195 protein-coding genes, 2 tRNA genes, 1 other RNA gene and 6 pseudogenes (2 of these 204 only partly in view) are annotated in these 230,686 nt (G+C 60.0%); 89 read left to right on the top strand and 115 right to left on the bottom strand.

Translation table 11 applies throughout. The features are described 5' to 3' along the window. From M1E12_RS09820 to M1E12_RS09835, 4 genes are all read right to left on the bottom strand, one after another. Window positions 1–525, bottom strand: the start of a protein-coding gene (locus M1E12_RS09820; protein WP_479564564.1) for an AsmA family protein. It extends 3,219 nt beyond the left edge of the window; only the first 525 of its 3,744 coding nucleotides appear in the window; the start codon lies at window positions 523–525; the stop codon falls past the left edge of the window. Window positions 526–599: 74 nt separating this feature from the next. Next, a complete protein-coding gene (locus tag M1E12_RS09825) occupies window positions 600–2,009 on the bottom strand; it encodes an FAD-binding oxidoreductase (protein WP_479564565.1) in 1,410 nt (469 codons plus the stop codon). Between the two features lie 127 nt (window positions 2,010–2,136). After that, window positions 2,137–5,286 carry an efflux RND transporter permease subunit gene (locus M1E12_RS09830; protein WP_479564566.1) on the bottom strand — a complete coding sequence of 1,050 codons (3,150 nt, stop codon included), beginning with the start codon at window positions 5,284–5,286 and terminating at the stop codon, window positions 2,137–2,139. After that, the gene (locus M1E12_RS09835; RefSeq protein WP_479564567.1) at window positions 5,283–6,494 is read right to left on the bottom strand and encodes an efflux RND transporter periplasmic adaptor subunit; all 1,212 of its coding nucleotides are present in this window, start codon (window positions 6,492–6,494) and stop codon (window positions 5,283–5,285) included. The genes M1E12_RS09830 and M1E12_RS09835 overlap by 4 nt, the downstream gene beginning before the upstream one ends. 277 nt (window positions 6,495–6,771) lie before the next feature. On the opposite strand from M1E12_RS09835, the gene M1E12_RS09840 reads away from it, so the two are divergent. Continuing rightward, window positions 6,772–9,252: an ATP-dependent helicase gene (locus M1E12_RS09840; RefSeq protein ID WP_479564568.1), complete on the top strand. Its 2,481-nt coding sequence runs from the start codon at window positions 6,772–6,774 to the stop codon at window positions 9,250–9,252. A gap of 25 nt (window positions 9,253–9,277) precedes the next feature. On the opposite strand, the gene M1E12_RS09845 is transcribed toward M1E12_RS09840, so the two are convergent. Further along, window positions 9,278–9,877 (bottom strand): thymidine kinase, encoded by a 600-nt coding sequence (locus M1E12_RS09845; protein ID WP_479564569.1) that lies wholly within the window; start codon window positions 9,875–9,877, stop codon window positions 9,278–9,280. Between the two features lie 124 nt (window positions 9,878–10,001). After that, window positions 10,002–10,919 (bottom strand): LysR family transcriptional regulator, encoded by a 918-nt coding sequence (locus M1E12_RS09850; RefSeq protein WP_479564570.1) that lies wholly within the window; start codon window positions 10,917–10,919, stop codon window positions 10,002–10,004. A 143-nt stretch (window positions 10,920–11,062) separates the two neighbouring features. Here M1E12_RS09850 and M1E12_RS09855 point away from each other — a divergent pair, with 143 nt between their 5' ends. After that, window positions 11,063–11,683 carry a cupin domain-containing protein gene (locus tag M1E12_RS09855; protein ID WP_479564571.1) on the top strand — a complete coding sequence of 207 codons (621 nt, stop codon included), beginning with the start codon at window positions 11,063–11,065 and terminating at the stop codon, window positions 11,681–11,683. 3 nt (window positions 11,684–11,686) lie between these two features. Here M1E12_RS09855 and M1E12_RS09860 read toward each other — a convergent pair whose 3' ends face one another. Both M1E12_RS09860 and M1E12_RS09865 read right to left on the bottom strand, forming a co-directional pair. Then, on the bottom strand, window positions 11,687–11,968 hold the full coding sequence (locus tag M1E12_RS09860) for a DUF6074 family protein (RefSeq protein WP_479564572.1): 282 nt from the start codon (window positions 11,966–11,968) through the stop codon (window positions 11,687–11,689). Window positions 11,969–12,108: 140 nt separating this feature from the next. Continuing rightward, complete coding sequence (locus M1E12_RS09865; RefSeq protein ID WP_479564573.1) at window positions 12,109–14,448, bottom strand: glucose/quinate/shikimate family membrane-bound PQQ-dependent dehydrogenase; 2,340 nt, start codon at window positions 14,446–14,448, stop codon at window positions 12,109–12,111. 193 nt (window positions 14,449–14,641) lie between these two features. Here M1E12_RS09865 and pncA point away from each other — a divergent pair, with 193 nt between their 5' ends. The 3 genes from pncA to panB all read left to right on the top strand — a co-directional run bounded on the left by pncA (window position 14,642) and on the right by panB (window position 17,059). Next, window positions 14,642–15,268, top strand: coding sequence for a bifunctional nicotinamidase/pyrazinamidase (gene pncA, locus M1E12_RS09870; RefSeq protein WP_479564574.1), 627 nt, complete (start codon window positions 14,642–14,644; stop codon window positions 15,266–15,268). Window positions 15,269–15,357: 89 nt separating this feature from the next. Beyond that, window positions 15,358–16,230: a pantoate--beta-alanine ligase gene (gene panC / locus M1E12_RS09875; protein WP_479564575.1), complete on the top strand. Its 873-nt coding sequence runs from the start codon at window positions 15,358–15,360 to the stop codon at window positions 16,228–16,230. Between the two features lies 1 nt (window position 16,231). Further along, on the top strand, window positions 16,232–17,059 hold the full coding sequence (gene panB / locus M1E12_RS09880) for a 3-methyl-2-oxobutanoate hydroxymethyltransferase (RefSeq protein WP_479564576.1): 828 nt from the start codon (window positions 16,232–16,234) through the stop codon (window positions 17,057–17,059). Here panB and M1E12_RS09885 read toward each other — a convergent pair whose 3' ends face one another. After that, window positions 17,060–17,308: a DUF2164 domain-containing protein gene (locus M1E12_RS09885; RefSeq protein WP_479564577.1), complete on the bottom strand. Its 249-nt coding sequence runs from the start codon at window positions 17,306–17,308 to the stop codon at window positions 17,060–17,062. It lies immediately after the preceding gene. A 161-nt stretch (window positions 17,309–17,469) separates the two neighbouring features. Here M1E12_RS09885 and M1E12_RS09890 point away from each other — a divergent pair, with 161 nt between their 5' ends. Both M1E12_RS09890 and M1E12_RS09895 read left to right on the top strand, forming a co-directional pair. Then, window positions 17,470–18,177: an AzlC family ABC transporter permease gene (locus M1E12_RS09890; RefSeq protein WP_479564578.1), complete on the top strand. Its 708-nt coding sequence runs from the start codon at window positions 17,470–17,472 to the stop codon at window positions 18,175–18,177. After that, a complete protein-coding gene (locus tag M1E12_RS09895) occupies window positions 18,174–18,485 on the top strand; it encodes an AzlD family protein (protein WP_113460826.1) in 312 nt (103 codons plus the stop codon). Before M1E12_RS09890 ends, M1E12_RS09895 begins: the two co-directional genes overlap by 4 nt. A gap of 3 nt (window positions 18,486–18,488) precedes the next feature. On the opposite strand, the gene M1E12_RS09900 is transcribed toward M1E12_RS09895, so the two are convergent. Next, complete coding sequence (locus M1E12_RS09900) at window positions 18,489–20,324, bottom strand: aminopeptidase P family protein (protein WP_479564579.1); 1,836 nt, start codon at window positions 20,322–20,324, stop codon at window positions 18,489–18,491. Between the two features lie 262 nt (window positions 20,325–20,586). On the opposite strand from M1E12_RS09900, the gene M1E12_RS09905 reads away from it, so the two are divergent. Next, complete coding sequence (locus M1E12_RS09905; protein ID WP_168801322.1) at window positions 20,587–20,760, top strand: hypothetical protein; 174 nt, start codon at window positions 20,587–20,589, stop codon at window positions 20,758–20,760. Window positions 20,761–20,910: 150 nt separating this feature from the next. Here the strand turns inward: M1E12_RS09905 and M1E12_RS09910 are convergent, their stop codons facing one another. The 3 genes from M1E12_RS09910 to M1E12_RS09920 form a co-directional block, all read right to left on the bottom strand. Beyond that, entirely contained in the window at window positions 20,911–21,795 is an 885-nt protein-coding gene (locus M1E12_RS09910) for a 50S ribosomal protein L11 methyltransferase (RefSeq protein ID WP_113460824.1), read from the bottom strand. Between the two features lie 87 nt (window positions 21,796–21,882). After that, window positions 21,883–22,482: an SCO family protein gene (locus M1E12_RS09915; protein WP_479564580.1), complete on the bottom strand. Its 600-nt coding sequence runs from the start codon at window positions 22,480–22,482 to the stop codon at window positions 21,883–21,885. 122 nt (window positions 22,483–22,604) lie between these two features. Next, the gene (locus tag M1E12_RS09920) at window positions 22,605–22,760 is read right to left on the bottom strand and encodes a hypothetical protein (protein WP_479564581.1); all 156 of its coding nucleotides are present in this window, start codon (window positions 22,758–22,760) and stop codon (window positions 22,605–22,607) included. 137 nt (window positions 22,761–22,897) lie between these two features. Between M1E12_RS09920 and M1E12_RS09925 the strand changes: the two genes are divergently transcribed. The 4 genes from M1E12_RS09925 to M1E12_RS09940 all read left to right on the top strand — a co-directional run bounded on the left by M1E12_RS09925 (window position 22,898) and on the right by M1E12_RS09940 (window position 26,892). Beyond that, entirely contained in the window at window positions 22,898–23,686 is a 789-nt protein-coding gene (locus tag M1E12_RS09925) for a DUF2189 domain-containing protein (RefSeq protein WP_310242337.1), read from the top strand. Window positions 23,687–23,878: 192 nt separating this feature from the next. Continuing rightward, window positions 23,879–25,846 carry a methyl-accepting chemotaxis protein gene (locus M1E12_RS09930; RefSeq protein ID WP_479564582.1) on the top strand — a complete coding sequence of 656 codons (1,968 nt, stop codon included), beginning with the start codon at window positions 23,879–23,881 and terminating at the stop codon, window positions 25,844–25,846. 2 nt (window positions 25,847–25,848) lie between these two features. Beyond that, on the top strand, window positions 25,849–26,313 hold the full coding sequence (locus M1E12_RS09935; protein ID WP_006725961.1) for a chemotaxis protein CheW: 465 nt from the start codon (window positions 25,849–25,851) through the stop codon (window positions 26,311–26,313). 219 nt (window positions 26,314–26,532) lie between these two features. Next, window positions 26,533–26,892, top strand: a complete 360-nt coding sequence (locus M1E12_RS09940) for a hypothetical protein (protein WP_113460821.1) — start codon at window positions 26,533–26,535, stop codon at window positions 26,890–26,892. Window positions 26,893–27,102: 210 nt separating this feature from the next. Here M1E12_RS09940 and M1E12_RS09945 read toward each other — a convergent pair whose 3' ends face one another. Together M1E12_RS09945 and M1E12_RS09950 are read right to left on the bottom strand one after the other, a co-directional pair. Beyond that, entirely contained in the window at window positions 27,103–27,591 is a 489-nt protein-coding gene (locus tag M1E12_RS09945; protein ID WP_113460820.1) for a CreA family protein, read from the bottom strand. 46 nt (window positions 27,592–27,637) lie between these two features. After that, window positions 27,638–28,276, bottom strand: a complete 639-nt coding sequence (locus M1E12_RS09950) for a 3'-5' exonuclease (RefSeq protein ID WP_136543026.1) — start codon at window positions 28,274–28,276, stop codon at window positions 27,638–27,640. A gap of 246 nt (window positions 28,277–28,522) precedes the next feature. Between M1E12_RS09950 and M1E12_RS09955 the strand changes: the two genes are divergently transcribed. From M1E12_RS09955 to M1E12_RS09975, 5 genes are all read left to right on the top strand, one after another. Then, window positions 28,523–29,059: a GNAT family N-acetyltransferase gene (locus tag M1E12_RS09955; protein ID WP_479564583.1), complete on the top strand. Its 537-nt coding sequence runs from the start codon at window positions 28,523–28,525 to the stop codon at window positions 29,057–29,059. Window positions 29,060–29,230: 171 nt separating this feature from the next. After that, complete coding sequence (locus tag M1E12_RS09960; RefSeq protein ID WP_479564584.1) at window positions 29,231–31,297, top strand: DEAD/DEAH box helicase; 2,067 nt, start codon at window positions 29,231–29,233, stop codon at window positions 31,295–31,297. 128 nt (window positions 31,298–31,425) lie between these two features. Further along, window positions 31,426–32,286, top strand: a complete 861-nt coding sequence (locus tag M1E12_RS09965) for a TIGR02587 family membrane protein (protein WP_310242326.1) — start codon at window positions 31,426–31,428, stop codon at window positions 32,284–32,286. Window positions 32,287–32,296: 10 nt separating this feature from the next. Further along, window positions 32,297–32,701 carry a TIGR02588 family protein gene (locus tag M1E12_RS09970; RefSeq protein ID WP_479564585.1) on the top strand — a complete coding sequence of 135 codons (405 nt, stop codon included), beginning with the start codon at window positions 32,297–32,299 and terminating at the stop codon, window positions 32,699–32,701. A 245-nt stretch (window positions 32,702–32,946) separates the two neighbouring features. Then, window positions 32,947–33,792 (top strand): GGDEF domain-containing protein, encoded by an 846-nt coding sequence (locus M1E12_RS09975; RefSeq protein ID WP_479564586.1) that lies wholly within the window; start codon window positions 32,947–32,949, stop codon window positions 33,790–33,792. Here M1E12_RS09975 and ligA read toward each other — a convergent pair whose 3' ends face one another. From ligA to M1E12_RS10115, 28 genes are all read right to left on the bottom strand, one after another. Further along, the gene (gene ligA / locus M1E12_RS09980) at window positions 33,793–35,949 is read right to left on the bottom strand and encodes an NAD-dependent DNA ligase LigA (RefSeq protein WP_479564587.1); all 2,157 of its coding nucleotides are present in this window, start codon (window positions 35,947–35,949) and stop codon (window positions 33,793–33,795) included. Window positions 35,950–36,011: 62 nt separating this feature from the next. Beyond that, window positions 36,012–36,839: an endonuclease/exonuclease/phosphatase family protein gene (locus M1E12_RS09985; protein WP_136543019.1), complete on the bottom strand. Its 828-nt coding sequence runs from the start codon at window positions 36,837–36,839 to the stop codon at window positions 36,012–36,014. A gap of 75 nt (window positions 36,840–36,914) precedes the next feature. Beyond that, a complete protein-coding gene (gene cls, locus M1E12_RS09990) occupies window positions 36,915–38,363 on the bottom strand; it encodes a cardiolipin synthase (RefSeq protein ID WP_479564588.1) in 1,449 nt (482 codons plus the stop codon). A gap of 58 nt (window positions 38,364–38,421) precedes the next feature. Next, a complete protein-coding gene (recN, locus tag M1E12_RS09995) occupies window positions 38,422–40,095 on the bottom strand; it encodes a DNA repair protein RecN (protein WP_479564589.1) in 1,674 nt (557 codons plus the stop codon). Between the two features lie 34 nt (window positions 40,096–40,129). Next, a complete protein-coding gene (locus tag M1E12_RS10000) occupies window positions 40,130–40,936 on the bottom strand; it encodes an outer membrane protein assembly factor BamD (RefSeq protein ID WP_374725483.1) in 807 nt (268 codons plus the stop codon). A gap of 280 nt (window positions 40,937–41,216) precedes the next feature. Further along, a complete protein-coding gene (lpxC, locus tag M1E12_RS10005; protein WP_479564590.1) occupies window positions 41,217–42,173 on the bottom strand; it encodes a UDP-3-O-acyl-N-acetylglucosamine deacetylase in 957 nt (318 codons plus the stop codon). A gap of 262 nt (window positions 42,174–42,435) precedes the next feature. After that, entirely contained in the window at window positions 42,436–44,181 is a 1,746-nt protein-coding gene (ftsZ, locus tag M1E12_RS10010; RefSeq protein WP_479564591.1) for a cell division protein FtsZ, read from the bottom strand. A 96-nt stretch (window positions 44,182–44,277) separates the two neighbouring features. Continuing rightward, on the bottom strand, window positions 44,278–45,609 hold the full coding sequence (gene ftsA, locus M1E12_RS10015) for a cell division protein FtsA (protein ID WP_136543014.1): 1,332 nt from the start codon (window positions 45,607–45,609) through the stop codon (window positions 44,278–44,280). Continuing rightward, window positions 45,606–46,538, bottom strand: a complete 933-nt coding sequence (locus tag M1E12_RS10020; RefSeq protein ID WP_479564592.1) for a cell division protein FtsQ/DivIB — start codon at window positions 46,536–46,538, stop codon at window positions 45,606–45,608. The genes ftsA and M1E12_RS10020 overlap by 4 nt, the downstream gene beginning before the upstream one ends. After that, the gene (locus M1E12_RS10025) at window positions 46,526–47,452 is read right to left on the bottom strand and encodes a D-alanine--D-alanine ligase (protein WP_479564593.1); all 927 of its coding nucleotides are present in this window, start codon (window positions 47,450–47,452) and stop codon (window positions 46,526–46,528) included. The genes M1E12_RS10020 and M1E12_RS10025 overlap by 13 nt, the downstream gene beginning before the upstream one ends. 205 nt (window positions 47,453–47,657) lie before the next feature. Beyond that, window positions 47,658–48,512, bottom strand: a complete 855-nt coding sequence (locus M1E12_RS10030) for a GGDEF domain-containing protein (RefSeq protein WP_479564594.1) — start codon at window positions 48,510–48,512, stop codon at window positions 47,658–47,660. Window positions 48,513–48,572: 60 nt separating this feature from the next. Beyond that, complete coding sequence (murB, locus tag M1E12_RS10035) at window positions 48,573–49,553, bottom strand: UDP-N-acetylmuramate dehydrogenase (protein WP_310242309.1); 981 nt, start codon at window positions 49,551–49,553, stop codon at window positions 48,573–48,575. Further along, on the bottom strand, window positions 49,554–50,966 hold the full coding sequence (murC, locus tag M1E12_RS10040) for a UDP-N-acetylmuramate--L-alanine ligase (protein WP_479564595.1): 1,413 nt from the start codon (window positions 50,964–50,966) through the stop codon (window positions 49,554–49,556). After that, complete coding sequence (murG, locus tag M1E12_RS10045; protein WP_479564596.1) at window positions 50,963–52,084, bottom strand: undecaprenyldiphospho-muramoylpentapeptide beta-N-acetylglucosaminyltransferase; 1,122 nt, start codon at window positions 52,082–52,084, stop codon at window positions 50,963–50,965. The genes murC and murG overlap by 4 nt, the downstream gene beginning before the upstream one ends. 6 nt (window positions 52,085–52,090) lie before the next feature. Next, window positions 52,091–53,245 carry a putative lipid II flippase FtsW gene (ftsW, locus tag M1E12_RS10050; RefSeq protein ID WP_479564597.1) on the bottom strand — a complete coding sequence of 385 codons (1,155 nt, stop codon included), beginning with the start codon at window positions 53,243–53,245 and terminating at the stop codon, window positions 52,091–52,093. 1 nt (window position 53,246) lies between these two features. Continuing rightward, window positions 53,247–54,656 (bottom strand): UDP-N-acetylmuramoyl-L-alanine--D-glutamate ligase, encoded by a 1,410-nt coding sequence (murD, locus tag M1E12_RS10055; protein WP_479564598.1) that lies wholly within the window; start codon window positions 54,654–54,656, stop codon window positions 53,247–53,249. Between the two features lie 7 nt (window positions 54,657–54,663). Further along, window positions 54,664–55,764, bottom strand: coding sequence for a phospho-N-acetylmuramoyl-pentapeptide-transferase (gene mraY / locus M1E12_RS10060; protein ID WP_113460799.1), 1,101 nt, complete (start codon window positions 55,762–55,764; stop codon window positions 54,664–54,666). Window positions 55,765–55,788: 24 nt separating this feature from the next. Beyond that, a complete protein-coding gene (locus tag M1E12_RS10065) occupies window positions 55,789–57,222 on the bottom strand; it encodes a UDP-N-acetylmuramoylalanyl-D-glutamyl-2,6-diaminopimelate--D-alanyl-D-alanine ligase (RefSeq protein ID WP_479564599.1) in 1,434 nt (477 codons plus the stop codon). Then, on the bottom strand, window positions 57,219–58,673 hold the full coding sequence (locus tag M1E12_RS10070; protein WP_479564600.1) for a UDP-N-acetylmuramoyl-L-alanyl-D-glutamate--2,6-diaminopimelate ligase: 1,455 nt from the start codon (window positions 58,671–58,673) through the stop codon (window positions 57,219–57,221). Before M1E12_RS10070 ends, M1E12_RS10065 begins: the two co-directional genes overlap by 4 nt. Window positions 58,674–58,732: 59 nt before the next feature. Continuing rightward, window positions 58,733–60,481 carry a peptidoglycan D,D-transpeptidase FtsI family protein gene (locus M1E12_RS10075; RefSeq protein ID WP_136542794.1) on the bottom strand — a complete coding sequence of 583 codons (1,749 nt, stop codon included), beginning with the start codon at window positions 60,479–60,481 and terminating at the stop codon, window positions 58,733–58,735. Then, entirely contained in the window at window positions 60,481–60,876 is a 396-nt protein-coding gene (gene ftsL, locus M1E12_RS10080) for a cell division protein FtsL (protein ID WP_310242299.1), read from the bottom strand. Before ftsL ends, M1E12_RS10075 begins: the two co-directional genes overlap by 1 nt. Before the next feature lie 2 nt (window positions 60,877–60,878). After that, window positions 60,879–61,904, bottom strand: coding sequence for a 16S rRNA (cytosine(1402)-N(4))-methyltransferase RsmH (gene rsmH, locus M1E12_RS10085; protein ID WP_479564601.1), 1,026 nt, complete (start codon window positions 61,902–61,904; stop codon window positions 60,879–60,881). Between the two features lie 17 nt (window positions 61,905–61,921). Next, entirely contained in the window at window positions 61,922–62,359 is a 438-nt protein-coding gene (gene mraZ, locus M1E12_RS10090; RefSeq protein WP_310242297.1) for a division/cell wall cluster transcriptional repressor MraZ, read from the bottom strand. A gap of 385 nt (window positions 62,360–62,744) precedes the next feature. Beyond that, an RNA gene (gene rnpB, locus M1E12_RS10095) (RNase P RNA component class A) lies at window positions 62,745–63,143 on the bottom strand. Window positions 63,144–63,222: 79 nt separating this feature from the next. Further along, complete coding sequence (locus tag M1E12_RS10100) at window positions 63,223–64,413, bottom strand: NAD(P)/FAD-dependent oxidoreductase (protein ID WP_479564602.1); 1,191 nt, start codon at window positions 64,411–64,413, stop codon at window positions 63,223–63,225. An 85-nt stretch (window positions 64,414–64,498) separates the two neighbouring features. After that, on the bottom strand, window positions 64,499–65,023 hold the full coding sequence (locus M1E12_RS10105; protein WP_113460791.1) for a lytic transglycosylase domain-containing protein: 525 nt from the start codon (window positions 65,021–65,023) through the stop codon (window positions 64,499–64,501). 256 nt (window positions 65,024–65,279) lie between these two features. Next, window positions 65,280–66,038, bottom strand: a complete 759-nt coding sequence (locus M1E12_RS10110) for an N-acetylmuramoyl-L-alanine amidase (RefSeq protein WP_479564603.1) — start codon at window positions 66,036–66,038, stop codon at window positions 65,280–65,282. Continuing rightward, window positions 66,035–66,772: a J domain-containing protein gene (locus M1E12_RS10115; RefSeq protein WP_113460789.1), complete on the bottom strand. Its 738-nt coding sequence runs from the start codon at window positions 66,770–66,772 to the stop codon at window positions 66,035–66,037. The genes M1E12_RS10110 and M1E12_RS10115 overlap by 4 nt, the downstream gene beginning before the upstream one ends. 317 nt (window positions 66,773–67,089) lie before the next feature. On the opposite strand from M1E12_RS10115, the gene M1E12_RS10120 reads away from it, so the two are divergent. The 3 genes from M1E12_RS10120 to M1E12_RS10130 all read left to right on the top strand — a co-directional run bounded on the left by M1E12_RS10120 (window position 67,090) and on the right by M1E12_RS10130 (window position 70,060). Beyond that, window positions 67,090–68,304 (top strand): pyrophosphate--fructose-6-phosphate 1-phosphotransferase, encoded by a 1,215-nt coding sequence (locus tag M1E12_RS10120; protein WP_113460788.1) that lies wholly within the window; start codon window positions 67,090–67,092, stop codon window positions 68,302–68,304. A 46-nt stretch (window positions 68,305–68,350) separates the two neighbouring features. Continuing rightward, a complete protein-coding gene (locus tag M1E12_RS10125; protein ID WP_479564604.1) occupies window positions 68,351–68,986 on the top strand; it encodes a LysE family translocator in 636 nt (211 codons plus the stop codon). Window positions 68,987–69,118: 132 nt separating this feature from the next. Continuing rightward, window positions 69,119–70,060, top strand: coding sequence for a transglycosylase SLT domain-containing protein (locus tag M1E12_RS10130; protein WP_479564605.1), 942 nt, complete (start codon window positions 69,119–69,121; stop codon window positions 70,058–70,060). A 9-nt stretch (window positions 70,061–70,069) separates the two neighbouring features. Here the strand turns inward: M1E12_RS10130 and M1E12_RS10135 are convergent, their stop codons facing one another. Together M1E12_RS10135 and M1E12_RS10140 are read right to left on the bottom strand one after the other, a co-directional pair. Beyond that, on the bottom strand, window positions 70,070–71,437 hold the full coding sequence (locus M1E12_RS10135) for a serine hydrolase domain-containing protein (protein WP_479564606.1): 1,368 nt from the start codon (window positions 71,435–71,437) through the stop codon (window positions 70,070–70,072). A 91-nt stretch (window positions 71,438–71,528) separates the two neighbouring features. Then, window positions 71,529–73,100: a putative bifunctional diguanylate cyclase/phosphodiesterase gene (locus tag M1E12_RS10140; RefSeq protein WP_479564607.1), complete on the bottom strand. Its 1,572-nt coding sequence runs from the start codon at window positions 73,098–73,100 to the stop codon at window positions 71,529–71,531. A gap of 139 nt (window positions 73,101–73,239) precedes the next feature. On the opposite strand from M1E12_RS10140, the gene M1E12_RS10145 reads away from it, so the two are divergent. The 4 genes from M1E12_RS10145 to M1E12_RS10160 all read left to right on the top strand — a co-directional run bounded on the left by M1E12_RS10145 (window position 73,240) and on the right by M1E12_RS10160 (window position 77,325). Beyond that, complete coding sequence (locus tag M1E12_RS10145) at window positions 73,240–74,490, top strand: BtaA family protein (protein WP_479564608.1); 1,251 nt, start codon at window positions 73,240–73,242, stop codon at window positions 74,488–74,490. Further along, the gene (locus tag M1E12_RS10150; protein ID WP_479564609.1) at window positions 74,487–75,155 is read left to right on the top strand and encodes a class I SAM-dependent methyltransferase; all 669 of its coding nucleotides are present in this window, start codon (window positions 74,487–74,489) and stop codon (window positions 75,153–75,155) included. Before M1E12_RS10145 ends, M1E12_RS10150 begins: the two co-directional genes overlap by 4 nt. A gap of 134 nt (window positions 75,156–75,289) precedes the next feature. Further along, window positions 75,290–76,069, top strand: coding sequence for a glycoside hydrolase family 25 protein (locus tag M1E12_RS10155; protein WP_113460781.1), 780 nt, complete (start codon window positions 75,290–75,292; stop codon window positions 76,067–76,069). 71 nt (window positions 76,070–76,140) lie between these two features. Then, on the top strand, window positions 76,141–77,325 hold the full coding sequence (locus tag M1E12_RS10160) for a lytic murein transglycosylase (RefSeq protein WP_479564610.1): 1,185 nt from the start codon (window positions 76,141–76,143) through the stop codon (window positions 77,323–77,325). Window positions 77,326–77,844: 519 nt separating this feature from the next. Here M1E12_RS10160 and metF read toward each other — a convergent pair. The 3 genes from metF to ettA form a co-directional block, all read right to left on the bottom strand. Next, window positions 77,845–78,753 carry a methylenetetrahydrofolate reductase [NAD(P)H] gene (metF, locus tag M1E12_RS10165; RefSeq protein WP_479564611.1) on the bottom strand — a complete coding sequence of 303 codons (909 nt, stop codon included), beginning with the start codon at window positions 78,751–78,753 and terminating at the stop codon, window positions 77,845–77,847. Continuing rightward, window positions 78,754–79,761 (bottom strand): ArsR/SmtB family transcription factor, encoded by a 1,008-nt coding sequence (locus M1E12_RS10170; RefSeq protein WP_479564612.1) that lies wholly within the window; start codon window positions 79,759–79,761, stop codon window positions 78,754–78,756. Window positions 79,762–79,905: 144 nt separating this feature from the next. Continuing rightward, the gene (gene ettA, locus M1E12_RS10175) at window positions 79,906–81,555 is read right to left on the bottom strand and encodes an energy-dependent translational throttle protein EttA (RefSeq protein ID WP_113460777.1); all 1,650 of its coding nucleotides are present in this window, start codon (window positions 81,553–81,555) and stop codon (window positions 79,906–79,908) included. A 248-nt stretch (window positions 81,556–81,803) separates the two neighbouring features. On the opposite strand from ettA, the gene M1E12_RS10180 reads away from it, so the two are divergent. The 4 genes from M1E12_RS10180 to M1E12_RS10195 all read left to right on the top strand — a co-directional run bounded on the left by M1E12_RS10180 (window position 81,804) and on the right by M1E12_RS10195 (window position 86,570). Further along, entirely contained in the window at window positions 81,804–82,730 is a 927-nt protein-coding gene (locus tag M1E12_RS10180) for a lysophospholipase (RefSeq protein WP_479564613.1), read from the top strand. Window positions 82,731–82,890: 160 nt separating this feature from the next. Beyond that, entirely contained in the window at window positions 82,891–84,090 is a 1,200-nt protein-coding gene (caiB, locus tag M1E12_RS10185) for a succinate--glutarate CoA-transferase (protein ID WP_479564614.1), read from the top strand. Beyond that, a complete protein-coding gene (locus tag M1E12_RS10190; RefSeq protein ID WP_479564615.1) occupies window positions 84,087–85,739 on the top strand; it encodes a thiamine pyrophosphate-binding protein in 1,653 nt (550 codons plus the stop codon). The genes caiB and M1E12_RS10190 overlap by 4 nt, the downstream gene beginning before the upstream one ends. A 240-nt stretch (window positions 85,740–85,979) precedes the next feature. Further along, window positions 85,980–86,570, top strand: coding sequence for a GNAT family N-acetyltransferase (locus M1E12_RS10195; RefSeq protein ID WP_479564616.1), 591 nt, complete (start codon window positions 85,980–85,982; stop codon window positions 86,568–86,570). An 82-nt stretch (window positions 86,571–86,652) separates the two neighbouring features. Here M1E12_RS10195 and M1E12_RS10200 read toward each other — a convergent pair whose 3' ends face one another. From M1E12_RS10200 to M1E12_RS10215, 4 genes are all read right to left on the bottom strand, one after another. Next, a complete protein-coding gene (locus tag M1E12_RS10200; RefSeq protein ID WP_136542815.1) occupies window positions 86,653–86,994 on the bottom strand; it encodes a RidA family protein in 342 nt (113 codons plus the stop codon). An 82-nt stretch (window positions 86,995–87,076) separates the two neighbouring features. Next, window positions 87,077–87,415 carry a protein tyrosine phosphatase family protein gene (locus M1E12_RS10205; RefSeq protein ID WP_136542816.1) on the bottom strand — a complete coding sequence of 113 codons (339 nt, stop codon included), beginning with the start codon at window positions 87,413–87,415 and terminating at the stop codon, window positions 87,077–87,079. Between the two features lie 85 nt (window positions 87,416–87,500). Continuing rightward, window positions 87,501–88,328, bottom strand: coding sequence for a DUF4432 family protein (locus M1E12_RS10210; protein WP_479564617.1), 828 nt, complete (start codon window positions 88,326–88,328; stop codon window positions 87,501–87,503). Beyond that, the gene (locus tag M1E12_RS10215; protein ID WP_246035134.1) at window positions 88,325–88,807 is read right to left on the bottom strand and encodes a MarR family winged helix-turn-helix transcriptional regulator; all 483 of its coding nucleotides are present in this window, start codon (window positions 88,805–88,807) and stop codon (window positions 88,325–88,327) included. The genes M1E12_RS10210 and M1E12_RS10215 overlap by 4 nt, the downstream gene beginning before the upstream one ends. Window positions 88,808–88,966: 159 nt before the next feature. Between M1E12_RS10215 and M1E12_RS10220 the strand changes: the two genes are divergently transcribed. Next, window positions 88,967–90,325, top strand: coding sequence for a L,D-transpeptidase (locus M1E12_RS10220; protein ID WP_479564618.1), 1,359 nt, complete (start codon window positions 88,967–88,969; stop codon window positions 90,323–90,325). 650 nt (window positions 90,326–90,975) lie between these two features. Here the strand turns inward: M1E12_RS10220 and M1E12_RS10225 are convergent. From M1E12_RS10225 to M1E12_RS10265, 9 genes are all read right to left on the bottom strand, one after another. Then, the gene (locus tag M1E12_RS10225; protein WP_479564619.1) at window positions 90,976–91,695 is read right to left on the bottom strand and encodes an AAA family ATPase; all 720 of its coding nucleotides are present in this window, start codon (window positions 91,693–91,695) and stop codon (window positions 90,976–90,978) included. Window positions 91,696–91,890: 195 nt separating this feature from the next. Further along, entirely contained in the window at window positions 91,891–92,157 is a 267-nt protein-coding gene (locus M1E12_RS10230) for a hypothetical protein (RefSeq protein WP_479564620.1), read from the bottom strand. 230 nt (window positions 92,158–92,387) lie between these two features. Then, the gene (locus M1E12_RS10235; RefSeq protein ID WP_479564621.1) at window positions 92,388–93,533 is read right to left on the bottom strand and encodes an iron-containing alcohol dehydrogenase; all 1,146 of its coding nucleotides are present in this window, start codon (window positions 93,531–93,533) and stop codon (window positions 92,388–92,390) included. Continuing rightward, window positions 93,530–94,915: an aldehyde dehydrogenase family protein gene (locus M1E12_RS10240; protein WP_479564622.1), complete on the bottom strand. Its 1,386-nt coding sequence runs from the start codon at window positions 94,913–94,915 to the stop codon at window positions 93,530–93,532. The genes M1E12_RS10235 and M1E12_RS10240 overlap by 4 nt, the downstream gene beginning before the upstream one ends. A gap of 104 nt (window positions 94,916–95,019) precedes the next feature. Then, window positions 95,020–96,387, bottom strand: a complete 1,368-nt coding sequence (locus M1E12_RS10245) for a glutamine synthetase family protein (protein ID WP_479564623.1) — start codon at window positions 96,385–96,387, stop codon at window positions 95,020–95,022. Between the two features lie 88 nt (window positions 96,388–96,475). After that, window positions 96,476–97,516, bottom strand: a complete 1,041-nt coding sequence (locus M1E12_RS10250; RefSeq protein WP_113460763.1) for a TRAP transporter substrate-binding protein — start codon at window positions 97,514–97,516, stop codon at window positions 96,476–96,478. A 105-nt stretch (window positions 97,517–97,621) separates the two neighbouring features. Then, a complete protein-coding gene (locus M1E12_RS10255; RefSeq protein WP_113460888.1) occupies window positions 97,622–98,959 on the bottom strand; it encodes a TRAP transporter large permease in 1,338 nt (445 codons plus the stop codon). An 8-nt stretch (window positions 98,960–98,967) separates the two neighbouring features. Next, window positions 98,968–99,477, bottom strand: coding sequence for a TRAP transporter small permease subunit (locus M1E12_RS10260; protein WP_479564624.1), 510 nt, complete (start codon window positions 99,475–99,477; stop codon window positions 98,968–98,970). 106 nt (window positions 99,478–99,583) lie between these two features. Beyond that, window positions 99,584–100,354, bottom strand: a complete 771-nt coding sequence (locus M1E12_RS10265; RefSeq protein WP_479564625.1) for an N-formylglutamate amidohydrolase — start codon at window positions 100,352–100,354, stop codon at window positions 99,584–99,586. Between the two features lie 183 nt (window positions 100,355–100,537). Between M1E12_RS10265 and M1E12_RS10270 the strand changes: the two genes are divergently transcribed. From M1E12_RS10270 to M1E12_RS10305, 8 genes are all read left to right on the top strand, one after another. After that, entirely contained in the window at window positions 100,538–101,407 is an 870-nt protein-coding gene (locus M1E12_RS10270) for a MurR/RpiR family transcriptional regulator (RefSeq protein WP_374725482.1), read from the top strand. 175 nt (window positions 101,408–101,582) lie between these two features. Then, window positions 101,583–102,659, top strand: a complete 1,077-nt coding sequence (locus M1E12_RS10275; protein ID WP_113460887.1) for an ABC transporter substrate-binding protein — start codon at window positions 101,583–101,585, stop codon at window positions 102,657–102,659. A 98-nt stretch (window positions 102,660–102,757) separates the two neighbouring features. Then, window positions 102,758–103,648 (top strand): ABC transporter permease, encoded by an 891-nt coding sequence (locus tag M1E12_RS10280; RefSeq protein ID WP_479564626.1) that lies wholly within the window; start codon window positions 102,758–102,760, stop codon window positions 103,646–103,648. Next, complete coding sequence (locus M1E12_RS10285; protein ID WP_113460758.1) at window positions 103,645–104,427, top strand: ABC transporter permease; 783 nt, start codon at window positions 103,645–103,647, stop codon at window positions 104,425–104,427. Before M1E12_RS10280 ends, M1E12_RS10285 begins: the two co-directional genes overlap by 4 nt. Before the next feature lie 12 nt (window positions 104,428–104,439). After that, window positions 104,440–105,492, top strand: a complete 1,053-nt coding sequence (locus M1E12_RS10290; protein ID WP_479564627.1) for an ABC transporter ATP-binding protein — start codon at window positions 104,440–104,442, stop codon at window positions 105,490–105,492. A gap of 76 nt (window positions 105,493–105,568) precedes the next feature. Beyond that, a complete protein-coding gene (locus tag M1E12_RS10295) occupies window positions 105,569–106,612 on the top strand; it encodes a zinc-dependent alcohol dehydrogenase family protein (RefSeq protein WP_479564628.1) in 1,044 nt (347 codons plus the stop codon). Window positions 106,613–106,708: 96 nt separating this feature from the next. Then, window positions 106,709–107,866, top strand: coding sequence for an ABC transporter substrate-binding protein (locus M1E12_RS10300; RefSeq protein ID WP_479564629.1), 1,158 nt, complete (start codon window positions 106,709–106,711; stop codon window positions 107,864–107,866). A gap of 73 nt (window positions 107,867–107,939) precedes the next feature. Continuing rightward, window positions 107,940–108,809 (top strand): PP2C family serine/threonine-protein phosphatase, encoded by an 870-nt coding sequence (locus M1E12_RS10305; protein ID WP_479564630.1) that lies wholly within the window; start codon window positions 107,940–107,942, stop codon window positions 108,807–108,809. Between the two features lie 228 nt (window positions 108,810–109,037). Here the strand turns inward: M1E12_RS10305 and metH are convergent, their stop codons facing one another. After that, a complete protein-coding gene (gene metH, locus M1E12_RS10310; RefSeq protein ID WP_479564631.1) occupies window positions 109,038–112,790 on the bottom strand; it encodes a methionine synthase in 3,753 nt (1,250 codons plus the stop codon). Between the two features lie 156 nt (window positions 112,791–112,946). Between metH and M1E12_RS10315 the strand changes: the two genes are divergently transcribed. After that, entirely contained in the window at window positions 112,947–114,203 is a 1,257-nt protein-coding gene (locus M1E12_RS10315; RefSeq protein ID WP_479564632.1) for an AGE family epimerase/isomerase, read from the top strand. 73 nt (window positions 114,204–114,276) lie between these two features. On the opposite strand, the gene M1E12_RS10320 is transcribed toward M1E12_RS10315, so the two are convergent. Beyond that, the gene (locus tag M1E12_RS10320) at window positions 114,277–115,020 is read right to left on the bottom strand and encodes an SIMPL domain-containing protein (RefSeq protein ID WP_113460751.1); all 744 of its coding nucleotides are present in this window, start codon (window positions 115,018–115,020) and stop codon (window positions 114,277–114,279) included. Window positions 115,021–115,211: 191 nt separating this feature from the next. Between M1E12_RS10320 and M1E12_RS10325 the strand changes: the two genes are divergently transcribed. The 5 genes and pseudogenes from M1E12_RS10325 (at window position 115,212) to M1E12_RS10345 (ending at window position 119,582) form a co-directional block, all read left to right on the top strand. Continuing rightward, window positions 115,212–115,287 (top strand) — tRNA-Ile (locus M1E12_RS10325). Between the two features lie 87 nt (window positions 115,288–115,374). Continuing rightward, window positions 115,375–115,506 (top strand): annotated as a pseudogene (locus M1E12_RS10330) (DUF6538 domain-containing protein); the annotation flags it as partial. Between the two features lie 78 nt (window positions 115,507–115,584). Further along, window positions 115,585–117,009, top strand: a complete 1,425-nt coding sequence (locus tag M1E12_RS10335; protein WP_479564867.1) for a site-specific integrase — start codon at window positions 115,585–115,587, stop codon at window positions 117,007–117,009. Between the two features lie 271 nt (window positions 117,010–117,280). Further along, the gene (locus tag M1E12_RS10340) at window positions 117,281–118,027 is read left to right on the top strand and encodes a hypothetical protein (RefSeq protein WP_479564633.1); all 747 of its coding nucleotides are present in this window, start codon (window positions 117,281–117,283) and stop codon (window positions 118,025–118,027) included. 136 nt (window positions 118,028–118,163) lie between these two features. Continuing rightward, window positions 118,164–119,582, top strand: coding sequence for a hypothetical protein (locus tag M1E12_RS10345; RefSeq protein ID WP_479564634.1), 1,419 nt, complete (start codon window positions 118,164–118,166; stop codon window positions 119,580–119,582). 83 nt (window positions 119,583–119,665) lie between these two features. On the opposite strand, the gene M1E12_RS10350 is transcribed toward M1E12_RS10345, so the two are convergent. Further along, a complete protein-coding gene (locus M1E12_RS10350; RefSeq protein WP_479564635.1) occupies window positions 119,666–120,301 on the bottom strand; it encodes a recombinase family protein in 636 nt (211 codons plus the stop codon). A 562-nt stretch (window positions 120,302–120,863) separates the two neighbouring features. On the opposite strand from M1E12_RS10350, the gene M1E12_RS10355 reads away from it, so the two are divergent. The 5 genes from M1E12_RS10355 (at window position 120,864) to M1E12_RS10375 (ending at window position 124,640) form a co-directional block, all read left to right on the top strand. Next, a complete protein-coding gene (locus M1E12_RS10355; protein WP_479564636.1) occupies window positions 120,864–121,865 on the top strand; it encodes a hypothetical protein in 1,002 nt (333 codons plus the stop codon). A gap of 47 nt (window positions 121,866–121,912) precedes the next feature. Next, complete coding sequence (locus M1E12_RS10360) at window positions 121,913–122,191, top strand: hypothetical protein (protein ID WP_479564637.1); 279 nt, start codon at window positions 121,913–121,915, stop codon at window positions 122,189–122,191. After that, window positions 122,191–122,613 carry a hypothetical protein gene (locus M1E12_RS10365; RefSeq protein ID WP_479564638.1) on the top strand — a complete coding sequence of 141 codons (423 nt, stop codon included), beginning with the start codon at window positions 122,191–122,193 and terminating at the stop codon, window positions 122,611–122,613. The genes M1E12_RS10360 and M1E12_RS10365 overlap by 1 nt, the downstream gene beginning before the upstream one ends. Window positions 122,614–122,905: 292 nt before the next feature. Further along, a complete protein-coding gene (locus tag M1E12_RS10370) occupies window positions 122,906–123,973 on the top strand; it encodes a hypothetical protein (protein ID WP_479564639.1) in 1,068 nt (355 codons plus the stop codon). 22 nt (window positions 123,974–123,995) lie between these two features. Beyond that, a complete protein-coding gene (locus M1E12_RS10375; protein ID WP_479564640.1) occupies window positions 123,996–124,640 on the top strand; it encodes a hypothetical protein in 645 nt (214 codons plus the stop codon). 206 nt (window positions 124,641–124,846) lie between these two features. On the opposite strand, the gene M1E12_RS10380 is transcribed toward M1E12_RS10375, so the two are convergent. From M1E12_RS10380 to M1E12_RS10395, 4 genes are all read right to left on the bottom strand, one after another. After that, window positions 124,847–126,535 carry a GumC family protein gene (locus M1E12_RS10380; protein WP_479564641.1) on the bottom strand — a complete coding sequence of 563 codons (1,689 nt, stop codon included), beginning with the start codon at window positions 126,533–126,535 and terminating at the stop codon, window positions 124,847–124,849. 112 nt (window positions 126,536–126,647) lie between these two features. Next, window positions 126,648–127,724 carry a glycoside hydrolase family 5 protein gene (locus M1E12_RS10385; RefSeq protein ID WP_479564642.1) on the bottom strand — a complete coding sequence of 359 codons (1,077 nt, stop codon included), beginning with the start codon at window positions 127,722–127,724 and terminating at the stop codon, window positions 126,648–126,650. 14 nt (window positions 127,725–127,738) lie between these two features. Next, window positions 127,739–128,791: an acyltransferase family protein gene (locus tag M1E12_RS10390; RefSeq protein WP_479564643.1), complete on the bottom strand. Its 1,053-nt coding sequence runs from the start codon at window positions 128,789–128,791 to the stop codon at window positions 127,739–127,741. Window positions 128,792–128,883: 92 nt separating this feature from the next. Next, a complete protein-coding gene (locus tag M1E12_RS10395; protein ID WP_479564644.1) occupies window positions 128,884–130,116 on the bottom strand; it encodes a hypothetical protein in 1,233 nt (410 codons plus the stop codon). Window positions 130,117–130,748: 632 nt separating this feature from the next. Between M1E12_RS10395 and M1E12_RS10400 the strand changes: the two genes are divergently transcribed. Next, entirely contained in the window at window positions 130,749–131,294 is a 546-nt protein-coding gene (locus tag M1E12_RS10400; RefSeq protein WP_479564645.1) for a winged helix-turn-helix domain-containing protein, read from the top strand. A 9-nt stretch (window positions 131,295–131,303) separates the two neighbouring features. On the opposite strand, the pseudogene M1E12_RS10405 reads toward M1E12_RS10400, so the two are convergent. Then, a pseudogene (locus M1E12_RS10405) lies at window positions 131,304–132,084 on the bottom strand (IS5 family transposase). A gap of 220 nt (window positions 132,085–132,304) precedes the next feature. Here M1E12_RS10405 and M1E12_RS10410 point away from each other — a divergent pair. The 5 genes and pseudogenes from M1E12_RS10410 to M1E12_RS10430 form a co-directional block, all read left to right on the top strand. Next, window positions 132,305–132,417: pseudogene (locus M1E12_RS10410) on the top strand (IS3 family transposase); the annotation flags it as partial. A 17-nt stretch (window positions 132,418–132,434) separates the two neighbouring features. Then, window positions 132,435–132,488: pseudogene (locus M1E12_RS10415) on the top strand (hypothetical protein); the annotation flags it as partial. 127 nt (window positions 132,489–132,615) lie between these two features. Then, window positions 132,616–132,768: pseudogene (locus tag M1E12_RS10420) on the top strand (transposase domain-containing protein); the annotation flags it as partial. A 380-nt stretch (window positions 132,769–133,148) separates the two neighbouring features. Continuing rightward, complete coding sequence (locus M1E12_RS10425) at window positions 133,149–135,692, top strand: lipopolysaccharide biosynthesis protein (RefSeq protein ID WP_479564646.1); 2,544 nt, start codon at window positions 133,149–133,151, stop codon at window positions 135,690–135,692. Window positions 135,693–135,746: 54 nt separating this feature from the next. Next, window positions 135,747–135,974: pseudogene (locus tag M1E12_RS10430) on the top strand (cupin domain-containing protein); the annotation flags it as partial. A gap of 71 nt (window positions 135,975–136,045) precedes the next feature. On the opposite strand, the gene M1E12_RS10435 reads toward M1E12_RS10430, so the two are convergent. Beyond that, window positions 136,046–136,306 (bottom strand): hypothetical protein, encoded by a 261-nt coding sequence (locus M1E12_RS10435; protein WP_479564647.1) that lies wholly within the window; start codon window positions 136,304–136,306, stop codon window positions 136,046–136,048. Between the two features lie 246 nt (window positions 136,307–136,552). Here M1E12_RS10435 and M1E12_RS10440 point away from each other — a divergent pair, with 246 nt between their 5' ends. The 6 genes from M1E12_RS10440 (at window position 136,553) to rfbA (ending at window position 143,216) form a co-directional block, all read left to right on the top strand. Continuing rightward, complete coding sequence (locus M1E12_RS10440; RefSeq protein ID WP_479564868.1) at window positions 136,553–137,119, top strand: sugar transferase; 567 nt, start codon at window positions 136,553–136,555, stop codon at window positions 137,117–137,119. A 58-nt stretch (window positions 137,120–137,177) separates the two neighbouring features. Beyond that, entirely contained in the window at window positions 137,178–139,070 is a 1,893-nt protein-coding gene (locus M1E12_RS10445; protein WP_479564648.1) for a polysaccharide biosynthesis protein, read from the top strand. Then, window positions 139,054–139,992, top strand: a complete 939-nt coding sequence (locus tag M1E12_RS10450; RefSeq protein WP_479564649.1) for an NAD-dependent epimerase/dehydratase family protein — start codon at window positions 139,054–139,056, stop codon at window positions 139,990–139,992. The genes M1E12_RS10445 and M1E12_RS10450 overlap by 17 nt, the downstream gene beginning before the upstream one ends. Window positions 139,993–140,081: 89 nt before the next feature. After that, complete coding sequence (gene galE / locus M1E12_RS10455; protein WP_479564650.1) at window positions 140,082–141,098, top strand: UDP-glucose 4-epimerase GalE; 1,017 nt, start codon at window positions 140,082–140,084, stop codon at window positions 141,096–141,098. Window positions 141,099–141,244: 146 nt separating this feature from the next. Beyond that, window positions 141,245–142,315 (top strand): dTDP-glucose 4,6-dehydratase, encoded by a 1,071-nt coding sequence (gene rfbB / locus M1E12_RS10460; RefSeq protein ID WP_479564651.1) that lies wholly within the window; start codon window positions 141,245–141,247, stop codon window positions 142,313–142,315. A gap of 22 nt (window positions 142,316–142,337) precedes the next feature. Next, entirely contained in the window at window positions 142,338–143,216 is an 879-nt protein-coding gene (gene rfbA, locus M1E12_RS10465; RefSeq protein ID WP_479564652.1) for a glucose-1-phosphate thymidylyltransferase RfbA, read from the top strand. Between the two features lie 41 nt (window positions 143,217–143,257). On the opposite strand, the gene M1E12_RS10470 is transcribed toward rfbA, so the two are convergent. The 14 genes from M1E12_RS10470 to M1E12_RS10535 all read right to left on the bottom strand — a co-directional run bounded on the left by M1E12_RS10470 (window position 143,258) and on the right by M1E12_RS10535 (window position 157,515). Further along, on the bottom strand, window positions 143,258–144,391 hold the full coding sequence (locus tag M1E12_RS10470; protein ID WP_479564653.1) for a glycosyltransferase family 4 protein: 1,134 nt from the start codon (window positions 144,389–144,391) through the stop codon (window positions 143,258–143,260). Beyond that, on the bottom strand, window positions 144,388–145,236 hold the full coding sequence (locus tag M1E12_RS10475) for a glycosyltransferase (protein WP_479564654.1): 849 nt from the start codon (window positions 145,234–145,236) through the stop codon (window positions 144,388–144,390). Before M1E12_RS10475 ends, M1E12_RS10470 begins: the two co-directional genes overlap by 4 nt. Continuing rightward, window positions 145,229–146,176 carry an NAD-dependent epimerase/dehydratase family protein gene (locus M1E12_RS10480; RefSeq protein ID WP_479564655.1) on the bottom strand — a complete coding sequence of 316 codons (948 nt, stop codon included), beginning with the start codon at window positions 146,174–146,176 and terminating at the stop codon, window positions 145,229–145,231. The genes M1E12_RS10475 and M1E12_RS10480 overlap by 8 nt, the downstream gene beginning before the upstream one ends. After that, the gene (locus M1E12_RS10485) at window positions 146,173–147,681 is read right to left on the bottom strand and encodes a glycosyltransferase family 4 protein (protein WP_479564656.1); all 1,509 of its coding nucleotides are present in this window, start codon (window positions 147,679–147,681) and stop codon (window positions 146,173–146,175) included. The genes M1E12_RS10480 and M1E12_RS10485 overlap by 4 nt, the downstream gene beginning before the upstream one ends. 14 nt (window positions 147,682–147,695) lie before the next feature. Continuing rightward, window positions 147,696–148,682 carry a glycosyltransferase family 2 protein gene (locus tag M1E12_RS10490; RefSeq protein WP_479564869.1) on the bottom strand — a complete coding sequence of 329 codons (987 nt, stop codon included), beginning with the start codon at window positions 148,680–148,682 and terminating at the stop codon, window positions 147,696–147,698. Then, on the bottom strand, window positions 148,679–149,548 hold the full coding sequence (locus M1E12_RS10495) for an alpha-1,2-fucosyltransferase (protein ID WP_479564870.1): 870 nt from the start codon (window positions 149,546–149,548) through the stop codon (window positions 148,679–148,681). The genes M1E12_RS10490 and M1E12_RS10495 overlap by 4 nt, the downstream gene beginning before the upstream one ends. A 48-nt stretch (window positions 149,549–149,596) precedes the next feature. Next, on the bottom strand, window positions 149,597–150,274 hold the full coding sequence (locus M1E12_RS10500) for a class I SAM-dependent methyltransferase (protein WP_479564657.1): 678 nt from the start codon (window positions 150,272–150,274) through the stop codon (window positions 149,597–149,599). Between the two features lie 29 nt (window positions 150,275–150,303). Further along, the gene (locus tag M1E12_RS10505; protein WP_479564658.1) at window positions 150,304–151,167 is read right to left on the bottom strand and encodes a DUF268 domain-containing protein; all 864 of its coding nucleotides are present in this window, start codon (window positions 151,165–151,167) and stop codon (window positions 150,304–150,306) included. A 25-nt stretch (window positions 151,168–151,192) separates the two neighbouring features. Beyond that, window positions 151,193–152,026: a methyltransferase domain-containing protein gene (locus M1E12_RS10510; protein ID WP_479564659.1), complete on the bottom strand. Its 834-nt coding sequence runs from the start codon at window positions 152,024–152,026 to the stop codon at window positions 151,193–151,195. A 172-nt stretch (window positions 152,027–152,198) separates the two neighbouring features. Continuing rightward, window positions 152,199–153,110 (bottom strand): hypothetical protein, encoded by a 912-nt coding sequence (locus tag M1E12_RS10515; protein ID WP_479564660.1) that lies wholly within the window; start codon window positions 153,108–153,110, stop codon window positions 152,199–152,201. Beyond that, a complete protein-coding gene (locus M1E12_RS10520) occupies window positions 153,107–154,429 on the bottom strand; it encodes an ABC transporter ATP-binding protein (protein ID WP_479564661.1) in 1,323 nt (440 codons plus the stop codon). The genes M1E12_RS10515 and M1E12_RS10520 overlap by 4 nt, the downstream gene beginning before the upstream one ends. Next, entirely contained in the window at window positions 154,419–155,243 is an 825-nt protein-coding gene (locus tag M1E12_RS10525) for an ABC transporter permease (protein ID WP_479564662.1), read from the bottom strand. Before M1E12_RS10525 ends, M1E12_RS10520 begins: the two co-directional genes overlap by 11 nt. 37 nt (window positions 155,244–155,280) lie before the next feature. Beyond that, entirely contained in the window at window positions 155,281–156,408 is a 1,128-nt protein-coding gene (gene gmd, locus M1E12_RS10530; protein ID WP_479564663.1) for a GDP-mannose 4,6-dehydratase, read from the bottom strand. A 42-nt stretch (window positions 156,409–156,450) separates the two neighbouring features. Then, on the bottom strand, window positions 156,451–157,515 hold the full coding sequence (locus tag M1E12_RS10535) for a GDP-L-fucose synthase family protein (protein ID WP_479564664.1): 1,065 nt from the start codon (window positions 157,513–157,515) through the stop codon (window positions 156,451–156,453). A 771-nt stretch (window positions 157,516–158,286) separates the two neighbouring features. On the opposite strand from M1E12_RS10535, the gene M1E12_RS10540 reads away from it, so the two are divergent. The 5 genes from M1E12_RS10540 to M1E12_RS10560 all read left to right on the top strand — a co-directional run bounded on the left by M1E12_RS10540 (window position 158,287) and on the right by M1E12_RS10560 (window position 163,000). Continuing rightward, entirely contained in the window at window positions 158,287–159,231 is a 945-nt protein-coding gene (locus M1E12_RS10540) for a hypothetical protein (protein ID WP_479564665.1), read from the top strand. 78 nt (window positions 159,232–159,309) lie between these two features. Next, window positions 159,310–159,762: a hypothetical protein gene (locus M1E12_RS10545; protein ID WP_479564666.1), complete on the top strand. Its 453-nt coding sequence runs from the start codon at window positions 159,310–159,312 to the stop codon at window positions 159,760–159,762. Beyond that, on the top strand, window positions 159,759–161,729 hold the full coding sequence (locus tag M1E12_RS10550) for an AAA family ATPase (protein ID WP_479564667.1): 1,971 nt from the start codon (window positions 159,759–159,761) through the stop codon (window positions 161,727–161,729). Before M1E12_RS10545 ends, M1E12_RS10550 begins: the two co-directional genes overlap by 4 nt. Next, entirely contained in the window at window positions 161,726–162,529 is an 804-nt protein-coding gene (locus M1E12_RS10555; RefSeq protein WP_479564668.1) for an ATP-dependent metallopeptidase FtsH/Yme1/Tma family protein, read from the top strand. Before M1E12_RS10550 ends, M1E12_RS10555 begins: the two co-directional genes overlap by 4 nt. A 159-nt stretch (window positions 162,530–162,688) precedes the next feature. After that, window positions 162,689–163,000, top strand: coding sequence for a hypothetical protein (locus tag M1E12_RS10560; protein ID WP_479564669.1), 312 nt, complete (start codon window positions 162,689–162,691; stop codon window positions 162,998–163,000). 746 nt (window positions 163,001–163,746) lie between these two features. On the opposite strand, the gene M1E12_RS10565 is transcribed toward M1E12_RS10560, so the two are convergent. Further along, the gene (locus M1E12_RS10565) at window positions 163,747–164,364 is read right to left on the bottom strand and encodes a hypothetical protein (protein ID WP_479564670.1); all 618 of its coding nucleotides are present in this window, start codon (window positions 164,362–164,364) and stop codon (window positions 163,747–163,749) included. Window positions 164,365–164,721: 357 nt separating this feature from the next. Here M1E12_RS10565 and M1E12_RS10570 point away from each other — a divergent pair, with 357 nt between their 5' ends. Continuing rightward, complete coding sequence (locus M1E12_RS10570; RefSeq protein WP_479564671.1) at window positions 164,722–165,033, top strand: hypothetical protein; 312 nt, start codon at window positions 164,722–164,724, stop codon at window positions 165,031–165,033. A 411-nt stretch (window positions 165,034–165,444) separates the two neighbouring features. On the opposite strand, the gene M1E12_RS10575 is transcribed toward M1E12_RS10570, so the two are convergent. Continuing rightward, window positions 165,445–167,262 (bottom strand): site-specific integrase, encoded by a 1,818-nt coding sequence (locus tag M1E12_RS10575; RefSeq protein ID WP_479564672.1) that lies wholly within the window; start codon window positions 167,260–167,262, stop codon window positions 165,445–165,447. Window positions 167,263–167,630: 368 nt separating this feature from the next. After that, window positions 167,631–167,720 (bottom strand) — tRNA-Ser (locus M1E12_RS10580). A 508-nt stretch (window positions 167,721–168,228) separates the two neighbouring features. Here M1E12_RS10580 and M1E12_RS10585 point away from each other — a divergent pair. Together M1E12_RS10585 and M1E12_RS10590 are read left to right on the top strand one after the other, a co-directional pair. Further along, window positions 168,229–169,251, top strand: coding sequence for a glycosyltransferase family 2 protein (locus tag M1E12_RS10585; RefSeq protein ID WP_479564673.1), 1,023 nt, complete (start codon window positions 168,229–168,231; stop codon window positions 169,249–169,251). Window positions 169,252–169,268: 17 nt separating this feature from the next. Then, on the top strand, window positions 169,269–171,380 hold the full coding sequence (locus M1E12_RS10590) for a Gfo/Idh/MocA family oxidoreductase (protein WP_479564674.1): 2,112 nt from the start codon (window positions 169,269–169,271) through the stop codon (window positions 171,378–171,380). A gap of 24 nt (window positions 171,381–171,404) precedes the next feature. Here M1E12_RS10590 and M1E12_RS10595 read toward each other — a convergent pair whose 3' ends face one another. Both M1E12_RS10595 and M1E12_RS10600 read right to left on the bottom strand, forming a co-directional pair. Continuing rightward, window positions 171,405–172,337: a glycosyltransferase family 8 protein gene (locus M1E12_RS10595; protein ID WP_479564675.1), complete on the bottom strand. Its 933-nt coding sequence runs from the start codon at window positions 172,335–172,337 to the stop codon at window positions 171,405–171,407. Between the two features lie 41 nt (window positions 172,338–172,378). Further along, on the bottom strand, window positions 172,379–172,894 hold the full coding sequence (locus M1E12_RS10600) for a methyltransferase domain-containing protein (RefSeq protein ID WP_479564676.1): 516 nt from the start codon (window positions 172,892–172,894) through the stop codon (window positions 172,379–172,381). Window positions 172,895–173,068: 174 nt separating this feature from the next. Here M1E12_RS10600 and M1E12_RS10605 point away from each other — a divergent pair, with 174 nt between their 5' ends. Further along, window positions 173,069–173,878 carry a WecB/TagA/CpsF family glycosyltransferase gene (locus tag M1E12_RS10605; protein WP_479564677.1) on the top strand — a complete coding sequence of 270 codons (810 nt, stop codon included), beginning with the start codon at window positions 173,069–173,071 and terminating at the stop codon, window positions 173,876–173,878. Window positions 173,879–173,998: 120 nt separating this feature from the next. Here M1E12_RS10605 and M1E12_RS10610 read toward each other — a convergent pair whose 3' ends face one another. After that, complete coding sequence (locus tag M1E12_RS10610; protein ID WP_479564678.1) at window positions 173,999–176,641, bottom strand: glycoside hydrolase family 9 protein; 2,643 nt, start codon at window positions 176,639–176,641, stop codon at window positions 173,999–174,001. 195 nt (window positions 176,642–176,836) lie between these two features. Here M1E12_RS10610 and M1E12_RS10615 point away from each other — a divergent pair, with 195 nt between their 5' ends. The 4 genes from M1E12_RS10615 (at window position 176,837) to M1E12_RS10630 (ending at window position 182,513) form a co-directional block, all read left to right on the top strand. Then, window positions 176,837–178,174, top strand: a complete 1,338-nt coding sequence (locus tag M1E12_RS10615; RefSeq protein WP_479564679.1) for an O-antigen ligase family protein — start codon at window positions 176,837–176,839, stop codon at window positions 178,172–178,174. 114 nt (window positions 178,175–178,288) lie between these two features. Beyond that, on the top strand, window positions 178,289–179,545 hold the full coding sequence (locus tag M1E12_RS10620) for a polysaccharide biosynthesis/export family protein (protein ID WP_479564680.1): 1,257 nt from the start codon (window positions 178,289–178,291) through the stop codon (window positions 179,543–179,545). A gap of 110 nt (window positions 179,546–179,655) precedes the next feature. After that, window positions 179,656–181,245, top strand: coding sequence for a CpsD/CapB family tyrosine-protein kinase (locus M1E12_RS10625; RefSeq protein WP_479564681.1), 1,590 nt, complete (start codon window positions 179,656–179,658; stop codon window positions 181,243–181,245). A gap of 566 nt (window positions 181,246–181,811) precedes the next feature. After that, window positions 181,812–182,513 (top strand): sugar transferase, encoded by a 702-nt coding sequence (locus tag M1E12_RS10630; RefSeq protein ID WP_479564682.1) that lies wholly within the window; start codon window positions 181,812–181,814, stop codon window positions 182,511–182,513. Window positions 182,514–182,598: 85 nt separating this feature from the next. Here the strand turns inward: M1E12_RS10630 and M1E12_RS10635 are convergent, their stop codons facing one another. Further along, window positions 182,599–189,054 (bottom strand): SDR family oxidoreductase, encoded by a 6,456-nt coding sequence (locus tag M1E12_RS10635; protein ID WP_479564683.1) that lies wholly within the window; start codon window positions 189,052–189,054, stop codon window positions 182,599–182,601. A 263-nt stretch (window positions 189,055–189,317) separates the two neighbouring features. Here M1E12_RS10635 and M1E12_RS10640 point away from each other — a divergent pair, with 263 nt between their 5' ends. Next, the gene (locus M1E12_RS10640) at window positions 189,318–190,526 is read left to right on the top strand and encodes a glycosyltransferase family 2 protein (RefSeq protein ID WP_479564684.1); all 1,209 of its coding nucleotides are present in this window, start codon (window positions 189,318–189,320) and stop codon (window positions 190,524–190,526) included. A gap of 171 nt (window positions 190,527–190,697) precedes the next feature. On the opposite strand, the gene M1E12_RS10645 is transcribed toward M1E12_RS10640, so the two are convergent. After that, the gene (locus M1E12_RS10645; protein ID WP_479564685.1) at window positions 190,698–192,038 is read right to left on the bottom strand and encodes an oligosaccharide flippase family protein; all 1,341 of its coding nucleotides are present in this window, start codon (window positions 192,036–192,038) and stop codon (window positions 190,698–190,700) included. Window positions 192,039–192,122: 84 nt separating this feature from the next. After that, entirely contained in the window at window positions 192,123–193,334 is a 1,212-nt protein-coding gene (locus tag M1E12_RS10650; RefSeq protein ID WP_479564686.1) for a glycosyltransferase family 4 protein, read from the bottom strand. A 371-nt stretch (window positions 193,335–193,705) separates the two neighbouring features. On the opposite strand from M1E12_RS10650, the gene M1E12_RS10655 reads away from it, so the two are divergent. From M1E12_RS10655 to M1E12_RS10665, 3 genes are all read left to right on the top strand, one after another. After that, window positions 193,706–198,343 (top strand): MupA/Atu3671 family FMN-dependent luciferase-like monooxygenase, encoded by a 4,638-nt coding sequence (locus M1E12_RS10655; RefSeq protein ID WP_479564687.1) that lies wholly within the window; start codon window positions 193,706–193,708, stop codon window positions 198,341–198,343. Next, complete coding sequence (locus tag M1E12_RS10660) at window positions 198,340–199,020, top strand: 4'-phosphopantetheinyl transferase family protein (protein ID WP_479564688.1); 681 nt, start codon at window positions 198,340–198,342, stop codon at window positions 199,018–199,020. Before M1E12_RS10655 ends, M1E12_RS10660 begins: the two co-directional genes overlap by 4 nt. Before the next feature lie 177 nt (window positions 199,021–199,197). Beyond that, a complete protein-coding gene (locus M1E12_RS10665; protein ID WP_479564689.1) occupies window positions 199,198–200,325 on the top strand; it encodes a hypothetical protein in 1,128 nt (375 codons plus the stop codon). 138 nt (window positions 200,326–200,463) lie between these two features. On the opposite strand, the gene paoC is transcribed toward M1E12_RS10665, so the two are convergent. From paoC to M1E12_RS10715, 10 genes are all read right to left on the bottom strand, one after another. Next, window positions 200,464–202,662, bottom strand: coding sequence for an aldehyde oxidoreductase molybdenum-binding subunit PaoC (gene paoC, locus M1E12_RS10670; protein ID WP_479564690.1), 2,199 nt, complete (start codon window positions 202,660–202,662; stop codon window positions 200,464–200,466). Window positions 202,663–202,666: 4 nt separating this feature from the next. Further along, window positions 202,667–203,617, bottom strand: a complete 951-nt coding sequence (locus M1E12_RS10675; protein WP_479564691.1) for an FAD binding domain-containing protein — start codon at window positions 203,615–203,617, stop codon at window positions 202,667–202,669. Further along, window positions 203,614–204,132, bottom strand: a complete 519-nt coding sequence (paoA, locus tag M1E12_RS10680; protein WP_479564692.1) for an aldehyde dehydrogenase iron-sulfur subunit PaoA — start codon at window positions 204,130–204,132, stop codon at window positions 203,614–203,616. The genes M1E12_RS10675 and paoA overlap by 4 nt, the downstream gene beginning before the upstream one ends. A 99-nt stretch (window positions 204,133–204,231) precedes the next feature. After that, window positions 204,232–204,474, bottom strand: a complete 243-nt coding sequence (locus M1E12_RS10685) for a hypothetical protein (RefSeq protein ID WP_136540905.1) — start codon at window positions 204,472–204,474, stop codon at window positions 204,232–204,234. A 207-nt stretch (window positions 204,475–204,681) separates the two neighbouring features. Beyond that, window positions 204,682–205,044, bottom strand: a complete 363-nt coding sequence (locus tag M1E12_RS10690; protein WP_183954670.1) for a hypothetical protein — start codon at window positions 205,042–205,044, stop codon at window positions 204,682–204,684. Between the two features lie 244 nt (window positions 205,045–205,288). Further along, window positions 205,289–205,606, bottom strand: coding sequence for an ATPase inhibitor subunit zeta (locus tag M1E12_RS10695; protein WP_479564693.1), 318 nt, complete (start codon window positions 205,604–205,606; stop codon window positions 205,289–205,291). A 27-nt stretch (window positions 205,607–205,633) separates the two neighbouring features. Next, entirely contained in the window at window positions 205,634–205,936 is a 303-nt protein-coding gene (locus M1E12_RS10700) for a hypothetical protein (protein ID WP_479564694.1), read from the bottom strand. Next, on the bottom strand, window positions 205,933–206,079 hold the full coding sequence (locus tag M1E12_RS10705) for a hypothetical protein (RefSeq protein ID WP_479564695.1): 147 nt from the start codon (window positions 206,077–206,079) through the stop codon (window positions 205,933–205,935). Before M1E12_RS10705 ends, M1E12_RS10700 begins: the two co-directional genes overlap by 4 nt. A gap of 265 nt (window positions 206,080–206,344) precedes the next feature. Then, complete coding sequence (locus M1E12_RS10710; protein WP_479564696.1) at window positions 206,345–206,713, bottom strand: hypothetical protein; 369 nt, start codon at window positions 206,711–206,713, stop codon at window positions 206,345–206,347. Window positions 206,714–206,862: 149 nt separating this feature from the next. Continuing rightward, window positions 206,863–207,279 carry a secondary thiamine-phosphate synthase enzyme YjbQ gene (locus tag M1E12_RS10715; RefSeq protein WP_479564697.1) on the bottom strand — a complete coding sequence of 139 codons (417 nt, stop codon included), beginning with the start codon at window positions 207,277–207,279 and terminating at the stop codon, window positions 206,863–206,865. A 104-nt stretch (window positions 207,280–207,383) separates the two neighbouring features. On the opposite strand from M1E12_RS10715, the gene M1E12_RS10720 reads away from it, so the two are divergent. After that, complete coding sequence (locus M1E12_RS10720; protein ID WP_479564698.1) at window positions 207,384–207,845, top strand: heme-degrading domain-containing protein; 462 nt, start codon at window positions 207,384–207,386, stop codon at window positions 207,843–207,845. Window positions 207,846–207,857: 12 nt separating this feature from the next. Here M1E12_RS10720 and M1E12_RS10725 read toward each other — a convergent pair whose 3' ends face one another. Beyond that, window positions 207,858–208,238 (bottom strand): nuclear transport factor 2 family protein, encoded by a 381-nt coding sequence (locus M1E12_RS10725; RefSeq protein ID WP_310242186.1) that lies wholly within the window; start codon window positions 208,236–208,238, stop codon window positions 207,858–207,860. A 74-nt stretch (window positions 208,239–208,312) separates the two neighbouring features. Next, window positions 208,313–209,215 (bottom strand): LysR family transcriptional regulator ArgP, encoded by a 903-nt coding sequence (locus tag M1E12_RS10730; RefSeq protein ID WP_479564699.1) that lies wholly within the window; start codon window positions 209,213–209,215, stop codon window positions 208,313–208,315. An 87-nt stretch (window positions 209,216–209,302) separates the two neighbouring features. Between M1E12_RS10730 and M1E12_RS10735 the strand changes: the two genes are divergently transcribed. Together M1E12_RS10735 and M1E12_RS10740 are read left to right on the top strand one after the other, a co-directional pair. Further along, complete coding sequence (locus M1E12_RS10735; RefSeq protein ID WP_479564700.1) at window positions 209,303–209,902, top strand: LysE/ArgO family amino acid transporter; 600 nt, start codon at window positions 209,303–209,305, stop codon at window positions 209,900–209,902. 74 nt (window positions 209,903–209,976) lie between these two features. Next, window positions 209,977–211,125 (top strand): amidohydrolase, encoded by a 1,149-nt coding sequence (locus tag M1E12_RS10740; protein ID WP_479564701.1) that lies wholly within the window; start codon window positions 209,977–209,979, stop codon window positions 211,123–211,125. 12 nt (window positions 211,126–211,137) lie between these two features. Here the strand turns inward: M1E12_RS10740 and M1E12_RS10745 are convergent, their stop codons facing one another. Continuing rightward, window positions 211,138–212,163: a DUF930 domain-containing protein gene (locus tag M1E12_RS10745; protein ID WP_479564702.1), complete on the bottom strand. Its 1,026-nt coding sequence runs from the start codon at window positions 212,161–212,163 to the stop codon at window positions 211,138–211,140. 149 nt (window positions 212,164–212,312) lie between these two features. Between M1E12_RS10745 and M1E12_RS10750 the strand changes: the two genes are divergently transcribed. Together M1E12_RS10750 and M1E12_RS10755 are read left to right on the top strand one after the other, a co-directional pair. Beyond that, window positions 212,313–212,546: a type II toxin-antitoxin system Phd/YefM family antitoxin gene (locus tag M1E12_RS10750; protein WP_136540929.1), complete on the top strand. Its 234-nt coding sequence runs from the start codon at window positions 212,313–212,315 to the stop codon at window positions 212,544–212,546. Then, window positions 212,546–212,968: a type II toxin-antitoxin system VapC family toxin gene (locus tag M1E12_RS10755; RefSeq protein ID WP_479564703.1), complete on the top strand. Its 423-nt coding sequence runs from the start codon at window positions 212,546–212,548 to the stop codon at window positions 212,966–212,968. Before M1E12_RS10750 ends, M1E12_RS10755 begins: the two co-directional genes overlap by 1 nt. A gap of 63 nt (window positions 212,969–213,031) precedes the next feature. On the opposite strand, the gene rpoD is transcribed toward M1E12_RS10755, so the two are convergent. From rpoD to dnaG, 3 genes are all read right to left on the bottom strand, one after another. Beyond that, window positions 213,032–215,095 carry an RNA polymerase sigma factor RpoD gene (gene rpoD / locus M1E12_RS10760; protein ID WP_136540932.1) on the bottom strand — a complete coding sequence of 688 codons (2,064 nt, stop codon included), beginning with the start codon at window positions 215,093–215,095 and terminating at the stop codon, window positions 213,032–213,034. 365 nt (window positions 215,096–215,460) lie between these two features. Next, on the bottom strand, window positions 215,461–216,786 hold the full coding sequence (locus M1E12_RS10765; RefSeq protein ID WP_479564704.1) for an adenylate/guanylate cyclase domain-containing protein: 1,326 nt from the start codon (window positions 216,784–216,786) through the stop codon (window positions 215,461–215,463). A gap of 81 nt (window positions 216,787–216,867) precedes the next feature. After that, on the bottom strand, window positions 216,868–218,862 hold the full coding sequence (gene dnaG / locus M1E12_RS10770) for a DNA primase (protein ID WP_479564705.1): 1,995 nt from the start codon (window positions 218,860–218,862) through the stop codon (window positions 216,868–216,870). Between the two features lie 230 nt (window positions 218,863–219,092). On the opposite strand from dnaG, the gene M1E12_RS10775 reads away from it, so the two are divergent. Further along, complete coding sequence (locus M1E12_RS10775; protein WP_479564706.1) at window positions 219,093–219,383, top strand: BrnT family toxin; 291 nt, start codon at window positions 219,093–219,095, stop codon at window positions 219,381–219,383. Window positions 219,384–219,396: 13 nt separating this feature from the next. Further along, entirely contained in the window at window positions 219,397–219,678 is a 282-nt protein-coding gene (locus M1E12_RS10780; protein WP_479564707.1) for a BrnA antitoxin family protein, read from the top strand. Window positions 219,679–219,734: 56 nt separating this feature from the next. Here M1E12_RS10780 and M1E12_RS10785 read toward each other — a convergent pair whose 3' ends face one another. After that, window positions 219,735–220,187: a GatB/YqeY domain-containing protein gene (locus M1E12_RS10785; protein WP_113458802.1), complete on the bottom strand. Its 453-nt coding sequence runs from the start codon at window positions 220,185–220,187 to the stop codon at window positions 219,735–219,737. 317 nt (window positions 220,188–220,504) lie between these two features. Between M1E12_RS10785 and carA the strand changes: the two genes are divergently transcribed. Continuing rightward, window positions 220,505–221,710 (top strand): glutamine-hydrolyzing carbamoyl-phosphate synthase small subunit, encoded by a 1,206-nt coding sequence (carA, locus tag M1E12_RS10790; protein ID WP_113458801.1) that lies wholly within the window; start codon window positions 220,505–220,507, stop codon window positions 221,708–221,710. Between the two features lie 36 nt (window positions 221,711–221,746). Here the strand turns inward: carA and M1E12_RS10795 are convergent, their stop codons facing one another. Further along, window positions 221,747–223,159, bottom strand: coding sequence for an MATE family efflux transporter (locus M1E12_RS10795; RefSeq protein WP_479564708.1), 1,413 nt, complete (start codon window positions 223,157–223,159; stop codon window positions 221,747–221,749). A 278-nt stretch (window positions 223,160–223,437) separates the two neighbouring features. Here M1E12_RS10795 and M1E12_RS10800 point away from each other — a divergent pair, with 278 nt between their 5' ends. Then, on the top strand, window positions 223,438–223,917 hold the full coding sequence (locus tag M1E12_RS10800) for a DUF2938 domain-containing protein (RefSeq protein WP_479564709.1): 480 nt from the start codon (window positions 223,438–223,440) through the stop codon (window positions 223,915–223,917). Between the two features lie 13 nt (window positions 223,918–223,930). Here M1E12_RS10800 and ypfJ read toward each other — a convergent pair whose 3' ends face one another. Continuing rightward, a complete protein-coding gene (gene ypfJ, locus M1E12_RS10805; RefSeq protein WP_136540948.1) occupies window positions 223,931–224,857 on the bottom strand; it encodes a KPN_02809 family neutral zinc metallopeptidase in 927 nt (308 codons plus the stop codon). 89 nt (window positions 224,858–224,946) lie between these two features. Then, the gene (locus tag M1E12_RS10810) at window positions 224,947–225,798 is read right to left on the bottom strand and encodes a DUF2306 domain-containing protein (protein WP_479564710.1); all 852 of its coding nucleotides are present in this window, start codon (window positions 225,796–225,798) and stop codon (window positions 224,947–224,949) included. 3 nt (window positions 225,799–225,801) lie between these two features. Here M1E12_RS10810 and M1E12_RS10815 point away from each other — a divergent pair, with 3 nt between their 5' ends. After that, the gene (locus M1E12_RS10815) at window positions 225,802–226,359 is read left to right on the top strand and encodes a LytTR family DNA-binding domain-containing protein (protein WP_479564711.1); all 558 of its coding nucleotides are present in this window, start codon (window positions 225,802–225,804) and stop codon (window positions 226,357–226,359) included. Between the two features lie 6 nt (window positions 226,360–226,365). Here M1E12_RS10815 and M1E12_RS10820 read toward each other — a convergent pair whose 3' ends face one another. Then, a complete protein-coding gene (locus M1E12_RS10820) occupies window positions 226,366–227,034 on the bottom strand; it encodes a glutathione S-transferase family protein (protein ID WP_479564712.1) in 669 nt (222 codons plus the stop codon). 179 nt (window positions 227,035–227,213) lie between these two features. Here M1E12_RS10820 and M1E12_RS10825 point away from each other — a divergent pair, with 179 nt between their 5' ends. Next, a complete protein-coding gene (locus M1E12_RS10825) occupies window positions 227,214–228,239 on the top strand; it encodes a zinc-dependent alcohol dehydrogenase family protein (protein ID WP_479564713.1) in 1,026 nt (341 codons plus the stop codon). Here the strand turns inward: M1E12_RS10825 and M1E12_RS10830 are convergent, their stop codons facing one another. Then, entirely contained in the window at window positions 228,240–229,724 is a 1,485-nt protein-coding gene (locus M1E12_RS10830; protein ID WP_479564714.1) for an amidase, read from the bottom strand. Between the two features lie 210 nt (window positions 229,725–229,934). On the opposite strand from M1E12_RS10830, the gene M1E12_RS10835 reads away from it, so the two are divergent. Continuing rightward, window positions 229,935–230,686, top strand: partial view of a methyl-accepting chemotaxis protein gene (locus M1E12_RS10835; protein WP_479564715.1) — the 5' portion only. It continues 1,615 nt past the right edge of the window; only the first 752 of its 2,367 coding nucleotides appear in the window; its start codon is at window positions 229,935–229,937; its stop codon lies off the right edge, out of view.

Below are 230,686 nucleotides of genomic sequence, written 5' to 3' on the forward strand. Positions count from 1 at the left end.
GGCCAACGTGCGCGCCGACAAGGCCGCATCAAGGTCGCTCAAGAGCCGATTGCGGCCGGTTTGCTCGTCGATGAATTCCACCGTCCCGCCCGTGACGGAAACTTTCTCCAGGATGACGGACCGCGCCGGGATGGTCGGCCTGCTGCCACGCAGCCAGTCGAGCGTGCCGTCGGGCAAGAGCCGGATGCGCGCCTTCGGCTCTTCGATGCGCATGTCGAAGATGCGGGCTTCACCGGAGAGAAAGGGGGCGAGTTCGGCATCGAGGGAAAAGCGCGCCACCCGCACCAGCGGCGTGCCATCCGTATCCGTCCCGACGGTGACGTCCTCCATCGTGACGGAGGGGAACGGCAGAAGGCGAGCGCTGACCTCGCCATTCACCACGACCTTCTTGCCGAGCAACTGGCTCGCCTGGTCCTCGAAGTTCTGGCGGAAATTGGTCCAGTCGACGAAGAACGGCGCCAGCAGCGCTGCGAAAAGCGCGAGCACCAGAAGTCCGCCGAGCGTTGCCAGTATGCGTCCGAGCACCGAATGCCACTCCCTTGATTACGGCCCCGAAGGTAACGCAATTCGCCGCAGGGGCAACCCGCAAGCTCTTGCAGTCACAGGCGAAAGATCTTGCCGGGATTGAAGATGTCGTGCGGGTCGAGACCGGCCTTGATCGCCCGCATTGCCGGCAAGGCGGAGCCCAGTTCCTGCCGCAGATATCCGATCTTGCCCTGCCCTATCCCGTGTTCGCCGGTGCAGGTGCCCTCCATGGCAAGGGCGCGACCGTTGAGGCGCTCCAGGAAGGCTTCTGCCCGCTCGACATCGGCTGCGTCCTTGTCGTTGAAGAGCAGCAGAACGTGGAAATTCCCGTCACCGGCATGGCCGACGATCGGGGCAAGGAAGCCGTTCTCCTTGATGTCCGCCTGGGTCGCAGCCACGCATTCCGCGAGCCGCGAAATCGGAACGCAGACATCCGTGGAAAGGGCCGCAAGTTCCGGCGCAAGCGCCCGGCTTGCCCAGTATGCATTGTGCCGCGCCTTCCACAGCTGATTGCGCTCTTCCGCATTGGCGGTGTAGGCGAAAGGCCCACCACCGAACTCAGCCGCGATCTCACCGAACTGCGCAGCCTGCAGCGCAACCGTTTCCTCCGTGCCGTGAAATTCGACGAAGAGTGTCGGCTGCTCGGCATAGGAGAGCTTGGAATAGGCGTTGCAGGCGCGGATCTGCATTTCGTCGAGCAACTCGATGCGCGCAACAGGGATCCCCATCTGGATCGTCATGATGACCGCATTGCAGGCATCCTCCAGTGTCGGGAAGGCACAGACACCGCCGCTGATCTTGGCCGGGATACCCTGCAGCCGAAGCGTGACCGACGTGATGACCCCGAGCGTGCCTTCCGAGCCGACAAAGAGCCGCGTGAGGTCGTAGCCGGCGGAGGATTTGCGCGCCCGATGGGCTGTGCGAATTTCCTCGCCGTCAGCGGTTACGACCGTCAACGCCAGGACATTGTCCTTCATCGTGCCATAACGCACGGCATTGGTGCCCGAAGCACGCGTCGCGGTCATGCCGCCGAGCGAGGCATTGGCGCCTGGATCGATCGGAAAGAAGAGACCGGTGTCGCGTAGATAGGTATTGAGGTCTTCCCGCGTCACGCCCGGCTCGACCGTGCAATCGAGGTCTTCGGCATTCACCGAGAGGATCTTGTTCATCCGGCTGAAATCGACGGAAATGCCGCCGAACGGGGCATTCACCTGACCTTCGAGCGAGGAGCCGGTCCCAAATGGCACGATCGGCACCCGATGCTCCGCACAAAGGCGCACCACTTCCCGAACATCCTCGCTGCTTTCGACGAAGACGACGCCGTCGGGCAACTGCGACGGCAGATAAGTCGTGGTGTGACTGTGTTGCTCGCGGAAGGACTGACCGGTCTGGAAGCGCTCTCCGAAGCGATGCTTCAGAAGTGGCAGAACGGAGACGATACCCTCTTCGTTGCGTTTGCCGTCGATCACATCCTTGCGGGCCATCCGCGACCTCCCGAAATCCTGTCATAGCGCGCACCGGCGAACTGCCGATGCGCTCCTGCTATGGGATAGGGTTTGGAGATTGTCCAGCCGTCCGACGGGCAGAGGAGGAGCATATCGCCCCTCCCCGTCACTCGGCAGCAATCCGCGGCGGTGCACCGGCATCATTGGCAATCTTCAGCGTCGCATCCTCGAGCTCCGTCTTCAGACGTGCCTCCTCCTGTGCATGCGGCTTGCTGAAGCGGGCGAGCAGCAGATAGGCAACGGGCGTGATGTAGAGCGTGACAAGGGTCGCGATCCCGAGACCGCCGACGATCACCCAGCCGAGCGCGATGCGTGCTTCCGCACCCGCCCCTTGCGCCAGCACCAGGGGCACACCGCCGAGCACGGTCGCGATCATCGTCATCATGACAGGACGCAGGCGGATCGTGCAGGCCGTTTCGATCGCCTCACGCACAGACAGTCCGCGATCGCGCAGCTGATTGGCGAATTCCACGATCAGGATGCCATTCTTCGCCATCACGCCGACCAAGAGAACGAGACCGATCTGGCTGTAGACGTTGAGCGTAGAGCCGGTGATGACGAGCGCGAAGACCGCGCAGGCGAGCCCGAGCGGCACGGTCGCCATGATGATCAGCGAGGACACCACACTTTCGAACTGCGCGGCGAGCACCAGGAAGATGATCGCAATCGCAAAGCCGAAGGTCAGCGCCATCCCATAACTGTTTTCCTCCAGCGTGGCCGCCTCAGCCAGCGGCATGAGACGCGAGCCGGGCGGCAAAAGTGGCTCCGCCAACTGAGTCACCAGCTCGACGGCATCGCCGAGCGCCACGCCGTCAGCAAGACCGGCTGAGAAGGAGACCGACGCCAGCTGCTGCTCGCGATTGAGCGTTGGCGCGACCGCCTTTTCCTCAAGCGATGCGATCGACGACATCGGCACGACCCGGCCGTCGGAGGTCGTCAGGAAGATGTTCTCGAGATCCGTCGGATCGTTGATCGGTGTCGTGCTGGACACCAGGCGGACCGGGATCGAATTGCCGTCGACAAACACGTCCGTGACCGAGCGTCCCTCCAGCAGCGCCTGCAGGGAGGTTCCGATCGCGCCGATATCGATCCCGAGATCGGACGCCCGCTCGCGGTCGATCGTCACCGAAATCTGCGCCTGAGTTGGCTCGTTGTCGATCCGCGGGGTCTGGAATTCCGGACGATCGCGCATCTGCTCGACCATGGCCAGCACAGCCTCGGTCAGCCGCTCATGACTGGCTCCGACCATGGCCATCTGCAGGCCACTGCCGGCGCCACGGATCCTCAAACTGTTCGTCTGGAAGACATTGCCGCGAAGCGCCGGCACCTTGGCGGCGGCCGCATTGACGTCCTGAACGATCTCGTCCTGCGATCGCTCGCGTTCCGACCAGGGGGCGAGCGTCATGACCATGAAGGCGCTGTTGGAAGAGCCCTGGCCCGAAATCGAGAAGATGTTCTGGATCTCGCCATTGTCCCGCAAGGGCTGAAGGTTCTCCTCGACCCGCTGCAACTGGTCACGGGTATAGGCGAGGCTCGATCCCTGCGGTGTCGTGAGCCGCATCAGGACGACCGAGCGGTCCTCGCGTGGCGTGATCTCGCTCTGGATCATCGTGAATGCGAGGTAGGCGGCGCCCGAAAACATGCCGGCCACGACAACCACGATCAGCGGGTTGCCAAGGCAGGCGCGCAGGCTGCGGCCATAGAAGCTTGCAAACCGCTTGCCGAAGGCGCCCAGCAGTCCTTTTTTCTCCTCGCTCTGGCGTGAGAGCATGCGCGACGCCATCATCGGGCAGAGCGTGAGTGCCGTGATCGAGGACAGGAGAACTGCAAACGCAAGCACGAAGCCGAATTCGCGGAAGAGACCGCCAAGCTGCCCCGGCAGGAAGGAAAGCGGAATGAAGACCGCGGCAAGCGTCGCCGTCGTCGCGAGAACCGCGAAGAAGACTTCCTGCGTGCCGAGCACGGCAGCCGCCCGAGGCCCCATGCCCTCGGCGCGTCGACGCACGATGTTCTCGAGCACCACGATCGCATCATCGACGACGAGACCGGTGGCGAGAACAATCGCGAGCAGCGTCAAGATGTTGATCGAGAAGCCGACGAGATAGATCGCAACCAAGGTCCCGATCAGCGCAACCGGCATGGTGAGCGCCGGGATCAGCGTCGCCCGCCAGTCGCGGAGGAAGAGGTAAAGCACGACCAGCACGATGATGGCGGAGAGGCCCAGCGCGATCTCCACCTCGTGCAGCGCGCCCTGGATGAACACGGCGTCGTCGCTGGTGACAATCACCCGTGTGCCCTCGGGCAGAGCACTCGCCATGGCATCGACAGCCGCATGGACGCCGGCCGAGATGTTCAGCGTATTCGACTGAGCCTGGCGGATGATGCCGAGACCGACACCCTGTACGCCGTTCGATCGGAGCGACGTCGAGCCGTCATCCGGTCCGAGCGTAACTGTCGCGACATCGCGCAAACGCACGCGTTCGCCGATCAATACATTCTCGAAATCCTCGACCGTCGTGAGGTTCGCCGTGGCACGGACGACAATATCCTGCGTCTGCGATTCCAGTGTGCCGGCGGGCACGTCGAGCGACGCGCTCTGCAATTCCGTGGCAAGATCGGCAACGCTCAGGCCCCGGCTCGCCAAAGCCGCCTGGTTCACGTCGATCCGGAAAACCTTTTCCTGATCGCCATAGATCTGAACATCGGCCACGCCTTCGACCGCCGCCAGGCGGTCGGAGATCTCGTTCTCGACCAGCAGCGTCAGGTCTTCCATGGAAAGCGTGCTGGAGGTGACGCCGAGGCGCATGATCGGTTGGGAATCCGAATCGGCCTTCACGATGCGCGGCTCGTCCGCATCATCCGGAAGCTGATTGCGCACCCGCGCGAGCGCATCCCGAACGTCGTTGGCAGCCACGGCGAGGTCGACATTGTCGCCGAATTCAAGCGTGGTCCGGCTATCCCCGAACGATGAGCGCGACGACATGGACTTGAGGCCGCTCACCCGGGCGACGGCCCCTTCGATGATGCGGGTCACCTCCTGGTCCATGGTCTGAGCGGATGCACCGTCATAGTCGGTGCTGACGGTGATCACCGGCTGGTCGACATCGGGCAATTCGCGGATTTCGATGCCGGCCAGGGCTGCCAGACCGGCAACGACAAGAAGTGTATTGAGCACCGCAGCCAGCACCGGCCGGCGGACGAACAGTGCGGTAAAGCTGCGGCCGGACTGTTCGGAACCGTTCTCTGTCGCGCTCATCGTGTGGCGACCTCCTCGGTACCGGCCCGATCGCCACCCGCGACCTCGACCGCGCCGCCTTCACGCACCCGCTGCAGTCCTTCGACCGCGACCACGTCGCCTTCCGTCAAAGAGGAGTCGACGAGGATCTGGTCGGAATTGCGCTGGACAATGGTGACGCGGGTCTTCACGGATTTGTTATCAATGATTTGCCAGACGAAAGAGCCTTCGCCATCCCATTGAACCGCAAGCGGGTTCACGGCCGCATACTGGTCGCCGGGGAATCGCATGACGACATTGAAGGACATGCCGGCGCGCAGCACATCGTCGGGATTGTCGATCTTCGCACGAATGCGGATCGTGCGGCTCGCCTCGTCAACTCGGTTGTCGACGGCCTCGACGCTGCCTTTGAACACCTGGCCGGGACGCGAAACGGAGCTCGCCTCGACCGCCATGCCGGGGGTTACGGCGGCTGCGAAACGCTCGGGCGCCCAGAAATCCACCAGAAGCTGGCTGCGGTTGTCGAGCGAGACGATGGCGGTCGTGTTCGTCACGTTGTCGCCTATGCTGACGCCGACGATCCCGATCGTGCCGTCGATCGGCGCCACGATGTCGCGACGTTTCAGATTGAGCTCGGCGGTCGTCAGCTGCAGCTGCGCCTGTTCCTCGGCAATCTGTGCGTCGAGAACGTCGAGGCGCGAGAAGCTCTGCAGGTTGCGATAGGACTCGGCCTTTTCCTTGGCGCTTCGCAGCGCAACGGCTGCCTGATCGCGCAGGATCACCTGCTCTTCGCGGTCGAGGCGGGCGATGATGTCGCCCCTTTTCACCTTCTGGCCTGAGGAGACCAGGATTTCCGCGATGGTACCGGAAGCCTGCGGCATGACGGTCACGGCCTCGATGGCCTCGCCGTCACCGATCGCGCTCAGCCGGTCATTGACCACGCCGATCGTCACCGGCTGGGTCGCTACAAGGATGTTCTGATTGCCGCCGCGGCGACCGCCCTGCCCTTGCCCCTGTCCCTGCCCTTGTCCTTGTACAGCGCCCTGAGCCGACTGACCCTGGGCCTGCTGTCCCTCGCCGTCAGGCTGACCCGAGACGAGAGCCACCACCGATTGCGGCACGCCCATGGACACGAGCGTCTGCCCCGCTCCCGGAGAAAAATAGACCCAGGAACAGAGGGCAACGAAAATTAGGGCAATACTGATGGCGAGTTGCTTCCAAAGCGGCATGCAGGGCTCCGAAATGTCGAACTGGATGATGTCGGTTAAGTATCGGGCGCAAACCCCAAGTGGCAATGGCAGAACGCCAAGCTTACTGATTTGTAATCTCGCGTCTTTTCACGCCACCGTGATCTCGGCCCGGCTGCATGCAAAGGAAAGTCTCAGGCGGCGAGCTTAGCACATCCCGTCAGACACGCGCCTGGAAATCCGTGCGCAACACGGCGCAAGGAATAAAACCAGAACGCCGTCACTGGCCTTTCCGACCCGAATCACTACATTGGGCCGCATGAGTAACGGTTTCGACGACATTCCCTTCTTCGACGAAGAGCCCGCGCCGCGCAAGCCGGCTGGATCTCCTGCCCCCGCGGCTGGCACGCCTGCCGCCGGAGGACTGGGCATTGCCGCCCGCGCCATGGCCGCCCGTGACCAGGCTCGCGCGCCCGATTACCTCTCCGGCTTGAACCCGGAACAGCGAGAAGCCGTCGAAACCATCGATGGTCCGGTCCTCGTGCTTGCGGGCGCCGGCACAGGCAAGACGCGCGTTCTCACCACCCGCATCGCCCACATCCTGGCAACCGGCAAGGCCTTTCCGAGCCAGATCCTGGCGGTGACCTTCACCAACAAGGCAGCGCGCGAGATGAGGGAGCGCATCGGCCATCTGGTCGGCGGTGCCGTCGAAGGCATGCCCTGGCTCGGCACCTTCCACTCGATCGGCGTGAAGCTTCTGCGCCGGCATGCCGAACTGGTGGGCCTCTCCTCCGACTTCACCATTCTCGATACCGATGATGTCGTGCGCCTGATCAAGCAGATCATCCAGGCCGAGGGTCTCGACGACAAACGCTGGCCGGCCAAGCAGTTCGCCCAGATGATCGATGGCTGGAAGAACAAGGGCCTCGACCCCGCGCAAATCCCGGAAGGTGACGCCCGCGCCTTTGCCAATGGCAAGGGCCGCGAACTCTATGTCGCCTACCAGAACCGCCTGAAGACCCTGAATGCCTGCGATTTCGGCGATCTGCTGCTGCATCCGATCCGCATGTTCAAGGCGAACCCGGACGTGCTCAAGGAGTATCACCAGCGCTTCAAATACGTGCTGGTCGACGAGTATCAGGACACCAACACCGCGCAGTATATGTGGCTGAGGCTGCTTGCCCAACGTCCCCCGGGCGTGCCGCAGAATGTTTGCTGCGTCGGCGATGACGACCAGTCGATCTATGGCTGGCGCGGTGCCGAGGTCGACAACATCCTGCGCTTCGAGAAGGATTTCCCGGGCGCCAAGGTCATCAAGCTGGAGCGCAACTACCGCTCGACCGAACACATCCTCGGCGCCGCCGGTCATCTCATTGCCCACAACGAAGGCCGCCTCGGCAAGACCCTGTTTACCGACCGCGTCGACCCGAACGACGGCAAGGTCGTCGTCCATGCTGCCTGGGATTCGGAAGAGGAAGCCCGCGCCGTCGGCGAAGAGATCGAGCAGCTGCAGCGTCAGCAGCATCCCTTGAACAACATGGCGATCCTGGTCCGCGCCTCCTTCCAGATGCGCGAGTTCGAAGACCGCTTCGTCACGCTCGGCCTGAACTACCGCGTCATCGGCGGCCCTCGCTTCTACGAGCGCCTCGAAATTCGCGATGCCATGGCCTACTTCCGCCTCGTCTGCCAGCCGGCCGACGACCTCGCCTTCGAGCGCATCGTCAACACGCCGAAGCGCGGCCTCGGCGACACCACGATCCGCAACCTGCACGACTATGCCCGCGCCCGCGACATCCCGATGCTCGCGGCAGCCGCCGACATCATCGAGACCGACGAATTGAAGCCGAAGGCGCGCAAGGCGCTTTTCGACGTCGTTACCGACTTCCGCCGCTGGCAGTCGCTTCTCGAAAACACGCCCCATACCGAACTTGCCGAGCAGATCCTCGACGAGAGCGGCTACACGGCCATGTGGCAGAACGACAAGTCTGCAGAAGCGCCGGGACGGCTGGAAAACCTGAAGGAACTCATCCGCTCGATGGAGGCCTTCGAGAGCCTGCGCGGCTTCCTCGAACATGTCTCGCTGGTCATGGATGCCGAGACCAACGAAAACCTCGATGCCGTCTCGATCATGACGCTGCACTCGGCCAAGGGACTGGAATTCGAGACCGTCTTCCTGCCGGGCTGGGAAGAAGGCCTATTCCCCCATCAGCGGGCGCTGGATGAAGGCGGCCGCTCTGGCCTCGAAGAAGAGCGTCGCCTCGCCTATGTCGGCATCACCCGCGCCAAGCGCCGCTGCCACATCTGGTTCGTCTCCAACCGCCGCATTCATGGCCTCTGGCAGTCGACCATGCCCTCGCGCTTCCTCGACGAACTGCCGCCGGCGCATGTCGAGGTCGCCGAAGCCGAGACCTCCTATGGCGGCTATGGTCGCAACCCCTATGGGCAGTCCCGCTTCGACAAGCAGGAGCCCTTCCAGAACAGCTATTCCACGCCGGGCTGGAAACGCGCCCAGGCGAACAAGACGGATGCCACGCGCGACAACTGGGGCACTCGCTCAGGCCATGCTGTCGAGCGCATCGGCTATGGCGAAAGTGGGCCCCGTGCCAAGACGATCGAGGGTGAACTGGTCGCCAAGTCGACGACGTCGGAACCCTCGCGCTTCTCTGTCGGCGACCGCGTCTTCCACCTGAAGTTCGGCAATGGCAACATCGCCTCGATCGAAGGCAACAAGCTGACGATCGATTTCGACCGCGCCGGCCAGAAACGGGTGCTGGATGGGTTCGTGGAAAAGGCCGGCTGATCGGCCTTTTCGCTTCTCGTAAGGATCAGGCCGCCGAATGCACTTCTTCGGCGGCGAAGGCGAGCTGCCAGTGACGCCGGCAGAGCGAGGTATAGGTCTCGTTGCCGCCGATCAACACCTGTGCCCCGTCCCGCTGCGCCTTGCCGTCCTCACCCATGCGCACGACCATCGTCGCTTTGCGGCCGCAGTGGCAGATCGAACGCGCCTCGGTCAGTTCATCGGCGATGGCAAGCAGCGCCTTGGAACCGGGAAAGAGCTCCCCGCGAAAATCGGTGCGCAATCCATAGGCCATGACGGGTATGTCGAGCACATCGACGATCCGGGCGAGCTGCCAGACCTGGTCGGTGGTCATGAACTGCGCCTCGTCGACGAAGACACAGGACAGCGGCGAGGCTTCATGATCGGCCTTGATGGCGGAGAAAAGATCCTCATCGTGGCCGAAGGCCTCCGCTTCCGCCTTCAAGCCGATGCGGGAGCCGATGAAGCCCTTGCCTGCTCGATTGTCGAGCGCGCTGATCAGCGTGGCAACCCGCATACCGCGTTCGCGGTAGTTATAGGCGGCCTGCAGCAACAGCGTCGACTTGCCGGCATTCATGGTGGCATAGATGAAATGAAGTTTGGCCAAGGCGTCGCTGCTCGAAAACTGTGTTCGTGATCGGCAACGTTCTAAAGGACGCCAGCCCCGCGGGACAACCGCCACAAGACTTTGCCAACAGGCAATTGCACCGACTGCCGCAAAAACGGCGCCCTCAGGCCGGCACAGCCGCCGCCGCCATTCGCTGCCCGCTGATCTCCTTCACCAGCTCCTTGATCACGTCCATGACGGCGCGGACACGAGGCACATGACGCAGCCGCTCATCCGTGACGAGCCACACCTCGGCGGCAGGAGGCACCGGCGGGCGGAAACAGAAAACCAGTTCCGGATCTCCGGCCGCCACGAAGTCGGAGTAGAAGCCGACGCCGACGCCATTCCTGACGCTGGTGAAGACGGCGGGCACCGAGTTGTGCCGGAGCAACACCTCTGCCGGGAAGTTCTTCGTTGCCCAATCGAAGATCGGGCGGCCGCGGACATGGGCATCGATGCCAATTATGGCGTGGCCGGCCAGGTCTTCGACGCATCTTGGGACGCCGTGGCGAAGGCTGTAGGACCGCGAGCAGTAGAGGCTCCAGTAGTCCTCGATCAGACGAACCCCCACCAGACCCGCTTGAGTGGGGGCGGGTGACGCCCGCAGCGCCACATCGGCCTCGCCACCAACCAAGTCGCGCAGGACATTGGTCGTATCCACTTCGAGCTTCACACCGGGATGCCTTTGCCTCAGGCGCTCGATCAACCGCGGCAGCACGAAGGAGCCCAGCACCTCATTGGTCGTGAAGCGGACGGTACCGGAGATCTCGCGGGAAAGGCTGTCGACGGCACCGGAAAACGCATCGACGGCATGGCGCACGGCCTCTGCGGGTGCGAGAAGAAGTGCCCCCGCCTCGGTCAAAAAATAGCCAGTTCGCCGCTTGTCGAAGAGCTCCACCTGAAGCGCGTCCTCGAGCGCCGCTATGCGCCGCGAAACCGTGCTCTGGCTGACCCGCAACATCTTGGATGCGGCAAGCGTCGTCCCCGTCTCGGCGACTGCCAGCATGTAGCGCAAGTCATCAAAGTTCAACGATGCGGTCACGTTATGCAAATCCGGTGATTGTCGCGGCAAAAACGGTGTTTGAAGCGGAAACGCTGACAATCTACACGCTTTTCATCGCCCACGATACATGTCCGCGGGCTTCCAATACGCACTCAAAACCTAGATCAGCAAGGAGTAAAGCCATGCGCGAAGCGCTTGTGCCAGCCGGCACCCGTATTCTCAATTCTTTCAACAAGGAGACTTTCGTTTTCACTCATCCTTATGAGGATACGATCTCCAGCCGCATGGACGTCGTCCTCGGCAAAGGCGGATCCGGCGGCGGCAATGCCGTCGCCCATATTCATCCGGAGACGGACGAGATCTTCACCGTCAACAGCGGCCAAGTCATGGTGATGATCGACGGACAGGAACACTACGCCTCGGAAGGCCAGTCGATCACCGTGCCGAAAGGCGCCAGCCATTTCTTCCGCAATGTCTTCGACGGAGACACGCATCTGACGGTCACTTTTGTGACCGCGCAACAGCATCTGCGTTTCTTCCTGAACCTTGCGCGCTGGACGTCCGAGCAGCCGGACTACTTCAAGCCGGATGGTTCGGTAAAGCTCTTGCCGATTGCGCTAGGGTTGAACGCGTTCCGCGACCACCTCTATATCTCAGGCACGCCTGTGGTGGTTCAGAAACTGCTATTCGCCGCGCTCGCGCCCATCGCACGGATCATGGGCTATCGCCTCGCCGTCGCTCCGCGCAGCGCGTCCCGGCACGTCGACCTGGAACACGAGGGCAGTCTTGTCTCAGGTCTTTGAGGCTCAGCCCTGGGCTGCTTCTTCGCGGTGCAGCCACATCAGCTCGACCTGGACGGCCGCCTGGAAGTCCATGATCTCGGCACGCATCTCGTCTTCGGGGCAGCCGAGTTCAAGGAGTTCGTTGCCGAGCCTGCGGCAGGTCATCTTCCAGAATTCGGTGGCCGCATAGCCATTCAGGCGATCGAGGTCGATCGCGGAACGGCGCACCAGGTCCCGGCGGCTCGCAAGCGGAAAGAAGGCGATGGCCGTCGGATTGGTCTGGCCGTTCATGGCTTGGCTACTCATGCGAAACATCCTCACGTTACGGCATGTGTGTAGAATCACATGGTTAACGTTCCGTTTCGCGCCAAGACCGGACACGCCGAAGTGTGCCGAAAGTGAACCCGCCCACAGCGGTGGGCGGGTTCGATTGTGGGTCGCGACCGTCAGTCCGGAAGCGTATAGGCGATGACATAATCGCCTGGTGTGGTGCCGACGGAGCCGTGTCCACCGGCCACCATCACGACATACTGCTTGCCGTTGTCGAGCGCGTAGGTCATCGGGGTCGCCTGGCCTCCGGCCGGCAGTCGGCTCTCCCAGAGCTGCTCACCCGTCGTCAGGTTATAAGCCCGCAGGTAGTTGTCGACGGCGGCACCGAGGAAGGCGACGCCACCCTTGGTGATCATCGGACCACCGATACCGGGTACGCCGACCTTGAACGGCAGCGGCAGCGGCGTCATGTCGTAGACCGTGCCATTGCGCTTCTGATAGGCGATCTGACCGGTTCTCAGATCGACGCCCGCAATCGTGCCCCACGGCGGCGCCTGGCAGGGAATGCCGAGCGGCGACAAGAAGGGGCCCATGACGACGCCGTAAGGCGCGCCCTCATTGCGGTTCAGCCCCTGCTCCGAACCCGTGGCACCCTCTTCCTTCGGCGGGATTTCCGAGCGCGGAACGAGCTTCGAGGTGAAGGCCAAATAGGTCGGCATGCCGAACATCACCTGCCGCTCAGGATCAACCGCGACCGAGCCCCAGTTGAACGTCCCGAAATTGCCGGGATAGACCAGCGTGCCTTCGAGAGAAGGCGGCGTGTACTGGCCCTCGTATTTCAGCTGGTGGAACTGGATGCGGCACATCATCTGGTCGATGATCGTCAGACCCCACATGTTGCTTTCGGTCATCGTCTGCGGACGGAAGGTAAGGTCCGAGATCGGCTGCGTCGGCGATGTGAAGTCTTCCGGGATCGCACCGCCAGGGGCCTCGATCTCGCGCACCGGGATGATCGGTTCACCAGTCCGGCGATCGAGAACATAGATGTCACCCTGCTTCGTCGGGCCGACAAGGGCCGGCGTCTGTTCGCCATTCTCGTTGGTCAGATCGAGCAGCACCGGCTGGGCGGGCACGTCCATGTCCCAGAGGTCGTGGTGCACGGTCTGACGTACCCAGCGATCCTGTCCGGTATTGATGTCGAGCGCGACGATCGAGGAGGAATACTTCTCCACACTTTCGCTGCGTCCCATGCCGAGCTGGTCGGGAACCTGATTGCCGAGCGGGATGTAGACGAGACCGAGCGCCTCATCGACCGAGAAGATCGACCAGCTGTTCGGCGAGTTCGCCGTATAGGTCTCGTCGGGGCCGATCGGCGCCGTTTCGGTCGGGTTGCCGCTGTCCCAGTTCCAGACGAGTTCGCCGGTATCGACGTCGAAGGCGCGAATGACGCCCGACGGCGACTGGGTCGAGTAGTTGTCGTTGACGGCGCCGCCGATGATGATCTTGCCGGCAGCAATGACCGGCGGAGAAGTCGAGTAGTAGTAGCCGGCCGGGTTGTACGGCATGTTCTGCTCGAGCCGCAGCGTGCCACCGTCCGCGAAGCTCTCGCAGATGGCACCCGTGTCGGCGTCGAGTGCGATGAGACGGGCATCCGACGTCGGCAGGTAGACCCGTTCTGCGCAAACCGTGCCTTCCGTGGCGGCCGGGTCCCGGTAATAGGTCACACCGCGGCACGTCTGGTGCTGGCGGTCGGGCTCAAGACCCGCATTGGGATCGTATTTCCACTTTTCCTGGCCGGTCTCGGCATCAACAGCGATCGCCCAGTTGTGGGGCGTGCAGAGGTAAAGCGTGTCGTCCACCTTGAGCGGCGTGACCTGATAGGTCGTCTCGCCCACATCTTCCGGCAGCTTCACGTCACCCGTCTGGTAGGTCCAGGCGATCTTCAAGTCCTGCACGTTGTCCGTGTCGATCTGCGTGAGCGGCGAGTAGCGCTGACCGTACGGCGTGCGGCCATACTGATGCCAGTCGCTGTCGGGCACATCGCCGCCGAGCTCGGGAGCTGCGGCCACCTGCTCGGTCGGAAGCGAGCCATTGCGGTCATAGGAGTCGGTGAAGAGCGAGATGAGAGCAACGATCGTCGCGATTACGACCGGCACGGCAAGCGGCAGAAGCCCTGCCGCCACACGGAGCCGACGATCGGCCGGGCCAAGCCGGCGACGGATGGCAGGCAGCATCAGCCAGAGGCCGAGAACGACGATCAGCCCGCCTCGCGGACCAAGCTGCCACCAGTCGAGCCCGACTTCGGAGACGGCCCAAATGAGGCTGCCGAGAATGAAGAGGCCATAAAGCCAAAGCGCCTCGACCCGGCGCAGGAAAAGCAGCAGAGCCGTGCCGAGAAAGACGAGCCCGGCGATCAGGAAGTATGGGCTGCCGCCGAGCAGCACGAGCTGAGCGCCACCGACGCCGAGCACAAGGCCCAACACGCCGAAGATGACAGCGGTGATAGTGAGAAACATACCGATTCCAATCGTATTGCGAGATGGAAAGTCCGTCCCGCGCCATCAGGATCGCGGGAACAACCACGAGGGCCGAACGTGGCAAAAGCGTGATTGTTCCATTTTCACATCCGGCGTCGAAATCCAGCGAAATGGCCTTGATCCCGAAGCGCTCGATTGCCATCTTGCGCCGCACAAGAGAGGACGTGCGATCATGACCAAGGCTCTGCTGCTCATCGACATCCAGAATGGCTTCTGCCCCGGCGGAAACCTGCCGGTCGCCGAGGGCGATGCGGTCGTGCCTGTCGCGAACCGTCTGATGGCAAGCGGCGCCTACGATCTCATCGTCGCCTCCCAGGACTGGCATCCAGCCAATCACGGCAGTTTCGCCTCCCAGCATCCGGGCAAGAAACCCTTCGACATGGGTGAGCTGTCCGGGCAGCCTCAGGTCATGTGGCCGGACCACTGCGTGCAGGAAACGGCAGACGCCGACTTCCATCCGGATCTAGACACCACCAGGATCGACTTCGTGCAGCGCAAGGGCGAGAACCCCCTTGTCGACAGCTACTCCGCCTTCCGCGACAACGACAAGGCTGCGCTGACGGGCCTCGCCGAGTGGCTGAAGAACAAGGACGTCACCGAACTCGACATCATGGGGCTCGCGACCGATTACTGCGTCAAATTCTCAGGACTGGATGCCGTCGACATGCTGCCCGGCGTCAAGGTCCGCGTGATCGAGGACGGCTGCCGCGGAATCGATCCTGAGGGCGTTAAGGAGGCGATGGACGCTATGCGCGCAGCCGGTGTCGAGATGGTCGACAGCAGCCGAATCGGTTTCTGAGGAAGTTTCTGCAAAGGATTCGTGCGATTGCCTTTTTTCTCGGCAAGCGCTAGAGCCGAGCCAACGAGAAGACAGGGAGGACGCCGGTCATGGAAATCGTAACCACGATCGCCGCTTTGCGACAGAAGCTCGCGCCCCGCCGCCGTGCCGGCCAGACGATCGGCTTTGTGCCCACGATGGGTTATCTGCATCAGGGGCACCTGAGCCTTGTCGGACGCGCCAAGTCTGAAAACGACGTGACCGTCGTCTCGATCTTCGTCAATCCGCTGCAATTCGGAAAGAACGAGGATCTCGAAAAGTATCCGCGCGACCTCGCCCGCGACAGCGCCATGCTGGAAGAGGCAGGCACCGACATTCTCTTCGCACCCGGTGTCGAGGACATGTATCCCGAGCCCATGCAGACGGTGGTCGACCTGCCGAAGTTGGGCTCCGAACTCGAAGGCGAGGCTCGCCCCGGCCATTTCGCCGGTGTCGCGACCGTAGTCACCAAGCTCTTCAACATTGTTCAGCCGGACAGCGCCTATTTCGGCGAGAAGGACTATCAGCAGGTCACGATCATCCAGAAGATGGTCGAGGATCTGGCGCAGCCCGTTCGCGTCGTGCCGGTTGCAACCGTCCGGGAAGCCGATGGCCTCGCCTGCTCGTCGCGCAATGTCTATCTCTCGCCCGAGGAGCGCGCCGCTGCCGTGATCGTCCCCAAGACGCTGGCCGAAGCCGAGCACCTGTTGCTGACCGGGATCCGCGATGTCGCGACCCTGGAAGCCAAGCTGATCGAGTTCCTGCGAAGCGAACCCCTGGCCGAACCGGAAGTCGTCGCCATTCGCCACCCACGCACACTGGAGCGGATCGAGACGGTCAATGAGACCGCGCTGGTTCTTCTCTATGTGCGTTTCGGCAAGACCAAACTTCTCGACAACCGCATCATCGGCCAAGCGGCCGCCACCGGCATGGAGGCCGCCTGACATGAGCACACCACCCCGCCAGAAGCGTTTCACTCCAGCCGACATCACGGCCCTTAAGGGCGTCCGGCCGATCGTCTCGCTGACCGCCTATACGACGCCGATCGCCCGCATTCTGGACCGCCATTGCGACCTGCTGCTGGTCGGCGACAGCCTGGGCATGGTGCTTTACGGCATGGACACGACCGTCGGCGTCACCATGGACATGATGGTGGCCCACGGCCAGGCGACCATGCGCGGCGCAACCCGCGCCTGCGTCATCGTTGATCTGCCCTTCGGCTCTTATCAGGAGAGCAAGGAGCAGGCCTTCCGCAACGCCGTGCGCCTGATGAAGGAAACCGGCTGCGACGGCGTGAAGCTCGAGGGCGGCGCGGAAATGGCCGAAACCGTCGACTTTCTCGTCTCGCGCGGTGTGCCGGTCTTCGGCCATATCGGCCTGATGCCGCAGCAGGTGAACACCTCGGGCGGCTACCGCTCCAAGGGCCACAGCGAAGCCGAGCAAGACAAGATCCGCCGCGATGCCAAGGCGATCGATGAAGCCGGCGCCTTTGCCATGGTCATCGAGGGAACCGTCGAGCCGCTGGCGCGTGAGATTTCGGCCACGGTGAAGGCAGCAACCATCGGCATCGGCGCGTCGCCGGCCTGCGACGGTCAGATCCTGGTCTCGGACGACATGCTGGGCCTGTTCAACGAATTCAAGCCGCGCTTCGTGAAGCATTACAGCGAACTGGCCGACGTCATCGACAAGGCCGCCAGCGACTATGCCGCCGAGGTCAAGGACCGCGTCTTCCCGGGCCAGGAGCACACGTTCCAAATCCGGCCGAAGAAGTAGTCACGCCTCGGGCAAACGCTCCATTTCGTAGAATGCGTCGTTGATCTGATCGACCTGCCGGGCAAGCAGTGCCTGGGCATCCCGAAGGCCCTTGTTGTAGAAGTGCGGCCCGATCAGCCGCGCCACGAGGTCGACGAGCGATTCGATCTCGAAGCGACCCAAATCGACTTCTGCCTCGTCGGACAGGTGACGCTGGACCCTGAGCAACAGCCGCTCCTTGTCCTCGCGACTGATAAGATCCTTCTCCATCTACCCTTCCCTCCAGGCCGGATGCAACTTTTCGACAAGACTGAGATCCTGGCCGGATGGCAATCCCATGCATCAACACCGATGGTCGTTCCATCAGCGGAATTGGTTTGTCGGACATGCCGACAGCGGTTAGCCAACGGTTGAACGTGAGAACTTACAGCATGTCCCGATCAGACTTCACCGAAGGCGCACTCAAAGCCCTTCCCATGATCATATCTGCCGGCCCCTTCGCCGTCTTGTTCGGCGCTGTCGCGGTGGCGAACGGCCAGACGGTCGCCGAAGCTGCCCTGATGAGCGCCACGGTCTATGCGGGCGCAAGCCAGCTCGTCGGCATCGAGCTCTTCGGGCAGTCGGTGCCGATGTGGGTCGTCGTGTTGTCCATCCTCGCGGTGAACTTCCGCCACATCCTCTATTCGGCGGCAATCACGCCGTTCATGGATCACTTCACCCTACCCCAGAAGCTCCTGAGCTTCTTCCTGCTGACCGACCCGCAATTCGCCGAAACGCTGGCGCGCGGCGAGAGTGGCCGCAGCGTTTCCTTCCCATGGTATCTTGGCTTCGGCGCGATGATCTACGTGCCTTGGGTGGCACTGACCGCGGTCGGCGGACTTGTCGGCAAGGCCATGGGTGACCCGGCAGACTGGGGCATCGACGTGCTCCTGCCGATCTACTTCCTTGGCCTCGTGCTCGGCTTCCGCAAACGCAGCAATTTCCTGCTGATCGTGATCGTCAGCGCCGTGGTGTCCGTGGTGGCGCAGCACCTGATCGGCTCTCCGTGGCACATCAGCGTCGGCGCTCTGGCAGGCGTCCTCCTGGCGGCTCTATTGCCACCACCGCAGCAGACCGGGCCCGAGGAGGCGACACGATGACCACCCTCCTTACACCTTACATGACGCTGTTGATCGCGGCCGCGGCCGCAGCCACGTTCGTCACCCGTATCGGCGGCTACATCCTGGTGAAGCGGCTGAAACAGATGCCGCCGCGGCTGGAAGCAGCCTTGAATGCGGTACCGGCCGCGGTTCTGACGACACTCGTCGCGCCCGCCTTCTTCTACGGCGAAATCGACGTGAAGGTCGCCATGGTGGCGGCCTTCCTGATCGGTTTGCGCTATCCGCCAATCCCGATGCTGATCGGCGGCTGGGCCGCCGTCATGCTGATGCGCCAGTTCCTCGGATGACCTTTAGCGCCTGAAGGGCGCCGTTGCCTGTTCCAGCCACTGGCGGGTCGCGGCGTCCGAGATGAGCGGAGAGAGCTCTTCCCGGGTCTTCGCATGATAGGCATCGAGCCATTGCAGCTCGTCACGCGTCAGCAGGTCCTCGACGATCAGATTGCGGTCGATCGGCACGAAGGTCAGCGTTTCGAAGCCGAGCATCGGCTGGTCGCCGCCCTCGATCGGTTCTGCCTCGCGCACATAGATCAGGTTCTCGATCCGGATGCCGAAGCTGCCCGGACGGTAATAGCCGGGCTCATTCGACAGGATCATGCCGGGCAGAAGTTCCTGCGTCGAAAGCCGGGCAATGCGCTGCGGGCCTTCGTGAACCGAGAGATAGGAGCCGACGCCGTGGCCCGTGCCATGGGCAAAATCGGCACCGGCCTTCCACAGCGCGATGCGCGCCAACGGATCGAGATCGCATCCGCGCGTGCCCTTGGGGAAACGCGCCGTGCTGATCGCAATCATGCCCTTCAGTGCAAGCGTGAAGAAGCGTTTCTGTTCGTCGGACACCGCGCCGACGGCAAGTGTGCGCGTGATGTCCGTGGTGCCGTTCACATATTGTGCGCCGGAATCGATGAGGAACATCTCGCCGGAGCGGATCTGCCGATCGCTCTCCGTCGTCACGCGGTAATGCATGATCGCCGCATTCTCGCCGGCACCGGAGATGGTGTCGAAGGAGATGTCTTTGAGCGGATTCTGCATCCGCTCGCCAACGGCGGCGCGTACCGCTTCCAGCTTCCGGGCGGCCGCGATTTCGGTCAGGCTGCCATGCGGCTGTTCGTCGAACCAGTGCAGGAACTCGACCATGGCTACACCATCCTGAAGATGAGCGGCAGCCGACCCGTTGAGCTCCACCATATTCTTGACCGCGCGGCCGAGCTTTGCCGGGTCATTGCCTTCGACCACGTCGCCGCCGCTCTCCCGGATCATGCGCGACAGGGCATGAGGAGCCAGATCGGGATCGACCAGAATGCGGGCGCCATCGCGCGCCACGCGCGCCAGTCGCTCCGGTAAGACTGCGGGGTCCACCTGTTCACAGAGATCGCGGAGGTAATTCTCGACCTCGAGATTGGTCTTGGCGCTGTCGAGAAAGAGCTCGGCCGAGCCATCCGACTTGATGATCGCGCGCGACAGCGGATGCGGTGTATGCGGCACGTCATTGCCGCGCAGATTGAAAATCCAGGCGACCGAGGATGGATCGGAGATCAGGACGGCCGCGAGATTCTTCTCAGAAAGATCGGCAGCGATCTTCTTCAGCTTGTCGGCAGCCGAGGCACCCGCATGATTGAGCGACTGGATCATCACCGCGCCCTTCGGCTCCGCCGGGCGGTCCGTCCACAAACGGTCGACGGGGTTGAAGGGCAGCATGACCAGGCTTCCGCCCTTGTCGGCCAGCGCCTTTTCCAGCCGCCGGACTTCAGCGCCGGTATGCATCCAGGGGTCAATGCCGAGACGAAAGCCCTTCGGCGCCCGGTTCTCGATCCATTTGTGCGGCGGCTCGCCGACCAGATCGCCGCCGGTGAAGACTTCCGGGTCCACCTGCTGGGCAAGCTGCGTCACATAGCGGCCGTCGACGAAAACGACGGCCAGTGCTTCCGTGACCATCAACATGCCTGCCGAGCCGGTAAAGCCCGTTGCCCAGGCAAGCCGTTCGGCCGACTCCGGTACGTATTCGCCAAGATACTCGTCCGAGCGCGGGACGAGCAGCCCATCGATGCCGAGTTCGCCAAGCAGCGCACGCAGCGCTGCGATTCTCGACTTGCCGTGATGCGGCGTAGACTTGACGTCAAAGGACTGAAACATGGATTGGCCTGCGCTGGTTGCTGAATCTGTGTTCTCTTATAGCAAGGCGTCAACGCCCTCACCACCACCGGCGCATCGTTCCAGGGCAATTGCCGATCATCTAAATCAGATATGCCGCAATTTCAGGCAACCCTTATGTTGCTATGCAACAAGCGCAGGCCTCCCGTGCTTCAAGCCCTCTGACTGAACGTATCGGATCCGACTATATCAGGATCATCGATGACGCAGAGTGATGCGTCCGAAACCGAAAAGGAACCGAGAGATGGCCAAGTCTTTCCTGCGTACTGCCCTGAACAATCTTGTTGAGGCACGCCAGCGCCGTGCCGATCTCTATGCCACGGGCGCCCTGCTGTCGCTTGACGACGCATCGCTGGCCGCCATGGGTCTGACACGCGACGAACTGCGTCGCCGCCCGCATCAGCGCTCGATCATCTGATCAGCGGCGGTCGGATACGACCACAAACCTAGCATCCGCTTGAGCGCTCCTCCCACGCTCGCGGATTTCGGCGCGGCATGATGCCGATGCCAAAAAGGCGGCTCCCAGCGGGCCGCCTTTTCCATTTCCGGGCGAGGCTGACGTTACGTCTCAGCCCTTCCCTTGCGTGAAGTGAATGGTCACCCAGCCATTGCGCCAGATGGTCTTCACATGGGAGAGCCCCTCGCCGCTATAGGCCGCGATCACCTTCCAGCGCTGCTCGGCCAGGATCCCTGACAGAACGACCGATCCATGGGGTGCGAGATGCGTGACCAGTTGCGGCGCCATCTTGATCAGCGGCCGCGCCAGGATATTGGCGATGATCAGGTCGAACGGACCATGCTCGCGGAAGGCTGTGGAGTGGAAGCCGGGCGCCGTGCGGAAGTCGATGCCGTCGACCACCTGGTTGCGCCGCGCATTCTCCTTGGCAACCCGAACCGCGATCGGATCGATATCGGTCGCAAGCACCGGCACCGGAAGCAGCTTGCGCACGGCAATCGCCAGCACGCCGCTGCCGGTCCCGAGATCGAGCGCGTTGCGCACCTTGCGGGACCGAACAACCTTTTCGATGACTTCGAGGCAGCCTGCCGTGGTCCCGTGATGCCCCGTGCCGAAGGCCTGGCCTGCGTCGATCTCGATTGCAACATCATGGCTCTGAACCTTGTCGCGGTCATGCGAGCCATGCACCAGGAAGCGCCCTGCCCGGACCGGCTTCAAGCCTTCGAGTGACTTCGCGATCCAGTCGATGTCCGGGATCACTTCCCGCTCGATCTTGGCGTCGGGATATTCGTCCGCCAGCAAAGCCTCCACCCGGGGCGCGACCTCCTCTTCCTGGTCGCCCATCAGATAGATCGAGGCTTCCCAGATGTCGGCTTTTTCATCCACCTCAGTGGTGGCGATCGCATAATCCTCTTCGCCGAAGGCAAAGCTCATCAGATCGAGGATCCGGTTGGCGTCCTTTTCGGTGCAGGTCACATAGAGGCGGATTTCAGCCACGATCGATTATCCTTGATGGTCAGGTGCGCAAGCGGTTGCGGTACAACGCAATCGCCCCCAAGGCAACCTTCATGGGCTTGAGGCCGCTCAGCCCTTCATCAGGTTTTCGAGCTTCTTGATCGCCGTGTCGGGATTCTCACCATAAGCGATCGTGCCCTTGAAGCGTCCCTCAGCGTCCAGCAAGAAGACCGAGGCCGTATGGTCCATGGTGTAGTCGCCGTCGGGCTGGCTTTCGTCGAGCGGGATCTTTTTCGCATAGACGCGGAAGCCTTTTACGACTTCGGCAATCTTCGCCGGATCGCCAGCAATGCCTGTAACCCGGTCGGTGACATTTGAGATATACCGGCCGAGGATCTCGGGCGTATCACGCTCCGGGTCTACGGTGACGAAATAGGCTTGGAGGCCGCTCGCATTGGGATCCACCTGCTTCAGCCAGCCATCGAGTTCGAACAGCGTCGTCGGGCATACTTCGGGGCAATGGGTGAAGCCGAAGAACAGCGCCGTCGGCTTTCCGCGGAAGGCCTGCTCCGTGATCGGTTGGCCATTCTGGTCGACCAGCTGGAACGGCACACCGAAGGGCGCCTCCGCAATCGTCTGGTCCGACTGCGTGACCTGATAGGTCAGCCAGCCGAGGACACCTGCCATCACGACAACTGCGGCCCACAAGACGATCCTGACTGTTTTCATGCTGGCAGTTCCTTGCATAACAATTCCTGGCCAAGGCGGATAAACCGCTCTGCATCGGGAGGCAATTCAACTCGGTGTGGAAAGAGCGACGAGCGCGGATTTGTCACGGGACTCAAGCGCATTCAGAAGCAGTAGGCGAGCCCACTCTCGATCAGCGTCAGGAAGATATCGCCGTCATAGCGCATCCAGCCCACGAAAACGGCAAGCGTGAACAGCGCCCCTGCCAGGAACAGGGCCGTCAAGGGCAACCATCGATGTGAGCGTACAGCCTCTGCCATGCAGTCATTCTAGCGCATTTCATTCAGGATGACACCGAAGAAAGTGATGCACGCAGTTGCGACTTGACGGTTATCAAGGAACAGAATCATCATTTGCTGACAGATTGTCGCAGGACCGGACGTCTTGGGAGGGACCAATGGAACAGCAGGCACTCGACCGTGGCACATTGCCGAAACTGCAGATCAACCGGCTGCGCATGGATGACGTGAAGGCGGCCTTCGCCGATGGCTGGCGCGACTTCCGCAGCTATCCCACGTTCGGGTTGTTCTTCGGCGCGATCTACGCGCTCGGCGGCCTCTTCATTGCGGTGATGCTGACCTATTATCACCTGCCCTGGATGATCATCCCCGTCGCGATCGGCTTTCCCCTGATCGGCCCTTTCGTCGCCGTCGGGCTTTACGAGATCAGTCGCCGCAATCAGAAGGGCGAGGCGATCAGCTGGAAAGCGGTTCTCGCCGAAGTCTTCCGCCAGCGGGAACGGCAGCTTTCCTGGATGGCCTTTGTCGTCCTCTTCATCTTCTGGATCTGGATCTATCAGGTTCGGCTGCTGATGGCTCTCTTTCTCGGCTTCCGCATTCCGGCAACGCTGGATGCTTTCGTCGACGTCGTGCTGACCACGCCGCCGGGGCTGCTGTTCCTGACCGTCGGAACGGTCGTCGGGGCCGTTCTGGCGACGATCCTCTTCACCGCCACGGTGATCTCCATGCCGCTGCTTCTGGATCACGACGTCGATTTCGTCACTGCCATGCTGACGAGCATGCGCACCGTAATCGACAATCCGGCGCCGATGCTCGCCTTCGGCGTCATCGTCGCGGCACTGTCTATCCTTTCGCTGATTCCCCTGTTTCTCGGGCTTTTGGTGGTCCTGCCGGTCGCCGGGCATGCCACATGGCATCTTTATCGCCGTGCAATCACAGCAACTTAGCCGCTCGTCGCCGTCCAGTTCTTCGGAATTTAGCGGGATTAGTTCGAGATTAACTAATATTCGGGATTCTTTGTAAGCGTTCTGGCTCACATAGCCAGGCGGACATGATTGTCCACCAGGAGACGGCTCCCCGGTCTGCGCATGTAACGTCACCGGTCCGCAAGGGCGGCCGGATCGGAGCTGGGGAGCACAATGTTCAATTTCATCTTGGGTAGAGACCTGACCGTCAGGCAGCGCCTGATGACACTCGGCGCTGCCGGAGTGATCGGCATCGGCTCGATGCTGGCGGTCGGCTGGTACCAGAATGCGCGGATCTCCACCGCCATCCACGATTCGATCGAGATCAAGAACGAGGTCGAGACGATCAACGAGATGCGTCTGGCCAATGCCAACATGGTTCTGGCGGCCATGGACACCATCATCGACCGGGGCGAAGGGGCCATCCAGCCGGAACGCGTCGACATCATCAACGCCGCTGTGGCACTTTTGACAGACGGCATTCCGGTTCTTACCACCGTGGCGACAGAGGCCGGCGTTCCCGGCGAAGTCGGCACCTATGCCGACGACCTGAAAACCGTGACCCAGGCCATTCAGGTCGATCTGAAGCGCATGGTCGAGACCGGCGCGCCGGAAGAAGACTATGCCGCGATCGACGACGCCATTGATGGTGCGGGGGAGCGCCTGGGCAGCGTGCTCAACAATCTCTCCGCCCTCGGCGGCAACCTCGTCGAGGAATACGCAAAGGAAGCGACCAGCCGCAGCGACCAGGCCCTGACGTTCCAGCTCGGGCTCGGGAGCCTCGCCTTCTTTACCGTCATCGCGCTGCAGTTCATTCACGGCAACTCGATTGCCAACGGCATCCGCTTGGTTCGCAACAGCATGCAGCGCATCACAGACGGCGATTACGATGCCCATGTCGACGGCACCGAGCGGCACGACGAGATCGGCGGCATGGCCCGGTCAGCCGACCTGTTCCGCAAGGCCGCGATCGAGAAGCGGGAGCTTGAAGAAACGAGCCGAGCCCAGCGTCAGCAGAACGAGGCCGAGCGCGAAAGCCGCACGGCCGCCATGGAAGCCGACACGCGGGCTCTGAAGCTTGCAGTCGATGCGCTTGGCGAAGGTCTGATGCGCCTCTCGAACGGCGACCTCTGCACGACGATCACAGGCCCCTTCCCGGCCGATCTCGAGCGCCTCCGCACGGACTTCAATGAGGTATCGACTAACCTGAAACGGGTCATGACCGAGATCTCGACGAACAGCAGTTCGATCTACGCCAACAGCCAGCAGATGCGCAGCGCAGCGGACGACCTCGCGCGCCGCACCGAGCAACAGGCGGCGTCGCTCGAGGAAACCTCGGCGGCCCTCTCGGAGATCACCGAAACCGTGAAGACCGCCTTCGACCGCGCCGAAGAAGCCAGCCACATGGTCGACAACGCCAAAGACTATGCAGAAAAGTCGGGCGAAGTCGTCAACGACGCCATGGCCGCCATGGAACGAATCGAAGGAGCGACCGACGAGATCGGCAAGATCATCAACGTCATCGACGAAATCGCCTTCCAGACCAACCTTCTCGCACTCAACGCAGGTGTCGAGGCGGCACGCGCCGGCGACGCCGGCAAGGGCTTTGCAGTTGTTGCCCAGGAAGTCCGCGCGCTCGCCGGAAGAGCTGCAGAAGCCGCCCACGACATCAAGACCCTCGTTGGCCGATCGAGCGACGAAGTGCGCTCCGGCGTCGAATTGGTGACAGCAACCGGCGAGGCCCTGCACCGCATTGGCGAAGATGTTTTACGAATTAACGAGCACGTTAAGGCAATCGTTACCAGCGCGAGAGAACAATCTGTTGGACTGAGCGAGATCAATTCAGCCGTCGGACAGATGGACCAGGTCACGCAACAGAATGCCGCGATGGTGGAGCAGACCAATGCGGCGAGCCATACGCTGGCGAGTGATGCGGAAAACCTTTCGCGCCTCGTCGGCCAGTTCAAGGTGAACTTGGACGGACCTGCTCATGGCCAACAGCAGGAGGCAGCGCGCACCGCCTCCCCTCAGAGACCGTCTCCCGCACGGGCCCTGATGAACAAGGTTGCGGGATCATTCAACCGGACCGCTTCGGCAACAACACCTGCTGCCGCAGCACAAGAACACTGGGAAGAGTTCTGAACATGAGCAATGCCATCAAACAGTCGGGCGCCTATCTGGAAATCGTATCCTTCCATCTCGGCGACCAGGAATTCTGCATCGACATCATGGCCATCCGCGAAATCCGTGGCTGGGCGCCGGTGACCCCGATGCCGCACACGCCGCCCTACGTTCTCGGCCTGATCAACCTGCGCGGCGCCGTGATCCCGGTTATCGACATGGCATGCCGCCTCGGCATGAAGATGACGGAACCGTCCGAACGTGCAGCGATCATCGTGACCGACATTGCCGGCAAGCTGGTGGGCCTTCTGGTCGAACAGGTTTCCGACATGATGACGATCAAGAGCGAAGATCTGCAGCCGGCACCGGAAATCATTCCGGAAGCCCAGCGCGCCTTCTGCCGCGGCATCGTCGCTCTTGAGAAGTCGATGGTCTGCTTCCTCAACCTCGACACCGTCATCGCCGACGAACTCGCTCAGGCTGCCTGAGCGTACCCACTCTTCCCCGGAAGGAGCCTCGACCGTGTCGGGGCTCGTTCCCGTTTGTGCAAAAGGTCAGGCCGAAAAGTTCCAAATTTTCCGGCGACAGATAAACACGTTTTAGTCAATAGTTATTTTAAAGCATACGGAACTCTGTCCGGCTCCGGACGTTTCTCCAGTGCTTCCGACGACGCGGAAGTTTCTGAAAGGAAACCAAGGAGAAATATCATGAATTCTGCCGTTAAACTCGCGCTCGCCGGTGCAATGTCTATCGCGTCCTTCTCGGGCGTGGCACTGGCCCAGACCGCTGATCCGATGGTTGACACCACGACCACCACGAATTCCACGACGATGACCGAAGGCGTGAACATCGTCTATCTCGACAGCCTGAACAATGACCAGGACCGTCAGCAGCACACCCGCCTGGAAGCAATGGTCAACGACCAGAGCGCCATGGCTGAAGCCCAGGCAGAGGCAAGCGCTGACCCGGCCATCATGGCAGCTCTGCAGGAAAAGAGCATCGAGACCATGAACGTCATCGACGTTGAAACTGCAGCCAACGGCGGTAAGGTCGTATACGTCAAGTAAGTCGCACTAGCGACTTCCAATAACGCCCTGGATCCGTAAGGCTCCAGGGCGTCTTTGCGTGGAGAGGCGAACAGGTTACCGCTCCGACCGGCTGCGAAATTGGGGGTAACGCGGTGCCGGTCGCGCATGAATGAAGAAGGGCTGGCGGACGTGAAAGTGACGCCCGTCACACAGGGCCACACTCAGTCCATTCCCCCCAAAACTGGTCTGTTACTTCGGCTTCCCGTTGGCCCAGACGACATTCTGGTTGAAGAGCGGCACCGTCGAAATGGCCATCTTTGCCGATCCTTCCACGACCTGCCGCGAATGGGCGAGATAGATCAGGGTATCGTTTTCTTTGTCGTAGATCCGGTTGACGACCAGCGACTTCCAGATGATCGAAAGCCCCTCGCGGAAAACCTCCTCGCCATCCTCCGAAAGATCGATATTGCCAATCTCGATCGGCCCCGTCTGGCGGCAGGCGATGGAGTTGTTGGAGGGATCCTCGAACCAGTTTCCCTTGGAAAGCCGATCGATGATCGACCGGTCGAAATAGGTGACATGGCAGGTGACGCCCTTCACTTCCGGGTCGGTGACCGCTTCAACAACGATATCATTGCCGACCCAGTCGACCCCGACCTTGCCGACAACTTCGGCAGCCACTGGCAGGGCAGTCGCAGCCGTTACAGCAGCGGCGGCAAGGATATGCTTCAGGGACATGTTCATCACTCCTTTGTGAACGCTGTCCCAAAGATAAGGCGCCGCATCACGCTTGCAAGGCAACAGCCCGTCTTGGCTTGCGCGCAAAGGAGCATGGCTCGTAGCCGCGGCGGTTCAACCGGCCGACATTGAGGCCGAGTTTCACCGCCAGATCGAAGATATCGGCGAGTTCCGCCTCCGCCGCCATTGCAAGGCAAGCCTCCGCGCAGATCCGAGCATCCTCTGCGGCATTGTGGTGCGCGAAGGTCAGGCCTAGGTGAGCAGCGAGAATATTCAGCCGATGCGAACCGAGATCCGGCCAGTGACGCTGGGCAAGCTTGACGCTGCACAGATAGGACAGCTCCGGATATTCGAGGCCACAGAGATCGAGGCAGGCTCTCAAAACCGAGAAATCGAAGGACGCGTTATGCGCGATCATCCGCGCGCCCTCGAAATCTCCCGCGAATTCAGCCATCACATCGGCAAAATCAGGGGCGTGAGCGGTATGCTCAGGACGGATTCCATGGATCGCGATGTTGAACGGCGAGTAGCGATTGCCGGGCGGCCGGATCAGCCGTTCCTCGACACGCACCACCCGACCATTCTCGATGAAGGCGAGCCCCACCGAACAGGCGCTCGCCCGGGCCTCGGTCGCAGTCTCGAAGTCGATCGCAATGGTTTTGCCGGGATAAGGAGAAATCTGCATCCACGATGCTTTAAATCCTCCGGCGGATTCGAACAAGGCACGCGCCGATCGCCTTGACCTTATGCCAGCACTTGGGCATCGTCCTGTCATGTCCATTCATTCGACCACCGTGATGACCTACCTCGTGCTCACCTCCCTTGAGGGTGTGCGGGTCAGGTTGCGTCGATAGAAGGCACCGACCCGGACGCCCTGCGGCAGAGCAGGCGTCTGGATCTCGCTCTCCCGCCATTCCTGAAGGAGAGAGAGATGTCGAAGCAGAAGCCCATCACACGACAGAATGAAGAGCCATGGCCGGAAGGCCTGACAATCAGGGCGCGGTCGGTTGCAGACGCGTCGGCCGTGGCTGAACTGCATAATCTTCAGGGCTATCGTTGGGGCACCATGCGGCTTCCCTTCGAGAGCGTCGAGGAGATCAGGCGCGGCATCGAACAACAAGCAAGCGGCGTCACAAGCCTCGTGGCTCTGCTCGATGGCGTCTTAGTTGGCGACATCGCCTGGTTGCCAGGCAAAGGTCGACGCGCGCATGCAGCCACGATCGGCATGGGCGTCCACGATGACTATCGCCGTCGCGGCATCGGCCGCGCCCTGCTTGGCGAAGCGGTTGCAATGGCAGACGACTGGCTGAACCTGCGGCGTCTCGAACTGACCGTCTATGCCGACAACGCGGCGGCGATCGCGCTTTACGAGCGCTTCGGTTTTGCGGTCGAGGGCAAGATGAAGGACTACGGCTTCCGCGCCGGCGAGTATGTCGATGCGCTCGCGATGGCACGCCTGCGCACGTGAGGCCTAGAGGCGAGCGCACTGGGTCATCCTCGCCTTCACCATATCGCGCCTTTTGCTCGCCTCCCCCTCGACTTTCGGGGTGGAGGCGAGTAGGAACAGCGCCAACATACCCGCAACCGGCGGGCGCGGCGCTTTGGCCCGCATCATCCATCACATTCGAAAGACCACTCCATGACTGATTTCGACGCCATCGTCCCGGCGATCGCCGAGGCCTTGCGCAAGCGCGGCTACGAGACCCTGACCCCCGTGCAGCAGGCCATGATCGACCCCGACCTCGAAGGTCGCGATGCGCTCGTTTCTGCCCAGACCGGCTCCGGCAAGACCGTGGCATTCGGGCTCGCAATGGCCCCGACCATCATTCCAGACAGCGGCCGCTTTGACCGCGCTGGCACCCCGCTTGCGCTCGCGATTGCGCCGACGCGCGAACTCGCGATGCAGGTCAAGCGCGAACTGGAATGGCTTTATGCCGAAACCGGTGCAATCATTGGCTCCTGCGTCGGCGGCATGGATATCCGCAATGAGCGGCGCGCGTTGGAGCGCGGTGCCCATATCGTCGTTGGCACGCCGGGCCGCCTGCGCGACCACATCACTCGTGGCGCCCTCGATCTGTCGCAGATGCGCGTCGTCGTGCTCGACGAGGCCGACGAGATGCTCGACCTCGGTTTCCGCGAAGACCTTGAATTCATCCTCGAGGAATCGCCGGATGACCGCCGCACCCTGATGTTCTCGGCAACGGTCCCGCGCTCGATCGCCGATCTTGCCAAGAGCTACCAGCGTGACGCCCGCCGTATCGAGACGGTTTCGGAAAAGAAGCAGCACGTCGACATCGAATACCGGGCCCTGCCCGTCGCCAATCCCGACCGGGAGAACGCGATCATCAACGTCCTGCGCTTCTATGAGGCGCGCAATGCCATTGTCTTCTGCTCGACACGCGCAGCCGTCAACCACCTGACCGCCCGCCTGCACAATCGTGGCTTCTCCGTCGTGGCTCTGTCGGGCGAGCTCTCGCAGAACGAGCGTACCCATGCGCTTCAGGCCATGCGTGACGGCCGGGCCCGCGTCTGCATCGCGACCGATGTCGCAGCACGCGGCATCGACCTGCCCGGCCTCGAGCTCGTCATCCATGCCGATCTGCCAACCAACTCCGAAACCCTGCTGCACCGTTCGGGCCGCACCGGGCGTGCCGGCAACAAGGGTGTCTCCGCCCTCATCGTGCCGAACAGCGCGCGCCGCAAGGCGGAGCGCCTGCTCGCTGGCGCCAATGTCCGCCCAACTTGGGCACTGCCGCCGTCGGCTGACGAAGTCCAGGCCCGCGACGACGAGCGCCTGATGGCCGATCCCTCGCTGACCGAAGCGATTTCCGAGGACGAGGCCCAGATGGTCGAGGCGCTGATCGCGACCCATGGCGCCGAACAGGTGGCAGCCGCCTTCCTGCGCCTGCAGCGTGGCAATCGCTCGGCACCGGAAGACCTGATCCCCGTCAGCCTGGACGCCGGCAAGGCTCGCAAGGAGCCTGACTACGCCAACCCGTCGAATGCCGCCACCAAGCCGCGCGGCGACTTCGGTCCCAGCGTCTGGTTCTCGGTTTCCGTCGGCCGTCGCCAGAATGCCGAGCCGCGCTGGCTGATCCCGATGCTCTGCCGCAATGGCAACATCACCAAGAACGAGATCGGCGCGATCAAGATGCAGCCGGAGGAGACCTTCGTCGAAATCGCCGAAAGCGCGCTCGACACCTTCCTCGGCGCACTCGGCCCCAACAAGGCGCTGGAGCGCGGCATCACGCTCGCGCAGCTTCCGGGCATGCCCGATTTCAGCGCGCCGCCGAAGGAGCGCGCTCCCCGCCCGCCGCGCGACAATGGCGATCGCAAGCCTTACGGTGAAAAGAAGGCTTACGGCGACAAGAAGCCCTTCGGCGAGAAGAAGCAGTTCGGCGACAAGAAACCCTACGCCCGCAAGGACGATGGCCCTGCCCGCCCGCGCGACGCCATGGCCGTAACCGATGCCGACGTCTGGGGCGATGCGCCGAAGCCCAAGCGGTCCGATTGGAGCGACGACAAGCCCTCCTTCAAGAAGAAACCGAAAGGCGCCTCCAACGCCTGGGACAAGCCAGCCAAGCCCGAATGGACCGGAAAGCCGAAAGGTGACAAGCCGGCATTCGGCGGCAAGCCCAAGGGCAAGTTCGACGATCGCGGCGGCAGCGGCGGCCTCAAGAAGAAGAGCTTCAAGCCGAAAGGCTGACGGCGGAAGCCAGCGCGAGCACTGCGCAGCCCTCAAGCGATAAGCGCGGTCGCCCTTCATGAGCGACCGCGAAATGGAACAAGCATCGTCCCTCGCGCATTCCCCGCGCGGCAAGGGACGGTGCGATTATGACAGCAATCGATGACGAAAACGACGATGCGAAGCGGCTCAATCGCTTCCTGGTCGGACTGGCGCGCGGCATCGCCGGCGCCCTGCTCTTCTCGCTTCCGATGCTGATGACGATGGAGATGTGGTTCCTCGGCTTCTACATGGAGCGGGAACGGCTGCTTCTCCTGCTCCTCCTGAACATCCCTCTGCTCGTCGGCCTGTCCCACCGCATCGGCTTCGAGCGCACGGCGACCTGGCGCGAATCCGCGCGCGATGCGGTCGTGGCCTACGGGATGGGAATTGCAGCGAGCGCCCTGATCCTAGCACTGCTCGGTGTCATCAAGCCGGATATGTCACCGCATCAGTGGATCGGCATGATCGCCCTGCAGTCGGTACCCGCAAGCATCGGTGCCTTGCTCGGTCGAAGCCAGTTGAGCATGAGTGACGACGATGACGATGAGGACGACGATCCCGCCGACACGCCCGAGACCAGTTACATCACCGAACTCTTCATGATGGCGGTCGGTGCGCTTTACCTCTCCCTGAACCTTGCCCCGACGGAAGAGATGATCCTGCTTGCCTACAAGATGACGGTGTGGCACGCGCTCGTCTTGCTCGCTCTGTCGCTCATGCTGATGCACGGCTTCGTCTACGCACTCGCCTTCAAGGGAAGCCACAGTCTGGATGAGGGAACACCCGCCTGGCACGCCTTCTTTCGCTTCACCGTGCCGGGTTATCTCGTTGCCCTCGCGGTCAGCCTCTACACCCTGTGGACCTTCGGCCGGCTGGACGACCTTGGCGCGACCGAAGCCCTTCTGACGATCATCGTCCTCGGCTTCCCGGCTGCCATCGGCGCGGCCGCAGCCCGCCTGGTGTTGTGAGGGATCCGACATGACAAGCAGCAAAAAGAACATGGAACAGGTCAGGTCGCATTGGATTGAGTGGGCAACCGGCCTGATCGCCACAGTGATGATCCTCGCCATGATCGGCTGGCTCCTCTTTGAAGCGGCAACGACGCGGGACCGTCCGCCTGAGCTCTCGGCCAAGGTCCTTGACGTCGCGCCCTTGTCCTCCGGCTGGCGCGTCATGATCGAAGTGAGCAATGACGGCGATCAGGCGGCAGCCGCCGTGGACGTCAAAGCGACGCTCACAGAGGGAGACGCCATGGTGGAGGAAGCGCAGACGACCTTCGACTATGTGGCGGCCGGTTCAACCTCGCGTGGCGGCCTGATCTTCAAGCAGGACCCGACGTCTTTTGGACTGGAAGTTGTACCGACCGGGTTCACAGAACCGTGACTGTGCCGTTTCGACACGGATGAAGATGCAATCCTGAGTTACAGATTCATCCAACCTTAATTTTTAAGGGATTAAGACTAGTAGAAATGCAGATGAAGACTTTACTCCTCAGGTTGCATTCGTCACCTTGACATCATGCGGCCGCGGGGCACGGGGCCACACAGATTTTATGATGGAAGACGGCGCTGACAGTAGTTCGCGTCGCGAAAGAATTTAACCTCAAGTCTTATTGTGTGGTCGCACCGATGTTGAAGAAGCAGATCGAAGCTTGGGTCATCCAGGACATTGGACTGACGGAGTTCGACAACTGGAACGCCGTCATCCGTTTCGCCAATCGACTGTCCATCCGCAACTCCATCATTGCCTGCTTCATGGTGGCGGGCATGCTGGCTGTCATGCATGCCTTCGACCTGCTGCTCAATCCCCTGTGGCGCGACATGGCCATCGGCTGCAGCATCGCTATCGTCGTTGCCTTCGTGCTGACGATGCTGTGCAGCCTCTACATGGGCTACGCCGTCATCCACCTCGCCCGCACCCGGCGCGAATTTCGCCAGTTGAGCCGGACGGACATGCTGTCTGGCCTGCTCAACCGCCGGGCCTTTATCGATGATCTCTCGCAGGTCGAGCGCGGCCATCTTCTGATCCTCGACATCGACCGCTTCAAACAGATCAACGACCGCTACGGTCATATGGCGGGTGACGATGTCATCATTTCCGTGGCAGCCACGCTGACCGAGATCGTCGGACCAAGCCACCTGGTCGCGCGCATCGGCGGTGAGGAATTCGCCATTCTCTTCCAGGACTGCGAATTTGCCGAAGTCGTCTCGACGGCGGAACGCATCAGGCGCTCGATCGCGAACCGCCTGATCGAAGCTTTCCACCAGTCGATCGCGGTCACCGTTTCCGGCGGCCTTGCCGACATCACGCCGATGCGGGATTTTTCGGCAGTCTACGCGGCCGCAGACCGTGCGCTCTACGCCGCCAAGTCATCCGGCCGCAATCGCATCGTGCTGGAGCGGGAGCTTCCCCGCGGCGCCCCGGTGGAACCGACGAGCCTCGACCTCACAACCGCTGCCATGAGCCTTGCCTGATCACCCACCGATCAGAGCGAGCCACTCGTCCTCGCTCATGACTTCGACGCCGAGTTCACGGGCCTTGTCGAGCTTGGAGCCAGCACCGGGCCCGGCAACGACATAATCCGTCTTCTTCGACACCGAGCCTGCCACCTTCGCCCCGAGCCCCTCGGCACGCGCCTTGGCCTCGTCACGCGTGAAGCGCTCGAGCGAGCCCGTAAAGACAACAGTCTTGCCGGCAACCGGACTGTCGCTGACGACGGCTGCCTCGGCATCCAGCGGCGTCACTTCGCTCAGAAGCCTCTCGACGACCTCAAGATTGCGCGGCTCCTTGAAGAACTCGACAATCGAGGCTGCCACCACTTCGCCGATGCCGTCGATGCTGTTCAGATCGTTCCAGGCATCACCGAACTTCGAGCCAGCCGCCTGCATCGCCTCTGCGAAGGCAGCATAGCTGCCATAGGAGCGAGCCAGGAGCTTTGCCGTCGTCTCGCCCACATGGCGGATGCCGAGCGCGAAGATGAAGCGGTTGAGGGCGATCTCGCGCCGGGCATCGATCGCCTCGAAAAGCTTGCGCACACTGACCCGGCCGAAACCTTCGATGTTTTCAAGCTTGGTGAGCGAGCGCTCCTGCCGCGCCTTGAGGGTGAAAATATCGGGCGCCGTCCGGATCATCAGCGCGGGATCGTCGCTTTCGAAGAAGAAATCGACTTGCTTGGTGCCAAGCCCCTCGATGTCGAAGGCGTTGCGAGAGACGAAATGCTTGATGTGCTCGACGGCCTGAGCCCGGCAAACGAAGCCACCGGTGCAGCGCGTTACGGAATCGAGCTTGCCGGTCTTTTCATTCTTCTCCCGCACGGCGTGACTGCCGCAGACGGGGCACGTCTTCGGGAAGACATAGCGGCTCGCCTCCGCGGGGCGCTTCTCCAGGACCACATCCAACACCTGCGGAATGACATCCCCCGCCCGCTGCACGATGACGGTATCGCCGATGCGGATGTCATGCTCTTCGGGGCGGATCCGCTGACCGGAATTGCCGATGCCTTCGATATAATCGGCGTTGTGGAGCGTGGCATTCGTCACCACGACACCACCGACCGTAATCGGCGTCAGGCGCGCCACGGGCGTCAGCGCTCCGGTGCGGCCGACCTGGATGTCGATGGCCTCGACCGTGGTGAAGGCCTGTTCGGCGGGAAACTTGTGAGCAGTGGCCCAGCGCGGCGACCGCGAACGGAAGCCGAGACGCGCCTGCAGATCGAGCCGGTCGACCTTATAGACGACACCGTCGATGTCGTAATCCAGATCCGGTCGCTGCAAACCGATTTCGCGGTAGTGGTCCAGGATCGCCTGAACCGACGAGAGCCGCTCGGTCAGCGGATTGATCGGGAACCCCCAGCGACCGAAGACATGTACCATCTCCCACTGCGTCTCGGCCGGCATCTGGCTCATTTCGCCCCAGGCATAGGCGAAGAACCGCAGCTTGCGGCTTGCCGTCACCTTCGGATCGAGCTGACGCAGCGATCCGGAGGCCGTGTTGCGCGGGTTCACGTAGGTCTGCTTGCCCTCGGCCTCCATCTGCGCGTTGAGCGCCATGAAGTCGGATTTCGCCATATAGACTTCACCACGCACCTCGACGATATCGGGGGCATCGGCAGGCAGCTCGTTCGGGATCTCGCGGATCGTGCGGATGTTCGCCGTAACGTTCTCGCCGGTCGTCCCGTCGCCGCGGGTCGCCGCTGTCACCAGCTTGCGGTTCTCGTAGCGCAGCGACATCGACAGGCCGTCGATCTTCGGCTCGGCGGTAAAGGCAATCGAGTTGTCGGGCATCTGCCCGAGGAAACGGTAGACGGAAGAGACGAAATCCTGCACGTCTTCGTCGGAAAAGGTGTTGTCGAGCGACAGCATCGGCCGCGCATGCGTCACCTGGGCAAAGATGCCGGCGGGCGCTGCACCCACCCGCTGTGACGGGCTGTCGGTGCGAACGAGCCCCGGAAACTGCGCCTCGATCGCATCATTGCGCCGCTTCAGCGCGTCGTAATCCGCATCCGAGATCTCGGGCTTGTCCTTGCCATGATAGAGCGCATCGTGATGCGCGATCTCTGCCGCCAGCCGCTGCAGCTCGGCCTTCGCCTGCTCCTCGCTCAGGGTTTCGACGGGAATGGTGTCAACGGCCATGGCAACCTCCGGAATCTCCTGTCGGGTTTAGCGGAAATTCGGCGAATGAAAAGAGCGTGCGATCAGTCCTCGACCTTGCTCAACGAGACCTTGCTGAGATCGATCCGAGCTGTCAGCGGCAGGTGGTCGGAAGCAAGCCTCGCCAGCGGCGTATCATGTACGCTGAGATCGGCGATCAGTCCGACCCTGTTCGCCATGATCCGATCGAGAGAGAGAACCGGCAGCCGCGCCGGAAAGCTCGGAAGCGGCGGCGGAAGCGGCCCGAAGACCGGCTCCAGGCGGGTCAGCGCCGAGCCCGGCCCCAGCCGCCACTCGTTGAAGTCCCCCATCAAAAGTGTCGGTCGCTCTGCGCGCCGCTGCAAGAGTTCGAGGATCACGTCGGCCTGCTGGCGCCGCGCCCAGCGCAGAAGCCCGAGATGCGCCGCGATGACGCGCAGCCCTGCCCTGCCCTCGAGATCGATCTCCGCCACCAGCGCGCCCCGCGGCTCGAGTCCCGGCAGCGCCACCTGATGCACGTCCCGGACAATCCCTTCTCGAAACAGCAGCACATTGCCACGCCAGCCATGCGATTTTGGCCCCGCGACCACGGGCACCGGCAGGAGCCCGGTTTCGAGCCGCAGCCGGTTGAGATCGAGCAGTCCGGATCGCTCGCCGAACCGCTGGTCGGCTTCCTGCAAGGCAATCACATCGGGACGGATTTCCTGGATCACGTCGATGATCCGCTCCGGATCGAAGCGCCCATCGACGCCGACGCATTTATGGACATTGTAGGAGGCAACCGTCATCACGCCATCGGCGGTTTCAGACGTGATGCGCTCGTCCGGACGCCCTTTGCGGTTGCGTATCGAGGTCAACATCGTCCGGGCGAGGCTGGGTTTTGTCTTCTTCATCAAACCAGTTGCATCCGTCGTCATGGGGCCTGAGGCCGATCGTGGCGAAGGCAACCGATGGCCGGCCGCCTATATTCAAAGATAGGGCGATCCGAGCCAGAACAAGCGGTCGATCAGCCGGTTGAGCAAAGAACGCGACTTCAAATCCTGCAAGGTCAGCTCTTCGGCATTCGCCAGGCTCTGGTCAATGCGACGCTCTATCTGTTCGGCCAGCACCCGATCGTAAACTTCCAAGTCTATCTCGAAGTTCAATCGCAGCGAACGCGAATCAAGGTTCGAGGAACCGATGAAGCACCACTGGCCATCGATCACCATCAGCTTGGAGTGGTCAAACGAGCCACTCGACAGATGGACGCGACAGCCGTCCCGCAAAATCTGGTCGAACTGTCCCATCATCGCCCGCGCGACGATCGCGAGATTGTTCTGAGACGGCACGAGGACATCGACCTGAACGCCACGGCGAGCCGCGGTATTCAAGGCCGCGATGAAAGTCGTGTCCGGCAGGAAATAGGGTGAAACGATGCGGATCGATTTCTCGGCAACAGAGAAGGCGCCGAGGAGCAGCTTGTGATTGGTTTCGATATGGGAGTCTGGACCTGACACCACCGCTCGGATGGCCGTTCCCGTTCCGGGCACGACGCCGTCGAGTTGGACATGCCAGACAGGCCCCAGCAACACCTCGCCCGTCTCGAAATGCCAGTCTTCCGCTGCAACGGCGAGGATATCCGCAACGACGGGACCGCTTACCTTGAAGTGGGTGTCACGCGCACCATCAGGACCGGTAAAGGCCGCACGGATATTCATCCCACCGATGAAGCCAACCGTGCCATCCACCACGAGGATCTTCCGGTGGGTGCGCAGATTGGCATAAGGCAGCCGGAGACCGATGATGACCTGCCCGTTGAAGGTGGCGACGGGCACGCCGCCCTCCTCCAGATAGCCGATGATGCTGGGCACGCTGTAGCGGGCTCCGACGGCGTCGACGATGACGCGCACCTCGACGCCACGCTGATGCGCGGCGATCAGGCAATCCGCGATCCGGCGCCCAACGGCATCCCGATCGAAGATATAGGTTTCGAGAATGATGCTCCGCTCGGCACCCTCGATCGCTTCGCACATAGCATCGAAGGTCTCGTCGCCGGTGGACAACATGGTGATCGTGTTGCCCGAGGAGAGCGGGTGCCGCGTGACCTTTTCGCCCAGCTGCAACATCTGCCCGAACCGGCGGCCGAACCTGTCGGCAATTTCGTCCTCGCCGATGCTGTAGCGCGAGAGGTGCCGCCAGATCTCATCCAGCTCGAGGGCGCGCCGCGAGATGAGCGTCGCCCGCCGGATGCGGTTGATCCCGGCAACCGCGTAGATCATGGCGCCGACGAGTGGGGAGAGGATGATGATGCCGACCCAGCCCAGCGCCGACCGGACCTCGCGTTTGGTCATTGCCGCATGCACTGCCGCGACCGTGCCGAACACCACGGACATGACGGCAAGGGTCTCGGCCCAGTAGATCTGGATCAATTCGAGCATGGCAAGCCAGCCAAACAGGTTTCAGCAGGAAGAGCAACCGGTAAGGGGGTGATGGGGATCACTCCCCGGCTGCCAGAAGCTTGGCGGCGGCAGCACGCGCTTCGTCGGTCACGGAGGCGCCGGCGAGCATACGGGCGATCTCTTCCTTGCGGTGCTCCGGCTCCATGATCGCAACGCGTGTCGCGATCTTGTCGCCGGCATCGCCGGTCGGGCCTTTCGAGATCAGGAAATGGGTCGAGGCGCGGGCGGCAACCTGGGGCGCATGGGTGACGGACAGCACCTGGACCTTGGCCGAGAGCCGCTTCAGCCGCTGTCCGATTGCATCGGCCACGGCGCCGCCGACGCCGGTGTCGATTTCATCGAAGACGAGCGTTGGTGCGGACCCACGATCGGCCAGCGCCACCTTGAGGGCCAGGAGGAAACGCGAGAGCTCGCCCCCGGATGCAACCTTCATGATCGGGCCTGGACGCGTGCCGGGATTGGTCTGGACGTGGAATTCGACCGTGTCGATGCCGTCAGCCGTCGCGTTGTCAGGATCGGCTGCCACTTCCACCATGAACCGCGCTCGCTCGAGTTTCAGCGCCGGCAGCTCCTGCATCACGGCATCGGCAAGCGTCTGCGCGGCGTTCTGGCGCTTGGCAGACAACTGGTGAGCCAGATGATCGTAATGCGCCTTGGTCTCGCGCACGGCCGCTTCCAGCTGGCCGAGACGCTCTTCGCCGGCATCGAGATCAGCGAGATCCGCCACCATCTTTTCTGCAAGTGCCGGCAGATCGGCGACGGCGACCGAATACTTGCGTCCGGCCGCTCTCAACGCGAACAGCCGCTCTTCGACGCGTTCCAGCTCGCGCGGATCAAACTCCGTCCGCCGCAGGGCCGATTCGACTTCCATTTGAGCCGCAGACAAGGTGTCGAGCGCCGTTCCCAGGAGTTGCACGGTCTCTTCCAGCAATCCCGGCGCTTCCTGGCTCTTGCGCTCAAGACGGCGCATCAGCGAAGCAATATGAGGGACCGGCGAGGCATTGCCGTTCAGGAACTCCGAAGCCTCGGCGATGTCGCCTGCAATGCGTTCGGACTTCTGCATGGCAGAGCGGCGCTCGGCAAGTTCATCCTCCTCGCCATCGAGCGGCGACAGACCTTCCAATTCCTCGACCGAAGCCCGCAGATAATCGGCCTCACGCGCGGCAGCCTCAACCTTGGCCTTGTGCGCCTTGAAGGATCGCTCGGCATCGCGCCAGCGACGATAGCTTTCGCCGAGATCGACGGCCTCGTCGGTCAGGCCTGCGAAGGCATCGAGCAGCATCCGGTGTGCATTGGTGTCGATCAGGGCGCGGTCGTCATGTTGGCCGTGGATCTCGACCAGCAACTGTCCGACCTGGCGCATCAATTGGACGCTGACTGGCTGGTCGTTGATGTAAGCGCGCGTGCGGCCATCAGCCGACTGGACGCGGCGGAAGATAAGATCGCCGTCGTCGTCGACGCCGTTGCCCTTGAGCAGGGTTCGCGCCGCATGGCTGTTGTCGACGTCGAAGACGGCTGTCACCTGCCCCTTGTCCTCGCCGTGGCGAACAAGCGACCCGTCACCGCGTCCCCCAAGGGCGAGCGACAGACTGTCCAGCAGGATGGATTTGCCGGCACCGGTCTCGCCGGTCAGCACGGAAAGGCCCGTTTCGAATGCAAGATCCAGCCGCTCGATCAGAACGATATCGCGGATCGACAGCTGGACCAGCATGGGCTCAGATTCTCACTTCGTCAGATTAGACTTGTCAGGTCCCGATCAGCAGCCTGCGGCCAGCACGGGTGATCCAGGACCCGCTGTTTTCACGCGGCTCGACCCCACCCCGCTGCAGCAGCGCATAACTATCGGCATACCACTGGCTGTCCGGATAGTTGTGGCCGAGAACGGCGGCCGCCGCCTGTGCTTCCGAGACGACGCCCATGGCGTAATAGGCTTCGACCAGACGCGCCAGCGCCTCTTCGATCTGGTTGGTGTTGGGATACTGCTCGACCACGACGCGGAAGCGCGAGACGGCGGCAAGATATTCCTTGCGCTCCAGATAGTAGCGACCGACCTGCATCTCCTTGCCGGCGAGCTGGTCGCGCGCAAAGCGGATCTTCGCCTGTGCGTCGTCGACATATTCCGAATCGGGGAATTCGTTGACGACGCGCTGCATCGCTTCGATCGTCTTGACCGAGTTGCGCTGATCCTGCGTCACGCTCGAAATCTGCTTCCAGTAGGAAAGACCGACCAGATACTGCGCATAGGCAGCGTCTTCAGACTTCGGGTAAAGGCTCATATAGCGGTTGCCGGTGGAGATCGCATCCGCATAGCGGCCGAGGCGATACTTCGTGAAGGTGCTCATCACGAGTGCCTTGCGCGACCATTCCGAGAACGGATGCTGGGCATCGACGGCATCGAACTTGCGCGAGGCTTCGCTCATGTTGCCGGCCTTGATGTTGGCAAGGCCCTGATTGTAGAGCACTTCCGGCGGCTCGGTCTCGGCAGCGAGCTTGCTGATGTCGATATCCGGGTCCGACTGGCATCCGGCGAGCACGGCGCCCACGGACATCATCACACACAGGCCTGCAATACGCGCGGCTTTCTTCACAACGACCGATCCCACTTGATTCATTCGAAAGATCCCGATTGCAGCGCCGCTTGAAAAACCGTCGCCTTCAACTGGCGTTTCTAGCCACAAAAGCGGCACTAGGGCAACGCAGTGATGTGACTTTAACGCATTTTTGTGGCGGGCCGCCCAGAAAGTGCCGCTTGTGCCCGCCTCTTTCCGCACCTTGCAAAAACGCCGACCTCGATGAAGGCCGGCGTTCGGATTCTGTTTCAGGAACTGGCGGTTAGGCCGACCAGGGAGCGAATTCCGGAACCTGGACCGGAACGAACTCACGGGCACGAACCTGATAGCTGCGGCTCGGCGCTTCCACGACCTCATAGGCCGTCGGGTCGCTGAGCAGCGCCTTCAACGCGTTGGCATTCATCTTGTGACCGCCGCGATAGGAACGGTAGCAGCCGATGAACTGCGCACCCGCCAGCGCCAGGTCGCCCACGGCATCCAGCGTCTTGTGACGGACGAACTCGTCCTTCTCGTAGCGCAGGCCTTCGACATTGATCACGGTATCGTCGTCGGAGATGACGACGGAGTTCTCGAGCGACGAGCCCAGCGCAAAGCCAGCGGCCCACAGGCGCTCGACATCACGCATGAAGCCGAAGGTGCGCGCCCGCGACAATTCTGTCTTGAAGGTTTCGGCTGTCAGATCGCCTTCCCACTTCTGCCGGCCAATCAGCTTGCTGTCGAAGTCGATCTCGACTTCGAAGCGTGTGCCATCGTAGGGGCGGAATTCCGACCAGGAGGCACCCGATTCGATCCGCACCGGCTTGGTCACGCGAATGTAGCGGCGCTTGACGCCGAGATTGGTGATGCCGACCTGTTCGATCGCCTCGATGAACACCTCGGAGCTGCCATCCATGATCGGCATCTCGGCGCCATCGACTTCGACGATGACATTGTCGAGGCCAAGCGCATAAAGCGCTGCCATGACGTGTTCGATGGTGGCGATCGAGCGGGCGGGATTGGTTCCGAGAACCGTGCAGAGATCGGTATTGCCGACGTGTGCGGAAACGGCGCGGTACTCGCTCACCGAACCATCGTCATGCTGACGCTGGAACACGACGCCCGTTCCGGCTTCCGCCGGCTGGAAGGTGATGCTGACGTCTCGACCGGAATGAACCCCGATCCCAGTCAGCGTGAGCGGCGCTGCGATCGTGGTCTGAAATCCGAGCAAAGCAATTGCCATTCCGATAGCCTTAATGATGAAGCGACGAGGCGGTGGATCTGAAACTTCCCGTCGCTAATGCGTGTCGAAGACTCAAGGAGAGCCCTGTTTCGATCTCATACATACGTGGCCCCGCCCCTCCAGCCAAATCACTGATTCTTTCGCGCTGTAACGAAGCCAGCCCATTGATTAACATCAAGAATTTCACGAACTGAAACAGTTCGTGAAATACAGAAAACCCGGGTCTTTCAACCCGGGTTTCCAAAGCAGGTCTGATCCAGTCTTAGCTCGTCTGACGACGCAGGAAGGCCGGGATCTCGAGCTGGTCGTCTTCGCTGCCAGCACGTGCCGGCGTTGCACGACCGTGATCATCCAGCTGGCCGCGACGCGGAGCGTAGAGGCTGGCTTCAGCCGAGAGCGGACGGCGCTGCTGCGAAGGAGCAGCCGGCGCAGAACCGGTCATGTCACCCATCACCGGCTCCTCGTCGGCCTGACGGCCCAGCGAGTTGGTGATGCGCTTCAGAAGACCCATCGGGCCACGCTCGTCCTGGGCGGCAGGCGCTGCCGGCTGGGCGCGGTGATCGATTTCGGCGCGCAGCACCGGCGGGAAGTCTTCAACCTTCGGCATGCGGACCGGTTCAGCGGCCATGCGGGGCTCGGCTGCCATCGGTGCCGGCGCGACAGGCGCCTGCATGACCGGAGCCGGCTGCTGCATAACCGGTGCCGGCTGGCCCATGACCGGGGGCGGAGCGACCGGCTGGACCATCTGCGGCGCAGGGGCTGCTTCCGGAGCCGGCGAAGCGAACAGACGGCTGGCCGGACGGAATTCCTGCTGCGGAGCAGGCTGCGGCTGGCTCACCGGCTGACGGGCGACGGCGATTTCGAGTTCCCGTTCCATGGCTGCTTCAGCCGAACGGATGGTGTCTGCGACCGGATCCATGGTCGGCTTGGGGGCCTGCGTCATTGCAGGCTGATATGCGGCCGGTGCCGGAGCAACGGCCGCGGAAGAACGCATAGCGGGCTTTGCCAGCGGAGCGGCTTCAAAGCCCTTGGAGGCAAGAGCAGCGCGGTCGATGCCAGTGGCAACGACGGAGACGCGAATGATGCCTTCAAGTGCTTCATCGAAGGTGGCGCCGAGGATGATGTTGGCATCCGGATCGACTTCTTCGCGAATGCGGGTCGCAGCTTCGTCGACTTCAAAGAGGGTCAGGTCACGGCCGCCGGTGATCGAGATCAGCAGGCCCTGAGCGCCCTTCATCGAAGTTTCGTCGAGCAGCGGATTGGCGATTGCGGCTTCAGCAGCCTGCATTGCGCGACCTTCGCCCGAAGCTTCGCCGGTTCCCATCATGGCGCGTCCCATCTCGCGCATCACGGAGCGAACGTCCGCGAAGTCGAGGTTGATCAGGCCTTCCTTGACCATCAGGTCGGTGATGCAGGCAACGCCGGAATACAGAACCTGGTCGGCCATCGCGAAAGCGTCGGCAAAGGTCGTGCGGTCGTTGGCGATGCGGAAGAGGTTCTGGTTCGGGATGACGATCAGCGTATCGACCGACTTCTGCAGCTCCTCGATGCCCTGCTCGGCCAGACGCATGCGGCGAGCGCCTTCGAAGTGGAACGGCTTGGTGACGACGCCGACGGTCAGGATACCCTTGTTGCGGGCCGCCTGGGCGACGACAGGAGCAGCACCGGTGCCGGTACCACCACCCATGCCGGCGGTGACGAAGCACATGTGGGTACCGTTCAGGTGATCGATGATCTCGTCGATGCACTCCTCAGCGGCGGCGCGACCGACTTCCGGCTGCGAACCGGCGCCGAGGCCTTCCGTGACGTTGACGCCGAGCTGGATGATGCGCTCGGCCTTGGTCATGGTCAGCGCCTGGGCATCCGTGTTGGCGACGACGAAATCGACGCCCTGCAGACCAGCGGTGATCATGTTGTTGACGGCATTGCCGCCACCGCCACCGACACCGAAGACGGTGATGCGGGGCTTCAGCTCAGTAATGTCTGGCTTCTGCAGCTTGATGGTCATGGTACCCGTTCCTTCTTTTTCCGGCCGCATCGCCAAGCCGGCCATGTCATTTCAACAGATTTCCCTTGGCCGAAGCTTGTGTCCGGCCGGGTAAACTCAAAAACTCTCTTTCAGCCATTGCCCCATGCGGGCGAAGCGGCTGTTTCCGTTGCCGAAGGGCGAGAACAACCCGCCCTGCCCGGCATGTGTTTCCTGATCCGCCATCTGCGGATAGATCGTCAGGCCAACGGCCGTGGAGAAGGCCGGTCCCTTGGCGGCAGCCGGCAGACCCGACACACCCATCGGACGACCGATACGCACGTTCCGGGCCAGAATGCGGCGCGCCGCCTCCGGCATGCCGGTCAGCTGGCAGGCGCCACCCGTCAAAACGACGCGCTTGCCGACGACCGGCGAGAAGCCCGACTTCTGGATCCGGTCGCGCAGCATTTCGAGGGTTTCCTCGATGCGTGCGCTGATGATCCGGGTCAGAAGCGCCTTCGACACCTGGGTCGGCTGATCGCGATCATCCTCGCCGATCGGCGGGACGGACACGACTTCGCGATCATCGGCGCCGTTAGCGACAGCCGAACCGTGAACGACCTTCAGACGTTCTGCATCCTCGATACGGGTGGAAAGCCCGCGCGCCAGATCGGTCGTCACATGGTGACCGCCGATCCCGATGGCGTCCGTATGGATCAACTTGCCTTCCGCGAAGACCGAGATGGTGGTCATACCACCACCCATGTCGATCGCCGCGCAACCCAGCTCCACCTCGTCGTCGACCAGGGCAGCAAGACCACTGGCATAAGGCGTGGCAACCACGCCTTCGACGGTCAGGTGAGCGCGGTTGATGCAGAGCTCCAGATTGCGGAGCGCTGCCCGTTCGGCCGTGACCACGTGCATGTCGACGCCGAGAACATCGCCATACATTCCAAGTGGATCACGGATTCCCCGCTCTCCGTCAAGCGAAAAGCCCGTGGGCAGCGAATGCAGCACGGCGCGGTCGCTTCCCTGCGACTGCTGGCCGGCAGCGATCAGCACCTTGCGGAGATCACCCGATTCGACTTCCTGGCCACCGAGATCGATGGTCGCGGTGTAGACGTCGGAACCGATGCGGCCCGCAGACACGTTGACGATCAGGCTTTCAACCGTCAGGCCAGCCATGCGCTCGGCAGCGTCGACGGCAAGGCGAACGACGTTTTCAACGGCATCCAGATCGGCAATGACGCCGGACTTGATGCCATGCGAACGCTGGTGACCGAGGCCGATGACCTCGACATTGTGGGTGCGCCCCGGCAGCACCGCGGATTCACGGCGCGGCGTCAGCCGGGCAATGATGCAGACAACCTTGGTCGAGCCGATATCAAGCACCGAAACGACATGCGCCCGCTTGGACGACAGCGGCTTGGCGCGCGGGAGACCGAAAGAAGAGCCACCAAAGATGCTCATATCTTCTGCTCCAGCTTCTTGAGGGCTTTGCGGCGCTCTTCAAGAGCCGCGGTACGACGCTCCTGCGCACCAGGCGTCAGGCGAATGGTGACACGGTCGGGGAGACGCAGATCAACGAGCGCCACATCCCGCGACAGAACCTGCTGCTCGGCATCGAAGCGATTGAGAAGCGCCAGCGCGCCCGCGACATTCTCTTCCGGCAGACGGACGATGATGCCGTTGTCCAGATGCACATCCCAGCGGCGACCGCCAACGCGAACGAAAGCCTTCACCCGGGAGGCAATCGCCGGCCAGTTCGAAAACTCTTCATCGATCGAAGCAGCCGCCGTCTCGGCATCGCGACCGACAAAGAGCGGAAGCGAGGCAAACTTGTTGTCGCGCAGCGGTGCAATCACCGAACCCGACCGCTCGATCAGCGAGAGATCATTGCCATGCTGCCAGATCCCATAGGCCTGACGCTCACGCAGAGTCACCTCGACGGTCGACGGATAGACCTTGCGCACCTCGGCCGATTCGACCCAGGGGAGCTCAGCCAGGGCGGCACGGGCAGCCGCAATATCGAGGCCGAGCAGGCTCGTGGAGCCGTCGAGACCGAGAAGCTGCAGGATATCGATTTCGGACGTGTGCTGATTGCCGGAGACGCGAACATCCTCGACAGCAAAACCAGCAGAAGCCGTCAGGCCCTGCATGACGACCGGACCATGACCACCAACAACCACGCCATGCAGCGCAACCAGACCGTAGAAGCCGGCAAGACTGACCTTGCCGAGGTGCCGCGGAATGGCGATACGCCCGGAGCACAGGCTGATCACGAAACGAACGATGCGGCGCAGGGGGCGCGGAAGCACCTTGGCCTCCGAAGAGGCGAGCGGCGAAGTCGGAAGCAGACCCGAAATCTCAGCCATTTTGTTACCGCTCAACGAGAACAAGAAGCGTCCTCCACCATCCAACGTAAAAACTCACCAAAGCTGTAGCCCGCATGGGCAGCCATTTCCGGCAGCAACGAGGTGGGGGTCATGCCCGGCTGGTTGTTGAGCTCCAGCCAAATCAGATCGCCATCCTCGGAGAAGCGATCGTCGTAACGGAAGTCTGAACGACTCACTCCGCGACACCCGAGCGCCTGGTGTGCCTTGAGGGCTAATGATTGTATTTTTTGGTAAATTTTCGGTGAAATTTCTGCCGGAAGTACGTGCTGCGAACCGCCCGCAGCATACTTGGAGTCGTAGTCGTAGAAGCTGTGACCCAGCGGCACGATCTCGGTTACGCCGAGAACCTTTCCATCCATGACGCCGCAGGTCAGCTCACGGCCGGCTACGTAACGCTCGACCATGACGACATCGCCATAGCGCCACTCGCTCGAAGTCAGGATCTGCGGCGGATGCGCCATGTCTTCGCGCACGATCACCACGCCGAAGCTGGAGCCCTCGCGGACAGGCTTCACCACATAGGGCGGCGCCATGGGATGGGTGTTGCCGATATCGAAGCGGTTGATGACCATGGCCTCGGCGACCGGAATACCCGCCTGGGCCGCAACGATCTTTGCCTGCCTCTTGTCCATGGCGAGCGCAGAGGCAAGGACGCCGGAATGCGTATAGGGAATTTCGAGATATTCGAGCACACCCTGGATCGTGCCGTCTTCGCCATAAGGGCCATGCAGCGCATTGAAGGCGACGTCGGGCTTCAACTCCTCCAGAACACGGCCGATATCGCGACCGACGTCAACACGGGTAACCTTGAAGCCCTCGGCCTCAAGCGCGGCAGCACAGGCATTCCCCGAAGACAAGCTGACCGGCCGCTCGGAGGACAATCCACCCATCAATACCGCGACATGCTTGCCACTCATCTACGCCTCGCAAATTCTAAAAATCTGACCGGAATCGCACCGCTTGCTCCGGGCTTGTGAGGCAAGTTCAACAACATTAAGGTTAATGAACCGTTTACTTTCGTTAACCGGGGCACCGCCCCACCCGCCCTCGATGCCGAACAAGGACTTGAGGAAGCAGGCGTAAATGGATGTAAAGACGGGTTAATTTTCGCCCTAGTGATGCTCAAGCCGTGAGCCGTGAGCGATCGGCCGGCAACTGATCATTGTCAGGAACAGAAGCCCCGAGGGCCGTTTCCGCGATCTCTCTCGCATGCACGATTCGATTGCGACCGGCAGCCTTGGCGAGATAAAGCGCGCGATCTGCGCCGGAAAACAGCTCGCTGAAGCCGAGTTCGGCCACCCCTTGCGAGACACCGGCAGATACGGAGACCGAAACGGAGCGGCCGGCGATCGCAAGTCCCATGCCTTCGACGGAGGAGCGGATCGCTTCAGCGATCTCCATCACCCGCTCGGTGCCCTGCCCGGTCACCAAGACGGCAAACTCCTCGCCGCCGATCCGGGCAACCGCCTGATCGGGCCCTAGAACGTCCGTCAGGCATTTTGCCGTCTGGATGATGACGTCATCGCCCGCCTTGTGGCCAAGCGTGTCGTTGATCGATTTGAACCGGTCGATGTCGAGCAGGATCAGGGCCACCGGGCCGCGTGCTGCCTCGAACGCATCGAGAAACGCGCGCCGGTTCATCAGCCCCGACAGCATGTCCGTTCGGCTCAACATTTCGAAACGCTGGCGCGAGACGCCGAGATCATAGATTGCGAGGCCGACGACCGAATAGGCAATAACGGCGACGATGAAGGACACCGGCGGCGTGAGCATGGTCGCGACGATCAGGGCCGGAACCAGCGGATAGGGAAGCAGCCCGAGAGCAACCAGAATGAAATGACTGATGACATTCAGGCCATAGGCAAAGACGGCAATCTTGGCCGCCATAGCAGCAGCTTTCCACAGCACCGCCTGCCGCGAGGAAAACTCGCCAAGCGTGAGCTGCCGGATTACCCAGACATGCACCAGATCAAACATAAAACTCCCCGAACCTTCGGGGAGCCTAACGGAATGGTGTTAAAACTTCGTAGGGCACAATCACGCTTCGGGCGGAAGCACGCCCATGAAGGGCTTCACCTCGCGACCGGGCATGAAGATGCCGAGACGCTTGATTTCCCATTCGAGCTTGATGCCGGAGGTCTCGAAAACTCTCTGGCGCACGGTTTCGCCGAGATATTCGAGGTCGTAGCCCGTCGCATGGCCCACATTGATCATGAAGTTGCAGTGAAGCGACGACATCTGTGCCCCGCCGATCATCAGCCCACGGCAACCGGCCTCGTCGATCAGCTCCCAGGCGGAGTGCCCTTCCGGGTTCTTGAAGGTCGATCCGCCGGTCTTCTCCTTCACCGGCTGCACCGTCTCGCGGTGATGACGCACGGCATCCATGTCGGCGCGGATCTTGGCCTTCTCTTCCGGATAGCCTTCGAACACGGCGCTGGTGAAGATCAGTCCTTCGGGCGCTGCCGAGTGACGATAGCTGTAGCCCATGTCGGCATTCGACAGGACATGCACATTGCCTTTGCGGTCGACGGCCTCGACCTCGACCAGCCGCCCGGCGGTATCACCGCCATTGGCGCCGGCATTCATACGAACAGCACCGCCGATAGAGCCGGGAATGCCGTAGTAGAAATGGAAGCCGCCGATATTGTTGTCCATCGCCATGGCGGCGATGTGCTTGTCGGGGCAGATCGCGCCGGCACGAATGCGGTTCTCGCCGGCAAGCTCGACCTGGCCGAAGCCCTTGGCCGACAGACGAATGACAACACCGGGAATGCCACCGTCGCGTACGAGCAGGTTCGATCCGACGCCGACGACGGTGAGCGGAACCTCTTCCGGCAGCAGCTTCAGGAAGCTGGTGAGGTCCTCGACGTCATGCGGCTGGAACATCAGTTCGGCGAGGCCGCCGGCCTGAAACCATGTGACCCGGTCCATCGGCGCATCAGGCGTCAGGCGCCCCTTGAGATCGTTGACCCCTGGGCCGAGCGAGGCCAGAAGCTTTTCCCCATCCACCTGTTTCATTCAAGACTTTCCCGAAATTGCATCTAGTTCCGTCGGCAAGGCAGCAGCCCACTGGGTGATGTTGCCGGCCCCCAACAGGACCACGAAATCGCCCGGTTGTGCAATGCCCGCCACGAGCGAGGCAAGCTGATCGGGCGCAGCGAGATAGCGCGCGTCGCGATGCCCGCCCGACTTGATGCGTGACACCAGCGTCTCCGAATCCACGCCATCGATCGGATCCTCGCCGGCGGCATAGACCGGCGACAGGAAGATCGTGTCGGCATCGTTGAAGCAGTTAGCAAAATCATCGAAGAGGCTGGCAAGGCGCGAGTAGCGATGCGGCTGATGGACGGCAATGATCCGTCCCTGGCAGGCCTCGCGCGCAGCCTTGAGCACGGCCTTGATCTCGACCGGGTGGTGCCCGTAATCGTCGAACACCTGCACGCCGTTCGACGCGCCGGTCAGCGTAAAGCGGCGCTTGACGCCGCCGAAGCCCGCGAGTCCCTTGCGGATAGCCTCTTCCGAAATGTCGAGCCGGTTGGCGACCGCAATCGCTGCACAGGCATTGGAGATGTTGTGCCGGCCCGGCATGGGCAGCACGAGATCCTTGAAGGTGAACACCCGGCCAGTGCGGCGACGGCGGATTTCGACGTCGAAGATCGAGCGCGTGCCATCGAGGCGCACATTCGAGAAGCGCACATCCGCCTGCGGGTTCTCACCATAGGTGATGACCTTCCGGTCTTCGATCTTGCTCACCAGCGCCTGCACTTCCGGATGGTCGAGACACATCACGCCGAACCCGTAGAACGGCACGTTCTCGACGAACTGGCGGAAGGCCGCCCGTGCATTGTCGAAGGTGCCGTAATGGTCGAGATGCTCGGGATCGATATTGGTGACGATCGCGACATCGGCAGGAAGCTTCAGGAAGGTGCCGTCGGACTCGTCCGCCTCGACGACCATCCACTCGCCCTCGCCCATGCGCGCATTGGTGCCATAGGCATTGATGATCCCGCCATTGATAACGGTCGGATCAAGATTGCCGGCCTCCAGCAGAGCCGCGACCATCGACGTGGTGGTCGTCTTGCCATGCGTTCCCCCGATGGCGATCGCATTGCGGAAGCGCATGAGCTCGGCCAGCATTTCGGCGCGGCGGACGATCGGCAACAGCTTCTCGCGCGCGGCGATCAGCTCCGGATTGTTCTTCTTGATCGCGGTGGAAACGACAACCACCTCGGCCTCGCCAAGGTTTTCCGCCTTGTGGCCGACGAACACTTCGATGCCCTTGGCGCGCAGACGCTGGACGTTTGCGCTTTCGGCCTGGTCAGACCCCTGCACCTTGTGTCCGAGATTGTGCAGCACCTCGGCGATCCCGCTCATCCCGATGCCGCCGATCCCGATGAAGTGGACGAGGCCGATGGATTTCGGCATTTTCATTGTGTGGCTCCCTTCGACTGGGCAATGCCCTTGCCGGCGGCAATAGCCTCTACGAGGTCTGCGAGCAAGCCGGCAGCGTCAGGCTTGCCCGTGCTTTTCGCGGCAGCCGCCATGGTCGCGAGCCGTTCGGGCCCCTCCATCGCCTTGGTCAGAAGGTCGGCGATCCGCTCCGCCGAGAGCTCCGCCTGAGGGATCACCTGCGCTCCACCCTGTGCAGCCAGTGCTGCGGCATTCGCCGCCTGATCGTGATCGAGCGCATGCGGATAGGGGACGAGAATACTTGGCCGCCCGATGACGGCGAGCTCGGAGACCGTCGATGCACCCGAGCGGCAGATGACGAGATGCGCCGCGGCAAGCCGCTCCGCCATGTCCGTGAAGAAGGGGGCGACTTCGGCGCGGATCCCGAGGGTCGCATAGCTGTCGATCACCTTCTGACGGTCCTCGGGCCGCGCCTGTTGCGTCACCACGAGCCGTTGGCGCAGGGCATCCGGCAGGAGCCTAATCGCACCGGGAATGGCGTCGGAGAAGAACTGCGCGCCCTGGCTGCCGCCGAACACGACGAGGTTGAATGCGCCACCGGCCGTCGACGGCATATAGGCCTGAGCCGAGGCCGCAATGACGGCGGGTCGGACAGGGTTGCCGGTCAGCACCATCTTGGCTGCATGCTCTCCGCTCGGCGAGAGGAAACCGCCCGCAATCGCCCGCACCCGGGACGCCAGCAGCTTGTTCGCCCGTCCCATCACGGCGTTCTGCTCATGGACAGCCGTTGCAACACCGAGACCGGCTGCTGCAAAAACCGGCGGCACGGTCGGATAGCCACCGAAACCGATGACGGCCTTCGGCTTCAGCCGGGAGACAAGCGCACGCGCCTCGCGATATCCACGCCAAAGAGATAGAAAGGCCTTGATGACAGAAATCGGGTTCTTGGAACCGATCGTGGCCGAAGAGACGGTGTGCACTTCGTCCGCCGGAAAGCTCCCTGCATAACGTTCCGCGCGCCGGTCCGTCACCAGATGCACGCCATAGCCCCGCGCCTTCAATTCATGCGCCAGCGCTTCGGCCGGAAAAAGATGGCCGCCGGTTCCCCCAGCGGCGAGCAGGACGATGCCCTTGTTCATACGCTTTTACTCCGCGGGCACGCCGGCCACCGATCGGAACAGGCTGCGCTCCTGGGCACGCTTTTCCGGACGGCGGCGGGTCAGCGCCAGGATGAAGCCGGCCGTGACGCAGATCGCCGTCATCGACGATCCACCATAGGAGATGAGCGGAAGCGTCATGCCCTTGGCCGGCAGAAGTTCGAGATTGACGCCGATGTTGATCATCGACTGGACGCCGAGCAGCAGCACGAGGCCGGAGACTGCCAGACGGTTGAAGTCGTTGCGCTCCTTATAGGCGTGGCTGAGGCCACGGAGCACGAGGAAGGCAAAGATCGCAACCAGCACCATGCAGAAGACGATGCCGAACTCTTCTGCCGCGACCGAGAAGATGAAGTCGGTATGGCTGTCCGGGATGATCCGCTTGACGATCCCCTCGCCCGGCCCCTGGCCGAACCAGTCGCCGCGAATGATCGCCTCGCGTGCCGTATCCACCTGGAAGGTATCGCCCTCGCCGGTCAGGAAGCGGTCAATTCGCCCCGCGACGTGCGGCAGTGTCACATACGCCCCGAAGAAGCCGACGCTGCCGAGGACGCCCAGGACCACGATCCAGAGCCAGGGCATGCCGGCCATGAAGAACATCGCACCCCAGACGCTGCCGATCAGGATGGTCTGACCAAGGTCGGGCTGGGCGATCAGCAGGGCTGCAGCGATGCCGAAAAGCAGGATCGCGAAGAGGTTTCCCGGGATTTCCGGCTGGCGCGCATGTTCGGCGAAGAGCCAGGCGCAGATCACCACGAAGGCGGGCTTCATGAACTCAGACGGCTGGATCGACATCCCCGCAAGCGTCAACCAGCGCCGTCCGCCTTTGACTTCCATGCCGATGAACAGCACCAGCACCATCATGACCAGCGAGCCGGCAAGAATCAGCATCGCGACCCGTCGCACCTGCCGCGGCGAGAGAAAGGACAGGCCGATCATCACGCCAAGCGCCGGCAGCATGAAGAAGGCGTGGCGTTTGACGAAGTGGAAGCTGTCGAGCCCGAGGCGTTCGGCAACGGCCGGAGACGCCGCGAAGGAGAGCATCAGCCCGATCCCCATCAGGAGAACGAAGATGATCAGGAACAGACGGTCGATCGTCCAGAACCAGTCTGCGATCGGTCCTCTCTCCACGCGGCTTACCATCTCATTCGCCTCCTGTCGGCATCTCGATCAGCATCGTTACACCTTCAAGACCCGCGACATGCGCCACGAAGGCATCACCGCGAACCTCGAAATTCTTGTACTGGTCGAAGCTCGCGCAAGCCGGTGACAGCATCACGGCGGAGGCTTCGCCATCCTGATCGGCATCGGCTGCGGCATGTGCCACCGCGCGCTCCAGACGGTCCGAAATCTCGTATGGCACGCGGTCACCGAGTTGCGCGGCGAACGCCGAAGCAGCTTCACCGATCAGATAGGCCTTCACGATGCGCGGGAAGAGTGGTGCGAGGCTTGCGATGCCGCCTTCCTTGGGAAGTCCGCCCGCAATCCAGTAGATCCGCTCATAGCTCGACAGGGCCGGCGCTGCCGCATCCGCATTGGTCGCCTTGCTGTCGTTGACGAACAGCACCTGGCCGCGTCGCCCGACAGGCTGCATGCGATGTTTGAGCCCCGGAAAGCTCTGCAAGCCCTTGCGGATCTCGTCTTCCGACACCCCAACCGCAAGGCAGGCGGCGATAGCAGCGCAGGCATTCTGCGCATTGTGGCTGCCGCGCAGCGTCTGGATGGCACTGAGATCGACCAGAAGCGCAGACGCACCGCTGTCGGCCCGGATGATGCGTGAACCTTCCGCATAAAGACCATTGGCCAGCGGCTGGCGCTTGGAAATCCGGATGACCTTCGTCCCTGCCCGCTCGATCCGATCGCCGATCAGCTCGCAATAGCTGTCATCAATACCGACGATCGCGGTCTTTGCGCCGGCGACAAGACGCTCCTTGACGTCTGCATAGTGCTGCATGGTCCCGTGACGGTCGAGATGATCGGGCGTGAGGTTCAGCAGGATGCCGGCTGTCGGATTGAGCGTCGGCGCAAGGTCGATCTGGTAGGACGAGCATTCAACGACGAAGAAGCGGCCGTCCTTCGGCGGATCGAGCGTCAGCACCGCACGGCCGATATTGCCGCCAAGCTGCGTGTCACGCCCACTTGCCTGCAGAATATGGGCAATAAGCGCCGTCGTCGTCGACTTGCCGTTCGTCCCCGTGATCGCGATGAACGGGCAGTCCGGCGCATGCGCGCGGCGCTCGCGCACGAAGATCTCGACATCGCCGATAATCTCGACACCGGCCGCCCGGGCAAACCCGACCGTCCAATGCGGCTTCGGATGGGTCAGCGGCACGCCGGGTGACAGCACGAAGGAGGCAACGGAGGACCAGTCGATTTCGCGCAGATCCTGGGTCGGCACGCCCTCGGCCGCCGCGCGCGCGACGCTGTCTGGATTGTCGTCCCAGGCGATCACGTTCGCCCCGCCGGCCTGTAGCGCTTTCGCCGTCGCGAGCCCGGAACCGCCGAGCCCGAACAGCGCGACCGTCTTGCCCTTGAACGTAGTGGCCGCGATCATCGCCGCCTCACCGCAGTTTCAGCGTGGAGAGGCCGAGCATGGCAAGGCCGACCGCGATGATCCAGAAACGGATGACGACCTGACTTTCGGTCCAGCCGAGCTTTTCGAAATGGTGGTGGATCGGCGCCATCAGGAAGACGCGCTTGCCGGTAAGCTTGAAATAGCCGACCTGAATGATGACCGAGAGCGTCTCCATGACGAAGAGGCCACCGATGATCGCCATGACGATCTCGTGTTTGGTGGCAACCGCCACTGAACCGATCAGGCCGCCGAGTGCCAGAGAGCCGGTATCGCCCATGAAGATGGCGGCCGGCGGCGCATTGAACCAGAGAAAGCCGAGACCGGCACCGATGACGGCGCCGAGAACCACGGCAAGCTCCCCCGTGCCGGGCACGAAGTTGATCTGCAGGTAATTGGCGAAAACCGCGTTACCGGCGAGGTAGGCGATGACGCCGAAGGAGGCAGCCGCGATCATGACCGGCACGATGGCAAGACCGTCGAGACCGTCGGTCAGGTTCACCGCATTGCCGGCCCCGACGATGACGAAGCCGCCGAACAGCACGAAGAAGATCCCGAGATCGATCAGGAAGTCCTTGAAGAAGGGGAAAGCAATCGAGGAGCCGAACGTCGAGCCCTGCGGGCCGGAGCTCAGCGCCGTCGACATCATGAAGTAGACTGCAATCCCCGCGATCAGAAACTCGATGCCGAGGCGAGCCTTGCCGGAGAAGCCCTTCTCCGTCTGCTTGGTCACCTTGAGATAGTCGTCATAGAAGCCGATGGCGCCGAAGCCGAGGGTCACCAGCAGCGTCGCCACGACATAGACGTTCGAGAGATCCGCCCAGAGCAGCGACGACACGACGATCCCGGCCAGGATCATCAGGCCGCCCATGGTCGGCGTTCCCGCCTTCTTGAAATGGGTCTGTGGCCCGTCGGCGCGGATCGGCTGCCCCTTGCCCTGTCGCACCCGCAGCGAGGCAATGATGGCGGGACCAAAGAGGAACACCACCAGCGCCGACGTGAAGAGCGCCGCCCCGGTCCGGAAGGTGATGTAACGGAAGAGATTGAAAAACTGAAGGTTGTCCGCCAGTTCCACAAGCCAGATCAGCATTGGAGCCCTTTCAAAAAGCCCGGATTAAAAGTGGCGCTCCGTGTCGGGGAATGCCGGATACTTGTCAAGCAGAGCCGCAACGATCTTGCCGAAACCGATACCGAGAGAAGATTTGACCATAACGACGTCGCCAGCACGGACCTCTGCGGTCACGAGATTGACGAGTTCATCCGTCGTTTCGAAATAGACGACATGCACGGTCTCCGGCAAAGCATCCCGCAGGGCCACCATTTCCGGGCCCGCAAGCCAGACATGCTCGATGCCGGAGGCGAGAAGCGGACCGGCAAGCTCCGCATGAACGCTGGGGGCGAACTCGCCCATCTCCAGCATGTCGCCGAGCACGGCAATCCGACGTCCTTCTTCGCCCGGCTGCGCTGAGGCAAGCACCGCAATCGCGGCCCGCATGGAAGCGGGGTTGGCGTTATAGCTTTCGTCGATCAGGGTCAGTGCCCCCTCGGGTATCTTCAACCGGTGCCGCTGGCCACGGCCCTTCACCGCAGAGAGGCTCGCAAATGCCTCGATCGCGGCATCGACATCGGCACCCACCAGCGATACGGCCGCGAGCACCGCCATGGCGTTCTCTGCCAGATGACGGCCCGGCGCCCCGATCGTCACTTCACGGGTCTCCCCACCGAAGGAAACCCAGACGGTCGAAAGCTCCGCCGCGCCATCGAATTCCGCGAGGCGGAACTCTGCCTTGGCATGCTGGCCGAAGCTGTGGATGTTCTCCACACCCTGCGCAAGCGCCGCCTGTTCGAGACGCTCGTAATAGGGATTGTCGCGATTAAGGATCGCGTCACCGCCGTTGACCACGCCTTCGAAGATCTCGGCCTTGGCATCGGCGATCTCGTCGACGCTGGAGAAGTTTCCAAGATGCGCCGGAGCGATCGTCGTGATGATCGCCACATCGGGCCGCACCATCCGCGACAAGGGTCCGATCTCGCCGGGATGGTTCATCCCGAGCTCGAAGACACCGTAGCGCGTATCGATCGGCATCCGGGCGAGTGTCAGCGGCACGCCCCAGTGATTGTTGAAAGAAGCGACGGATGCATGCACCTTGCCGGAGGGCGCAAGCGCCATGCGCAGCATTTCCTTGGTGGTCGTCTTCCCGACGGATCCGGTCACGGCGATCACCGTCGCCGGCGTCCGGTCGCGGGCGGCCATGCCAAGTTTTTGCAAACCGACCAGCACATCTTCGACCACGATCATGGGAATGGTCAGTCGCCCCAGGGCCGGAAGCTTGGCTTCGCTGACGACGAGCAGAGCGGCACCATTGGCAATCGCGATGCTGGCATAGTCGTGGCCGTCGACGCGATCACCCTTGATGGCGAAGAAGGCCTCGCCGGGCGTGATCGTCCGGCTGTCGATCGAAATACCTGTGACCCCCATCGGCAGATTGCCGAAGGGCCGACCGCCCATGGCGGTCACCATTTCACGCGCAGTCCAGAGCAGGCTCAATGGTCGAACTCCTCCAAGGCTTTGCGGACTTCCTCATGGTCGGAAAACGGATGGGTTTCCGTGCCGACCGTCTGTCCTTCCTCATGCCCCTTGCCCGCCACGATCAGCGTATCGCCGCTGGACAGCATGGCGACGCCCGCGCGGATTGCCTGCGCGCGGTCGCCGATCTCGATGCCCTTGGGCGTTGCCGCCATGATCTCGGACCGGATGGTCGCCGGCACTTCCGTGCGCGGATTGTCGTCGGTGACGATGGAGATATCGGCGAGCCTGGAGGCGATCTCGCCCATGATCGGTCGCTTGCCCTTGTCGCGGTCGCCACCGCAGCCGAAGACAACGATCACCCGGCCGGTGGTGAAGGGACGCACCGAGGTTAGCACATTCTCGAGCGCTTCCGGCTTGTGAGCGTAGTCGACATAGGCGAGCGCGCCGGCCTTGGTCTGTCCGACCAGTTCCAGACGGCCGGAAGCACCCTTCAGATGCTCCAGCGCCTTCAGGGCGACAGCGGGGGCAACCCCGGTCGAAATCGCAAGGCCCGCCGAGACCAGCGCATTGGCAATCTGGAAATCACCGGCGAGCGGGATATGAACCTCGTAGATCTCGCCGCCATGATGCACTTCGGCGACCTGCTTGTGGCGGAAATGCTCGACACGCTTCAGGCTGAGGAAATCGCCCTTGCGGCCAACCGTGCGCACGTCATGGCCGGAGGCCTTCGCCACCCGGATGGCTTCGTCCGACCACGCATCGTCGGCGAAGATGACGGCGGGCGCGCCCTTCGGCAGAAGCGTATCGAAGAGACGCATCTTCGCCGCCATGTAGTCTTCCATGGTCGGGTGGTAGTCCATGTGGTCACGGCCGAGATTGGTGAAGCCCGCGGCCGAAAGGACCACGCCGTCGAGGCGGCTCTGATCGAGGCCGTGGCTGGAGGCCTCCATGGCGGCATGGGTCACGCCTTCATCGGCGAGTTCACCGAGCAGCGTGTGCAGCGCCAGCGGATCCGGCGTCGTCAGGGAGCCATAGTCGTTGCGACTTGGCGAGATGACGCCGGTTGTACCGATCTGCGCCGCCGCATGCCCGGCTGCCGCCCAGATCTGGCGCGTGAAAGAGGCAACAGAGGTCTTGCCAGCGGTACCCGTCACCGCAACCATGGTCTTCGGCTGTCGTCCAACGTAACGAGCAGCGGCAAGCGCCAGGAACCGGCGCGGATTGTCGACGGTGATGACCGGAATGGACGTGTCGACGGCATGCGATGCGACGATGGCAACGGCACCCTTCTCGACGGCCTGTGCGACATAGGCCGCGCCGTCTGCCTTGGATCCGGACAGGGCGAAGAACACGGTACCGGGCTCGACCTTGCGGCTATCGGCCGACAATCCGCGAACCTCGACGGATGCAGCGCCAGCGGCTGCCACCTGTTCCCCAAACTCCTCGCCAGCCAGTGCACCCAAAAGCATTTTGCAGTCCATCCTTCCGGGGCAAGTTACGCGAATCGCCCCGCCTGTAGTCGATCTGATCAATAAGAGACGAGCAAAGCTGAGCCGTCTTCCCCGAAAGTGGGTTCTACACCAAGAATTGCGGCGCTTCTTTGAATGATCTCTTTCATCATCGGAGCGGCTGTATAGCCTGCAGTCGGTCCTCCGTTGTCATCGCCGCTCTTCGGTTCGTCGATGAAAGTCAGAACCGCGTATTGCGGGTTGGAGATCGGAAACGCGGCGATGAAGGCGTTGAAGTTCTTGTCGTCGGAGTATCGGCCGTTGACGACCTTTTCCGCCGTACCGGTCTTGCCGCCGACGTCAAAGCCATCCACACGAGCGCGGCGCCCGGACCCCTTGGTACCGTTCCAGTCGAACAGGAAGCGCATCTCGTCACTGGTCTTCTCCTTGATGACGACCTGTGCCAGCGCATCCGCCTGCTCCTTGCTTCGCGGCAAGAAGGTGGGGGGAATCAGTCGTCCCCCGTTGACCAGGGCTGCGACCGCAACCGCCGTCTGCAGAGGCGTGGTCGAGACGCCGTGGCCGAAAGAGATGGTGACCGAATTGATCTGCTTCCAGACGCGGGGCTGAGTGGGCGTTGCGACTTCCGGCAGCTCGGTCTCGATCTTGTTCAGCAAGCCCAGCCGGGTGAGAAACGCCTGGTGTTCCGAGATCCCGACGGCTTCCGCCATCCGTGCCGTGCCGATGTTCGATGAATACTGGAAAATTTCCGGAACGCTGAGGATGCGGTTCTTGCCGTGGAAATCCTTGATGGTGAAGCCGCCGATGCGGATGGGGTAGCGGGCATCGAAGCTGTCGCTCATTCTGACCTTGCCGGAGTCCAAAGCCATGGCCGTCGTGAACGCCTTAAAGGTCGAGCCCATCTCGAATGTCCCGTTCGACATCCGGTTGAGCCAACCTTCCTGCGCCCCCTCCGTCGGCTTGTTCGGATCGAAGTCCGGTACCGACGCCATGGCCAGCACTTCGCCGGTGTGCACGTCCAGAACAACAGCCCCCGCGCCGATGGCCCCATATTTCTCAACGCTGCGAACGAGAGTGTCACGGACCAGATTCTGCACGCGAATGTCGATGGAGAGCCGGACCGGCTCGAGCGGCGTGTCACTCGTCATCCCGAGCGCTCTGAGCTCCGCCATGCCCTGGCTGTCGATATAGCGCTCCATCCCGGCCATGCCGCGATTGTCGATATTGACGAAGCCGACGATATGCGAGGCGGTGGGACCACCCGGATAGAAGCGGCGCTTTTCCGGTCGGAAACCGATCCCGGGAATGCCGAGCGCCAGGATCTGGCTCTGCTGCTTCGGGGTCAGCTGGCGGCGCAGCCATTGGAAGCGGGAATTGGACGAGAGCTTGCGATAGGTGTCCTTGACGTCGAGGTCCTTGAGAACCGTCGACAGGCGTTCGACCGCCTCGTCGGGATCGACGATCTTGTGAGGCTCGGCAAAGAGCGAAACCGTGCGAATATCCGTCGCCAGCACTTCGCCGTTGCGGTCCAGGATATCGGGACGCGAGGCCATCAGGCGGTCGGCCGGAAGGATGCTGGAGACCGTCTCAGGCTGGGCATGGCCATACTGCACGAGGCGGCCGCCGATGATGGCATAGACCACGCAGAAGCCGGCAATCATCAGGCCCACGCGGGTCTTTGCCATCTCGGTCTTGCGCTTGCCGGCGCCCTTGAAGGTCGCGCCACTCACCACGGCACCGCCGCGCTGCACGTCGGTCGAGAAATGCGCCTGGCTCTTCAACAGCATGATTCGCGAAAGAAAGGTCATCAGCGGTTCACCGATCCTGTCGTGATGAGGTCCTTGATGGGGTCGGAAGGAGCCTCGGCACTCAATGCGGGCGCATCCTTGTCCTCGCCTTCCGGAACCGGAACCTGATCCTTCGGCATCGGCAGCTCCATCGGCCGCGCCAGCTGGGTCGGTTCGGTCGGCACGAGCTGCAGTTCGGCGGCATAGGTCTCGACCAGTCGCTCCAGCCGGTTCGGCTGGGTCAGCAGCGCCTCGTCCGCCTTCAGGAGATCGATCGTGTCCTTCTCGAGCTTGATCTCGGCCTCCAGGCGACGCACCTCGGCGGCCTTGTTATCCGTGTCGTGCTTGATCTGGTAGGTGACGGTCGCGGCCGTCAGCATCGCACCGATCATGATGAAATCGAGGGGTCTCAGCACGGTCAGCCTCCGATCTTTTCGAGAGTGGCAAGGTCTGGCAGATCGAAGATCGACATGTCGGCGCGCTCGGCAGGCGCCGAGGTGCGGATGCCGGCGCGCAGTTTCGCGGAACGTGCGCGGGGGTTGATTTCCGCCTCGCTCTCGCTGGCTGCGACCATGCCCTTGCCGACCGGTTCGAAGGTTGCCGGGCGCGCTTCCACCATGGGAAGATGGCGCGAACCTGACGCCTTGCCGGACCGCTCGGAGAAGAATTTCTTGACGATACGATCTTCCAGCGAATGGAAGGTCACGACGACAAGGCGACCACCCGGCTTCAGCGCCCGCTCGGCCGCAAACAGCGCCTGCGCGAGTTCGCCGAGCTCGTCATTCACGTAGATGCGCAGGGCCTGGAACACCCGCGTCGCCGGATGGATTTTGTCCTTGGCCTTGCGCGGATTGACGCTCTCGATGAGGTTGGCGAGGTCGCGAGTCGTCTGGAATGGCTCGTTGACGCGGCGCTTTTCAATGGCGCGCGCAATCCGCCCCGCATGCTTTTCCTCGCCGAGAAAGCCGAAAATGCGAATGAGATCGGACACCTTGGCACGATTGACGACATCGGCAGCCGAGACGCCCGAAACGGCCATGCGCATATCGAGCGGGCCGTTTTTCTGGAACGAGAAGCCGCGCTCGGCCTCATCGATCTGCATGGAGGAAACACCGATATCGAGCACGACACCGTCGAGCCCGCCTTCTGGCGCATAGTCGGCGAGATTGGAAAATTCCGTGTGATGCAGGCTCAGCCGGCCACCACTCGAGGCGACCAGAGCCTCACCGCCGGCGATCGCCGTCGGATCGCGATCGAGTGCCACGACATGAGCACCCTTGGCGAGAATGGCAGACGTATAGCCGCCGGCTCCGAATGTCCCGTCGAGAATGATCTTGCCGGCCTCAGACTCAAGGGCCTGAAGAACCTCTGCGAGAAGAACCGGAATGTGGCGAACCGGTCCGCCATCGGCATCGGAAAAACCTTCGCCAAAGTTCGCCGCCATTCCGTTTCCCCGTCTTTCTAGGTGCGCAGGCCCCGCTGCCTGACCACCTCTCTGGCTCGCGCCTGCGCCTCGTGAAACGCCCGCGGTTGCCACACCTGAAAATGATCCGACCGACCGACGAAACAGACCTCCGAGGAAATCCCCGTGAAATCCCGGATGAAATCCGTCACCGCCAATCGCCCCTCGGCATCGAGTCGCGTGAAGACGCCGCCACCATGAAGGAGCAGCGACATCTCGTTTGCCTCCAATGCGAAGGGATCCTCGGCCGCCACTTTCCGCTCGTACCGCTCGAGCAGATCCGGACCACCGATATTGATTGCCGGATAGACGAAATCCTGGAGACAATAAAGCTCCTGAATTCCGCGCTGCACCAGCACGGCGCGAAACGCCGCAGGGACGGAAACCCGCCCCTTCGCATCGATCCTGTTTGTCGCATTGGACAGGAAGCGGCTCATCACTGACAACCGACCTCCCCTTGAACGAAGGGCCGATCAGAGACCCTCGGATACACATGGATACGCCAGCCGAAACACCCGCAACACGCCCTCGCGAGACGCGAGAGGCAGCGTTGAATTCACGGGACTGCGGGGATGAAACGACCCCCGTAACGGCATGCAATTGGGATACCATGGGACAATATGGGCGTCAATGGGAACGGTCGGGAAGAGCCCCTTCCGAGATTCAAATATTGATAGGCGGTTAAGCTTAACGAATGGTTAGAAAGCCCTGTTTTCCGTCGGCTTTTCCGCTCGATCTGGCTTGAGCGCAGTTGGCGGCCGAACACGGGGTTCCTGCCGTGTTTTCAGAGGCTTCGCGCCACATGTCGAATGGGAAAGATTTTTTGCCAGTTGGCCTGTAAGCCGGGTTCTGTATGGCTCCGGTTTCCCGGAACGTGGCAGCCATTCATCTGGGACAGCGTTTGCACGCTGCCTCGCGCAACCCACCCGGATGACTGGCCCGGAAACAGGCTGTAGCAACGCTTTCGCGTCACCCGCGTCATCCCTATTCGGTCTTGCTCCCGGTGGGGTTTACCATGCCGTCCCTGTCACCAGCGACGCGGTGGGCTCTTACCCCACCCTTTCACCCTGACCTCGCATGCGAGGCGGTTTGCTTTCTGTGGCACTTTCCCTGAGGTCGCCCTCGCCGGACGTTATCCGGCACCGTGTTTCCGTGGAGCCCGGACTTTCCTCACCCTACCGCCTTTCGGCATTGGTAAAGCGCGGCTGCCCGGCCAACTGGCAAGGGGTCCTTAGCCGACCCTTGGAACGATTGCCAACGAAAAGCGAGAAAGACGTACCACTTGGCCGCTTTTGGTGAATCAGTCTCTGAACACCGGACGGAAGACATCGCCATAGGCCTCGTCGATGATTCGGCCATGCTGGATGAATTCCGCGCCGAGACGGCCGATCTCGTCCGAACTCTTCGCCGCCGCGCCGCAACCGCCGGTGAGAACCGCAATATGGTCGCTGGCGAAGCCGATGGCCGGGTAGTTTTCCGGGGTGAACGAGGTCACGCAAGCCGCCATGGAGAGCGGTGCATCGGCGAGTGTCGGCACGAGATCGGAGATGATGCGGCGAAGATGATCGCGCGTCGTCAGCCGTCCGCCGCGCCGGAACCAGGCGCGGATCTCCGGCTCTGTCTCGAGCTGGAGATCATCTGGATCGCCGCCGATTTTGAGATAGGTCTTGCCGTCAGGATAACGCACCGGCGGCAGGAGGTAGATGTGGTCTTTCGGATCGTCAGGCTGGTGGATGAGCGAAGGCATGCCGGAATAGGCGGCGAGATCTTCGTCAGGGATTTCGAAGAATGCGACCGTGCGCCCATAGACCTTGAGATCGAGCGGGCGCGGGACGAGGTTTTCGTTGATCGAAAAGCCACCGGCCGCCACCAGAACCCGTTCTGCGGTGTAGACCGCGCCATCGTCTGTCGTGACGATGGCAAGACCACCCTCTTCCCGGACCGAAACCGCCGTCCGGCGGATCACCCGCGCCCCCGCCTTTTCGGCAAGCAGGCTCTGCGCCTCGACCAGCCGGCGCGGATTGACGTAGCCGGCGTTCTTTTCCTCGTAGACGCCCTCGCAGTCCGAGCCGAAATCGAAGTAGCGGAACCGCGACTTCAAGGCCGCGTCGGAGAGCATCTCCACCGAAACGCCGAGTTGGTGCGCAGCGGCCTCGACTTGTCCCACATAGGGATCCTGGCCGCCCCGCTTTGGGCCGACGATCAGGCAACCGACTTCGGAGTAGAAGTCAATGCCGCTCTCGGCCGCAATCTCGCCGTAGCGCGCGATCGAGCGGTTCGCGAGCCTCGCCCAGATCGGATCCGAATCAATTGTCCGGGTGATGCGGGCTTCGTCGTAATGACTGGCAAAGACGCCGTGGTGGTTGCTCCAGTCCGTCGGCTCGTCCGGTCCGATGACCGCGACCCCCTCGCCCTGCAGAGCGAGATACCGCGCGGCCGCAGCTCCCATCATGCCCCGCCCAACAACAATCGACTTGAACCGCTCAACCATGCGTCACCATCCTTACATTGCGTCCGGTGATAGCACGACGAGCCTCGCTGTCCAGTCGACGCGGGAAGTCGGGCACAGCTCTTTCTCAGTTGCCGATCATGGCGATGACCTTGCCGCAATAGCGCTTGGAGATCGGATTCATGCGCTTGGCGCCATGGCCCGCATTGTAGCGCAGGATCGTTCCGCAGGTTTCTCCGCCACCGAGTTCATGCGCCTTGGAAAGGTACTTCATGCCATAGCGGATATTGGTTTCCGGGTCGTAGAGCCCCTTGGTCTTGCCGCGATAGCCCATGGCTCGCGCGGTCGCCGGCTTGATCTGCATCAGCCCCACTTCACCGGCACTGCCGCGCGCCTTGGGGTTGAAGTTGCTTTCAACGCGGACCACCGCGTGGGCGAGATCGACAGGAACGCCGTAACTCTTGGCATATTTGGTGATGATGTCGCTGTAGGGGCTTTTTGAGAAGGCGGGCGCTGCCGGATAGCCTGCGTCGCGGGTAATGGTCTTCAGCGGCTTCTTGAAGCGGCTCTCCTCGCTACCGGCAAGCGCGGTCTGGGCGTGAGTCAAAAGCATTGCAATGCATGCCGCAGCAGCAACAAGTCGTCGTGTCATGGGAAGGTTCAGTCTCCGGTCGGGGAACAGGATCGGCGCGCGTCAAAGCGGACGCAGGAATGCGTCGCGAGCCCTTCAGGGGCCGCCCGTTACGGTTCTCTCGAGTTGATGTTTGCGCCGCGTTTCAAGAAAATCGTCGGCGCCGTTCAGCGCGTCCTTTAGAGCGGCCCAATAAGGAAATCGTGTGGCGCCGCAACAAAAGCGTCCGACGCGCGTTGATTTCCTTGGTCTTGAGAACGGCGTTTCGCCTCGTTGCTCACCGAAAACGCGGCAGGCTCGTCAGCAGCCGATGAAGCGTCTCGATGGTCGAACTGTCGGCCACGCCGTCAACTTTGGCTTGCCGGAAATGCCGCTGGAAAGCGGCAACGACACCCTCTGTCTGCGGGCAGAATTCGCCGGAAATTTCAATGCCATATCCGTAGAGCGACAGCATCGACTGTAGCGCCTCGACCGGCTGTCCGCGGTCGCCGCGCTGGAAGAAGCGCCCGCCGCCGATGGGCGATGGATCAACCCAGTGGCCGACCCCTGCCCGGTACAGTTTGTCCCAGGGGAAATTTTCACCCGGATCGACCTTGCGAATGGGCGCCACATCCGAGTGCGCAAGCACTCGTTCCGCGGCGATCCCATGCCGTTCGACGCATTCGAGACACAATTCGATGACGGATTCGATCTGCCGATCCGGATAGTCCGGCAGGCCAGCAGGATGCCCCGCATTGGCAATTTCGATGCCGATCGATCGGGAATTGATGTCGGTTTCGCCAGCCCAGATGCTCTTGCCCGCGTGCCAGGCACGGCGGTTTTCCGACACCATCTGCACCACCCGACCGTCTTCGTGGACGATGTAATGGCTCGAAACCTGGCTCTCTGGATTGCAGAGCCAGGCCTGGGCGCCATCGGCTGACGGCATGCCCGTATAATGCAGGAGGAGAATGTCGGGGCGCTCTATCCCAAGACGCTCGCCATGGTTCGGCGAAGGACAGACCTCCGCACGCGCGTAATCGGCCGTGAAGGTCATGCCGCGCGGCGTGCCTTCTCGATCGCCGTATAGGCCGCGTTGAACTTCGCCATGCGATGATTGGCAACGGCGTGAAACTCGGTCGGCACACCGCGGGCATGCAGCCGGTCAGGGTGATGTTCGGCAGCAAGTGCCCGGTAGCGCTTGCGGATCGTCGCGAAGTCGTCGGAGGGCTTCACGCCAAGAACGCCATAGGGGTCGCCATCCTGATGGATGTGGCGCTCGGTGATCGAGGCGAAACGTTCATCCGATATGCCGAAGATCTCGGCAATCCGCGCAAGGAAGGCAAGTTCCTTCTCGTGCACGAGACCGTCGGCCTTGGCGATATGGAACAGCGCGTCGATGATGTCTTCCAGCACCGGGCAGAACTGATCGCAGGTGCGGCACATGCTGGCGAGATTGTTCGCATAGGTCTCGAAACCGGCAACGTCCTGACGGGCGAGATTGTAAAGACGCGCAACGTTGCGGGCCTCTTCCGGCGGAAATTCGAAGATCTTGCGGAAGGCCTCGACCTCGGCATTCGACACGATCCCGTCCGCCTTCGCCATCTTCGCCGAGAGCGCGATGATGGCCACGGAGAAGGACACGCGCCTGCGTGTTTCCGGGTCGCCTTCGAAGGCCGTTCGCACGGCCTCAACGATGCTGCCGATCACGTTACCGGCGGCATCACCGATCGCGCCAAGCAAACGGTCCCAGAATGACGATATTTGTTCGCAGGCGAAATCGAAGATCATGATGAAAGCTTGACCAAATAAGTCCCCAAAAAGCAAGGAGCCATGACCTCTGCCGCAGATTAAAGTTTCTTCATCTTAAATCCGTTTCGTTGAACACGTACGCCACGCATACGGTCGAACACCCGCTCGGGGCTTATCCACAGTCGGCCACACGCCCGCCTGCCGAATTGAAACGATTATATCCGCCGCGTCAGGGCTCAGCCCGACGAAATGCCCGTTTTTCTTGAATTTTTCGCTTTACAGCCGCCACCCGCTGTCGCATCCATTTGCCACCCGAACACCCAGTAGCCGGGCTGCGTGATGCCCGAGGAGGATCGATGGCCAAGCAGAAAGTCGCGATGTTGACCGCCGGGGGCCTCGCGCCCTGTCTCTCGTCCGCCGTGGGTGGATTGATTGAGCGTTATACGGACATCGCCCCCGATGTGGAGCTCGTCGCCTACAAGTCCGGTTTTCGCGGGCTGCTGATGGACTACAAGATCGAGATCACCAAGGAGATGCGCGAGAAGGCGCATGTCCTGCACCGCTATGGCGGCTCCCCGATCGGCAACAGCCGCGTGAAACTCACCAATGTCGCCGACTGCGTAAAGCGCGGGCTCGTCAAGGAAGGCGACAATCCACTGCGCGTCGCGGCCGAACGGCTCGCCGCCGACGGGGTGACCATCCTGCATACGATCGGTGGCGATGATACCAACACCACCGCTGCCGACCTCGCCGCCTATCTCGGCGCGAACGGCTACGACCTGACCGTGGTCGGCCTGCCGAAGACGGTCGACAACGACGTCTACCCGATCAAGCAGACGCTCGGCGCGTGGACGGCTGCCGAGGTCGGCGCCCGCTTCTTCGACCATGTGTCGAACGAACAGAGCGCCTCGCCGCGCACGCTCGTCATCCATGAGGTCATGGGTCGCCATTGCGGCTGGCTGACGGCGGCCACGGCGCGCGCCTACATGCAGCGCACCAAGCATAACGAATACATCGAAGGCTTCATGATGAACCAGGAGCTGAAGAACATCGATGGCCTTTACCTGCCGGAGACTCACTTCGACATGGATGGCGAAGCCGCCCGCCTGAAGGACATCATGGACCGCACCGGTTTCGTGACCCTGTTCGTCTCGGAAGGTGCCTGCATGGACGAGATCGTCGCCGACCGTGAGGCCGCCGGCGAAGAAATCAAGCGCGACGCCTTCGGCCATGTGAAGCTCGACACGATCAATGTCGGCAACTGGTTCCAGAAGCATTTCGCCAAGCTTCTCGATGCCGACCGGTCGATGGTCCAGAAGTCGGGCTACTATGCCCGCTCTGCACCCGCCAACTACGACGATCTCCGCCTCATCCAGAGCATGGTCGATCTTGCGGTCGAAAGCGGCCTCAACAAGGTCTCCGGAGTGACAGGTCACGACGAGGATCAGGGCGGTCGCCTGCGCACCATCGAGTTCCCGCGCATCAAGGGTGGCAAGCCGTTCGATCTGCATACGCCATGGTTCAAAGAAGTGATGGACTATCTCGGCCAGAAGTACCGTCCACTCCATTGACCTTACGGCGGAAAGCTGGCTTCCTCTTGATTGAGGAGTGACTGCCATGCCCTACCCTACCTGGATCCTGTTCGCTGTCGTCGCGGCCACCTTTCTGCTGGTGCCCGGTCGGTCGAAACGGCTGGTCCTGTCCTATGCCATGGCCCATGGCCGCAAGAGCGCCTTCGCAACGGTGACCGGAGTCACGCTTGGCTCCGCAATTCCGGTCGCGCTGGTGCTCGGCCTCTCGTTCCTCGTCCTGAGGGCATCACCGTCAGGCTTTGTCGTCCTGCAGTGGATCGGCCTCGTCTTGCTCATGCTGTTTGCCCTCGGGCTCTGGCGCGCGCCGGCGGGAAGCGCGCTCATCGCGGACAATGACAACCTGCCGGAAGAAAAGCCGCTGCGAGTCATCGCGCATTGCTTCGGCAGCGAGCTGAAGGATCCACGCAGCAGCCTGCTCGCCGCCGCACTTCTGCCGCAATTCCTGAACCCGACCATGGCTTTCCTGCCACAGGCGATTGCTCTCGGTTCGATCTTCATCCTGATGACGGCGGCGACGTCCCTCATCTACGCCCTCATGGCGGATAAAGTCCGGAAAACCATCAGAAAACATGCGGTTCGCCGGACGATCAACCGCTCCGGCGGCACGGTTCTGATCGCAGCCAAGGCCGTTACGGCAGGCTATCGCAAGATCGCGGCTTGACCGGCATTGGTGTCGAAAGGCTGCCTTTCCGGCCGTAAGCTTGCCGCAATCCCGGGCATAGATTAAGAAATGGAAACGAAGCGCCTGGTGATTTGCTCTGGCCTTCGCGTGCATCACGTAACGGATAGTGGCATGAACGTCAGAACTGACCGCGGCATCGCTCTGTGTATGGCTGCCTCACTGTTGGCTGGACTGGGCGGATGCACAGCGATCGACGACAGCGTCAAGGCAGATCTTGCCTCCGCACCGGTTGCCAATCCGAAATCACCTGAAATGCTTGCGGCCGCCGCCGCGGAAGCGGCGACGACGCCTGCCATGACGCAGGCCGAACTTGCGGCCGCAAATCCGGGCCCCGCTCCGATGATCCCGGGAACCGAGACGGCAGCCCCGATCCCGGCCCTGAAGGCATCCGCGCTTTCTGCGACCGCCCCCCAGACCGCCGCGACCGACGCCCTGGCCATGGTCACGAGCCCGGCGCCGACAACGGCCGGCGCTGATCAGATGGCAGCCGCCGCAGCCTCGACCGAAGCAACGCTCAACCCACCAGGCATTGCACCGGCAACGTCAGCTGTTGCAGCCACAGCGGCCGTTGCGCCGGCGGAACAGCAACCGGTCGTCCTTGCCTATGCCGCACCGCTGCGCGCGACGGCGCTCACAAGCTTCGGCGACCCCTTCGACATCACGCCGCCGGGCGCACCGCCCTTGGAGCGTCAGCCGGAGACGGTTGGACCGACGCGTCTCAACGCGCTGATCGAGAAATATTCGAAGCTCTACGAGGTCCCGGTCGATCTCGTCCATCGCGTTGTCCATCGCGAAAGCCGCTACAATCCGGCCGCCTACAGCAAGGGCAATTACGGGCTGATGCAGATCCGCTACAACACGGCCAAGGCCATGGGCTATGACGGATCAGCCGACGGGCTTTTCGATGCGGAGACCAACATCAAATACGCGGTGAAGTATCTGCGGGGCGCCTATATCGTTGCCGACAACGATCACGATCAGGCAGTCCGCCTCTATGCACGCGGCTATTACTATGACGCCAAGCGCAAGGGTCTGCTGCACCTCACCCAGTAAGGGTCTGCATTAGCGCAGCGCGTCGCGGACCGCCTGGACCAGCCTCTGTGGCCTGAAGTCGAGATTGCGGGGCGTGAGCCCGAGCCGCACCACCACCAGACCTTCCGACGGGATGATGGCGACGGACTGACCGTCATGGCCAAGCATCCAGACCGCGTCCTCCGGCAGACCATACTCGCTGTCCTTGCCTCCGGGACCATTCTGCCAGGCCTGCGCCTCCGTGTAGTCGCCTCCGGACGCAGCCGTCGGCCGCTTCATGCGCTCGATGAACTCAGGCGCGATGACCTGGCGGTCACCCCACCGACCGCCCTGCGCAATCAAGAGACCGAAGCGGGCCCAGTCGCGTGCCGTTGCGTAGAGGTAGGAACTGCCCACGAATGTGCCGGTCGGATCTGCCTCCAGCACTGCGCTGCTCATACCGATGACATCGAAGAGACCCTCCCGCGGGAAGGCGAGCGCCGCCGAGCGATCCGAAAAGCGCGACATCCAGTATTGCGAGATCAGGACCGTTTCGCCGGACGAGTAGTTGAAACGGCTTCCAGGCGCAGCCTCGCTTGGGAGCGATGCGACGTAGGCCGCCATATCGCGCTCCAGATAGAGCATCCGGGTGACATCGGTCACGTCGCCGTAATTCTCGTTGAAGCTAAGCCCGCTTTCCATGGCAAGCAGGTTCGAGAGCTTGACCTCGTTCCGCGCATCACCCGACCACTGGGCGAAGAGCTGGTCGGCATCAAGATCCAGCCTGCCCTCCGAAGCGAGCAGGCCGACGAGTGCAGCAGTCACCGTCTTGGTCATCGACCAGCCGAGGAGCGGCGTGTTCTCGTTGAAGCCGGGGCCGTAGGTTTCGCCGACGATGCGGCCATCCTTGACGACCACCACCCCGCGGGCCGCCGGCCCGATCATCTCCGGATCAGCCAGAATTTCCTGCAGACGCGGATCGGCCGCTGGTACCGCTTGCCCTTCCGGCCATGGCTGGTCTGACGAAGCTGTGTCGGCTTCCGGCACAGGAGCGGAAAGCCGGCTTGCCACCTCGATGCCGTCCTCGTCCACGGGGGTGCATCCAAGACCCGGACGATGAACGGCAACGGATGGCGCAATGCGCCCGAGGAGCGATGTGTGCACGAGCCCCCGGTCAAGATCGACCTCCGCGCGCACGAGCCGCAGCAACGGATGTCCCGGCGCCTGAACGTCGTCCCGCAGCACTTCGTCGGCATCGCGCCCGGCGATCAACACGTTCGAGCAGATGATCTTTGCCGCATAGCCTGTGCCGACACGCAGAAGCTCAGGCGGAAAGGCAACGAGCAGACCGATCGCGACACCGAGGAGCAAGACCAGGCCAATCGCCAGCCGCACCAACCACTTCACCACTCTCTGCATGCTCATCTCCTCTACGTCTCGCCATCGAAGCAGGAAAGCGTGACAGACGGAAGATGCAGGCGCGCGGTTCGTCGGGTTATCCCGGAACCTCTCACGCGCTCGGGAGAGGCTCGGACTGACGCAGACGCGCCTCGAGATAATTGAGCGCTTCAGCGGCACCCACGGGCTTTGAGAAGAGGAAGCCCTGTGCCTCGCCGATCCCGAGAAGCTTGACGAAATCCAGCTGATTCTTGGTTTCGATCCCCTCGATCGTGGTGCGGATCTGGAACGTCTCCGAAAGCTTGTGCATCAGGTCCACCAGCTTTGCCCCCTGGCTCGTCTCCAGCATCTGCCCGGCAAACGACCGGTCGATCTTCAGCTCGTCGAGTGGAAAGAGCCGAAGATTGTTGATCGAGGAGAAGCCGGTGCCAAAATCATCGAGCGCGACCCGGACGCCACTGGCGCGCAGCTCCGCCAGGCTGCGGCAGACGAGATCAATATCGACCGAGAAGACCGCTTCCGTCACCTCGATCGTCAGCCGCTCGGGCGCCAGACCGGTTTCCACGAGGCAATCGAGCACATGCGCCACGAAATTGGGATCCTTGAACTGATCGCCTGACACGTTGACGCTGACGCCCGTCGGCGCCGGCCAGGTGACCGCCGCCGCACAGGCTTGCTGAACCACCCATTTTCCAATGACCTGGATAATGCCCGTCTTCTCGGCGAGCGGTATGAAGACATCGGGCGTGACCAGCCCGCGCTTCGGGTGGCGCCAACGCAACAGCGCTTCGAGCGATCGCACATCGCCGTTCTCGACCCCGACGATCGGTTGGTATTCGAGATAGAATTCGCCATCGACGAAACCGCGCGACAGATCACGCTCCAGTTCCAATCCCTCCAGAACCTCACGCGCCAACGCTTCATCATAGAAGGCGTGGCTTGGTCCGAAGATCTCCTTGGCACGGTAGAGCGCGAGATCGGCGCGCTGCTTCGGGGCGGCGACGTCGCGGTCTGCCGAGGACAGCAGTGTCGCCCCGATGCTCGCACCGGCCATGATCCGACCATGGGCGAGCTCGAACGGCTGCGCCAGGGCGTGCTCGATCTCGAGGCAGACGAATTCGGCGACCGGGCGCCGCTGGGCCTGTGGCAGGATGACCGCGAACTCGTCGGCTCCCAGCCGGAACAGCAAGGCACCCTCACCCGCTGCCTCGCGCAGCCGATTGGCAACGGCAAGCAGCAGGCCGTCGCCTGCTTCATGACCGAGCGTGTCATTGACATACTTGAAACGGTCGAGGTCGATCAGCAGGAGTGTGCCGGAGCAAGCCTTGCCGGCCTTGAGAAGCGTAGCAAGCGTATCATTGAGAGCCTGGCGATTGCCGAGCCCCGTCAGCCGGTCGACGCGCGAAGCTGCCTCGAGCTCCTGCGTCCCACCTTCGAGACGCAGAATGCGCTCATGCAGGATGGCTTCCCAGGCAGCGATTCGCCAACCGATCGCCGCACCGACCAGAGGCAGCGCAAGGGCGCCGAGCGCGGACCAATGACCAAGAAGATCTGTGGAGAACGCACCGAAATTGCCGCTCGCGACGACCGGCACCAGCATGGCGGCGGGCGCGACAGCTCCGCCCGCAAAGCCCGCGAGACTGTAACGAAGCCGCCTCCCGAATGGGATTTCACTTAACATCATGTTAAACACCCCTAAAATAACTGGTGATAATTTGTATTAAATGCATAAAAAATCGGTTACCGGCCAGCGGAGCTGACGTCATCAAACTGTAGCAAGCAAAAGCTACACGCCGTGAAACCCAAAAGGACGGCGGAACGACATGACAGACCTTGCACCCGATGCCGGATTTCGTGGAAACGAGAAGCTGAAGGACGCGCTTCTCCAGCACGCCGCCCTGTCGCCGGCAGGTCTCTCGGAACGGCTCTTCGGCCTGCTCTTCTCAGGCCTCGTCTATGCCCAGATCTGGGAAGACCCAGAGGTCGACATGCAGGCGATGGATCTGACCGAGGGCCACCGCATCGTCACCATAGGCTCTGGCGGCTGCAACATGCTCGCCTATCTCAGCCGCCGCCCCGCATCCATCGATGTCGTCGATCTCAATCCGAATCATGTCGCTCTGAACCGCCTGAAGCTCGCTGCCTTCCGTCATCTGCCGGACCACGCCTCCGTTCGCCGCCTGCTTGGCGACCAGATGATCCGAACGAATGTCCGCATGTATGACCGGCATCTCGCGCCCAATCTCGATTCGGCGACGCGTCGCTATTGGGAGACGCGCGGGATCACCGGGCGCCGGCGGATCACGGTCTTCAACCGCAACATCTATCGCACCGGGCTCCTCGGGCGTTTCATCACCATCGGCCATGTGATTGCGCGAAGCCACGGCGTCAGGCTGGAAGAGCTCGCCGAAACCAGGTCCTTGCGCGAACAGCGGCTTTTCTTCGACAACCGCATCGCCCCCCTCTTCGACAAGCCGCTGATCCGCTGGCTGACGCGCCGCAAGAGCTCGCTCTTCGGTCTCGGCATCCCGCCGCAGCAATATGACGAACTCGCGACCCTTGCCGATGATGGCACGATCGCACCGGTCCTGCGTCATCGCTTGGAAAAGCTGTGCTGCCATTTCCTGCTCCGGGACAACTACTTCGCCTGGCAGGCCTTCATGCGCCGCTATCCGAAGCCGGAGGAAGGCACGCTCCCCACTTACCTGCAGGAGCGGCACTACCAGGCAATCCGCGACACTGCGGAGCGCGTGACCGTCCATCATGCGAACTTCACCGAACTCCTGTCGAAAAAGCCCGCCGGCAGCGTCGACCGCTTCGTGCTCCTCGACGCCCAGGATTGGATGAACGAGCGCCAGCTCAACGATCTCTGGACCGAGATTACCCGAACCGCCTCCGAGGGCGCGCGCGTGATCTTCCGAACAGCCGCCGAAGAGAGCATCCTCAACGGCAAACTCTCCCCGGCTCTCCTGGCCCAGTGGCAATATCAGGCGGAGCGCTCGCAGGCCCTCAATCGCCAGGACCGCTCAGCCATTTACGGCGGCTTCCACATCTACGAAAAGCGCCCCGCATGAGCACGCGAGCCGGCCTCCTCGCAACGGACGGCTCGCTGGAGCATGCGAGCCGCATGGACCGGATGTATCGCTATCAGCGCCACATCTACGACCTGAGCCGGAAATACTATCTGCTCGGCCGCGACCGGATGATTGCAGGCTTGAACGTGCCCGACGGCGGCTCGCTGCTCGAGATCGGCTGCGGCACGGGGCGCAACCTCGCGCTCGCCAGAGGGCACTTCCCGACGGCCCGCCTCTTCGGTCTGGATATCTCTGCGGAAATGCTCGCAACGGCACGCAAAAAGTTCGAGGGCGATGCCTCTCCGCCTAAGCTGGAGGTCGCCGATGCCACGAGTTTTTCGTCCAGCGATTTTGGTCAGCCCCATTTCGACCGGGTGATGATTTCCTATGCGCTCTCCATGATCCCCGACTGGCAGGCATCGATCGATCGGGGGATCGAAGCGCTCGGCCCTGACGGGTCCCTGCATATCGTCGATTTCGGCCAGCAGGAGCACCTGCCTCGCTGGTTCCGCCGGGGTCTGCAGGCATGGCTTGCCCGCTTCGAGGTCACGCCGCGCCCGGACCTGAAGGAAGCACTCGAACAGCGTGCCATGGCGCATAACCTGCACCTCACATTCGAGCCCCTCTGGCGTGGCTATGCCTGGCACGCGGTTCTCACGCGCTGACGGCCTCGCGCAAGCACGATTGCATACGCTCCGGTTTTGACAATGATGGACGAGGCTCTTGCCTGTCCTTGCGCGCGTTGTGGTGGCACCCACATGCAGCCTCTTCATAATCCCGGAAGGAATGCAGATCCTTGATGCGATGGCTTTCGATACTCCTCCTGCCCGCTTGTCTTGCCGTCACGGCTTGCACCTCCGGGTCCTATGATCTGCTTGAGACCAGTGCCGTCTCGCCCCGCTTTCACGACACCGATCCTCAGCATTTCGACGGCAAGACCCCGCATCGCCATGAGGTCCATGGCATCGACGTCTCCAAGTGGAACGGCGATGTCGACTGGCGTCAGGTGAAGAAATCGGGCATCTCCTTTGTCTTCATCAAGGCAACCGAAGGCAAGGATCGGATCGATCCGCGCTTCCGGGAATATTGGGAGGGTGCCAAGGCAGCCGGCATCCCCCACGCGGCCTACCACTTCTACTACTTCTGCTCATCAGCGGACGATCAGGCGGACTGGTTTATCCAGAACGTTCCGCGCGACGCAAATCTTCTGCCGCCCGTTCTCGACGTCGAATGGAACCCGAGTTCGCCCACCTGCCGCCTTCGGCCGGATGCCGCAACCGTGCGCAGCGAAATGCAGCGCTTCATGCAGCGCATCGAAGCCCATTATGGCAAGCGGCCGATCATCTACACCTCCGTCGACTTCCATCGAGAGAACCTGGACGGCGCCTTCAAGGACCATCACTTCTGGGTTCGCGCCGTCGCGCAGCACCCGAGCGAGATCTACCCCGGCCGCCGCTGGGCCTTTTGGCAATACACCTCTACCGGCGTGATTCCCGGTATCCGCGGGGAGACGGACATCAACGTCTTTGCCGGCACGCAGAAGAACTGGCAGAATTGGGTCTCTTCCGTCTCGAAATGATCGCAAACCGGGGCTAGAGGCTCCTGAGAAACGCTCGGCGCGACCGCGCGCCAAACTCGAAGGACCGACTGATGAAAAAAGCCCTGCGTCACGCGCTTCCCCTCACACTGCTCCTCGCGACCACTGGCCTTGCCCAGGCGCAGCAATGCGGCGGGGACCTCGGGACCTTCCTCGAAGGCGTGAAGGCCGAAGCCGTCGCTGCAGGCACGCCCCCGGAGATTGCAGACAAGGCGCTCGCCGGTGCGCAGATCGATCAGAAGGTTCTCGCCCGCGACCGGTCGCAGGGCGTCTTCCGCCAGACCTTCCTTGAATTTTCCGGCCGGACCGTGAGCCAGGCGCGCCTCGACATCGGCCGCCAGAAGATCAAGGAATATGCCGACGTTTTCGCCCGGGCAGAGCAGGAATACGGCGTCCCGCCAGGCGTCATCACCGCCTTCTGGGCGATGGAAACCGACTTCGGTGCGGTTCAGGGCGACTTCAACACCCGCAATGCCCTCGTCACGCTTGCCCATGACTGCCGCCGTCCGGAGCTCTTCCGGCCGCAATTGCTGGCCTTGATCAAGATGGTCGAGCACGGCGATCTCGAGCCGGCCAGCAACACCGGCGCCTGGGCCGGTGAAATCGGTCAGGTTCAGATGCTGCCCAAGGACATCATCGAGTTCGGGATCGATGGCGACGGCGACGGCCATGTCAATGTCAAGCAGAGCAGCCCGGACGCGATCCTGACGGCTGCCAAGTTCATCCAGCATCTCGGCTTCAAGCAAGGTGAACCCTGGATCCAGGAAGTGACGATCCCGGAGAACCTGCCCTTCGAAAAATCTGGTCTCGATGGCGCAATGACCGCAGGTGAGTGGTTCGCCCTTGGCGTTCAGCCACGCGACGGAAACACGGCCTTCGCTGGCCTGCCCGCCTCGCTGGTCCTCCCGCAGGGCCGCAAGGGCCCGGCCTTTATCACCTATCCGAACTTCAACATCTATCTCGAATGGAACCAGTCCTTCATCTACACGACATCGGCCGCCTATTTCGCCACGCGCTTCGGCGGCGCGCCCGTCTACCAGAAGGGCAATCCAGAACCTGGCCTCGACGTCGACCAGATGATGGCGCTGCAGACCAAGCTGCAGGGCCTCGGCCATGACGTCGGCAAGATCGACGGCATTCTCGGCGCTGGAACGCGTGTCGCCGTCCAGAAGGAACAGCAGCGCGTAGGCCTGCCTGCAGACGGCTGGCCGACGCCGACGCTTCTCAACGCCCTCTGAAACCAGTCTGCGGATCGGCGGTCAGGCCGGGGCGGCATCGCTGCCCCGGCCTTTTCGTGCGATCTGGAAAACCTGAGCGTGACCTCTCCCAGCGCAGCAGAGAGGCAATTTGAGCCCTCAAACCCTCACGGATGTTAAACTTCATTAACAGGCCGAGAGCACCAGCAAGATCTTGTTCTAAAACGCTCATTTGTCATTTCCGATAGGTTATCCACCGGCTGTTTCCGCAGCGCAGCACAGAATTGGCTTTGCGCCGACACAAATCGGACATAATATCTAACGGTCAACGCAAGGAGGCACACATGGGACTGACCAATTCTATCAATGTCCTGATCGTAGGTGCAGCGTTTGTTTTCGTAGCCACGATGCTGTTCATCTGACACAGGGTGAAATGAACCAACCCATGGGTTGGCCGAACAAGGCCTCTCCAGCAACCATGATTTCAAAATGAATGAGAGGCGCATGACACGGACCGTCATGCGCCTCTTTTCATGTCCGCAAATGTCGCCTTGGACAGGCTCAGGCGGCCGCGCCGGAGACCCTGCCGGCCTTCGGTGACACGCCGAGGCGATCGAGTGTGGCAATCGTCAGCGGCGCACGGTTCATCGTGTAGATGTGGAACTCCTGGACGCCACGGCGCGAAAGGTCCGCGATCTGTTCGGCAGCGAGGTCGGCAGCGATGGCAGCCCGCGCCTGTGCATCCCCTTCCGAACCTTCGAAGCGTGCATCGAGGAACGACGGGATGCTGGCTCCGCACATGGAGGCGAACCGCTTCAGTTGCGTGAGGTTCTGGATCGGCATGATGCCCGGCACGATCGGGATATTGATCCCGGCTGCCTGCACACGCTCCATGTAGCGTTCATAGACATCATTATCGAAGAAGAACTGGGTGAGCGCGCGCGTTGCACCCGCGTCGACCTTCTGCTTCAGCATGTCGAGATCGACGGTATCGTTCTCGCTCTCCGGATGACGCTCGGGATAGGCCGACACAGAGATCTCGAAATCGCCCATCTCCCGCAGGCCCGACACCAGATCGGCGGCGTTGACGTAGCCGCCCGGATGCGGCGCATAGCGTGTCCCGACGCCACCTTGCGGATCGCCGCGCAACGCCACGAAATGGCGCACCCCCGCGGCCTCGAACTCTTCGACAACGGCACGGACCTCGTCGCGCGTCGCACCGACACAGGTCAGATGCGAGGCCGTGGCGAGCGGCGTGTCATCGATGAGACGCTTCACGGTCGAAAGCGTCGGTTCGCGCGTGGTGCCACCCGCGCCATAGGTCACGGAGACGAAGTCCGGCTGGTATGGCTGAAGCGCTTCGACGGTCTGCCAGAGCTGCGCCTCCATATCGGGCGACTTCGGCGGAAAGAACTCGAAGGAAATCTTGAGCTCGGACGTTCTGGTGATCGGGCGTTCGGTCTTTGTCATTTATCTGCTCCCGGTCATGGCAAGAGGTTGGTCCTGGGTGGTTGCCGCGGGAGCAGCTGCCCGCCGCGCCAGCCAGATGGTGACGGTCAGTCCGCGCCCGGCCGCGCTCTCCGGCGGCAGATCGATCACGTCCTCGACCGAGAGCCCCTGCCGTCCGAGCCATTCGGCCATGGCGCCGTGCGAGAAACCGAGGCGGACATGGGCATGCTCGTCCCGCAGATACTCGTGATCATGCGGCGCAAGATCGATGATCGCGAGCCGCCCGCCGGGCTTCAGCATGCGTGCCGCCTCGGCAAGCGCCAATTCCGGTTCTTCGAGGAAGTGCAGAACCTGGTGAATGGTGACGAGATCGAAATCGCTGGCGTCGAGGGGAAGGTTCAGGATGTCGCCATGACGAACGCTGGCCGACAGAATGCCCTCCTTGTCCAGATTGGATCGGGCGACGGCGAGCATGTCTCGGCTGGCGTCGATTCCGATGGCGCGGCGATAGCGCGGCGACAAGAGCTGGAGGATCCGACCCGTACCCGTACCGAGATCGAGCATGGAATCGACCGCCTCGGTGCCGACGACGCTGAGCAGAGCAGCTTCGACATCGGCGTCGTTGACATGCAGTCGCCGAAGCTCGTCCCATTCCGATGCGTTGCGGCTGAAATAGGCCTGTGCCCGTTCGGCGCGTGCGCGCTTGACGGCGGTCAGCCGGTCGCGATCCCGCTGCAGGACGGGATCACTCGCTTCTGCAGCATCGAGAAGCACGCGAACCAGCTCGGCCCCGGCCCCTTCCTGCTTGAGGCGGAAATAGGCCCAGGCGCCCTCCTGATAGCGATCGATGAGATCCGCCTCTGCAAGCAGCTTCAGGTGGCGTGAGATGCGGGGCTGCGACTGGCCGAGAATTTCGGTAAGATCGGTGACCGTGAGGTCGCCCGATGCCAGAAGTGTCAGCAGACGCAGGCGGGTTGGCTCACCTGCCGCTTTCAGCAATTCCACCAGAGTATCGACACCGAGTCTCATTTGCACCACCGCAATAACCACATAAAGATATCTTTATGTCTGATCTGATGGTGATGCAAGCGAAACTTGCCGTGGAATTATCGAGGTCAGCAAAAAGGGCCGGCACCTTGCGGCCCGACCCTCGATTGTTCGACTGCCGACGGCTCAGCGCGTCAGGCGCTTGTAGGCCTGGCTGCCGGGGTTCAGCGCATCCGGGCCGAGACGGCGGATCTTGTCCTGCTCGTAGTCCTCGAAATTGCCCTCGAACCACTCGACATGACCGTCACCTTCGAAGGCGAGGATATGCGTCGCCAGACGGTCGAGGAACATGCGATCGTGGCTGATGATGATCGCGCAGCCGGCAAAAGCTTCGAGCGCGCTTTCGAGCGCACCCAGCGTTTCCGTATCGAGGTCGTTGGTCGGTTCGTCGAGCAGCAGCACGTTGCCACCGGCCTTCAGCATCTTGGCGAGGTGCACGCGGTTGCGCTGACCGCCCGAGAGGTTGCCGACCTTCTGCTGCTGGTCACCACCCTTGAAGTTGAAGGCGCCGCAATAGGCACGGGAATTCATGTCGAACTTGCCAAGCTTGATGACTTCGGCACCGCCGGAGATTTCTTCCCAGACGGTCTTGTTGCCATCGAGCGCATCACGGCTCTGGTCGACATAGCCGAGATGGACGGTGTCACCAATGCGGATCGTGCCGGCATCTGGCTTTTCCTGACCGGTGATCATCTTGAACAGCGTCGACTTTCCGGCGCCGTTCGGGCCGATGATGCCGACGATACCGCCCGGTGGCAGCTTGATCGAGAGATCGTTGATCAGCGTGCGACCTTCGAAGCCCTTCTTGATGCCTTCGAGCTCGATGACCACCTGGCCGAGACGCTCGGAGACCGGGATGATGATCTGGGCGTCGCCGGGGCGGATGTTTTCCGCCGCATCGACGAGCTGTTCATAAGCCTTGATACGCGCCTTGGACTTGGCCTGACGTGCCTTCGGGCTCGATGCAATCCATTCCTGTTCGCGCGACAGCGCCTTCTGGCGGCCGGCTTCGTCGCGGGCTTCCTGCTGCATGCGCTTGGCCTTGGCAGTTAGGTAGGCCGAGTAGTTGCCTTCATAGGGAATGCCACGACCACGGTCGAGCTCGAGGATCCAGCCCGTGACGTTGTCGAGGAAGTAGCGGTCGTGGGTGATCATCATCACGGCGCCCGGATAGTCGCGCAGATGCTTTTCGAGCCAGGCGATCGTCTCGGCGTCGAGGTGGTTGGTCGGTTCGTCGAGCAGCAGCAGATCCGGCTGCGACAGAAGCAGACGGCAGAGCGCGATACGGCGACGCTCACCACCCGACAGCACGGTCACGTCGGCATCCTTCGGCGGGCAGCGAAGCGCTTCCATCGCCATTTCGACCTGCTGCTCCAGGTCCCAAAGGTTCTGGCTGTCGATGATGTCCTGAAGCTTGGCACCCTCTTCCGCGGTCTCGTCGGAATAGTTCATCATCAGTTCGTTGTAACGGTCGAGCACGGCCTGCTTGTCGGCCACGCCTTCCATCACGTTCTCGAATGCGTTCTTGTTCGGATCGAGATGTGGCTCCTGCTCGAGGTAACCGACGGTGGCACCTTCGGCCAGCCAGGCTTCGCCGGTGTATTCCTTGTCCTGGCCGGCGATGATGCGCAGCACGGTCGACTTACCGGCGCCGTTCGGGCCGAGGATACCGATCTTCGCGTCGGGATAGAAGGAGAGGTGGATATTCTCGAGAATCTTCTTGGCGCCGTAGGACTTGCTAAGTCCCGACATGTGATAGATGAACTGGCGTGCCATGGGGTCTTGCTCCGGCGGGAATGGGAATTGGCCCGCTATGTAGGCGAATTGCGCCTGAGGGGCAATGCGGCGCACGAAAAACCACCGAGAAATACAGCAGTTCTCCCAAGCGGCGGGGACTTTGTTGGCGACCTTGTCTCGCTTATCGGCTTCGGGCCGCCGAGAAGAGCAAGGATAAGCCCGAGAGGCGCCGCCGGTATTGCGCGCGACCGAGAAATGGCCTCCTATCGTGACATCGGGAGAACCAAATGTTTTCAGTTCCAGCTTTTCACGAATCGCCCTCCGGCGCCCGCCTCGCCTATCACCACCAGCCTTCCGCGATGAAAGCACGCGGTATCGTGCTGATCTGCCATGGTCTGGCCGAGCATTCGCGGCGCTATGAAGCCTTCTCCACCGCTTTGTCTGAGAGGGGCTACCACGTCTATGCCCATGACCATCGCGGCCATGGCGAAACGACGGCACCGGACGCGGCACTCGGCTCGTTCGCCAGAAAGGGCGGCACCAGCAAGGTCATCGCCGATGTCATGGCCATGCGGGAATTGGCGGTGCAGAGCCATCCCGGCCTCCCCGTGATCCTGTTTGGTCATTCCATGGGCGGCTTGATTGCGCTGAATGTCGCGACGGAGCATCCGCAGGCGTTCCACGCGCTGTCGATCTGGAATTCCAACTTCAATCCCGGCCTCGCGGGTCGTTTCGCCCAGGGCGTGCTGTCCCTCGAGCAGATGCTGAAAGGCTCGGACGTCCCCTCGATGATCCTGCCGAAGGCGACCTTTGCCGTCTGGGGGCGCGCCATCAAGGGACATCGGACCGCCTTCGACTGGCTCTCCCATGACGCCGGGCAAGTCGACGCCTATATCGCCGATCCGCTCTGCGGCTTCGATGCGAGCGTCTCGATGTGGCGTGACATCTTCCGGCTGACTTTTGCGGGCGCAGACCCCGAACGGCTGGCGCGCCTGACGCAGCGGCTCCCGGTCTACCTTGTCGGCGGCGCGGAAGATCCGGCGACCAACAACGGCCGGGAAATCCGCTGGCTCGGGCAGCGCATGCTCGACATCGGCATGACCGATGTCGAAACAACCGTCTATGAAGGGATGCGACACGAGACGTTGAACGAGGTCGGCCGGGAAAAGGCCATCACCGACTTCCTGACCTGGCTCGACAATCTCGGCCCCTGACGCCGGCGAGTTCTTGCCGAAACGGAATGATGCCATGAGAGAATATCAGGTGCGGAGGGCATTATTGGCCGCTATAGCTCGGCAGACAGCAGTTCTTGTCATGGCAGGCGGTCTCATCTCGTAAGATTGCCGGCCCGACGACGCCGCACAGGATCGCGTTATGACGCCCAAGCCTTCAGCCCCTGCCCCGCTCGCCGGCATCCGTGTGATCGAACTTGCCCGCGTGCTGGCAGGCCCCTGGGCAGGCCAGATGCTCGCCGATCTCGGCGCCGACGTGATTAAAGTCGAAAACCCCGAAGGCGGCGATGATACCCGCGCCTGGGGACCGCCCTTCGTCGAGGGCGCCGATGGCGAAAACCTCTCGGCCGCCTATTACCACTCCACCAACCGCAACAAGCGCTCGATCGCGGTCGATCTGAAGACGCCGGAAGGCCAGGAGACGGTCCGCCGCCTGTGCGCCTCGGCCGATGTGGTCATCGAGAACTTCAAGCGCGGCGGCCTCGAGAAATACGGTCTCGACTATGAGAGCCTGAAGGCCATCAACCCGAAACTCGTCTACTGCTCGATAACAGGCTTCGGCCAGAACGGGCCCTATGCCGATTTCGCCGGCTACGACTACATCGTCCAGGGCATGTCCGGCTTCATGTCGATCACGGGCGAGAAGGACGGCGAGCCGATGAAGGCGGGTGTCGCCATCGCCGATATCTTCACCGGCATCTATGCCGTCACCGCCATCCAGGCCGCCCTGATCCACGTGATGAAAACCGGCCAGGGCCAGTTCGTCGACATGGCCCTGCTCGACGTCATGTCGGCGGTGCTCGCCAACCAGAACATGAACTACCTGATCTCCGGCAAACCACCGACCCGGCTTGGCAATGCTCATCCGAACATCAGCCCCTATGAAGTGGTCCCGACAGCAGACGGCCACCTGATCCTTGCGGTCGGCAATGACGGCCAGTTCAAGCGGCTCTGCATGATCCTCGGCATCCCCTCGGTCGCTGAGGACGAACGCTTCGCCACCAACAAGGCCCGCGTCGCCAACAAGGTCGAGGTTCGTGCCATTGTCACCGCTGAAACCGTGAAGTGGTCGAAGCGCGACCTGCTCTCCGCCTGCGAGGCCAATGCCGTACCGGCCGGGCCGATCAACTCGATCGAGGAAATGTTCGCCGACCCGCAGGTCCAGGCGCGCGGGTTGAAGATCGAGCTGACCGACGACCAGGGCACTGTGATCCCCTCCGTGCGCACGCCGATCGTGCTCTCCGAGACACCCCTGCGCTACGAGCGCCCAAGCCCGCGCATCGGCGAGCATGGCAATGAGATTCTGGCCGAACTGGCCGAGCTGGAAAGGAAGACGCAATGAAGAGAACCGGCGGTGAACTGATCGTCGAGGCGCTGAAGGCCAACGGCGTCGAGCGCGTGTCCTGCGTCCCCGGCGAAAGCTATCTGGCCGTGCTCGACGCGCTGAAGGACAGCGGCATCGAGACGCTGGTGTGCCGCCAGGAAGGTGGCGCTGCGATGATGGCCGATGCCTGGGGTCGCCTCACCGGCAAGCCCGGCATCTGCATGGTCACCCGTGGTCCAGGCGCCACGAACGCGTCCGCTGGCTTGCATGTCGCCAAACAGGATTCGATCCCGATGATCCTGTTCATCGGCCAGATCGGCCGTGACATGAAGGAGCGCGAAGCCTTCCAGGAGGTCGAATACCGCCGCGCCTTCACCGAATTTGCCAAATGGGTCGGTGAGATCGACGACGCCCGCCGTATCCCGGAATTCGTCACCCGCGCCTTTGCGGTTGCCACCTCAGGCCGCCCCGGCCCGGTCGTGCTGACGCTGCCGGAAGACATGCTGCTCGATGAGGTCGAAGCACCGGAAGCGAGGCCCTACACCGCGGTAGAAGCCCATCCAGGCCCAAGTCAGATCGCAGCCCTCGGCGAACTGCTGAAGACGGCGAAGCGCCCGATGATCGTTCTCGGCGGCACCCGCTGGAGCGAAACGTCCGTCGCCGGCATCCGGGCCTTCGCCAAAAAATTCAAGCTGCCGGTCGGCTGCTCCTTCCGCCGCCAGATGCTGTTTGATCACCTGCATCCGTCTTACGCTGGTGATGTCGGCATCGGCATCAATCCGGCGCTGGCGAAGGAAGTGAAGGAAACCGATCTCCTGATCCTGCTTGGCGGCCGCTTCTCCGAAATGCCGTCGTCCTCCTACACCCTGATGGACATCCCCTACCCGGCGCAGAAGCTCGTGCACATCCATCCAGACCCGTCCGAACTCGGCCGCGTCTACCGCGCCGATCTCGCCATCTGCGCAGCACCTGAGGAATTCGTCGCAGCGCTCGCATCGCTCGACGCACCCGCCACGCCCGCATGGGCCGGGCGCACAGAAGCCATGCACGCCGCCTATCTCGCCTGGTCGACGCCGCCGAAGGCCGGCCCCGGAGCCGTGCAGATGGGGCCGATCATGGAATGGATCGAGGCAAACACGCCGAAGGACGCGATCTTTACCAACGGCGCCGGCAATTATGCCACCTGGCTGCATCGCTTCCACCGCTTCCAGGCCTTCAACACCCAGGCCGCCCCGACCTCCGGCTCCATGGGCTATGGCCTGCCGGCAGCCGTCGCTGCCAAGCAGCTGTTCCCTGAGCGTGAAGTCATCTGCTTTGCTGGTGACGGCTGCTTCATGATGCATGGCCAGGAATTCGCGACCGCCATCCGCTACAACCTGCCGATCATCACGCTCGTCATCAACAACGGTATGTATGGCACGATCCGCATGCATCAGGAGCGTGAATATCCGGGCCGTGTCAGCGCCACCGATCTGACCAACCCCGATTTCGCAGCGCTCGCCAAGGCCTATGGCGGCCACGGCGAAACCGTCGAAAAGACCGAAGACTTCGCCCCCGCCTTCCTGCGTGCCCGCGCATCTGGCAAGCCCGCGATCATCGAGATCAAGCTCGATCCGGAGGCGATCACGCCGACACGGACCCTGAGCCAGATCAGGGACAAGAGCTGACGCGGACCGGCGGTTCCGTCATGGACGACGGAACCGCCACGCGTGGCCAAGTCCTGCGGCGGCATGGCAACTAATTCAAGACGAAATGCGCAGTGAGGAATGTCGATCTTTGTGATCGTCATCTTCCGGCTTGCGATGGCTCTCGCCGCCACCTACATTTTCGGCCTCACACCGGGAGAAGCCTAAATCCTGCACCATGACGATACGGCTTGGTCCATGCGGCAAGGAGAATGTATCAACATGGTCACCACGATCGAAACTCCGCGTCTTAACCTCCGACCCTGGCGCGAAGACGACATCGAGCAGATTGTGCTCGGCCTGAACGATCTCCAGCTCGCGAAATGGCTGGCTTTCGTTCCGCATCCCTATTCGACGTCGGATGCCGAAAATTGGGTCAGGCGATGCCAGGCAATCGCAAGCACAGGCGACCGACCAACCGCATACGAATTCGCTATCGAACTCAAAGCCGAGCGGAAAGTCATCGGTGGCGTCAGTCTCAACAAGATCGACTGGAGTGCGGGGACTGGCGGCGGAGGCATCTGGATCGCCACCCCCTCTCAGGGTCTGGGCTATGGACGCGAAGCCTTTGACGCCAAGATCCGCTTCGCTTTTCGCGACCTTGGTCTGACGAAGCTGATCAATGGCTACTTCGACGGCAACGAAAACTCCTGGGCGATGCAGCGCAAACTGGGATATCGCCGGGTCACCGAGGCTCCGAGCCGCTGCATGGCTGACGGTCGGCAGACGATCGAACATGTCACAATGTTGCTGCGCAGTGACTGGCAAGATCGCGAGGACCAGACTTCCGACCGGGTACGATCGGAAGCATGACCGAACGTGGCCCCAAGCGACCTGCCAATAAAAAAGCCGGCAATGGAAACTGCCGGCTTTTCCATGTTGGTCAAGACGGCGCTTAGATGGCGGCCGTGACGATGAACTCGACCTTGTAGTCCGGCGTCGCGAGCGGCGCGCCGCTCGTGGCGCGAGCCGGCGGGTTTGCCGGGTCGATCCAGGCTTCCCAGACGGCGTTCATTTCAGCAAAGGTCGACATGTCGGAGAGGTAGATGATCGTCTGCAGGATCTTCGACTTGTCCGAACCGGCAGCGGCCAGCAGACGGTCGACTTCGGCGAGCGCCGACTTCGACTGCTCGGTCACGGTCGAGCCTTCGCCGACCTGGCCGGCCAGGTAAACGGTATTGCCGTGAACGACGGCGCCGCTCATGCGCTTGCCGGGCTCGATACGCTTGATGCTCATGGGAAAACTCCTGCTTGAGGCTTGGGTAAAACACGCAGAAGCCGGACGCGAAGGCCCGGCCAGCGATGGTGACGAAATGGGATCAGCCGCGCTGGCGAAGCGCGTGCTCGTAGGTGGCAGTCGAGCGTGCGCCCGAGCGGCAATAGCCGAGCATGGGGCGCTCGAACTCTTCCAGCGCATCCACCATGTCTGCGACGGCATCCGGTGTGACACCCATCGGGCCAACCGGAACATGCTTGATCTTGAGGCCCAGTTCTTCGGCGCGTTTGGCGATGACGGCAAAATCGGGCTGGCCGAAGTCTTCGCCATCGGGGCGGTGGCAGACGATCGACTTGAAGCCGAGCGCCTTGATCTCGTCGAGCTCCTCGACCGTGATCTGGCCGCTGACCGAATATTCCTCGTTGATCTGCCGGATGTTCATCAGGGCACCTCGTCAATTTCCTGGGGCCAAACATCTACGACGGGCATCCCTGAGCGTCAATCGCAAGCAACCTGCCCTTGCCCGCTTAGACAAAGGAAAACGCCAGCCCGTAGTCGCGGCTTTCGCCCGGCTTCAGGATATTGAACTCGCCCGCGGCCTCGAGCTCGGCACGGCCGACCCAGCGATGGGAGACGGGTTCGATGCCCAGCACATGCGCCGGCGCCTTCTGGTTTCGCCAGATCTGCAGATGCGGCAGCGTATCGGTGCGGAAACGCACCTTGAGCCGCTTGTTTCCGATGGCAGCGATCGGGCCGAGACGAAGCTCCGCCCAGCCACCATGCCCCGCGGGCACGCAGAAGATGCCGCCGTCGCCCTCGCCGAAGGACCAGGGAAAGCCGCCCCCTTCGAGCATCGCGCCTTCCAGCCGGGTCGCCCCGTCGAAGTGCTTTGCACCGAGGTTCATGTGGTACATCAGGAATGTCGGGAAGGCGGTGTCGCCGACATTGACGACCGTATCGGCGAGCTGCACCTCGCCGCTTTCGCCCTTCAGGCGCCACTGTCGCTGAAGACGGGCATGGCCGCCGGCGGCAGGCGTCACGTCGACGGTGCCCCGCGCCACCAGATCCTCGCCCTCCGCAGTCACCTCGAGCGAATGCGCCGGATTGGCGGAGAAGGACCCATGCAGCGGATAGTCAAGCTCGGTGCCGGGGATCGGCTCGCGATGACGGATGTGGTCGGGCCCGCAGGTGAACAGGAACCCTTCCAGCGAATGATCGATGCGCGGATCCCCGTCATCGGGAATGGCCCTTCCCGGCGCCAGGTCGACCCCATCCACGATACAGGAGCCGATGTCGAACACCGACCCTTCATCGAGGGCGAGCCGCGGTCCCTTGGGACCGGAAAACATGATCATGCGAGAGGTTCCTCGGTCTGCCGCTGCGGCGCTCTGAGGTGACCGGTGGATACGAGATCCTCCAGCCCGACGAGTCCGCTGTCGAGCGAGGAGAGATAGGCGATATTCACATTGCGCTCAAGCCACCGCTGGAAGGCGGCCGCTTCGCTCGCGAGCCGCTCGAACCGGTCTCTGCCCTTGCTGGTCAGCGACAGAAGCTCGAAGCGCCGATCGCTGCGGTCACGCTTGCGCAGCAGATAGCCCTTGTCTTCGAGAACCTTCACGGCTCGGCTGATTTTGGTCTTGGTCAGGCCTGCATAGCCGGAGATCGCTTTGGCCGTGGTTGGCGAGCGCTCGCCCAGCGACCAGAGCACCTGCCATTCGGACCACGACAACTCGTCATCTGGCCCGCAGAAATGAGTGAAGCCGTTATCGACGATCTCCGCGACCCGGATCAGTCGGAAGGGTAAAAAGGCTTCCAATCTCAGTTGATCCTGCATTCTCCCCCCTTAATGCCGAACTATAAAGCGATAATTCAAAACGCGTTGGCCCGGCTGCCCCCACAGCAAGTTAACCCTATATTCACTATGAATTCACCTTTTCCACATTAGTGTCAAATTTCACGCGTTTGTCGCCTGCTTAGACGAGGAAACCGAATCGTGTTCGACATCAGGAATTCAGGCTTGATATTGGCAGCTCTGGCTGCCGGATCCCTAGCATTGGCAGGCGCAGCCTCCGCGCAGTCGGTCTATGACGATCGCAACGCACATACCCTCCTGATCTCGCCTGAAGGCGATATCCTCGATTACGTGCCTGAGGTCGGCGAAGTCGTGATCAGCCGCGACCGGATGGGCCGCACGATCCTGATCGACCGCATGGGCAATCTCGTTGCCACGGAAATCCCGGCCGAAAGCTATTATCCGCCGCGCGATCGCGGTCGAAACGGTGGCCTGCCCGGCGTTTACGATCCCTATCAGCGTCAGGACCCCTATCAGCAGCGCGGCTGGGATGATGACGTGACGACCGCGTCGATCCCCGACGCCCTGCCCGGCGATCAGGCACCGCTCGATGAGATGCCGCAGGACATGCCCTATGGCGGCCCCGACCTGCCTCTGCCGGCCGACAACGCGCCGGCTCGAACCGTCACGCCCGAAATCCCGGTCAAGAGCGACCTCTCCCGCCTCGAGATCACCGCGCTTCAGGTCTTCCTCGACCGCGAAGGCATTTCGCCCGGCGTCATCGACGGCAAGATGGGCCAGAACGTCAACAAGGCGATCCTCGCCTGGGAGCAGATGACGGGCGAAACCCTCGACCCGAACAATGCCGAGGACATTCTTGAGCGTCTGCGCCTGTCCGGCGGTCTCGCGATCAAGAACTACACGATCACCGCCGGCGATGCGGCCGGCCCCTTCGTCGCCTCGATCCCCGACGACTACGCCCACAAGGCGCAATTGCCGGCGCTCTCCTATACGTCGACCGTCGAAATGCTCGCCGAGCGATTCCACATGGACGAGGGCTATCTGCGCGAACTGAACCCGGGTGTCGACTTCTCGATCCCGGGGACGACGATCAAGGTCGTCGAGCCGGGCCCTGTGAAGAAGGGGAATGTCGCGCGGATCGTCGCCAACAAGGGGCTGAAGCAGGTCTTTGCCTATGGCGAGGACGGCAGCCTGATTGCCGCCTATCCCGCCAGCATCGGCTCGGCCGATACGCCTTCCCCGTCCGGCACGGTGACGATCGAGCGTATCGCGCTCGATCCCGGCTACACCTACAATCCGAAGGTCAACTTCCAGCAGGGCAACAACACCAAGGTCCTGCAGATCCCGCCCGGCCCGAATGGCCCTGTCGGCACGGTCTGGCTCGCATTGTCGAAACCCACCTATGGCATTCACGGTACGCCCGAGCCTTCCAAGATCGGCCGCACCCAGAGCCACGGCTGTATCCGCCTGACCAACTGGGACGCGACCGAGCTCGCCAAGATGGTCAAGGCCGGCGTGACGGTGGAATTTGTCGAGTAACGGCGACGGCTCTGGGTACATCGGAAGCATCTGGTCGGAGTTCCGAGAGATCGGAAGATCACTGCCGCCTGTGGTCTTTCTCCATGGAAGCAATCACGATGAGCACAGTCTGACTGACTTTGCAGCCCAGGTGGCCCATGGTCATCCCCAGTACTTTCCACGGGGCAGCGAGGCATGGGGAACAGCGTTCACCTTCTTCCGGCGCCACGCCGACCGGTCCATCGACGTGGCAAACCTTGGCCATCGAGCGGACGAACTGGCCGTTATGCTAGATGCCATTCGTGAGAGGCATGGTCGACCTGCTTTGCTGATGGGGTTCTCGAGCGGAGCGATCATGGCAACGGCCCTAATGGCAACGCACCGAGAGCTCGTGGACGGCGGAGTACTGCTACGCCCCCAAAGCCCCTTCGGCGAGCGAGGATCGCCGGAGTTGCAAGGCATGCAGGTGCTTATGATATCTGGAAAAGATGATCGAAGACGGACCCGCTGCGATGCTGAGCTCCTGCACAATCAACTGGTAGCATCGGGAGCGGCGGTGACATGGCACGATTCGCCATGCGGGCATGATTTCGACCCGCTAGGACACGACATAGAATTAACCCGCGCCTGGATGGCCAAGCGCGGGTCACAAAACTGATTGATTGCGAGCGTCAGGCCGCCGAGCGTACCAGCCGGAAGAGGCGACGTGGCTCACTGGACCGGATGACCTTGACCGGCAGCAGGCGCATCACTTCAGAGGCAAATGCCTTGGCGTTGTCCTGAGCCTTGTCGAGATTGCTGATCTTCGCTGCATCCATCGAATACAGCGTGCCACCACAGTCGAAGATCTCGCGGAAAGCGCTGCGCTCTGCGATCGGCGTGTTGATGACATTGACGCCGCGCGCCGACAGAAGACCCTTGATGGTCAACAGAGCGCGCGTTGTCACCATTGAGGTGACGCGGGTGAGGACCACAGAATGCGGAATGACCAGGTTGCCGGCATCTTCCATCAGCTTGATCAGATCGAGGATCTGGGCACCGCCCTTGGCATCCATGGCGCAACCTTGGACCGGGATCATCACGTGATCCGAAAGGCCGATTGCCGTGGTGACCATGGCGTCACGGGCGCCAGCGAGATCCATGATGATGTAATCGTTTGTGCGCGAGAGCTCGCGGATATGTCCCTGGACGGAGGCAACGGTCACTTCCGAGATGACTTCGATGTTGCGCTGCGGACCGGAGATCTCGTGCCACTGGGTGATCCAGCGCTGCGGATCGGCATCAAGGATGGCGACGCGATATCCCTGGTGCGCCAGTTCGGTGGCGAGAAGAAGGGCTGCGGTGGTCTTGCCGGCACCGCCCTTGGCATTGGCAAAAGAAATGACTGGCATGCTTGATCCTTGGGAGGTCTGGTCCGAGCGGCTCATCGCTCTTGGGCAACCCGCGTCATCGGCGCCCCATGCCTGCATTTTGCGCAAACATGGTTAACAAAGTGGAAACGCACCCCTGCCACCCCTCCCCCATAATGGGGAGAAGCAGCGGAAAAACCTAGCATATTCGAAGATATGAATGGGCCGAACTGCTCGTCAACTGCGCAGCGGCGTGCAACTGCCGACATGCTGAGGACCGACTCGGCCAGCCTTGAGATCAGAGAGCAGCGGCAAGGAAGGATCCGGTCCGCCGAGACTCGCCTCGAATGTCGCGCGGTCGACCTTCACCATGCGTCCGCTGCCGAGAATGCTCACCAGCGTCTTCTTGTCGACCACGGCAAGGCTCACTTTGGACTTGCAGAACTGCTTGCCATCCTTGCCCGTCAGCACCCAGCCTAAGGCGCCGGACTTTCCCTGGCTCATTTTTCCGACCGTGTAGCCCTTCTTGAGGAGCCCCTGAAAGCTTTCGGCAGAGGCAGGCGAGGCATGAAGAAGCAAAGCAGTCCCCAAGATGCAAAGGGCGCGAGCGATTACATAGGAACGAGACATCAAATGCACCTCTCCGGAATGAAATATGAAACCGGATTTTGGGACAAAGATTTGAGGGCCCCGACCGGTAGTGGCGGGGGCCCTCGACTCGTCAAAACAGACGATCAGAAGCAGTCGGCGAACAGCTGCTTGGTGTTTTCAAGCGTCATCTTCACCGGATTGCCGCCCGCACTCGGATCTTCAATTGCCATGGCCGAGAGCTCGTCGATCCGGTCATTGGCAATGCCCATCGCCGTCAGGTTGGCCGGCACGTTGAGCTCGGCGCGCAGCGCCAGCACATAGTCGTAGAAGCCGTCGAAGCCGCCGGCGATGCCGAGATAGGCCGCCGCACGCTCGATGCGATCCTCAATCACATGACGGTTGAACTTTAGGACCGGCGGCATCACGACAGCGTTCGTCATGCCGTGATGCGTGTTGTAGACCGCACCGATCGGATGCGACAGCGCATGGATTGCGCCGAGCCCCTTCTGGAAGGCGACGGCGCCCATGGCGGCAGCCGACATCATGTTGGTGCGAGCCTCGATATCCGTGCCGTCCTTGTAGGCGCGCGGCAGGAATTCCTTGACCAGCCGCATGCCTTCGAGCGCGATACCCTGGCTCATCGGATGGTAGAAGGGCGAGGAATAGGCTTCCAGGCAATGCGCAAACGCGTCCATGCCCGTGCCCGCCGTGATCATCTTCGGCATGCCGACGGTCAGTTCCGGATCGCAGATGACGACGCCCGGCAGGAACTTCGGGTGGAAGATGATCTTCTTCACATGGGTTTCGGAATTGGTGATGACAGATGCACGGCCGACTTCCGAGCCGGTGCCCGCCGTGGTCGGCACGGCGACGATCGGCGCGATGGCGTCGGAATTGGCGCGGGTCCACCAGTCACCGATATCTTCGAAATCCCAGACGGGGCGGGTCTGGCCGGCCATGAAGGCAACGCACTTGCCGAGATCGAGGCCAGAGCCGCCGCCGAAGGCGACGACGCCGTCATGGCCGCCGTCCTTGTAGGCCTTGATGCCGGCTTCCAGGTTCTTCTCGTTCGGGTTCGGGTCCACATCGGCGAAGAGCGCACGACCGAGACCCGCCACTTCCAGCACGTCGAGCGCCGTCTGCGTGATCGCCATCGGGGCCAGACCCCGGTCGGTGATCAACAGCGGCTTCTTCATGCCGAGCGACTTGCAGGCGTCCGCCAGTTCCTTGATGCGGCCGCGTCCCATCTTGATGGCAGTAGGATAGCTCCAGTTGGCGACGATGTTCATTTCGTGACTTTCTTCAGGTGATAGGATTTCGGACGGGTAAGGTTCTGGAAGCCGAGAACGGAGAGCGAGCCGCCCTTTCCGGTTTCCTTGACACCGGTCCAGCAAAGCGCCGGGTCTAGATAGTCGGCGCGGTTCATGAACACGGTACCGGTCTCGATCTCGCGGCCGATGCGCGCAGCACGCTCAGAATCCTGCGTCCAGAGCGAGGCGGTCAGACCATAGGGGCTGTCATTCATCAGCTCGAGCGCCTCTTCATCGCTCTTCACCTTCATGATACCGACGGCGGGGCCGAAGGTCTCGTCCTTCATGAAGGCCATGGAATGGTCCACGTTCACCAGGATCTGCGGCATGATATAGGCGCCGCCGTCATCGGCGGGGAAGAGCTTCGGGTCGACAAGTGCCTTGGCACCCTTCGACACGGCATCGGCGATCTGCTCGCGCACGACCTTGGCGAAACGCTTGTTGGCCATCGGCCCGAGCGTCGTTTCCGGATCGAGCGGGTTGCCGAGCTTGTAGTTCGACACCCAGGCGACCGACTTCTCGACAAAGGCGTCGTAGAGGCTCTCATGCACATAGACACGCTCGATGCCGCAGCAGCACTGGCCGGAATTGTAAGTCGCGCCATCCATCAGCGTATCGACGGCAGCGTCGAGGTCTGCGTCTTCCATGACGTAACCAGGGTCCTTGCCGCCGAGCTCGAGGCCAAGACCCGCGAAGGTGCCGGCAGCGGCCCGCTCGATCGAACGCCCGCCTTCGACCGAACCGGTGAAGTTGATGAAGTTGAAATTGCCGGCCGCAATCAGCGCAGAGGTCGTCTGGTGATCGAGGAAGAGATTGATGAAGACATCGTCAGGCACGCCCGCCTCGACGAAAGCGCGCACCATACGCTCGCCGACGAGAAGCGTCTGGGTCGCATGCTTGATGACGACGGTGTTGCCTGCCATCAGCGCCGGCGCGATCGTATTGATCGCCGTCATGTAGGGGTAGTTCCACGGCGCGATGACGAAGACGACGCCATGCGGCTCGCGCTCGATCCGACGCTCGAATTTGTCGCTGGCTTCGACGACGAGAGGCGCCAGCGAGTCGGCGGCGATCGCTGCGACATAGTTGGAGCGCTCGTTGAAGCCCTTGTACTCGCCGCCGTAGCGCACAGGCCGGCCCATCATGTGGGCAAGTTCCGGCACCACCTCGTCCGACATCTCGTTGAGCCGGGCAACGCCCTTCAGCACCAGCTGAACGCGATCTTCCAGAGGCCGGCGCGCCCAGGCCTTCTGCGCCTTGCGCGCACGGGCCACGGCTTCAGTCGCCGCTTCCAGCGACATGGCCGGACGTTCCGCGTAAACCGATCCATCGATCGGCGAAATGCATTGGATCATGGTCATGATCGTCTTCCTGTTGTTCTAGAACGAGATGACAGCGGCCGCAGCCGCCGTCCTTGTTTCCACCCTTACGCCGGGGATCGTGGCGGGCTCAAGGCCGCCTTTGGTCACGCACGCTCGAACCCGCGCGCCACCTCCCAATCGGTGATCCGGCGATCATATTCTTCCTGCTCCCACTCCGCAGCGCGGACGTAGTGATCGACCACGTCATCGCCGAAGGCAGCCCTAAGCATCTCCGAGCCCTTCAACGTCTCTGCTGCTGCGCGCAGCGTGCGCGGGATCTCGCGCACGCCCTGTGCGCCATAGGCGTCACCGGTGAAAGCCGGCTCGAGTTCCATCTTCTTCTCGATCCCGTCGATGCCGGCGGCGAGAAGTGCAGCCATGGCGAGATAGGGATTGAGGTCGGAGCCGCCGACGCGGCATTCGACACGGATGCCCTTGGTGCCGTCACCGCACAGACGGTAGCCCGCGGTGCGATTGTCCTTCGACCAGATCGCCTTGGTCGGCGCAAAGGTGCCCGCCATGAAGCGCTTGTAGGAGTTGATGTAGGGCGCGAGGAAATAGGTGATTTCCGAAGCGTGGCTGAGCAATCCGGCCATGTAGTGCTTCATGGTCTCCGACATGCCGTATTGGCCCTTCTCGTCAAAGAAGAGCGGCGTCTTGCCATCGGCGGACCAAAGCGACTGGTGGATATGCGAGGATGAACCGGCGGCATTGTAATGCCACTTGGCGAGGAAGGTGATGGCCTTGCCCTTCGACCAGGCGATTTCCTTGCAGCCATTCTTGATGATGACATGCCGGTCGGCCATCGTCAGCGCATCGGCATAGCGGACATTGATCTCTTCCTGACCGGCAGACGCCTCACCCTTGGAATTCTCGACCGGGATGCCCGCACCCTGCAGACCCTTGCGGATCGCCCGCATCACATCCTCTTCCTTGGTCGTCTGGAAGATGTGGTAATCCTCGTTATAGCCCGAGACCAGCTTCAGGTCGCGATAGCCCGAAAGCCGCGCCTCGTCATAGGTCTGGTCGAAGAGGAAAAATTCAAGTTCTGTCGCCATGAAGGCCTTCATGCCCATGGCTTCGAGCCGGGCGACCTGCTTCTTCAGGATCGCGCGCGGCGAATGCGGGACTTCCGCATGGGTCGCATGGTCGAGCATGTCGCAGAGAACAAGCGCCGTGCCTTCGAGCCAGGGGATCCGACGCAGGGTCGAAAGATCCGGCTTCATCGTATAGTCGCCATAGCCCTTTTCCCAGCTCGTCGCCTTGTAACCGGAGACGGTTTCCATCTCCATGTCGGTGGCGAGCAGATAGTTGCAGCTATGGGTTTCCTTGTAGGCGCTTTCGACGAAATACTCCGCCTGGAAGCGCTTGCCCATCAAACGGCCCTGCATGTCCACCTGACACGCCAGTACCGTGTCGATACGCCCCTCTGCGACGTCCTTTTTCAGATCTTCGAATGTGTAAGTGGTCATCTCGGTGTTCCCAGGGCAGCGATTGGCTCATGCCGTCTTGTTTTGTGGGAGCGACCCGGCCGAAGCCGGATCGCCCATGCGTGATTGATCAGCCGTAACGGTAAGGCTTGCCGGCCTTTTCCATGTCGGCATTGTACTTCTTGAGGATCTCGACGACCTTGCCGGTGCGCTCGGTCTGCTTGGCGACCTCTTCCCAGAAGACATGCGCCGCATCCTCGACCGTCTTCCACTCGGCGTCCGGAATGCTGGTGAGCTCGAGACGGCCACCTTCGGCGCGCAGGCGGGCTTCGCCACCCCAGTACCAGTGCAGACGCTTGTAGTGAGAGCTGTCCATGCACATCTGCCAGAGCGTCTGCAGGTGCGGCGGCACCTCGTTCCAGCGATCGGCATTGGCGAAGAAGGAGCCGCACCAGCCGCCCGAGACATTGTTGGTCAGGAAGTACTTGGTGACGTCGACCCAGCCGGACGTGAAGACCTCGGTGATACCGGACCAGGCGATCGCGTCGATCTCACCGGTCTGCATGGCAACCGGCACGTCTTCGAACGGAATGGTGACCGGCACGACGCCGAACTGCGACAGGAACTGGCCGGCCGTCGGGAAGGTGAAGACGCGCAGGCCCTTCAGATCGTCGAGCTTGGTGATCGGCTTGTTGGTGGCGAAGTTGCACGGGTCCCAGGCGCCAGCCGAGAGCCACTTTACGCCGACTTCCGAATAGGCCTGATCCCAGATTTCAGCGAGACCATATTCGTAGAACAGCGTCGGCACGTCGAGGCTGTAGCGCGATGCGAAGGGGAAGTAGCCACCGAAGACCTTGATGTCGACGGGCGAGTTCATCGAGTCGTCGTCGGACTGGACGGCGTCGATGGTGCCGGCCTGCATGGCGCGGAAGAGTTCGCCGGTGGGGACGAGCTGGTCGGCGGTGAAGAGCTGGATTTCCATCTCGCCATTGGCCGCCTTGTTGAAGGCATCGACCGCCGGACGGACGACGAATTCGGCAAGAGCCGCACCGGCATAGGTCTGCAGGCGCCAGGTGATCTTGGCATTCTGCGCCTTGACATAAGGGGCTGCCAGAACGGCAGGGGTCGCCATGGCGGCGGTTTTCAGGAATGAACGTCTGCTATTGGTCATTTCGTTTCCCTCTGTTCTTCGTTTCTTTTGAAGCCCGCAAGACATCAAATCCGGCGGGTAGTCCTGGTGCCGGGCCCGTTTGCCGGGCCTCTTGTCATTCGAACGCTAGCCTCTGAGATAGATCTGGCTTGGCAGCCAGGTCGCGATCTGCGGGAAGATCATGATGATCACCATGCCGAGCATCATGATCAAGACGAAGGGGATGACCGACCGGTAGATGTCGATCAGGCGGATATCCGGGGGCGCCATCGCCTTCATCAGGAAGAGATTGTAGCCGAAGGGCGGGGTCATGTAGGCGATCTGGCAGGTGATCGTGTAGAGCACGCCGTACCAGATCAGCGCATTGTCGACGCCGAGATCAAGCTTGCCGACAAGCGGGATGTAGAGCGGCGCCACGATGACCAGCATGGCCGTATCGTCGAGAAACGCGCCCATCACCAGGAACGACAGCTGCATCATGATCAGGATCTGCCAGGGCGTCAGTCCGATGTCGTTGACCAGCAGCTTCTCGATCGCCCTCACCGCACCCAGACCGTCGAAGACCGCGCCGAAGCAGAGGGCCGCCAGGATGATCCACATGAACATGCAGGAAATGCCGAGCGTCTGCTCGAGCACCCGGTTCCACACTGCCTTGGTGAGGCGGCCCTTGTACCAGGCGGCGAAGAGCGCACCGAGCGCACCGACGGCGGAGCTTTCCACCAGACTGGTGATGCCCATCAGGAAGAGGCCCATCATCAAGAAGAAGATGAGGAATGGCAGAATGCCGGCCCGCGCGAGCTTGAGCTTCTCGACCATCGGCATGTCGCGCTCTTCCTTGGGAAGCGCGGGGCCAAGCGCCGGGTTCAGCCGGCAGCGGATGATGATGTAGAGGCAGAACATCGTTGCGAGCAGCAGGCCGGGAAAGACCCCGGCAAGCCACAACTGGCTGACCGGCTGGCGCGCGATCATGCCGTAAAGCACGAGAACGACACTCGGCGGGATCAGGATCCCGAGCGAGCTGCCAGCCTGGATGACGCCGGAGACCATGATCTTGTCGTAGCCCCGCCGCAGCAGTTCCGGCAGCGCGATGGACGCGCCGATCGCCATGCCGGCAACCGAAAGCCCGTTCATCGCCGAGATCACCACCATCAGGCCGATCGTGCCGACCGCGAGGCCGCCCGGCATGCCGCCGAACCAGACATGGAAGGCCTTGTAGAGGTCTTCGGCTATGCCCGATTCCGAGAGCATGTAGCCCATGTAGATGAAGAGCGGCAGCGTCAGCAGCGGATACCACTTCATCAGCTTCATGCCAGCCGAAAAGCCCATCTCGAAGCCGCCATTGCCCCAGAGGAGCGCCGCCGCGACAACGCCGACGAAGCCGATGGTCGCAAACACGCGCTGGCCCGTCAGCATCGACAACATCATCGACGAGAACATGAGAAGCGCGATCATTTCGTAGCTCAGGAACTCACTCATGCGATCGGCCTCCCCATCGCGACCGCGAGATCCTTGATGAAGATCGAGGTGGCCTGCAGGAAGGTCAGGATAATGCCGATCACCATGACGATCTTCACGGGCGCCATGTAGGGTGACCATGAGGAGTAGCTGGTTTCACCGTATTCCAGTGCATAGTTCGTGCTCGACACGCCGCCCCAGAGCAGGAAGAAGAGGTAGACGAACAGCATCATGATCGTCACCACGTCGACGAGGGCCTTCGTCCTCGGCGACCAGCGACCGTACAGCAGATCCATGCGCACATGGCTGTCGAGCTGCAGCGAATAGGCGCCGCCCAAAAGGTAGTAGCCGGCCATGACGAACTGCGCCATTTCCAGTGTCCAGTGGGCGGGAAGGAAAAGGCCTTTCGAAATGGACGAATAAAGCAGGATGCCCATCATGACGAAGACGCCATACATGACGATGCGCCCGACGCGGCGATTGAAGGCGTCAATGACGCGCACATAGGTCTGGAGAGCCTGCGGCATCAGCTCACCGCCGCCCCGAACCGCCCGTGCGGTCCTCGTCTTGTTATCTCGTATGCCGGCATCCGTTCCCTCTTTGATATGTGGTTTGCCCAGCGTTTCCGAATAGTTATGCGACCCTTTCGAGCGCTCCTGAAATCAAGTCCGCGAGATAGACGGAGATAGCCTCCACGCCCGCATCGTCACGCACGAGGTCGTTGCGAACCTCGATCATGACATTGGCCAGGCCAAGCGGCAGCGCATGCAGGCGCAGCGTATGCGTCACGCCGTCTTCTGGCCCGTAAGGCGAGTTTCGTTCGACGCGATAGGGACCGCCGACGGTGGCATCCAGCATCGCATCCGCGAGACGGCTGTCGGTGTCGTGGAGAATGCCGATCTCAACCTCCCGCGGCTTGCCGAAATAGACGGGCGTGAAGGTATGGATGGTCACGACGACGGGCTTGCGCCCCTCCCCGGCGATCCTGGAAACCTCGGCCGAAACGCGATCGTGAAACGGAATGTAAAGGGCAGCCGTCCGCGCGTAACGTTCCGCCGGCGCCAGATCCCGGTTCCCGGGGATCTCGTAGATCTCGCTCTTCTCCGGCATGGCGGCAGGCGATTCCGGGGGACGATTGCAGTCGTAGATCAGCCGGGAAAAGCGCTGGTGAACGAGCACCCCGTCCAGCGCAGTTGAGAGGCGGCGGGCGATGGCCAGAGCGCCGGGATCCCAGGCGATGTGGCTGGAAAGCGCATCAGCCGAGAGACCCAGATCTCCGGCAGCCGCCGGCAGCACGGCGGAGGCATGCTCGCAGACAAGCACGATGCCGCTGGCGCCTGCTGCATTCTCCAATGCAACAGCTTCACCATCCGATGCTGTCAGGATCCCCGACCTCAAAAGCATGCTGAAATTCCCCCGGGCTCGTTGGCCCTTGTTCTTTCCGAAGAGAATTCTTCACGGTTAAGCGTCTGTCAATCCACCACTGAAAATTTCTCTTCAAAGGGAGATTGACTCAATTGTGACAGCGAGGCTTAATCCTGAAAAAGCCGGCGACAGATCGGCTTGAGGGGAGTCAATCGGTCCTTGATGAATGCGTCCACGACGGTGTCGGACGTGATCCATGCCCATTTCGATGGGCTGACGCGTGCCGAGCGGCAGCTGGCCGAGAGCCTGCTGCAGAACTACCCGGTCTCCGGATTGGGCAGCATCACGACCGTTGCCGAAAATGCGGGTGTCTCCACGCCGACCGTCGCGCGCATGGTCCAGAAACTCGGATATAAGGGCTATCCGGAATTCCAGGCGCATCTGCATCAGGAGCTCGAGGCGGCGATCTCCAACCCGATCGCCAAGCATGATCGCTGGGCGGCCAATGCGCCGAACCGGCATATCCTGAACCGCTTCGCGGAAGCCGTCATGGCCAATCTGCGCAATTCGTTGGGAGAGCTTCGGACCGCGACTTTCGACGACGCAGCAAGGCTCCTGGGCGATCGCAACCGGAGCCTCTATTTCGTCGGGGGTCGCATCACCGGGGCGCTCGCGGAGTATTTCTTCACCCATATGCAGGTGATCCGACCGCGAACCACGCTGATGTCGTCGAATGCCAGCTCCTGGCCGCAGCACGTCCTCAACATGCAGTCCGGCGACGTTCTCGTGATCTTCGACATCAGGCGCTACGAGGCGGATCTGACGACGCTTGCCGAGGTCGCCCGCGCCAATGGCGTCGAAATCATCGTCTTCACTGACCAGTGGATGTCCCCGGTCGCCAAGCATGCGCGGGACTGCTTCAAGCTCCACATCGAAGCGCCCTCGGCCTGGGACAGCTCCGTCGTCACCCTGTTTGTCGTCGAAGCCTTGATCGAAGCCGTGCAGAGCTCGTCCTGGGACGAGACGCGCGAGCGCATGAACACGCTGGAGGGGCTTTTCGAGCAGGCACGCCTGTTCAGGAGGCCCCGGTGAGACGCATTCCTGGAGATGGAGGGACCAATTCCTGGCGATGGAAACCTGAAGTTCGGACAATATTCGGGCGACCCGCCAACCGTCATATAACGATAACACAGCGCACCTAAGTCAACCGCATCGCTGCCAACCTCAGAGGAGAACCACAGTGAACAATCTTCGCAAGATCCTGTCGATGACGACTGCCATCGTCATGGCAACCTCGGCTGTTGCCGTCGCCGAGCCGAGCGCCGAGCTCATCGAAGCTGCCAAGAAAGAAGGCATGCTGACCACGATCGCCCTGCCCCACGACTGGTGCGGCTACGGCGCCGTCATCGACGCCTTCAAGAAGAAGTACCCGGAAATCACCGTCAACGAACTGAACCCGGACGCCGGTTCGGCCGACGAAGTCGAAGCCATCAAGGCAAACAAGGACAACAAGGGCCCGCAGGCTCCTGACGTCGTCGACGTTGGTCTCGCTTTCGGCCCGCAGATGAAGGCCGAGGGCCTGCTGCAGCCATACAAGGTTTCCACCTGGGACGAAATCCCGGACAACATCAAGGACGCTGAAGGCTACTGGTACGGCGACTACTATGGCGTCATGTCCTTCCTCGTGAACAAGGACCTCGTTGCCAACACGCCGAAGGACTGGGCTGATCTTCAGAAGCCGGAATATGCCGGTCAGGTTGCTCTCGCCGGTGACCCGCGCGCCTCCAACCAGGCTATCCTCGGTGTACTCGCAGCCGGCATGGCATCCGGCGCTGCTGCCGGCAAGGACGCTGGCGAAGCTGGTCTGAAGTACTTCGGCGAACTGAACAAGGCCGGCAACTTCGTTCCGGTCATCGGCAAGTCCGGTACCCTCGCTCAGGGCGCAACCCCGATCGTCGTCATGTGGGACTACAACGCGCTCGCCGCACGTGACACGCTTGCCGGCAACCCGCCGGTTGAAGTCGTCGTTCCCGCATCCGGCGTTCTCGCTGGCGTCTACGTTCAGGGTATCTCGGCCTACGCCCCGCACCCGAACGCTGCCAAGCTGTGGATGGAGCACCTGTATTCCGACGAAGGTCAGCTCGGCTGGCTGAAGGGCTACTGCCACCCGGCCCGCTTCAACGCCATGGTCAAGGCCGGCAAGGTTCCGCAGGACCTGCTCGACGCCCTGCCGCCGGCTGAATCCTATGAGAAGGCCTACTTCCCGACGCTCGAAGAAGTCGACGCCAACAAGGCTGCTGTCGTCGGCGGCTGGGACAGCGTCGTCGGCGCCAACGTCCAGTAAAGTCTGAGCTTGATGTGCCGCCCCGATCTTTCCTAAGGTCGGGGCGGCGCTTGCATTTTAAGAAGATCCGTCGAAACGCGGGCAGAGGGGCAGATCGAATGTCGACAGAGGCGGTGAGTCCGGGCCATCAGGCACGGCCACGAACAAAACTTCCACTTCACTGGCTGGGCGTCGTCCCCTTCGCAGCCTTCGTGTTGCTCTTTCTGATCCTGCCAACCATGAAGATCGTCATCGGCGCTTTCCAGCGGCCGGACGGTTCCTTCACCTTCGACAATGTGCTCGGCCTGTTCACGCCGTCGATCATGGCGGCCTACTGGATTTCCATCAAGATCAGCCTCGCCTCGGCGATCCTCGGATGCCTGATCGGCTTTACCGTTGCCGCTGCCGTCATTCTCGGCGGATTGCCCGCCTGGATCCGCAGCCCGCTTTTGACCTTTTCGGGCGTCGCCTCCAACTTCGCCGGCGTTCCGCTCGCCTTTGCCTTCCTGGCAACCCTCGGCCCGGTCGGCATGCTGACCGTCTTCCTGAAGACCCAGCTCGGCATCGATCTGCGCCTCCTCGGCTTCAACCTCCTCTCCTTCTGGGGGCTGACGATCACCTATCTCTTCTTCCAGATCCCGCTGATGATCCTGATCATCACGCCGGCGATCGACGGCCTGAAGCGCGAATGGCGCGAGGCGGCCTCCATCCTCGGCGCAACGAACTTTCAGTACTGGCGCCTGGTTGCTTTCCCCATCCTCCTGCCCTCGATCCTCGGCACCATCGCGCTCCTCTTCGCAAACGCCTTCGGCGCCGTCGCAACCGCGATCGCATTGACCGGCTCGTCGTTGAATATCGTGCCGATCCTTCTCTTCGCCCAGATCCGCGGCGACGTGCTGGGAGATCCCCATCTCGGCTACGCGCTTGCCTTCGGCATGATCGTCGTCACCGGAATTGCCAATGGCCTCTACATCTGGCTGCGCGCCCGCAGTGAAAGGTGGATGAAATGAAACGTCTCTGGGCTTGGGCCGCGCTGATCTTCGGCCTCCTCTATTTCATCCTGCCGCTCATCGGCATGACCAACTTCTCGCTGAAGATGCGCCGCGGCGAGTATTCCTTCGACGCCTATGCCAAGGTGCTTGCCGATCCGCGTTTCCAGGAAACCTTCAGCTATTCCGTCACCATGGCGCTGATGACGATCGTCTTCGGCGTCCTGCTGATCGTGCCGACCGCCTATTGGGTGCGCCTCAAGATGCCCGGTCTGCGCCCCTATATCGAATTCGTCACCCTGCTGCCGCTTGTGATCCCGGCCATCGTCGTCGTCTTCGGCTATATCAGGCTCTACAACACATCGAGCTGGCTGCCGCTGACCGGCTCGTCCGCCGGCACCAACATGCTGCTGATGTTCGGCTACGCCACGCTCGGACTGCCCTACATGTACCGCGCAGTGGACACAGGCCTCAGGACGATCGATGTGGCAACGCTGACCGAAGCGGCACAGAGCCTCGGCGCCGGCTGGGCCACCATCATTGGCCGCATCATCCTGCCGAATGTCTCGGTCGCCGTCATGTCCGGCGCCTTCGTTACCTTCGCGATTGTGATGGGCGAATTCACCATGGCTGCCCTTTTGAACAAGCCGGCCTTCGGTCCCTACATGCAGCTGCTCGGCGCCAACAGGGCCTATGAGCCCGCGGCACTCGCCGTGATCGCCTTCGGCATCACCTGGGCCTGCCTTGGCCTGATGCAATTGGTTTCCCGCCTCCAGAAAACAGCCCCGCGCCAGGCTTGAGGACTTTCTTTCATGACGTTCCTGACACTCTCCCATCTCAAGAAATCCTTCGGCGCCACGCAGGTCGTGCACGACTTCAACATGGCGATCGACAAGGGCGAATTCATTTCCTTCCTGGGGCCCTCCGGCTGCGGCAAGACCACGGTGCTGCGCATGATCGCCGGCTTCGAGACACCGTCGGGCGGCACCATCGAGATCGATGGCAAGGATCAGACCAGCCTGAAGCCGAACCAGCGCAATATCGGCATGGTCTTCCAGGCCTATGCGCTCTTCCCCAACATGAATGTCTTCGACAACGTCGCCTTCGGCTTGAAGATCGCCGGCATGCCGAAATCCGACATCGAGGCGCGCGTGAAGGAGATGCTGGCCCTCATCCATCTCGAACAGCTGGCTGAGCGTTTTCCCTATCAGCTCTCGGGCGGCCAGCAGCAGCGTGTGGCGCTCGCGCGCGCCCTTGCCCCGAAGCCGCAGGTCCTTCTCCTCGACGAGCCGCTGTCGGCGCTCGATGCCAAGATCCGCGTCTCGCTCCGCGAGGAAATCCGCCAGATCCAGCAGAAGCTCGGCATCACGACGGTCTTCGTGACCCATGACCAGGAAGAGGCGCTGTCGATCTCCGACCGCATCGTCGTCATGAATGCCGGCAAGGCCGACCAGATCGGCACGCCCTTCGAAATCTACAACCGTCCAACAACCCGCTTCGTGGCTTCCTTCGTCGGAACGCTCAACGTCTTGGACGCGATCGTCGCCGATCAGTCCGCCGGCATGGTCCGCATTGGCGATCAGACGCTGGCGATCCGCGAGACAATCCCCGCGTCTAACGGTTCGCCCATCCAGCTTGCCATGCGCCCGGAAGCCGGCTCGCTGGCGGCGGTCGGCGATGCGACCGTTCGTGGCCAGGTGACATCGAGCCAGTTTCTCGGCTCCGTCATCCGCACGCGCATCGCGGTCGACGGCAAGATGCTCTCCTTCGACACCTTCAACGATCCCGGCGTCAAACCGCCTGTCGTTGGCGACACCGTCGGCGTCAAGATCGACCCCGCCGCCTTGATCGTGCTCGCCGACTAAGGCAAACCGGTCTTCAGGATCGATCGGTCAGGATGCCGTCCGACAGGGCGGCATTCTTTGCATTTGGAGGAAGCCCATGCGCGCCATGTATTACGAGCAATTCGGAGCGGCACCCGAGATCAGGACGCTGCCCGATCCGACACCGACCAATGCCGGTGTCGTCATCTCGGTCAAGGCGACCGGCCTTTGCCGCAGCGACTGGCACGGCTGGATGGGCCACGATCCCGATATCAAGCTGCCCCACGTCCCGGGCCATGAATTGGCCGGCACGATCGCCGCTGTCGGCCGCGATGTCCGCCGTTTCAAGGTCGGCGATCGGGTGACCGTTCCCTTCGTTTCCGGCTGCGGCCATTGCATGGAATGTCGCTCCGGCAACCAACAGGTCTGCGAGGAACAGTTCCAGCCCGGCTTCACCCATTGGGGCTCCTTCGCCGAATATGTCGCGATCGACTATGCCGATCAGAATCTGGTGCATCTGCCGGAAGAGATCAGCTATGAGACGGCAGCGAGCCTTGGCTGCCGGTTTGCGACCTCCTTCCGTGCCGTCGTCGACCAGGGCCGCCTGCAGGGCGGCGAGTGGCTGGCGGTCCACGGCTGCGGCGGTGTGGGCCTATCCGCCATCATGATTGGTGCCGCCCTCGGCGCCAATGTGGTGGCCATCGACATTGCCGAGGACAAACTTGAGCTTGCCAAGGCGCTCGGCGCTTCCGTCACCATCGACAGCCGTTCAGTTGCCGATGTCTCGGAAGCGGTGCGCGAGGTCACCGGCGGCGGCGCCCATGTCTCCGTCGACGCGCTCGGCCATCCCCAGACCTGCTGCAACTCGATCCTCAACCTTCGCCGCCGCGGCCGCCATGTGCAGGTCGGGCTGATGCTGGCGGACCATGCGACACCGGCCATCCCCATGGCCCGCGTCATCGCCCACGAGCTCGAGATCTATGGCAGCCATGGCATGCAGTCCTGGCGTTACGACGCCATGCTGCGCATGATCCTGTCGGGCAAACTCTCGCCGGACCGCCTGATCGGTCGGCGCATCACACTGAGCGAAGCCGCCCCGGCCCTCGCCACGATGGACAGTTTCCGCGAAAACGGCATCAGCATCATCGACAGGATGATCTGACGGCCGATGCTGCGGATGTCATCGGGTGGTGTGATAGCGTTAACCCGTTTGTGCTGAAATTCGGCTGCACGAAACCGGCAACGGATTGAGGCAGCCATGGTGAAGCAGACGAAACCACCGGAGATCGACGCAGACGGCTTCATGACGGAGTTCATGCGGCTGAAGCGCGGATCCGTCACCCGTCGGCATTTCCTCGCCGTGACCGGCCTCGGAGCCGCAGCTCTGCTCGTGGGCGGCTCCGGGCGCACCAGCGTCGCAACCTCCGAAGGTTCGCCGCTCGGCAAGAAGGTCTCGCTTGCCACCTGGCCGAACTATCACGATCCCCAGACCTTCGAGGACTTCACCGCCCGTTATGGCGTCGAGGTCGAGATCTCGATCATCGGCTCCAACGAAGGCACCATGAAATCGCTGGAGCGCGGCCGCGCCTGGGACATCATTGTCCCGACACAGTATGCGATCGCGCCCTATGTCCGACGCGACATGCTGGCGCCGCTCGAGCTGCGCCGCATGCCGAACTTCGACCTCAACGCCCATGCCGACCGCTTCATGAAGCCGGGCGTGATGGCGGGGGCAATCTATGCCGTGCCGAAAAATGCCGGCACGACCGGCATCGCCTACAACACGCGAGAACTGAACCCCGTCAAAAGCTGGAGCGACTTCTTCGAGCGCGCCAAGGGCGAAGCCTCGGGCAAAACCATCGTGCATGACTACCAGCTGACGGCGATCGGCAATGCGTTGGTCGCGCTCGGCTACGATTTCAATTCGCTCGATCAGGCCGAACTGGCCAAGGCCTCGGACCTCCTGATGGAGGTCCGGCCGCATCTTTACGCCATCGACAGCGACTATCAGCCGGCGATGCGCACCAGCGACGCCTGGATGACCATGTGCTGGAGCAACGACGCCTCCCAGCTTCATCGCGACGTAGCCGAGATCGCCTATGTCATCGCAGCCGACGGCGGCGAGATCTGGACGGATTATTATGCGATCCCGAAGATCGCTCATAACAAGCCGGCGGCGCACGCCCTGATCAACCACCTTCTCGACCCGGATGTGGCGGCCCGCGAACATCTCGTCCACGGCGGCACGGCGACGGACCGGCGCGTGCGCGCCCTGCTGCCGGACGAGATCCTCGCCAATGAGATCATCTATCCCGACGAGGCCAAGCTCACCCCGCTGGAATTCGGCCTGGCGCTGGTCATGACGGACCCCAACCGCGCCGAGATCATGAACCGTTTTCGCGCCGCCCGCGGCTGACGCAACTCATCCGCCATGCTAGGCAAAGCCCCGGCCGGAACAATCCGGCGCAAGCTTCTTTCACGGGGTATCCATGCCGCAGATTTCGATTATCGACACCATCTCCAATCCCGGCAAGGACATTCGGCCGAATGAGGACCGCCTTGGCTACAACCGCGACGCCGCATTCGTCATCGATGGTGCGACCGGGCTTGGCGACCGCCAGTTCATGGAGGGCTACGGTTCGGACGCCGCCTGGATTGCCGAATTCGCCGCCCTGCGCTTTGCCGAACGCCTCGATCGCAACGCTGATCCGAAGGCTGTTCTGCGGCAGGTCTCGGAGGAAGCCCGCGATGCGTTCGTGGCGGTTGCCGGCGACCAGCCGCGCTACGCCTGGCCGCTCTGCAGCCTCACCGCATTGCAGGCCACACCGGACGGTTTCCGCTGGTTCGGCCTCGGCGACAGCGCGCTGTATATCCTGCATGACGACGGACGTTCCGATTTCGTCATCCCGATCCCCGGCGCCTATGAATGGGAGCAGCATCAAGCCGCGCAGCATATCGCTCGCGTCGGCGGCATCGGTGCAGCCGGCGTTGCCAATGAAGATCCGCAGACGCTCGAAGACCTCCGTCGCGGCCGCGCGAGGCAGAACACGCCCGGTGGCGCGACCTGGACCTTCGGCGTGGTGCCGGAAGCCGCCGATCACCTGGCAATGGTCGACGTGCCCGTCCACGGCGGCGGCGCCACCGCCCTCCTCTGCTCCGATGGCCTGGCCGACCTCATCGCGCTCTACAAGCTCTACGACGCCGCCACGCTGATTCAGCGCGCCGCAACGGCGGGCCTGAGATCCCTGGTCACGGAGTTGCGTCACATGGAGCGGGAGATTGATCCGGATGGGCTGAAATATCCGCGCTGCAAGCAGAGTGACGATACGACGGCGATCCTGCTGAGGCTGGAGGCGTGAAGGCAATTAGGAATCTGCCTCAATGCCTTGTCGCCGAATCTGGAATCGGTTTGTGAAGCAGTTTGAGCGGAAGCTGAGCACACTGATGGGCCCCTCATCCGCCCTTCGGGCACCTTCTCCCCGCTAGCGGGGAGAAGGAGGCGCCGCCGCTGGCCGCAGTCGACCTTCTCCCCGTTCACGGGGAGAAGGTCCCGGCAGGGAGATGAGGGGCAGCTCAGATCGAACCGCCTACTCCGCCGCCTTCGGCACATAGTTCAACACCGGCCCCAGCCAGCGCTCGACCTCGCGCACATCCATGCCCTTGCGCGCCGCATAGTCCTCGACCTGATCCCGCTCGACCTTGGCAACGCCGAAGTAATAGCTGTCGGGATGGCCGATATAGAGGCCTGACACGGACGAACCCGGCCACATGGCATAGCTTTCCGTCAGCGTCACGCCGGTCGCTTCCGTCGCGTCGAGCAGCGAGAACAGCGTCACCTTTTCCGTATGGTCGGGCTGCGCCGGATAACCGGGTGCCGGGCGGATGCCGGCATAGGTTTCCGAGATCAGCTCTTCCGGCGTCAATGCCTCGTCCGGAGCGTAACCCCAGAATTCGCGGCGGACCCGTTCATGCATACACTCCGCAAATGCTTCGGCGAAGCGGTCGGCCAGCGCTTTGACCAGGATCGAGGAATAGTCGTCATTCGCCCGTTCGAAGCGCTCGGCAATCGCCACCTCCTCGATGCCGGCCGTCACCACGAAGCCGCCGATGTAATCCGGCAAGCCGGTTTCGAGCGGCGCCACGAAGTCGCTCAGCGCCACATTGGCTCGTCCATCCCGCTTGGACAACTGCTGCCGCAGCGTGAAGAAGGTCGCGAGTTCATCGCGGCGGCTTTCATCCTTGAACAGGCGGATATCGTCGCCAACGGCATTGGCCGGCCAGAAGCCGATCACGGCGCGGGGGCGGAACCAACTTTCCGCGATGATCTTTTCCAGCATAGCCTGGGCATCGGCATAGAGCTGCCGTGCCGCTTCGCCCTGCTTCTCGTCGTCGAGAATGGCCGGGAAGCGCCCCTTCAGCTCCCAGGTCTGGAAGAAGGGCGTCCAGTCGATATAGCGCGCGAGTTCAGCCAGATCATAGGTCTCGAAGACCTTCGTGCCGGTAAAGCCGGGCCTGGTCGGTTGATAGGCGCTCCAGTCGATCTTGACTGCATTCTCCCGTGCCGAGGCCAGCGGGAGCCGCTGCTTCTCGGCCTCGGCGCGCGCATGCGCTTCTGCCACCTTGGCATATTCGCCCCTGATGCCCTCGACATATGCGTCGTTGCCGTCTTCTGCCAAGAGCGAGGAGACGACGCCGACGGCACGGCTCGCATCCGTGACATAGACCGCCTGCCCCGCCTTGTATTGCGGATGGATTTTCACCGCCGTGTGCACCCGGCTCGTCGTCGCTCCGCCAATCAGCAGCGGAACGGTGAAGCCCTGGCGCTGCATTTCTGAGGCGACATGCACCATCTCGTCGAGCGACGGCGTGATCAGGCCGGAGAGGCCGATGACATCGACATTCTCTTGGCGGGCCACCTCCAGGATCTTGCTGGCCGGGACCATGACGCCGAGATCGATGATCTCGTAATTGTTACAGGCGAGAACAACGCCGACGATGTTCTTGCCGATGTCGTGCACGTCGCCCTTGACGGTCGCCATCAGCACCTTGCCGGCGCTCTGGCGCTGATCGCCGCCGTTCTGCCGCTTCTCCTCCTCCATATAGGGGAGCAACACGGCCACCGCCTGTTTCATCACGCGGGCCGACTTCACCACCTGCGGCAGGAACATCTTGCCAGCGCCGAAGAGGTCACCAACCACGTTCATGCCCGCCATCAGCGGCCCTTCGATAACATGCAGCGGCCGCTCGGCCTTTTGCCGCGCCTCTTCCGTGTCGATCTCGATGAACTCGGTGATGCCGTTGACCAGCGCATGCTCCAGCCGCTTCTCGACCGGCCATTCGCGCCAGCTCATGTCCTGGGTGCGGGTCTTGGCCTCGCCCGTGCCGCGATAACGCTCGGCGATCTCCAGCAACCGCTCGGTGCCGTCGCGGCGTCGGTTCAGCACCACGTCTTCGCAGGCCTCGCGCAGCTCCGGATCGATGCTCTCGTAGACGGCGAGCTGCCCCGCATTGACGATGCCCATATCCATGCCGGCCTGGATGGCATGGTAGAGGAAGACCGCATGCATGGCTTCCCGCACCGGCTCGTTGCCACGGAAGGAGAAGGAGAGGTTCGACACCCCGCCCGAGATATGCACCAGCGGCATTTCCTGCCGGATGGTTCGCGTGGCCTCGACGAAGTCGACACCGTAATTGTCGTGTTCCTCGATGCCGGTGGCGACCGCAAAGATGTTCGGGTCGAAGATGATGTCTTCGGGCGCAAAGCCCGCTTCTTCCGTCAGGATGCGATAGGCGCGGCGGCAGATCTCCACCTTGCGCTCATAGGTGTCGGCCTGGCCCTTCTCGTCGAAGGCCATGACGACGACGGCAGCGCCGTAATTGCGGATCAGCTTGGCCTGGGCGACGAAATTCTCCTCGCCTTCCTTCAGCGAGATCGAGTTCACCACGGCCTTGCCCTGCACGCATTTGAGTCCGGCTTCTATGATCGGGAACTTCGAGCTGTCGATCATGACCGGCACCTTGGCGATGTCAGGCTCGGCGGCAATCAGGTTGAGGAACTCGACCATGGCCTTTTCGGAATCGATCAGGCCCTCGTCCATGTTGATGTCGATGATCTGGGCACCGTTCTCCACCTGGTCGCGCGCGACAACCAAAGCTGCGGAGTAATCGCCCGCCGTGATCAGCTTGCGAAATTTGGCCGAACCCGTGACATTCGTCCGTTCGCCGACGTTGACGAAGGGAATGTCCTTGGTGAGCTCAAAGGGCTCGAGCCCCGAGAGCGACATGAAGGGACGATGTTCGGCGGGCGCTCGAGGCACCCTGCCCCTCACGGCCTCGGCAATGGCGGCGATATGCGCAGGCGTCGACCCGCAGCAGCCGCCGACCACATTGACGATGCCCTCTTCGGCAAATCCGGCGACCAGCTCGGCCATCTCTTCCGGGCTCTGGTCGTAGCGACCGAATTCGTTCGGCAGGCCGGCATTGGGATAGGCCGAGATGAAGGTATCGGCGACACCGGACAATTCCTGCAGATGCGGCCGCATGGCATCCGCCCCGAGCGCGCAATTGAGGCCGACCGCAAAGGGCTTGGCGTGACGAACGGAATTCCAGAAGGCCGTCGGCGTCTGGCCTGATAGCGTACGGCCCGAGAGATCGGTGATCGTGCCGGAGATCATCACCGGCAGGCGGATGCCCTTGGCGAGAAAACGTTCTTCGCAGGCAAAGATTGCCGCCTTGGCATTCAGCGTGTCGAAGATCGTCTCGATCAGGATGAGATCGGCGCCGCCATCGATCAGTCCGTCGATCTGCTCGCCGTAAGCTGCGCGCAGATCATCGAAGGAGACGGCGCGGTAACCGGGATTATTGACGTCGGGCGAGATGGAGGCGGTCCGATTGGTCGGGCCGATGGCACCGGCCACGAAGCGCCGCTTTCCGTCCTCGCGCTCGGCGCGCCAGGCCGCCCGGCGCACGAGTTCGGCGCCATGGCGGTTGAGGTCATAGACCGCCCCTTCCATCTCGTAATCCGCCTGGGCAATGCGGGTCGAGGAGAAAGTGTTGGTTTCGAGAATGTCGGCCCCCGCCATCGCATAGCGGAAATGGATGTCCTCGATGGCGTTGGGTTGGGTCAGGATCAGCAGATCATTATTGCCCTGCTGATGACAGGCGCAGCCGATGAAGCGCTCGCCACGAAAGTCGTCTTCGCTCAGGCCAAGCCCCTGGATCTCGGTCCCCATGGCACCATCCAGGATCAGGATGCGCTCGCGGGCCGCGTCTTGCAGAGCCTTCAGGATCTCCGCCCCGTCCCGATTTGCGCCCTCGCGGCCGAACAGTTGATCGAGCATGCGAACTCTCCTATTGCGTATGCGACATCCGCCAAATCACATAAAGACATCTTTATGTCAACATGCGCCCTTGATTTGCTTGGCTCGACCGAAGCGGTGGTCGCAGCCCCGGTGATCGGCTATAGGGGATCCAGGAATGTCTTCAGGGAGGAAGAAATGTCGGAAAATCAGTCACAACCATCAGCCGCCACCCCCTGGAGCGCCCGCCCCTATCATCGCAAATGGCTGCTGGCACAGGCCGACGGCCTGTTCGACTTCTTTCAGCGTCCGGCCATCAACCCGAAGGGCGGTTTCTACGACCTGTCGCGCGACGGCAAGCCGCTGAACGTCGACAATCCGGCCCGCGGCATCCATGCCAGCGCCCGCATGGTGCATTGTTATGCCATCGGCCACCTGCTCGGACGGCCCGGCTCGGCCGACATCGTCGACCACGGCATGCGTTACCTTTGGGAGCGCCACCGCGACCCGAAGAACGGCGGCTATTTCTGGCAGGCCAACGACACCGGTGCTGCCGACGACACGAAGCAGGGCTACGGCCACGCCTTCGTCCTGCTCGCCGCCTCCTCCGCCAAATGCGCCGGCCATCCGCTGGCCGACGAGATGCTCGCCGACATCACCCAGGTAATCGAAGAAAAATTCTGGGAAGAAAACCATGGCGCGATTGCGGAGGAATTCTCATGTGACTGGCAGCCGGTCCCCGGCTATCGCGGCCAGAATTCCAACATGCACCTGACCGAAAGCCTGATGGCCGCCTTCGAGGTGTCAGGCGAACAGCATTATCTCGACAAGGCGGAGCGGATCGCCGACCTGATCATCAACCGACGCGCCCGCGAGGAAGCCTTCCGGGTCGCCGAGCATTTCGATGAGAACTGGGTCGTCGACCGCGACTACTATCATCCGAATGAGATGTTCCGCCCGGCCGGCACCACGCCCGGCCACTGGCTGGAATGGGCCCGCCTGATCCTCCAACTCTGGGTGCTCGGCGGAAAAAGCCATGACTGGATGCCGGAAGCAGCCCGCGGCCTCTTCTTCCAGTCCATGGCGCTGGGTTGGGACAAGGACAAGGGTGGCTTCTTCTACACGCTCGATTGGGAAAACGCCCCCGACAAGCGCGCGAAACTCTGGTGGCCGCTCTGCGAAGGCGCCGCCGCCGCCCACTTCCTCAACCAGCATCAGGAAAGCGACTTCCACGAAGAGAGCTACCGCAAGATCTGGAACTATATCGCGAACAACAATCTCGACCGCGAACAGGGCGGCTGGTTCGAGGAACTGACCGAAGACGGCAAGCCGTCCAACAGCCTCTTCCCCGGCAAGGGCGACATCTACCACGCCCTGCAGGCCTGCCTCATCCCGCTCTTCCCGGCTGAGGGCAGCCTGACCAGGATGATTGCGGAGCATCCGCTCGACATTTGATGCAAGCAGCAGCCACACATGCGAAAGGGCCGGAAGACCGGCCCTTTCTTCGTTCTAGCGCTGTGTCCGAAGCTTACTGCTCGATCGCATAGGTGATGTTGACGGTCACCGTATAGAGATTTTCGCCGGATGCGATCGGCACCGACTCATCCGCCATCTTTGCCATGGGCGCAGCCGCATACATCTGCGGCATCGGGCGCGCAAAATTCTCCGAGATCTCGACGATCCGTCCGAGCTTCACCCCGGCCGCGTCCGTGAGCGTCTTCGCCTTGGCGGCAGCCTTTTCAACCGCCTGCTTGCGCGCGGCCTCGACGGTCGCTTCCGGATCGTCATTGGTGAAGCTGATGCCGCCGCCCTGATTGACGCCAAGCTTCACGGAGCGGTCAATGATCGCGCCGAGCTTGGAGAGATCCCGCACCCGCACCGTCAGACCGTTGCTGACCGTATAGCCGACGATGACAGGCGCCTCATAGGTGCCGTCGGTGCGGGTCTCCTGCTTGTATTTCGGCTGGATCGAAAAATCCGTCGTCTGCAGGTCCTTGTCGGCAATGCCCTGCCCCTTCAGGTCCGCCAGAACCTCTGCCATGGCTGCACTGTTTGCCGAAAGCGCATCGGCCGCCGTCTCGGCATCGCGCACGACGGCAAGCGAAATGACAGCCATGTCAGGCGCAACCGTCGCCTCGCCCTCGCCCGACACCATGATCGTCGCCTCGCGACGCTCACCTTCGGCCGCCATGGCCTCCGTGACGAAACCGGTCGAGAGCACCGAACCCGAAAGAGCCGTGGCCATGACGAGTGCGCGTGTAATTTTCAGCATGAATAAGATCCTTTGTCCCTTGGCACCGGCGGCCGCTTTGGCCTCTCCCGGCACGATGCCCTTCCACCCTCTGTGATGACGCGTGATTGTGAAGCCATTGCGGCAAAGACTTGTCGCACAATGCAATTTGCGTTAGAGCCGCAGACCGGTGCGGGGTGACCATAACCCGCCCGACGGCGCAACGCCGGGCTGGGCCTGTAGCTCAATGGTTAGAGCCGGCGGCTCATAACCGCTTGGTTGGGGGTTCGAGTCCCTCCGGGCCCACCATTTCGTTTAAAATCAGATACTTAGAAGGCGGACTTTCTTGGGGAGACATCCAAGGGGAACATAGGTTTGTTCAATCCGGCCTATCTCGTGAAGTCTCGATGCGGCATCTTCTATCTGCGTTGGCCCATACCAAAGCAGCTGCATCCACAGAAAAAAGCTTCGACACTCAAGCTATCTCTACGGACTCGTGACCCACGAAAAGCATTGCGCTTGTCCCGCTCCCTGAGCCACATAGGCGAACAGTGGAATGAATACGGAATTGCGTGCGGAATGCGGTACGAGGAAATTAGAAACGCGTTGACCGAGCATTTCCGGCGTTTGCTGAACCAGGCGAAAAAAGAAATGGATGATACCGGCCCTCTGAACGAGATGGACCGGCAAGCCTACGAGACCAGCAAGCGCGTAGCGAAGCATGCAAAGAAAACAGATGCTCCGCTCTCTCTCGTAAAATCTGACGACGAGTTGTTGGCCCGCTTCATCAATGAATACGACCTAGACATCCAACCGGGCAGCACACAGTACGTCTGGCTGGAACGGGAAATGAAGCTATCATTCCACGAGTTTGCCAAAGCTGTTCTTGCTTACAACAAGTCCCTGACGCGGTATGACCTTGGTGAAGATCCACAGCAGACGTTCTTAGGGCCGACCCAAGCGGCGCAGACCTCTGGCATGACCATAGCCGAAGTAGCGACCGCCTACAGCGCGGAACGCCAGAGAGGTAAAGCCTGGGCAGAGAAGACCGTTATCGAGAAGGCTGACCACATCAGACTGCTAGAAGAGATCCTAGGCAGCGATACGGATGTTCGTACGCTAACCGCCATGGATGCCAAGCGGGTCAAGGACACACTACTAGCTTATCCGCGCAATCGGTCCAAGAACCCGCTCACACGGGGCAAGCCCCTCGCCGATGTTCTTAACATGCGGGGAGTCGAGGTTATCCAGGTTGCGACAATCAACAAGTACCTGCAGACCTACCACGAGCTCTTCGAGTGGGCGAAACAGAACCACCATGCCAGCGAGAATTTTTTCTCCGGTCTAGCAGTAAGGCAGACCAGGAAGAACAACGACGGGGACCGGGAGGCATATACGAACGATCAGATCAGATTGATCGTGCGGACAGTCGTGGACAATGAAAATGGTCTGGTCACGAAGCCCTATCAGAAGTGGGCGACCCTTATCGGGATCTATACCGGCGCAAGGCTTGGTGAGATTGCACAGCTGCACCTCAAGGACATCCGCCAGCAAGACGGCATATGGGTGTTCGACATGAACGAAGACGGCGACCGCAAAAGCCTCAAGACCTCAGCGGCCCGCCGTCTAGTTCCGGTACATGCCGAGCTTATTACCGTTGGACTTCTCGATTATGTACAGTTCATGCGCGACAGAAACGCGACCAAGCTATTCCCAGACTTTACCTACGACCCCAAGAACGGCTGGGGGCGACAGCAAAGTCGCTGGTTCAACGACAGGCTCCTCGTGCAGCTTGGGCTCAAATCAAAAACGCGCGTTTTCCACAGCCTGCGGCACACGGTGAACACTCGACTTCTGCAAGCAGGCGTAGCCGACCCGCTGGTGAAATCGATCATTGGGCACGAGCAGGATGGCATGACGCACAGGCAGTACTTCAAAGAGGGCTTCACCTTGCCGCAAGTGAACGAAGCCATGCAGAAGCTTAGCTACGAGCCATCGCCGCAGAAGCCTAACGACACCCAGCATCATTGACAGCGATTCCCGAATGCTGGAAACAGACCCTGGAGCCGTACGTGCGGCTTCGGGGCGTAGTAACCCCTCATGACTAGGAACGTGTGCCACTGAAATGGCACCACTCTTCGACCTATGGTCGGGGAGCCTGCGGCGTATGCAACAGGTTCTCTGAACTAAAGGCCGTAGGGCCGTGTCATGCGGTTACTAACTCCCCGATCACCAGAGATCGAAGGGCCAGTCGCGGAGACGTACCGCGCCTACCGCCCTTCCGCATTGGGGGGGTAGGTCATTGACATCGAAGGTCGCGTCGAATGCGAGAGCAGATCGCCAGCAGGTATCCCAGACCTCGTCCCAGCTCCAGCACATCAAGATAGGTGCAAGTTGTTTGCTGGTAGCTGTCAGCCTGTGGACAGGAACCGGTGGCGCTTATGCGTGTGGCTACGACAGTATTCCTGAGAGCTTTCGCCCTATCGACACCTCCGAGGGCACAACCAATTCAATGGGGCTGCCAGTCATAGGAGGGGACGCGGCGAGCACACGTGCGGAGCGGGAATGCCGGGAGGCTCGCGACAGACAGTCCTGGTATCAAACACTGGGGATCGCCACAGACGACAATACCGAGACGCTATTCGAGGGCATTGCTGACAGCTTCACAGCAGGAGGCAGCATCGTCTTCAACGCATCGCAGTCTTACCAGCGCGCCTACGAGAACCCTCCAGAGGTTGGCTTCAATCCTCAGGAATGGCTGGCTAACAACAGCGCCTACATCCGGATCAGTGAAGAGTACCTACCAATGATTGGGGGCGCCGCTTCAGATCGAGAGGCGCATGCAGTGCTGACAAACATTCAGGAACGTGAGGCCGCGAAAGCTCGCGTACAGCGCATGGGAACCATAGCGCAACTGGTTGCTGGCATTATCCCTGTGGCGATCGATGTGATGTTCCTGCTGGGCAGCCTCGCTGTACTATCTGTGCCAGCCAGAGGAGTGTGGTCTTGGCGGAACAGCCGAACGAAAGGGCGGAACGCAACAGCCTAGAGATCCGATACCGGTTTCGCGGACTTCGCAAAGCGACTACGCAATGATGCCGTCGCTGAGGATGTTGTGGCATGGAAACCGGCCAGCTATTTCTTTATAGCGTCCGGAATCGTCATTTCACGACAGCAGTGCAGCTATGCCCGAGACCAGATCCAGACCAGTCAACTGGTTCCGAGTGAACGCTCATCCAGCCTATCAAGCCGCCCTTGGCACGATCCTGCAGGAATTGAGCGCGCAAGAGAAGCGGACCAGAGGAAGAGGATCGTCCTCCGACGCATTCGCCAGCGCAGTCAGTGCCCTTATACTCGATCTGTTCGCGGCACAGCTCAGTGACCCAGAAATGACGATTGGGGTCAGCAAGTCGAACAGCACCTATGTCAATCGGTCCATCTATCGTCCGAGCTTTGTCACCTGGAGCATCTTCAAAGATGCCTTCAGTGGCTTGCTACAGGCCGGCTACATGGCTGTGATTACGAAGGGGTCTCACAGTGGCGGGCGAGTGACCCGTGTTGCCGGGACTTTGAAGCTAGCGCATACCTTGGCCCCGATGTCAGAGGTTGTGACCGCAACGACAGTTCTCAACACGGGTGACTTGCAGACGGTTGTGCTCAGGGACAAGGACAAGCGCGCTGTAGAGTATCAAGACGATGACAGCATACGATCCATGCGGGTCCATCTGCAAACAATCAACGTCGTGCTACAAAACCACTGGTTCGATATGCGGATCTCAGACACCGAACTCGAAGGGTTGAACCGGCGCATGGCCAATAAGGCCGTTGATAGCGCACCATGGCGCACGGACCCAGTCTATCAGCCTCCCGCTCACATTGATCTAACTAGGCGATCAATTGTGCGCATCTTCAATGACAACGACTGGACCAAAGGTGGCCGCTTCTACGGTGGCTGGTGGCAAAGCGTTCCGAAAGCCTACAGACCATACATCACAATCGACGACGAGCCGACTGTAGAGCTCGATTACTCCCACCTGCATCCGGCCATGATCTACGCCAAAGAAGGGCTGTCGCTAGATCACGATGCCTACGAGATCGGACTGCCAGTTCCCCGCAAAATCGTCAAACAGACATTCAACGCAATGCTGAACGCGGGCGAACGACTGAACCCTATCGAGGGATTCGACAGCCAGAAGCTAGGCATCAGCTGGGAACAACTTCAGCACGAGATATTACAACGGCACGGGCCAATTAGGAAATACTTCAAGTCCAAGCACGGGCTGCATCTACAACGCGAAGATTCCGATATGGCAGAGCAAATTATGCATCAGTTTGCGAAAAAGGGATACCCATGCCTACCTGTGCATGACAGTTTCATCATACATGCAAAACTAGAAGACGAGCTACAGGAGGTTATGCAGGAGACGTTCCATAGCAGGTACGGGAAGGATATAACCATTAAACCGAAGAAGATCGAACATGATGTGCCTTCCACTGGATTTCTGGATATGACCCAGCCACTTAAAGATATCACTGGTCCCTATAGAAAATACTATGACAGAGTGAACACATTCATAGAGAACAGAAAATGGGTACTAAACTAAGGAAGGCCATCAGGCTCCGCCCAATGACCTCCCTATTACTCGTGCAAATAAGCGCAAGCGCCTGTATCCTATAAGCTTTTGGCTCACATGCCCCATTTTGTCAGGATTGCCTCAGCCTTCGCCTGATCATCCCTGATCCTAATCACAGTCTGCCTCTTCAAATCGGTGGCCTTCGAGATCTCTGAGGCTCCATGCCCTAGCGCAAGCATGTCCACCACCTTCTGGAAGGCCTTGCGGTCGTAACTCGGCTTCTTGCCGGGGTAGGTCCTTGGATCCCCCTTCTTTGCCTCTATTCCGGCCCGCTGAGCGGCTTTCGACGCTTCGGCTTGCGCCTGTGCTGTTGCGGCCATGAACGCTATCAGCGCGTCTCTAACCGCCTTTTGCATTGGGTCTTTCGTCGCGCCGTCGAAGACCATGCCATTGATCACCGTTTTCACGATGACACCCATGTCCATGAAGTCCTTGATTGACTTGGTTACGTCCTCGTAGTTCCGCCCCAGGCGATCAACCCAACGAACAACCAACACGTCCCCATGCCTGAGCTTGTCGAATAACCTTTTGCCTTCGGGTCTGTCCCTAAGCTTGGTACTGATGCCTGACACGCCATGGTCAGCAATCACCTCGTCAATCACAAATCCTGCTTGTTCTGCTTGGATCCTCTGGTGGTCAAGCGTCTGGTCAACGGTTGACACACGGGCGTAGAGCACGGTCTTTGACATCACATCTTCCTGTCCATAAGAGTCATGTCCACACAAATCACTGTCCATAGTCCGAAGTCAACCCTTATGGACATACATTTTTGCAGACAGCCACTTGCTCATTAGGGTATACCCGTGCGGACAGCTCCCCCTCCCCTCGCTTATGTCGCTGCAAACGCACCTACGCGTATGGAACAATAGTAATTGAAACAAGGCATGACATCCTGGCAGCAATACAGATGGCACCCGTGGGGGAAACGGCGATTTGAGGTGACTTAAATACCCTCTCGTAAAATTATTCAGTTTCAGCGTTTGCGAACTTGAGTCAAAACGAGGCCGTAGTATGTTCGCGTGTACCAACCTATGGGGGAACCGGTAGCGACGAACAACGAGATCCACTGACCGCGAATGACTACCGTACGAAAAAGTTGACACTGTTCTCCACTAGCGTGAACGTCAGCCACTACATAGTCGAGCTGTTGGTTAAGAAGAACACGCATGCGCCTGAAAATCGTAGCCGTCGCTCGATACTGGCCATTATGGCGAACGCGTGCATACAATTATGGGCGCAGGGAAACACACCGTGAATTTGGAACTACTATTTAAGCTTATTAGCGCGCAGGGCACACTTGAACAGGTGAGCGCCTTTCTGAAAGAACGCAGCCTTCCGTCTTCTGCCAATTCATGGCAGGCCATGATTAATTCGCGGCTTCGGCCAGCACACGCAGATGGACGACTTACGCAAGACGATTTGATCGAGTTGCTCCGACAAACAGAGGAACATGGCGGGCAACATGTGTTTCTTTATCGACTGGTGCCTGGGAGAAACATTGCCTCTTTGTTCGATGGCAGCCTCTCACAGTCGGTCAACAGTGCTGGCCTGCCAAAGTTGGGAACGATGTCCCTTGTGGACATGCCAGACAAGCCCACAGTCGTAGAAATCAGAGAAGAAGCAGGAAGCACGCGAGCCGTCTACTTTAAGATCGTCGAGAAGCGCACATCGCTTGAGAAGGTCTCAGACCAAGCGGCAAACGGTCAATTGATCGTAACCTACAATCAAATCCCGTACCGCGCTGTTAACATGATCAGAATCCAGGAGAACGGCCTAGCGGAAGTTAGGTTGCAATCGTACGCTGAGGCGGTGAGCTACGGCGGAAACGCCGAGGGAGTTTTCAATCTTCTGCATCCCGTAGTGAATAGGTTGGACTGGATGGATGAGAATCTCGACAAGTTCAAAGCCAACCTATTAGACAGCACCAAAAGAAGCCAGCTCCAGACGATATTCGGGCTAAGACACACTCAGCATTCGAACACCTCCGGAACACGCCTCTCCGCTGCAGCAGGTGGCATCGGTTCCAGCATGTATGACGATGCCGAAGGCGTCGCCAGCTTGGATCGCTTTCTGCAAAAAAAGGGACATGCTCACTGTGAGCGTGTTACAATCACGATGAAGCGGCATGGACCAATGGAGCGTTCCATCGGTCTATTAGTTTCAGGCGAGGCAAACGAGCTCGCGATTACCAGTAAGGTGTCAAAATTCGAATATCAGTATATCGTGAGCACAATACTAGAGCACAACAAATGAGCTCAAAAGGTCCATGGGTACAGCGACTTAATCGCTTGGTCTCAACAATGCGAGCCAGCAAGCCGCCTGTTGAGTATCCGGCGAAGCGTGTTGTTGAGCTGGTTGGCGCCCCGAATGTCTCCATACTCAACGAAGAGCTTACGAAACTAATCGTCGACGGCAAACTCGACACAGTCTATCGGATTCGCTCGCAGCAAACGGGTGCAGGTATCGCTGAATACCGTTCTATTTCTGAAATACCGCAAAGACTATTTGACGACACCTCGGACACCTATCAAGATGTCGTCCTCGGTCGCGACGTTGAAATGATATATAGAGCCCCTTGATGCCGGCAGAACAAGATTGGCGCTCGATCAGCGACAAGATCATTTCGATTATAAACCAAACCCCCGCACAAGACCGCCTGAAGGTTTTTCAAGAGCAATTATCTTTATTACCAGAGCCGCCAAGAAAAATGGTAGAGCACTTTGTCTCCATAGCTCTGCTAGTCAACGGATCCGAAGAAAGAAATGCTGTCGCCATGAGTAGACACGTCCATATATCATTTATTACTGTTGTAAGCTTGGTTGCAGCTATAGTACTTACTGTTGCTGGGATTTATCTTGTCTCCATCTCAGATGATGATGCTGTGTCAAAGATTAATATCCTTGGCGCCAGTGTAGAAACGGGTAGCGTGGGAGTTGCCTGCTTGGCCCTGGCTGCAATAACCTTTATTTTCACAGTTCGCTCCGCGATTGCTAAGATGTGACGTATACAGTGAACTCGGCCGATGGGAAAAGCTAAATGAAGTCGGCATGATATGATTAATAACAAATATCAAACGTGGTGAGCGAACTACACTTTATCCCAGCCAAACTGTCATAATCGATGTGTTTGCCTAATGTATTAGGGATTCGCACCAATCAGCACTCTAGTCACAAACCATTGGTAGGATTGGTAAAAGCTACGAGGACCATGACACGTGCGGCATCAATTACTGCGTCGAATCTCGGTAGACTGTTGATTGCGGCTTTGCCGTGAAGCTTGAGGACGCGTCGGTAATGAGATTGCAGACAATACTGACAAACATGCTGCACCAACGGCACTTAGAGCCCTCCGAATGGATTGGGTCGTATCAAGAGAATTTCAAAGCGATAAATTTGGCCCTTGCGGGTTCTGCAGGCCTCAAAGCTCGACTGAGGCTGCAGCAGACTACTTATCAAGCTGCTAGCCTTATCCGTTTCTCCGCACTTATGAACGACGTTAGTCAGGTTTCCTTCAAAGCCACAGAAGGGATGGTAATCTCCGTCCCTGCACCAGGAGAGGCAGTCGAGAAGTTTGTATCCGAAAACGGAATTGGCTTTTCAATCGCCGATACAGCCGACCTGCCAATGCGCGAAGGCGTGCTTGAAGCTCTGCCCATGTTTTCCATGCCCAGCGATGACAATACAATCGAATTGCTACGGGATATTGAACCGCTAGTGTCTACTGGCCGTGTTGTACCAGAACCCACGAGAGGTTTGGTCACGCTAAAGACACAGGGACTAGACGGTCAACCATCGACCTGGGAAATTATTGATGTAGACGTCAACAGCCCATTCGATAGGTGGCACGTCGTCGTCCCTAGCGCGGCAAGTGCAGCGATACCGGTACTGATAGACGAAGACCGGTCAGCACGAGAGCAGCTGCTTTTTGATGTAACGTTTCCATTTATAGGAGGAGTTAGCACCCAAGATCTTTGCAGGATCTTGGACGACGAGCAGGACCACCTTGCTCAAGCACGAATGGCGCTCAAGGAATTAGTAACACAGGCTGGATGTACAGACCGAGACGAACTGATCAACGACGTTCTACGTCCTAAAATTGATGCGCTGGAGCGCAGATTTCGGGCTATAGCAAGGGCACAGACGCTCAGAAGGACTGGCGCTTTTCTAGGAACTGCGGCCATGGCTCTTACTTCATACATGACAGGGGGCATGATCCAGGCAGCTGCAGCCGTCGCAGGAGCGAGTGGCATTGGCCTCATAGCCAAACAAGAAGCAGACATGGTTGAGAGATTGGCAGCAGCGGAGGAAGATCCGCACTTCCTATTATGGCGCTTCAAACACTTGAACGCCTTCAGCGAATAACACCATACCCAAATGAGGCTACATGACTAAGCACGGCAGGATCTCGATTGTCACTATACTAGTTGCTGCCTCGGGCTGGCTCGTATCAATATTTCTGGGCATTCTTGACCTACCAGCTAAGATCAACTCGTTCATGGACGAAGCGCCGGAGGCCACGCAGAAAGTAACCGAGTGGCTGAAACTGGACAAGAACTATAGTGGTCGGTGGACTAGCAGTCTTGAGGGTTGGGTTGACGGCACCGAACAGGAATGGGCGCTAGCGACCGCCGATGGCGGGCCTATCAGCATGAGGCTGCAAGTATACGACGGACTAGTCGAAGGTGAGATTGAGTCAGAGGGGCTCAAAGAGGGTTATGTGTTCAACAACCTCCTGTTGGAGGGAGTAAAGGAAGCGGACGGCCTGCATGTCTGGGCTTACGATTATATTGGCGGCGAGAAACGCGGCCTTGCAGAGCTACGACTGCGGCTCTCAGATGATGAACGTCTCCCCCTAAAGATGGAGGTTCTTCAAGGCGGGATGCGCCTACCCGTGAAGGCAAGCTTGTACAGGACTTCGGAAGACATATCAGTGCCAATCTATAGACAGCCCAATATGCAATTGCTTGAGGGTATCTTAGAGAAAAGCAAAGTATCATCCCAAGGCGATGCCGACAGCGGCCAACGCTAGCCCGATCTAACGCTGCACAATGGTTTGCCCCGCCCTGACCTGAGACTGCGAGGTCTGCTGGAGCTCATTTATCCAGTAGTAACGCGCTAAAATCGGTGAGCCACTAGTGGAGATGAAGGCTGACCATTCAAGGTCTATTGCAAAGATCGTTAGCGAATGCGATGCAACGCCTTCAAAGGGGGACATCGTGTCCCCCTAGCCATCCCTCAAGCCACAGCTTTTAAGGCTTTTGAGCGATGGTGGGCGCTCCCTCCGGGCCCACCATTCCCCCTCACCCGCTGAAATAGCGCGAGCCCCGCAGCCAGCACGATCCCCAAGCCGAGACCGAAGAGACCGCCGCCGAAGGCACCCGCGATCAGGAGGACGGTTCGACCCGGCCCGTCGGCTGTTTGCGGCGGGAAGGCTTCGGCGATGATCCGGACATTGCTGGAATAGAGGCTCATCTCGGCCGCCGTTTCCTCGCTGCGCTTCAGCACCGCCTCGTAGACGTCCCGTGCAGCCTTGGCCTTGCGTTCGAGCTCGCTAAGCTCGATCAGCGCCGTTGAATTGGTGGCTTGCGAAGCCTTTTGAACATTGAGCTCCTTGAGGAGATCGGCCTCTTCCTTTTGCGCCGATTCGTAAGCACTGCGGGCAGCGACCACCATGCGCTCGAGTTCGAGGCGGATCTGCCGTTCGAGGTCGCCGAGCGATGCCTTGGCAGACTGCAGCTGGGGGTGGCGTGGGCCGAGCCGCTCCGTCAGGCTGCTGACATTGGCCGAAAGGCTCGCATACTGATTGCGCAGGTCTCCGAGCGTCCGCGAAGCGGTGGCATCGCCGACGAGAACGTCGTTGATGTTGAGCTTCGACACTGTGTCGAGCTGGGCCTTGGCTTCGATGATCTTCTGCTGGGCGGCAACCAGCAGATCATCCAGCGACTGCAGGCGCTTGTCGGCGATCTGGTCTCCACCAACGGCGAAGAGATCGTTCTTGGAGGTGAAAGCCTTCACCTCGGCTTCCGCCGCAATCACCGCCTTGCTCAGCGCCGTCAGTTGATTGACCAGGCTCGTATTGACGCTGCCGAAACTGTCTTCGGCATTGATGCGGCTGTTCTTGAGGTAAGCCGCAACGAGCGAATTGGCGATCTCGGACGACTTCTCGGCCTGGCCCGTCGTCACTTTCACCTGGAAGATAAAGGTGCCGTCCTGCCGGGACACGAGGATGTGCTTCTGCATGGCCGAGACCACGCGGTTCATGTCCGTCGCCGCGTCGCCCGAGGCCCGGCCGACGAATTCGGGATCGGAGGTCAGCTGCAGATTGCTTGCGACCGTCTCCAGGACCGAGCGCGAGGTGATGATCTGCGTCTGGCTGTCGATCGTCGCATTCAGCACTTCCGGCGATGTGGCGCGGTCGTTGTCCACGAGCTCCACCGCAAGCTTCTGCGGATCGAAGTAGAGCGTCGCCGTCGCACTATATTTCTTGGAGAGAAGGGTCGTCATGCCACCGCCAAGCAGCGCGCAGACAACGGCGCCTGCGAGCACCGCCGTCCGGTATCGCCAGGCGGCGAGCGCCACGAATTTCAGGTCGATGACGAGCGGAGCGTCGGCGTATTGCGCCACCGGCTGGGTAGCCTCCGGCTGGGCAGCCAGTGGACGCTCCTCCGACAAGGGCTTCTGGCCCATATCAGCACGCGGCATCTCCTCAGACAGGTCATCCCCGCGCGACAGATCCCAGCCGAAGCGTTCGCGGGCGCGCTGTTCGATGTCGTCCATGGTGAGCGGACGCCGCGCCCGCGGACCTCGCTCTTCCCCTGCCTCGGAAGTCGCACCGAGATAGCGACGCAAGCTGACATTGGCTCCGCCAGCAGATGACGGCGATTGCGTGCCCGTGCGGCGATGCTGAGGATCGAATTCGCCCATCGCTCGAGTTGTCTGCCTCACGATTGCCTTGCCCATGCATGAAGGCGTCAGGCGGTTGCCCGCGAGACGTCAGTTTCTTGCCGAACTATGAGTTTTTACGGTTAATTAAGTCTTAGCCTGCGGGCGGAATTCGCAGGCAAGCGCCCGGATCTGCGGCAGCAGGCTGAAGAGCTGGAAGCAGCACGGAGAGTTGCGGGCGGTCTCCCGCCTGCGTCGGCTGGATGTTGTTGCCCTCTTCCGGCGACCACCAGTCGCCGCCCGCCCAATAGGTCCAGCCGAGCCAGACATCGGAATCCGTGGCGACCTGATCCATCATGCGCGTCAGACCGGTCAGGCAATCCTTGTCCTTCGACCCGCCGAATTCGCCGAGGAAGGCGCGCTTGTCATGGGTCCGCAGCCAGTCGGACAGCTTGGCGATGCCGGTGACGGCCAGATCCGCATTGACGCAGGCCTCATTGGTGCCGGACAGGTCCTTGTCCATGTATTGATGCACCTCGAAGGCAAAATTATCGATCGGATCGACGACTCCGAGCATCACGGTCGCATTGGAACCGCGCCCAAAATCCTCACCCCAGGTGACGACACCGCTCCAGTGCGTGCCCGGCACGAGGATGAGATTGCGGGCACCGACCGCCCGTATGCCTGCGATCGCCTGGTTCGCCGCATCGAGCCAGACCAATGGCGCGATGTCATGGGGTTCATTCATCAACCCGAAGGCAATGCCCTCTTCATTGGCGAACTCGGCCGCGAGCCTGATCCAGAACTGCGCGAACTGCCGTGGGGAAACCTCCGAGGAGCCGATATTGTGGCCGCCATAATACCCAAAATTGTGCGGATCGAGGATAACGAGAAGGCCCCTCTCCCTAAGCCCAGCAACGCTGGTCTTCAAACGCTCCAGTTCGGTTCGCTCGAAGGCCTCACCGAGTTGTGGCTGCAGGCGCTCCCATTTGAAGGGAAGACGCACCGTGTCGAAACCCTTGTCCGCGAAATAGGACACGGTCGCAGCAGACGGGTAGGTAAAATTGACGCCTTCGACTCCGTCGAACTCGCCATATTCCGCACCGGAGATGTTCAGCCCGCGAAAACAGAGATCACCCGGGCCGGCATAACTGGGCCCCGCAGCAAGCGCTGCAATCAAGGCAGCGAACAGGGCGCGGCGACTAGGCGTCTTTGCGCTGGCTACGGTCATCTTGGCACCTGCTCTCATGCGCTGCCAGCCTTGGCGACCCGACCGAAACGGGGCGGATTGGCCGACGAAAGGAAACGGCCAACCGGCACTTCGAAGAGATAGTAGCTCGCAAGGCCGACGGCCGTGGACATGGCGATCATCAAGGCGACGAACAGCGTGTCGCTCTCAACGGCCCCGATCACGTAAGGATAGATCATGCGCGAGCCCGCCAGCGTGAAGATATGGGTGAGATAGATGGAATAGGAGGCATCTCCCAGGATCCGCAACCAGCGCCAGGCTTTGAGGTCGGGAATGCGGATCGCCGTGGCAAAAAAGATGATGAAGGCGGCCGGGATGCCGATCGTGACAAGCCGCGGCAGCTCGAAGGCGCGATAATCATTGTACAGCAGCGCCGCAAACCCGATCGCAAGGCCGGCCGCGACGACAGGGGCAGAGAGAGACAGACCTGACTTGTAGATCCGACCGAGGATCACGCCGGCGACGAATTCAAAGATGACGGTGTCGCCGTAGAACCTCGCTGCCGTGCTCTCGGGCGCAAGATTGGCAAGCACAAAAATGCTGCCGATCAAAAGCGTGATGGCAGCAATGCGACGACGCACCGGCACCAGCAGACAAAGGCCGAACAGGAGGTAGAAATACATCTCGTAATTCAGCGTCCAACCCGGAACGATGAGCGGCGCAATCATCTCGCCGGCGGGATCAGAAGGATTGATCCAGGGCAGAAAGGCGAGAGAGGCGAGGATGTGCGGCACATCGAACTGCGTGGATTTGAGGATCTGCGGGAGGACGAGCGCCACCATGGCCGCGGCGAGCGTGACGGCCCAGTAGAGCGGCACGACACGGCGCACGCGCTTCCACCAAAAATCCGTGACCGTCTGCGGCTTGTCGGCGGTGGTGATCCACATGACGAAACCGCTGAGCACGAAGAAGAGGTCAACGCCGCTCTTGCCGAACAGGTAGTCCGTCATCCAGGCATCCGGATTGAGCTTCTCAAGCTGCAGGATGGCATGAAAATAGACGACGAGAAGAGCAGCGATTGCCCTGATATACTGCAGCTGAACGCACATGAGCGGTGGCAATCCGTCAGACAGGGAGCATGGACCGTTCGCTCCTTATAGCCTGCCCGGCACGATCCTGTCCGGAAGACCTCCGAACGCGGTTAATGCGGCTCGGCGTCTGCCGCTCGCATCTGCCCGACGAGCAGCCAAAGAAGCGCCGCCACCTTGATCGAGAAAATCGCCGTGCCGCCAATCATCATGTTGAGGAAGATGAAGATGGCGAGCGTGAAGGCACAGCGCTTTTGCGCCGCCCCCTGCCCCGCCGGATAGAAACTGACGAACAGCCAGAAGGCCAGGAGCCCGAAGACGGTGCTGGCATTGATCACATAGATATAGCCGCTATCGGCAAAACTCGCGATGTTGCGCACATCGAGTGCGAGCAGTTCGACGAAATCGAGGCTGAAGAAGCCCTTCATGGTGAGCACGATACGACCGTCAAAGGTGTCGCCGCTCGCATCCGGGCGCATGAGATAGACGAGAGCGCCCGCGATGATGATCGCCGGCATGATCAGCGGTCTGACGCCATTGCTGATCTTCGGAAACAGGAAGTAGCCGAAAAGGCAGATGAACGAGAAGGCGAGCATGCTGCGCGAATCATTGGTCAGCAGAATGAAGACGACGGTCGCAAGGATCAGAACGCGGTCGAAGCGCGGGATCTGGTTGAACCGGCTGACGAGATAGATGCAGAGCACGCCTGAGAAATTGGCAAGCGACACCTGCTCGAGAAAGAGCGACGAGGTGCGGTGGTCGCTGAGCCCGAAGGAAAAGCGGCCCGGGATGTTGATTGCATTCTGAAAGATCTTCGCCCCACCGAATGCCACCTGCTCGAGCCCGCGCGTATTGGTGAAATAGAGCGCCGGATAAAAGAGATCCTCATAGATCCGGGTGAAGAAGATCTCGACCAGCAACACCGAGAGAATGAAGCCACAGCAGATCCTGAAGACAAAGGCGAGACTGCGCCCGTCCGTCATCATGCCCAACTGGCAGAACACCGCGATGATCAGCACATTGCGGAAGAAGTCGACGAACAGCATGCCATTGGCAGCCGAGGTGTAGAGCATGACCAGCGCAAAAAAGCCGACCAGGGTGACGATCGGCAGGGCCTCCTGCGACAGCCCCCGATAGAGCAGGTAGAGCAGCGTGATGAAGAGCAGCGTGATCTCGACCAGCGCGACATGGGAAAAGCCAAGCGGCATCACATGTGCATTCACGATGGCAAGCACGCCATTATACATAACCGCCAAGGGCACAACGACACGCACCAGCCGCCCGCGATCGCGGACAGGCTCGGGCACGGACTTGGAATGCGGATCGCCCAGCGCGCTGATGCTCATGGTTCAGAGGTAGCCGACTCGCGCTTGAGCGAGAAGGGAAATGAGGGCGTACAGAGTGCCAAGCAGCAGCGGCCTCCGAGTCCACGTTCCTGTCAGGGCACCAACACGTTGCGCTGCACCATCGGATCGATTTGATTAACTCACCCGAACCTTTTGACCGCATTGGTCGCGGCGGCGGGACTCTCCGCCAGGTGGCCAAGCGCTACCAGCGTTTTCAGGCACTTGCCTAAGTCATTATAGCAAAAGGGAGAGTAGCGCTACACCAAGGTGTACACGAAGGTGTACCACGCACGATACCAACCCACTCTCACTCAGGTGGAAACTGGTCATGCGTTTGGCACAGCCGATCAGGTTAATGTCAAATACCAGTTGTCGGGAAGTTCGAATCTAGTGGAGATTCCGAGCAGCGGACGAATGTGAATCTCTGGCGCAAACAGAAGGTTTGCGATGGGTTAAGCGCTTTCTTTGCTGTCGGATTTCGACGGGTCCATGTTGCAGCGCATGGCCCGGCATACGGGCGATGCCGATTAGGCGCGGCCGCTTCTTTCGCTCGCATCGATCTATGATGCTGGCTCATGTGCCGATGCCGCCCGGCTTGGCAGCTTGATAGTTCAGATCGTGCGCGACTAGGGGTGCGCTTCAATGCTGGCGAGCCCGGCGGGCTGATCAACGGCAAGGCTCCGGGAAAGCCTTTGCTCCTGAACGACAAACAGGAAAGGCATTGGCGTCAGCCATCGAGCGCGGACCGACGCCTTATATTGATGGCGTCGTCCGATGGCGTCTGGTGTGATTTGGCCCAACGGATTTGGAAAGAGTTCCACATCTCGGTGAGCGAGGAGACGCTTGGGGGCGAAGCGCGGGCCATGGGGTATCGCAAGCTCTTTGCGCGCCCAAGACATCATGCGCAGGATCCGGCAGCGGCTGAGGCATCCAAAAAGGACTTCGCCGCCGCTCTGGCAGAAATCGCGGTCGGCCCCGCTAATGGCGAAGTGATCAAAATCTGGTTCCAGGATGAAACTCGGATAGGCAAGAAGAACAAGATCACGCGTCGCTGGGCCAGCGGGAACAAGGCTGTCTGTGCCGCACGACCAGCGAACCAGATCAGCCGACATCTTCCGTGCAATCTGCCCCTAACAGAGCAGGACTGCCGCCCTAGTCATGCCGTGGTGCCACACTAATCCCATGAACTAGGTTCTGTTGACAATGTATGGCAACCATATCTTTGCAGCGGCCAGGGCGAGGAATGCTGAGAAGGATTTCCGTGTTTTGTCGTATCGGGTCGCAACGCGACGGAATTGCTTGAGGCGATTGAACATCCGCTCGATGCGGTTCCTGTCCTTGTAAGCCCGGAAGTCGCAGGCAGGTGGGTTCTTCCGGTTTGCTTTCGGCGGAACGACTGGTCCGATCCCATGGATCAGAAGTTCCTCGCGCACGAAATCGCCGTCGTAGCCTTTGTCAGCAAGGAACAGCCTCGGCTTGCGGACGGGTATCGCCAGCAGATCCGGAACGGCGTTGTAGTCCGAAGCCTCCCGCCCGTCAGGACGAAGCCAAGAGGGCGTCCTTGACCGTCTGCGCGGGCGTGGATTTTCGTCGTAAAACCGCCGCGTGATCGACCAAAAGCCTCCTGATAAGTCCCCCTTTAGCACCCGCAGCCTAAGAATGACCGCGAACCGTGGTGCTGTCGATCATGTGCTGCCAGTCATCTGTCAGCCCCAGTTCAACGAGGGTCTCAAGCAGAGCGTCTCAAACGCCTTGTTCGGCCCAACGGCGGAAACGCACATAGACCGAATTCCACTTTCCGTAGCGCTCATGCATGTCGCGCCAAGGGCATCCGACCCGCAGAACATGCAGCATCCCGTTCAGATATTGCCGATTATCGTGCGAAGGCCGAGACTTCCTGCCACGTTCCCTGGGCAAAAGCCCCTCGATGATCCGCCATTCCATATCCGTCAGGTCGCCGCGAGCCAAAACTGCCTCCTAAAAGGTAGTCTTGAATCATGCTTCGGCTGATTTGGGAGTCCACTTTGTCAACAGGGCCTAGCACCTGATCGAGATCTCACGCAACATCGCGGACAATGCGCACGCCGTCCTCATCATCGAACAGGCGGGATGGCATACATCCACAATCTCATGCGGGGCTGGGCAGGCGGCCACAACATTAAATTGCACGTTACTCCCAGGATCCTATGGACCTGAGTATGTCAGTGTCAAATTGATGGAATGGGCAGTACGCAAGGAATTGCTTTGAGCCACATCCAATCGGAAAGCCGCAACGGAATGCCTATGTTGAGCGCTCCCGACCGCACCGTCCGACACAAATGGCTCGACCAATACATCTTGAAAGTATCGAGGAGGCGCGGGAACTCGCCACGCAGTGGCTATGGACCTATAACAACGAACGGTCCAATACGGGCATCGGCGGCATAACGCCCGTGCAGAAACTGAAAATGGCCGCGTGAATTCTACTGCGGAGCCCTGTAAGAATGGGGAGATTACCGAAGGGGCTGGGCGACAATCGCCACGCTCCTTCAGACGGCGAAGGTGAATAACGTCGATCCGCAGGCCTGGCTCATCCACACCCTCGAGCGCATCGCCAACGGCCGGCCCAGCAGCGATCTCGAGGCGCTCGTGCCGTGGAATTACACGCGCTGAACGGCCTCAGCTTGCCGTTTACGAAGTTATTGATGCTACCCGGAGAGATTTAAGTCCTGTCACGACAAGCGATTGGTTGGTCTTTCCGGTGTCGGAAAGACCCGTTTAACTCCCGCTCTGTCCCCGGATACGACTATTTGCACAGACCTGTCAGATTGATTACAACCGCAACCAACTTCAATGGGCGAGACTCTAGCTGCGGGCAATGCGCCGATGTTCCTCGCGTCACGTCGCTGATCAAGGGAAAACACATTGAAATTGCTTCCACTTTGCTCCGCGCTGTGCGCGCTTGCTTTTGCTGAGCCATGCGATCGAGTCGCAGGTGCGGCTGGGATCCGTCATTCAGTCTCATTAGCCCTAATCGCTGGAGGGCCTGTCGGTTGAGCCAGCTTAAGAGAATAGCCGAGACTGTCATCGAGCTCCGCCATCTCAGACTGTCCCAGTCGCGAGCTCTCCGGAATACAGCTTTCAACTTCGCCGGCGTGATTTGGCGCGCCGGTTTGAGCATACTCCTGATTCCGTTCTACGTGACCACGCTTGCGCCGCAAGAGTGGGGCCTTGTAGCCTTCTGTATAGCACTACAGGGCATTCTTGCGCTCTGCGAAGTTGGCTTAGGTCAACTTATTCCCCGCGAGATCGCTCGCGCCAAAGCCTCGGGAGGATCAAACCTATCTCGGACGTTCGGGATCTTCTCTGCCGCATATCTAGGGGTTGGCGCGGTCGTGGCGGCACTGGGAATTGTGTTCGCAGGCTGGATCGAAACCGAATGGCTCCAAGGCACAGCGGCAGCGTCGTCTAGTCACATTGAGATACGGCTGGCATTCGTTATGTTTTTCTTCCAATTCTTGAATGCTGTGCATTTAGGTTTTTGGAACGGTACCCAGGAACAAAAGACGGTAAACGTCCGGCAGACCCTGTTTGCGACTGCAAAGCATGCGGCGGCAGCATTGTTGGTAATTTTGTGGTCGCCGACAGCGGCGGGCTACCTGATTGGGTTTACCACTTTGACTGTTGTGGAGTGGTCCACCAACCGGTGGTCAATTCGGAAGCAAATGGCCAGCGAGCGCGCATTGGTTCGACTGACGGACGTGCTAGCACTTTTGAAAGAAACCGCAGGTCTTTCGGTCGCAATCTTAGCAGGTATGGCTGTTTCGCAGATTGACCGATTCGGGCTCTCGAGTCTTGTGCCCCTCGCGGATTACGGTCGTTACATCGCAGTTGCCAGTCTTGGCCTCGCGTTCTTCCAGGTTCAGGGCCCTGTGCTGAATGCATTTCTTCCGCGCCTGTCAACGGAGCTTCCGCGCGGCCAACGTCGCTCGCTCCAGCAGCTAGCACTGGCCATCTTCGTATTGAACTTCTTGCCTTGCCTTTTGATGGCAGCGCTGGCGCCAACCATTCTTCACTGGTGGATTCCGGACGCCGAAGTGCAGTCTGTCGGCACGTTTCCGCTGCAGCTGATATTCTTGGCCGTTGGGGTCAACTCGTTGTACCAGATCTTCTACCAACAGATGGTGGTGTTCGGCTCGGCTAAAGTGATCGGGACCATCAACGTAGTGAACATCATCGTTGGGTCGACCTTCATGCTGTACTTCGGACCCCGCATCGGGGTCGAAGCTGGAGGGTGGGTTTGGCTGCTTTGCGCAACGGTACAGTTGGCGGGCGGCATTCTCTGGGCCGCGAACTCGCAGGTGACGACAAAGAGGAGCCCGGAGAAGAATTCGTTACGCGGACTTTATTGGCAGATCACGTTTTGCTTTGCCGCAGCGGGCTTTATCGCTGCGCTGTTGATACAGGCGAACTTCTGGGCCGCACTGTCGGCTGGGTTCTCGGTGACTGACGTCGCCGCACTTGCTCACTCGCTGCACGAAATCGGAACGCTCGAGACGCTGTTTTACATCGATCGGCTCGATCTCCTCGGCCTATTCGTCCTTTACGCGCCGGGCTACCTAATCGGCTCGTGGATGTTTGCCGTGGTCAATCTCGCGCTGATATTGAGTGCTGCCTGGCTATACGAGCAGCTGGTGCTGAATGGCGGATTCGCGAAGCCGAACAGCTTTGCACTCGTCGGCATCTGCGCCAATGTTTTCTTGCTACTTTTGATGCCTGGGCCGAACAAGGAGCTTCCGCTGCTCGTGCTGTCACTTGCGATCTGCTGGGCCTTAGTGACCCGCCCACGACACTGGATTGTCACGTGTATCGCCATTGCCGCTGCAGCTGCTTTTTTCCGACTTGGGTATGGCGCCATTCTTGCAGCGATCGTTGTGACGACAGCCCTAGCTGAAAAGTTGAAGCGTTCAGAGGCAGAAATAGTTGCCATACTCGGCGGCGCATGCGCTGTAGTCGTTCCACTCATCTGGTTTGGGGCGGAGTGGCTGCCACTTTTCCGCGTCAACATCGAGACAGCGCAACGGATCGGTGGTCAGCTGCTCGCGGCTCCTGACTTGTCGGTTTTGAGTATCAGTCAAGCCTTGCTCGCGTGGTTAAAACGGTGCGCACTAAACGCTGCCAGCCTCGCGATGTATCCGGTAATATGGCAGTCCACAGGCGCTCCCTACTGGATCGGTGTTGGATATTGGGTGTTCGGAATTCTGAACATCGTGGCCTTCGGCGCTTGCACCGTTACAGCCCTCGCAAGACGTGCATTCCCGGATCGCGGGCCACAGATCATGGCGATGTTGTGGCTCAGCGCATGGCTGATGCTTTCTGTTTCATTGTATGTTCAACCGCGGTATCAAATGGTCTTGCTTCCAATTGGACTAGCGACGTTCGCAGCGCTCCCATTGCAGGCTAGAAACTGGCTCCTCATGTTCGCAATATTGTGCGTTTGCGTCCCCTTGGCGATGCGGTCCGATCGCCCCTTCCCCGTGGTACAGCCGGACGTATTCAAGGCCGATCCCTACGACTGGGTACCGGCGTCGCGCTAGCGAGGTTCCGACGGCGCAAGAAGTTGTCCGCCGTCAAAAACGAGGGTATTACCCCACAACCGCGCCGAACATTGGGTCTGCGTGCGCGGCACGGCGGAAGTGACCATCGCCGACACGGTGACCGTTCTGCACGAGAACCAGTCGATCTACATCCCGCAGGGCTCCGTCCACCGTCTGGCCAATCCCGGCAAGATCCGCCTTGAAGTGATCGAAGTGCAGACGGGCTCCTATCTCGGCGAGGATGACATCATCCGCCTGGCCGATGAATTCGGCAGGAGCTGAGATGCAGTTAATGGCAATGCTTACGCTGCCAGTTGGAGAAAGTGCCGAAGCTACCATATAGTCAGGACAACCTAATAAAGGCAACCGTCCTCGTCCTCTTTCGCCCTACGAAAAGCAAATGCGTAAACCCTCAGCAATAAAAAAGTAAGGGCAAGAAAAACAATTTCAACTACGTCCAAACCGGTTGGTCGATTTTTAGGTTTATAATTTGCATGGGTGACAGGCTGCACAATAGCGTTTTCCAGCAGGAGATTTGTGAGTTGACGGTTTTCTTCCGCGTCCGTCCCGTCGGCATCCCCCACAACAGGTTCTACAGATGACTTTATTTTCATGAGACGCCTCGCGCATGATTACAGGCAACACGATAATTAAAATTTAGCTGAATTGAAAACAAAATCTGCCGTGGCTTTGAAGTCGGTCAAGCGGCGAACCTTATTTGCCCTCGGCATCGGCAACAAAATTGTTCATTGTTGTCAACCGACTAGCCGATGCGCGGTGAACAACCCTAGCCGCCTATGGAGATCAATCTCAGCTTATCATAATGATTGGACTGAAGCATGACTACGCAGGTTCTGAACATGAAGTTTAAGCGCATTTTCGATATCATTATTTCGCTTGGCGTACTATGCCTCGCCTCCTTACCGATGGCCATGGTGGCAATCGCTGTTCGGATCTCTTCACCGGGACCGTCACTTTATTGGTCGCAACGCGTAGGAAAAGGAAACAAAATTTTCCTAATGCCCAAGTTCAGGACCATGCGGACGGACGCACCCGTCGTTGCGACTCATTTGCTAGATGACCCATCCCAATACCTTACGCCGATTGGAGGGTTCCTCAGAAAAACCAGCCTCGATGAACTCCCACAACTCTGGTCCATACTACGCGGCGATATGAGTCTCGTCGGCCCCCGACCTGCTCTGTTCAATCAGCAGGACCTAATTGCTCAACGTACTGAGGCAAATGTGCATCTTCTCACTCCAGGTCTCACCGGATGGGCCCAAGTCAACGGTAGAGACGAACTCGCTATCCCGCTGAAAGTTGCATTCGACGCTGAGTACCAACAGAAACAAAGTTTCGTGTTCGACATCCGCATATTGTGGCTCACGGCGATCAAGGTTATCTCGGCAAGAGGTGTTTCTCATTGAGAAGCGATCGTGAAACCGGAACTGGCTTTGTATTGTGACTGATTTCAATGAGCATCCCATGGTGCGCTTGTTGCGAGAGGCTATCATCCGCACCCCTCGTCGCTGGAAGCGTGTGGTATTGATCGTTATCGATTCCCTGTCTCTATTGGTCGCGCTGTGGGGAGCGTATGCCCTTCGGCTCTCCGACTGGACTCCGGTTTTGACAAATGAACGTCTACTGCTAGCCGTGCTCGCACCTGTGGTGGCAACCCCCGTCTTCGCGCGACTTGGCCTCTACCGTTCGGTTATCCGCTACCTACCTGAAGCCGCCATTTGGACAGTCATCCAGTCCATGGCGGTTTCGACCATGTGCTGGGTCATTATTGTCTTTCTGATGGAGATGGCTGGCCAAGGAATTGTTCCGCGATCGGTGCCATTCTTGTACTTCATTCTCGGCACGATCTTGATCTGCACGACACGCTTTTTGGCAAAGTGGGTGCTGAACGTTGGAACTGGAATGCGCCGTGATGAAGAACCGATCTTCATATACGGCGCTGCCTCGTCGGCTGCCCAACTGGCACACACGCTTCGCGGACATGGCAATCGCTATGTCATGGGCATTATCGACGATGACCCCGCAAATCACGGAAGAGACGTGGCCGGATATCGTGTTTTTCCACCGCAACAACTCCTTAATTTGATTGAGCGCTACGGCATCCGGGAAATTGTCCTGATAATGTCATCTATTGCGCCCCAAAGCCGGCAAGCAGTTATAGCGCGCGTTACAGGACTCGGCGTGAAAGTCCGCAGCATCCCTGACATCTCGGACATTGTCGATGGTCGCTACATCGTCAACCAAATCCGCGAGATAGAAATTGACGAACTGCTGGGACGTTCCTTCATTCCGCCTGATCGCGCACTGCTGGCACAGGCATTGGCAGGCAAGACGGTGATGGTAACAGGAGCTGGAGGCTCCATAGGCTCACAGCTTTGCCGCTTGATCGCCACCTGGAACCCGTCAAAGCTGGTGCTTTTCGAAGCAAGCGAATACGCCCTTTACCGTATCGAGCAGGAGCTCTCACGCCCGAATGGCCCCTTGCTAGTGCCAGTACTGGGCTCGGTCACTGACGAGCGCCTGGTGCGCCGGACAATGCGAGAGCACAAGATCGACGTCGTCTATCACGCAGCCGCGCACAAGCATGTGCCTCTGGTGGAATCAAATGTACTGGAAGGCATAAAAAACAATGTGTTCGGCACCTTGACCGTCGCTCGCATCGCCGCGTCTGAACACATCTCCAACTTCGTCCTCATCTCATCGGACAAAGCTGTCAGACCGACCAATGTCATGGGAGCGACAAAACGCTGGGCAGAGCTCATCGTTCGTCAGATCGCTGTAGAGGCCCGAGATGCCGAAAAGCCACAAATCTTCTGTGCTGTTCGCTTTGGGAATGTGATCGGCTCCAATGGCTCTGTCGTCCCGCTTTTCAAGGAGCAGATTTCCAAAGGCGGCCCGGTAACAGTGACCGATCCAGACATGACGCGCTACTTCATGTCTATCCCCGAAGCGGCTGAATTGATCGTGCAAGCGGGCGCGCTGTCAGAAGGAGGCGACGTTTTTCTACTGGATATGGGCGAACCAGTTAGAATTGGCGATCTTGCCGAGAACATGATCCGCCTGGCCGGATTTAGGGTGAAAGACAAGGCTGATCCGGAGAGTGGTATCGCGATCGAGGTCGTCGGAAAGCGTCCCGGAGAGAAGCTTTTTGAAGAACTCTTCTATGATCGCGACAACGCCAAGCCCACTCGGCATCCGAAGATCATGCGCGCCGACGCGTCCGGCATCACCGACTACAGAATGACATCCGCGTTGGACGAACTCCTTGAGGCGGTGGACGCAGAGGACACGGACACTGCGAAGGCAAAGCTCTTTGAACTGATTTCGCGGGAGAAACACCGTGACCACGCCCTCTAGTTCGGCAGAAGGACTCATCGTCGTAACCGGAGCATCAGGGTTTGTTGGCCGCGCGCTGACTTCCTATCTTGTGAAACTGGGCATACCCCAAAAAGGTTTTAGTCTGAAACCATCAGGGGATCAGGCCGCTCTATCCGGCAATGACGGCGGGCGTGGTTGGGCACATCTTCTTACCGGGGCGCAAACTGTTGTCCACCTCGCAGGCAGGGCGCATGTGATGAAGGAGACGGACAGGAACCCTCTGGAGCTCTTTCGTGAGGCAAATCTGAACACAAGTGTCCGTATCGCCGACGCTGCCGTACTGGCGGGCGTCAAGCGACTGGTTTTCGTGAGTACCGTCAAGGTTCACGGGGAGTTCACCGAGCCAGGTGCCGCATTCAAAGCGGGTGACCCGTTCGCGCCAGTGGGACCATATGCAGTCTCCAAAGCGGAAGCTGAGGTTGCCTTGAGGAAGATCGAGGCTCAAACGGGCTTGGAGGTCGTCATTGTGCGTCCGACACTCGTCTACGGCCCAGGCGCAAAGGGCAACATGGTGCGAATTCAACGCTGGGCAGAGCTTGGCTTGCCCTCGCCGTTTTCCAACATTAAGAACCTCCGCTCGCGCGTGCATGTGGCCAATCTCTGCGATCTCCTCTTGCTCGCGGCGCGGCACCCCAATGCTAGGGGCAGATCGTTTCTGGCCAGCGATGGCATTGATGTTTCAACGCATGCGATGCTTGAAGAAGCCTTTTCTGCGAGAGGAAAAAGGCCGATGGAACTTCCTCTTCCACCGGGCATCTGGAGCATGATGAAGCACCTGCCGAAGCTGAACGGTGTCTACCAGAAGCTGTTCATGAATCTGCAGGTTGATATCGAACAAACGAAATCTATCCTCGGCTATAGCCCTATCTCGCCAGCCGTTCTGAAAAGGGAAGGCTCCTAAAAATCATTCCCTGCAGTTGCTCAGCAAAGATAATCATCAAGCCTCATTTGTCTGAGAGGACAAGCGAGACACCATGACAGGCGAATAGAATGAGTAATCGACAGAATGTACTGCTCACTGGCGGCACCGGATATATTGGAAGTCACACCGCCTGTGAGCTCTTGATGCGTGGTTATGACGTTGTCATCCTGGACAACCTTACAAACAGCACGGTCGGCGTTGTAAACCGCATCGAAAAAATAAGCGGAAAGAAGTGTTCTTTTGTTCAAGGTGACATCCGTGACAGGAGGCTCGTTGTCGACACGCTGCGAGAATTTCAAGTATCTTCTGTCATTCATTTCGCAGGCTTGAAGTCCGTCAGCGATTCCTTTGACGATCCCGTATCTTATTACTCTACGAATGTTGCGGGCACTGTCGTTCTGATTGATGCGATGCAGGAAGTCGGTGTTACCAGCCTCGTCTTCAGCAGCAGCGCAACAGTATACGGGGTGCCGCAAGCCTTGCCTGTGGACGAGCTTCACCCAACTGCCCCGGTCAATCCTTATGGTCGAAGCAAGCTCCAGGTTGAACATATTCTGCAGGATCTCTCCGAATCCTCACCTAGCTGGTCGATCGCCTGCCTCCGTTACTTCAATCCTGCCGGTGCCCATGACAGCGGCCTGATAGGCGAACAGCCCTCCACCCGTCCGAACAACCTGCTGCCTGTGGTCGCTGAAGTTGCCAGCGGTCAGAGGTCAAAGCTGCTCGTCTTTGGCTCCGACTACCCTACGCCCGACGGCACCGGGGTCCGGGACTTCATCCATGTCATGGATCTTGCCGAAGGACACGAAGCGGCACTTCGATACATTGCGGACCGGACTAGATTGGAAACATTCAATCTTGGTACAGGGACCGGGTACAGTGTGCTCGAGATGGCTGCAGCCTATCATAGGGCGAGCGGACGGGACATCCCCATCGAATTTGCGCCTCGAAGGCCGGGAGACGTCGCCTCCTGTTATGCAGACACGGACAAGGCGCGCAGAATGCTGAACTGGCAGGCGCGACGTAACCTTGACGACATGTGTTCCTCCTCATGGAACTTCGTATCTCGTGCGGCAGACATCTAGCAAACGGGGCTGGCCAGTGACGCAAGCCTCTGCCAAACGTGCTTCAGCGTCCTGCGCTGTTAACGATCAAGACGGCATCCGTCTGGACTTGCCGGCTACTCATTCGGCCAGTTAACTCAGACGACTAAGATTGGAGTTTCAAGAAAATGATCCTGGTAACCGGCGGCGCTGGCTTTATCGGCAGCAACTTCGTCCTCGACTGGTTCCATCACAGCGATGAGCCCATCATCACACTGGACAAGCTGACTTACGCCGGGAACCTGCAGAACCTCGAACCGCTTGCGGGAGACGATCGACATAGGTTCGTGAAGGGCGATATCGGAGACATCGAACTGGTCAGAGCAATCCTTGCACAGGAACGACCACGCGCGATTATAAATTTTGCCGCCGAGTCTCATGTAGATCGCTCTATTCTCGGACCAGAAGAATTCATCAGCACGAATATTGTCGGGACATATCGACTTCTGGAGGCCACCCGCTGGTACTTCGCCCAAGCATCGAGTGCGTTGCAGGAACAGTTTCGCTTCCTCCACGTCTCAACCGATGAAGTCTACGGTTCCCTGAGTCCAAGCGATCCTCCTTTCGTCGAAACCAACAGATACGAGCCGAACAGCCCATATTCTGCAACGAAAGCGGCATCCGATCACATTGTGCGCGCATACCACCACACCTACGGCATACCCGTTCTGACCACGAACTGTTCGAACAACTACGGGCCCTACCACTTCCCGGAAAAGCTGATCCCGCTTTGCATTCACAACGCCTTGGCCGGTAAGGAGCTGCCGATCTACGGTGATGGCCAGCAGATCCGCGACTGGCTCTACGTGAAGGACCACTGCAGCGCCATCCGCTGCGTTGTGGAGCGCGGACGAGTCGGCGAAACCTATAACGTCGGCGGCTGGAACGAGATGGCAAATATCGACGTCGTCAAGACAGTCTGCTCTGTCCTCGACACCCTGAAACCGAAAGCGGACGGCTCAAGCTACGCCAGTCAGATCGTCTTCGTTAAAGACAGACCCGGTCATGACCGGCGCTACGCCATCGATGCATCGAAGATTTCCGAAGAACTCAACTGGAAGCCGGCCGAAACCTTCGACACCGGCATCCAGAAGACCGTGAGATGGTATCTCGACAATCCGGACTGGATTGCAAATGTGACAAGCGGCGCGTACCAAAATTGGCTGAACCGCCAATACGGCAATAGCCCTCAGCCCTGAAACCTCGAAAGACCAGCAGACCATGTCCACACGTAAAGGCATCATACTGGCGGGCGGCTCCGGGACCCGCCTGCATCCGGCAACGCTGGCCGTGTCCAAGCAGCTTCTGCATGTCTACGACAAGCCGATGATCTACTATGCCCTCTCTACGCTGATGCTTGCGCGGATCCGAGAGGTTCTGATCATCTCGACACCACAGGACACGCCTCGCTTTTCCACCCTGCTCGGCGACGGCAGCCAATGGGGTATGAGCCTGTCCTATTGTGTCCAACCCTCTCCGGACGGGTTGGCGCAAGCATTTGTCCTGGGGCGCGATTTCATCAACAACGCACCTTCTGCATTGGTGCTCGGTGACAACATCTTTTATGGCAACAATTTCCAGGAGTTTCTGAGGTCAGCAACATCCCGTACATTGGGGGCCTCGGTGTTCGCTTATCACGTGAACGATCCCCAGCGCTACGGCGTCGTCGAGTTCGACAAACAACGCAAAGCAATATCGATCGAAGAAAAGCCCGCGAAGCCGAAATCCAACTACGCCGTGACAGGCCTCTACTTCTACGATGAGCAAGTCTGCGACATTGCGGCAAGCATAAAGCCATCCACGCGCGGAGAATTGGAAATCACCGATGTGAACGCGCACTACCTCGCCATGCAACACTTGCATGTCGAGATTATGGGACGCGGCTACGCTTGGCTGGATACGGGAACACACGATTCTCTACTCGAAGCGTCTCAATATATTGCGATTGTCGAGAAGAGACAGGGCTTGAAGGTCGCATGCCCTGAAGAAATCGCATTCCGAAACGGGTGGATCGACGCGGAGGCGCTTGAAGGTTTGGCCCGACCTTTGGCCAAGAGCGGATATGGGGAGTATCTCATGAGGGTACTGGCAGAGTCCTAGACTTGATGGTGAACGGAAAGCTGCTCGCCATCACCGCACCGTCAACGCGTCACGAGCGAGCTGTAGAGTTTTACCGTCTCATACTGCACTATTTCGGTCGAGAACTGCTGAGCCGCCATTGCTCTGCCTCTGGTTCCCATCACCTGCCGCGTCGCCTGGTCAACTATCAACCGAAGCAATGCACTTGCCAGCGAAGGCACGTCACGAGGTGACACCAGAATGCCGTTGACACCATCGCTTACGGCCTCCCTGCACCCTGGGACATCTGTCGTCACGCATGGCAGCCCCGCTGCCATGCCTTCGAGCAAAGCTTTTGGAAGGCCTTCGCGATAGGATGGGAGGCAAACCACCGCCGCCTTGGCGAGCACAGCCGGCATGTCGCTCCTGAAGCCCCAGAACTCCACCGCAGCCTCCTCTCGCCACCTGCGAAGCGTTTCCTCGTCGATCGAGGCGCGGTTGCCAGGATCCGAGCCGCCGACAACGACAAAGCGTGCTGTGACACCGTCCCGCTTCAACAACCTCGCTGCCTCGACGAATTCACTGATGCCTTTATCCCACAACAGCCGGGCAGGAAGTACAATCAGGGGAATGTCGGCGGCGACATCGTTTTGCGAATATCGCGCAAAGTCGACACCGGCGCCCCGAATGAGCACCGCATCGCGTGCCTCGACATAGCCAAGGCTGACGAAACTTTTGAGATCATCGTTGTTCTCAAACACGACGCGGCTTTTAGACGGGTTGAGAAGGAGCTTGAGAACAAGGCCGATCGGAAGCCGGAGCGACCGAGCGACAAGGCCGTTCGAGCTGAATAAAAAGCCGCCTCCGACCACAGCGTTTACAATCGGTACCTTGCCCGTCAGCCTTGCTGCAAGACTGCCAAGAATGATGGGCTTCAGCGCGACATTGTGCACGAGTGAAGGCCGCTCGCGCCGCAGGATTTTCCAAAGTCTGAACAATGCCACAAACGCAAGGATCGGATTCACCGACTTGCGATCCAGGGCAAGATGAATGACCTTGAGACCAGCGGCTTCAATCTTCTCCCTGTGCTCGGTGACATGCGTCACCACCACGACATCAAATCCGTCACGAGCCGCAGCGACAGCGCGATCCAGAAAATGGGAGCAGAAGAACCAGTCAACAGAAACAAAGAGAAGGAGCTTTGGTCTATCTTTCATGAGTTGCCACGCGATCTAGGCTTCAGATAGCGCCTTATGCCTGGAGCCCAGCGTGCCATCAGACACTTGCCAAGAGATACCAGCAAACCTCCGACATTCCTGAAAGAAGGCCGCAGAAGACATTCCCTAAGCCAGTGGGACGCCACTTCGGCGTAGCCGAGGGACGACATGATGGATTGATTTTGGTGGAGCCGGTATTGCAACAGGATGTCGGGAAGGTTTCCCATTCTCGCCCCCTGTCGCCCTGCTCGCAACCACAGATCTGTGTCCTCTGAGACAAAACCTCCAAGGTAGCCTCTCATCTCTAACAGAAACTGTCTTCGCAACATCACAGCGGGGTGGCAGAAAACCGTTCGTCTCGGCAGTGCCCGAGAGAGCGCCTGAGTGGAATGAGGGAACGTCATGTTCCCGATCTCACGGCTGTCTTCGTCGATGATGGCAACGGCTGACCCCAAAACGTCCAGACCATCGCGCTCCATCACGAAAAGCAGTGTGCTGAGCCTGTTCGGAAGGCACACGTCATCAGCGTCCATGCGTACCAGATAAGGTGTCTTGGCCTGATCTGCGAGAAGGTTGAGGTTGAATGAGAGCTGCCCGATCGATGACCGAGAGAGACAAATGCGATTATCCTGTGCGGCGTATTCCAGGAGTTTATGCCACAATGAGTCATCACAGGCGTTCGCGCCGATCAAGAACTCAAATCTTGGCTCGTCCTGGGAAAGAACACTTTGGATAGCTTGGTCAAGCCAGGGATTGTCACGGTTAACGGCCATGATGAATGATGCACGAGGCTCAATCGTCTCGCGCTCACCAAATGCAGGTTGAGATTGGAATTGCTCAACCATTTGACGCGCTCGACGCCTTCATAGCAGACCACATCTCCGCAACACGTCCTTCAAAATGTTCCTTGGGACTCCAACCGGTTTGCGCAAAGAGCTTTTCATAGCTCAAGACATTTGAAGGCACATCAAAACCTCGCGCCGAAAGCTGCTGCACCTTCAATGTGAGATTGGCAGTTAGAGCAAGCTGCCTCAGGAAATCAAGGATATCGAGATTGGAGCGGCCAATCGATGTCCCGAGGTTGTAGGCCTCCCCAGGGCTACCCATCTCCAGCACCGCAGCGATACCGGCCGCCACATCATTGACATGGATATAGTCGCGAGTCGTCAGACCATCGCCGAAGATGGCAATCGGCTCGTCTCTCAGGGCGTAACCGATTGCTGTGGCAATGAAACCCTGCCCCGTGAATGCACGCTGCCCCACCCCATACACATTTGATGGGCGAACGATGGCTACGGGGAGAGATCTGAGCAGATGAAACATCAGGGCGTAACGCTCGATGGCCAGCTTGGTGATGCCATAGGGCGAAACAGGTCTGGTCGGAGCATCTTCCGAGATCGGCAGTTGATCTGCTGCACCATAAACAGTGCCGCCGGATGATGTCACAATCAGCTTGCGCAACCTTGCGAGACGTTCGGCTTCCTCCAACAGAACCAGCACCGGCTGGATGTTGGCGACATGGTCTCCCAAAAGGTCGTTTGTTCCCAACACGGGGGCCGTCGCGTGAGCGAGAGACACAATCTCGCCCACACCTTCGAGATGATGGCGTAAAGACATTCTGTCGACCAAATCGCAAGAAGCGTAAGCCGCGGCCTGAGGCAATTCATCCGGACGGTCGCGCCGACGTCCTAGCACAAGAATATCTCTGCCGCTCGACAGCAGGGCTTTCACGACATGCCGGCCAATAAAGCCGTGTCCGCCAATAACGCAGGTCCGCATTTTCATCGTCCAACGTCCGACGACGAGGATCCAATCAGTATGGCCTCATAACGCCTCGTGATAGCTGCCCATGTAAAACGCTCTCTCCAAGCTTCCTGTCCAGCCTTGCCCAAGGCTGAGAGCTTTTCCGGATCTTCGATCAGCTTGGCAATCTGAGCAGCAAGCACCGGCGGAGCGGCTCTGGTATAACCCCGTTCGTCTTTCTCTGCGGGGCAGATAACACCACCACCGGTCCATGCCGCAATCTCCTCAGCATTGCCAACGGGTACTGAAAGGAACGGCGTTCCGGCAGCGACGGTTTCATAAAGTACCAGCGGCGAGTATTCGATATTCGAAGCGAAGACGAACAGATCTGCAGCCATGTAGGCTTGCACCAGTTCGCTTCTGCCAAGATCAGTTGTGAGCAGCAGCCTGTCTTGGCCCAACTGCTGAGCTTCGGCTTTCCAATAAGACAGCGGATTGCTTGCCTCTCGAGCACTTGCCGGCAAGAAGCGCATCAATCCCGTTCCATCCAGTCGCGGTCCAATACGGCGCAGAAGGCGCATCCTGATGCCGATCCATCCTTCTTCTGACCAGACGGCGGTCAGTTTGCGCCCAGCGCGCTGGAGTGACAACAGATGCTGCGCATAATGCCGTGCCCTCCAAACACAACGCTTGCTTAGACCAGCCAGCCCCTCTGCCTGATGAATTATTCGCAAGCAGCCCAAAAGACCCGCACTCTGCTCCTTTATTGGCTGAAGCGGCGCTCCGGCATTCGCGTTGCAGGCTGCAGCATGGTCTGCTTTGCTTGCGACCACTGGCGCCGGCGGCGCATTGCCGTTCATAATGAAGGTAACATGTCGCCGTTGGGTCCGGAGACGGACAAAGGCTTCCAGCAGTTCACGATGCCCCTTCACGCCCGTCAAACTGCCTACAGTCAGAAGCACCGCGCTGTCGGCAGGTATGTCATGCCGAGCTCTAAACTCCCTATCCCGTTCGACCCCAAATTCGATCTCGCTTGCTCCGTTTGGAAGAATCGAGAAGTTTGAGATTCCATGCTTGCGAGCAAAATCGACATCACGATACCGCTCTGCATAAAAGATGAGATGGTCGAACTTTCGCAGCACATCTGGCAGTGCTTCAAAATACTCTCGGTAGCTGGGTTCGAATAATCCGGAAAAGCCGCAGGGAATGAAGACCTTGCGGCAGGTAATCTCGTCCAGCACCGGCCATAGCGCATCAAAAGTCCATTGCTGCGCAGCCTTGATCATGATCGCATCGCCGTCGAAACTACGTACAAAATCTCGATAGTGGTCGAGTTCTCCTTCCATGCCGCGCACTAGATTGCCCGCAGTGCCGAACTCCACTATCCGTACACCGTTGTGGCTATCAAAATCTCTGTTCGCCAACCGTGTCGTTGCGACGGTGACTTCATGTCCGCTTTGCACAAGTCTCTCGGCGATTTGGCGCATGACCTCTTGAACGCCACCAACGCTAGGGAAATAGAACTCGCTACAGAATAGGAAGCGCATATCAAATCTCCCGCTCAGCGGACTAGGTTTGCGAGACGCCTGACCACACGTCTGGCACGCTGAAGAAGCGGTTTTGCCCAGTCCGATCCCATCTGATGCATCATCCATTGATAGCGAATGATGTTGGATCGTTCGGCGACTTTGGACTGCACTTCAGGATCATCCGCAGCGATCGATTTGGCTGCGTCGGCGATGATCGCTGCCATGGCCGTGATATCGGTTTTTTGTGACAATCGATGCAAGGCAGAATGGGTATAGGCCGCCAGGTTCGCCGCATGGATGTCCCCCACTGACCGGCCACTCGCCAGCGCGAGGTTTTCAGCACTGATGGTGACAAGACGATCCAAAAAAGGGTTCGGACCGGTCCGCGACATGCTTTGCGGCACCTCCCTGTAGATCAGCAGTCGATCCTCCAGGTTCGCGATCCGCCCCTTGCGCGCCATGCGGGACCAGAGTTCGTAGTCCTCGGGCGGCTGCCGACTCGGATCTGTCGTATAGCCGCCGACGCTCAGGACCGCATCGCGCCTCATCATGACAGAACTATGGACGAACGGATTGTTGAACAGGAGGTCGAAAGCCAGCACCTCGTGCCGGGTGGGGTGATCGTGGGTCCGATCCGTAGGCTCGTCGCCAACCCAGATCTCCGCAGCGGTCCCGAGCAAAATGCAGTCGGCATGCCGACGCATGTAATCCAGCTGCCGGGCAAACCGCTCGGGATGGCTGAGATCATCCTGGTCCTGCCGGGCGATAAACTCGCCGCGCGCCAGCGATATGCCTTTGTTGAGGGTGGCCGCAAGGCCCATGTTGTCCTGATGGATGACCCGGACGCGGGGATCGTTGACCCGATCGAGCAATCTGCCGGATTCATCCTTTGAGCCGTCATTGATGGCCAGAACTTCGAAATCGGTGAAGCCCTGCGACAGCACGGATTGTAAGGCCTTCTCGAGATCAGCGGCACCATTGTAGATCGGCATGATGACCGAGATTTGCGGTATACTCATAGGCGCACCCAATCCCCGGGCACCAAGTCGCGCGTATCATGGGTCGCACCGCTGAACCATTGCTGAGGCGCGACAATGATCTTGTCTGAATGCGGGTTAAGCCAGGCACCCCACCAGCTGAATGAGCTGTTGGCGATGATGTGGTGGCGACAGGCCATCATCAAGGCCATGTCCCAGGCACCACTGTCCGGACCATTCGCATCGACGAGAACCATTTCATGATCGATCTTTAGGTTATCTCTGACCCATTCCAGATCGTCGGAGAACACGAAAAACTTCGGCGTCTCGCAACGTTCTGCGATATGGGCCACAGCGCGGCGGTAATAATCGAGTGAACAGATGCCGTGATACTGGGCCGTATGGGCGTTCGTCACATAATCGCCGCGGCGAATATGCAGTGAAACCGCAGACGTTCCGGCTGCAGCGATCTGACCCCGAACCGTCGCATTCTTTTGGTCAACGGGAGCACACAGAACAAACTCGGCGCGCAACTCCTTTGCAACATCGGAAAAATAGTGTGGGCTCTGGAAATATCCTTCGAGATAAGCCGGATCTTTCACGTCTAGAATACGCGGATCATAGGCGAACGAGGCTTCCTGGAACCGGTTCATGGGCAAACCGACCCCCGCCAGATGCATCAGCCGGCGGACCAGGGTTGGCCGTGCCGCAGAGACGCCAGCCCGCGTCAACTCGCCGGGCGTGGCGGGTCTGGCACGGATGGCCCACGAATCCAGCTCATAGCGCCGCAGGTCATAATGCGTGAAGGCACTGACATCGAGCAGGAGCTCCGCATTCAACCGGTGAGCAACAGCACGACCCGTTGCGAACTGGAACATCTGATTCCCCAGTCCACCCAACAGCTTCACGATAATCAAAGATCCGTCCTTTTCCGTCTATCCTGGCGCCGACCGTGCTCAGCCGGGTTTTCTAGCCTTCATGTTGAGCGAGATATACTCACCGAATGGCTGATTGGCCAGCGACGCGTCCACCACACCCGGTATGAAATGTGGCTCATGTGGATACTCGCTGCAGTCGACATAGCCGACCTGTTCCATGAGGTGCCGCAGCCAACAGAAATTGTAGCCGGTCTTGTGATAATCGTACGGCGTCGACTGGCCGCCATAGATCAGTCCGATCCACGGAGAATGCCCCGGCGTCTGGAAATGCTGCGGATTATCCGAGTAAATCTTGACGATACGGTCGATGTCGGGCACCGAAATCCGGATCTCGCCTCCCGGCATCAGCACATCGAACCAGCGCCGCAGGATGGGGATGATTTCCTCGTGGCCGAAATGCTCCATGACGTGGCAGGCATAGATCTGGCTGGCGGAATTGCTCGGAAAGCGATTCAGGTACCGGATATCGTCCACGACATCGACGCCCAGCGTCTGCATGACGTCCACATTGACATAACCCGGCAACCCGACGTTTCCACATCCCAGATGAAGACGATAGGGTTTTTCGAAGTCCTCAGGTGACTTTTGTTTTGGCTTGGCCAGTATCGACGCACCGCTGGAGCGCGCCGAATGAAGGAGGTTATAGATAAAGACGCGCTGCTTCTGTGTTGTGACAGCTCTTAACAGTTTTCTCATGATCAGCTCCCCGGATCCCCGTGAAGCGATCATTTCGAAAAAACGTAACAACCGCAACCGTAGTTCTGTGCATCGACAAGTTCGGCTGTCGGATTCTGCACCATTCCATTTTCAACTGCACCGTCCGGGATCAGCGCGTGCTCCACCAGCCTCAGTCCCGAGAACAGCTCGAGCACTTGCTCATGCGAATAAACACGATGCGCGTTGAACTGGATCCTGGGACGACCGACAGGCATGGCAACAATCAGATGACCATCCTTCGCGAGTACGCGTGAAAGCTCACGCCCTGCCTTGCCATCGCCGTCGACGTCGAAGGGATCTCCATATCGACCAAGGCCGATGTGCTCGATGACATGCATGCATGACAGAGAAGCTATGGAGCCGCTGTCGAAATGGAGATTTGTAAGGTCGGCCGGCTCAGATGACATGTTCGGCAGCACGAGTGGTGCAGGCCGGAAATCATAGAATGCGACCCTGACGAATGCCGAGACGATGGTGGCAAAGTGAAGGGTGGAGGATATGTCCACATGCACTTCTGGTTTTACCCTAGCAACAATCCGAGCCGCCCAAGCAGGATGATAGACATAGTGCCTATCGAACCCTGTTTCGGATGTTCGATCATCAAGACAGGGATATGCCTCGTTCTGATCGAGCGCAACACCCCGCGTCCCCTCAAGCAGTTTGCTGAATGCGGCAAACTCCTCGCGAAACCCGGTCATTGCGTTCTGACGCTTGCTCAGCCGCTCGATCTCCGCGCTCGTTTCATCAACGTCGATGCTTGAGCAACGGGTGAACGTTTGCGCAAGTTCCGGGTGACGCCAAGCGGTCAGGGCAAACTTGCCGACAGCATCAGCAAATTGACTTATGCGGCTGAAAATACTGCGATCTACCATCCAAGTGTATTTCTCTCCGGTAGGTTCAGTTCTTGATTGCTGTTACCTGACAATCGAAATGGAGCATCTCGCAGCTGCCGCTATCGCGTCTGGAATAATCTTGAAGCAGCTGCAAAAGGCTGGAGATTGCGAACCGCCCTTCGGCAGTGAGCTGCGATCCCGCATACTTTTCCGCCATAGGCTGGATGCGCCGGAGTTCCTGTGCAACGAACTCGAAGAAGTTCCCGTTCTCTTCGATCTTGATATCGCGAAAACCGAGCTCCCCGAGGTGATGCAGATAGAAGTATTTGTTGAAGCCAGTCGCATAGTGATAGGGAGCGAAATGCGTGAGACTGCAAAACGGCGCAGTGATGATCATTTTGCCACCCGGGCGAAGCACGCGGGCCATTTCGCGTACCGCCTTGACCGGGTCGGCGACATGCTCAAGCACTTCGGTGCACAGGACCGCGTCAAAGCTCGTATCCGGCACAGGCATGTCACAGATATCCGACACGATATCGATCCCGGCAGTGTTCCAATCACCGGTCTGCAATCCCACGGAGTTACCGCTGCCATCGTATTCGGCAAGATCCTGGGAGACGTACTCCAGATGCGCGCAGAATTTCTTGTACTGCATCTCACCCGCACCAGCATCGAGCAGCCTCGTGCCCGCGGGAAGTTCCGTGAGAACCCGCTCGATCCAGGTATCACGGGTGATCGCATTTAGCGTGCCGACGGTCGTCGTGTTCGCAGCATCCGGCAAGACGTTCCAGCTTGCCAACGTTCCGACCGCAGCATTTAACGCTGCCGTTGCGTCAGCATCGGAGTGAACCTCGCGACGCCCCGCATGACCTATGGCTACACGGACGTTCGGATCCACCGAAACGAACCTAGCTTTAAGCCGATTTTTGATGCGACTTACAAAAGACGGCATAACATACTCTTTCTGTGACATTGCTTAAAGACCGGTTGCAAGTTCAGTTATCACCGGCCAGCAAGTAAACACTTTAGCTCACATGACCCGAATGCGGTGTAGTTTCCGCTCGCGCCGTTCAACCTTGCTCCCAGACCCTAGGCTCAATCCTTACCCCGCAGGTTCTGGCGAGTTTGAAGTCGCGTGCCGCTTCCTGAAATAGACCTTCATGTTCTAGAACCAGCCCACGCCAGTAGCAGAAATAGCCGCCAATGCCATAGGACAGCGCGTGACCATAAAACTCTGGAAGAGCGACAATTACTTCCCGTTCCTCGCCTTGGGCGGAGGCGACCGTCGATTCGAGGCCAGCGAGTTCATCGGGAGTGTACTGGCCCGTACGCAGCTTCGATGTGGCGCGCAAAACCGGCGACAGCTTTACGCCGTCTAACAATCCACGCGGTATCGCGATCATGATATCGCAATTGACGAAGATCTCGAAGTTTGGATTAAGCGCCAGCAGCTCGTCGATCAACACATTTACTTCAGGGTACCCTCCGATCGACTCGTGCACATTGAAACCGGGATTCACACTCCAGAAGAAACTGATATCGTCTACAAGGATTACCACGTCGTCGATACCAGCGGTTTTAATACTCCGAACCTCAGAAAGGATCGGTGTGTTTCCATCCGCCTTTGCTGTATTCCCCCCGCTCCAGTGCGCATCCAACCATACGAGGGGCCGGGTCCCAGCAACCAAGCTAAATGCCTCGTTGATTTTCTCCGCAGAATCACCCTGTATCAAATTTACATTGTGATCCCCGGCGAACCGCTTCTTGGCAGCAGCATACAACTCTCCGGACAACTCAATGGATACGACGCGGTCAAATAAAGCCCTCATCGCGTCAGTAGTGTTACCCAGATATGTTCCGGTCTCGACAAAAGACGCCGCTCTGCAAACACGATTCAAGAGCCCTATTTTATCAGCCGAAAGAGCTCCTTCAGCGTCCTTAAATAGGGATAAACCTAGGACTGACACAAATTCTCTACTCATCGACTTTCACCATTGAAACGGTACGCCCAACTCAACCTTGGTCTCGTGACGCCGGGAATATCGCCTTCCCATCCATGCCTTCGCGGATCCGCACCCGCCGGCTCGTTTACTTCAAGCCTAAGGGCACCCTCATATGAGAAATGGTGAACATATTGAAGCCCGCCCTTGAAGCTCGTCATAACCAACATAATTGTATATTTTCCGGAGTTCAAAAAGAACTCCGGAACATTACAGACAACTTCGTGTACACCCACAGAATTTGGCGAAGGGAACTCCGGATAGGTTACAAAAACCCTCGATCCAAACTCATCAAATACGTGAAAGTTTGGAACAAAATCGTATTCCATCAACTGTTTTATATTGTACCTAAGTATAATTCTTATACTATCACTGATAGAGAACAAAGACGATCGAGATCCGCTAGAATTTTCTAGACTTGCGCCGATACACTCCAAATATCTATCGTCAAACCCATATTGGTTGACTGAATCGCTTGAAGGATCGAAGCTGGACTTGCTCCAGACAACACCGTCACCATGTTCAATTGAGCGTAGGTATTGAGTAGCCGCGTCATCTACAGAACCGAAAAGCACACACCGTCCCCGCTCCAGAAACAGAGCCTTCTCACACATGGCCTTCACCGCCTGCATGGAATGGCTGACGAAGAGGACTGTCCGCCCTGCCCCTGTCAGCTCCTTCATGCGCTCCGCGCATCGACGCTGGAATGCCTGGTCACCGACCGAGAGCACTTCGTCCACGATCAGGATGTCCGGATCGAGCCAGGCCGATACGGAGAAGGCAAGGCGGACATACATGCCGCTCGAATAGTGCTTCACCGGCGTATCGATGAATTTTTCGACGCCGGAGAAGTCGACGATCTGATCGAACTTGGCCGTGATCTCGCTGCGGCGCATACCGAGGATCGCGCCGTTCAGATAGATGTTTTCACGGCCCGTCAGTTCCGGATGGAATCCGGTTCCGACTTCAAGCAGACTTGAAACCTTGCCGCGGATCGCCACCTTGCCGCTTGTCGGCTCGGTGATGCGGCTGAGGATCTTCAAAAGGGTAGACTTGCCGGCCCCATTGCCGCCGATGATGGCAACCCGCTCGCCTTCAGCGATCTGGAACGACACGTCGTTGAGAGCCCAGAAGGTCTCCTTCGGCATGTCTTCATCAGGCATTGCGCCGACAGCATCCTGGCGCGCGAAGGGGTTGGCCAGCAATTCGCGCAGGCTACGCGCCTTTCGCTTCGAATTGTGGCTGATGACATAGCTTTTGGAGAGGTTTTCAACCTCGATGGCAAGGCGTCTAGATGTCATCGGCAAACCGTGATTCAGCGGACCTGAAATAGATCAGACCGACAAGCAGGAAAGACACCGTGATGACGAGCGAGGACACGATGCCATAGAGGCTCGGCACTTGACCGATGATGGCCCATCGAAACGCATCGATGATGCCGGCGATCGGGTTAAGGTAGTAAAGCGGCGCCCATTGTGCGGGAATGAGAGCCGTACTGTAGCCCACGGGAGACGCGTAGATCCCAAGCTGCAACATGAACGGCACAATATGCCTGAAATCGCGATAGCGCACCGTCAAGGCAGAGAACAACAGCCCTATACCAAGCGACAGAAGCCCAACCCAGAAACCAAGCAGCGGGATTAAAAGAAGTTTCCAGCTCGGATCGATGCCATACCAGAGCATCAGGAGCACAAGCACGGAAATGGAGACGACGAAATCGACCGCCCCCACAAGCACCGTGCTGGCCGGCACGATCATGCGGGGAAAGTAAACCTTCGACAGCAGGTTGCCATTCGTCACAAGGCTGTTGCTGGATTCAGATGTGGCATTGGAGAAATAGAACCAGGGCAGCAAGCCCGTGAAGACCAGGATCGCATAGGGGACATCGCCTGACGAAAGATTGGCGATTCGCCCGAACACCACGGTGAGGATCATCATCGTCAGGAGCGGACGAATGAGAACCCAGCTCACACCGATCACCGTCTGCTTGTAGCGGACCAGAATGTCTCGCCAGGCGAGAAACAGCAGCAGTTCGCGGTGGCGCCAGAGATCACCCCAGTAGGCCTTCGCGGACACACCGTTCTCAATCAGCAGCACGTTTTTTTCAGGCGTCATTTCTCAACCATAGCCTCTGCCTCAGAGCTGGCGCTGATCATTCATGGTGATCATAGGCCTTGAAGCCGCCCTTCTTGACCAGCGAGTCACGCTTGGCGGCCGTGAAATCGGCGTCGACCATCTCTGTGACCAGCTCCTTCAGCGTCGTCTTCGGCTCCCAGCCCAGTTTTTCCTTGGCCTTCGTCGGGTCACCAAGCAGCGTCTCGACTTCGGTTGGACGGAAATAGCGCGGATCGACACGAACGATCAGCTGGCCCGGCTTGAGCAACAATTCGTCGTTCGAGACTGTTTCGACGATGCCGACTTCACTCTCGCCCTCGCCCTCGAACCGGAGGGTGAAGCCAAGCGCTTCTGCGGCGAACTGCACGAACTGCCGAACGCTGTACTGGACACCGGTGGCGATGACGAAATCCTCGGCCTGCTGCTGCTGCAGCATCAGCCATTGCATCTCGACATAGTCGCGAGCATGGCCCCAGTCACGCAAAGCGCTGAGATTTCCGAGATAGAGACAGTCCTGCAAGCCAAGCGCAATACGGGCGATCGCGCGGGTGATCTTGCGGGTGACGAAGGTTTCGCCGCGAACCGGGCTCTCATGATTGAAGAGAATCCCGTTGCACGCGTAGATCCCGTAGGCTTCACGGTAGTTCACAGTGATCCAGTAGGCATACATCTTGGCGACAGCATAGGGACTGCGCGGATAGAAGGGCGTCGTCTCCCGCTGAGGGATCTCTTGCACCAGCCCATAGAGCTCGGAGGTCGATGCCTGATAGAAGCGGGTCTTCTGTTCCAGCTTCAGAATCCGGATCGCCTCGAGAATACGCAATGCGCCAATGCCATCCGCATTCGCCGTATATTCCGGCTCCTCGAAACTGACGGCAACATGAGACTGCGCCGCGAGATTATAGATCTCATCGGGCTGTGTCTGTTGAATGATCCGGATCAGGCTCGACGAATCTGTCATGTCCCCGTGATGCAGGACGAAGCTCCGATTCTTCTCGTGCGGATCCTGATAAAGATGATCGATACGATCGGTATTGAACAGGGAACTACGTCGCTTAATGCCGTGGACCTCGTAGCCCTTGTCCAGCAAAAACTCGGCGAGATATGCGCCATCTTGGCCGGTAACGCCCGTAATTAGGGCAACCTTCTTCTTCTGGTCTGACAAGGCAAGTTCCCTTGAAAAATTGTTCGATTCCGGTCTCGCAACTCAGCTGAGACCGCTCAGGTAGTCCTCATAAGCTTCACGCAGACCGGAGTCGAGGGCGATCCTGGCTTTCCAACCCAACCGCTCTAGACGACTGCTATCCATAAGTTTTCGGGGGGTGCCATCCGGCTTTCCGCTATCGAACTGAACAGGTCCGCTGTAGCCGACGATCTCTGCCACAAGGTGAGCGACATCTCGTATGGTGATATCCTGTCCGTAGCCGACATTTATGTGACTGGACATGGGCTGCGTGACGGAATCGTAGGTTGCCTTGTCGAGTTCCATCACAAAGACGCTCGCCTCTGCCATGTCTTGGACATGCAGAAACTCACGATAAGGCGTGCCCGTACCCCAAAGTAAGACCTTTGGTTCGTCAATGAATTGGGCGCGAGCCCCATCGAAGCCAATCATCTGAAGAATGTCGCCCGGAATTGGTCCGTATCGGAGCACATCAGCCTGAAGCCCGGCAACATCCTTGTTTGAAGCGAGCTTCGCCAGATGAAACTTGCGAATCATCGCAGGCAGCACATGGCTGTTTTCCAGATGGTAGTTATCCCCCGGACCATAAAGATTGGTCGGCATCACACTGCGATAATCGCGACCATATTGCCGATTATAGCTCTCACAGAGCTTGATGCCGGCAATTTTGGCAATCGCATATGGCTCGTTGGTCGGCTCCAAGATGCCGGTCAGCAGAGCGTCCTCGCGCATCGGCTGCGCAACAGCCTTAGGATAGATGCAGCTCGAGCCGAGAAAAAGGAGCTCCTGGACTCCATTGACATGGGCCGCATGGATGACATTGGCCTGGATCATCAGGTTTTGGTAGATGAAGTCGGCCGGGTACGTGTTGTTCGCGTAAATGCCACCGACCTTGGCTGCCGCGAGGTAAACCTGGTCCGGCTTCTCTGCAGCGAAGAATTCGAGCACAGCCGCTTGGTTTGCAAGATCCAGCTCGCTATGGGTGCGGCATATGATGTCGCAGTCACCCCGTGACTGCAGGGTACGCATGATAGCCGATCCGACCATACCGCGATGACCGGCAATATAGACTTTCATTCTCTTCGCCATATTCGCCCATTCCATCAACCAAAGCGCGGTCCCGCTACGCTGCCCATGAGCAACGCTTGGCAGTCATTGAGAGGGACGACTTTTATCAACGCGACCTACATCGTGATCTATCGAGGGTCAACACTGATGGCACTTGCGCTGCAATTACTCGCTTTGCATCCAAATGGGGGCCACTACAGTGTGTGGTAAATCATTTATGAGCTTGCGCCTCGCCGCAAACACCTCACGAGCTAACCCACAAAGTTGGCCCAACGGTACGACAAGCTGTATCTCATCGTTATCGTAGTGCCATAGGATTTTCGGCTGCCCCGTCGTATTAAGCCGAGCGCATTGTTAACCATACTGGAGCTCTTTGTTCCGGATGCGTTCTACACACCTTGTCGGCGAGCTATCTCCGGGCTAAGTCTGGGCTGTGCCGGATAATCAAGCGATCTCCGGAACTTAAGCGGCCCCCGCTGGTGCTACCAACACCAGACGAGGGCCTGACCCGCAACCTTATTGCACAAGGAATTGGGCTATGAAGACCCTTATCCGCTTCGTTTCGCTTATGGAAGCACTCCCCCATATGGATCCTGTTGATCCACGTTTCGATCAGTCCGTGGCGGACAGGCGTTCTGCCCTGTCTGGCTCCGGTTCACCGTCTGCGTTTCCGCAGGCCTGATCGAACAATTCTGTCATCGCTGGCAATTGCAATGGTCGAGCACGCCGGACGGCGTCCTCAGCCGGGCCGTAGCTATTGCCCTGATGTCGCTCCACAACAGGATACATAACATGACCAACACCGTTTCCGGTGCGGCTTCCGCACCAACCCATTTGCACGCCGTCAATCCGGATGTTCTGCATCCGAAGCTTGATGGACTATGCCATCAGCTGCTGACGTCGGGCTTGAACTCAACTGCCCTGATGGACGCGCTTGCGTCAGGACTTTCCGATGTTTCCAGCCTGCTGCGCGGTGTGCCGGCGGCCGAGGGCCGCCTGATCGAGCGCGGCATTCAAATGATCGCGATGCTTAATCCCGAGCTTGTCGTGCTGACGGAGAACATTCGCCTGCCGGTCAGCAAGGCAGCTCTCGATGTCGTCGAGCGCAACGATCCTCGCCATTATGCATCACTGACACTGGATGCCGATAGCGGCGGTCGGCGGGGCTACACACCCGACATGATCATCGTGAACTTTGGCACCAAGATCGCACATGTCGTCGACGTCAAGCGCAGTCTCAGCTCCTACGATGCTGTGCGGCTGCAGGAGCTGAAGAAGCGCATGCTGGCCGCAGCTCTCACGGTGCCAGACCTGCTTTATCAAGAGCATCATCGGCTCAGTGTCGACGCGGTCAAGGTCGTCATTCTCGACGCCCAGAATGCCAGTCGCGATGCTTCCTCAGGCATCTGGCCTGTGAGCGATCTCGATCACCTGCTTGGTGTCGAGGGTGCTGGCAAGGCGATCGCGTATCTGCGCCGGACGTTCCAGACTGCGGTCGAACAGGTCTGGCGTGAGGCCTTGCAGCATTACCGTCAAGCCCGGGACTTGAGCGAGGATGAGCGTCGGGTTGGGGCCATGCCATGGCTCGAGACCCAGCGACATGCGCCTGCTGACCGCAGTCTGTCTGGTCATGACAATCGAATAGTCGGCATGGCGGGCTCAGGAGCTGCCGAGCGTCCTGAGATCCGCATTGGATTTGCCAGTCTGCCAACCGTCAGATCGCACACGCTGAGCTAGGTCGAGTAATTCCGCGGCCGGCGCCGGCCGCCTCCCCAATCCATCCATTCATTCCGTCATTGTGACCGCGCATCTCAGATGCTGCGGCAGAGGAAACACGTCATGTCGAAACAGTTAACAGCAATCATCATCCCCTTCCCGATCCGTCCTGCCTCTCCGCCCAAAGCGGCCACGGATAAGGCTGCTCCTCCTGTCGTGCCCCTGGCATCGACAGCGCCGAAGAAGCCGTCGCGAGCCCGGCAGGCCTTCGAGGCACGAATGGCCCGTCCCGGAAACTCGTCGCCTGAGAACTGCATCGAATATCGAGCCTTCAAAAGGCTTCGGACGGTGAGCCGCCCGGTCGATCCTGCCTTCATTGTGCGTCAGGCTATTCACTGGACACGCAAACGGCCGATCGCGTTGAAGAGCCTTCCCGTCATGATCCGCAAAGATCTCGAGAAACTGTGCGCGGCCGGCGATCCGACAGGACTGATGGTCCGCGACTGGCTTGAAGGCAAAGGCCCAAAGCCCGTGGTCGAGGAGCAGGTATGATGGAGACCCTTACCGATCGCGTCACGCGATACCTGCTTCGCCGCATTCGGCGGCTTGCGGTTCTCGATCTCTATCAGCATGCAGCTGTCGCAGGCCTGCTTGATGAACTCACTTACGACGCCGGCAGCAGTGCCGGTCCTGCCTTGATCAGTCGCAGGGCTCCGACTGTCGAACTGATGCATCTGTTATCGCTTGGGAATCAAGGCAAGCAGATCCTGTCCCGCAGGCTCGGCCATGCCGGCCGGTACGGAGATTCGCTCGTAGAACACTGGCAGTCTCGGCAGGCGTCAGCGGCACCCGTTCGAGAAGCTCGGATGTCGGCGACGTCATCATTGGTGTGTTCGTCAGCATCCGATACAGAGCACGAGCGCCAGGCCGCATCCGAGCGTGAAGCGCTGGTTGTTCTTCGTGAGCACATGCCGCTTCCAAAAGCAGCACCCGTCGCTGTGGCTCTGCTGATTGCCCGTGCTGTCGGATCACATCCCGGCGGATGGGAGGCGCTGCGGGCGATCCTACGCCGCCCCGACCCGTTCATTGTTTTGCGCATCCCCGTCCCCGGCTTGCAGCGACATTGTGGGCGTTCGCTCGAAGACGCACTGCTCATCCCCTCATGGATGAAGCTTGAGGAACTCGTGCGTCTCGCCGGGATCTGCGACTACGGCGATCGGCGGCCGGGGAAACTGCGCAAGCCGATCAAGACGATTGCGGGAAGCGAAGTTCACAAAGTCTCTGATCGAGCGCTCGGCAGAGCTTTGAGTGATGCCGTCAATAGCGAACCTCCCCCGCCCATTCTGCTGGTCGATCAGACGAACCAGGGCCTGCCTGACATCATCATGCACGCCGCTGACCTTGTGCTTGAGACACATGGGCTCGATCACACCCTGCTGGCCGAGCTTTTGCAAATCTGCTGCGACATCGCGCCGAAACAGTCACTCGAACTGATGCAGGAGAAGGGTCTGACACTTGATCATCTGCATCTCGATGACCTGGCACTGATCGTCCGTCCGGGGCGATCCAATGCGGAAATCATTTCCGCGTTGGAAGCTCTTAAAGACGATCGGGCATCAGATCTGGAGAGTGGCGATGCCGAAGGCTCCGACGGTTCATCCAACCGCAGGAAGAGCTCGAGCGTTCCGGAATGGCGGTCGGGCGCAAAGCCCGAGGAGAAACGCAAAAGCACAGGGTCCGCTCCAATCGAAGTCATCCGCCCGCAGCCTGCGGACGCCGAGGGCGTGCTGCGCGTCGAAACGCTGAGCGGATATGGCGAGGCGGCAGACTGGGCAGGCAGTCTCAAGCTCGATCTGGATCTCTGGCGTCAGGATCTGCTGGACTGGAGTGAGTTGAGCAGTCGCTTGCTTCTCTCCGGTCCCCCTGGAACTGGCAAGACATCCTTTGCCAAAGCTCTTTGCAACACGCTGCAGGTACCACTGCTTGCAACTTCCGTCGCCCGCTGGCTCGAGGCAAGTTATCTTGGCGACGTGCTGAAATCGATCAATGCCGCATTCGCAGTTGCGTCCGAGCACCGGCCCGCGATCCTGTTCGTTGATGAGATCGACAATCTAGGATCACGCGCGTCCGCCGATAGCAGAGGACACAAGGGTCACGACGATTACTGGTCGTCACTGATCAACCGCGTCCTTGAGCTGATCGATGGGGCTGCAAAGACAGAAGGCGTGATTATCGTTGCTGCAACGAACCTGCCGGAGAAACTCGATCCAGCACTCCTTCGATCGGGGCGACTGGAGCGGCATGTGCAGATCCCAAGGCCGGATATCGAAGCGCTGACGGGCATTCTTGCGCATCATCTCGGTGCAGACCTCGCGAACGTCATCGAGACGGCTCCGAAGTCGGACAGAGCAGGCGTCAGTCAAGTCGATGACAGGCTTGACCAGGAAGCGACCGAATCCAGTGCCGAGCAAAGCCTTGTGGACGCAAAGGCGCCAGGTGGCAGGAGGATTACAGTATGAGTGAATATGCAGATGGCTTGACCCATCAATCCACCGATCAGAAACTCTGCCTCGCGCCACTGTCGCGGCTTGCTCTGTTGGCCTGCGGCAGAACCGGAGCGGATATCGAGCGGCTGGTGCGCGAGCTGCGGCAAAAGACACGGCGCGAAGGGAGACCTATCACCTGGAAAGATATCGAGACGGCGCTGATGGCGTCTCGCATCAGGCTGACTGACGATCATCGTTATCGGCTTGCAGTGCATGAAGTCGGGCATGCTATGGCTTACACGCTCCTTGAGACCGGAACTGTTTACGCTGTGACCGTCGGTGGCAGCCTCAATGGTTCAATCCAAAGCTTCGGCCAGGTCGAGTTTACGCCTTTCCTCGACAGGCCACAGAACGACGACTGGCTCATGCGCACCTGCGCCTCATCACTGGCGGGCAGGACTGCCGAGCTGCTGGTCTTTGGCGAGACACTCGCTGGATCCGGCGGGGATCCGAACAGCGATCTGGCCCGAGCAACGCGGCTGATGCTGGTGGCCGAAACACAGCTTGGTTTCTCCGATGTCAGTCCACTTCTCTACGTCTTGCCGGAACAGGCACAGCAGCAGTTGCTTTACGACGCCGAGCTTCGAAACCGGGTTGACGCACGGCTAACGCGAGCTGAGGCCATGGCGGCAGAGATGCTGTCACGGCACAAAGCGGCTCTGACCGCTATCGCCGCCCGGTTGGCAGACATCGGTGTCATGTCGGGGAATGAGCTCCGGAAAGCGCTGGCCCAGTTTTCTGGAGAGCAAAAGACAGATCCGCTTACGGCGTGATCTGCATCCGCGATTCCGATCGGCGCCCGTTCGATTCTGGACGCCAGATCGGCGTTGACGAACGCCGCTTCCGCGATACCGGATTGAAGATTCCCGTGTCCAAACTCCGTAAGATCGATTCCTGCAGTTACAGCGTGGCACATGCTGGGGAGAGCGTTCATGACCAGAGCGCTGACGCAGCAAGTCCTCAAGAAATCGGGAGGTCGTGATAGGCTTGGCAGTTCCTTGCGCGAGGCTACCCCAACTTACCAGCAACCTGCATCAGGGTCACATACCTCGCAGTCAAGCGGATCGAAGTTGCTCGCAAATCAAGTCGATTGGAATCGCCTTGCGGGTAAATCAGGTCAATTCACCTCAATTTACGCTGGCGCGATTCAGCATGAGGATTTGTCGATTCCAACCCAGGGAACGGCGATTCCGGCGCAAACGGCGTTTCGACTGTCGATCGGATCCATCAAGGTTCTGCTGTAGCTCGTAGCGGACAAGTTTTTTGGCTCCTGCCTTCGTTCGGCTTGAAACTCTCGTCGACGATCTGAACGGGATGCTAACGCGTCCTTAAAGGGGATGGCCTGATGCAAGGCTTCCTGAGGCTAAACGAGCGAGTTGCGCTCTCCAGGCTCAGGAGATCTCCCATCGCTGTTAATTCGAGGGACGGATATCCGGCTTTCCAACTCGTGTACGTTTCTTTCCCGGACGTATCGCAAGCTTCCAACGCCGACGACTCTTATGCTGAGTGAGGAAGACATCGTTTCAGGAAGGGCCATCTCAGAGCTTTGCGTTGCAAAGAACAGCTATGAAGCCGTTCGCCGACGTCGCACCGATCTGAAAACCGTCACTGAGGGGATAGACGGACTCCTCAATGCAATTTCGCCCTCGGCCGCTCGCTTAAATGGAAACAACTCATCCTGTTGAAGATACGATGCGATAGCTGTCGGCAGATTCGATGAACGTATGGTCTGCGGGCCTAAGGATCATGAATTCAGATATCGGCCGGTGAACTGGGGCATCCGTGGTCGGCAAACCAGAGAGTCTCCAGACTGTCTTCACCTTGACCATGCTCAGGTTACGTCGACTAAGAACAGGTCGCTGAAACGCGACCATCATGGACCGAACTGTGTCCCGGCGCTCGGAACGACACAGTTCGGCTTGAGGGGCACTTCTCAGGGTTAACAGAAAGAAAAGGGACCCAGGATTTTCACTGGGCCCTCGTAATCAACTCAGGCGCTCTCCGTCTGCCTAAATGCATCGGGGTGCGACCGGGGTAGATTGCGGTAGAACCGTGCGGGATAAACACTATCCAGTCGCCTGGGACCGCACCAGTCGTAATCTTCCTCGTAATCATCTTCGTCGCTGAGCTGTTCGGAAACGGGTTCTGACAATGGGACAAAACGATACTCCGGCAGATCGAGCGCTTTTCGGGCAATCTCGATAAGCCAATTCAGCGTGCGATATTCATCTTCAATATCAACATGTGAGAGCGCCTGATCTTCGGTACAGTTGCTCTCGGCCGCGAGGTCGGGGAGTGAATAGAAGTCGCATGCGACCTTCTCGATGATCTTCAAACTCTTGATTATCTGCAAGCGGAACTGGCTGGCGATTTGCGACACGTCGCTTCCCTCTTGTAGGCCGCGCGATTCAAAGTCACTCCATCGCAATTCTGGTATCATCTGACTGTAGACACATCCGTCAGTATCAACCGTCGCGACACGGATCACGTTGCTATCGCCTGCCTCAATAACCTTCTCGACGGCCAGCTTAAGCGCTTCCCACTTATCCGTAGTGGGAAGCTCCATTACCTCTGTGCTCAGGCGCTGGGCATAAACTTTGTACTTCATTTCTCGTCTCCATAACTTATATCAATAAGTGAAATTACAATATTGATAATGCGTAATAGGCTATATATTGGCGGATGTCAAACTGTATAATTAACATATAGTTGAAACCATTTCGATATTGGAATAACGCATAGCATTCTTCAAAGAACTCAAGGATGTATTTCTACACAAATATTATTGAACTTGGAGCACTTCATACAGACTCATTGCATTTAGAACATTCTGACCTCAAGAACGCTTTCCGGAGTGCCAACATTGCAGGAAACGTATGCGCTCGTCGGCCGGCGAACATCACGCCGTTTGTCTCTTGCATCAGCGCCGATGAAACTCATGGCTCAACCCAACAGGAGAAAATCCATGAGAAAATCAAGAAAACAGAAGCTGGAAAATCAGGCCAAGAGGCAAAGCAATTTGCGCAAACTGTCCCGGGAAAAGCGACGCCCAAATCGTGATGACTTGGCACGTGTTCTGCTGTGGCAAATGATCACTGCGGCCAAGGGGCGTCTCCGTCCCGAGAAAGCACTCAGCAAGGTGTGCGACTCTTTGCTGACGGAATTGGTGGAGCAGGGTTTCAGCGAACACGAAGCCGAGCAGGTTTTCTGGGAGCTTGTCAAAAAATACGATCCTACGCTTTCACCCTTCCGGCCAAAGCGCCATCTCGGTGCGTGATCTGCCGACCAATCTTCGGCAGCACTTTGTGCTGTCGACAGGTCCATTGATCGCGCAAGCCTATCGGCGCAAACGCCATACCCATCCAACTGCCTCTGTTCCCCCCATTACTCCATGTAACGGCGTTTATCCGAGAATCGATTTTTGAGGGTCAATGTCCTGATGAGCGGCTATCTCGAGGGACAGGTTGACGATGGGAAGCTCGAGCCAAGCGCGCTAGCGCCCATCCTGAAATCTGAGCCAGACTCTTCTGCATCCATCGATGCAGAAGAGTATTTAACGGTCCAGGATTGCGAACTCTCAGCGATGCACCATGCCGGCACCCGAAACGCAACCCCCAACAAGAAAACCGGAACGCACAGTGAAGCTTGGGTAAGCGCCCATGCCCAATATGCGGACCTGAAACCAGCCTTACGGTTTTTTCTTCGCCAAACGCTTGCGCACGTTTTCCGTCTTTTCGACAACGGGCTGTCGATGCCCTTTCATGCGTCGGTTCAGAGCAAGCCTGTCAAAATCGAGATCCTTGAAGACAGTGTAATCGACGCGCTCGCTAAGTGGCGCAAATGCGATTTCGAACGCATGGTCTTCAGTAATGACACGTGATCCGTAATTCGAGTGCTCGTCGTCGCCCAATGCATGTCCAACTTGCATTTTGCGTGCGCGATCGTCGATTTTTTTGGACCGCATATCATCAATCTTCCCGCTCCGGAGAGAATGGAAGACTTCGCGCCTGCCTTTTTCGATTCCAGCCTTTTCGAACAAGCGCCCCATGTATGAGGACGCTCTGCCGGCGGGATCCTTCAAGCGGATAAGATCCGGAAACAGGAATTGATCACCCCTACGCTTCGCCCAGTCGATGAAGCCAATTTCCCGTAGGAAATCGTGAAGCACGAAGTAATTGAGGCTGTCTCCAGTCTTATAAGGCACTCGCTTCCAGACACCATCGACTTCGACGATACCGTCGGTTTCAGCGATCCACACATTTTCAAACTTTTCGCGGATGTCGCTACCTTTCAAATATGTGAGCAGGCCAAGACGACGACCTGTCAGATGTCCGAGCAACGGCAACAGGGTGTTATCGATGTAACCGCTTTTCACCCCTTCCTCGAAAATACGGTTGAGCTGCACGGAACTCAAAGGCACGGTCGGCTTGGATTTGCGATGGCCCTTCGAGTAGCGCAACGACACCCCAGCAAATGGATCACGGTAGCCCCATTTGGTCATCCCTGAGCGAAGAGCGGCTTTTACAACGGCTACATAACCCTCGCGCAGTGTTTTGTCCGCAAGCGGTTTCAAATTTGTTCTCTTGGAGCGTTCAAGGGTATCGAATGCGCTTTCATTTTCGAGCCGCTCATCTGGATCCCCCGGCCAATGCGCCATCAGATTGACGAACGCCTGAAGATCCACGCCGCTGTATCGGTCAGCCGGGTGGTCTCCGATGAGATCGAGAAAAACTTGAATTCGCATTTTCGCGGTTGTGATATTCCGACCTTCGTATCCGCCGTGTTGATCGATCCGGCTCTGGATATACTGATGCGCTACAACGCTAAATTTGGGTACATCCGAGGGTGCCCGGTGAACAAACTTTCTGTCCAGTTTGTCGAGAGAGATCGGCATCCCATGTTCATCAAGGGGAATTTTCTCGGTCCGGGAAACACTGTGAGTAGCCAGCTGAGCTGAAGGCAAGTCAGCTTGTCCCGTCAAAGACGTCGTGTTTGACAAGGCTGCCGATTTTGTTTCGGGGGTTAAGTTCGGCTCTTGTGCAGACACCTCAATGCCCCCCGCGACGGAAGCCACAGGCTCAACTTCGACTGGCGTAACGATCTGCGAAGTTTGTTTACCCTCCTCCAGCACTGGAGTTGATTCCATCTGCGCGGGCGCAAACGGGGCATGCGGAGTTAGCGTCGACGCAGCATCTTCGACGTTGAATTTTGCGGCAGCAGCCCGACGCAATGCCTCTGCGTTTTCCACGACGATCGGCGAATGGGGTTCGCCGCGTTCCTTTGCTTCGACTTGCTGGCTGATTTGAACCAGATCCCGGATCCCGGCGAGCTTGCTCTGATCCTCAAGAGTGATGGGAGCAACAGGCTGGCGAAAGAAGAAAGACAGAACCTCAAGCTCTCCCTTTACCTGGCCGAGCCAGGTCGCAACTTCGAGTTCGCTCGGGGGCGGCGGATCATTTTCCTTATCTTCATTGCTCAATGCCATCGCCCTCAGCTCTTCGAACATCAAACGAGCTCTTGCCGCGAGAAGATCAGCAACAATGCGCGCCCGACGATGCAGGCATGGCCCGATACTGATCCGGATCGGGCTCGGCTTTGAATTGCCTGCAAGGTCTCGTGGCACCCTAATCTGAAAAATGTAAACGGAGCCTGAGCGCGTCAGATAAGGACCTGGGCCGCCCTGCCGAAGGGCGTCCGGATGATCGCTGGTTGAGGTTGAGAGACCATCGTGATTCGTTACCGGACGCGATACCGTAACGTGTACATCTTGCGCTACTCGCATTGCCATTATCTCCGTAACGGTTCGTGAAGAACCGGGGAATTGCCTTTAAATTCAAGGCGCTGTAAAAGCTGGTAGCGAGTGGCTATACAACCTGGCGGAGAGGGTGGGATTCGAACCCACGATACCCTTGCGAGTATGCCGCATTTCGAGTGCGGTGCTTTCGACCACTCAGCCACCTCTCCGGTCACATTGGTCGGCGCTCTGTGGCGCGGGCTGTCTCATAGCGGCAACTCACCCCCCGTGCAAGAGCGAATATGACGGTTTTTTTCAGAAGTCGCGCGGCCGTTTCAACTTCCCTGTCCGGATCATGAGCAAGGTCTCGGTCGCCGTCGCCCGCCAAGGGCGACAAACCAAGGAGGTTTTCAAGATAGTTCCCGGGTCATGCCTCCGCGGCATCTGTAGATCTGCTCAGGATTAGATCTTCCCACCTAGAAGAACAGCAATCACACCTGGTCTCGGCTCCGTCGTTCGCACCGAGACGCTCAGCGGAACGCCCAGAAACGAAACTTAGAGCTCATCATGGCAGCCTGATCCTCGTCAAAGATACTCAATTAATTCAAGCATTGAGATTTATGCTTTAGGACAGAGACATAACCGTAGCTTTCATGAGATCCGGTGGTAGATGTTATAAATCTTACTTTGCTCCTCGTGTCCTTCAATGCAAACTGAAACATGTTTCTTCAGCCACCGATGGAGATTACCATCGATCAGCTAGCGCCTCAAAACGTCCCAGCGACGATAGCGAACGATGTGGGTATCATTCTGATAGGTCGCAACGAAGGCGTCCGGCTGGAGGCGAGTCTTGCATCGATCAGGAGGTTCGCCACCAACACAGTATACGTCGACTCCGGCTCAACCGACGAGAGTGTCGAAAACGCAAGGCGGAGCGGCGTAAAGGTCATCGAGTTATCGATGGAGGTGCCCTTCACCGCTGCTCGCGCCCGCAATGCAGGCTATGCAGCGCTCAAGGCTGCCGGAATCGGATTTGATTTTGTTCAGTTCGTGGATGGCGACTGCGTCATCGACCCCGACTGGATTGTCACCTCCACAAACTTTATGCTGGCCCACCCTGACATCGCCGTTGCCTGCGGACGCCGCCGTGAAAAGTTTCCTCTGGCATCGCTTTACAACAGGCTGTGCGACTGGGAATGGAACACTCCCCTCGGAAAGGCCGCCGCCTCGGGTGGTGACGCCATGGTGCGAGTTTCAGCCTTTGAAAGCGTCGGCGGCTTCCGCGAGGATGTCATAGCAGCCGAAGACGACGAGTTCTGTGTCAGGCTTGGCAAGGCGGGATGGGGCGTCTGGCGGCTGGATGCAGAGATGACACTCCACGATGCCAATATGACGCGATTTGGCCAGTGGTGGCGAAGAGCGGAAAGGGCCGGTCACGGTTTCGCGCAGGTCGGCGCGCTGCATCCCGCCCATTTTCTCGCGCAACGCAGGCGGATGTGGCTTTGGGGTGCCATTCTTCCTCTTGTTGCCGTCTTGGGGCTCTTCCTTCATCCGTGGATTACGCTTGGTGTCGCGCTGCTGTATCTTTTTTCCTGCGCCCGCAGCACATTGCGCTTTCTCCGCCAGGGTTTCCCGCCACGTGAGGCATTGCTCGCTGGCCTCCTGCTGACGCTCTCCAAGTTCTGCAATCTGAAGGGCGCCCTCACCTACTGGGTTCGGCGCGCACGTGGCAGGGCGAATACCATCATCGAGTACAAGTAACGGGACCGTATTGCGCAATGTCAAATCAAGTCATTCGAGTCGGCCTGGTGGGTGCTGGCTATATCGCATCCTGGCATGCGCAGACCCTCGCTCAGCTGAAGGGTGTAAAGTTGGCGGCGGTTTGCGATCCAGCGGCGGCAGCCGCCAAGGCTTTGGCGGACAGATACGGCGCGGCCCCCTACTCAACTCTCAGCGAAATGCTGGCGGCAGGGGCTTGCGACGCCGTTCATATACTGACCCCACCGCACCTACACCGGGAACAGGCAGAAGCTTGCCTCGCGGCGGGTGTTCATGTCCTCGTCGAAAAGCCCTTTGCGCTGTCAAGAAGCGACGCGAAAGCGGTGCTTGATGCGGCGACGCGCGCTGAGCGTCTGGTCGCGGTCAATCATAATTTCCTGGGCCTGCCATCCTATCGACGTCTGAAGGAGCTCATCGCCGGCGGCTTTCCGGGGCGCATCGATTCTGCCGATCTTCACTGGCGATACCCGCTCGCTCCTCTCCGCAGCGGTCCCTATGGACTGTGGATGCTTCGCTCTCCCGAAAACCTTCTGTTAGAGCTCGGGCCTCACCTTTTCGCCTTCGCCGTCGATCTCTTCGGCCAACTTGACGATATCGACCTGCGCCTCAGCAAGCCCATCACCCTGCCGACGGGTGTGGCGCTTCCGCAAGGCTGGCTGATCTCAGCCAGAGCCGGACATGTGGACGTGCGAATATCGCTTTCGCTCGTCGAAGGCCCGGACGATCGATCTGTCTCATTGAGGGGTGTTGCTGGCACGGCACGTCTTGACCTTGCCGCCGACACGCTTGTCCTACAAAGGCCAAACACATCGGAGCTCATTCTTGGTCCGCTTTTCAACGAGTTTTCGGCGGCTGGCCAGCATGTTCGGCAGGGTACAGCGAACGCCAAACAGCAGCTTCTCTCGCTGAATCAGAAGTCTCCCTATGCGCTCGGCTTTCTGGGCATGATCGGCTCATTTTACGAAGCAATGGCGCGCAACGAACCGATCGATAGGCGTTTCGACGCAAACTCCGCGGTGACGGTGATCGACGCGATAAAGCGAACGACCGCGTGCATTCCCAGACAAGACAACCCAGCCATGCCGGCCAGCGTCTCCGCCGCGCAGCGACCTGCGACCGAACTGATCATAGGCGGAACCGGCTTTATCGGCAGGTATTTGACGCACAACCTCGTGCAAAAGGGGAAGCGGGTTCGTGTCCTCAGTCGAGGAAAGTCCAATCCATTCCACGAACTTGGCGATCAGGTTGAGCTCGTTCCCGTCTCACCAAATGACCGCGACGGCCTGCGGAAGGCAATGCAGGACATCGAGACGACCTATCACTTGGGGCGAGCGACGGAAAACACGTGGCAGGGTTATCTCGACAACGACGTCGGCGTCACGCAGAGAATTGGCGAGACCGCGGTTGAAGCGGGCGTCAAACTCTTCGTCTACACCGGTACTATCGCGTCCTACGATGCCTCCTCTCCCGGACGAGTGATTACCGAGCAGACAGGCTTCGGTTCAACGGAGGACATGGAGAACCGCAACCTCTATGCTCGGTCGAAGGCACTGTGTGAAGCCAAATTGTCGGAGCTGCAGAAAAACGCGGGGCTGCCACTGGTGATCGCGCGTCCGGGGATCGTTGTCGGCGCCGGCGGACCTTTGCAACACTGGGGAATCGGTCGGTGGAACGGTTCTGCTGCCGTGAAAGTATGGGGCGACGGTCGGAACATTCTGCCATTTGTTCTGGTCGAGGATGTGGCGGAGGCTCTCGCACGCATGTCGAGAGCGGACATTATTGGGCAGTCCTTCAATCTGATTGGCGAACCCATGATGTCGGCATGCGACTACTTTGACGCAATCCAGGAACTGACCGGGACGCGCATCAATGTCCAACGGGGCAACTTGTCGGCTTACTACGTCGTGGACACACTGAAATACAGCCTAAAACGATACCTGCTGAGGCAGGCACACCTTCGACGCCCGTCGCTGAAAGACTGGCGATCACGTGCACACCTGTCGATCTTCAGCAATGCACACGCGAAGGCAGTGCTGGGTTGGGAACCTGAGACCGATCGGCGCAGATTCGCTGAACGCATGATCGGCGGTCCAGCGCTCTTCGGCTACTGATTGAGGCCTCGGGTTGCCAGCCTCCTACGAAGGCTTTGTTGCCCTGAGAAATGTTCTTCTCAATTTCCCAACAACCATGTCGGCCGTTGGTATATTGCGCTTGATGGTCTCCGCCAGAATGCCCAATCCCATGGGGTTCCAAGGTCGAAAGCCACCGTACTCCGTCCGGTCGAGAACAGCGTAGAAGCTGTCATACATGCGCCTGTTCAGGTCAGGGTCTTCGGGTCGGTACAAATATCGCGCGTGCCACGGCTTAGCAGAGCCAATGAGATGCACCACCCGGCCCGAAAGAGTGCTCGGGTTTTCATATTGGGAGGTATTCCAGCTCGGATCCAGAAGAAGGGTTTGCCCTTCGAACACGATATTCAGCGCATCCTGATCCTGTGAATCCAACCTGTCAAAGGCGGCGATCGAAAGTTCAACGAGCTTCCGTTCGATATCCAGTGCTCTCCACGCGGCCAGATCTATGATCAGAAAACCACCGTTGAAATACGTCCGCTCGTCCCTCAGGCCGAGCCTGTGGCGAAGCTCTGGCCACTCTCCACGAGTCCTCACCGATACATCGGCTACGGCAGCAACAGGGTACCCCTGCAGTGATAGCGCGCCGGCTTCCGCAAGGTCGCGGCATACCAAGAGATCGGTATCAAGGTAAATGCACCTGGAAACGGAGCTCGGAAGCATCGCGATGAAGTAGCGAGCATAGGAAGATTTGCTCTTGAGGTATCTCGTCGAACGAAAATGAGCCAGTTTGTCTGCATTCAGTTCGTAGAAGCGAACGCGACCACATCTTTTGTGATTCCAAGAGCGCAGGAGTTTTTCCTGCTCGTCGGGTCCAACTCCCGTGACAAGAACGTGTACATCGATGGTATCCGTACTCGCCTCAAGTGCGGACCTTACGGTTGCAGCGAGCCCAAGAACGGCTCCGCGATCCGCACAGAGAACTATGTCGACTGCCATTTAAAGGCCTCCACCCCGTCTCCATTCCATCGACTCTCGAGTCACATCAGATCAACGGCACCCGCCGAACTAATAGGACTCCGGAATACGATGTAGGACTTCCTCAGCCCCATGAAACGCTCGACTATGATCTTCCCATCAGGGAATAGATGCTGCAATTCCTCTCGCGACACAATGTTCGTGCCCTCGATCATTTCGGTCCATTCAGGCAACTTTTTCTTCCAGCGGGCAATGAACGCCCGCCTTAGTCTTTCGGGATAGAACCACCAGAAGGGCAAACCATTGTGAGCTTCAATGGGGAAATACTCGCACGGCTTCTGAACCCAGTAAGCGCGGCCAAGCCGCTGCACCTCTCGGGCGAAACTGGCGCGCGCCATGCGATCTCCCACATGCTCAATGACACTGTTGCTGAAGACGACATCGAAACTACCATCATTGTAACCTGCGACATCGCAGGCATCTCCTTGTGCTGCATCAGCCTGAAAAGTCGCCTCGGAATGGCACCCTTCGGCAAGATATCCGATTGTTGATGGACGGCAATCAATAACGTGCTTCATGGGCAATTAGCGATTGCACCAACCGAAAAACGACGAACATCAGATCCTTTCGGCATCCAGACCACAGCACTTCCCGCTCATTTATACAGATTCAACACGTAATAATTGACGAAATATACATAACGCGTATCATTCGAATTAATTCATTTTATTCGACGATAGGCTTTATGAACAATGATCGCTTCAATCGAATCCGTCACGAAGAGTACAGATCAGAAACATATTTTTATGGATGTCCCTTATAACTTTTTGACGTTCCATGAAGTGGTAAAGCGCATTGATGCAGAGCGCGGAAGCGGGCACTTTCGCTACGTCGTGACACCGAATGTCGACCATGTTGTTCGGATGCGTGACAGTGTGAAACTGAGACAGATTTACAAGGGATCCTGGCTCTCCCTTTGCGACAGCAAACCCATCTACTGGATAGCGCGCCTCTTGGGTGTCAGGATGACCCTTGTCACGGGATCAGACCTGACGTCCCACCTGTTCCACGAGAGAATTCGGCCTCACGACAGGGTGGTCCTGATCGCCCCCTATGCCGAAGTTGGCCGCCGAATGGCGGAACGGTTTCCGAAAGTTGAATTTCATTGCCATGTCCCGCCGGACGGGCTGATCAACAAGCCTGATGCGATGCAAGCCTGTGTTGCCTTTGCGGCTCAGCATCGACCAGATTTCATATTCATCGCCGTCGGCTCTCCTCAATCTGAGCTGCTGGCCGAAGATATCTCAAGACACCCCGAAGCGACGGGGATCTGCATTTGTTGCGGGGCATCGCTCGAATTCATAACGGACCTGCAAAAGCGTGCTCCACCAATCATGCGGCGACTTGCCCTGGAATGGCTTCATCGGCTTCTGTCGAACCCAAGACGTCTATGGCGCCGTTACGTTTATGCAGTCCCCCCACTTGCCTGGCTCTGCGTCAAGGAAGTCGTCAAGCGAAGCAAGCTGATGGGGAGCGTGAGCACACCCGGGGAAGCGAGCTGAGCGCAGCGTTTTCCTTCGTGCCAAGCGCGGATGACATGATCAAACGCGCCCTCTTCGCGGCTCTGACCTGATCTCGGACCTTCATAAAACGTAGATCGGATGCCGGGACTAGGCTCTTCTTCAACGGCTCGGCTGGGAGTCAAGAAAAAGAGCGAGGAAAGCAACGGGCCCTATCGTCTGGTCCACAGTGTACTCTTGCTGAATGATCACAGCCGGGTGCTCAACAAGATACTCAAAATAGGGCAAGGCGAAGCGCTGCGGCTCGATACGCTTATGGCCAATATTCTCTATCGAGCCCACTTCCGACAATGGTGACCACTCCGGCCCGAAGACCCATCCATAGGCAGAGGCGTTCTGCGGGGCCCAGCCATAAATGGTAATACCTTTTGGGGCCGCCACTCCCATCGACCTGTGATCTTCATGGAGGGGGTGCTCGATCTGGCGCACGCCAATCCCCGTCGTGAAGCTGATGCCTATCTGGTTGGCGCCATGCAGTCCGTGCAGTGTTTGCTGCAACAGGGCCAGGATCTCGGGTGTGCGACGGATCTGATAAGCTCTAAACAGCAACTGGCTCTGAGAGATGTCCGGAGCACCGCCCTGCCCCCACCCCGCTGGCGCGAAAGGGTGCTTCATGCTCGGATAGCTTGAGGTGGCTTGGGTAGCCAGGAGCGATTGAGCCTCTCGGATGATCGTTTCCTCGATTTCCCGGCGGATGGCTTGGTTGGCGCCATTGCTTCGGTAGTAGTCCCAAGCTGCGTCGCCCTTATGCATGTGGAGATCGCGTTCTACCCGCCATCCCGCCTCGAAAACTTCAGCAAACTTGCGATCTCCTTCGAGACGAAAGAGGGAAGATGCGGCTGAAATACGAAATCCAGTAGCAGATGCCTGGAACTGGGCCTTGCGCGAATTCCAGGAGGCAGTCCCAAAGGCGCCCATCTCGTTCGCTGCGGCGATCGCCTCCTTGTAAAAGGTCTCTGGATCAGAATACCCCTCTTCCGCAGCACGCCATGCGGCGAGCGCGCTGTCGCGATAGAGGTGAGCGAGTTCCACCGCATCCAGGGTGGTCAAGATGCGTGCTAAACGCGCTGAAGAAGCCGCATAGCGATAGGTTGAAACGACGTCGGGCGCATACACGTAAACTGGAAAATGCTCGAGATAGCTGGTTGTGCCCGGCAGCGGATGGCTAGTGCTCTCTATGCCGCCGCGAACCTTGCCATCCGGCATCTGCAAACGTCGATAGAAGTCGATATTCCATACCGCCTCGTGAATGAGGTCGCTGACCCCGTCGAGGCTGGCATACTGTTCGAGCGGCAGCACTTCACTCGATTTTGGAATGCCGAACTCGATGCCGCGCTTCTCACTGGGAAGCGCTTCCCAAAGATCAAGGAGAGCATCGGAGACTGCAAGGTGCTGGATTCGCCTGTCCCAGTCGCCGGCATCCATATACCCGCCCCATAACTCTCCCGGCGCCTCAACTCCGGTGTTCCAAGCCCCTTTCAGCCCGTCATCCTGTATGACAAAGCCTCCGGGCCAGTTTGACGACCAGATCAGCGGCAAGGCACTCTGGGTGATCTTCAAATTGGGCCCGGGCCGAAAAGCGCTCGGCCTCCGATAACCGAAGCGTCCGTCGAGCTCGATGCCACTGCGATGATGATAGAGGCCTGCCAAACTCACCGCAGCCACGAAATGCCATCGGTCTTCGGCAATCTCGAAGACATCACTGACACCCAAACCGCCAATGGCGATCCGATAGAGGCCTGGGTGCTCTGGAACCCAGGCGGAGTAATCCAGCTCGTAGACGAAAGTCCCCGCTCGATTGGCCTTATGGGTCGCCACAACCGTCGCATCTGGCGCGATGACGTCGGGCAGCGGCCGTTCAGCATCGACAATGCTGAAGCCTCGCTCGTCGACTTGAAGGACCGTAGCGGCCAGTGCAGAGGCATCCTGATCACCTTGAAGGCGCTGAAAAAGGACGCGTTGCCCCTGCATCAGACCGTGATCGGACGCGTAGAGGTACGGGACCGATCCCGGCCTGAAACCCTCCAACCGATGTGGCGACCCTACGGCATAATCCACGAGAGGCGAAGGAAGACCGTTGCCGGGCTCGGGGTCCCATGGCCGCGCTCGCAGTCGAACGACACCAGAAAAAACGACAGCCCCAGTGTCATCAATGATGGAAAAGGTGTCGATGCCATACCGACTGAAGTCCACCGCACCATGATCAGGACCATTCGGCAGCCAAAGTGAAAGATACGCGGTTTTTGATACATCTGCTGGGGCATGGCCGACCTGCGTGGCGTGCAGCGCCAGGGCGCGCGTCTTCAACGGGTCAAACGTGAACAATTGAGGCTGCAAGCGGCTATCTGGCCAGCTTATCCGGTACTCGCCGGGTTCAAGCGCCCGATCCAGCTTCAAGTACAGCATGTGCTTGAATGCTGCTCCCGACTTCGTCTGCCCGTCATCGCCTCTAAAAAGGCCGGAGTCATACGGCATCGACTTTCGGTAAACGGACATGACGCGCGGCTGATCGTTGATCCGATAACGAGCTGGATCGTCGTAGCTGGTTCTGTCGAGAAATTCATCGGGCGGAGTATCCGCCACTCTAACATGACGCCGCTCTGGGCCGATTACCATCGCCCATGCTCCATTCTGGCGGACCCATGAGCCCACTGGAAGCTCTATGGCGTGGTCCAGACCAGAGATACCGCCACGCATGAAAGCCGCGTCCCGAACTTCGACCGCGATCGTGTCGGGCGTGGCCATTGTTATCTCGTGGACACGCAAGCCTCGTTCCGGGTCTCCGAATGCCTTACCGTCACCAGGCACGCAAATGAGCATGAAGCTCACAAAGAGGAGATGCATCAACGATCTAGCCATACAGCTTATAAACCTTTCCACATTCAAACAGTATGGTACGAATACTGAGCAAAGATAGAGCGCCGCCCATCAAGGAAGATCATGTTGAAATTTGCTTTCGTGGCTATGCTATTTTTGAGCCTTTTTCCAATCGCCCTGCTGATTAGACAATATGCTTGGCTAACGCGACTGTTCTGGCTCAGCTTCGGCGCTCTCCCGTTCCTGCTTTCTTCTGCACCATTTCTGGATGTCGGGATCGCATCATGGGAAGACTGGCACGGCTTCGTTTCAGGTATAGAAGTAACGGTCATCGACCTCCTGGCCTTGATAGCATTATTCATTTTGCCCGCCCATCGAACGCCCGTCATCTACTTTCTGCCATTTGCGCTCTACATTGCCGTTGGGGTGGGCAGCGCGATAGCCGCACCTGAACCATTGGCCGCGACATTCGCCTTGTGGCAGTTTGGTCGTATGCTCTTGATCATGGCGGTCGTGGCGAGGGCATGCGCGTTCAGGGACGTGCCCGATCTCATCCTCAAGGGAATGGTGTTGGGACTTCTCGCCAATTTCCTAGCTGTCCTATGGCAACGCTTTGGCTTGGATCTTGCCCAAAATACCGGTCTCTTCATCCATCAAAACACGCTCGGCATGGCGATCCATTTCATTTTGCTGCCTCATGTGATCATGCTGCTTGCCGGGACAAAGAGACTGACTTACCTCGGTCCGACAATCCTTTTGTCTCTGCTTACGATCATCTTCACCGCCTCGCGCGGCTCGGTCGGCTCGGCTGCGATCGGCATGGCCACAGCCTTCGGGTTTTCCGCCATGCAGGGCGTAACCCAACGGAAAGTGGCCTCGATTGGCGCAGCCTTGGTGGTCGTGGCACTGGCTGCACCCGTCGTTGTGGCCACATTCGAGAAGCGTTTCGAAAGGGCACCGCTCAACGAAGAAGCCTATGATGAGCGCGCAGCATTCAACAGTGTCTCAGCTTATATCCTGGAGGATTTCCCCATGGGCATCGGGCTGAACCACTATGTCTACGCCGCGCAGAACTTCGGCTATTCGGACCGCGGCGGGGTCTTGCCTTTTGAAGCCAATCGCAGAGCGATCGTACACAATGCTTATCTTCTGGCTGCCGCTGAGACCGGTTATCTGGGCCTTGCCGCTTTCATCCTCGTGTTGATCACACCGCTCGCGGTCGGCTTGAGAACGGGCCTACGGATAAAAAATCGAAGAGACAGTGCCATCCAGATAGGATGCGTACTCGCCCTGATCATCGTGTATCTCCATTCTGTTCTGGAATGGATTATCTATTCCAAGGAGATCCAATATATGATGGTGATCACGATGGGTATTATTTTCGGGGTTTCATCCAAATACCTGAGGTCAGCAAATAGGAAAATCCCTCTTGAAAACGATTTAGCCAGAAAAATCATTTGACTGGCCGGCGAAAAGAAAATCTTCTGAGAAGGGCGCCCCCTTTCGCTATTGTAGAGGGCCGGATCAGACTTCTGCAGAATGGTTCTCGCAGAAAGGTAGCTTGCGGTGACCAGTATGAGATCTCGCTGTATCGAAAAACTGCGTAAAGCTGGCCTAACCAGCAAACATCGAGCGAGAACCGCTTCGGCGATATTCACCATCCTTCTAGCAGTTCTTGGCATCCCCGCTCCGGCGAGTGCCTCCGAGACTTATACTCTCGACGTTCAGGATCGTCTGAGAGTGTTTGTGGCGGAGTGGCCAGCACTGAACGTGGAGGTCGCCGTCGGTTCAAACGGCAGTGTAGCGCTACCAGTCGTCGGGGAGATCCGCGCACTTGGACTGGAACCTGCAGAGCTGGCGAGTGCAATAGCCACACGGTTGCAGGACAAGTCCAAACAGCGCCAGCTCCCCGATGTGACGATAGATATTGTTGGCTACCGCCCCTTTTACATCCTGGGCTCCGTCACCACGCCTGGCGAGTATGCCTACAGACCCGGAATGCTGGTGCTGAATGCCGTGAGCATCGCCAGTGGGATATATCGCGCCGTCGGGATATCCGAGTGGGATCTTGCGAGAACGTCAATCAGCGGAATGGGAGAGGCCGAAGTCACGGCACTAAGGCAGGCAACGCTGCGCGCCGAGCAAGTGCGCTACGAAGCGGAGATCAACGACCGCGCCTTTCCACCTGCGCCAGCAGATGCGTCGCCTGCCTTGTTGCGAGCCTTGGAAGAGCAACAGCAGCTCTTCCAAGCAGGCCAGGAAAGTTTCGCGAAACAAACCGAAACACTGCAGGCGATGGTTGAACTGCATGAGGCAGAAATAGAGTCCATCGCGACCCAGCTCGAGACCGTCGAAGCAAACCTTAACGCCTACGAAGACGAGCTTGCGAAGGCGACCCGTCTGGAAGACGCGGGTCTCGCGACCAACCGCCGCCTGCCTCTCCAACGGGACGTTTTCGATATTCAGCGTGAGAAACGACAGTTGGAATTCGAGCGCGTGCGGGCAGAACGGGCTGTGCAGGAAGCAAAGCTTCGCATCGAAACACTGGAAAGCACGCGAAAGGCTGAAGCCCAGGAAGGGCTTCAGCGGACGAATGCGTTGATACGGGAAACCGAACAGCAACTCGAGACACTCGACCAACTGGTGGCGGGTGCCACAGCACAAAGCGGGCAGGTTTCTCCGAGCAGCACCTCCCGCTCACAACCTCAGCTGCGGTACATCATCATTCGCGGGCGTGCTGAGGCCATGCAAGAGATTGAGGCAACCGAGATCACCCCGGTGCTGCCCGGCGACATCATCAAGGTGGAACTTTCGAGCCGGAACGGAATGTGATGTCGAATACATCTGTGCCGCATACACATACTCGGGGAGCAGAGGGGCTCGGCTCAGACGACACGCCCAAACGACGCCCACGCGCGACAGCAAAGAAAATTGAGGTAAGAATGCCTTCGGCTGATTTGAACGATGTCTCTCACGACGCTTTGCCGGTGGCTTCTGACAGCGCCTATGACTTCCGATGGATGGTCCGGACCATCATGGGAAAGCTCCTCCTCGTCATCGCGATTACTGCTTTGTTCGCCGGGGCCGCTGTGGCTTATGTATTTCTTCGGCCGCCAGAATACACGGCGGTCTCCACGCTGAACATCAGCAACCTGAGGCTGAGCATCAGCCGCGACGACGCTTACTTCACCGAGAATCAGTTTGATCCGACTTTCCTGGAGACCCAGATACAGATCATCGACTCTGACACGGTCCTCAATCAGGTCTTGTTAAAGCTGGGCATCCTGGCGCCGCGAGGGAATGAAGCCTCTCCCGAGGAGGAAGCAACTTGGCGCATGGAAGAAGCAAAGGCCCTTGACGAGTTTCGCCGAACGCTTGCGGTACAGCGTCGTGGAATGAGCAATCTGGTGAGCGTCAGCTATACCGCGGAGGATCCGCAATACGCAGCGCAAGTCGCGAACACCGTGTCCGCAACTTATCTGGAAAAACTGGAACAGGACCGGTCCGAGGCCGCAGAAACTGCAAGCAGTTGGCTACGAGAAAGGCTGCAAGAAGTCGGCCCGAATGCACAAGTTGTCTCAGAGGCCCTGCCCCCGGTGGAGAAGAGCAATGTTCGTGGCGTCTTTCTTATTGCAGCTGCAATTGGAGTGGGTGCTGCCGGCGCTGTGGTTCTCATTCTTGCGTCAGCGGTCATCGATAACCGGGTCAAAACACCTGAACAGCTCGCCCGCATCAGCGGCAGACCCTGCTTTGGTCTTTTGCCGACCCTCAGAACTCCAGGGGCTCGCGGCGACAGGCACAGTGTTGCAGTCTTGGCGATGATTGCGAAAGGTGAGCCGGCGCAGCTGTGGCACACGCTCCGCCACATCGACACCAAAGTGGCCAAGCCGGATGGGCATGGCGGGCCGTTGGTTGTCGGATTTACATCGACCGCCACCGGTGAAGGCGCCACGACGGTCGCTGCCAACTTTGCCGCCATGAAGGTATTGCAGGGCCAGCGCACCCTTCTGGTGGACGGCCAGCTCTATGACAGCCAACTTTCCCGCATCCTGAACGGTCGCGGCCAGAGAGGTCTGCGCGACATCTCTTCGAGCGACGGCAAGGATTTGTTGGACTACGTCATATTCGACAAGAACACGGGGTCGGACCTTTTGCCGGTCGGCTTGCCGCCCAGTGAGAAAGAGGCTTCTGGAGTTCCGTCAACACGGCCCCATCGTCCAGGCATGACTGCGAACGCACGCCTAACGCAGCTCTTCGCCTTGTACGACGTTGTGGTCATCGACCTGCCGCCGCTGATAGCCATCGGCGATGTTCAAAGCGCTGCACGAATGGTGGATCAGTTTGTGCTGGTGGTTGAATGGGGGCGGGTGACGAGCGATGTACTGAACGCTGCGCTCACAGCCAATCCCGAGGTTCAGGAAAAGCTCGCCGGCGCCGTTTTGAATAGGGCGGATCAGGCGCGGATGAGGCGGGTCTTTTCGCCGTTAGCGACACTGCTTCAAAAGCAGTCAACGCTCTCGCGAGCCTGGTGAGCAGCCTGAACCTTGTCGGCAATCGGTGCCTATAAAACACAGGACGTTCAAAGAGCTTGCAGTAAATTAGCCCGTGATTTCTCGCCCAGGTTTGTGCCGCTGCTACATATCAATGCATGACATATTTATGCTAGTTTTGGGTGCGACGGTTGATTCTCACTGTTGCTGCACTCGAGAGACCATATGTCACCACGCATCAAGGCACTGCTATACGCCGCGCTCTTTTCGGCAGCATGCTGGTCGGCAGTGGTCGTGATCGCGTCTGGGCTATACTACGGTTCTGAGCCTCGCCTTGACACGAACAACACAGCCAGTGTCACGAAATGACCCCTTGAGTTTGCGCGCCTAATGCTGCGCGGCCACTGCCTTTCCCGAGAAAGTCGCATCCTAAAATCGTGATGTGTTGAGTCCGCTGGTGCGTCCATTTTGGGGTGCAAAGCAGAGAGCCTTTACAGCTGTCCCAAATTGACATGCACAAAGGTTAACAACTGGTTGATAATACACCAGAAGCTGCTTATACTCACAATAGAGCTTTTCAGATTGTACTATTGGGATGTGGTGATTTCATGGCGTACCTTCCGGCGTCTCATCGGCGGATCATTAATATGCGGCGCCAATTCTCCGAATTCGCTCCCCACCAAGCAAAAGCTCGCGCCGAAATTGCAGCCAGTTCGAAGCTAAAACGTTCGCTTGATATTGTCATTTCTGCCAGCGCTCTGATTTTCTTGCTGCCGGCACTTATTGCTTTGGCGCTGCTGATCAAATTGGATAGCCCGGGGCCTGTCCTCTTCAAACAGCGCAGGTGGGGCCTTCGCGGCAGTGTGATCACTATCTACAAGTTCCGATCTATGAAGTCGGACCAGTGCGATACGACTGGTATCAACCAGACAGTTGCGCGCGACCCGCGGCTCACTTACGTCGGGGCTTGGCTGCGGCGGACAAACCTGGACGAGTTGCCACAACTATGGAACGTCTTGCTTGGCAACATGTCGCTTGTCGGACCACGTTGTCACGCAATCGGAATGATGGCGGCAGGTATGCCGTATGAAGTGCTGGTGCCGAATTACGCGGCGCGTCACGCAGTGAAGCCTGGGTTGACCGGGCTTGCACAAGTTCGCGGTTTAAGAGGACCAACCGACAGACCCTCCAAGGCGAAGTCGAGAATTGCGTGCGACCTCTATTACATCCAGAACTACAATATCTGGCTCGATCTCTGGATTCTTGCCACGACGATCAAGAACGAGTTTAGGGGCGGCACGGGCCTCTAGTTTATAGCACCTGCTTAGGATACGTGCCCCTCAAGCATCAGCAAAGGGATTGGATGAGGGGCTAAGCGCGACTGCGCGGGTGAGCTCAGGTCTGCTTCCGAGGCGCCTCACCATCAGCCAGACGCAAATGCTGGCGCATCTTGTCGGACAATACGCGAACATTCGGGTTCAACACCATGCTATCATGGTCCCCCGGCACCTCGACGATGGTTAGGTGGGCGCAATAGTCCGACCAGCCATTGTCATGGACCGCAATGTTGCGTCCCTCCTGCAGCTTCCGCCCGCCAGTGATCCGATAAAGGATCTTCAACTTCGGCCGGAGCAAAACGACATTTCCGCTGTAGGGCACGACTTGATAGCGTTCCAGCGCGCGCAGGAAGGCTTGGTGAACGCGTTCGTTGTGAAGCTCCACTTGTTTTGGCTTTTCATCCAACGCCTCCGCCCGCGCTGCCTGATACTCTGCCCAGCGACGCCGACTGTCGATCCAATTGAAGACGAAGCGCCCACGGTCACGTTGCAGGTCTTGCACCTTCATCAACAACCGATCGATTACGGTCAGCTGCGTCTTGGTCGGCAGTGGAGTGTCGAGCATGAAGAGCTGTGCAACCGTTTCACCAGCTGCCGTCAGTTGAAGGGCCATCTCGTAGGCAATCAATCCGCCACCGGAAAACCCACCAAGATAATAGGGTCCATGCGGCTGAACACGACGAATTTCGGCAAGACAATCGCGAGCCGCCTCCTGGAACGTTTCATGTGGCTCCTGCCCCGCATAAAGCCCCCTGGCCTGCAGGCAGTAGACCGGTCGCTCCTGTCCAAGTTGCATGGCCAGCGAACGCAGGTTTAGGACATTTCCGAACATGCCCGCACAAAGGAAAATCGGCCGCCGCCAGGTTTTGGGCCCCTCCCCCATGACGACCAGATGCGTCAGTTCCTCGGCGGCTGCGCCGACACCTTCGTTCAGAGGCGCCTCCGCATGCGCCGGAGCTTCTTGATCGATAAGGGCGGCACAAGCGGCAATTGTCGGCGCGCGGAACAGAACTGAAATTGGCAGGTCGACACCGAAAATCTTATGGATCATCCGAAACAGCCGGACCGCGATCAGAGAATGACCGCCGACATCGAAGAAGTTGTCGTGAACGCCGACGCGCTCGATACCAAGCAGTTCAGTCCAGCAATTCGCGAGCTTCAATTCCGTTTCAGTCTGTGGCGCAACGTAATTCGTGTCGAGATCCGGTCTGCTAAAGAGCTGCATGCTGTCTTTTTGCAATGTCTCGCTTCGCCGCGCCGCTTTTTCGATCAACCGGTCAAGCGGCAAGGAAGAAAGGATGGGCTGTGACTTGCCGGTAGCGAGTGCACGTTCCAGCAGCTCGAAGCCTTCGGAGGGGCGTATGCCCTGACCAACCTGCAATGCGAAGTCTGCTGCAACCGGAGCCTCGGATCTTTCTGCCCCACCACGAAGGCCAGCACCATTGATCGCTCTGCCAGCGGCAAATCCCGTGTCGGCGGCCAAGCGCTTTACGATGAAGCGATCGACTTCCAGCACCACCCGTCCGTCGAGGTCTGTGATTGTGACATCAAAGACCGCATATCCAGCCTCTGCTGGTCCTGTCTCCGCCAATCGCACATGGCTCAGTATGGCGGAGGGTAGACGACCGTATGCGCGTATACGTCCGTAGGAGATAGGCGCCCATAGGACGTCCGACTGCTCATATTCCCCTACCAGCTCCATCGCAAATCCGGTTGCGATATCCAATAGAGCTGGGTGGAGGTGCCAGCCGTCATCCAAATCAGAAGCAAATTGTTCTGGCAGTGCGAGCGTCGCAAGCGCCTCGGCCTGACCGAGAGATAGCTTTTTTAACACACCCCAACGTGGGCCGAAGTTTATTCGGCCCTCTTGAATGGATTTCAGTGCTGCACCGCCAGACGCTTCGACAGTCGAATTCCAACGCGTGTCAGCGTGGTCGAATGTCGAAATCGACGGAAGGAAAGAGGCCGACGGAGTTTGAGTCCGCGGAACGATCCTGGCCTCCGCATAGACCCGGAATGGAGCTTGGTCGTCGGCACGGGCGCCCGGACCGGCAGCGACAATGATCTGAAGGTGGTTCTCCTCTGCCTCGATCCGGCAGCGTATGCGTTTCTGGTCGCCATCGGCTATATCAAGCATACCGAGGAACACCAGATCCTCAAGGTCGACGTCAGATACCAACCCGTACTCAATGACAGCCTGCATCATGAGCTCGACGTAGCCCGTGCCTGGCAGAATGGCTTGTCCGGAAACCAGGCGATGCTCGTTCCATATCCAATGGCTTTCCGGAGTGGCATCGAATTCAAGCCAGACATTACCCTCCAGGTCTTCTACCCACCTCTTGAACAAGGTGGATTGAGAGACGTCGCCAATTCGGCAGTTCTGCGGCCGCTGGTTCTCGCGGATCGCACGCGCTGCGATACCGACTTCGTTCCACACGCCCCAATGCACGGCCACTGTTTTCCTGCCCTCGGCAGCTTGGCTCTCGGCGTAAGCGTTCAAGTAGGCGTTGGCCGCGACATAATCCACTTGGCCCGCAGGCGCGATATCGGTACTCGTCGAGGAAAACAGGATGAAGTGGTCAAGCGGCTCATCCTTCAAAAGCCGGTGCAGAACGTCTGTCCCATAGACTTTGGGCGCCATCACCTGTTCGATCTCTTCGGGCAACTTAACCTGGATGAGATTGTCCTTCACAAGGCCCGCCGTATGCAGGACGCCGTGAATTGCACCGAACTTTTGCTTGGCCGAAGCGATGACCGTGGCCATTTGTTCTTCGTTGCAGACATCCGCCTCCAGATAGCAGACTTCTGCGCCGGACTTCTCAAAGTCCTGCAAGGCCCTGATCGCACGCACCATTCGGTCATCGCTACGATGCAGGCGGCAATAAAGTTCCCATTCCGACCGCTTGGGCAGCTTGCTTCGTCCGACCAAGACGAGGCGCGCCCGATAGCGCTCAACCAAGTCTCGGGCCAACACCAGAGACAGGTCGCCGATCCCGCCTGTTAGAAGATAGACGCCACCTGTCCGGAACTGCGGCTTACCGCTCGTTTCTGCGAGGGGCAAAGACGTGTGCCCCGCCTTGTAGCGCCGTCCCCGACGGTGAGCGACAACTTCGCTTACGGGCGACGCACACAGTTCCTCCCAGACAAGCGCGAAGCCTTCATCCTCAAGATCCCCTGAAGACACTTGGCCGCCAGACAGCCACCGTTTTTTCTGCTTGGGCGCCGCTAGCCCGATATCGACCACGCGGACGGTAACCCCATCCAGTTCCTTCGGCATCACAAGAGCCGGTCCAAGGACGGTCGCCTTACCGGGATATGGCAGAGGTTCATCCCCCACCCGCTGCATGCCGTTAGCCACGACCGTCAGGTGGGCACCTTCTACCCCAGCATCCCCCATCGCTTGGCCGAGGTGTAGCAGGCTGTAGAAGCCGTGTTCCTGCGTCCTTTCAAAAAAGCTCGACCCGCGGCGGTGACGTTCATCCGCTGTCAACAACCAGAGATGCACGACTTGAGAGGGAAAGCCCGCTCCGTCCACCAGGCTTGACAACAGCGCGTCGTACCCAGCTTTTCCGTCCTCGGGGCACAGGCGATAGGCCTGTGGAGAGACTTGCTCGAAGCCATCGCCGACGGCCACGGTGGTGACCTGATGGCCCGTGTTTCGCAACCTCGTCGCGAGACGCTCGCCCAACCCGGCATCATCCATGAAAATCAGCCAGGAAGCAGGTGCGGGTTCGGCACCTACCGGCGCATCGGACGCTTCTTGCCGCCAGCAGGGCCGATAACCCCAGTCGCTCATGTTCTCATGACGCACAAGCTGAGCAGCCTCTTCCTTGGCAGGTACAGACTCGTTTCGTTCAATGAAATAGCGCTGCCGCTGGAAGGCATAGGTGGGCAATGTGACCAGCCGCCCCTTGGTGGTGGTGTCCGGATCGACTGGCTCGATCGGCAAGCCAAGTGCCCAGGCACGCCCGACAGCTGCAAGGAAATGAAGATGATCGTCGGTCTCGTATTCGGGATGCGGAAGGGTATTGATCACCTGATTGGCTTCAATGCCCGGCTGCGCCTTCGCGAGCGACGACAGCGCGCGTCCAGGGCCGACCTCGATATAGACCCGCGACGGATTGTCGGTGAGTTTGGCCATCCCCTCTGCAAAGAGAACCGTTGAACGCAAATGCCTGACCCAATAGCCCGGATCGCGCGCCTCCTCGTCTGACAGAAGCTGCCCCGTCAGGTTCGAGAGGATCGGAATGTCGGGAACATTCAAGCGGATTCCCCGCAAGAACGCTTCGAAACGAGGCAAGATGCCGTCCAGCATTCGGGAATGCGCGGCGATATTGATCGGGATCCGGCTCGTGTCGACGCCCTGCTCGGAAAGCGCTTTCGCGAAACGATCAAGATCGGCGTCGCGACCCGAAACAACGCAGAGTTCGGGCGCATTTACCGAGGCCAGATCCAGTTCCGATGGCAGCAGAGACCGCAACTTTTTCACAGAAAGCGGCACGCTGAGCATGCCGCCGGGCTCGACGCTATCAAATAGCTGGCCGCGCAAGTGGACGAGATTGACCGCATCGCGATAGCTCATCACCCCGGCGACACATGCAGCAGCGTTCTCGCCCATCGAGTGGCCGATCAACGCGCTCGGTTTCAGCCCCCAGTGCATCCAAAGTCTCGCCGTAGCGATTTCAGCAATGAGAATGGCAGGCAACTGCACCGAAGGGCGTAGAAATGTTTCCGCGGCGTCTGTCTTGTCATCCGAAGCGAACCAAGCCGCTCGTATCTGCGTCGCTGATAGAGAGGGCAGATAGGAAAGACCTTCGTCGACCCAGTTCCGGAACCGATCGTTCTGGCGATACAGGCACTGCACCATCCCAACATGCTGCGCGCCGCCGCCTGGGAATAGAAATGCCGCCTCGGCGGTCCCGTCCAGCGCTGAATGCGAGAATAAGCGCCTGTCATCGCTGGCAGAAAGAGCAGCGAGCGCATCATCCCGACCGCGCACCGCCACGACCCGACGATACTCGAAATGCTGACGCCCTTTCAGGAGGGTATGCGCAGTGTCCGCGATGTTCAGATCCGGATTTGCGGCCAGCGCTTGCGCGGTTCGGCCCACCTGCCCGTCCAGGGCCTTGCGGCTTTTCGCGCTGAAGATCAGGACGCTGGCTACATCATCGTCGATCGCGGCCTTGGCGCTTGGGCGCGGCGCTTCTTCGACAATGACATGGGCATTGGTGCCCCCGACCCCGAGTGAGTTCACAGCAGCCCGTCTCGGACCCATTCCTGCTGGCCAAGGCACCAGTTGGTTGTTCACCAGAAACGGGCTGTTGGCGAAATCGATAGCCGGATTGGGCTTCTCAAATCCCAGGGTCGGAGGGATCGCGCCATTCTTTATCGCAAGGGTCGCTTTGATAAGGCCCACAACGCCGGCTGCCGTATCGAGGTGGCCAATGTTCGATTTCACTGAGCCCACATGGCAGAAACTTGTTTTGCTGGTGCTCTGGCGAAAAGCCTGGGTCAGAGCTTCGATTTCGATGGGATCGCCCAGGGCCGTTCCTGTCCCGTGGCACTCCACAAACTGGATCGACTCGGCGTCGATCCCACCCAACCCCTGCGCTTCGATAATGGCTTCCGCCTGCCCCGTCACGCTGGGGGCCAGGTAGCCGGCCTTGCTCGCGCCGTCGTTGTTCACAGCGGACGCCTTGATCACGCCATGGATGATATCGCCATCAGCGATAGCGTCGGCCAACCTCCGCAAGACCACGACCCCGGCACCGCTGCCGAAGACCGTGCCAGCCGCGCGATCGTCGAACGGCCGGCAATGACCGTCAGGAGAAAGGATCTCTCCCTCCTGGAAGACATAGCCCCTGCGATGCGGCAGTTCGATCGTGGCGCCGCCTGCCAGCGCCATGTCGCATTCGCCATTCAGAAGGCTTTGGCAGGCGTAATGGACAGCAACCAACGAAGTGGAACAGGCGGTCTGAATGTTGACGCTGGGCCCCCGGAGATCAAAAGTGAAAGACGCCCGCGTCGCCAGAAAATCCTTGTCATTCCCAGTGTGGCGCAAAAGAAACATACCGGTCTCGTTGACCAGTTGCGGGTTGCTGCAGACATTGAAATAGAAGTAGCTACCCATGCCGCAGCCGGCGAACACACCGATCGGACCGGCCACTGTATTGGGCGTGCGCGCGGCTGCTTCCATGGCTTCCCACGCACACTCGAGAAACTTGCGATGCTGTGGATCCATGATCGCAGCCTCCTTCGGGCTTAACCCGAAGAATTCAGCGTCGAACAATTCCATGTCCGTGATATCAGCCGTGCGTGCGACGTAATTGGGATGGCCCAGCCGGGCGGCGGTTTCACCAGCGGCCAAGGCCTCTTCGTCAGGAACCGCACGGATGCTTTCAACGCCGGCTTGCAGATTGCTCCAGAACTCATCTGTTGTCGTTGCACCGGGTACGCGAAGCGCCATCCCGACTATAGCGACATCGTTCGGGGACACGTCAAACTGTTCTTGCATTTTTCAAGCGCTTCTCAAACGACATAAAATCACAACACTGCATCAGTTTGCACGTAACAAGAATTTCTGATGAACTTGATCCAAGCACGTCAACTTTAACAGCAGTTTATATAACCAACACGACGAATGTGAATTGACCCTCTTGGAAATGCAACATACGCTGACACAGATTTTTTCGCGGATACTATATCCATCGAAGTTTTCAGATCGGGCGATTGATCCACCGCGAAGGCCAACGCATGGAGCCACGCGAGGAGCTATGTTTGACTTCATTTGAGCATCTCATCGCGTTGTCGCTCTTGCTTTTGAACGTTGCAGTCCTGGTCCTGGTGATCATGTATGCTGCACAGATCTTGGCCGCACTGCGTCCAGAGCCGAGAACCAGGCCGGCGGGCCCGGATGCCTCTCGACGGGTTGCCGTTCTTGTCCCTGCTCACGATGAAGAAGACGGGATTGGTGCGACGCTGGCCGCACTTCGACGGGCAATGACCGAAGGCGACAAACTTCTGGTCATTGCGGACAATTGCTCCGATGCGACTGCGAGCATAGCGCGCGCGGCAGGTGCCGAAGTCGTTGAGCGGCATGATCCTTTGCACAGGGGAAAGGGCTTTGCCCTCGACGCTGGTTTGCGTTATCTCGCGCAATCGCCCCCGGACATAGTCATCGTGATTGATGCGGATTGCCTCCCCCAACCGGACGCTCTCCGTTTGCTGGCAGAGATCTCCTGGAGCAGCGGCCGGCCGGTGCAATCGCTTTATCTGATGCAGGCGCCGGCTGGTGCTCCATTGGGCACCAAGATCAGCGAATTCGCTTTCATGCTGAAAAACCGGGTCAGACAGCGGGGCCTCCAGCGGCTCGGCCTACCCTGTTACCTGACCGGCAGTGGCATGGCTTTTCCCTGGCAGGCCATCAAGGAGCTGGACCTCGCTGATAAACACCTTGCCGAAGACATGAAGATGGGCCTGCAGCTCTCCCTTGCAGGACATCCGCCGCAGTTTTGCGAGCAGGCCGTTGTCCTGAGTGTATTCCCAGAGACGACGGCGGGACTGAAAACTCAGCGCGGCCGCTGGATTAAAGGCCACATTTCGCTGATCGCGACGGCCTTGCGCGCGCTACCGACCGCAGTTCTTAGAGGAGACGTGACTGCGGCTCTCGCGACTGTGGCGACCGCAATCCCACCGTTGACTTTGTTCGTTCTCCTCCTCGGCCTTCTCCTCGTCCTGAACTTGGTGGCAAGCGTGTTTGTCGAGGCGGGATCCGCAGCAGTCTTGCTGTCCCTGTTCAACCTGACTTTGGCGCTGGCGGTAACGTTCGTCGCATGGCTCAAATTCGGGCAAGAACTCCTGCCTCCGCGCTCCGCTGCGCGTGCAGTCTGGCTAATCCTGGCGCGACTTATAGCGGCGCCGATCTACTTCATCGGGTTGCGCTCAACGAGCTGGATGCGCACCGATCGCAGCCGCAGTGGCAAGTAGGCCATAGCTCACTTCCGAACTGATACCTCCCGAAACTTGCAGGTCACGCCCCCAAGGGCAGCCGACAATTCTGCAATCACACGAGCCACGACAGGGGCATTCTTCGGGAATCCACGTCTCCGTATAGGTAGGCAGGGATCGGGCTCCGGCGCATTGCCTCGCGAAGCAGGATCAATTGGGCCAAAGACCCAAGAAAGGCGTGCCGTATCCGAGTTCGATACGAATTAAGAGAAGCAGTGCGAGCACTGAAAAGAAAATCGCTTGGAGGAGCAGGTCCTGTCGAACAAAGGACATGTCTTGTGAGATCTGGCCAGCAAGCAGCGGCAGGTAACGCATCATTTCGCTGGCGATAATGGCCAGAATGGCTCCTGGGAGGCCCAGGTAATGAAGCCCGATGGGCGTGATGCAGATCAGGGTGAGCAACTTGACGATGTTGCCCGCCACCCCGAACCCCGGTTTGCCAAGCCCCAACATCGTGTACTCATTGACGGTCGCCAGAATGGCAAACCAGCTCGCGATAAGGAGCAAGGAGAGCATCCACCCAGCCTCCCCATATCGAGCATCATAGATGATACCGATCGCAATATCGGAGACGACCACAACGGATGCCACACCAACCGCCATGAGGAGAAGAAGCTTGAAACGCAGGGGTCCGACTTGTTGCCGCAATGTGCTGCGGACGGCTCCAGCATTGGCTGACATCAGCGGAAACACGAGCTGAAAACTGATGCGTGCAATAAGGGTCGCGGGCAGTTCGGAGATCGTGCGCGCGATGGCATAGACGCCAAACACCGCGAGCGGCACTGATCGCGCCAGGAAAAGCTTGTCGAAATTGCTGCTGAGAAACACCAACATCGACGACAGAAACATCCACTTACCGAAGTCGAGGATCTGCAAAACATACGACCGCTCCCATGCGAACCAATTACGGGAGCGTGGAAAGAGGTAACTCGCGCAGGTGCGCAGCAAAGCAACCACCACGCCTGCAATCATGATCGACCACACGTTGGCGCTAAAGTAAGCAAAACCGAGGACGAGCACGAACGTGACAATGTCGGTTAGCAGATCGAACATGTTCAGCCGCTTGAACTGCATGTTCCGCTGTAGATAGTGGAGTACGGTCGACGAAAAGCCGCTGACCATGAGGGTGATGGCGCCAAGTTGCAGGACACCCGGCGGGACCTCATAGAATTCACCAAGGGGATAGGAAGCGATCAACAGCGCCGCGCAAAGCAGTGAATTTCTTAAAACCTGCAATGTCCAGACGGTGTACCGAAACCGTATGTCCTCTGCATTTTCGTTCCGCACGACAGACTGTCCGATCCCGATGTCAGTGAGGAGCTCAGTCCCCGCCTTTACGGTCATCACGATCATCAGGATGCCAAAAACATCCGGCGCCAACAGGCGTGTCAAAACGATGTTCGAAGCAAAGCGGAGGGTTATCGTCAGGCCGAATGTCCCCGCAGTCCATAATACACCGTTGAAAAGTCGTTTCTCTGAAATGGATGACATCAGTATTTCTTTCGTCAGCCGGGTTTCCGGGAGCGGGACTAAAAGAGGAAGCGTATGGTCCTTGGTGGGAAGGAAGTGTTTTGATCAGCGAACGGCAGCTTCGAAGCTTCGGTGCAGTACTTCTGCAAGATCACGTATATCATGCATGAGCGCGACACGCTGTTGGCCAGCAAGTCCCATCTTGAGCAGGTCTTCCGGTGAGGCAAGAAGCGCCGAGCGCATGGCAGCGACAAGCTCATCGTGGTTCCCGGGGGAAACGAGCCAGCCGCAACTCGGATCAACCAGTTCGGGAATGGCGGTGATTTTGGTCGTGATAACCGGACGAGCCAGAGCCAAAGCCTCCATCAAGACGATCGGCAAGCCTTCCTGGTAGCTCGGCAGCAAAAGGGCGCGGCTTTCACTGATCAAGCGTCTCACGTCCGCATTCGCCGCCCATCCCAGGAAGACAACGGAATCGCCCCCTTCCAGTCCGTGGCGTGCGACTTCCACCTCGATCTCACGGCGACTTTCGCCGTCTCCAACGAGCAGGACCCGCAGATCAGGAAACTCGCCCTTGAGCGCAGCCACGGCGGCAGGGATGTGGACCTGCCCCTTCTGTGGACAAAGCCGTCCCACACAGACCAGAGTTTGATTGTTTGGCGCCGTTGGCTGGGATGCCTGAAACTCATCGAGATTGAGACCGCAGCGTGCGATGACGATCTTGTCATGATCGCGCGGGGCCAAGCATCGGTCTGTCAACAAGGTCCGGCAGTACTCTGATATGGCAACGACGAAGCTTGCATTCTGGATCTTCAGCCCAAAATTGGCGGCGGTCTCGTTGAAGAACTCGTCGGGTCCGTGAGCCGTGAAGCTGTATCGCGGCCCACCCATCAGATGCGACAGCATCACGACGGTCGCCGGGTTCGTTCCGTAATGGGCGTGAAAATGCTCGATCTTGGGATTGCGTGCTTCTTCAAGAAGAGCGGCCGCTTGCATGAGATATGCCGCGTGTTGCACAAGCCCCGACTTCCCCTGTCGAAGAAGTTTGAGCGATGCAATGAGCGCACGCCCGACCCCTCGCGGATTGCGGAAAGCCACGCGGCAAAGAGCCTTGAGGAGGTCAAGTTTGCCTCGTTGCAGGAGGTAGACTGTTCTCGAAGCTTCCAGAATGTCTCTGTCATCGACGAGGGCGTTCGCGAAACTTCGTGCCGCAAACCGGAACACGACCTGCCCACGGGCTTCAATCGCCTCGATTTCACGCCTGATGAAAGTCGCACTCGGCACCGGATAGGTGTTGAGGAAGTAACCAATATTCACCACAGCCCTCGCCAAGTACCGGCATTACGACACCATCATATCGACAGTGCTGATAGGATCATTCCAGCAGACTGACAGCGAAAAACTGCCGCGCCTCTCTAGAACAGATGACTACGCTCGACCCGGTGAGTAAAGGACGGCTTCACCAAATAATACATGCCTTAAAATGGATCATGCAGAGGTCTTAGAAGCACATGGTTGCAGATCTGCAGTTAACAATTGATTTAACAGCTATTTTCGGTCAAGTTGTTGCTTGCTCCTCTATTTCCGGTAGCAGCCGCCGGGGCGATGCTGAGGCTATAGAGATGGAAGGGGCATGCGTAGGTATAGGCGTGTCCGAGTGACGGACGATAGGCAGGAGAGAGTTCTGGATGTTTAAATGCCTGTTGATCGGCAATGAATCCCTCCTAATCCAATGCGGACAACTCATACTCGACCGAAAACACGTGATTGCTGCGGTCATCACGTCAAACGACGCTGTCAGAAGGTGGGCTTCGTCGCACAAGATACGAACGATGAAGTGGGACGAGAGTCTCAAGGCCGAAGTAGAGTCCATAGACTACGATTATCTGTTCAGCATTGCGAACCTTCGGATGATCCCTTCAGCAATATGGCGAAAAGCCCGTATTGGAGCGATCAATTTCCATGACGGCCCCCTGCCCCGTTATGCCGGCCTGAACGCGCCGGCCTGGGCAGTCATGGAGGGCCAAAAGCGTTTCGGCGTAACGTGGCACGAAATCAGCGAGGGCGTCGACGAGGGCCGCATCCTGATGCAGGCCCATTTCGATATTGACGCTGACGACACGAGCTTGAGTGTCAATACGAAGTGCTTTGCGGCCGGCATGGAGTCTTTCTCGGCGCTGCTTGAAGCGATCGACGGAAATTCTCTGCGACGCATCAATCAGGATCTGTCAGAACGCACCTACTACGCAAAGAACCAACGGCCAGTTGCAGCCGGCACGCTTCTTCTAGATCAACCGGCAGAGCAACTCTCGAACCTGTTTCGCGGCCTTCATTTCGGGACGGGCTACACCAACCGCCTTGTCTGCCCAAAGATACGGCACGAGGATGCAGTCTTTGTCGTCCGCAGCCTTACGATTTGCGACTCCGAAGAGGCTTCCGCGGAGCCCGGCCTTGTCCTGGCGGTTGACGCCGATGGTGTGAGACTTGCTACCGGTCGGGGCTGCATTCTTGTTGATGCCGTAAAGCATGGGCGGCAAACGGATCAGAAGCTCTCAGACCGTGTGCGTCCGGGAGACCGCATTGCGCTTCTTTCCGAAGGGGAAATCGAAAACCTGACGGCAGCTGTCGGCAAATGGGTCAGGCACGAGGATTATTTTGTCGAGAGTTTGTCGGCGGTCGAAGACGTCAACCTGTTTGATGTCGTGGATCGACCGTCGAGTGAAGCGCGACTCAAGACGATCCCGATTGCATTCCCGTCCGATATTCCGCATGACAAGCGAATTGCTGCCATAGTGGCTTTCCTGGCGCGTATGTCGGGACAGGACCGGTTCCATATCGCCTATGCTGGACCCGAAATCGCAGAGCTGACAAGCAGATTCCCGGGTTATTTTGCAGACGCCGTTCCGCTGCTTATCCAGCTGGCTCCAGCTGACACAGCAGCGACGACACAGCAGAAAGTGGCAGAGAGCATTGCGAAGCTTCGAGATCGAGGGAGTTACCTTGCGGACCTTTATCTCAGGCATCCCGGTCTCAAGCACGCTGACTTAAGCGTTGGGCTCATTGACGGCAAGCATCCGGTCGACGGCAAAGGCCTGGAAGGATGCGCCATGACCTTTGTCATCGATGAGACCGATGGGAGTATCTCCCTGGTGATTGATGAGGCCCGGCTCGCTTCGGAACTGGCCATTGACTATGGTCGGCGCATCGAATTGGTCGCCAATGCTTTTGCAATCGATGACACTCCAGTCGCCGAAGTGGCGCTGATGGCGGACGATGAGTTGGATGTCGTTCAGAATGTCTGGAACGACAGCGAAAGGCCATTCGATCCAGAGATATGCATGCATACGCTGTTCGAACAGCAGGCGGCGGCAACGCCGGATGCAATCGCAATCGCGTGGCGCGACGAGCAGATCAGCTACCGCGAATTGGACGAGCGTGCCAACCGCGTTGCCCAAGCCCTTGTGAAAATGGGCGTCCGGCGCGACATGATCGTCGGGCTCAACGTTCCGCGCTGCACAAATCTCGTGGTGGCTGCCCTGGCCATTCAGAAGGCTGGCGGGGCCTACCTTCCGCTTGATCCCAATTTCCCGGCCGACCGCCTGTCCTTCATGGTCAAGGATAGCCTTTCACAGATCATACTATCCAGCCGAATGACCGCCGAACCCCTTTATGAGGCCGGTGCGCAAACCGTCTTCGTTGAAGACTTGCTCGCGCCAGCCCATGACGCGACCAAGCCAGTTGTCGAGGTTTCGGGTGAGAATCTTGCTTACGTAATCTACACGTCTGGCTCCACGGGCCGCCCGAAGGGCGTGATGGTTGAGCATAGGAACGTGGCCAATTTCTTCGTCGGAATGGACGAGCGGATCAACTATGGTCGCAATAGCCAACCGGTCTGGCTCGCTGTCACCAGCCTGTCGTTCGACATCTCGGTGCTTGAGTTGTTCTGGACTTTGGCACGAGGTTTCAAGGTCGTCATACACTCTGCACAAAACAAGCCCAATCAGACAGCGGCAGGCGCAAGCCGTTCGCTAGGCTCAAGACCTATGGACTTCGGCCTTTTTTATTGGGGCAATGACGACGGCGCAGGACCCGCCAAGTATCATTTGCTTCTTGAGGGAGCCAAGTTCGCTGACAACAACGGCTTTCAATCCATCTGGACACCGGAACGACACTTCCACGCATTCGGCGGGCCCTACCCGAACCCGGCCATAACCGGAGCCGCCGTCGCGACGGTTACCAAAAACCTGTCGATCAGAGCGGGCAGCTGCGTCCTTCCACTTCATCATCCGATCCGGATTGCGGAAGAATGGGCCGTAATCGACAATCTGAGCAATGGTCGGGTTGCCCTCGCATTTGCATCGGGGTGGATGCCGGAGGACTTCGTTCTCCGCCCGGAAAATGTCCCGCCGAACAACAAAATGGCGCTGATGCAAGGCATTGAAGCAGTCCGCCAACTCTGGAGGGGTGAGCGGATAGAGTTTGATCTGGGCAATGGCAAGGTCGGTGTCACAACACAGCCGCGGCCGCTGCAGGCGGAACTACCTGTCTGGCTGACGACGGCCGGCAATCCCGAAACCTATCGGGAAGCCGCAAGGGCCGGTACGCATGTGCTGACCCACCTGCTTGGCCAGTCGATTGACGAACTGGCTTCAAAAATCAAGATCTACCGGGAAACGCTGGTCGAATGCGGCCGCTCGCCGAGCGACTACAAGGTGACACTCATGCTGCACACCCTCCTCGGCGACAACCGGGAGGAAGTAAGAGAAGCGGCCCGCGGGCCGATGAAGGCTTACCTGCAGAGTGCCGCCGCACTGATCAAACAATACGCTTGGGCGTTCCCAGCCTTCAAGAAGCCGGTGGGCGCGACGGCTGCCCACGACATCGATCTTCAGACACTCGACGCTGATGAGTTGGACAGCATCCTGGAGTTCGCGTTTCTGCGTTACTTCGAGGACAGTGGGCTCTTCGGCACGCCCGATGATGCCATGGCTCGCATCAGCCAGCTCATAGATATCGGCGTAGACGAGATTGCCTGCCTCATCGATTTCGGCGTTCCCTCCGCGCTGGTCTTGGAGCGCCTCAAGCCGCTAGCCGGAGTTGTGGCACAAGCGCGTGCGGCGTCACGTCCTATCGCTGAGACCGAACCCGAGGCTCTGAGTTTTCACGAAGACGTACTTCGTCATGGTGTGACGCATCTTCAATGCACGCCGTCCATGATCCGCATGTTTCTGGTCAACGACGCCGACAGGGCAGCTTTGTCCCGGATTTATCACCTCTTCGTCGGCGGAGAGGCGCTGACTGGCTCGCTCCTGCAGGAGATCAGGTCCGTCACCGCCGCGACCGTCACCAACATGTATGGCCCGACGGAGACAACCATCTGGTCGTCAACCATGACTGCCGACATGTCGCACAGCGTCGTGCCGCTCGGTGAGCCGATCGCCAACACGCAGCTTTATGTGCTGGACCAATATGGCCGTCTGACGGCACCTGGCCAGCCCGGTGAACTCTATATCGGCGGGCACGGGGTGACCCGCGGCTATCTGCATCGCGAGGATCTAACTCGCGAGCGGTTCTTGCCAAACCCGTTTGCTCCCGGGCGCATGTACCGCACCGGCGATCTGACATGCCGTAGCCAGAACGGAACCCTCAAATTCCTGGGTCGTGCCGATCACCAGGTGAAGGTCCGGGGCTATCGGATCGAGCTTGGCGAGATCGAGACCCTGATCTCGACCTTCCCCGGCGTGGCTGAATGTGTCGTTGTCGCGAGAGAAGATCGTGCGGACGACGTCCGGATCGTCGCGTATCTGCGCGTGAGCCAGTCGGGGGTCGATGAAGAGGGTCTGCGTCGACACCTATCGGAGAAGCTCCCGGATTACATGGTACCGGCCCACTTCGTGGTGCTGGACGCATTCCCGATGACGCCGAACGCCAAAGTCGACCGAAAGGCGCTTCCGAAACCCGAAGAAGCGAGAAAGCCTGTACCAAGCGAAGTCTTCGTTGCGCCGGAAAACACGCTGGAGCGAGACCTTGCAGAAGCCTATCGTCGCACGCTCGGCCTTGATCGGGTCGGCTTGAACGACAACTTCTTTGCGCTTGGGGGCCATTCTCTCCTCGCTGTGCAATTGCACCGGGATCTGAAGGCGAGCATCGCACCGGACCTGACGATCACGGACGTGTTTCGCTTCCCGACGATCGGAGCGCTGGCAGCCCATCTTGCCGACCGCGGAAAGGCGGATGAACGGCTGAACCAAGTCGCAGACAGAGCCGCAGCGCGTCGCGCGGCATTGGGTGACAGACGGGCGGCGCTCGCCAGATTGCGGACATGATAGCCGAGAACGACACCCTGCTGCAGTTTCTCGGTCCGGGCGTGGCGTTGGCCCATACGGACCCGCGTTCAGCAAGCATAAGGGCGCACCCCCAGGAACTGAGATACGTGGAACGTGCGGTCGAAAGCCGCAAGCGCGAATTCCACGCAGCACGGGCCTGTGCGAGGCAAGCCATGGAAAGGCTGGATGAACCGTCGGTCGCAATACCGGCAGCTTCAGATCGATCACCCATCTGGCCAGCCCATCTAATCGGAAGCATTAGCCATTGTAGTTCGTTTTGCATCGCTGCGGTCGCTCGCAAAGGAGAGACCTGTGATGCGATCGGCGTGGACGTCGAACCCGCCGAGGATCTGCCGTCTGATCTTCTCGATACAATCTGCTCACCCCGTGAGCGAGCAGCACTGGACGACCAACCAGCTGACCAGTGCCTTCTAGCGGCTCGTATCCTGTTCAGTGCCAAAGAAGCCGTTTACAAATGCCAGTATCCCCTGACAGGGGAGATGCTGGAGTTTCTGGACATCGAGATCACACTATCCGAACGGTGCTTTCAGGCGAGTTTTCAGCGCGATGTCGGGCCATTCCGCAGAGGATCGACCCTCGAAGGGCGCATAGCCTTCGCCCATGGCTGCATTGTCACCGGTGTGACCGTACCAGTGGCAGAGGGCCCGCATGCATAGAGCGGGTGAAGACAGTATGGTTCCACCGAACAGCTCAGTTCTGGCTCCTCAACGCGGCAGATGCGTTGACGGCGTGTTTCTTTCAACGGACACCCAGATCAAGCACATCGCCTTCGCCACGGAGAAATCGACGACCAGACGTCAGTTCATCCGTCGCTGTGAGGGATTGATGAGGCAATGAGGGTGATTACGTTTCGCAGCCGCCTCGTGCTCGCAGGCGTCGGCATGGTGGTGATCGCGGCTGGCCTGATGTCCGTGACATGGCTTTCCAGAGCCCCGACAGAAGAGAGAACTCGCATGTACGCGACCTTGCCCGATCCGCGAGAAATGGCCGGCAAGCAGAGGTTATTCGTTTCCGGTCACAGTCTCACTTCACGCGCGATGCTGAACGACCTTCAGGAGATTGCAGCGGCCTCCGGATTGGCGACTTCGTGGGAGGGGCAGCTTGCTGACGGCTCCTCGATCAGGGACCGCTCCCTTGGCCAGGACCCATCAAGGCCGTGGTCCGGCTTTGAACACGGTCAACGCGCCGACGGCAGCCCAGCGGATGTCCAAGCGATCTTGAAATCGGCTGTCGATAACGGAGACCGGTTTGAAGCTCTGCTGATTACCGAGCAGCATCGCGTCCTGGACTCCCTCGTCTGGCAGGGGACGAAGCAATATCTGAGAACGTATCGGGATGCCTTCACCACGCTCAATCCGCAGGCAGACGTCTTGTTTTTCACTCCCTGGATCGACCTTTCAGATAAAGCCGACCCTACGGAATGGATCGCTTACGAGCGCGCGGCATGGCCGGTGTGGAAATGCATTGTCGCCGATGTAAATCAGGGCATTGAGGGTGGTGGAAACCGACCAATACGGATGATCCCGGCGTCCTTGGCGCTCGCGGAATTGGTAGAACACCTCAAAGAGAACCCGGACCAGCCTGGATTTGAGGGACGGAGAGGCAGCGATCTCACCGATACCTTGTTTTCCGACAGGGTCCATCTGACGCCACTCGGCTCTCGCTTCGTGGCTGCCGTGACAGCTGCCGTACTCTATGGCGGCCTGCCATCAGAGCAACCTCCGGGCAACGTCCCGGCTGATCAAGCTATGACGGTACAGAAGTTTGCAGCCAACTTCGTCGATGAGATTCGTCGCAAGGAACCAACCTTCGGCGCAGAATGCGGCCAGACCGTCAGCTGGGCCTTTGTGTCCCACTACACGGGCTATATCGAAAAAACCTACAATCGCCCCGACATGGGTTTCGTTCGCGCTAAACTGCGGCGGATGATGGACTTTCTCCGTTTCGCCCAGGCATCTTAGACCACGATATTGCGTGGCGGCCCGCATAATCGTTCGGAGCTTGTGGGCCTTCTTGTGGGTAAGACTAAAACCGGGCGGACCTGAAATAGTCCGCCCGCCCACTCAAGAACCACGACTTCCTAATCGTGACGCCTTCGCTTAAGCCACCTCCGGCAAGCCGCCGATCAGCTTGTCGAGCGTGACCGGATAGTCGCGCACCCGAACGCCGGTCGCGTTGTAGATCGCGTTTGCAATGGCCGCCGACACGCCGCAGAGGCCGAGTTCGCCAACGCCCTTCGCCTTCATCGGCGACGACATGGGATCGGTCTCGTCGAGGAAGACGACCTCCTGGTGCGGGATGTCGGCATGAACCGCGACTTCATAGCCTGCGAGATCATGATTGACGAAGAAGCCGCGCTTCGTATCGACGGCGAGTTCCTCCGAAAGCGCCGCGCCCACCCCCATGGTCATGGCGCCGATGACCTGGCTGCGCGCCGTGATCGGGTTGAGGATACGGCCCGCCGCACAGACCGCCAGCATGCGGCGCACCCGGGTTTCGCCTGTATAGACGTCGACACCGACTTCGACGAAATGCGCCCCGAAGGTCGACTGCTGGTAGGTCTTGGAAAGGTCGCCCCATTCCATCGTGTCTTCACCCACCAGTTCCTCGGCAGCGGCAGCCTCCGACAGGGCGACCGAGCGATTGCCTGCACGCACCTTGCCGTCTTCGAAGACCACCTCGTCGGAATTGAAGCCGAGCGTCTGCGCCACGGCTTCGCGCAGCTTCACGCAAGCCGCATAGACGCCGGCTGTCGAGCAATTGGCACCGAACTGACCGCCGGAACCGGCGGAAATCGGAAAGCGGGAATCGCCCAAGCGGACATCCACATCGGCGACGCGCAACCCCATCATCTCCGCGGCTGTCTGCGCGATGATGGTATAGCTGCCCGTGCCGATATCGGTCATGTCGGTCTCGACGGTCACGCGGCCATCCTTTTCGAGACGCACGCGCGCCCCTGATGGCACCAGGAGGTTGTTGCGGAATGCGGCAGCCACACCTGTGCCAATCAGTAAGTTCCCCTCACGCCGTGTGCCGGGCAGGCCGCGGTCGCCCCAGCCGAAACGCTCGGCGCCGAGCCTCAGACAGCCGACCAGATCGCGGTGGGAAAAGGGCCGCTCGGGATGCTCGGGATCGACCTGTGTGTCATTGATAATCCGGAACTCCACCGGGTCGATACCGACCTTCTCCGCCATCTCGTCGACTGCGATCTCCAGCGCCATCATGCCCGGTGCCTCGCCGGGCGCGCGCATGGCATTGCCTTCCGCAAGGTTAAGGATTGCAAGACGCATCGCCGTCATCCGGTGCTCGCCGGCATAGAGGAGACGGGTCTGGTTCACTGCCGTTTCCGGCTTGCCGCCGGGCAAATCGCCCGACCAGCTTTCATGCGCGATGGCCTGGATCTTGCCGGCCGCAGTGGTGCCGATCCGGATCCGCTGGATCGTCGCCGGGCGGTGCGTCGTGTTGTTCATGATCAGCGGCCGCGGCAGCGCCACCTTGACGGCGCATCCGGCCGCCTTCGCGCCGAGTGCGGCGAGAACCGCATCGGCCCGCAGGAAGAGTTTGCCGCCGAAGCCGCCGCCGATATAGGGCGACATCAGGTGGATCTTTTCCTTGTCCATGTCGAGGAAGGTCGCGAGATCCCCGCGCCACCAGTCGATCATCTGGCTCGAGGTCCAGATCTTGAGCCGATCGCCCTCCCAAAGACCGATCGAGGCATGCGGCTCCATGGCCGCGTGCGACTGGTCGGGCGTCGTGTAGTAGGCGTCGATCGTCACCTCGGCCTCGGCAAAACCCTTGTCGAAATCGCCATGGCCACTGTCCGGCTCATCGTCTTCGCTCGGCTTCTCAGCCGTTTTCATCCCCTCGGTCAAATCATAGGCGCCGACGTGCTCCTCATACTCGACCTTAACGAGTGCTGCAGCCGCCCTCGCCTGTTCGAACGTCTCAGCCACCACGAGTGCAATCGCCTGGTGGTAATGCTGGACCTCCGCCCCGCCGAAGAGTTTTGCGGTGTTGTATTCACCCTTCTCGCGGTCGCCGACCTCGAGCGTCGTCACGACGGCCATGACGCCGGGCGCGCTCTTTGCCTCATCGACATTCATGGAGGTGATGAGCCCCTTGGAAATCGCCGACCCAACAGGATAACCGTAAGCATAGCGCAGGGACGGCTCGTGATGTTCGTAGGCGTAGGTGGCTCGGCCGCTCGTCTTCAGCGCGCCGTCGATGCGATGCGTCGGTCGGCCAACGACCTTGAGCGTGTCGATCGGATTGGTGGATGCGGGTTTGTCGAACTTCATGGCCTTATCCCCTTGCCTCGGCGATCACGGCGCCAAGAGTGCGCTCCACCAGATCGAGTTTGTATCGGTTCTGCTCCTTCGGTCGTGCCTCTGCCAGCAACACAGACGCCGTGGCGCGAGCCCCGTCAGGCAGATGGGCTTCCGCCTCCTCCACCCGCCAGGGCTTGTGCGCCACGCCACCCAACGCCACCCGGCCGGTGCCGTCGGGCTGGATGACGGCTGCGACGGATACGAGCGCGAAGGCATAGGACGCGCGATCGCGCACCTTGCGGTAGATCTGCCGGCCGCCGATGGGAGGCGGAAGGATCACAGCGGTGATGATCTCGCCCTGCGTGAGCACGGTCTCGATCTGCGGCGTATCACCCGGCAGAAGATGAAACTCTTCGATCGGGATCATGCGGCGGTCGCCATCGGCCGTCATGGTTTCGACGATCGCATCGAGAGCCCGCATGGCAACCGCCATGTCGCTCGGATGCGTGGCAATGCAGGCATCACTCACGCCCACCACAGCATGCTGTCTGCTGAAGCCGCCGATCGCGGAACAGCCGCTTCCCGGCTGACGCTTGTTGCAGGGCTGGTTCGTGTCGTAAAAATAGGGACAGCGCGTGCGCTGCAAGAGGTTGCCGGCCGTGGTCGCCTTGTTGCGCAACTGCCCGGAGGCGCCAGCCAGGAGCGCGCGTGCGAGCAGCGGATAATTAAGGCGCACCGCCTCATGGGCGGCGAGATCCGTATTGCGCACCATGGCGCCGATCCGCAGACCGCCCTCCTCCGTCTGTTCGATCTCGGCGAGACCGAGACCGTTGACGTCGATCAGATGGGTCGGTGTCTCGATCTCGAGCTTCATCAGGTCGAGAAGATTGGTGCCACCGGCAATGAATTTGGCATCCGGATTGGACGCAACGACGCGTGCGGCCGCCTCGATCGAGGTGGCGCGTTCAAAGGTAAAGGCTCTCATGCGCGTGTTCCCGCCACTTCGGTGATGGCATCGATGATGTTGGAATAGGCACCGCAACGACAGATATTGCCGCTCATGCGTTCACGGATTTCGTCGACGGTGAGCGCCGCCTTTGCGGTCAGATCGTCCGTCACGTGGCTTGGAATGTCGGCCGCGATCTCCTCGAGCACGGCGACGGAGGAACAGATCTGTCCCGGCGTGCAGTAACCGCACTGGAAGCCATCATGCTTGACGAAGGCCGCCTGCATCGGGTGGAGATCGCCTGGCTCTCCCAGTCCCTCGATCGTCGTCACCTTGTCGCCGTCATGCATCACCGCCAGGGTCAGACAGGAATTGACGCGCCGGCCATCGACGAGAACGGTACAGGCACCGCATTGACCGTGATCGCAGCCTTTTTTTGTGCCGGTGAGATGAAGATGCTCGCGCAACAGGTCGAGCAGGCTCGTCCTGTTGTCAACGTCGAGGTCTTGGGACTGACCGTTGACCGTCAGGGAAAGCTTGGTTGTGTAACTCATGGGATGTCCTGGTGTCTGAGGGGCCGGCTGGGACGGAAGGCTATGGAGAATGGGATGGTCGTAAGCGCGAAAGCCAGTCTGACCGGGACTTGGCGACTGTCAAATCGTGGATCGGCTTTTCTTCCAGGTGAGATAAGGGGCAAGCAATTGACCGGGAAAGCGCCGATCGAGCTCCTCCTCGACAAGGGCAATCCGCGACAGGATCTCGTCCGTGTCGCCCTGCCCCGCTTCGCTGCGGTCCTCGAGTTGCTTCATGACGGCGAAAACCTCGTCATCGGTCATCGGCTCGAGCCGTGAGACGAACTCGGCCACATCTTCTTTGACAATATCGCTACCTAGCATTCATGCGCCTCCCGATGTCGGGAAAGGGCAGAAGGCACGAGATTGTTCCGAGAGAATGAGCAGTCCGCGTCCGGCGGGCAGTTAGCCGCGTCGGAAGGCCACGCTCTCCTCGGAGCGTGACATTGAAACTGGGTTTGAAACAAACGCCAGGGTTCAATAGGTGGCGGGCTGGCCAAGGTAAGCGGAGGCCTGCCCGCCACGTATCAATCAGGCATCGACCGTCTCACGAACATCGTCGAGCAGGAAATGGGCCACGACATAACGCGTCGAATAAGCCCTGCCGCTGTCCGAGACGTTGTCGACCGTACCGCCGTCGGCCGGGTGCCAGGGGCCATAATGGGGATTGTTGACGATCAGGGTGATGGCCTTGCCGGCGAACCGGCCCTGCAGCCGGTACCGCGCCTCGGCGAGCGGCCAGACGCGCTCGAAATCGGCCTGCGTCATCCGCACCTTCAACGCCTGCCGACGGATGGCTTCGCTATGGGTGCCATCATCGCGCTGCCGCCCAGGGCTTTCCAGCGTGACCTCTTCCGCATCATCGAGAATTGCGCTCAGTTCCTCCGGCCACATGCGTCTCATAGAATTGCTCCTCCCCGAGCGTGTTCATGCTGACAGGAGGGAGTGTAGCGCGTTGCGCGGCGGAAACAACGCATATGCGCCGAGACTGATGGAATTGACGTCTGGCGGGAGGAAGTGTGCGTGACGGAGACGTCAAGTTTCCGGCGTCGACAACGCAAAAGGTGCCGCCCGCTTTGGAGAAAGCGTGGCAGCACCTTTCAAGGTGGGCTGAAACGGGCTGAAGGGTTGGGCGCGCTTATTCCGTGCAGCCGGTGTCCTTCAGGGCCTGCGCATGAAAGCGGCGCAGGGCAGCCTCGATATCGGCCTTGCTGAAATTGTGACCGGCGGTGGCAAGATCGCGCGAAAGACGCGAGATGACGTCACTGTCTCCGCTCACCACGTGATCGACCATGTGCAGGTCGCGCGCATAGCGGCCCAGGTCGTCGCCGGCAAAACCGATCAGCGAACCGGCCCAGTATCCGGCAAGCAGGTTGCGGCGGGCGCGGATACTGCCGAGTCCGTCTTCCTCATGCGGATGGACGGCGCTGGCGGTGGTGGCAACACTCAAGGGCATGGACTGGATCTCCTCCTCAATCATCAATCAGGCTTCCCCTTCGGCAGACAAAAGATAGCTCGCAATCGGGGCGCAAGTGGGGTTGCCAGCATCGAGCAATTCGGCCGGGCTCGTAAAGCCGGTCGCGAGAGATACCACCGTGGTGCCCGCCCACCAGAGATCGCCCGTCGCGCGTTCGATCAGCAAGGGGCCGGTCGTGCGCAGACAGTCGCCTGCCTGCGTGACTACCTCGACGGGCGCCCGCATCTGTTCCAACCGCTGACGGATATCGGCCTCGATCGGATCGACGACGAAGAGGGCAAAGATTGATGCAATCCAGTCGGCGATCATCGGATGCCCTCCGGACGCATGGCAAGCGTGACCATGTCACGCGGCGTCTGCAAGCGCGGTTTCGGCTGCCCCGGACGCACATAGGTGTCATCGAGCGCAGGAAAGCGCCCCGGAGAAATCTGGATGGAATGGTGGCGTCTCACGGACTGGTCCCTGGACCGGCAGCGGTGTCGAAACGGTCCGACATCGCAAAAGCGCCGGTAGCTTTTGCCAGAGGGGCCCGGACCAGCGGGTTGACCGCGATATGGCGATCGATTCGGGCGTCTTCAAGGCATTAGGGAATGCCGATATAAAAAAGATCGGGCCATGCTAGCGGGGTCTTGATTGCCCCTTCTTGCATGGCCCGGGCGACGGGCGATCAAGGCTCAAGCCTTCGGGCAAAAGCCGGTCAGCGCCGCAGCCATCTCGTCAGTAGCGGATGACCGGGCAGCCGCGGACATTTGCAAACACCATGCGGTCACGGCCGCCATGGCGAACGCCGGCCACGACAACCCGGCGCGGCGTCACATCTGCGACAAAGGCACGACGCAGCCCATTCCACCGCGCCTTTTCGACCGCGTGGTGCGGACGGCATTCACCCCGACGCGGACGATCCCAGCCGGGACGATCCCAACCCGGGCGGTGACCGGGGCGATCCCAGCCATGGCCGCCATGACGCGGACCTTCGATATAGACGCCCCAGCCGAAACCATCGGCAGACGCCGTGGACGTGAGGCCCGTCGTCGCCACCACCGAGACCAGAGCAGCAAGACCGATTTTGCGAAGCATGCCGAACATTTTCTCTCTCCTTGAAGGGCGCATCCCGGCGCCGTCGTTTCCATCCCGCCGTTTCGAGCGATTGATGTGAGGATAGGAGAGACCGTCTGAATGCAGACCGAATCCGGCATTCAGCCAGCATTCACTTTGGCGTCGGAGGTAGAGAGGCATCAGACATGTAGAACGACCTCGCGGCGATGCGGACTGTCGCGATGTTCGAAGAGATAGATGCCCTGCCAGGTTCCGAGCAGCAGCCGACCTTCGGCAAAGGGAATGGACAACGAGACCGGCAGCAATGAAGCCTTGATATGGGCCGGCATGTCGTCAGGCCCCTCGTCGCGGTGGATGATCCAGTCCATCGCCGGATCCGTGGTCGGCGGCACCAGGCGTCGGAAGAAGGCCTTCAAGTCCGTCTGCACCGAAGGATCGGCATTCTCCTGGATGAGGAGCGAGCAGGAGGTATGGCGAACGAAGATCGTCATCACGCCCTCGTCCACGCCGCTGCCCCGCAGGAAGTCGCGTGCCGCGTCGGTGAACTCATAGAGCCCCTGTCCCCGGGTGGATATCGCCAATCGCAGCATTGCCATGTCTTGAAACCCTTCAAAGCTTGTCCGGGGAGAACCACTCTCTGCCCTAGCCAGTTACCACTCACCTCTATAGTCTCGCCGCAACACGGGAGGACGATTGACCAATGAGCCTGATCGAAACCATCGAGAAGCAGGAAAGCCTGCTCGTTTTCAAGAGCTTCGACGAAATGGTGGCGCTTGAGATCGGCCGGCGGCTGGTCGATCTGGCCCTGTCCGACAAGGCGCCAGTCGTCATCGACATCCGCACCCCGGACCGGACGCTGTTCCATGCAGCCCTCCCCGGCGCTTCACCCGACAATGACCACTGGGCGCGCCGCAAGAGCAATGTGACGCTGCGCATGCACAAGGCATCTCTGCGCGTCGGAGAACTCAACCGCAGTCGTGGCCGGACAGTTTCCGCCGAAATCGGACTTGATCCGCTGGACTATGCCGATCACGGCGGAAGCTTCCCGGTTCGTGTCGCAGGCACCGGTGTCGTCGCCGCGATTACCGTTTCGGGCCTGAAATCCGAAGAGGATCACGCCATGATCGTCACCGTTCTGGAAGCCTATCTCGGAACGAAATGACCGCCTCTTCCGTCAGGGCCGTGTCCCGGCATAGAGGCTGAGGCGGGAAAAGCGCTCGCCCTCCCGCTCCAGCACCATCACCGCCGGCAGCGCATAGGGTCCTGCTTCGCCGTTTTCGCCAGCGTCGATATCCCGCCGGTCCGAGCCATTCAGAGTGCATTCCACGGCCACGCGGAACCCGGCGCTGTCGGCCATGATGACGTGGTCGGACAAGGTGATGTCATGCCGTAGGACATAGGCCGCGAGCGTGTCCCGGAAGGACGAATGCCCGATCACCCGAATGCCATCCGGCAGATCGAGCACGGCCTCTTCTTCAAACGCGCCGAGCAGCGCATCAAAGTCGTGGCGATTGAGGGCATCGATAACGGTCAGTACCTGCTCGTCCAGTGGCATGGGCCTCTCCTTCTTTGTCTTCAACATAGGCCCGGCATGACTTGCGGCAAGATGTGCCCGACCGCCCACGACCGTCACCCGATTGGACGCAGAACAGCCGATGCAGCGCGAATCACCGACGCCGTCAGCGGCTTGAGCGCTGCCGAGATTGACCGGCTCACATGCCAGTAGAGCGGCACGTCGAGCGGCTGCCCGGGCACGAGCTCACACAGGCGTCCGTCGGCAAGCGCGCCTGAAACCAGGGGTTCGGGGTTCATGCCCCAGCCAAGACCGGCGATCGCGGCGTCGACAAAGGCATGACTCGACGGCAGCCAGTGGGAAGGCCCGGTCACCGTCGTACCGAGCGCCATCTCGGCCCAGCGCGTCTGCAGACGATCCTTGGCATTGAAGGTAATGACAGGGGCGCACCTGACATCGGCAGGCGCGATCTTGTCGTCCCCGAACCAGCGCTCGAGGTAGGCGGGGCTTGCTGTCGCGAGATAGCGCAGTGCACCCAGCGGTCGGCAGTCGCATCCCTGGACAGCCTTGGGCGAACCGCTGATTGCTGCCCGCACCTCGCCGCGCTGCAGCCACTCGGCGCTGTAATCCTGGTCATCAATGACGAGATCGAAGAGCACACCCTCGACCGCTGCCATGGCCGGTACGAACCATGTCGCCAGACTGTCGGCATTCACCGCCAGCCTGAGGGTTGGCCATGTCTGCGTCTCATTCTCGCTTTGCCCTGCCAGCCCGAGATCGCGGCGCACGCCCTGCTCCAGAAGCTGCAGCTCTTCTGCATGGCGAAACAGGCGGTCCCCAGCCTCTGTCGCCTGGCAGGGCTGAGAGCGGACGATGAGCGGCGTGCCCACCTGCTCTTCAAGCTGGCGCACCCGCTGGGAGATCGCCGACTGGGTGACATGCAGTATCTGCGCCGCACGCTCGAAGCTGCCGCTGCGCAGCACGGCAGCCAGAGCCGAAAGCTGGGCTGGATCGAACATTAGAAGTCCTTATCTGGGATAAGATTTATGATCTTTTCTAATACCGCGTCTGAAGTTAGTCAAAGCGGTACACGACAGGAGACCATAATGATCGTCGCCGCCACCGCCGGCTTTTTCCTCGGCCTGAGCCTTATCCTCGCGATCGGCGCACAAAATGCCTTCATTCTGCGCCAGGGTCTGCGGCGCGAACATGTCCTTCCGCTGGTGCTGACCTGCGCGATTTCCGATGCCATTCTGATCGCCGCAGGCGTCGCAGGCTTTGCCACCGTTCTGTCCCGCCTTGACTGGCTGGAGCCGGCCCTGCGCTATGGCGGCGCAGCCTTCTTGCTCACCTACGCCCTTCGCAGCGCCCACTCCGCCTGGACCGGCGGCAACAGCATGCGCGCCGGGGAAGCTGCCGAGACGAGCCTGCGGACAGCGCTTCTCACCTGCCTTGCCTTCACCTGGCTCAACCCGCATGTCTATCTCGATACCGTGGTGCTGCTGGGCTCCATCTCGACCCGCTATGCAGGACACGAAGTGGCCTTTGCCCTCGGTGCCATGACGGCCTCTTTCTGCTTCTTCTTCACCCTGGGTTTCGGCGCCCGCCTGCTGGCCCCCCTCTTCGCGAAACCCATCGCCTGGCGGATCCTGGACGCTGTCATCGCCCTGGTCATGGCATCGATCGCCATCAAGCTGCTGAAGTGAGATTGTCCTGATAACCCTTGGGCGAGGTGGTGAATTTCTATAAACCGGGTGGCGGACCAGAGGAGGAGAAACGCATGTTCCTGACCAACCGAGACGCCATCGAACTGCAGGCTTTCCGGCATGAGCTCCACCGCCACCCAGAAGTCTCTGGCGAGGAACGCGAAACGGCGCGACGCGTCGCCGAAGCCCTTCGTCCTCTCGCCCCCTCGAAGATCCTGACCGGTCTCGGCGGCCATGGCGTGGCGAGCGTCTTCGACAGTGGCGTTCCGGGCCCCACCCTTCTCTTTCGCGCGGAACTCGATGCCTTGCCGATCGAGGAGAAGTCGGAAGCCGCCCACCGCTCGACGGTCCCGGGCAAGGGCCATCTCTGCGGCCATGACGGTCACTCGACCATCCTGCTTGCCCTTGCGCGCGGGCTATCACGCCAGCCGGTCGCGCGCGGCCGCGTCGTGCTGCTCTGGCAGCCGGCGGAGGAAGACGGCAGCGGTGCAGCCGCCGTGCTTGCCGATGTCAACTTCTCCGAGATCAAGCCGGATTTCGCCTATTCGCTGCACAACATGCCGGGCCTTGCCTTCGGTCAGGTGGCGCTGAAGGCCGGACCGGTCAACTGTGCCTCGCGCGGCATGAAGATCCGGCTCTCTGGCAAAACGGCCCATGCGTCCCAACCGGAGACAGGCCTCTCGCCGATGGCGGCCATCTCCAGCCTGATGCCGGCCCTGACGGCGCTGTCTCATGGCGCCCCGCCCGCGACCGACTTTACCCTGGCAACAGTCACCCACGCGATACTGGGCGAGAAGGCCTTCGGCATTGCGCCGGGTCACGCCGAGATCTGGGTGACATTGCGCACGCTCATCGACGATCGCATGGCAGAGCTTTGCCAAAAGGCCGAACACCTGGTGGTCACGGCAGCGCAGGAGACAGGCCTCGATTATGCCATCAGCTACCACGACATCTTCTTCCACTGCGAAAACGCACCGGAGGCCGTGGCCGACCTCGAAAAGGCGTTGACGACAGAAGGCGTGCCCTTCGACGAAGCCAATCTCCCCATGCGCGCTTCGGAGGATTTTGGCCGGCTACGCGCCGTCTGCCCCTCAGCCATGTTCTTCCTGGGTGCCGGTGAAAACCACCCTGCCCTGCACAATCCCGACTATGACTATCCGGACGACCTGACCGCAATCGGTGCACGGGTGTTCATGGCCGTCATCAGAGACAGGCTCGGCTAGTCAGCCCAGGGATCAGCTGTCGGGAAACCCGCGTTCGGCCCATTCGGACCGCGGGACGGTCTTGCCGACAGACAGGGAGAAGCTGACGACCTCGGTCGCGTTGTCATTGACCTCGCACCGGACCGCAATGTTGATCCAGGCACCGTTGACCTCGCGGAAAGCCGCCAGCGGCACGTCGATGACATTGCCCTCCTGCAGGCGCAGGATCGGCAGGAAATACGGGATATAGGCGGGCGAGCCGTTGCGCAGCTGCTGGCTGAGCTCGGTGCCGCATAACTGATCGCCGCGCTCCTGCCGGGTCAGTCCCGCCATGGCGGTCATCGCGGCCCGATCACCCGAAATTGCCGTGGAGAAGAGTTCGGTTACCTCCCGCGGCTCAAGCTGCGCTTCCTGCACGGCGGCCTCCGAAGGGCGGTCACTTGCCTCCTCATCGGCCGTTGCCTCCGCCTCGCCGGTGCTCTCACTTGTAACCTCAGCCGCTTCTGCGAGCGCAGCTTCGGCAGGAGGAGCCTCAGGCAAGGCGATCTCCGGCTGCGCCACCGTCGGCGCGGCCTCTGCCGTTTCCGCCTCCTCTGCCGGCGACGTCTCCTCCGGCGCCGCGACTTCGGCTTCGGTGCCTCGGGAGAGTTCGGGACCGCGATCTTCCTCACCGAACCGAACCACGGGCCTCAAGACCGGGATCGGAACCTCCGCCACATCCGGCACATCCGCCTCCGGCGCCTGAGCTTCAGGCTCCGGCTCTGGTTGTGGTTCCGGCTCCGGTTGCGGTTCGGGCGCAGGTGGAGGCGCGGCTTCAGGCTCGGCCGCCTCCTCCGGCGTTTCAGCCTCGGGCTCGGGCTCAGGCTCTGGTTGCGGCTCCGGTTCTTCCGGCTCGGGCGGCGCCACAAGCGTCACGTCGATCGCCTGTTCCTCCTGAGAGAAATCTTCAGGGCTGTCGAAACTCAACAGGAAGGCTGCCACTGCAAGGCCATGCAGCAGCAGCGAAAGGGCAAGCCCTCCCCCGAAGCGCTGCCAGCCTGTCTTCCTGGTTTCCGTCATGGCATGATCCATAGCGACGATTGCGGCGAAAAGGGAGGTGGCGCGAGGCCGTTACGCATTCCAAATTTCAACCAGATCTTTTCTGGCACCCGAGATAGGGTTACCATGACCATATTTCTAGTCATAAGCCTCAAGTCGGAGATGCAGCCATGACAACTGTCAATATCGCGACCGCCAAGGCGCATCTGAGTGAACTCGTCGGCAAGGCAGAAAAGGGCGAGACGATCGAGATCGAGCGCCACGGAAAACCTGTGGCGAGACTTGGACCTGCAGAGCACCCGCGTGAGCCTGTCGACGTTGACTGGCTTAAAACTATCCTTGATCAACTGCCCGAGACTGCTGCCGAGACAACGCGTCATCTGCGGGAGGAAGGCCGCTACTGATGACCTATCTCGACACGTCCGTCCTTGTGGCACTTCTGACGCGCGAACCGGCCACGGATCGGATAGCAGCCTGGCTGCGACAACAACAGGCAGGATCGCTCTATATAAGCGGCTGGACCATCACCGAGTTTTCCTCGGCTCTCTCCTTGAAACATCGGACTTCGCAACTCGACATCTCGCAGAAGGCGCTCGTCCTGGCCGCCTTCAACCGCCTGGTCTCGCGCTCACTGCTGACCTTGCCAGTGGCGCCGTCCGACTACCAGGCGGCTGCACGGCTCTGCGACCGGGCGGAACTCGGCCTTCGCGCCGGTGATAGCTTGCACATCGCCGTGGCAGTCACCAACGGGTTACCGATCGCAACATTGGATAAGGTCATGGAAGCGGCCTGCGGATTCATCGCGCATTCCACCACACCGATTTGATGGAAAACAAAAAACCCGCCGGATCGCTCCGGCGGGTTATCTTCTTGAATTCCATAGCTCGCATCAGCTGTCGAGGAACGAGCGCAGCTTCCTCGAACGGCTCGGGTGCTTCAGCTTTCTGAGCGCCTTTGCCTCGATCTGGCGGATACGTTCGCGGGTAACCGAGAACTGCTGACCGACTTCTTCGAGCGTATGGTCGGTGTTCATGCCGATGCCGAAGCGCATGCGCAGCACGCGTTCCTCACGCGGCGTGAGCGAGGCGAGAACGCGGGTCGTCGTCTCGCGCAGGTTCGCTTGAATCGCGGCATCGATCGGCAGAAGCGCGTTCTTGTCCTCGATGAAATCGCCAAGGTGACTATCTTCTTCGTCACCCACGGGGGTTTCGAGCGAGATCGGCTCCTTGGCGATCTTCAGGACCTTGCGGACCTTTTCGAGCGGCATGGCGAGCTTTTCGGCCAGCTCTTCCGGCGTCGGCTCGCGACCGATTTCGTGCAGCATCTGGCGCGATGTGCGGACGATCTTGTTGATCGTCTCGATCATATGAACCGGAATACGAATCGTGCGGGCCTGGTCGGCGATCGAGCGGGTGATCGCCTGACGGATCCACCAGGTCGCATAGGTCGAGAACTTGTAACCGCGACGGTACTCGAACTTGTCAACCGCCTTCATCAGGCCGATATTGCCTTCCTGAATGAGGTCGAGGAACTGCAGACCGCGGTTCGTGTACTTCTTGGCGATTGAGATGACGAGACGCAGGTTCGCCTCGACCATTTCCTTCTTGGCGATACGCGCTTCGCGTTCGCCCTTCTGGACCATTGACACGATGCGGCGGAATTCAGCGATCGAGATACCGGTTTCGGTGGCAAGATTCTGGATCTCGCCGCGGATGTCGCGGATCGTCTGGTATTCTTCCTTCGCAAATTCCTTCCAGCCACGACCGGAAAGGTTGGCGATCGACTTCATCCAGTTCGGATCGAGCTCGGCGCCCTGATACTGCTCCAGGAAGGCTTCGCGCTTGACGCCATAGCTTTCGGCGAGACGCAGCAGGCGCCCCTCGTTCTGCATCAGACGCTTGGAGATGTCATAGAGCTGCTCGACAAGGCTGTCGATGCGGTTCTGGTTCAGCGACAGCGACTTGACCGCCGTGATCAGCTGATCCTTCAGCTCCTTGTAACGGCGCTCCTGGCCAGATGACAGCGTGCCGGCGCAGGCAAGACGAGCCTCCACCTGCTGGTCCTGCAGCTTGCGCAGCTTCTTGTAGGTGTCGGCGATGAGGTCGAGGGTCTCCATGACCTGCGGACGCAGTTCCGATTCCATCGCAGCCAGCGACAGGTTCGATTCGTCCTCGTCCTCTTCCTCTTCTTCCGGCGGCATGCCTTCACCACCGATGGCGGTGATGTCGTCGTCGTCGCCTGAGGCGGCCTGCGGACGGCGCTTGGCGCGCTCCTTTTCCTTCTCTTCGGCAGCCTTGCGGTCGGCCTCGATCTTTTCCGGGCTCTGGAATTGCGGCGCAGCCTTGGCTTCCGGACCGGAATAGGTGGTTTCGAGATCGATGATCTCGCGCAGCAGCGTCGTGCCTTCGTTCAGCTCGTCGCGCCAGATGATCAGCGCCTGGAAGGTCAGCGGGCTCTCGCAGAGGCCCGAGATCATCGTTTCGCGGCCAGCCTCGATGCGCTTGGCAATCGCGATTTCGCCTTCGCGCGACAGAAGCTCGACGGAACCCATTTCGCGCAGATACATGCGCACCGGGTCGTCGGTCCGATCGGTCGGCTCTTTCTTCTTGGCAGTGGCAACAGCAGTGCCGGCGGTCGGAGCAAGCTCCCCGCCTTCGCTTTCGCTCTCTTCTTCCGAATCGTCGTCGCCGGCCTGGGCCTCATCGACGTCTTCGTCTTCGATGACATTGATGCCCATGTCGGAAAGCATCGCCATGGTGTCTTCGATCTGCTCCGAGGTCACTTCCTCGGACGGCAGAACCGAATTCAACTCATCCATGGTCACATAGCCGCGCTTCTTGGCGGCCTTGATCATCTTCTTGACCGCGTCATCGGAAAGATCGAGAAGCGGACCGTCCGGCGCGCCGTCGCGTTCGCTGTCGGCTTCTTCGTTTTCTTTGACTTTCGATGCCATTTATCTAGTCGCTTTCCCTGACGTCTGATCATGCTGCTGGTCGCCGGAGGAATGGGAGACGAACCACTCACCCGGGCGGATAGCTGTCACTGACCTAACGGAGTGTTGCTTAATTCCTGATTAACTATGGGCATTGCGGTCGCAGCCTTGAAACCTCGATTGCCTGCATGACCGGTCATCATACCAGAGATCCGTCCGAACCCACTTCCCCCTTGTGTGCTTGGATTGGTGATTCCCACAATTTTTCCTGGCGTCAAGCCTTTCCGCAGGCTGGATCGGGAAAATCAACAAAACAAGCCGTATTACGGCGCCTTTATCACCGATCTTCGCAGATGTAGGACGTCACGCCGGAGAAACAAGGGGTATCAGCGGCAGGAACAGCCTCGGGCCTCGACGACAGCATCCTGCCTGACGCCGGTCAGGAACCAGACGCGCATGGCGCCCTTCCCCTTGACGTCGATATCGCCGCGCAACTCGAACTCGAAGCGGTCCTCAAGCCTCTGCTTCAGGCAGTCGGCAACCTGAATACGGTTTGCCACCCCATGTGATTCCATATGCGCGGCCGTGTTCACCGTGTCGCCCCAGACATCGTAGAGCAGCTTGTTCGGCCCGATGACGCCGGCAACCACCGGACCTGTATCGAGCCCGATCCGCACTTCGACGGGTTCCCCCACCTGCTCCGAGATACGTCGGCAGCATGCGAGAAGATCGAGCGCCATCAGCGCCACGGCAGCCTCGTGATCACGCTTGGCTTCAGGCAGCCCGCCCGCCACCATATAGGCATCCCCGATCGTCTTAATCTTTTCGAGCCCATGCGCGCTGGCGATCGCGTCGAACTGGCTGAAGACACGGCTCAAAAAGGCAATTACCTGCTGTGGCTCCCACCGCGCGGCCCGCGGCGTGAAGTCAACAATATCGGCAAACAGGATCGTCGCGGACGGGATCTGGTCCGCAACCAACTGGGTTCGGTGATCCCTCAGCCGTGTCGCAACGGCCTGCGGCAGGATGTTCTGCAGCAACCGTTCGGAGAACTGATGCTCGGATTCAAGCGCCATCTCCGCCTGCGACGCCTCCTTGGACGCGAAGTAGGAGGTCGTGAAGATCAAGAGGAAGGCGAAGGACACCGTCAGGTAATAGAGCGTGTTGAGAAACACCGGATCGACCCGGATGAAATCGAGCGGCGCCACGAACATCACCTCCGTCATCAAGAAGGCAATGATCGCCACGATCGTCACGCAGGCCGAAAGAATGAGGCGCTCCGGCCCGAACACCAGCATCGACGCCGCAGCCCCGGGCAGGAAATAGAAATGCAGGCCCGACTCCCGCCCGAAGAACATGCAATAGCCGATCCCGAAGATCAGCCAGATGGTGCAGAGATAAAGAGCTGCCGACGTCTGGCCAAAGCGATGAAAGAAGGGCGTAACGGCATAGAGCGCGATCTGTGGCGAGAAGGCGATGATCGCGGGCAAGAGCCCGTACCAGTCATAGAGCGCGTAGATCAGGATGTAAGGGATGGTCATGAGGCTGACCATCGCGGCAATGATGTTGGTCACCGCAAGCCTGCGCCTGACACGTGGCGGATAGCCGGCCGTCCCAATTCTCGCCACCCACCAGACTGCATTCGGCAAACGCCAGAACGAGCGGAGTTTGCGCCCGTTCCGGGCTATGAAGTCGAACTCGTTCTGCGCCACTCTTGTTTCCGGCTACAATGGAACAGGATCTGAATCCCCCATTTGCCGCCGCAGTGCAACAGATTTATGCAAACGATTACATTAGCCGTGACCGGTCGCTGGTCCCTTCACACGGCCGGACATCACACCGAAGCCGTCGATGATCGCTTCCTGGTTCTCCATCCGCGCCACCTCGAGCTGAACTTCGTGCAGCGCGCTGATCACCTGCTCGATGCGGCCGGCATCGTCCGTCTCGGTTGCCTCGGCAATTTCCCGCTCGAGTTCCTGACGCTGACGCTTCAGCGCCCTCGCCCGCTTGTAGAGCGCGAGCGCCTGCCGGTAGCCCTCGCGGGCGTCTTCTGCCGCGGCAATCTCCGTCGCAATCCAGAGTCTTGCATTGCGGATCTGCTGATGGAGACCACGCAGCAAGGTGCCATGTCCATGCGCCTCCAGCTTCTGGATCAGGATTTCGCGCGTCAGGGATGACCCCGCTTCCGCAACGGCCGTCAGCAGCGACGACCAGAGCTTTTGCAATCCACCATGCTCGTAGTCGATAGCGGCAATCTCGTCATACTCGTCTTCGAGCAACTGCGGATGATTGACGATGGTAAGCGCCAGCACGCTTTCGCGCAGCGTCGGCTGATCGAGCGCACCGCGCACCAGACCCGAGCGCGCTAAGCGGTCGGAGATCGTGCCGCGACTGGAGGCGACAGGCCCCGGCGGACGTCCGCCATTGCGGCCGCCCTGCCCCTGACCGCGGCCGCCACCTTGAAAACTGCCGCGCTCGCCACGCCCAGACTGGCTGCCCTGGAAGAAGGCATAGAGCCGGTCACGCACATCCTGCTGGTAGTGGCGACGGACATTCTCGTCGGCGATGACATTGACGACCTGCTTGAGCTTCGCCTCGAGTTCGGCGCGCTTTTCCGGCGTATCGAAACCGCCAGCCTGCGTTTCGCGCATCCAAACCATTTCGGCGAGCGGGCGGGCTTCGGACAGCACACGGTCGAAAGGCTGACGGCCGTCCTGCTTGACGAGGTCATCCGGATCCTTGCCATCGGGCAGCATGGCGAAGCGCAACGACTGACCAGGCTTGATATGCGGCAGCGCCAGGTCGACCGCGCGAAACGCCGCCCTCTGCCCAGCGCCATCACCATCGAAGCAGAGCACCGGCACCGGCGTCGTCTTCCACATCAGCTGCAGCTGGTTTTCGGTGAGCGCCGTTCCAAGCGGCGCGACGGCGTTTTCGACCCCTGCCTGATAGAGGGCGATCACGTCCATATAGCCTTCCACCGCGATCAGCGTATCGGCTCCGCCAGCACCCTGCATCGCCCGTCTGGCACGGGAGAGGTTGTAGAGCACATTGCCCTTGTGGAAGAGCTCGGTCTCGTTGGAATTCAGATACTTTGCCATGGCATCCGGCGCCATGGCGCGTCCGCCAAAGGCGATGACCTTGTCGCGCGACGACAGGATCGGGAACATGATGCGATCGCGGAAACGGTCATAGGAGACAGGGATATCGGGGCCGTGCACGACCAGCCCGCAGGCCTCGATCTGTTCCTTCGGCACACCCTTTCCGGCGAGATACTCCTTCAGCGCATTGCGGCTTTCAGGCGCGTATCCCAGGCGAAACGTCTCGATCGTCCGCCCCGTCAGGCCGCGCTCGCGCAAGTAAGCTCTCGCCCGCGCGCCGCTCGCCGTCTGCAGCTGATCCTGGAAGAACTGCGTCGCCATCTCCATGACGTCCTGCAGCGTGGTCCGTTCCCGCTCCCGGCGCTCCGCCTGCGGGTCCGGCTGCGGCATCGCGATACCCGCCATGTCGGCGACCTGCTGCACGGCTTCGACGAAGCTCAGGCCTTCGAGATCGGTCAGGAAACGGAAATGGTCACCGGAAACGCCACAGCCAAAGCAATGATAGCGGCCCTTGCGATCCTCGCAGTGAAAGCTCGGGCTCTTCTCGCCATGAAACGGGCAGCAGGCCCAGTAATCCTGGCGCGAGACATTGGTCTTCTTGCGATCCCAGGTCACACGGCGACCGACCACGGCCGAAATCGGCACGCGGTCACGGATCTCGTCGAGGAAGTCGCTGGAAAAACGCATGGGTATCCCTGGGAAGCTGATCCTCCATATAGGCGCCGCCGAAGCGCAGCGCCAAGGCTTTCGCGCGGAGTGCCCGTTATTCACAGAGGGACGAGTTGATCACGCGGAAATACACATGTATATACATGCCGGAATCCTGATAACGTGGCACGTCCCGCACACATTTGGAACAACTACCGGAGGCCTCAAAATGGTTGTAAATACATCCAAAGGTTTTGGGATCGCCGTAGATGACAAGCGATTTGGCATTCAGAGATTTTGACTGGGACGAGAATAAACGCAGGCTCAATGTACTAAAGCACGGGCTCGACTTTATCGATGCTGCCAATGCACTCCGTACGGGGCCGCGGCTCGATATCGAGTCCTATAGGAATGGCGAGTTGAGAACGCTCTCGATTTGTCCCGACACGTTGAAACTCATTGCGGTCGTCTTCACCATGCGTGGCGACCTATGCCGCATCATCTCCGCAAGGACGGCACGGAAAGATGAGCAAAGAAAATATCGTCAGATATACAATTGAAGAAATTGAAGCCATGCGTGCCCGGGGTGAAAGCCTGACAGACTGGGCTCGTGTCGAGGCCATGACTGACGAGGATATCGAACGCGCCATGCGCGACGATCCCGACTGGAAGGACCACATGGACATCGACTGGTCCAAGGCCAGGATGGTGTTTCCGGACAAGAAGAAGGCGATCTCGATCCGCCTCGACCCCGACATCATCGACTTCTTCCAGGCGACCGGTAAAGGTTACCAGACCCGCATCAACGCGGTACTGCGTCATTTCGTCGACGAGCAGAAGCGATCGAAATCCTAAAACGCAAGACGCCGCCCGAAGGCGGCGTCCATTCAATTCAATCCAGTCGCAGGCTGTTACTTCAACAGGTCCTTGACCACGCCGGACGCCTTGCCGAAGTCCATCTGGCCTGGATAGCGTTCCTTCAGCGTGTTGATGCACTTGCCCATGTCGCGCAGGCCCTGGGCACCGGTCTCGCTGATGACGGCCGCGCACAGTTCGCGCACTTTTTCCTCCGGCAGTTGCTCGGGCATGAAGGACTTGATGATGACGATTTCCTCGCGCTCCTGCGCGGCAAGCTCTGGCCGATCGTTCTCGGCATAGATCTTCGCGGATTCGTCCCGCTGCTTGATCATCTTCATCAGGATCTGCATGATCTCGTCATCGCTGACGGGATCCTTGCCGGTGCCGCGATTGGCGATGTCGCGATCCTTGATCGCCGTCTGGATCAGACGAACGGTCGAGGTCCGCCTGACATCCTTGGCCTTCAGGGCCTCTTTCAGTGAGTTGGCGAGCGTGTCGCGTATCATTTTCTTCTCCGGGGAAGAGCCTGTCCCGCCGTTAGCGATTGTGGCTTTTCCGTGTTCGTTGAGTGGTTCTCATAGCCAGACATCTGCTGCAGTGCAAACGAATTGAGCAAACCATTGAAATGGCTTGGGAGAAATCCGCCGCTTAAGCGCATCCGGAATTGACCTCGCCACGCGATCCGTCTATTGCTCGGCACCTGCACGCAAATTGTCATCAGGGCTGAAAACGCGCGACCTCGCGCGCCCTCGATCTGCAACATAAATGGTCCTGCGAAACCGCTCCGACAAGGGGCCGGCACGCGGGCGAACAAGGAACGACCATGACCGCGACAGCCCCCTGGACGACCCGCAAGCCAACCGCCCTCCTCGTTCTCGCCGACGGCACCGTCATCGAAGGCCATGGCATCGGCGCGACTGGCAAGGTCCAGGCCGAGGTCTGCTTCAACACGGCGCTGACAGGTTACGAGGAAATCCTCACCGATCCCTCTTATCTCGGCCAGATCGTCACCTTCACCTTCCCCCATATCGGCAATGTCGGCACCAATGACGAAGACATCGAGGACCTGACGCCGGCAGCCCGCCACGGCGCGGTAGGCACGATCTTCAAGGCCGACATCACCGACCCTTCAAATTATCGTGCCGCAAGCCATCTCGACGCCTGGCTGAAGAGCCGCGGCATCATTGGCCTTTCCGGCATCGATACCCGCGCGCTCACGGCCTGGATCCGCGAAAACGGCGCCCCGAATGCCGTCATCGCCCATGACCCGAATGGCGTCTTCGACATCGAAGCCCTGAAGGCAGAGGCTCGGGAATGGAGCGGCCTCGTTGGCCTCGACCTCGCCAAGGTTGCAACCTCGGGCCAGTCTTCCGTCTGGAGCGAGAAGGACTGGAACTGGACGGAGGGTCACACCACGCTCGGCCCGGAGGATGCCAAGTACCATATCGTCTGCGTGGACTTCGGCGTGAAGCGCAATATCCTGCGCCTTTTCGCCGGTCTCGACTGCAAGGTGACCGTGGTCCCCGCAACGACATCCGCCGAAGACATCATGGCGCTCAACCCGGACGGCGTCTTCCTGTCGAACGGCCCGGGAGACCCGGCCGCAACCGGCGAGTATGCCGTTCCGGTCATCCAGAATCTGGTGCAGACCGACAAGCCGGTCTTCGGCATCTGCCTCGGCCACCAGATGCTGGGCCTCGCGCTCGGCGGCAAGACCGAGAAGATGCACCAGGGTCACCACGGTGCAAACCACCCGGTGAAGGACTTCACCACGGGTAAGGTCGAAATCGTCTCGATGAACCACGGCTTCGCGGTCGACTCGAAGTCGCTGCCGGAAAGCGTTGAGGAGACTCACATTTCTCTGTTCGACGGCACCAATTGCGGCCTCCGCCTCAAGGGCAAGCCGGTGTTCTCGGTCCAGCATCACCCGGAAGCCTCGCCCGGCCCGCAGGACAGCCACTACCTCTTCCGCCGCTTCATCAACATGGTGCGGGAGACGAAGGGCGAACCGGCACTCGCCGAACGCTGAGCCTCGTTCACAAGACTGCAAATATGCGGCCCGGGTTCACCCCCGGGCCGTTTGCATTTCATGCCGGACTTTGAGGTAGAAGCGCAGGCTCAGCATGAAGGCAGCGCTCGCGAGCCCCAGGCAGAAACCATACCAGATGCCGATGCCGCCGATCCCAAGCGGAAAGGCCATGAGCCAGGCGAGGAAGAAGCCGACCGGCCAATAGGCGACGAGCGCCAGAATCATTGGCACCCGCGCATCCTTCAATCCGCGAAGCAGCCCCGCGGCAATCGCCTGTAGTCCGTCAACCAGTTGGAAAAGTCCGGCGACCATGACGAGCGGCCCCGCAAAGGCCAGCACATCGGCTGCAGCCGGCGCATTCTCGTTGATGAAGGCGGCAGAGAGTTGCTGCGGCACGGCAAGGAAAAGGATCCCACCCGACAGCGAAAGGATCGCGGCGATGCCAAGAACTGTAATGGCGGCCCGCACCAGTTCCGGGTAATTGCCGCGTCCATGCGCAAGTCCCACCCGAACGGTCGCGGCTTGGGCGAGGCCGAGCGGGATCATGAAGGCGATGGAGGCCAGCTGCAGGGCGATGCCGTGAGCTGCCAGCTCGATCGTCCCGATCCGCCCCATCAGCAAGGAAGCGGCACTGAACAGGCTGACTTCGGCAAGCACGGTCACGCTGATCGGCAGCCCCAGGAACAAAACTTCGCGGAAGGCTTGCCAGTCGGGGCGCCAGAAGCGCACGAACAACTCGTAGCGGCGGGTTTCGTCGCGGGTCTGGATATAAAGGACCATCGCCGCGAAGCTCACCCACTGAACGATAACGGCGACGATTGCAGCACCGGTCATGCCAAGCGCCGGCAGGCCGAAATGTCCGAGCACGAGCGCGTAAGCCAGGATCGCATTGAGTACGAGGATGCCGACCGTGACCCAAAGCACGATGCGTGCCCGCCCCGTGGCGCTGACCAGCGAACGTAGGACGGCAAACAGCAACGCCGGCAGAAGCCCCAGCTGGCTGATGAAGACGTAGTTGGCTGCAAGTGCGGCCACTTCCGGCTTTTGCCCCAGGGCAAGCAGGATCCTCTCGGCATTGAAGAACAGAGGCGTCATGACCACGACGTAAAGGATGGACACCCACATGCCCATGCGGATCGAGCGCCGAACGGAGACCACGTCTCCCCGTCCATAGGCCTGCGCCACCATCGGCATGACCGCCATGGAGAAGCCCGAACCGAAGACGAAGATCGTGAAGAAGAACTGGCCGGCCAATACCATGGCGGCGAGCGGCACGGCGCCGAGCTGACCGACGATCACGACGTCCGTCGTATGAATGCCAAGCTGTGCCAGCTGCGCGCCGATCAGCGGGATGCCGAGGGCGAGGGTGGCGCGAATATGCGACATCCAGCTACCGGCTCCCACGGGAGTGGCGCTTGGGGTTTCGAGCGTGACGACATCGGTGTGCATGGCTTAGGTCTCAACGAAAAAAGCCGCTTCCAGAGCATACTGGTGAGCGGCATGTCGCAGAGGGATAAGCGCGCGCAGGCACGGCGGCAAGCCGGAATCATGATGCTGCAGAATTATTGCGCGATACATCAGCAAGTTTGATGAAAAATCAGGCAGTCCACGGCTATTCGGAATGAGCAGCCGACAGGATTGGTCTTGAATGACACCAGTTGACCTTGGCGCTGACGAAGAATCGCGTGTAAGCCTTCAGCGGTGCAACGGGAGCAAATGACAACGGCATGATGGATCTGATCTGGCGCGGCACACTCATCGGCATCGGCGCGACGCTTGCCATGGATCTCTGGGCCGTCATCCTGACGACGGTGTTTCGCCAGCCGAGAGCGAACTGGGCCCCAGTCGGACGCTGGTTCTATCATCTGACTTCGGGTCGGGTCTTTCACGACAGCATCGGGGATGCAGAGCCCCACGACCGCGAACTGGCGCTCGGCTGGATCGCCCATTACGCCGTCGGCATCGCCTATGGCATCATGCTCGCCTTTCTCGTTGGTCCGGCCTGGTTTGCAGACCCAACGCTGCTGCCAGCCTTCATCTGGGGGATCGTCACGGTCGCCGCCGGCTGGTTCCTGCTGCAGCCCGGCCTCGGTCTCGGCTGGGCGGCGTCAAAGACGCCTAACCCGAACAAGGTCCGGGCTCTCAATCTGGCCGCACACACGGTCTTCGGCCTCGGCCTGTGGCTGACAGCACTTGCGATCCGCTAGCCGCTCCGGTCCGTCAGATGGGGCCTGAGAAGGTGTCGCAGGCGCTCACATTGCCGCTATCGTAACCGCGCTTGAACCACTTCATCCGCTGTGCGGAGGTGCCGTGGTTGAAGGCATCCGGCACGACATAACCCTGGCTGCGCTTCTGCAGCGTATCGTCGCCGATCTGCTGCGCGGCATTCAGCGCCTCCTCCAGATCGCCGTCGGACAGGATGCCTTCCTTGTCGGCCGACTTCGCCCAGATCCCCGCATAACAATCCGCCTGCAGCTCGACACGTACTGACATCTGGTTCGCTTCGCGTTGGCCCATCGACCGGCGCTGGCGGTTGAACTCCGGCAGAACGCCGGTCAGATTCTGCACGTGATGCCCGACTTCATGCGCAATCACATAGGCCTGCGCAAAATCGCCGGCCGCATCGAACTGCCGCTCGAGTTGATCGAAGAACTCGGTGTCCAGATAGACCTTGCTGTCGGCGGGACAATAGAAGGGACCGGTGGCAGACGATGCCTGACCGCAGGCGGAAGCTGTGGCCCCGCTGAACAGGACCAGCGTCGGCTCGCGATATTGCTCGCCGGATGCCGAGAAGATCGCATTCCAGGTGGTTTCCGTTTCCGCCAGAACGGTGCGGACAAAGGCGGTGGTGTCGTCGCTCGATTGCCCTGCCGGCCGCTGCCCGATCGATTGCTCGTATCCGGAGCCTGCCCCCCCGATATTGCCTTCGCCCAGAACCTGCAGCATGTCGATGCCCATGGCCTTCAGCACGAAGTAGATGACGACGAGGAAGATGATCGTTCCGAAGCTCAGTCCGCCACCGCGTCGCCCGCCCATCGGGATCTGGATGCCCGAACGACCAAAGGGATTGCGACCAAACCCGCCCCGCGAGGACTGCCCACGCCGATCCTCGATATTGTCCGACTGCCGACGGCCTCGCCATTCCATGGTGCTGTCCCTCTCTTATCTGCCCCAGACAATGAGAAGATAGCCCAACTGTTCCCTAACACCAGTGACGATGAACGGTCGTTGGCCAGTCAGCCCTTATGTCCCGCAACGTCCCGCCTCAGCCACCACTGAAAGAAAAGCACCAGGATCAAGAGCAAGCCGATGGCAACCAAATGGGCTTGCCCCTGCCCCTCTCCGAAGATCAGCTTATGCATCAATCGTCCTGGAAGGAGCGTGAAAGCCCCAGCCGTCAGCAAAGCGAAGCTGTAGAGGTTGCCGACATGCCGGCGGTGTTCGGCGATCCTGCCTGCCCGCGCTGCCGTGATCGCCTGGAAACTGCCGATCAAAGTGAAGACGGAAAGAATGTGTATTGGGCTGAAGCCGAAATAGAGACGCAGAGAGGAGATGAAGAAACTCGACATGGCCGTGATGACCATTACCCCGATCCAGATCCGGCCGAGGATACGGTGGACATTGGTGCCCTTGCGGCCAAGCAAGAGCCCCGCGCCGAGGATCAAGGCGAGTAAGGCGAATACGACGTGGATTTGGATGGCGAGAGGTGCCTGTAAGAGAAGGGAAAGCGACATGGGACTTGCCTTGAGCGGGTTCGCGGTTTCAATGTTTGGCTTCCCGCTGATCGCGCCTTTGCGCCGGCGCCACCAATGCTTTGCCGTGAATGTCGAGAGAAATGCGTGAATAGCTCCGTCTTGCAGTCTGCGCTTCGTGAATGGACGAGACTGGGCCGTTCGCCCCGTCTCTGGGCGACTTTTGCGATCGTGGTCTCCATCTTTGTCGCCATAGGTCCTTCCGGCACGATCGAAGACATGGGCCTTGTCGAGCGTGCTGCTTTCTGGACACTGCTGCACGGAGCAGCATGGACCGTCGCGATCCTCGTCATTACCCTTGCTGATCATTGGCTTGGCCAACATCTGCGCAGCCAAGCATTGCTGCTGTCAGCGACCGCCCTGGTGGCTGCACCCTTCGTTGCGGCGGTCGTTGAGCTGATGCGCTGGTCCTGGATCGGAACCGAACCGAGTCTTGCCTCCTATGGGCGACAGCTCCTCGTCTGCCTGCCGTTGTCGGTGCTGTTCAGTCTGCTGTCCCATCTGACGATGTCGAACGCTCCGTCGGCGAGCGTCAGCAGCAGGGCGTCTGAGGACCCGGAGCCAAAACCGACGGAAGACGAGCTACCTCCGCTTCTCGCGCGGCTCAAGCCGGCGCTGCGGGCACCCTTGGTCCATCTGACGGTCGAGGATCACTACACGGTTGTCACGACGACAAAAGGCCGGCAGCTGGTCCTGATGCGATTTTCTGATGCCTTGCGGGAGGTTGGCTCGATCGCCGGTGTGCAGACCCACCGCTCCCACTGGGTAGCAGTCGATCATGTGGCGGGACTGAAGAACAGCGGCAGCCGGTTGCACGTGGTCTTGAAATCAGGTGCCGAGGTACCGGTCAGCCGCAGCTTTGCGGCTCACGTCCGGAGTGGCATATGCGAGAGCTGATCTTCCTCAGCTCTTGGCGTAGCCGTATTCCCCGCCCCTGCTCAGCGCGCGCTGATAGGCCGGTCTTGCGCGGATCCGTTCGATCCAGCCCTTAAGCGCGCTCACATCCTTGCCCTCGGCGATCCGGGTGAGGCCCGCCTCGACGGGAAAGCTCATGGCGATATCCGCGGCTGAGAGCTGCTTGCCGGCAAACCAGCCGTCCTTGGCGATTTCGGCGATCCAGAGATCGAGATGGTCCGAGAGCTGCGGATCGATCAGCTTGCTGGCCACGCCCTGGCTGATCATCTTCGCCACCGGACGGATGAAGAACGGCACCTGCCCGGGAATGCGCGAGAAGATGAGCTTCATGACCAGGAGCGGCATGGCCGAACCCTCGGCATAATGCATCCAGTATCGGTACCGCAGCCGCTCATCGGTGCCGGCAGCGGGACGCAGATCCTCGCCGCCATAGGTCTCGATCAGATATTCCATGATCGCGCCGCTTTCGGCCACCACGCGTCCATTGTCCTCGATCACCGGCGACTTGCCGAGCGGATGCACGGCCTTGAGTTCCTTCGGCGCCAGATAGTCCTTCGTCCTGTGATAGACCTTCACCTGATAGTCGAGACCGAGCTCCTCGAGTAGCCAGAGAATGCGATGGGCGCGCGAGTTGTCGAGGTAATGCACGGTGATCATCAGAGATGTCCCTTTGATTGTCGTTGCTTGAACTATCTAGAAGCAGACCCCGGCGCCGTCGAGACGTCCGTCGAAACTTTCTCCAGAGTGGCCAGAAAGACAGCCGGGGATGACCGCTTGGCAGGCATCACCGGGCGTGCCAGTCTTGCCGAAAGACTGCACTTTGGGAGGAGTGACACATGAAGGCGATGCGACTGGAGGCGACAGGGCAATTGTTCACGCGAGAGGTGAAAAAGCCCGAAGCTGGCCCGGATGAACTCCTCGTCCGCGTCGAAGCCTGCGGCGTCTGCGGAACCGACAGGCACCTGTTCCACGGCGAATTTCCCTGCGCGCCACCCGTCACCCTCGGCCATGAGTTTTCCGGCATCATCGAACAGGTCGGCAGCGCAGTCTCTGGGTTTAGCGTGGGTGACCGCGTCACCGGCGACCCGAACATTGCCTGCGGCCGTTGCAGCCACTGCGTCAATGGCCGCGTCAACCTCTGCCGAAACCTGACAGCCATCGGCATCCACCGCGACGGCGGCTTCGCGGATTATGTCGTCATTCCCCATAAACAGGCCTTCCTGCTTCCCGCAGATCTCGATCCGATGCATGGCGCCTTCTGCGAGCCGCTGGCCTGCTGCCTGCACGGCATCGACCTTGCCGGGATCAAGGCCGGTTCCTCCGTCGTCGTTTTGGGCGGCGGCGTCATCGGCCTCCTGACGGTTCAGCTCGCCCGGCTGGCTGGCGCAACGACGGTCATCCTCGTCACGCGCCAGGCGAGCCGCCGCAGCCTTGCCGAGGAACTCGGCGCGACGGCGAGTGTCGATCCGAACGCGGGCGATGTGACCGCCAAGATCGCGGGCGAACACGGCCTCGTTCCCGGCGGCGTGGATGTCGTGCTGGAATGCGCCGGCGTCGCAGAAACCGTGGTTCAGGCGACGAAGCTGGTGCGTCCGGGCGGCACAGCCGTGATCCTCGGCGTCATGGCGCAGGGCGAAAAGATCGAGATCGAGCCATTCGACCTGCTCTTCCGCGAGGTCAAGCTCGTGACCTCTTTCCTCAACCCCTTCACCCACCGCCGCGCCGCCGACCTCATCGCCTCCGGCCGGATCGAGGTCGAAAAGCTCATCTCGCGCAAGGTCTCGCTCGACGAGGCGCCGGAGGTCGTGCGCCAACCGCCGCACCCCGGCGAGGTGAAGGTCCTCGTCGTACCGGGGCTCTGATCAAAGGGGCGGCCGGCGGTCCTTCCACGGCCGCGCCGCTTCCAACTGTCCGGCGAGCGAAAACAGCGTATCCTCGTCAGCAAACCGCCCGACGAACTGCATGCCGATCGGCAGCCCCTCCGGCGACCAGCCTATCGGCACGGACATCGCCGGCTGGCCGGTCACGTTGAAGATCGGGGTCCACGGAATGAACTCGAAGGTTTGTGCGGCCAGCTGTTCGGCAATCCCGAGCTTCTTCAATAGCCGTCCGCCGCCGATGTAACCCAGCACCGTCAGGAGCTTCTTTTCCAAGGCACTCGGCTGCAGCGCACCGATCTTCACCGGCAAGGTGGAGAGCACCGGCGTCATCAACACGTCGACATCCTCGAAAAAGCCGAGGACCGAGCGCGCGGCAAGCCCAAGATAGCGATGGGCGGCGATGAGATCGCCGGCAGTGAACCCCTCTCCCAGCAAGCCCATGCCAAAGGACGAGGCATCATAGTCGCCGGGCCTGATCCTCACGCCGAAGGTCCTCGCTGTGAATTCGATATCGGCGCGCAGCTCACCGGCAAGCGCCGTCAGAAATGCCATGGAGAATGCCTCACGCTCCACAGGCGGCGCTGCGTCAATCACCTCGTGGCCGAGATCGGCAAGCAGCTTCACTGTGTCATCGAAGGCGGAGATCACCTCGGAGGATACCGCCTGGCCGAGCATCGGTTCGCGCGAGACAGCGATCTTCAGTCTGCCAGGCGCCCTCTGCGACGCTTCCAGGAAAGTCCCCGCATGAACCGGCAGCGGATGCGGCGAGCCACGATCTGCTCCATGGGTTACGTCAAGCACCGCGGCGCTGTCGCGCACCGTCCACGTCAGCACATGCTCGACTGCAAAACCCGACCATGCCTCGCCGATGAACGGACCCGCTGGTGTTCGCCCCCGCGTCGGCTTCATGCCGAAGACGCCGCAAGCGGAGGCCGGAATGCGGATCGATCCACCGCCGTCCCCGCCGGACGCGATCGGCACCATGCCCGAGGCGACCGCAGCACCCGAGCCACCGGACGAGCCGCCGGATGTCCGGCCGAGGTCCCATGGATTGCGCGTCGGGCCATTGGCGCCAGGCTCTGTATAGGGCGTCAGTCCGAACTCCGGCGTATTGGTCCGTCCGGCGATGACAAGCCCTGCCCTCTCCCAGCGCGTCACCAACTCGCTGTTGCCCTCTTGAACCCGGGCCGCCCAGAGCCGATTGCCATTGTTGGTCGGCACACCGTCGATCTGCGCCAGGAGGTCCTTGACTAGGAAGGGCACACCGCAGAATGGCCCGTCCGGCAGTCCGGCGGCCACTCTTTGGCGCGCCCGGTCGAAGAGCGGACGAATGACCGCGTTCAGTTGCGGATTGACCGCCTCGATCCGGGAGATGGCGGCTTCCAGCACCTCTTTCGCCGTGACCTCGCCGCGTCGGATCAGGTCGGCCAGCGCCAATCCGTCATGGTCCACATACTCCTTGAACATCGTCGCTCCCCCGGCCCGACTCGCATGATTGGCAATGAGCTTCCGGTCGATTTTCCCAGCGATCAAGGGCCGCACGGCATAACGGCTTCGCCGAATATAAATATCTACTTAACCATGGGCGGCTAAAGTCTGCCCCAAAGGCCGGTGCGACACCGGCGCAGCGGCGCTTGTCCGCTGCCTTGCAGTCATAGGCTAATGAGGGAACGGCCCATGTTATTCAAATCCGCCACCAGCCGGAACATCTTCTCGACCGTCGGCCTGGGTGTTGTCACCACGATCGGCGTCGCAGCCACGCTGGTGGGCTTGAGCTACGGCACCATTCGCGGCGCCGGCATCGACAAGATGCAGACTGCAGCGTCCGAAGCTGCGGCCGAAGTCAATCAGACCCTGAGTGTCGCCCATGAGATGGTGGCTGGCCTCGACTATTCCGTCTCCGCCCTTCGCGAAAAGGGGATTGCTGACCGCGACGTGGTCATGGCCGTCCTGACGAAGACGCTCGAGGGCTTTCCGGGTGCCATCGGCCTCTCCACGGGTTGGGAACCCAATGCCTTCGACGGCAAGGATGCAGACTTCGTTGGCAAACCCGCACACGATCAGACCGGGCGTTTTGTGCCCTACATCTATCGCGCCGGTGGGACCATCAAGACGGACGTCCTCGTTGACTACGACAAACCCGGTGCGGGCGACTATTATCAATTGCCGGTCAGGACCGGCAAGACCGTCCTGCTTGAACCTTACGTCTATCCTGTCGACGGCAAAGACGTCCTGATGACCACCATTTCCGTGCCGGTCATGGAAAACGGCAAGGCGATCGGCTATGTCGGCGCCGACATCGATCTCGACAAGACCGCTGCCGATCTCGCCGCCAAACGGCCGCTGGGTGACGGTTATGTCGCCCTTCTCTCCTCTGCCAACGCCTTCGTCAGTCACCCCGACAAGGCGGCCATGGGCAAGGCCTTGAA

The organism is Rhizobium sp. K33 (assembly GCF_056501445.1).

Excerpts from the sequence above, each read along its gene's own strand:
- M1E12_RS09825 (WP_479564565.1), bottom strand. The coding sequence starts at position 2,009 with ATGGCCCGCAAGGATGTGATCGACGGCAAACGCAACGAAGAGGGTATC.
- M1E12_RS09830 (WP_479564566.1), bottom strand. The coding sequence starts at position 5,286 with ATGAGCGCGACAGAGAACGGTTCCGAACAGTCCGGCCGCAGCTTTACC.
- M1E12_RS09835 (WP_479564567.1), bottom strand. The coding sequence starts at position 6,494 with ATGCCGCTTTGGAAGCAACTCGCCATCAGTATTGCCCTAATTTTCGTT.
- M1E12_RS09840 (WP_479564568.1), top strand. The coding sequence starts at position 6,772 with ATGAGTAACGGTTTCGACGACATTCCCTTCTTCGACGAAGAGCCCGCG.
- M1E12_RS09855 (WP_479564571.1), top strand. The coding sequence starts at position 11,063 with ATGCGCGAAGCGCTTGTGCCAGCCGGCACCCGTATTCTCAATTCTTTC.
- M1E12_RS09860 (WP_479564572.1), bottom strand. The coding sequence starts at position 11,968 with ATGAGTAGCCAAGCCATGAACGGCCAGACCAATCCGACGGCCATCGCC.
- M1E12_RS09865 (WP_479564573.1), bottom strand. The coding sequence starts at position 14,448 with ATGTTTCTCACTATCACCGCTGTCATCTTCGGCGTGTTGGGCCTTGTG.
- pncA (WP_479564574.1), top strand. The coding sequence starts at position 14,642 with ATGACCAAGGCTCTGCTGCTCATCGACATCCAGAATGGCTTCTGCCCC.
- panC (WP_479564575.1), top strand. The coding sequence starts at position 15,358 with ATGGAAATCGTAACCACGATCGCCGCTTTGCGACAGAAGCTCGCGCCC.
- panB (WP_479564576.1), top strand. The coding sequence starts at position 16,232 with ATGAGCACACCACCCCGCCAGAAGCGTTTCACTCCAGCCGACATCACG.
- M1E12_RS09885 (WP_479564577.1), bottom strand. The coding sequence starts at position 17,308 with ATGGAGAAGGATCTTATCAGTCGCGAGGACAAGGAGCGGCTGTTGCTC.
- M1E12_RS09890 (WP_479564578.1), top strand. The coding sequence starts at position 17,470 with ATGTCCCGATCAGACTTCACCGAAGGCGCACTCAAAGCCCTTCCCATG.
- M1E12_RS09895 (WP_113460826.1), top strand. The coding sequence starts at position 18,174 with ATGACCACCCTCCTTACACCTTACATGACGCTGTTGATCGCGGCCGCG.
- M1E12_RS09900 (WP_479564579.1), bottom strand. The coding sequence starts at position 20,324 with ATGTTTCAGTCCTTTGACGTCAAGTCTACGCCGCATCACGGCAAGTCG.
- M1E12_RS09905 (WP_168801322.1), top strand. The coding sequence starts at position 20,587 with ATGGCCAAGTCTTTCCTGCGTACTGCCCTGAACAATCTTGTTGAGGCA.
- M1E12_RS09915 (WP_479564580.1), bottom strand. The coding sequence starts at position 22,482 with ATGAAAACAGTCAGGATCGTCTTGTGGGCCGCAGTTGTCGTGATGGCA.
- M1E12_RS09920 (WP_479564581.1), bottom strand. The coding sequence starts at position 22,760 with ATGGCAGAGGCTGTACGCTCACATCGATGGTTGCCCTTGACGGCCCTG.
- M1E12_RS09925 (WP_310242337.1), top strand. The coding sequence starts at position 22,898 with ATGGAACAGCAGGCACTCGACCGTGGCACATTGCCGAAACTGCAGATC.
- M1E12_RS09930 (WP_479564582.1), top strand. The coding sequence starts at position 23,879 with ATGTTCAATTTCATCTTGGGTAGAGACCTGACCGTCAGGCAGCGCCTG.
- M1E12_RS09935 (WP_006725961.1), top strand. The coding sequence starts at position 25,849 with ATGAGCAATGCCATCAAACAGTCGGGCGCCTATCTGGAAATCGTATCC.
- M1E12_RS09940 (WP_113460821.1), top strand. The coding sequence starts at position 26,533 with ATGAATTCTGCCGTTAAACTCGCGCTCGCCGGTGCAATGTCTATCGCG.
- M1E12_RS09945 (WP_113460820.1), bottom strand. The coding sequence starts at position 27,591 with ATGTCCCTGAAGCATATCCTTGCCGCCGCTGCTGTAACGGCTGCGACT.
- M1E12_RS09950 (WP_136543026.1), bottom strand. The coding sequence starts at position 28,276 with ATGCAGATTTCTCCTTATCCCGGCAAAACCATTGCGATCGACTTCGAG.
- M1E12_RS09955 (WP_479564583.1), top strand. The coding sequence starts at position 28,523 with ATGTCGAAGCAGAAGCCCATCACACGACAGAATGAAGAGCCATGGCCG.
- M1E12_RS09960 (WP_479564584.1), top strand. The coding sequence starts at position 29,231 with ATGACTGATTTCGACGCCATCGTCCCGGCGATCGCCGAGGCCTTGCGC.
- M1E12_RS09965 (WP_310242326.1), top strand. The coding sequence starts at position 31,426 with ATGACAGCAATCGATGACGAAAACGACGATGCGAAGCGGCTCAATCGC.
- M1E12_RS09970 (WP_479564585.1), top strand. The coding sequence starts at position 32,297 with ATGACAAGCAGCAAAAAGAACATGGAACAGGTCAGGTCGCATTGGATT.
- M1E12_RS09975 (WP_479564586.1), top strand. The coding sequence starts at position 32,947 with ATGTTGAAGAAGCAGATCGAAGCTTGGGTCATCCAGGACATTGGACTG.
- ligA (WP_479564587.1), bottom strand. The coding sequence starts at position 35,949 with ATGGCCGTTGACACCATTCCCGTCGAAACCCTGAGCGAGGAGCAGGCG.
- M1E12_RS09985 (WP_136543019.1), bottom strand. The coding sequence starts at position 36,839 with ATGAAGAAGACAAAACCCAGCCTCGCCCGGACGATGTTGACCTCGATA.
- cls (WP_479564588.1), bottom strand. The coding sequence starts at position 38,363 with ATGCTCGAATTGATCCAGATCTACTGGGCCGAGACCCTTGCCGTCATG.
- recN (WP_479564589.1), bottom strand. The coding sequence starts at position 40,095 with ATGCTGGTCCAGCTGTCGATCCGCGATATCGTTCTGATCGAGCGGCTG.
- M1E12_RS10000 (WP_374725483.1), bottom strand. The coding sequence starts at position 40,936 with ATGATGTCCGTGGGCGCCGTGCTCGCCGGATGCCAGTCGGACCCGGAT.
- lpxC (WP_479564590.1), bottom strand. The coding sequence starts at position 42,173 with ATGGCAATTGCTTTGCTCGGATTTCAGACCACGATCGCAGCGCCGCTC.
- ftsZ (WP_479564591.1), bottom strand. The coding sequence starts at position 44,181 with ATGACCATCAAGCTGCAGAAGCCAGACATTACTGAGCTGAAGCCCCGC.
- ftsA (WP_136543014.1), bottom strand. The coding sequence starts at position 45,609 with ATGAGCATCTTTGGTGGCTCTTCTTTCGGTCTCCCGCGCGCCAAGCCG.
- M1E12_RS10025 (WP_479564593.1), bottom strand. The coding sequence starts at position 47,452 with ATGAGTGGCAAGCATGTCGCGGTATTGATGGGTGGATTGTCCTCCGAG.
- M1E12_RS10030 (WP_479564594.1), bottom strand. The coding sequence starts at position 48,512 with ATGTTTGATCTGGTGCATGTCTGGGTAATCCGGCAGCTCACGCTTGGC.
- murB (WP_310242309.1), bottom strand. The coding sequence starts at position 49,553 with ATGAAACAGGTGGATGGGGAAAAGCTTCTGGCCTCGCTCGGCCCAGGG.
- murC (WP_479564595.1), bottom strand. The coding sequence starts at position 50,966 with ATGAAAATGCCGAAATCCATCGGCCTCGTCCACTTCATCGGGATCGGC.
- murG (WP_479564596.1), bottom strand. The coding sequence starts at position 52,084 with ATGAACAAGGGCATCGTCCTGCTCGCCGCTGGGGGAACCGGCGGCCAT.
- ftsW (WP_479564597.1), bottom strand. The coding sequence starts at position 53,245 with ATGGTAAGCCGCGTGGAGAGAGGACCGATCGCAGACTGGTTCTGGACG.
- murD (WP_479564598.1), bottom strand. The coding sequence starts at position 54,656 with ATGATCGCGGCCACTACGTTCAAGGGCAAGACGGTCGCGCTGTTCGGG.
- mraY (WP_113460799.1), bottom strand. The coding sequence starts at position 55,764 with ATGCTGATCTGGCTTGTGGAACTGGCGGACAACCTTCAGTTTTTCAAT.
- M1E12_RS10070 (WP_479564600.1), bottom strand. The coding sequence starts at position 58,673 with ATGCTTTTGGGTGCACTGGCTGGCGAGGAGTTTGGGGAACAGGTGGCA.
- M1E12_RS10075 (WP_136542794.1), bottom strand. The coding sequence starts at position 60,481 with ATGACCTTTCTTTCGCGAATCATGCTGTTGAAGAGCCAGGCGCATTTC.
- rsmH (WP_479564601.1), bottom strand. The coding sequence starts at position 61,904 with ATGGCGGCGAACTTTGGCGAAGGTTTTTCCGATGCCGATGGCGGACCG.
- mraZ (WP_310242297.1), bottom strand. The coding sequence starts at position 62,359 with ATGAGCCGCTTCCTGTCCAATGCGACAAACAGGATCGATGCGAAGGGG.
- M1E12_RS10100 (WP_479564602.1), bottom strand. The coding sequence starts at position 64,413 with ATGGTTGAGCGGTTCAAGTCGATTGTTGTTGGGCGGGGCATGATGGGA.
- M1E12_RS10105 (WP_113460791.1), bottom strand. The coding sequence starts at position 65,023 with ATGACACGACGACTTGTTGCTGCTGCGGCATGCATTGCAATGCTTTTG.
- M1E12_RS10110 (WP_479564603.1), bottom strand. The coding sequence starts at position 66,038 with ATGACCTTCACGGCCGATTACGCGCGTGCGGAGGTCTGTCCTTCGCCG.
- M1E12_RS10115 (WP_113460789.1), bottom strand. The coding sequence starts at position 66,772 with ATGATCTTCGATTTCGCCTGCGAACAAATATCGTCATTCTGGGACCGT.
- M1E12_RS10120 (WP_113460788.1), top strand. The coding sequence starts at position 67,090 with ATGGCCAAGCAGAAAGTCGCGATGTTGACCGCCGGGGGCCTCGCGCCC.
- M1E12_RS10125 (WP_479564604.1), top strand. The coding sequence starts at position 68,351 with ATGCCCTACCCTACCTGGATCCTGTTCGCTGTCGTCGCGGCCACCTTT.
- M1E12_RS10130 (WP_479564605.1), top strand. The coding sequence starts at position 69,119 with ATGAACGTCAGAACTGACCGCGGCATCGCTCTGTGTATGGCTGCCTCA.
- M1E12_RS10135 (WP_479564606.1), bottom strand. The coding sequence starts at position 71,437 with ATGCAGAGAGTGGTGAAGTGGTTGGTGCGGCTGGCGATTGGCCTGGTC.
- M1E12_RS10140 (WP_479564607.1), bottom strand. The coding sequence starts at position 73,100 with ATGATGTTAAGTGAAATCCCATTCGGGAGGCGGCTTCGTTACAGTCTC.
- M1E12_RS10145 (WP_479564608.1), top strand. The coding sequence starts at position 73,240 with ATGACAGACCTTGCACCCGATGCCGGATTTCGTGGAAACGAGAAGCTG.
- M1E12_RS10150 (WP_479564609.1), top strand. The coding sequence starts at position 74,487 with ATGAGCACGCGAGCCGGCCTCCTCGCAACGGACGGCTCGCTGGAGCAT.
- M1E12_RS10155 (WP_113460781.1), top strand. The coding sequence starts at position 75,290 with ATGCGATGGCTTTCGATACTCCTCCTGCCCGCTTGTCTTGCCGTCACG.
- M1E12_RS10160 (WP_479564610.1), top strand. The coding sequence starts at position 76,141 with ATGAAAAAAGCCCTGCGTCACGCGCTTCCCCTCACACTGCTCCTCGCG.
- metF (WP_479564611.1), bottom strand. The coding sequence starts at position 78,753 with ATGACAAAGACCGAACGCCCGATCACCAGAACGTCCGAGCTCAAGATT.
- M1E12_RS10170 (WP_479564612.1), bottom strand. The coding sequence starts at position 79,761 with ATGAGACTCGGTGTCGATACTCTGGTGGAATTGCTGAAAGCGGCAGGT.
- ettA (WP_113460777.1), bottom strand. The coding sequence starts at position 81,555 with ATGGCACGCCAGTTCATCTATCACATGTCGGGACTTAGCAAGTCCTAC.
- M1E12_RS10180 (WP_479564613.1), top strand. The coding sequence starts at position 81,804 with ATGTTTTCAGTTCCAGCTTTTCACGAATCGCCCTCCGGCGCCCGCCTC.
- caiB (WP_479564614.1), top strand. The coding sequence starts at position 82,891 with ATGACGCCCAAGCCTTCAGCCCCTGCCCCGCTCGCCGGCATCCGTGTG.
- M1E12_RS10190 (WP_479564615.1), top strand. The coding sequence starts at position 84,087 with ATGAAGAGAACCGGCGGTGAACTGATCGTCGAGGCGCTGAAGGCCAAC.
- M1E12_RS10195 (WP_479564616.1), top strand. The coding sequence starts at position 85,980 with ATGGTCACCACGATCGAAACTCCGCGTCTTAACCTCCGACCCTGGCGC.
- M1E12_RS10200 (WP_136542815.1), bottom strand. The coding sequence starts at position 86,994 with ATGAGCATCAAGCGTATCGAGCCCGGCAAGCGCATGAGCGGCGCCGTC.
- M1E12_RS10205 (WP_136542816.1), bottom strand. The coding sequence starts at position 87,415 with ATGAACATCCGGCAGATCAACGAGGAATATTCGGTCAGCGGCCAGATC.
- M1E12_RS10210 (WP_479564617.1), bottom strand. The coding sequence starts at position 88,328 with ATGATCATGTTTTCCGGTCCCAAGGGACCGCGGCTCGCCCTCGATGAA.
- M1E12_RS10215 (WP_246035134.1), bottom strand. The coding sequence starts at position 88,807 with ATGCAGGATCAACTGAGATTGGAAGCCTTTTTACCCTTCCGACTGATC.
- M1E12_RS10225 (WP_479564619.1), bottom strand. The coding sequence starts at position 91,695 with ATGCCAGTCATTTCTTTTGCCAATGCCAAGGGCGGTGCCGGCAAGACC.
- M1E12_RS10230 (WP_479564620.1), bottom strand. The coding sequence starts at position 92,157 with ATGAGCCAGGGAAAGTCCGGCGCCTTAGGCTGGGTGCTGACGGGCAAG.
- M1E12_RS10235 (WP_479564621.1), bottom strand. The coding sequence starts at position 93,533 with ATGAACATCGTCGCCAACTGGAGCTATCCTACTGCCATCAAGATGGGA.
- M1E12_RS10240 (WP_479564622.1), bottom strand. The coding sequence starts at position 94,915 with ATGACCATGATCCAATGCATTTCGCCGATCGATGGATCGGTTTACGCG.
- M1E12_RS10245 (WP_479564623.1), bottom strand. The coding sequence starts at position 96,387 with ATGACCACTTACACATTCGAAGATCTGAAAAAGGACGTCGCAGAGGGG.
- M1E12_RS10250 (WP_113460763.1), bottom strand. The coding sequence starts at position 97,516 with ATGACCAATAGCAGACGTTCATTCCTGAAAACCGCCGCCATGGCGACC.
- M1E12_RS10260 (WP_479564624.1), bottom strand. The coding sequence starts at position 99,477 with ATGCCGCAGGCTCTCCAGACCTATGTGCGCGTCATTGACGCCTTCAAT.
- M1E12_RS10265 (WP_479564625.1), bottom strand. The coding sequence starts at position 100,354 with ATGCTTTTGAGGTCGGGGATCCTGACAGCATCGGATGGTGAAGCTGTT.
- M1E12_RS10270 (WP_374725482.1), top strand. The coding sequence starts at position 100,538 with ATGAATGCGTCCACGACGGTGTCGGACGTGATCCATGCCCATTTCGAT.
- M1E12_RS10275 (WP_113460887.1), top strand. The coding sequence starts at position 101,583 with ATGACGACTGCCATCGTCATGGCAACCTCGGCTGTTGCCGTCGCCGAG.
- M1E12_RS10280 (WP_479564626.1), top strand. The coding sequence starts at position 102,758 with ATGTCGACAGAGGCGGTGAGTCCGGGCCATCAGGCACGGCCACGAACA.
- M1E12_RS10285 (WP_113460758.1), top strand. The coding sequence starts at position 103,645 with ATGAAACGTCTCTGGGCTTGGGCCGCGCTGATCTTCGGCCTCCTCTAT.
- M1E12_RS10290 (WP_479564627.1), top strand. The coding sequence starts at position 104,440 with ATGACGTTCCTGACACTCTCCCATCTCAAGAAATCCTTCGGCGCCACG.
- M1E12_RS10295 (WP_479564628.1), top strand. The coding sequence starts at position 105,569 with ATGCGCGCCATGTATTACGAGCAATTCGGAGCGGCACCCGAGATCAGG.
- M1E12_RS10300 (WP_479564629.1), top strand. The coding sequence starts at position 106,709 with ATGGTGAAGCAGACGAAACCACCGGAGATCGACGCAGACGGCTTCATG.
- M1E12_RS10305 (WP_479564630.1), top strand. The coding sequence starts at position 107,940 with ATGCCGCAGATTTCGATTATCGACACCATCTCCAATCCCGGCAAGGAC.
- metH (WP_479564631.1), bottom strand. The coding sequence starts at position 112,790 with ATGCTCGATCAACTGTTCGGCCGCGAGGGCGCAAATCGGGACGGGGCG.
- M1E12_RS10315 (WP_479564632.1), top strand. The coding sequence starts at position 112,947 with ATGTCGGAAAATCAGTCACAACCATCAGCCGCCACCCCCTGGAGCGCC.
- M1E12_RS10320 (WP_113460751.1), bottom strand. The coding sequence starts at position 115,020 with ATGCTGAAAATTACACGCGCACTCGTCATGGCCACGGCTCTTTCGGGT.
- M1E12_RS10345 (WP_479564634.1), top strand. The coding sequence starts at position 118,164 with ATGCCCGAGACCAGATCCAGACCAGTCAACTGGTTCCGAGTGAACGCT.
- M1E12_RS10350 (WP_479564635.1), bottom strand. The coding sequence starts at position 120,301 with ATGTCAAAGACCGTGCTCTACGCCCGTGTGTCAACCGTTGACCAGACG.
- M1E12_RS10360 (WP_479564637.1), top strand. The coding sequence starts at position 121,913 with ATGCGAGCCAGCAAGCCGCCTGTTGAGTATCCGGCGAAGCGTGTTGTT.
- M1E12_RS10365 (WP_479564638.1), top strand. The coding sequence starts at position 122,191 with ATGCCGGCAGAACAAGATTGGCGCTCGATCAGCGACAAGATCATTTCG.
- M1E12_RS10370 (WP_479564639.1), top strand. The coding sequence starts at position 122,906 with ATGAGATTGCAGACAATACTGACAAACATGCTGCACCAACGGCACTTA.
- M1E12_RS10375 (WP_479564640.1), top strand. The coding sequence starts at position 123,996 with ATGACTAAGCACGGCAGGATCTCGATTGTCACTATACTAGTTGCTGCC.
- M1E12_RS10380 (WP_479564641.1), bottom strand. The coding sequence starts at position 126,535 with ATGGGCGAATTCGATCCTCAGCATCGCCGCACGGGCACGCAATCGCCG.
- M1E12_RS10385 (WP_479564642.1), bottom strand. The coding sequence starts at position 127,724 with ATGACCGTAGCCAGCGCAAAGACGCCTAGTCGCCGCGCCCTGTTCGCT.
- M1E12_RS10390 (WP_479564643.1), bottom strand. The coding sequence starts at position 128,791 with ATGTGCGTTCAGCTGCAGTATATCAGGGCAATCGCTGCTCTTCTCGTC.
- M1E12_RS10395 (WP_479564644.1), bottom strand. The coding sequence starts at position 130,116 with ATGAGCATCAGCGCGCTGGGCGATCCGCATTCCAAGTCCGTGCCCGAG.
- M1E12_RS10435 (WP_479564647.1), bottom strand. The coding sequence starts at position 136,306 with ATGAAAATAAAGTCATCTGTAGAACCTGTTGTGGGGGATGCCGACGGG.
- M1E12_RS10440 (WP_479564868.1), top strand. The coding sequence starts at position 136,553 with ATGAAGTTTAAGCGCATTTTCGATATCATTATTTCGCTTGGCGTACTA.
- M1E12_RS10445 (WP_479564648.1), top strand. The coding sequence starts at position 137,178 with ATGGTGCGCTTGTTGCGAGAGGCTATCATCCGCACCCCTCGTCGCTGG.
- galE (WP_479564650.1), top strand. The coding sequence starts at position 140,082 with ATGAGTAATCGACAGAATGTACTGCTCACTGGCGGCACCGGATATATT.
- rfbB (WP_479564651.1), top strand. The coding sequence starts at position 141,245 with ATGATCCTGGTAACCGGCGGCGCTGGCTTTATCGGCAGCAACTTCGTC.
- rfbA (WP_479564652.1), top strand. The coding sequence starts at position 142,338 with ATGTCCACACGTAAAGGCATCATACTGGCGGGCGGCTCCGGGACCCGC.
- M1E12_RS10470 (WP_479564653.1), bottom strand. The coding sequence starts at position 144,391 with ATGAAAGATAGACCAAAGCTCCTTCTCTTTGTTTCTGTTGACTGGTTC.
- M1E12_RS10475 (WP_479564654.1), bottom strand. The coding sequence starts at position 145,236 with ATGGTTGAGCAATTCCAATCTCAACCTGCATTTGGTGAGCGCGAGACG.
- M1E12_RS10480 (WP_479564655.1), bottom strand. The coding sequence starts at position 146,176 with ATGAAAATGCGGACCTGCGTTATTGGCGGACACGGCTTTATTGGCCGG.
- M1E12_RS10485 (WP_479564656.1), bottom strand. The coding sequence starts at position 147,681 with ATGCGCTTCCTATTCTGTAGCGAGTTCTATTTCCCTAGCGTTGGTGGC.
- M1E12_RS10490 (WP_479564869.1), bottom strand. The coding sequence starts at position 148,682 with ATGAGTATACCGCAAATCTCGGTCATCATGCCGATCTACAATGGTGCC.
- M1E12_RS10500 (WP_479564657.1), bottom strand. The coding sequence starts at position 150,274 with ATGAGAAAACTGTTAAGAGCTGTCACAACACAGAAGCAGCGCGTCTTT.
- M1E12_RS10505 (WP_479564658.1), bottom strand. The coding sequence starts at position 151,167 with ATGGTAGATCGCAGTATTTTCAGCCGCATAAGTCAATTTGCTGATGCT.
- M1E12_RS10515 (WP_479564660.1), bottom strand. The coding sequence starts at position 153,110 with ATGAGTAGAGAATTTGTGTCAGTCCTAGGTTTATCCCTATTTAAGGAC.
- M1E12_RS10520 (WP_479564661.1), bottom strand. The coding sequence starts at position 154,429 with ATGACATCTAGACGCCTTGCCATCGAGGTTGAAAACCTCTCCAAAAGC.
- M1E12_RS10525 (WP_479564662.1), bottom strand. The coding sequence starts at position 155,243 with ATGACGCCTGAAAAAAACGTGCTGCTGATTGAGAACGGTGTGTCCGCG.
- M1E12_RS10535 (WP_479564664.1), bottom strand. The coding sequence starts at position 157,515 with ATGGCGAAGAGAATGAAAGTCTATATTGCCGGTCATCGCGGTATGGTC.
- M1E12_RS10540 (WP_479564665.1), top strand. The coding sequence starts at position 158,287 with ATGACCAACACCGTTTCCGGTGCGGCTTCCGCACCAACCCATTTGCAC.
- M1E12_RS10545 (WP_479564666.1), top strand. The coding sequence starts at position 159,310 with ATGCTGCGGCAGAGGAAACACGTCATGTCGAAACAGTTAACAGCAATC.
- M1E12_RS10550 (WP_479564667.1), top strand. The coding sequence starts at position 159,759 with ATGATGGAGACCCTTACCGATCGCGTCACGCGATACCTGCTTCGCCGC.
- M1E12_RS10555 (WP_479564668.1), top strand. The coding sequence starts at position 161,726 with ATGAGTGAATATGCAGATGGCTTGACCCATCAATCCACCGATCAGAAA.
- M1E12_RS10560 (WP_479564669.1), top strand. The coding sequence starts at position 162,689 with ATGACCAGAGCGCTGACGCAGCAAGTCCTCAAGAAATCGGGAGGTCGT.
- M1E12_RS10565 (WP_479564670.1), bottom strand. The coding sequence starts at position 164,364 with ATGAAGTACAAAGTTTATGCCCAGCGCCTGAGCACAGAGGTAATGGAG.
- M1E12_RS10570 (WP_479564671.1), top strand. The coding sequence starts at position 164,722 with ATGAGAAAATCAAGAAAACAGAAGCTGGAAAATCAGGCCAAGAGGCAA.
- M1E12_RS10575 (WP_479564672.1), bottom strand. The coding sequence starts at position 167,262 with ATGTTCGAAGAGCTGAGGGCGATGGCATTGAGCAATGAAGATAAGGAA.
- M1E12_RS10585 (WP_479564673.1), top strand. The coding sequence starts at position 168,229 with ATGGAGATTACCATCGATCAGCTAGCGCCTCAAAACGTCCCAGCGACG.
- M1E12_RS10590 (WP_479564674.1), top strand. The coding sequence starts at position 169,269 with ATGTCAAATCAAGTCATTCGAGTCGGCCTGGTGGGTGCTGGCTATATC.
- M1E12_RS10595 (WP_479564675.1), bottom strand. The coding sequence starts at position 172,337 with ATGGCAGTCGACATAGTTCTCTGTGCGGATCGCGGAGCCGTTCTTGGG.
- M1E12_RS10600 (WP_479564676.1), bottom strand. The coding sequence starts at position 172,894 with ATGAAGCACGTTATTGATTGCCGTCCATCAACAATCGGATATCTTGCC.
- M1E12_RS10605 (WP_479564677.1), top strand. The coding sequence starts at position 173,069 with ATGATCGCTTCAATCGAATCCGTCACGAAGAGTACAGATCAGAAACAT.
- M1E12_RS10610 (WP_479564678.1), bottom strand. The coding sequence starts at position 176,641 with ATGGCCACGCCCGACACGATCGCGGTCGAAGTTCGGGACGCGGCTTTC.
- M1E12_RS10615 (WP_479564679.1), top strand. The coding sequence starts at position 176,837 with ATGTTGAAATTTGCTTTCGTGGCTATGCTATTTTTGAGCCTTTTTCCA.
- M1E12_RS10620 (WP_479564680.1), top strand. The coding sequence starts at position 178,289 with ATGAGATCTCGCTGTATCGAAAAACTGCGTAAAGCTGGCCTAACCAGC.
- M1E12_RS10625 (WP_479564681.1), top strand. The coding sequence starts at position 179,656 with ATGCCTTCGGCTGATTTGAACGATGTCTCTCACGACGCTTTGCCGGTG.
- M1E12_RS10630 (WP_479564682.1), top strand. The coding sequence starts at position 181,812 with ATGGCGTACCTTCCGGCGTCTCATCGGCGGATCATTAATATGCGGCGC.
- M1E12_RS10635 (WP_479564683.1), bottom strand. The coding sequence starts at position 189,054 with ATGCAAGAACAGTTTGACGTGTCCCCGAACGATGTCGCTATAGTCGGG.
- M1E12_RS10645 (WP_479564685.1), bottom strand. The coding sequence starts at position 192,038 with ATGTCATCCATTTCAGAGAAACGACTTTTCAACGGTGTATTATGGACT.
- M1E12_RS10655 (WP_479564687.1), top strand. The coding sequence starts at position 193,706 with ATGTTTAAATGCCTGTTGATCGGCAATGAATCCCTCCTAATCCAATGC.
- M1E12_RS10660 (WP_479564688.1), top strand. The coding sequence starts at position 198,340 with ATGATAGCCGAGAACGACACCCTGCTGCAGTTTCTCGGTCCGGGCGTG.
- M1E12_RS10665 (WP_479564689.1), top strand. The coding sequence starts at position 199,198 with ATGAGGGTGATTACGTTTCGCAGCCGCCTCGTGCTCGCAGGCGTCGGC.
- paoC (WP_479564690.1), bottom strand. The coding sequence starts at position 202,662 with ATGAAGTTCGACAAACCCGCATCCACCAATCCGATCGACACGCTCAAG.
- M1E12_RS10675 (WP_479564691.1), bottom strand. The coding sequence starts at position 203,617 with ATGAGAGCCTTTACCTTTGAACGCGCCACCTCGATCGAGGCGGCCGCA.
- paoA (WP_479564692.1), bottom strand. The coding sequence starts at position 204,132 with ATGAGTTACACAACCAAGCTTTCCCTGACGGTCAACGGTCAGTCCCAA.
- M1E12_RS10685 (WP_136540905.1), bottom strand. The coding sequence starts at position 204,474 with ATGCTAGGTAGCGATATTGTCAAAGAAGATGTGGCCGAGTTCGTCTCA.
- M1E12_RS10690 (WP_183954670.1), bottom strand. The coding sequence starts at position 205,044 with ATGTGGCCGGAGGAACTGAGCGCAATTCTCGATGATGCGGAAGAGGTC.
- M1E12_RS10695 (WP_479564693.1), bottom strand. The coding sequence starts at position 205,606 with ATGCCCTTGAGTGTTGCCACCACCGCCAGCGCCGTCCATCCGCATGAG.
- M1E12_RS10700 (WP_479564694.1), bottom strand. The coding sequence starts at position 205,936 with ATGATCGCCGACTGGATTGCATCAATCTTTGCCCTCTTCGTCGTCGAT.
- M1E12_RS10710 (WP_479564696.1), bottom strand. The coding sequence starts at position 206,713 with ATGTTCGGCATGCTTCGCAAAATCGGTCTTGCTGCTCTGGTCTCGGTG.
- M1E12_RS10715 (WP_479564697.1), bottom strand. The coding sequence starts at position 207,279 with ATGGCAATGCTGCGATTGGCGATATCCACCCGGGGACAGGGGCTCTAT.
- M1E12_RS10720 (WP_479564698.1), top strand. The coding sequence starts at position 207,384 with ATGAGCCTGATCGAAACCATCGAGAAGCAGGAAAGCCTGCTCGTTTTC.
- M1E12_RS10725 (WP_310242186.1), bottom strand. The coding sequence starts at position 208,238 with ATGCCACTGGACGAGCAGGTACTGACCGTTATCGATGCCCTCAATCGC.
- M1E12_RS10730 (WP_479564699.1), bottom strand. The coding sequence starts at position 209,215 with ATGTTCGATCCAGCCCAGCTTTCGGCTCTGGCTGCCGTGCTGCGCAGC.
- M1E12_RS10735 (WP_479564700.1), top strand. The coding sequence starts at position 209,303 with ATGATCGTCGCCGCCACCGCCGGCTTTTTCCTCGGCCTGAGCCTTATC.
- M1E12_RS10740 (WP_479564701.1), top strand. The coding sequence starts at position 209,977 with ATGTTCCTGACCAACCGAGACGCCATCGAACTGCAGGCTTTCCGGCAT.
- M1E12_RS10745 (WP_479564702.1), bottom strand. The coding sequence starts at position 212,163 with ATGACGGAAACCAGGAAGACAGGCTGGCAGCGCTTCGGGGGAGGGCTT.
- M1E12_RS10750 (WP_136540929.1), top strand. The coding sequence starts at position 212,313 with ATGACAACTGTCAATATCGCGACCGCCAAGGCGCATCTGAGTGAACTC.
- M1E12_RS10755 (WP_479564703.1), top strand. The coding sequence starts at position 212,546 with ATGACCTATCTCGACACGTCCGTCCTTGTGGCACTTCTGACGCGCGAA.
- rpoD (WP_136540932.1), bottom strand. The coding sequence starts at position 215,095 with ATGGCATCGAAAGTCAAAGAAAACGAAGAAGCCGACAGCGAACGCGAC.
- dnaG (WP_479564705.1), bottom strand. The coding sequence starts at position 218,862 with ATGCGTTTTTCCAGCGACTTCCTCGACGAGATCCGTGACCGCGTGCCG.
- M1E12_RS10775 (WP_479564706.1), top strand. The coding sequence starts at position 219,093 with ATGACAAGCGATTTGGCATTCAGAGATTTTGACTGGGACGAGAATAAA.
- M1E12_RS10780 (WP_479564707.1), top strand. The coding sequence starts at position 219,397 with ATGCGTGCCCGGGGTGAAAGCCTGACAGACTGGGCTCGTGTCGAGGCC.
- M1E12_RS10785 (WP_113458802.1), bottom strand. The coding sequence starts at position 220,187 with ATGATACGCGACACGCTCGCCAACTCACTGAAAGAGGCCCTGAAGGCC.
- carA (WP_113458801.1), top strand. The coding sequence starts at position 220,505 with ATGACCGCGACAGCCCCCTGGACGACCCGCAAGCCAACCGCCCTCCTC.
- M1E12_RS10795 (WP_479564708.1), bottom strand. The coding sequence starts at position 223,159 with ATGCACACCGATGTCGTCACGCTCGAAACCCCAAGCGCCACTCCCGTG.
- M1E12_RS10800 (WP_479564709.1), top strand. The coding sequence starts at position 223,438 with ATGATGGATCTGATCTGGCGCGGCACACTCATCGGCATCGGCGCGACG.
- ypfJ (WP_136540948.1), bottom strand. The coding sequence starts at position 224,857 with ATGGAATGGCGAGGCCGTCGGCAGTCGGACAATATCGAGGATCGGCGT.
- M1E12_RS10820 (WP_479564712.1), bottom strand. The coding sequence starts at position 227,034 with ATGATCACCGTGCATTACCTCGACAACTCGCGCGCCCATCGCATTCTC.
- M1E12_RS10825 (WP_479564713.1), top strand. The coding sequence starts at position 227,214 with ATGAAGGCGATGCGACTGGAGGCGACAGGGCAATTGTTCACGCGAGAG.
- M1E12_RS10830 (WP_479564714.1), bottom strand. The coding sequence starts at position 229,724 with ATGTTCAAGGAGTATGTGGACCATGACGGATTGGCGCTGGCCGACCTG.